General features: G+C 43.7%; 186 protein-coding genes, 3 tRNA genes and 3 rRNA genes (1 of these 192 running past the window's edge). 114 read left to right on the top strand and 78 right to left on the bottom strand.

Going from position 1 to position 230,686, the window contains the following annotated elements; all coding sequences use genetic code 11:
• The 4 genes from ACVW0P_RS02735 to ACVW0P_RS02720 all read left to right on the top strand — a co-directional run.
• Positions 1-570, top strand: the 3' end of a protein-coding gene (locus ACVW0P_RS02735; RefSeq protein ID WP_457130709.1) for a SusD/RagB family nutrient-binding outer membrane lipoprotein. 1,032 nt of this gene lie to the left of the window's left edge; 570 of the gene's 1,602 nt are visible here — the last part of the coding sequence; the start codon falls outside the window, past its left edge; it ends in the stop codon at positions 568-570.
• A gap of 53 nt (positions 571-623) precedes the next feature.
• Positions 624-1,712, top strand: a complete 1,089-nt coding sequence (locus ACVW0P_RS02730; RefSeq protein WP_457130708.1) for a phosphoglyceromutase — start codon at positions 624-626, stop codon at positions 1,710-1,712.
• A gap of 516 nt (positions 1,713-2,228) precedes the next feature.
• Positions 2,229-3,335 (top strand): acyltransferase family protein, encoded by a 1,107-nt coding sequence (locus ACVW0P_RS02725; protein WP_457130707.1) that lies wholly within the window; start codon positions 2,229-2,231, stop codon positions 3,333-3,335.
• A 73-nt stretch (positions 3,336-3,408) separates the two neighbouring features.
• Positions 3,409-4,926, top strand: a complete 1,518-nt coding sequence (locus ACVW0P_RS02720) for a glycoside hydrolase family 43 protein (protein ID WP_457130706.1) — start codon at positions 3,409-3,411, stop codon at positions 4,924-4,926.
• Positions 4,927-4,949: 23 nt separating this feature from the next.
• Here ACVW0P_RS02720 and ACVW0P_RS02715 read toward each other — a convergent pair whose 3' ends face one another.
• Positions 4,950-8,465 carry a VCBS repeat-containing protein gene (locus tag ACVW0P_RS02715; RefSeq protein WP_457130705.1) on the bottom strand — a complete coding sequence of 1,172 codons (3,516 nt, stop codon included), beginning with the start codon at positions 8,463-8,465 and terminating at the stop codon, positions 4,950-4,952.
• A 310-nt stretch (positions 8,466-8,775) separates the two neighbouring features.
• Between ACVW0P_RS02715 and ACVW0P_RS02710 the strand changes: the two genes are divergently transcribed.
• Positions 8,776-10,095 carry a vanadium-dependent haloperoxidase gene (locus ACVW0P_RS02710; RefSeq protein ID WP_457130704.1) on the top strand — a complete coding sequence of 440 codons (1,320 nt, stop codon included), beginning with the start codon at positions 8,776-8,778 and terminating at the stop codon, positions 10,093-10,095.
• Here the strand turns inward: ACVW0P_RS02710 and ACVW0P_RS02705 are convergent, their stop codons facing one another.
• A complete protein-coding gene (locus tag ACVW0P_RS02705; protein WP_457130703.1) occupies positions 10,096-14,082 on the bottom strand; it encodes a hybrid sensor histidine kinase/response regulator transcription factor in 3,987 nt (1,328 codons plus the stop codon).
• A gap of 303 nt (positions 14,083-14,385) precedes the next feature.
• Between ACVW0P_RS02705 and ACVW0P_RS02700 the strand changes: the two genes are divergently transcribed.
• From ACVW0P_RS02700 to ACVW0P_RS02685, 4 genes are read left to right on the top strand one after another with little or no spacing between them, the layout of a single operon-like run.
• Positions 14,386-17,526, top strand: a complete 3,141-nt coding sequence (locus tag ACVW0P_RS02700) for a SusC/RagA family TonB-linked outer membrane protein (protein WP_457130702.1) — start codon at positions 14,386-14,388, stop codon at positions 17,524-17,526.
• A 22-nt stretch (positions 17,527-17,548) separates the two neighbouring features.
• Positions 17,549-19,453, top strand: a complete 1,905-nt coding sequence (locus ACVW0P_RS02695; protein ID WP_457130701.1) for a RagB/SusD family nutrient uptake outer membrane protein — start codon at positions 17,549-17,551, stop codon at positions 19,451-19,453.
• Between the two features lie 15 nt (positions 19,454-19,468).
• Complete coding sequence (locus tag ACVW0P_RS02690; protein ID WP_457130700.1) at positions 19,469-20,197, top strand: DUF3823 domain-containing protein; 729 nt, start codon at positions 19,469-19,471, stop codon at positions 20,195-20,197.
• A gap of 58 nt (positions 20,198-20,255) precedes the next feature.
• Positions 20,256-22,091, top strand: coding sequence for a glycoside hydrolase family 2 protein (locus ACVW0P_RS02685; protein ID WP_457130699.1), 1,836 nt, complete (start codon positions 20,256-20,258; stop codon positions 22,089-22,091).
• A gap of 91 nt (positions 22,092-22,182) precedes the next feature.
• On the opposite strand, the gene ACVW0P_RS02680 is transcribed toward ACVW0P_RS02685, so the two are convergent.
• Positions 22,183-23,112, bottom strand: a complete 930-nt coding sequence (locus ACVW0P_RS02680; RefSeq protein WP_457130698.1) for a glycoside hydrolase family 43 protein — start codon at positions 23,110-23,112, stop codon at positions 22,183-22,185.
• A gap of 167 nt (positions 23,113-23,279) precedes the next feature.
• Positions 23,280-23,558, bottom strand: coding sequence for a hypothetical protein (locus ACVW0P_RS02675; RefSeq protein ID WP_457130697.1), 279 nt, complete (start codon positions 23,556-23,558; stop codon positions 23,280-23,282).
• 87 nt (positions 23,559-23,645) lie between these two features.
• On the opposite strand from ACVW0P_RS02675, the gene ACVW0P_RS02670 reads away from it, so the two are divergent.
• The 3 genes from ACVW0P_RS02670 to ACVW0P_RS02660 are packed head-to-tail and all read left to right on the top strand — an operon-like array spanning position 23,646 to position 29,092.
• Entirely contained in the window at positions 23,646-24,371 is a 726-nt protein-coding gene (locus tag ACVW0P_RS02670) for an ImuA family protein (RefSeq protein ID WP_457130696.1), read from the top strand.
• 3 nt (positions 24,372-24,374) lie between these two features.
• Positions 24,375-25,871 carry a Y-family DNA polymerase gene (locus ACVW0P_RS02665; RefSeq protein ID WP_457130695.1) on the top strand — a complete coding sequence of 499 codons (1,497 nt, stop codon included), beginning with the start codon at positions 24,375-24,377 and terminating at the stop codon, positions 25,869-25,871.
• Between the two features lie 2 nt (positions 25,872-25,873).
• Positions 25,874-29,092, top strand: coding sequence for an error-prone DNA polymerase (locus ACVW0P_RS02660; protein WP_457130694.1), 3,219 nt, complete (start codon positions 25,874-25,876; stop codon positions 29,090-29,092).
• A gap of 51 nt (positions 29,093-29,143) precedes the next feature.
• On the opposite strand, the gene ACVW0P_RS02655 is transcribed toward ACVW0P_RS02660, so the two are convergent.
• Positions 29,144-29,743 carry a Crp/Fnr family transcriptional regulator gene (locus ACVW0P_RS02655; RefSeq protein WP_457130693.1) on the bottom strand — a complete coding sequence of 200 codons (600 nt, stop codon included), beginning with the start codon at positions 29,741-29,743 and terminating at the stop codon, positions 29,144-29,146.
• A 275-nt stretch (positions 29,744-30,018) separates the two neighbouring features.
• Here ACVW0P_RS02655 and ACVW0P_RS02650 point away from each other — a divergent pair, with 275 nt between their 5' ends.
• The 10 genes from ACVW0P_RS02650 to ACVW0P_RS02605 all read left to right on the top strand — a co-directional run bounded on the left by ACVW0P_RS02650 (position 30,019) and on the right by ACVW0P_RS02605 (position 43,805).
• On the top strand, positions 30,019-30,588 hold the full coding sequence (locus ACVW0P_RS02650; RefSeq protein WP_457130692.1) for a hypothetical protein: 570 nt from the start codon (positions 30,019-30,021) through the stop codon (positions 30,586-30,588).
• A 174-nt stretch (positions 30,589-30,762) separates the two neighbouring features.
• Complete coding sequence (locus tag ACVW0P_RS02645) at positions 30,763-31,638, top strand: alpha/beta fold hydrolase (RefSeq protein WP_457130691.1); 876 nt, start codon at positions 30,763-30,765, stop codon at positions 31,636-31,638.
• A gap of 80 nt (positions 31,639-31,718) precedes the next feature.
• Positions 31,719-32,009: a hypothetical protein gene (locus ACVW0P_RS02640; RefSeq protein WP_457130690.1), complete on the top strand. Its 291-nt coding sequence runs from the start codon at positions 31,719-31,721 to the stop codon at positions 32,007-32,009.
• 138 nt (positions 32,010-32,147) lie between these two features.
• Complete coding sequence (gene rhaT / locus ACVW0P_RS02635) at positions 32,148-33,230, top strand: L-rhamnose/proton symporter RhaT (RefSeq protein ID WP_457130689.1); 1,083 nt, start codon at positions 32,148-32,150, stop codon at positions 33,228-33,230.
• Positions 33,231-33,351: 121 nt separating this feature from the next.
• The gene (locus tag ACVW0P_RS02630) at positions 33,352-35,472 is read left to right on the top strand and encodes a bifunctional aldolase/short-chain dehydrogenase (protein WP_457130688.1); all 2,121 of its coding nucleotides are present in this window, start codon (positions 33,352-33,354) and stop codon (positions 35,470-35,472) included.
• A 58-nt stretch (positions 35,473-35,530) separates the two neighbouring features.
• Positions 35,531-36,805 carry a TIM barrel protein gene (locus tag ACVW0P_RS02625; RefSeq protein ID WP_354427580.1) on the top strand — a complete coding sequence of 425 codons (1,275 nt, stop codon included), beginning with the start codon at positions 35,531-35,533 and terminating at the stop codon, positions 36,803-36,805.
• A gap of 3 nt (positions 36,806-36,808) precedes the next feature.
• A complete protein-coding gene (locus ACVW0P_RS02620) occupies positions 36,809-38,194 on the top strand; it encodes an FGGY-family carbohydrate kinase (RefSeq protein ID WP_457130687.1) in 1,386 nt (461 codons plus the stop codon).
• A 60-nt stretch (positions 38,195-38,254) separates the two neighbouring features.
• Positions 38,255-41,494: a glycosyl hydrolase gene (locus ACVW0P_RS02615; protein WP_457130686.1), complete on the top strand. Its 3,240-nt coding sequence runs from the start codon at positions 38,255-38,257 to the stop codon at positions 41,492-41,494.
• Between the two features lie 2 nt (positions 41,495-41,496).
• Positions 41,497-43,269, top strand: a complete 1,773-nt coding sequence (locus ACVW0P_RS02610) for an alpha-L-rhamnosidase-related protein (RefSeq protein WP_457130685.1) — start codon at positions 41,497-41,499, stop codon at positions 43,267-43,269.
• 89 nt (positions 43,270-43,358) lie between these two features.
• The gene (locus tag ACVW0P_RS02605; protein WP_457130684.1) at positions 43,359-43,805 is read left to right on the top strand and encodes a DUF1569 domain-containing protein; all 447 of its coding nucleotides are present in this window, start codon (positions 43,359-43,361) and stop codon (positions 43,803-43,805) included.
• Here the strand turns inward: ACVW0P_RS02605 and ACVW0P_RS02600 are convergent, their stop codons facing one another.
• A complete protein-coding gene (locus ACVW0P_RS02600; RefSeq protein WP_457130683.1) occupies positions 43,806-44,570 on the bottom strand; it encodes a hypothetical protein in 765 nt (254 codons plus the stop codon).
• A 114-nt stretch (positions 44,571-44,684) separates the two neighbouring features.
• Here ACVW0P_RS02600 and budA point away from each other — a divergent pair, with 114 nt between their 5' ends.
• Positions 44,685-45,479: an acetolactate decarboxylase gene (gene budA / locus ACVW0P_RS02595; protein ID WP_457130682.1), complete on the top strand. Its 795-nt coding sequence runs from the start codon at positions 44,685-44,687 to the stop codon at positions 45,477-45,479.
• On the opposite strand, the gene pdxR is transcribed toward budA, so the two are convergent.
• Positions 45,476-46,963, bottom strand: coding sequence for a MocR-like pyridoxine biosynthesis transcription factor PdxR (gene pdxR / locus ACVW0P_RS02590; protein ID WP_457130681.1), 1,488 nt, complete (start codon positions 46,961-46,963; stop codon positions 45,476-45,478). The two genes, budA and pdxR, sit on opposite strands and share 4 nt — an antisense overlap.
• An 80-nt stretch (positions 46,964-47,043) precedes the next feature.
• Here pdxR and ACVW0P_RS02585 point away from each other — a divergent pair, with 80 nt between their 5' ends.
• Together ACVW0P_RS02585 and ACVW0P_RS02580 are read left to right on the top strand one after the other, a co-directional pair.
• The gene (locus tag ACVW0P_RS02585; protein WP_457130680.1) at positions 47,044-47,499 is read left to right on the top strand and encodes a DoxX family protein; all 456 of its coding nucleotides are present in this window, start codon (positions 47,044-47,046) and stop codon (positions 47,497-47,499) included.
• Positions 47,496-48,491 carry an EamA family transporter gene (locus tag ACVW0P_RS02580; protein ID WP_457130679.1) on the top strand — a complete coding sequence of 332 codons (996 nt, stop codon included), beginning with the start codon at positions 47,496-47,498 and terminating at the stop codon, positions 48,489-48,491. The genes ACVW0P_RS02585 and ACVW0P_RS02580 overlap by 4 nt, the downstream gene beginning before the upstream one ends.
• A gap of 14 nt (positions 48,492-48,505) precedes the next feature.
• Here the strand turns inward: ACVW0P_RS02580 and ACVW0P_RS02575 are convergent, their stop codons facing one another.
• The 4 genes from ACVW0P_RS02575 to ACVW0P_RS02560 all read right to left on the bottom strand — a co-directional run bounded on the left by ACVW0P_RS02575 (position 48,506) and on the right by ACVW0P_RS02560 (position 50,745).
• Positions 48,506-48,712: a PLDc N-terminal domain-containing protein gene (locus tag ACVW0P_RS02575; protein WP_354427596.1), complete on the bottom strand. Its 207-nt coding sequence runs from the start codon at positions 48,710-48,712 to the stop codon at positions 48,506-48,508.
• 124 nt (positions 48,713-48,836) lie between these two features.
• Positions 48,837-49,643 (bottom strand): ABC transporter permease, encoded by an 807-nt coding sequence (locus ACVW0P_RS02570; protein ID WP_457130678.1) that lies wholly within the window; start codon positions 49,641-49,643, stop codon positions 48,837-48,839.
• Between the two features lie 5 nt (positions 49,644-49,648).
• On the bottom strand, positions 49,649-50,548 hold the full coding sequence (locus ACVW0P_RS02565) for an ABC transporter ATP-binding protein (protein WP_457130677.1): 900 nt from the start codon (positions 50,546-50,548) through the stop codon (positions 49,649-49,651).
• Entirely contained in the window at positions 50,542-50,745 is a 204-nt protein-coding gene (locus ACVW0P_RS02560; RefSeq protein ID WP_354427600.1) for a hypothetical protein, read from the bottom strand. The genes ACVW0P_RS02565 and ACVW0P_RS02560 overlap by 7 nt, the downstream gene beginning before the upstream one ends.
• Positions 50,746-51,129: 384 nt before the next feature.
• On the opposite strand from ACVW0P_RS02560, the gene ACVW0P_RS02555 reads away from it, so the two are divergent.
• Positions 51,130-52,044: a sensor histidine kinase gene (locus ACVW0P_RS02555; protein WP_457130676.1), complete on the top strand. Its 915-nt coding sequence runs from the start codon at positions 51,130-51,132 to the stop codon at positions 52,042-52,044.
• A 2-nt stretch (positions 52,045-52,046) separates the two neighbouring features.
• The gene (locus ACVW0P_RS02550; protein WP_457130675.1) at positions 52,047-52,772 is read left to right on the top strand and encodes a LytR/AlgR family response regulator transcription factor; all 726 of its coding nucleotides are present in this window, start codon (positions 52,047-52,049) and stop codon (positions 52,770-52,772) included.
• A gap of 61 nt (positions 52,773-52,833) precedes the next feature.
• On the opposite strand, the gene ACVW0P_RS02545 is transcribed toward ACVW0P_RS02550, so the two are convergent.
• Positions 52,834-54,237 carry a methyltransferase RsmF C-terminal domain-like protein gene (locus ACVW0P_RS02545; protein ID WP_457130674.1) on the bottom strand — a complete coding sequence of 468 codons (1,404 nt, stop codon included), beginning with the start codon at positions 54,235-54,237 and terminating at the stop codon, positions 52,834-52,836.
• 176 nt (positions 54,238-54,413) lie between these two features.
• On the opposite strand from ACVW0P_RS02545, the gene ACVW0P_RS02540 reads away from it, so the two are divergent.
• The 6 genes from ACVW0P_RS02540 to rrf all read left to right on the top strand — a co-directional run bounded on the left by ACVW0P_RS02540 (position 54,414) and on the right by rrf (position 60,457).
• Positions 54,414-54,611, top strand: a complete 198-nt coding sequence (locus tag ACVW0P_RS02540; RefSeq protein WP_457130673.1) for a hypothetical protein — start codon at positions 54,414-54,416, stop codon at positions 54,609-54,611.
• Positions 54,612-54,939: 328 nt separating this feature from the next.
• Positions 54,940-56,461, top strand: a 16S ribosomal RNA gene (locus ACVW0P_RS02535).
• A 218-nt stretch (positions 56,462-56,679) separates the two neighbouring features.
• A tRNA-Ile gene (locus tag ACVW0P_RS02530) sits at positions 56,680-56,754 on the top strand.
• 46 nt (positions 56,755-56,800) lie between these two features.
• Positions 56,801-56,877, top strand: a tRNA-Ala gene (locus tag ACVW0P_RS02525).
• A gap of 273 nt (positions 56,878-57,150) precedes the next feature.
• Positions 57,151-60,035: ribosomal RNA gene (locus tag ACVW0P_RS02520) — 23S ribosomal RNA — on the top strand.
• Positions 60,036-60,345: 310 nt separating this feature from the next.
• Positions 60,346-60,457, top strand: a 5S ribosomal RNA gene (gene rrf, locus ACVW0P_RS02515).
• Together the 16S, 23S and 5S rRNA genes with 2 tRNA genes alongside form the textbook arrangement of a ribosomal RNA operon.
• 279 nt (positions 60,458-60,736) lie before the next feature.
• Here the strand turns inward: rrf and ACVW0P_RS02510 are convergent.
• On the bottom strand, positions 60,737-61,021 hold the full coding sequence (locus tag ACVW0P_RS02510) for a hypothetical protein (RefSeq protein ID WP_457130672.1): 285 nt from the start codon (positions 61,019-61,021) through the stop codon (positions 60,737-60,739).
• 424 nt (positions 61,022-61,445) lie between these two features.
• Between ACVW0P_RS02510 and ACVW0P_RS02505 the strand changes: the two genes are divergently transcribed.
• Entirely contained in the window at positions 61,446-61,628 is a 183-nt protein-coding gene (locus ACVW0P_RS02505; protein WP_457130671.1) for a hypothetical protein, read from the top strand.
• 191 nt (positions 61,629-61,819) lie between these two features.
• Positions 61,820-62,800 (top strand): acyl-ACP desaturase, encoded by a 981-nt coding sequence (locus ACVW0P_RS02500; protein ID WP_354427606.1) that lies wholly within the window; start codon positions 61,820-61,822, stop codon positions 62,798-62,800.
• Between the two features lie 131 nt (positions 62,801-62,931).
• Here ACVW0P_RS02500 and ACVW0P_RS02495 read toward each other — a convergent pair whose 3' ends face one another.
• Positions 62,932-63,258, bottom strand: a complete 327-nt coding sequence (locus ACVW0P_RS02495; protein ID WP_457130670.1) for a hypothetical protein — start codon at positions 63,256-63,258, stop codon at positions 62,932-62,934.
• A 116-nt stretch (positions 63,259-63,374) separates the two neighbouring features.
• Between ACVW0P_RS02495 and ACVW0P_RS02490 the strand changes: the two genes are divergently transcribed.
• The 8 genes from ACVW0P_RS02490 (at position 63,375) to pyrH (ending at position 70,139) form a co-directional block, all read left to right on the top strand.
• Positions 63,375-64,394: an aldo/keto reductase gene (locus tag ACVW0P_RS02490; RefSeq protein ID WP_457130669.1), complete on the top strand. Its 1,020-nt coding sequence runs from the start codon at positions 63,375-63,377 to the stop codon at positions 64,392-64,394.
• A gap of 8 nt (positions 64,395-64,402) precedes the next feature.
• A complete protein-coding gene (locus ACVW0P_RS02485; RefSeq protein ID WP_457130668.1) occupies positions 64,403-64,936 on the top strand; it encodes a hypothetical protein in 534 nt (177 codons plus the stop codon).
• A gap of 491 nt (positions 64,937-65,427) precedes the next feature.
• Entirely contained in the window at positions 65,428-65,865 is a 438-nt protein-coding gene (gene rplM / locus ACVW0P_RS02480) for a 50S ribosomal protein L13 (protein ID WP_067062091.1), read from the top strand.
• 26 nt (positions 65,866-65,891) lie between these two features.
• Positions 65,892-66,278: a 30S ribosomal protein S9 gene (rpsI, locus tag ACVW0P_RS02475; protein WP_121248210.1), complete on the top strand. Its 387-nt coding sequence runs from the start codon at positions 65,892-65,894 to the stop codon at positions 66,276-66,278.
• A gap of 19 nt (positions 66,279-66,297) precedes the next feature.
• A complete protein-coding gene (gene rpsB / locus ACVW0P_RS02470; protein ID WP_354427613.1) occupies positions 66,298-67,152 on the top strand; it encodes a 30S ribosomal protein S2 in 855 nt (284 codons plus the stop codon).
• Positions 67,153-67,240: 88 nt separating this feature from the next.
• Complete coding sequence (gene tsf / locus ACVW0P_RS02465) at positions 67,241-68,092, top strand: translation elongation factor Ts (protein ID WP_354427614.1); 852 nt, start codon at positions 67,241-67,243, stop codon at positions 68,090-68,092.
• A 170-nt stretch (positions 68,093-68,262) separates the two neighbouring features.
• Positions 68,263-69,384 (top strand): N-acetylglucosamine-6-phosphate deacetylase, encoded by a 1,122-nt coding sequence (nagA, locus tag ACVW0P_RS02460; protein WP_457130667.1) that lies wholly within the window; start codon positions 68,263-68,265, stop codon positions 69,382-69,384.
• Between the two features lie 50 nt (positions 69,385-69,434).
• Positions 69,435-70,139 (top strand): UMP kinase, encoded by a 705-nt coding sequence (gene pyrH, locus ACVW0P_RS02455; RefSeq protein ID WP_354427618.1) that lies wholly within the window; start codon positions 69,435-69,437, stop codon positions 70,137-70,139.
• Positions 70,140-70,249: 110 nt separating this feature from the next.
• Here the strand turns inward: pyrH and ACVW0P_RS02450 are convergent, their stop codons facing one another.
• From ACVW0P_RS02450 to ACVW0P_RS02430, 5 genes are all read right to left on the bottom strand, one after another.
• A complete protein-coding gene (locus ACVW0P_RS02450) occupies positions 70,250-72,010 on the bottom strand; it encodes an ABC transporter ATP-binding protein (RefSeq protein ID WP_457130666.1) in 1,761 nt (586 codons plus the stop codon).
• 156 nt (positions 72,011-72,166) lie between these two features.
• On the bottom strand, positions 72,167-72,529 hold the full coding sequence (locus ACVW0P_RS02445; protein WP_457130665.1) for a hypothetical protein: 363 nt from the start codon (positions 72,527-72,529) through the stop codon (positions 72,167-72,169).
• A gap of 109 nt (positions 72,530-72,638) precedes the next feature.
• Positions 72,639-73,202: a ribosome recycling factor gene (frr, locus tag ACVW0P_RS02440; protein ID WP_354427622.1), complete on the bottom strand. Its 564-nt coding sequence runs from the start codon at positions 73,200-73,202 to the stop codon at positions 72,639-72,641.
• 288 nt (positions 73,203-73,490) lie between these two features.
• Positions 73,491-73,901 carry an RNA recognition motif domain-containing protein gene (locus tag ACVW0P_RS02435; RefSeq protein WP_457130664.1) on the bottom strand — a complete coding sequence of 137 codons (411 nt, stop codon included), beginning with the start codon at positions 73,899-73,901 and terminating at the stop codon, positions 73,491-73,493.
• A gap of 146 nt (positions 73,902-74,047) precedes the next feature.
• Positions 74,048-74,500, bottom strand: coding sequence for a 3-oxoacyl-ACP synthase (locus tag ACVW0P_RS02430; protein ID WP_354427626.1), 453 nt, complete (start codon positions 74,498-74,500; stop codon positions 74,048-74,050).
• 295 nt (positions 74,501-74,795) lie between these two features.
• Here ACVW0P_RS02430 and ACVW0P_RS02425 point away from each other — a divergent pair, with 295 nt between their 5' ends.
• A complete protein-coding gene (locus tag ACVW0P_RS02425) occupies positions 74,796-74,981 on the top strand; it encodes a hypothetical protein (RefSeq protein ID WP_354427627.1) in 186 nt (61 codons plus the stop codon).
• Here ACVW0P_RS02425 and ACVW0P_RS02420 read toward each other — a convergent pair.
• Positions 74,978-76,105, bottom strand: coding sequence for a CapA family protein (locus tag ACVW0P_RS02420; RefSeq protein WP_457130663.1), 1,128 nt, complete (start codon positions 76,103-76,105; stop codon positions 74,978-74,980). The two genes, ACVW0P_RS02425 and ACVW0P_RS02420, sit on opposite strands and share 4 nt — an antisense overlap.
• Before the next feature lie 64 nt (positions 76,106-76,169).
• On the bottom strand, positions 76,170-76,745 hold the full coding sequence (locus ACVW0P_RS02415; RefSeq protein WP_457130662.1) for a C40 family peptidase: 576 nt from the start codon (positions 76,743-76,745) through the stop codon (positions 76,170-76,172).
• Between the two features lie 592 nt (positions 76,746-77,337).
• Here ACVW0P_RS02415 and pdhA point away from each other — a divergent pair.
• From pdhA to ACVW0P_RS02400, 3 genes are all read left to right on the top strand, one after another.
• Positions 77,338-78,333, top strand: a complete 996-nt coding sequence (gene pdhA / locus ACVW0P_RS02410) for a pyruvate dehydrogenase (acetyl-transferring) E1 component subunit alpha (protein WP_354427633.1) — start codon at positions 77,338-77,340, stop codon at positions 78,331-78,333.
• Between the two features lie 38 nt (positions 78,334-78,371).
• The gene (locus tag ACVW0P_RS02405; protein WP_457130661.1) at positions 78,372-80,075 is read left to right on the top strand and encodes a 2-oxo acid dehydrogenase subunit E2; all 1,704 of its coding nucleotides are present in this window, start codon (positions 78,372-78,374) and stop codon (positions 80,073-80,075) included.
• Positions 80,076-80,302: 227 nt separating this feature from the next.
• Positions 80,303-81,085 (top strand): M90 family metallopeptidase, encoded by a 783-nt coding sequence (locus ACVW0P_RS02400; RefSeq protein WP_457130660.1) that lies wholly within the window; start codon positions 80,303-80,305, stop codon positions 81,083-81,085.
• Positions 81,086-81,160: 75 nt separating this feature from the next.
• Here the strand turns inward: ACVW0P_RS02400 and ACVW0P_RS02395 are convergent, their stop codons facing one another.
• Complete coding sequence (locus ACVW0P_RS02395; RefSeq protein WP_457130659.1) at positions 81,161-83,092, bottom strand: YfbK domain-containing protein; 1,932 nt, start codon at positions 83,090-83,092, stop codon at positions 81,161-81,163.
• An 84-nt stretch (positions 83,093-83,176) separates the two neighbouring features.
• Here ACVW0P_RS02395 and ACVW0P_RS02390 point away from each other — a divergent pair, with 84 nt between their 5' ends.
• Both ACVW0P_RS02390 and ACVW0P_RS02385 read left to right on the top strand, forming a co-directional pair.
• A complete protein-coding gene (locus tag ACVW0P_RS02390) occupies positions 83,177-83,749 on the top strand; it encodes an RNA polymerase sigma factor (protein WP_457130658.1) in 573 nt (190 codons plus the stop codon).
• Complete coding sequence (locus ACVW0P_RS02385; protein WP_457130657.1) at positions 83,727-85,034, top strand: anti-sigma factor family protein; 1,308 nt, start codon at positions 83,727-83,729, stop codon at positions 85,032-85,034. The genes ACVW0P_RS02390 and ACVW0P_RS02385 overlap by 23 nt, the downstream gene beginning before the upstream one ends.
• A 142-nt stretch (positions 85,035-85,176) precedes the next feature.
• Here the strand turns inward: ACVW0P_RS02385 and ACVW0P_RS02380 are convergent, their stop codons facing one another.
• The 10 genes from ACVW0P_RS02380 to ACVW0P_RS02335 form a co-directional block, all read right to left on the bottom strand.
• A complete protein-coding gene (locus tag ACVW0P_RS02380) occupies positions 85,177-85,899 on the bottom strand; it encodes a DUF4197 domain-containing protein (protein WP_457130656.1) in 723 nt (240 codons plus the stop codon).
• Between the two features lie 39 nt (positions 85,900-85,938).
• Positions 85,939-86,946 (bottom strand): inorganic phosphate transporter, encoded by a 1,008-nt coding sequence (locus tag ACVW0P_RS02375; protein ID WP_354427646.1) that lies wholly within the window; start codon positions 86,944-86,946, stop codon positions 85,939-85,941.
• A 21-nt stretch (positions 86,947-86,967) separates the two neighbouring features.
• Positions 86,968-87,618, bottom strand: a complete 651-nt coding sequence (locus ACVW0P_RS02370; RefSeq protein ID WP_354427648.1) for a DUF47 domain-containing protein — start codon at positions 87,616-87,618, stop codon at positions 86,968-86,970.
• A 50-nt stretch (positions 87,619-87,668) separates the two neighbouring features.
• The gene (locus ACVW0P_RS02365; protein ID WP_354427649.1) at positions 87,669-88,733 is read right to left on the bottom strand and encodes a sensor histidine kinase; all 1,065 of its coding nucleotides are present in this window, start codon (positions 88,731-88,733) and stop codon (positions 87,669-87,671) included.
• A 49-nt stretch (positions 88,734-88,782) separates the two neighbouring features.
• Positions 88,783-89,310 (bottom strand): YceI family protein, encoded by a 528-nt coding sequence (locus tag ACVW0P_RS02360; RefSeq protein ID WP_457130655.1) that lies wholly within the window; start codon positions 89,308-89,310, stop codon positions 88,783-88,785.
• Between the two features lie 65 nt (positions 89,311-89,375).
• Complete coding sequence (locus tag ACVW0P_RS02355) at positions 89,376-90,686, bottom strand: carbohydrate porin (protein WP_457130654.1); 1,311 nt, start codon at positions 90,684-90,686, stop codon at positions 89,376-89,378.
• 28 nt (positions 90,687-90,714) lie between these two features.
• Positions 90,715-91,359 carry an HD domain-containing protein gene (locus ACVW0P_RS02350; RefSeq protein ID WP_457130653.1) on the bottom strand — a complete coding sequence of 215 codons (645 nt, stop codon included), beginning with the start codon at positions 91,357-91,359 and terminating at the stop codon, positions 90,715-90,717.
• A gap of 63 nt (positions 91,360-91,422) precedes the next feature.
• The gene (locus tag ACVW0P_RS02345) at positions 91,423-91,662 is read right to left on the bottom strand and encodes a helix-turn-helix domain-containing protein (RefSeq protein ID WP_457130652.1); all 240 of its coding nucleotides are present in this window, start codon (positions 91,660-91,662) and stop codon (positions 91,423-91,425) included.
• 173 nt (positions 91,663-91,835) lie between these two features.
• Positions 91,836-92,327 carry a hypothetical protein gene (locus ACVW0P_RS02340; RefSeq protein ID WP_457130651.1) on the bottom strand — a complete coding sequence of 164 codons (492 nt, stop codon included), beginning with the start codon at positions 92,325-92,327 and terminating at the stop codon, positions 91,836-91,838.
• Positions 92,324-93,499: a THUMP domain-containing class I SAM-dependent RNA methyltransferase gene (locus tag ACVW0P_RS02335; RefSeq protein WP_457130650.1), complete on the bottom strand. Its 1,176-nt coding sequence runs from the start codon at positions 93,497-93,499 to the stop codon at positions 92,324-92,326. Before ACVW0P_RS02335 ends, ACVW0P_RS02340 begins: the two co-directional genes overlap by 4 nt.
• 84 nt (positions 93,500-93,583) lie before the next feature.
• On the opposite strand from ACVW0P_RS02335, the gene ACVW0P_RS02330 reads away from it, so the two are divergent.
• A complete protein-coding gene (locus tag ACVW0P_RS02330; protein WP_354427685.1) occupies positions 93,584-93,946 on the top strand; it encodes a DUF3127 domain-containing protein in 363 nt (120 codons plus the stop codon).
• A gap of 137 nt (positions 93,947-94,083) precedes the next feature.
• On the opposite strand, the gene ACVW0P_RS02325 is transcribed toward ACVW0P_RS02330, so the two are convergent.
• Positions 94,084-94,965 carry a T9SS type A sorting domain-containing protein gene (locus tag ACVW0P_RS02325; protein WP_457130649.1) on the bottom strand — a complete coding sequence of 294 codons (882 nt, stop codon included), beginning with the start codon at positions 94,963-94,965 and terminating at the stop codon, positions 94,084-94,086.
• Positions 94,966-95,102: 137 nt separating this feature from the next.
• Between ACVW0P_RS02325 and ACVW0P_RS02320 the strand changes: the two genes are divergently transcribed.
• The 3 genes from ACVW0P_RS02320 (at position 95,103) to ACVW0P_RS02310 (ending at position 99,458) form a co-directional block, all read left to right on the top strand.
• Positions 95,103-96,932 (top strand): sensor histidine kinase, encoded by a 1,830-nt coding sequence (locus ACVW0P_RS02320; protein WP_457130648.1) that lies wholly within the window; start codon positions 95,103-95,105, stop codon positions 96,930-96,932.
• A 9-nt stretch (positions 96,933-96,941) separates the two neighbouring features.
• Positions 96,942-97,634, top strand: a complete 693-nt coding sequence (locus ACVW0P_RS02315) for a response regulator transcription factor (protein WP_457130647.1) — start codon at positions 96,942-96,944, stop codon at positions 97,632-97,634.
• Positions 97,635-97,883: 249 nt separating this feature from the next.
• Positions 97,884-99,458: a M28 family metallopeptidase gene (locus tag ACVW0P_RS02310; RefSeq protein WP_457130646.1), complete on the top strand. Its 1,575-nt coding sequence runs from the start codon at positions 97,884-97,886 to the stop codon at positions 99,456-99,458.
• A gap of 63 nt (positions 99,459-99,521) precedes the next feature.
• Here ACVW0P_RS02310 and ACVW0P_RS02305 read toward each other — a convergent pair whose 3' ends face one another.
• Positions 99,522-99,863 carry a hypothetical protein gene (locus ACVW0P_RS02305; protein ID WP_457130645.1) on the bottom strand — a complete coding sequence of 114 codons (342 nt, stop codon included), beginning with the start codon at positions 99,861-99,863 and terminating at the stop codon, positions 99,522-99,524.
• Positions 99,864-99,934: 71 nt separating this feature from the next.
• On the bottom strand, positions 99,935-101,866 hold the full coding sequence (gene dxs, locus ACVW0P_RS02300) for a 1-deoxy-D-xylulose-5-phosphate synthase (protein ID WP_457130644.1): 1,932 nt from the start codon (positions 101,864-101,866) through the stop codon (positions 99,935-99,937).
• Between the two features lie 135 nt (positions 101,867-102,001).
• Here dxs and ACVW0P_RS02295 point away from each other — a divergent pair, with 135 nt between their 5' ends.
• The 3 genes from ACVW0P_RS02295 to ACVW0P_RS02285 all read left to right on the top strand — a co-directional run bounded on the left by ACVW0P_RS02295 (position 102,002) and on the right by ACVW0P_RS02285 (position 107,309).
• Positions 102,002-102,748, top strand: coding sequence for a segregation and condensation protein A (locus ACVW0P_RS02295; RefSeq protein ID WP_457130643.1), 747 nt, complete (start codon positions 102,002-102,004; stop codon positions 102,746-102,748).
• A gap of 142 nt (positions 102,749-102,890) precedes the next feature.
• Positions 102,891-104,165 (top strand): serine hydroxymethyltransferase, encoded by a 1,275-nt coding sequence (locus ACVW0P_RS02290; RefSeq protein ID WP_457130642.1) that lies wholly within the window; start codon positions 102,891-102,893, stop codon positions 104,163-104,165.
• A gap of 15 nt (positions 104,166-104,180) precedes the next feature.
• Positions 104,181-107,309, top strand: coding sequence for a PAS domain S-box protein (locus tag ACVW0P_RS02285; protein ID WP_457130641.1), 3,129 nt, complete (start codon positions 104,181-104,183; stop codon positions 107,307-107,309).
• Positions 107,310-107,373: 64 nt separating this feature from the next.
• On the opposite strand, the gene ACVW0P_RS02280 is transcribed toward ACVW0P_RS02285, so the two are convergent.
• Both ACVW0P_RS02280 and rlmN read right to left on the bottom strand, forming a co-directional pair.
• Positions 107,374-108,099: a ComF family protein gene (locus tag ACVW0P_RS02280; RefSeq protein ID WP_457130640.1), complete on the bottom strand. Its 726-nt coding sequence runs from the start codon at positions 108,097-108,099 to the stop codon at positions 107,374-107,376.
• A gap of 157 nt (positions 108,100-108,256) precedes the next feature.
• Positions 108,257-109,327: a 23S rRNA (adenine(2503)-C(2))-methyltransferase RlmN gene (gene rlmN / locus ACVW0P_RS02275; protein ID WP_457130639.1), complete on the bottom strand. Its 1,071-nt coding sequence runs from the start codon at positions 109,325-109,327 to the stop codon at positions 108,257-108,259.
• 144 nt (positions 109,328-109,471) lie between these two features.
• On the opposite strand from rlmN, the gene ACVW0P_RS02270 reads away from it, so the two are divergent.
• From ACVW0P_RS02270 to ACVW0P_RS02205, 14 genes are all read left to right on the top strand, one after another.
• Positions 109,472-110,644: an amidohydrolase family protein gene (locus tag ACVW0P_RS02270; RefSeq protein WP_457130638.1), complete on the top strand. Its 1,173-nt coding sequence runs from the start codon at positions 109,472-109,474 to the stop codon at positions 110,642-110,644.
• A 107-nt stretch (positions 110,645-110,751) separates the two neighbouring features.
• Entirely contained in the window at positions 110,752-111,030 is a 279-nt protein-coding gene (locus ACVW0P_RS02265) for an acylphosphatase (RefSeq protein WP_457130637.1), read from the top strand.
• Between the two features lie 19 nt (positions 111,031-111,049).
• Complete coding sequence (locus ACVW0P_RS02260; protein WP_457130636.1) at positions 111,050-112,534, top strand: oligosaccharide flippase family protein; 1,485 nt, start codon at positions 111,050-111,052, stop codon at positions 112,532-112,534.
• A 22-nt stretch (positions 112,535-112,556) separates the two neighbouring features.
• Complete coding sequence (locus ACVW0P_RS02255; RefSeq protein WP_457130635.1) at positions 112,557-114,293, top strand: tetratricopeptide repeat protein; 1,737 nt, start codon at positions 112,557-112,559, stop codon at positions 114,291-114,293.
• Positions 114,271-115,071, top strand: a complete 801-nt coding sequence (locus tag ACVW0P_RS02250) for a DUF4292 domain-containing protein (RefSeq protein WP_457130634.1) — start codon at positions 114,271-114,273, stop codon at positions 115,069-115,071. The genes ACVW0P_RS02255 and ACVW0P_RS02250 overlap by 23 nt, the downstream gene beginning before the upstream one ends.
• A gap of 16 nt (positions 115,072-115,087) precedes the next feature.
• Positions 115,088-116,380 (top strand): murein hydrolase activator EnvC family protein, encoded by a 1,293-nt coding sequence (locus ACVW0P_RS02245; protein ID WP_354427714.1) that lies wholly within the window; start codon positions 115,088-115,090, stop codon positions 116,378-116,380.
• A 55-nt stretch (positions 116,381-116,435) separates the two neighbouring features.
• Positions 116,436-116,945: a Sec-independent protein translocase subunit TatA/TatB gene (locus tag ACVW0P_RS02240; RefSeq protein ID WP_354427715.1), complete on the top strand. Its 510-nt coding sequence runs from the start codon at positions 116,436-116,438 to the stop codon at positions 116,943-116,945.
• Between the two features lie 37 nt (positions 116,946-116,982).
• Positions 116,983-117,171: a Sec-independent protein translocase subunit TatA/TatB gene (locus tag ACVW0P_RS02235; protein WP_354427717.1), complete on the top strand. Its 189-nt coding sequence runs from the start codon at positions 116,983-116,985 to the stop codon at positions 117,169-117,171.
• A gap of 105 nt (positions 117,172-117,276) precedes the next feature.
• The gene (gene gatA, locus ACVW0P_RS02230) at positions 117,277-118,701 is read left to right on the top strand and encodes an Asp-tRNA(Asn)/Glu-tRNA(Gln) amidotransferase subunit GatA (RefSeq protein ID WP_457130633.1); all 1,425 of its coding nucleotides are present in this window, start codon (positions 117,277-117,279) and stop codon (positions 118,699-118,701) included.
• Positions 118,702-118,761: 60 nt separating this feature from the next.
• The gene (locus ACVW0P_RS02225) at positions 118,762-119,976 is read left to right on the top strand and encodes a transglycosylase SLT domain-containing protein (RefSeq protein ID WP_457130632.1); all 1,215 of its coding nucleotides are present in this window, start codon (positions 118,762-118,764) and stop codon (positions 119,974-119,976) included.
• A 108-nt stretch (positions 119,977-120,084) separates the two neighbouring features.
• Complete coding sequence (locus tag ACVW0P_RS02220; RefSeq protein ID WP_457130631.1) at positions 120,085-122,382, top strand: NADP-dependent malic enzyme; 2,298 nt, start codon at positions 120,085-120,087, stop codon at positions 122,380-122,382.
• A gap of 5 nt (positions 122,383-122,387) precedes the next feature.
• Positions 122,388-122,972, top strand: coding sequence for a Holliday junction branch migration protein RuvA (ruvA, locus tag ACVW0P_RS02215; RefSeq protein WP_457130630.1), 585 nt, complete (start codon positions 122,388-122,390; stop codon positions 122,970-122,972).
• A gap of 24 nt (positions 122,973-122,996) precedes the next feature.
• The gene (gene sov / locus ACVW0P_RS02210) at positions 122,997-130,217 is read left to right on the top strand and encodes a T9SS outer membrane translocon Sov/SprA (RefSeq protein ID WP_457130629.1); all 7,221 of its coding nucleotides are present in this window, start codon (positions 122,997-122,999) and stop codon (positions 130,215-130,217) included.
• A 9-nt stretch (positions 130,218-130,226) separates the two neighbouring features.
• Complete coding sequence (locus ACVW0P_RS02205) at positions 130,227-130,865, top strand: hypothetical protein (RefSeq protein WP_457130628.1); 639 nt, start codon at positions 130,227-130,229, stop codon at positions 130,863-130,865.
• A 61-nt stretch (positions 130,866-130,926) separates the two neighbouring features.
• Here the strand turns inward: ACVW0P_RS02205 and ACVW0P_RS02200 are convergent, their stop codons facing one another.
• A complete protein-coding gene (locus tag ACVW0P_RS02200) occupies positions 130,927-132,735 on the bottom strand; it encodes a hypothetical protein (protein ID WP_457130627.1) in 1,809 nt (602 codons plus the stop codon).
• A 152-nt stretch (positions 132,736-132,887) separates the two neighbouring features.
• Between ACVW0P_RS02200 and miaB the strand changes: the two genes are divergently transcribed.
• From miaB to ACVW0P_RS02150, 10 genes are all read left to right on the top strand, one after another.
• Entirely contained in the window at positions 132,888-134,336 is a 1,449-nt protein-coding gene (gene miaB / locus ACVW0P_RS02195) for a tRNA (N6-isopentenyl adenosine(37)-C2)-methylthiotransferase MiaB (protein ID WP_457130626.1), read from the top strand.
• Between the two features lie 41 nt (positions 134,337-134,377).
• The gene (locus tag ACVW0P_RS02190; protein ID WP_354427730.1) at positions 134,378-134,749 is read left to right on the top strand and encodes a four helix bundle protein; all 372 of its coding nucleotides are present in this window, start codon (positions 134,378-134,380) and stop codon (positions 134,747-134,749) included.
• Between the two features lie 33 nt (positions 134,750-134,782).
• Complete coding sequence (locus ACVW0P_RS02185; RefSeq protein WP_457130625.1) at positions 134,783-136,033, top strand: sigma-54 interaction domain-containing protein; 1,251 nt, start codon at positions 134,783-134,785, stop codon at positions 136,031-136,033.
• A 13-nt stretch (positions 136,034-136,046) separates the two neighbouring features.
• Complete coding sequence (locus tag ACVW0P_RS02180) at positions 136,047-136,601, top strand: LptE family protein (RefSeq protein WP_354427734.1); 555 nt, start codon at positions 136,047-136,049, stop codon at positions 136,599-136,601.
• Between the two features lie 20 nt (positions 136,602-136,621).
• Positions 136,622-138,517, top strand: coding sequence for a hypothetical protein (locus ACVW0P_RS02175; RefSeq protein ID WP_457130624.1), 1,896 nt, complete (start codon positions 136,622-136,624; stop codon positions 138,515-138,517).
• Positions 138,518-138,528: 11 nt separating this feature from the next.
• Positions 138,529-138,891 (top strand): preprotein translocase subunit SecG, encoded by a 363-nt coding sequence (gene secG / locus ACVW0P_RS02170; RefSeq protein ID WP_354427737.1) that lies wholly within the window; start codon positions 138,529-138,531, stop codon positions 138,889-138,891.
• Between the two features lie 240 nt (positions 138,892-139,131).
• Entirely contained in the window at positions 139,132-139,425 is a 294-nt protein-coding gene (locus tag ACVW0P_RS02165) for a co-chaperone GroES (protein WP_354427738.1), read from the top strand.
• Between the two features lie 130 nt (positions 139,426-139,555).
• The gene (gene groL / locus ACVW0P_RS02160) at positions 139,556-141,190 is read left to right on the top strand and encodes a chaperonin GroEL (protein WP_457130623.1); all 1,635 of its coding nucleotides are present in this window, start codon (positions 139,556-139,558) and stop codon (positions 141,188-141,190) included.
• Positions 141,191-141,528: 338 nt separating this feature from the next.
• Positions 141,529-142,317 carry a mechanosensitive ion channel family protein gene (locus ACVW0P_RS02155; protein WP_457130622.1) on the top strand — a complete coding sequence of 263 codons (789 nt, stop codon included), beginning with the start codon at positions 141,529-141,531 and terminating at the stop codon, positions 142,315-142,317.
• A gap of 123 nt (positions 142,318-142,440) precedes the next feature.
• Positions 142,441-143,871 carry an L-serine ammonia-lyase gene (locus ACVW0P_RS02150; RefSeq protein WP_457130621.1) on the top strand — a complete coding sequence of 477 codons (1,431 nt, stop codon included), beginning with the start codon at positions 142,441-142,443 and terminating at the stop codon, positions 143,869-143,871.
• Between the two features lie 160 nt (positions 143,872-144,031).
• On the opposite strand, the gene ACVW0P_RS02145 is transcribed toward ACVW0P_RS02150, so the two are convergent.
• The 4 genes from ACVW0P_RS02145 to ACVW0P_RS02130 all read right to left on the bottom strand — a co-directional run bounded on the left by ACVW0P_RS02145 (position 144,032) and on the right by ACVW0P_RS02130 (position 146,979).
• Positions 144,032-144,475, bottom strand: a complete 444-nt coding sequence (locus tag ACVW0P_RS02145; RefSeq protein ID WP_457130620.1) for a lipocalin-like domain-containing protein — start codon at positions 144,473-144,475, stop codon at positions 144,032-144,034.
• Between the two features lie 360 nt (positions 144,476-144,835).
• The gene (locus tag ACVW0P_RS02140; RefSeq protein ID WP_457130619.1) at positions 144,836-145,504 is read right to left on the bottom strand and encodes an SGNH/GDSL hydrolase family protein; all 669 of its coding nucleotides are present in this window, start codon (positions 145,502-145,504) and stop codon (positions 144,836-144,838) included.
• 56 nt (positions 145,505-145,560) lie between these two features.
• A complete protein-coding gene (lipB, locus tag ACVW0P_RS02135) occupies positions 145,561-146,292 on the bottom strand; it encodes a lipoyl(octanoyl) transferase LipB (protein ID WP_457130618.1) in 732 nt (243 codons plus the stop codon).
• 48 nt (positions 146,293-146,340) lie between these two features.
• A complete protein-coding gene (locus ACVW0P_RS02130) occupies positions 146,341-146,979 on the bottom strand; it encodes a 4'-phosphopantetheinyl transferase family protein (protein WP_457130617.1) in 639 nt (212 codons plus the stop codon).
• A gap of 140 nt (positions 146,980-147,119) precedes the next feature.
• Here ACVW0P_RS02130 and ACVW0P_RS02125 point away from each other — a divergent pair, with 140 nt between their 5' ends.
• The 3 genes from ACVW0P_RS02125 to ACVW0P_RS02115 all read left to right on the top strand — a co-directional run bounded on the left by ACVW0P_RS02125 (position 147,120) and on the right by ACVW0P_RS02115 (position 150,699).
• The gene (locus ACVW0P_RS02125) at positions 147,120-147,242 is read left to right on the top strand and encodes a hypothetical protein (RefSeq protein ID WP_457130616.1); all 123 of its coding nucleotides are present in this window, start codon (positions 147,120-147,122) and stop codon (positions 147,240-147,242) included.
• 162 nt (positions 147,243-147,404) lie between these two features.
• A complete protein-coding gene (dcd, locus tag ACVW0P_RS02120) occupies positions 147,405-147,941 on the top strand; it encodes a dCTP deaminase (RefSeq protein WP_457130615.1) in 537 nt (178 codons plus the stop codon).
• A 61-nt stretch (positions 147,942-148,002) separates the two neighbouring features.
• Positions 148,003-150,699, top strand: a complete 2,697-nt coding sequence (locus ACVW0P_RS02115) for a TonB-dependent receptor plug domain-containing protein (RefSeq protein WP_457130614.1) — start codon at positions 148,003-148,005, stop codon at positions 150,697-150,699.
• 156 nt (positions 150,700-150,855) lie between these two features.
• Here ACVW0P_RS02115 and ACVW0P_RS02110 read toward each other — a convergent pair whose 3' ends face one another.
• On the bottom strand, positions 150,856-151,008 hold the full coding sequence (locus tag ACVW0P_RS02110; protein ID WP_457130613.1) for a hypothetical protein: 153 nt from the start codon (positions 151,006-151,008) through the stop codon (positions 150,856-150,858).
• 105 nt (positions 151,009-151,113) lie between these two features.
• Here ACVW0P_RS02110 and ACVW0P_RS02105 point away from each other — a divergent pair, with 105 nt between their 5' ends.
• Both ACVW0P_RS02105 and ACVW0P_RS02100 read left to right on the top strand, forming a co-directional pair.
• Entirely contained in the window at positions 151,114-151,395 is a 282-nt protein-coding gene (locus ACVW0P_RS02105) for an ATP-dependent Clp protease adaptor ClpS (RefSeq protein ID WP_354427759.1), read from the top strand.
• 8 nt (positions 151,396-151,403) lie between these two features.
• Entirely contained in the window at positions 151,404-151,622 is a 219-nt protein-coding gene (locus ACVW0P_RS02100) for a hypothetical protein (protein WP_457130612.1), read from the top strand.
• Between the two features lie 59 nt (positions 151,623-151,681).
• Here ACVW0P_RS02100 and ACVW0P_RS02095 read toward each other — a convergent pair whose 3' ends face one another.
• Positions 151,682-152,644, bottom strand: coding sequence for an isopenicillin N synthase family dioxygenase (locus tag ACVW0P_RS02095; RefSeq protein WP_457130611.1), 963 nt, complete (start codon positions 152,642-152,644; stop codon positions 151,682-151,684).
• Between the two features lie 180 nt (positions 152,645-152,824).
• On the opposite strand from ACVW0P_RS02095, the gene ACVW0P_RS02090 reads away from it, so the two are divergent.
• A complete protein-coding gene (locus tag ACVW0P_RS02090) occupies positions 152,825-154,573 on the top strand; it encodes a DUF6600 domain-containing protein (RefSeq protein ID WP_457130610.1) in 1,749 nt (582 codons plus the stop codon).
• 139 nt (positions 154,574-154,712) lie between these two features.
• Here ACVW0P_RS02090 and ACVW0P_RS02085 read toward each other — a convergent pair whose 3' ends face one another.
• The 3 genes from ACVW0P_RS02085 to ACVW0P_RS02075 all read right to left on the bottom strand — a co-directional run bounded on the left by ACVW0P_RS02085 (position 154,713) and on the right by ACVW0P_RS02075 (position 156,683).
• Positions 154,713-154,874 carry a hypothetical protein gene (locus ACVW0P_RS02085; RefSeq protein WP_457130609.1) on the bottom strand — a complete coding sequence of 54 codons (162 nt, stop codon included), beginning with the start codon at positions 154,872-154,874 and terminating at the stop codon, positions 154,713-154,715.
• Between the two features lie 246 nt (positions 154,875-155,120).
• Positions 155,121-155,972, bottom strand: a complete 852-nt coding sequence (locus ACVW0P_RS02080; RefSeq protein WP_457130608.1) for a ferritin-like domain-containing protein — start codon at positions 155,970-155,972, stop codon at positions 155,121-155,123.
• A gap of 12 nt (positions 155,973-155,984) precedes the next feature.
• Positions 155,985-156,683, bottom strand: coding sequence for a ferritin-like domain-containing protein (locus tag ACVW0P_RS02075; RefSeq protein WP_354427768.1), 699 nt, complete (start codon positions 156,681-156,683; stop codon positions 155,985-155,987).
• A gap of 412 nt (positions 156,684-157,095) precedes the next feature.
• On the opposite strand from ACVW0P_RS02075, the gene ACVW0P_RS02070 reads away from it, so the two are divergent.
• Complete coding sequence (locus ACVW0P_RS02070; RefSeq protein ID WP_354427770.1) at positions 157,096-157,407, top strand: hypothetical protein; 312 nt, start codon at positions 157,096-157,098, stop codon at positions 157,405-157,407.
• 98 nt (positions 157,408-157,505) lie between these two features.
• Positions 157,506-157,580 (top strand) — tRNA-Val (locus tag ACVW0P_RS02065).
• A gap of 629 nt (positions 157,581-158,209) precedes the next feature.
• Here ACVW0P_RS02065 and ACVW0P_RS02060 read toward each other — a convergent pair.
• The 7 genes from ACVW0P_RS02060 to ACVW0P_RS02030 all read right to left on the bottom strand — a co-directional run bounded on the left by ACVW0P_RS02060 (position 158,210) and on the right by ACVW0P_RS02030 (position 169,236).
• On the bottom strand, positions 158,210-158,746 hold the full coding sequence (locus ACVW0P_RS02060) for a DUF4996 domain-containing protein (RefSeq protein WP_457130607.1): 537 nt from the start codon (positions 158,744-158,746) through the stop codon (positions 158,210-158,212).
• Positions 158,747-158,763: 17 nt separating this feature from the next.
• A complete protein-coding gene (locus tag ACVW0P_RS02055; RefSeq protein ID WP_457130606.1) occupies positions 158,764-159,075 on the bottom strand; it encodes a glycerophosphodiester phosphodiesterase family protein in 312 nt (103 codons plus the stop codon).
• A gap of 76 nt (positions 159,076-159,151) precedes the next feature.
• Positions 159,152-160,678, bottom strand: a complete 1,527-nt coding sequence (locus ACVW0P_RS02050) for a RagB/SusD family nutrient uptake outer membrane protein (RefSeq protein WP_457130605.1) — start codon at positions 160,676-160,678, stop codon at positions 159,152-159,154.
• Between the two features lie 25 nt (positions 160,679-160,703).
• Positions 160,704-163,982, bottom strand: coding sequence for a SusC/RagA family TonB-linked outer membrane protein (locus ACVW0P_RS02045; RefSeq protein ID WP_457130604.1), 3,279 nt, complete (start codon positions 163,980-163,982; stop codon positions 160,704-160,706).
• Positions 163,983-164,297: 315 nt separating this feature from the next.
• Positions 164,298-165,176 carry a hypothetical protein gene (locus tag ACVW0P_RS02040; protein WP_457130603.1) on the bottom strand — a complete coding sequence of 293 codons (879 nt, stop codon included), beginning with the start codon at positions 165,174-165,176 and terminating at the stop codon, positions 164,298-164,300.
• Between the two features lie 5 nt (positions 165,177-165,181).
• Positions 165,182-166,432 (bottom strand): YdcF family protein, encoded by a 1,251-nt coding sequence (locus ACVW0P_RS02035; RefSeq protein WP_457130602.1) that lies wholly within the window; start codon positions 166,430-166,432, stop codon positions 165,182-165,184.
• A gap of 356 nt (positions 166,433-166,788) precedes the next feature.
• The gene (locus ACVW0P_RS02030; RefSeq protein WP_457130601.1) at positions 166,789-169,236 is read right to left on the bottom strand and encodes a bifunctional YncE family protein/alkaline phosphatase family protein; all 2,448 of its coding nucleotides are present in this window, start codon (positions 169,234-169,236) and stop codon (positions 166,789-166,791) included.
• Between the two features lie 888 nt (positions 169,237-170,124).
• On the opposite strand from ACVW0P_RS02030, the gene ACVW0P_RS02025 reads away from it, so the two are divergent.
• The 5 genes from ACVW0P_RS02025 (at position 170,125) to ACVW0P_RS02005 (ending at position 178,203) form a co-directional block, all read left to right on the top strand.
• A complete protein-coding gene (locus ACVW0P_RS02025) occupies positions 170,125-171,021 on the top strand; it encodes an MFS transporter (protein WP_457130600.1) in 897 nt (298 codons plus the stop codon).
• 75 nt (positions 171,022-171,096) lie between these two features.
• Complete coding sequence (locus ACVW0P_RS02020) at positions 171,097-171,306, top strand: hypothetical protein (RefSeq protein WP_457130599.1); 210 nt, start codon at positions 171,097-171,099, stop codon at positions 171,304-171,306.
• Between the two features lie 439 nt (positions 171,307-171,745).
• Positions 171,746-174,964 (top strand): SusC/RagA family TonB-linked outer membrane protein, encoded by a 3,219-nt coding sequence (locus ACVW0P_RS02015; protein WP_457130598.1) that lies wholly within the window; start codon positions 171,746-171,748, stop codon positions 174,962-174,964.
• Positions 174,965-174,975: 11 nt separating this feature from the next.
• A complete protein-coding gene (locus ACVW0P_RS02010; RefSeq protein ID WP_457130597.1) occupies positions 174,976-176,400 on the top strand; it encodes a SusD/RagB family nutrient-binding outer membrane lipoprotein in 1,425 nt (474 codons plus the stop codon).
• Positions 176,401-177,288: 888 nt separating this feature from the next.
• Positions 177,289-178,203: a polysaccharide lyase gene (locus ACVW0P_RS02005; RefSeq protein ID WP_457130596.1), complete on the top strand. Its 915-nt coding sequence runs from the start codon at positions 177,289-177,291 to the stop codon at positions 178,201-178,203.
• Positions 178,204-178,262: 59 nt separating this feature from the next.
• Here the strand turns inward: ACVW0P_RS02005 and ACVW0P_RS02000 are convergent, their stop codons facing one another.
• Complete coding sequence (locus ACVW0P_RS02000; RefSeq protein ID WP_457130595.1) at positions 178,263-179,666, bottom strand: MBL fold metallo-hydrolase RNA specificity domain-containing protein; 1,404 nt, start codon at positions 179,664-179,666, stop codon at positions 178,263-178,265.
• A 131-nt stretch (positions 179,667-179,797) separates the two neighbouring features.
• Between ACVW0P_RS02000 and ACVW0P_RS01995 the strand changes: the two genes are divergently transcribed.
• Both ACVW0P_RS01995 and ACVW0P_RS01990 read left to right on the top strand, forming a co-directional pair.
• On the top strand, positions 179,798-180,169 hold the full coding sequence (locus ACVW0P_RS01995) for a BlaI/MecI/CopY family transcriptional regulator (protein ID WP_322229134.1): 372 nt from the start codon (positions 179,798-179,800) through the stop codon (positions 180,167-180,169).
• Positions 180,170-180,171: 2 nt separating this feature from the next.
• Positions 180,172-182,148, top strand: a complete 1,977-nt coding sequence (locus ACVW0P_RS01990; RefSeq protein ID WP_457130594.1) for a TonB family protein — start codon at positions 180,172-180,174, stop codon at positions 182,146-182,148.
• Between the two features lie 61 nt (positions 182,149-182,209).
• Here the strand turns inward: ACVW0P_RS01990 and ACVW0P_RS01985 are convergent, their stop codons facing one another.
• The 3 genes from ACVW0P_RS01985 to ACVW0P_RS01975 all read right to left on the bottom strand — a co-directional run bounded on the left by ACVW0P_RS01985 (position 182,210) and on the right by ACVW0P_RS01975 (position 185,086).
• Entirely contained in the window at positions 182,210-182,902 is a 693-nt protein-coding gene (locus ACVW0P_RS01985) for a PAS domain-containing protein (RefSeq protein WP_457130593.1), read from the bottom strand.
• A gap of 83 nt (positions 182,903-182,985) precedes the next feature.
• Entirely contained in the window at positions 182,986-183,141 is a 156-nt protein-coding gene (locus ACVW0P_RS01980; protein ID WP_354427796.1) for a lmo0937 family membrane protein, read from the bottom strand.
• A 157-nt stretch (positions 183,142-183,298) separates the two neighbouring features.
• Entirely contained in the window at positions 183,299-185,086 is a 1,788-nt protein-coding gene (locus tag ACVW0P_RS01975) for a M61 family metallopeptidase (RefSeq protein WP_457130592.1), read from the bottom strand.
• 242 nt (positions 185,087-185,328) lie between these two features.
• On the opposite strand from ACVW0P_RS01975, the gene ACVW0P_RS01970 reads away from it, so the two are divergent.
• The 5 genes from ACVW0P_RS01970 to ACVW0P_RS01950 are packed head-to-tail and all read left to right on the top strand — an operon-like array spanning position 185,329 to position 192,118.
• On the top strand, positions 185,329-186,402 hold the full coding sequence (locus ACVW0P_RS01970) for an efflux RND transporter periplasmic adaptor subunit (RefSeq protein WP_457130591.1): 1,074 nt from the start codon (positions 185,329-185,331) through the stop codon (positions 186,400-186,402).
• Positions 186,403-186,407: 5 nt separating this feature from the next.
• Positions 186,408-189,530 (top strand): efflux RND transporter permease subunit, encoded by a 3,123-nt coding sequence (locus tag ACVW0P_RS01965; RefSeq protein WP_457130590.1) that lies wholly within the window; start codon positions 186,408-186,410, stop codon positions 189,528-189,530.
• Between the two features lie 5 nt (positions 189,531-189,535).
• Positions 189,536-190,849 carry a TolC family protein gene (locus ACVW0P_RS01960; RefSeq protein WP_457130589.1) on the top strand — a complete coding sequence of 438 codons (1,314 nt, stop codon included), beginning with the start codon at positions 189,536-189,538 and terminating at the stop codon, positions 190,847-190,849.
• Between the two features lie 40 nt (positions 190,850-190,889).
• Complete coding sequence (locus ACVW0P_RS01955; RefSeq protein WP_354427805.1) at positions 190,890-191,273, top strand: response regulator; 384 nt, start codon at positions 190,890-190,892, stop codon at positions 191,271-191,273.
• The gene (locus ACVW0P_RS01950) at positions 191,270-192,118 is read left to right on the top strand and encodes an N-acetylglucosamine kinase (protein ID WP_457130588.1); all 849 of its coding nucleotides are present in this window, start codon (positions 191,270-191,272) and stop codon (positions 192,116-192,118) included. The genes ACVW0P_RS01955 and ACVW0P_RS01950 overlap by 4 nt, the downstream gene beginning before the upstream one ends.
• Positions 192,119-192,123: 5 nt before the next feature.
• On the opposite strand, the gene lnt is transcribed toward ACVW0P_RS01950, so the two are convergent.
• The 3 genes from lnt to rsmI are packed head-to-tail and all read right to left on the bottom strand — an operon-like array spanning position 192,124 to position 195,015.
• Positions 192,124-193,734: an apolipoprotein N-acyltransferase gene (gene lnt / locus ACVW0P_RS01945; RefSeq protein WP_457130587.1), complete on the bottom strand. Its 1,611-nt coding sequence runs from the start codon at positions 193,732-193,734 to the stop codon at positions 192,124-192,126.
• Positions 193,735-193,740: 6 nt separating this feature from the next.
• Positions 193,741-194,259: a hypothetical protein gene (locus ACVW0P_RS01940; protein WP_457130586.1), complete on the bottom strand. Its 519-nt coding sequence runs from the start codon at positions 194,257-194,259 to the stop codon at positions 193,741-193,743.
• A 12-nt stretch (positions 194,260-194,271) separates the two neighbouring features.
• Complete coding sequence (gene rsmI, locus ACVW0P_RS01935) at positions 194,272-195,015, bottom strand: 16S rRNA (cytidine(1402)-2'-O)-methyltransferase (RefSeq protein ID WP_457130585.1); 744 nt, start codon at positions 195,013-195,015, stop codon at positions 194,272-194,274.
• Between the two features lie 126 nt (positions 195,016-195,141).
• On the opposite strand from rsmI, the gene serS reads away from it, so the two are divergent.
• A complete protein-coding gene (gene serS / locus ACVW0P_RS01930; protein WP_457130584.1) occupies positions 195,142-196,413 on the top strand; it encodes a serine--tRNA ligase in 1,272 nt (423 codons plus the stop codon).
• Between the two features lie 239 nt (positions 196,414-196,652).
• Here serS and ACVW0P_RS01925 read toward each other — a convergent pair whose 3' ends face one another.
• Both ACVW0P_RS01925 and ACVW0P_RS01920 read right to left on the bottom strand, forming a co-directional pair.
• Entirely contained in the window at positions 196,653-198,470 is a 1,818-nt protein-coding gene (locus ACVW0P_RS01925) for a serine hydrolase domain-containing protein (RefSeq protein ID WP_457130583.1), read from the bottom strand.
• A complete protein-coding gene (locus tag ACVW0P_RS01920) occupies positions 198,457-200,088 on the bottom strand; it encodes an amidohydrolase (RefSeq protein WP_457130582.1) in 1,632 nt (543 codons plus the stop codon). The genes ACVW0P_RS01925 and ACVW0P_RS01920 overlap by 14 nt, the downstream gene beginning before the upstream one ends.
• 139 nt (positions 200,089-200,227) lie before the next feature.
• Here ACVW0P_RS01920 and mutL point away from each other — a divergent pair, with 139 nt between their 5' ends.
• The 6 genes from mutL to ACVW0P_RS01890 all read left to right on the top strand — a co-directional run bounded on the left by mutL (position 200,228) and on the right by ACVW0P_RS01890 (position 207,400).
• Positions 200,228-202,084: a DNA mismatch repair endonuclease MutL gene (gene mutL / locus ACVW0P_RS01915; protein WP_457130581.1), complete on the top strand. Its 1,857-nt coding sequence runs from the start codon at positions 200,228-200,230 to the stop codon at positions 202,082-202,084.
• A 35-nt stretch (positions 202,085-202,119) separates the two neighbouring features.
• Positions 202,120-202,824 (top strand): rhomboid family intramembrane serine protease, encoded by a 705-nt coding sequence (locus tag ACVW0P_RS01910; RefSeq protein ID WP_457130580.1) that lies wholly within the window; start codon positions 202,120-202,122, stop codon positions 202,822-202,824.
• A gap of 29 nt (positions 202,825-202,853) precedes the next feature.
• Complete coding sequence (locus ACVW0P_RS01905) at positions 202,854-203,735, top strand: rhomboid family intramembrane serine protease (RefSeq protein WP_457130579.1); 882 nt, start codon at positions 202,854-202,856, stop codon at positions 203,733-203,735.
• Positions 203,725-204,837 carry an endonuclease/exonuclease/phosphatase family protein gene (locus ACVW0P_RS01900; protein WP_457130578.1) on the top strand — a complete coding sequence of 371 codons (1,113 nt, stop codon included), beginning with the start codon at positions 203,725-203,727 and terminating at the stop codon, positions 204,835-204,837. Before ACVW0P_RS01905 ends, ACVW0P_RS01900 begins: the two co-directional genes overlap by 11 nt.
• A 46-nt stretch (positions 204,838-204,883) precedes the next feature.
• The gene (gene cysS / locus ACVW0P_RS01895) at positions 204,884-206,374 is read left to right on the top strand and encodes a cysteine--tRNA ligase (RefSeq protein WP_457130577.1); all 1,491 of its coding nucleotides are present in this window, start codon (positions 204,884-204,886) and stop codon (positions 206,372-206,374) included.
• A gap of 159 nt (positions 206,375-206,533) precedes the next feature.
• Positions 206,534-207,400 carry a DUF4440 domain-containing protein gene (locus ACVW0P_RS01890; RefSeq protein WP_457130576.1) on the top strand — a complete coding sequence of 289 codons (867 nt, stop codon included), beginning with the start codon at positions 206,534-206,536 and terminating at the stop codon, positions 207,398-207,400.
• A gap of 101 nt (positions 207,401-207,501) precedes the next feature.
• Here ACVW0P_RS01890 and ACVW0P_RS01885 read toward each other — a convergent pair whose 3' ends face one another.
• Together ACVW0P_RS01885 and ACVW0P_RS01880 are read right to left on the bottom strand one after the other, a co-directional pair.
• Positions 207,502-208,464, bottom strand: a complete 963-nt coding sequence (locus tag ACVW0P_RS01885) for an AAA family ATPase (RefSeq protein WP_457130575.1) — start codon at positions 208,462-208,464, stop codon at positions 207,502-207,504.
• 2 nt (positions 208,465-208,466) lie between these two features.
• Positions 208,467-209,849 (bottom strand): foldase protein PrsA, encoded by a 1,383-nt coding sequence (locus tag ACVW0P_RS01880; RefSeq protein ID WP_457130574.1) that lies wholly within the window; start codon positions 209,847-209,849, stop codon positions 208,467-208,469.
• A 154-nt stretch (positions 209,850-210,003) separates the two neighbouring features.
• Between ACVW0P_RS01880 and ACVW0P_RS01875 the strand changes: the two genes are divergently transcribed.
• Both ACVW0P_RS01875 and ACVW0P_RS01870 read left to right on the top strand, forming a co-directional pair.
• Positions 210,004-210,624 (top strand): hypothetical protein, encoded by a 621-nt coding sequence (locus tag ACVW0P_RS01875; RefSeq protein ID WP_457130573.1) that lies wholly within the window; start codon positions 210,004-210,006, stop codon positions 210,622-210,624.
• Between the two features lies 1 nt (position 210,625).
• Positions 210,626-211,213 (top strand): non-canonical purine NTP diphosphatase, encoded by a 588-nt coding sequence (locus ACVW0P_RS01870; RefSeq protein WP_457130572.1) that lies wholly within the window; start codon positions 210,626-210,628, stop codon positions 211,211-211,213.
• Here the strand turns inward: ACVW0P_RS01870 and ACVW0P_RS01865 are convergent.
• Positions 211,203-213,905 carry an OstA-like protein gene (locus ACVW0P_RS01865; RefSeq protein WP_457130571.1) on the bottom strand — a complete coding sequence of 901 codons (2,703 nt, stop codon included), beginning with the start codon at positions 213,903-213,905 and terminating at the stop codon, positions 211,203-211,205. The two genes, ACVW0P_RS01870 and ACVW0P_RS01865, sit on opposite strands and share 11 nt — an antisense overlap.
• Positions 213,906-213,956: 51 nt before the next feature.
• On the opposite strand from ACVW0P_RS01865, the gene tilS reads away from it, so the two are divergent.
• On the top strand, positions 213,957-215,291 hold the full coding sequence (gene tilS, locus ACVW0P_RS01860) for a tRNA lysidine(34) synthetase TilS (protein ID WP_457130570.1): 1,335 nt from the start codon (positions 213,957-213,959) through the stop codon (positions 215,289-215,291).
• Entirely contained in the window at positions 215,288-215,773 is a 486-nt protein-coding gene (locus tag ACVW0P_RS01855) for a hypothetical protein (RefSeq protein ID WP_354427841.1), read from the top strand. The genes tilS and ACVW0P_RS01855 overlap by 4 nt, the downstream gene beginning before the upstream one ends.
• Positions 215,774-215,846: 73 nt before the next feature.
• Here ACVW0P_RS01855 and ACVW0P_RS01850 read toward each other — a convergent pair whose 3' ends face one another.
• The 12 genes from ACVW0P_RS01850 to ACVW0P_RS01795 all read right to left on the bottom strand — a co-directional run bounded on the left by ACVW0P_RS01850 (position 215,847) and on the right by ACVW0P_RS01795 (position 228,851).
• Positions 215,847-217,460, bottom strand: a complete 1,614-nt coding sequence (locus ACVW0P_RS01850; protein ID WP_457130569.1) for a gliding motility protein RemB — start codon at positions 217,458-217,460, stop codon at positions 215,847-215,849.
• Positions 217,461-217,474: 14 nt separating this feature from the next.
• Positions 217,475-218,611, bottom strand: coding sequence for a GDP-mannose 4,6-dehydratase (gmd, locus tag ACVW0P_RS01845; RefSeq protein ID WP_457130568.1), 1,137 nt, complete (start codon positions 218,609-218,611; stop codon positions 217,475-217,477).
• A 348-nt stretch (positions 218,612-218,959) separates the two neighbouring features.
• Entirely contained in the window at positions 218,960-219,523 is a 564-nt protein-coding gene (locus tag ACVW0P_RS01840; protein WP_354427847.1) for a DUF3109 family protein, read from the bottom strand.
• Positions 219,524-219,531: 8 nt separating this feature from the next.
• Entirely contained in the window at positions 219,532-220,311 is a 780-nt protein-coding gene (locus ACVW0P_RS01835; RefSeq protein WP_354427849.1) for a DUF3108 domain-containing protein, read from the bottom strand.
• 110 nt (positions 220,312-220,421) lie between these two features.
• Positions 220,422-220,937 (bottom strand): DUF2480 family protein, encoded by a 516-nt coding sequence (locus ACVW0P_RS01830; RefSeq protein ID WP_322229078.1) that lies wholly within the window; start codon positions 220,935-220,937, stop codon positions 220,422-220,424.
• 72 nt (positions 220,938-221,009) lie between these two features.
• Positions 221,010-223,118, bottom strand: coding sequence for a SurA N-terminal domain-containing protein (locus ACVW0P_RS01825; RefSeq protein ID WP_457130567.1), 2,109 nt, complete (start codon positions 223,116-223,118; stop codon positions 221,010-221,012).
• Between the two features lie 106 nt (positions 223,119-223,224).
• Positions 223,225-223,803: an LPS export ABC transporter periplasmic protein LptC gene (gene lptC, locus ACVW0P_RS01820; RefSeq protein WP_457130566.1), complete on the bottom strand. Its 579-nt coding sequence runs from the start codon at positions 223,801-223,803 to the stop codon at positions 223,225-223,227.
• Between the two features lie 9 nt (positions 223,804-223,812).
• On the bottom strand, positions 223,813-225,141 hold the full coding sequence (locus ACVW0P_RS01815; RefSeq protein WP_457130565.1) for a hypothetical protein: 1,329 nt from the start codon (positions 225,139-225,141) through the stop codon (positions 223,813-223,815).
• Positions 225,134-225,877: a type III pantothenate kinase gene (locus ACVW0P_RS01810; RefSeq protein ID WP_457130564.1), complete on the bottom strand. Its 744-nt coding sequence runs from the start codon at positions 225,875-225,877 to the stop codon at positions 225,134-225,136. The genes ACVW0P_RS01815 and ACVW0P_RS01810 overlap by 8 nt, the downstream gene beginning before the upstream one ends.
• A complete protein-coding gene (gene purQ / locus ACVW0P_RS01805) occupies positions 225,878-226,570 on the bottom strand; it encodes a phosphoribosylformylglycinamidine synthase subunit PurQ (RefSeq protein WP_457130563.1) in 693 nt (230 codons plus the stop codon). It abuts the gene before it with no gap.
• A 45-nt stretch (positions 226,571-226,615) separates the two neighbouring features.
• Complete coding sequence (locus ACVW0P_RS01800; RefSeq protein WP_457130562.1) at positions 226,616-227,599, bottom strand: DUF6427 family protein; 984 nt, start codon at positions 227,597-227,599, stop codon at positions 226,616-226,618.
• 265 nt (positions 227,600-227,864) lie between these two features.
• Positions 227,865-228,851 carry a glycosyltransferase family protein gene (locus ACVW0P_RS01795; RefSeq protein ID WP_457130561.1) on the bottom strand — a complete coding sequence of 329 codons (987 nt, stop codon included), beginning with the start codon at positions 228,849-228,851 and terminating at the stop codon, positions 227,865-227,867.
• A 264-nt stretch (positions 228,852-229,115) separates the two neighbouring features.
• Here ACVW0P_RS01795 and ACVW0P_RS01790 point away from each other — a divergent pair, with 264 nt between their 5' ends.
• The 3 genes from ACVW0P_RS01790 to ACVW0P_RS01780 are packed head-to-tail and all read left to right on the top strand — an operon-like array spanning position 229,116 to position 230,456.
• Positions 229,116-229,415, top strand: a complete 300-nt coding sequence (locus ACVW0P_RS01790; RefSeq protein ID WP_457130560.1) for a hypothetical protein — start codon at positions 229,116-229,118, stop codon at positions 229,413-229,415.
• A gap of 8 nt (positions 229,416-229,423) precedes the next feature.
• Positions 229,424-229,894: a hypothetical protein gene (locus ACVW0P_RS01785; RefSeq protein ID WP_457130559.1), complete on the top strand. Its 471-nt coding sequence runs from the start codon at positions 229,424-229,426 to the stop codon at positions 229,892-229,894.
• A 52-nt stretch (positions 229,895-229,946) separates the two neighbouring features.
• Complete coding sequence (locus tag ACVW0P_RS01780; RefSeq protein ID WP_457130558.1) at positions 229,947-230,456, top strand: DUF6705 family protein; 510 nt, start codon at positions 229,947-229,949, stop codon at positions 230,454-230,456.
• Positions 230,457-230,686 lie beyond the last annotated feature (230 nt).

The following is a 230,686-nucleotide window of genomic DNA, read 5'->3' as shown; positions in this document are numbered from 1 at the left end:
AGGTACTTTTACTCGACCTACACGGGCGAGCCAAGTGTACAAATTGGTTACCCCGAGTTGATGTTTAACATTGCCGAAGGCATAAGCCGTGGCTGGGCAGCAGGGGCCAATGCCGAAACGTATTACCAGGCGGGTATAAAGGGATCAATGGCGACATACGGGATTCCTGAGAGTGGTATTTTCTTAGCTCATTTTTACCGCCCGGGTTCAACAGATGTTAAAAATGCTGCAAACTATGATGATTATAGCGTTACTGCCGATTTTAACGCTTACTACAACCAGGCAGGTGTTAAGTACACTGCTGATGCTGCCGGTATCACCCGCATCCTACAGCAAAAATATATCGCGCTGTTCAGGCACTCAGGCTTAGAGTCGTACTTTACTTATCGCCGTACAGGGGTACCGGTGTTTACTACAGGCCCGGGTACAGGTAATGGCAGCCGTATTGCAACGCGCTTTAAATACCCATCTGCAGAGCGCAACTCCAACGCTAAAAACTACCAGGATGCATTGGCCAGCCAGTTTGGCGGCAATGATGACATTAACGGTATTATGTGGATACTGAAATAATAAGAATGATAAAAGCAGGGCCGAAAGGCCCTGCTTTGTTTAATACAATATTTATGAAAAAGTTATTAGTTACCGTTGTTTGCATATTGGCTATAAGCCAGTCTTTCGCGCAGCAAAAAACAAAAAACCTGATTGTAGTAACGCTGGATGGCATGCGCTGGCAGGAGGTTTTTCGTGGTGCAGATTCGGCCATGATAAGCTCTAAATATACTACTGACCAAAGCGACGTGCGCAAAAAATATTGGGCTGCCACCGCCCAGGGGCGCAGAAGCATGTTGTTCCCGTTCTTATGGTCGGTAATAAGCAAGCAGGGACAGCTTTACGGCAACCGCGATGCAGGGAACAAGGACGAGCTGGCTAACCCATACCACTTTTCGTACCCGGGATATAACGAGGTCTTCACAGGTTTCCCAGATACAAGGATGAACACTAACGACCCGATCATTAACCCCAACATGAATGTGTTGGAGTACATTAATAAGCAGAAAGGTTTTGAGGGTAAGGTGATAGCGTTTTCTTCATGGGAGCGTTTCCCGCAGATCTTCAACGTAAACCGTTCCGGCTTGCCGGTATATTCAGGCTATGCAGATCTTAAAAACACTGATGCCAATGCACGTTTAAAATACCTGAACGAACTACAGCATAACGTACCTGCTTACCTTGGCGACTCTACCCGGTTGGATTTTATCACCTACGAGTTCAGCAAAGAGTATATAAAACAATACAAACCACGTGTGTTGTACATGGCTTTTGATGAAACAGACGACATGGCACACGAAGGCAACTACAAATCATATCTGGAAAGGGCAAAGCAGGAAGATGGCTACATAAAAGCATTATGGGATATGATTCAGATCGATCCATTCTATAAAAATAAAACTACCCTTTTAATAACTACCGACCATGGCCGCGGCAACGAGCCAATGGATAAATGGCGCGACCATGGTGCAGATGTAAAAGGATCAGAAAACACCTGGTTTGCAGTAATAGGTCCCGATACGCCACAAACAGGTGTGGTATCAACCCCAACCATTACGTACCACAAGCAATTGGCCCAAACCATGGCACAACTACTTGGGTTTGATTTTAAAGCGAATGCAGGCCACGAGGTGGGCGATGTAATTAAAACGGTTATAAATTAGTTGTGCGTTTACTCCTTTTAACAATGGCGCATTCCTGGGCGGGTGGCTTTTAATATGTGGGTACTCCAGTACACCTTTTTTGATTAACACTGGCGAGTTTTTGAAATAGATAAACGTAAAAAGGGCGTTTAGCGCATACAGGATTAATGGATCTCGATTCTCGTCGCGACCACATACAGAAAAGTCAAAAGCCTGTAAATGTACGTTTACAGGCTTTTTAATGGTTAAAACGAGGACGGCTGATTGATTATGTGCGTAAGGCGTGTTAAAATGATACGATATGCGTGTACTTTGATACTATACGCAGATATTATGCATCCGCTTTTATATATTTTTATGATCTGAATTAAGACAAATCAATATATACCACCTATGAACCAATTTGATGGCTTGATACGCCAAGCAATACCTGCTTCGTTTGCCTCTTGCGTGCAACTGAAAGTAATCACTTGCGCGTATATAAATCGGAAACTTACTGTAGCAATTTGTTAAGAACTGAACAACGCTGATCTATACATGGATAATAATAAGCTAAATACAAAGCTGCATTACCCTATTTTGGATGGTTTGCGCGGTGTTGCGGCCATTATAGTAGTTACCTTTCACCTAACCGAACCGTTGGGCACAGGCCACATGGATATCATAGTTAACCACGGTTACCTGGCTGTAGATTTCTTTTTCCTGTTATCAGGCTTTGTTATCGGCTATGCTTATGACGACCGTTGGCCTAAAATGACGATTGGTAATTTTTTTAAACGCCGTATAGAGCGGCTCCAACCGCTCGTGATACTGGGGATGACATTAGGCGCCATCGGTTTTTATTTCACAGATTCGACGATTTGGCCGCTTATCCATGCCATACCACTTTGGAAAATGTTGCTCGTTTTACTGGTTAGCTACACAATACTGCCTGTACCGCTGTCGCTGGATATTCGGGGTTGGCAGGAAATGCACCCTCTTAATAGTGTAGGATGGTCTTTATTCTTTGAATATATTGCCAATATCCTTTATGCGGTTTGGATCAGAAAGTTTTCAAAAACCACTTTGTCAATATTAGTATGCATTGCTGCTGTAGCACTTGCTCACCTGGCCATTACTAATGGCGATGTTAGCGGCGGGTGGACATTTAATGTGGAACAAGTGCGCATAGGTTTTACCCGTACCATGTACCCGTTCTTTGCCGGCCTGTTGCTTTCGCGTATTTTTAAACCCACCAGTATCAGGCATGCATTTTTTTGGTGCAGCGTATTGATAGCGGCGGTATTGTATATGCCACGTATCGGCGGTGCCGGGCATATTTGGCTGAACGGGATATACGAATCCGTTTGCATCATTATCGTTTTTCCGCTTATTGTTTACCTCGGCGCCAGCGGTAAGGCCCAAACGCAAATAGAGAGCCGGATCTGCAAGTTTTTGGGCGATATTTCCTATCCGCTATACCTGGTGCATTATCCGTTGGTTTACTTTTATGTAGCATGGATAAGTAATAATAAGGGCGTAACTATTGTACAGGCGTGGCCTTATGCTTTAGCTATTTTGATAGGGACGATTTTATTGGCATACGTAGCTTTGAAATGGTATGATGAGCCTGTGCGCAAATGGTTGCGAAAGAAACTGGGCTAATAGAAAAGATCTAAGATAAACCTCGAGGCTGACAACAATGAACTATTAAAGCCTCAGAAAATAAGATACTGATATGCAAAAATTAGCAATTGCTGCTTTCCTTACCCTTCTAACAAGCATATTAACACCCGTTAAATTGCTGGCTCAACGAAATGATGGTGCGGCTATCCCCGGTGATTTTGCCGATCCGTCCATCATTCGTGTTGGTAAAACCTATTTCGCAGTGGGTACTTCGTCAGAATGGGCACCGCATTTCCCGATATACAAGTCAACCGATCTGAAGAATTGGAAGCAGGCGGGGTATGTTTTTGATAAAACCCCCGCATGGGCGTCAGGCTCTTTTTGGGCACCCGAGTATTATAAGATAAATGATACTTACTACATTTATTATACCGCACGCCGCAAAAGCGATAATACTTCTTACATCGGCGTAGCCACTTCAAAATATCCCGATAAGGGATTTACAGATCATCGTTTGCTTATTACGTTTGGTAAAGAAGCTATAGATGCATTTGTTTTTAATGATAACGGGCAACTATACATCACCTTTAAAGCTTACGGACTTGATAACCGGCCTATAGAAATATTGGGCAGCAAACTTTCTGCCGATGGCCTTAAACTGGAAGGCGAAACTTTTTCCTTGCTCAAAGATGAACCACGTATTGGTATGGAGGGACAAAGCATCCTGAAAAGGGATGGCTATTATTACATTTTTTATTCGGCAGGTAATTGCTGTGGCGAGCAGTGTGGCTACAATGTGCGCGTTGCCCGGGCAACGCGTTTTGCAGGGCCGTATGAGGTATATTCTGCCAATCCCATCTTATCTGAAAATGAAAAATGGAAATGCATGGGGCATGGTACATTTATAAAGGGGCCCAATGGTGCCGAAATGTATTTGCACCATGCCTACAATCGCGAAAGCACAACTTTTACAGGCAGGCAAGGCCTGATATCAGAATTGGTGTGGCCTGCAAATAATGGATGGCCTGCTTTTAAAACACAAGAGGTTATAGGGGTACCGGCGCGGGGTATTGCAGATAACTTTACCTCCACCAAAATTGCGCCTTATTGGCAATGGGATTTCCGCCATTCCACTCCGTGGGTTAAGCAACAAAAAGGTGTGCTGTCGTTATCCGGGAGTATAAAAGGTTCTAATAATACGGGCATTGTGTTGACTACAAAACCTGTTTCGGGGCATTTTGTAATGAGTGTTACCGTGCTTAACTATAACGCGGCGGTTAAAGGTTTAAGTTTTTATGGTGATGCTAATACGGCCCTGGGCATCGGCACACAAAATAATCAGGTTGTGGTGTGGCAGGTTAAGGATGATGAGTTTGCCGTTTTAGCAAGTGCTACCTTAAAAACAAAGCTACCTTTGCAACTAAAACTGGAGTTAATGCCCGATAAAACCTGCCAATTCTTCTACAGAACAGGCAAGGCCGATTGGCAAATGTTAAAAACAGACACTCCGATAAAAGCCGACCAATTACCACAGTGGGACCGCAGCCCAAGGGCCGGGCTACACTTTAAGGGCAGCGCGACCGAGGGAGCCCGGTTTGCAGGTTTCAGCATTAAAGATATAAGTGGGTAATAACAGAAGCTATTACCTATTTATTACATTGTTATTTCTCTTTTAATCCCTTTATAGTTGGCGATAACTATTTTAGCAACGTTGGGGGCTACCTGGAATGACCGCGAAGATTGCGACAGGTAACCCGAACCATAATAAAACTCAACCCGTTTTTTTGTCGCGTTTTTATAAGTGAGCTCCGCATAAAAATCATTCGGCTTCAGGCTTATCCATTTAAGCGGTTTGGTATCGGTTGTTGCATAAACTTTCAGACTGTCCTGGTTTTGACTGGCTACAAAAAGCTGTTTGTTACCTGCTTTTAGCAGGGCAAAAGCTTTGGCATCGCCGCCGATGCAAATGCCGCTTTGCTGCATGCTCATCTCTTTAAAACCTCCTTTGCCATTCCCTTTTAAGTATAAACCCATGAAGGCATCATGCCTGCCGGTGAATGGCTCCATACCAAAATCGTTGCCAGCCAGCAGCAGGTCCAGGTTGCCGTCGTGGTCAATATCCTCGGTAACCATGCCATGAACTGGCGCCATTTGTGCCGATAGCGGCATAGCCGCAATACTGAACTTACCGCCGCCGTTATTTTGAATGTAGCTGGTGTTCATATCCGTAGCTGTTAACTGCACTGCACCTTTCCTGTCTTTATCGCTCCAAATATCCTGCATGGTGGCCAAGCCAAACCCATTGTAAGACGGATACTTTTTGCGGATGCCTATCACCTGGCTTATCAGGTCATCACGGGTATGCATCGGGAAGGCTTTTTGAGATCCATCCTCCGCTTTCATGTAGCAAAATATCATAGCGTCGAACGATCCGTTACCATCCATATCCTTGCCCAAAATGGTCATCGGTTGCGTGGCGGATGCTTTGTAGTTTGAGTTTTGGCCAAGGTTGCCTGCAACGTAATCTATTTTGCCATCGTTGTTAAAATCGCCGGCGATGATGCTGTTCCACCAGCCAACGTGGCTATCAATCCCTGTAGTTTTGTTTATGCTGGTAAAGCTGCTGCCGTTGTTTTTATAAAAGGTAACAGGCATCCATTCGCCCACTACAACAAGATCGGGTTTTCCGTCGTTGTCAAAATCGCTCCAAAGGGCATCGGTTATCATGCCGCCGTGTACCAGACCGGGGCATAGGCTTGCGGTAACATCGGTAAACTTGCCACCATCGTTACGGAGAATGTGGCTTACAGGCGATGACGGGTACATGCCCGAAATTGAGCGCCCGCCCACAAAAAGATCAAGGTCACCGTCGCCATCATAATCCGCCGCGCGCACGCATGATCCATTGTCGTATTCAACAGGCACAGCCGCGTAATCCCGCTCAAAAAATCCTTTTTTATTGTTGATGTAAAGCCTGTCCTGCGTGGCGGTGCTGTTTTTGGCGAACTCATAGCTGCCGCTAACTACATATAGGTCGGGCCAGCCGTCGCCGTTGGCGTCAAATAAAATGGCGCCCATGTCCTCCTCGTCCTTAAAATCCTCGTGCACAAATCGGGTGTTATCCATGGTAAAGCCCCCGCTTTTATTCTGCATATAAAATACGCCTTTATTGCCTGCAGGTCCGCCAACATAAAAATCATCAAAGCCATTATTATCAACATCGCCAACTGCAATACATGGCCCATATTGGCTTAGTTTGTGGGGCAGTGTAGGTTGAATGTTGTAGTCTATGGCGTCTTTCTCTTTATGCAAATATTTGATCCCTGTTTGATTGCCAACCGCCGTAAACACCGGCGTTATATTTTTAGGGATGCCGGGCTGCACATTGCCCGCGCTGCTCTTATAATATAATGTAATGGCCTGGTTAGCCTTAACATTACTCAGCAATTGTGTTTTGCCATCTGCCCAGCGAATTCGCAGCGAATCAACGTTTGATGCTGTGCCTAAACCGAAATGCGCCATGGCATCAACGGTGCTCATATAACCGCGGCAAGGCTGCTGGTCGTAAAACTGTTGTTTGCCGCCGTAATAAATGCGGATGGTTGCGCCAATACCGCCGGTATTTTTGGCATCGCCCACCAGCTTTATTTTAAGGTAATGTTGGGTTGGGTTAACCCGGGTTTTGGTGTTCAACGTGTTTTCGTAAACAAAGGCATCGTCATCAATATTGTTGATCACCAGGTCCATGTCTCCGTCGTTATCCAGGTCGACATAAACCCCGCCGGTAGAGAAGGTGGGTTTAATAATACCCCAGTCTTTAGATTGGTCGCTAAACTGGTAGCCGCCCCTGTTCCTGAATGCATAGCTGGCCGTTTTTACTACCGGGAAAGAATCCGCAGCTGCAAGCGTGGTGTTCTCTTTTACAGTGCGCCCTTGCCCGTTGGTATAAAGGGCGTGGTCAAGATCGGTTACATCGCGCGGGTAGCCGTTGGTGATCACCATATCCCTAAAACCGTCGTTATCATAATCGGCCACGAGGGGTGTCCAACTCCAATCGGTTTGGTAAATGCCAGCCATGTAGGCTACCTCACTAAATAGCGGGTGGCCATTGCCGATTTGCCCCTGGTTTAATTGCAGCACATTGCGGATGTACTGATGATCATACTTAAATTTATTATTGTTGATGTAGGTGATGTAATTATCACCCATTAGCATTGTTTTTTTGCGCAGGTTTTTTTCGGGAAGCATCTCCAGCGACACCAGGTCTGACAGGCCATCGTTGTTCAGGTCCACCAGATCTGACCCCATGACTGACCAGCCCGTGTGCTTAAAATACTCGGACGAGCGGTTGGTGAACGTGCCGTTTTTGTTGTTGATGTAAAGTACATCGTTAGAGATAAAATCGTTGCCTACGTAAATATCCGGCCATCCATCGTTGTTGATATCATTAACCGCTACCGAGTTGCCAAAGCCTTCAAACACTATACCTGCCTGTTTGGTAACATCGGTAAAGGTGTTGTTGCCATTGTTGTGGTACAGGCGGTCGTTGTTTTCGGCGTTGCCGTTTGTTATTTTGGGACGGTAAGCAACCGGTGTACTTTTACCGAGCACGTTGTTAAGAAGGTACACATCCAGAGATCCGTCGTGGTCATAATCAAAAAATATGGCCTGGGTGGTAAAGCCTGTATCCTGCAGCCCATAAACCTCAGCAGATTCCTTAAAGGTTGGTACGCCTGCTTTGTTAGCGCCCTGATTGATATAAAGCAGGTTTTTACGTTGCGAAGGGTCTTTTTTAAAGGATGTAGATATGTAAATATCCAACCAGCCATCATTATTAATATCAATCACCGATACACCTGCACACCATCTGCCGCCGCCATTTACACCCGCGTTAGCAGTTATATCTTCAAATTTAAGGTCGCCTTTGTTGAGGAATAATTTACCCGGCACCATGTTCCCTGCAAAGTAAACATCGGGCAAGCCATCGTGGTTAAAATCGCCGATGCCTACACCCGCGCCGTTGTATAAATAAGGGTGGTTAAGTATGTTTATACTATCGCTTTCGGTAATGGCATTTTTAAAGTTGATGTTGGTTTCTGATGGGTCTAAAAGTTTAAACAGAGTGTTGTCGTTCCCTTTTTTTGAGCAGGCGGTTAATAGAAATAGCATGCCGGTAAAGAAAGCGGCACGCCGTATTTGTATGCGGTTATACATTTTATAATTAGTGAAAAAGAGTAATAAATAAATATGTGTAGATAAAAATCGACGTGTGTTTTAAGCTTTGGTCAGAGCAACACGCCTTCAGTAAATATTCGGTTTATTGCCAGTAAAGAAAATGCATTTAAAAATAGCCAATTCGTCAAATAATCTCAAAATTTAGTTTAAATGTATCGTGGGTAATAATGGTATTTCCAGAACTTATATTTACATATAGATTTGTTGGGGCAAAACATTGCCATAAGCCGCTTAATATTTATTTATGAAGAAAGTTTACATTGCTTTTTGGGCGATATTGGTACTGGCATCTTGCGGGCCGAAGAACGATTGGAAGAAGCTGGCGGAGAACCCGAATTTTATCCATCGCTCGGTTAAACAGGTTACCGATGTAATGCTTCGTGATATTTACTCTCCGCCTGTTGCCAGCCGTATTTACGCGTATATTTCTGTAGCGGGCTATGAGGCCGCGCGGCAGGGCGATAAAAAGTATCTTACTTTATCCGGCCAACTTAACGGCCTTGGTCCGCTACCACAACCAACGCCAGGCAAGCAATTCTGCTACTCGCTCGCGGCGTCACATGCGGTACTCTTGGTAGGAAAAATACTCGTAATGTCCGAAGGGCGGATAGAAAGCTTCCACGACGGCATGATGCAAGAATTTAAAGATACCGGCATGCCCGATGAGGTTTATCAAAACTCTATAGAATACGGCAAGCTCATAGCCGACGGCATTTTGAAATGGGCGGGGAAAGATAACTACAAACAAACCCGTTCCTTAGCTAAATACGACGTGCAAACCGACGACGCCACCTGGCAGCCAACCCCTCCTGCCTACCTGAAAGGAGTGGAGCCACATTGGAATGATATCAGGCCGTTCCTGTTAGATTCGGCGCAGCAGTTTAAACCTGCCAAGGCGGTAGATTTTTCGTCGAAGCCGGATAGCTATTTTTATAAACTGGCGCAGGATGTTAAGGATACGGGTCTTCATTTATCTGAAGAACAAAGCGCTATAGCTACGTACTGGGATGACAATCCATTTAAAGTGAACAACAACGGCCATACCATGTTTGCCATCAAAAAGATCTCGCCGGGTGGGCACTGGATGGTTATTGCGGGCTACGCCTGCCGTAAAGCTAAAGCCGACTACATACGCACCGCCGAAACCTACGCCTGCCTTGCTGTGGTAATTGCCGATAGTTTCATCAATTGCTGGGATGAGAAATATAAAAGTAAGGTGATAAGGCCCGAAACCTACATCAACGCGCATATAGATCAAAGCTGGATGCCGCTGCTGCAAACGCCGCCCTTTCCTGAATATACCAGCGGGCATAGCGTGGTTTCAAATGCGTCGGCAGTGGTGCTAAGTAAGCTGTTTGGGGATGATTTTGCCTTTACAGATTCTACTGAGACGGCTTTTGACCTGCCTGCGCGTAGTTTTAAATCTTTTAAAGCTGCTGCAGAGGAAGCATCCATTAGTCGTTTTTACGGGGGTATACATTATATGCCATCTATTAATAACGGCATTACCGAAGGGCAACAGATTGGACGGTTTGGCCTTGCCAAATTAAAAACACACAAATAACTAAACCGACTTAGCTTTTGCACGTTTGCTTTGCTGATACTCTGTAGGGGTGGTGCCAAACTGTTTAAGGAAGTTGCGGCCCAGGTGCGATTGCGAGCTATAGCCAACCATGTTTGCAACTTCGTAAATCTTATAATCGCCGTTCTCTAATAACTTTGCTGCAGCCTTTAAACGGGTAATATTGATCAACTCGTTAATGGTAAGATTTGATATGGCTTTTACCTTGCGGTAGAGGGTTGGCTTGCTCATATTCATGAGATTGGCAATGTGCTCAACATCAAGACCCGCATCCTGCATGTTTTTGTATATAACGGTATTTAGTTTATCCAAAAAGCTTTCATCGGGTTTTGAATAAGCCATTGTTTTGATATTCGCCAACGGCGAACTCGCGAAATAATCTTTTATTTTATTGCGGTTAATAAGAAGATTGGCAATTTGCACTTGTAAGTGTTCCGGAGAAAATGGTTTTTCGATGTAAGCATCGGCACCCACTTCTAAACCTTCAATTTTGCTTTGGAGGGTATTGCGGGCAGTTAATAAGATAACAGGAATATGGCTGTGCTCAAAATTGGTTTTAATGCGTTTACAAAACTCAAAGCCGTCAATAACCGGCATCATTACATCACAAATAACAAGTTGGATATTCTCTTCCTCCACACGGTCCAGCGCTTCCTGGCCATTCATAGCCTTAATTACGGCGTACTTTTCCGTCAGTTCATTTTCTACAAAATCCAGTATCTCCGGATTATCATCTACCAAAAGTATAATTGGTTTCATGCTATCAAAATTTTCTTTTCGGTTTATAACGCCGGCGTATTCATAATCGTCAGATGTATTATGAAGATCGAACTCTTTGTCCTGGTGAATTGGTAACGTAAGAGTGAAGATATTAAAATTATCTAACGGGTCACTTAAAAAAAGAAAACCTTTATGCAGTTCGCTCAACGAGCGCGAAAGTGATAGCCCAATGCCGGTGCCCGTTTGCTTTTCAGATTCCTTCATCCTGAAGAACGGCTCAAAGATGCGTTCGCGCAGTTCCATAGGGACGAGGTAGCCATCGTTTTTTACCACAATGGTAAATGATGTGTCGCCCTCGGCGGGGTCAAACAGGGTTATATTTACTTCTGATGAGGCATATTTGATGGCATTATTAATAAGGTTACTGATAATCTTGGTAAAGGCCTCGATATCTACAAAGGCATACAGTACTTTATCCGGGTGATTAAACGTATAGCTAAAGTTTTTTTGCTCGGCTATGGTTTTAAATTGCAGGAAGGCATCCTTAAGTAATTCGCTGATGTTTGTTTTTACAAAGTTAAGGCTAAAGCCGTTGGTCTCGGTTTTTCTGAAATCTAGCAGTTGATTGGTAAGATCGAGTAACCTATCGGTATTGCGTTCCATAATTTGTAAGTTGCCATGTATCTCAGGCACCTCGGCAGCGCGCTTCATCACCTTTTCCATTGGGGCCTTGATGAGCGTTAATGGCGTACGGATCTCATGGGCAACATTTGTAAAAAACTCTATTTTGGCATTGTAAAGCTCTTTTTCTTTATCACTTTCCAGTTGTTGTATCAGGCGCTGGTTCTTCTGCCTAATGTTTCTGTGGTAACTCCTTAAAAGGTAATATATTGTAGCGAGGATGAATAAGGAATAGATCATATATGCCCACGCGCTTTTCCAAAATGGCGGGGCTATATCTATCTCAATGGTGGTTTCTTTATTTGTCCAGTTACCGTCGTTATTAGCCGCTTTAACCGTAAAAGTGTAATGGCCGGTAGATAATTGTGTGAAATAAACCTTACGATTAGCTTTAATGGTTGTCCAGGTATGGTCCAGGCCTTTCATTATGTATTTATATTGCGTCATCTCTGGCGACGGGAAACTCAGGGATGCAAAATCGATACTAAAGGAAGATTGGTTGTAGTTGAGTTTTATTTTTTTGGTGCAAATAATAGAGTGCTTTAGTAATGAATCCTGCCCATTTACCGTGATCTCTTTATTATGCACCTGGAAACCCGTAATGTATACCGGCGCCACAAAAGCGTTTTTGGTGAACAGCGCAGGGTTAAAACTTACCATGCCCCGCACACAACCGAAGTACATGGTACCGTCAGTATCTTTAAACGCAGAGTTATAATTGAACTGATCGCTTAAAAGCCCGTTTGCTTTGGTGTAGATATTAATATCGTTGGTGCCAAGGTTTAGCGAGATCAAACCGCGTGATGTGCTCACCCAGATATTCTTATTGTTATCCTCCAATATTTTAAAGGTGTAGTTGCTGGGCAGGCCATTTTCGTTATCGTAGTATTTAAAGGTGCGGTGGTCTGTATCGTAAAACCAAAGGCCAAGGCCTTCGGTAGCGAACCAGATGTTATTGTTGCTATCCTCGAACACGCCGTTTACAGCAGAGGTATTCAAAGCGCCTTTAGCCGGGTAATCATAAGCGAGTTTGGTTCCTGTGTTTTTATTAATGTCGTACACGTAAATACCATCCCTAACCGTGCCCAGCCAAATTTTACCGTTATGATCTTCTATCATAGAGTAGACAAAATCAACCGGCGGTATCTTATCTATCAGCGTAAAATCTTTTTTATCAAGGTTGTAGCGATACAGGCCGCGGGTTGTTGCAACCAGTATAACGCCCGCCCTGGTTTTTAAAAACGTAACAATGAAATTGCTTTTCAAAGCATTATTGCCGGCACCGGCTATAAACACTTTTTCAACCTTACCTGTTTTAATGTTGAAGATATTAAGGCCGCGCTCAAATGTGCCTATGTATAAATAGTTGCCATTGGCCAATAGCCCGTGTATGTTTGAGTTGGATATGCCATTTGATGCGCCGGGGTAATAATGTGTCCAGGTGTTTTTATCTGCCGAAAGTTTGTTGAGGCCGTTATCCTCGGTGCCCAGCCAAAAGTTGCCGTATTGGTCTTTACTAATCTCGCGTACTACGTTACCCTGTAGCGTGTTTTTTTCGCCGGGGTAATATTTACGGAATAATGAATGCTGTTTGGGGTAATAATTGATGCCGCCAAAGTAAGTGCCGGCCCATACGCCACCCTCAATATCTTTATACAGTACATATAAGGCATTGTCCGATAGCGAGTAGGGGTCGTTATAACGCTTTTTGATATTTGTAAAAGTGCCCTTGGTAGTATTATAGATAAACAAGCCCGACTCGGTAGCTATCCAATACTCATCATCACTGTACTTGTTAAAATCCCGAACGTAAACTTCGGTTTTATCGGCATTGTAGGTTAACCTGTCGATATAGGTACCGGCAACGCAATCAAACTCTTTAAACCCCTGGTTGGTGGTGCCAATGAAGATCTTATCCTTGCCGGCGTAAAAAATCTTTTCGATATAATTTGATGCCACCCGTGGCGACTTATCAAACAAACTATAACTGGTAAAAGTTCGGCTTGCCGGGTTTAACTTCTCAATGGTGCCTTTTGTAGTAGACACCCAAAGGTTGCCATTATTAAAGGCGATAGATGTAGCCTCGAAATTTTGATAAGCTTTATAATTGGTTATTTTTTTTGTTTTCTTATCATACTTCATCAGGGCAGGCCCGGCTATAAACCAGCAGTTGTTATAACTGTCTTGCATAATGCAGCGCACACCCTCCTGGCCCGCAACATTTAAATTTGTAAAGGTTTCGGTATTTGGGTTGTAGTGCTCCACGCCCTGATCTGTGCCTACCCACATGCTGCCATCTTTATCAAGGCTTAGGGCATGCACCATGTTATTTGCCAAGGTGCGTTTGTCGTGCGGGTTGTGCCTGAAAACCTTAAAAGTATAGCCGTCAAAGCGGTTGAGGCCGTCTTTTGTACCGAGCCATAAAAAGCCCTTTTTATCCTGTAAACAGGTATAAACCGTATTGTTTGATAAGCCCTGCTCAACCTGGTAATGCTTAAAATAATAGGTTTGGGCGCTGCAAAAAGTAGGCAGTACTAATAAAAAAAAGAAAAGACAGATCGGTTTCAAAATAATTGGGCTTCAAACAAATATACTTATTAAGGGCAGGGGTTTTCCTTAAAATTAACAATGATACTTTTCGACTAATTTTTGATATGATTTGGATAATCACCGGGATTTAAAACTGTTTACTTTACATTTAAATTTTAAGGGCACATTCTGGTGCTTTAAAAAAACCAATTTTAACCACAGTAAATAAATCTTATGAGAAAATCTCTACTGCCCAGACAGGAGGGGTATGTCCGTTCACATTGGTTGTACGGCCTGCACTATCCCAAATTATTATTTGTTATTTGTGCTGTTATTATGTGTATGCTTTCTGCAGACGCAGCTTTTGCCCAAACGGTAAAAGTGAGCGGTACTGTATCAGACACCACAAATACAGCGCTTATTGGTGTAGCCGTGAGGGTTCGCGGTACGCAAATAGGTGTCGCGACCGATGCTAACGGTAAATTTACCCTAAACGCGCCCGGTGCCAACGCCGTGTTGGTATTTAGCTATATAGGGTTTACCATGCAAGAGGTTCCGCTGAACGGCCAAACCAACTTAAACATCAGGCTTAAAGGTAACCGCTCCGCTTTGCAAGAGGTGGTTGTCACAGGTTTTACATCGCAACGCAGAGAATCTATTACCGGTTCCATTGCCAGCACTACTAGTAAGGACATTGAGCGGGTACACGCAGGTTCGACCGTAAGTACAGCACTTGCCGGTAAAATTGCGGGTGTAACTTTCAGGCAGTCCGAAGGCCGCCCGGGCGCTACAGCTAACATCCAGATCCGTAACATGGGTAGCCCCCTTTATGTTATTGATGGTGTGCAGCAAAATGTTAACGCGTTTAATAACCTGGCATCGAATGACATTGCAAGCGTGACCGTATTAAAGGATGCTTCGGCAGCTATATACGGTGTGCAGGCGGCAAATGGTGTTGTGGTGGTAACTACTAAAAAAGGATCGGGCGAAACACGTATCAACGTTGATGCCTACACCGGATACCAAAACTTCTACAGGTTCCCTAACGTAGCTACCACTGCTTACGACTACATGCGTTACCTTGCTGATGCACAGGTAAACAATAATGGTTCTACATCTATTACCACTGCGGAACTTGACAAATACAAAGCAGGCACCGAACCGGGTTACAAAAGCTTTAACTGGCGCGATTACATCTTAAAAGCTAACAATAACGCGCCGCTTAACTCTGTTAACGCAAACTTCTCGGGCGCGAGCGATAGGGTTAACTATTATGTATCTGCAACAAACCTTTACCAAAACTCGCAATTAGGTAAAGAGTATGAGTACAAACGCTCAAACATACAATCGAATATCGGGGTAAAACTTGCAAACGGTTTAAGGGCAAATTTAAACATCAACGGCCGTATAGAGACCGTTGAAAACCCGGGTGTACCGGGCCAAGATGATTACGGCCTGGCGAAACTTGCAGTGTTAAGGAACACGCCTTTAGAGCGCCCTTATGCTAATGATAACCCCGATTATCTGAATGATATTGGCCACACCGAAACAAACTATGCTTTTCTTAATAAAAAGCTATCGGGTGTTTACCATAGCGACAGGCGTGTGTTACAAGCCAACTTTGGTGCCGAGTATGATATTCCGGGTGTTAAAGGTTTAACGCTAAAAGGACTATACTCTTACTATGTTGAGGATTATTTGCTTAACAATCAGGAGTATACCTACAATGCTTATACCTACCGCCCGGCTACCGATACTTACGACATAACTGGTGGTAGTACCAATCCATGGCGCGAGCGCGAGCAAATAAAGGAGTTTAACACCACAACGCAGTTGCAGTTAAACTACAATAATACTTTTGGCAAGCATACCATTGCAGGTACTGTGGTTGCCGAGCGTATAGAGTTGCAGCACCTGCGTAACTGGATCCACGCTTCGCCAATATCAAACAACCTGCCTTTAATTTATTTCCCAACTGCCGATCAATACCAGGATAGGGACGATAAAGAATCGAGGTTAGGTTACGTTGCCCAGATAGATTACAACTACAACAACAAATACTACGTTCAATTTTCTGGTAGGCGCGATGCATCATATCTTTTTGCTCCCGATAAACGAGTAGGTTACTTCCCCGGTGTATCTGCTGGCTGGCGGATAACCGAAGAGGGATTCATGAAGAAACTACTTGGCGAAAATAGCTTTATCAACGACCTGAAAATTAGAGGCTCATACGGTATCCTTGGAGATGCCAGGAACCCTAACGATCCTAACGGCACTATAGTTGCGCCATACGCCTATTTAACTGGCTACAACTACAACCAGGGTACTGCCATATTAGATGGTAATTCCATTATTGTATCTCGCGATAAAGGTATCCCAATCACACGTGTATCTTGGCTGAAAAGCAAGATCACCAACGTTGGTTTAGATTTCACTTTATTCAACAGTAAACTATCGGGTTCGGCAGAATATTTTTACCGTAAACGTACAGGTTTGCTGGGGAACAGAAATGACGTGATCATCCCGGCTGAGGTTGGTTATTCGCTACCGCAGGAAAATGCAAGCAGCGATTCGCAAGCCGGTGTGGATATCGCCCTGTCCTATAACTCAAGTGTAGGTGATGTGCGCTATAACATTAGCGGTAACTTCTCTTACAGCAGGCAAAAAAATGTACAAAGCTACAACCCGCTGTTTTTTAACTCTTGGGACCAATACCGTAACTCTACCGAGAACCGCTACTCGCATATCGACTGGGGTTACGAGGTTACTGGTCAGTTCAAATCAATTGAAGAGATCAATAATTACAAGGTTAACATAGATCAGCAAGGTAACAGAAGCCTGTTGCCTGGAGATCTGATCTATAAAGATCAAAACGGCGATGGTAAGATAGATATCTATGATGAACGCCCTATAGGCTTTGGTTACGGTACGCAGCCAAACATCAACTTTGGTTTCTCTTTAGGTGCCGCCTACAAAGGGTTTGATGTACATGCCGATTTCTCTGGTGGTGCAGGTTATACCTGGTTCCAGAATTACGAAACCCGCTGGGCATTCCAAAACAACGGTAACTTCAATACCATATTTGCTGATAGATGGCACCGTGCCGATCCATACGACGTAAACAGCGCCTGGGTGCCTGGTAAATATCCCGCAAACAGGGTTAACCCTGGTTTTGGTGGCGCAAGCTATGCAGCGGATAGGAACAACGACGGATATAACGGCGATGGACAACGAAATTCAACTTTTTGGTTGCACAGCGTTAAATATTTACGTGCACGTACTATCGAAATTGGTTACACTTTGCCGGCTGGTTTGTTAGCAAGAGCTAAGATCAAGAAGGCCAGATTTTACGTGAACGGTTATAACCTGTTCTCGTTTGATAACCTTAAACAATACGCTGTAGATCCTGAAACTACTGATGATAACGGTTTGCAGGTGCCTCAGAGTAAAGTTATTAACGTAGGTGTTAATTTATCATTTTAATTGACCCTTAAGTTTAAACTCCATGAAAAAGAAATTTTTAATAATGATAGTTGCCGGCCTCCTTGTAGGAGAGTCATGCAAGAAAGACAGCGAATTTTTAGATATTCCACCTAAACAGGTATTACCTACCGAACTGGTATTTTCTGACCCCGCCCTGGTGCTCTCCGTATTGGGCGACCTATACAACAGAGTAGTCGATTTCTCGGGCCTTGATAACGGTTGGGCATCTTTTGTAGATTTTAGCGAGGCATTCCCCTCAGAAAACAGCAGCAACTTCTTTGTGCAAAGAACAGGCTGGGGCTTTGGTGAATGGGGGACTTTGGACTATGGCTATGTTCGCGACCTTAACCTGTTTATACAACGTGCCACTGCAGCTACCAAACTTACCGATGCTGACAAAGCCCGTTTTATTGCCGAGGCAAGGTTTTTAAGGGCGCAGTATTATTTCGAGATCGTAAAAAGAATGGGCGGTGTGCCTTTAATTACCGAGCCTTTAGAGTACGATTACTCGGGTAACGTAACTCCTTTGCAAAAGCCACGTTCTAAAGAGTCAGATATTTATGATTTTGTGATAAGCGAGGCTGAAGCTATAAAAACTGATTTACCGGATAATATTAAAGAAAGCATAAAATCAAGAGCTACTAAAGCGGCTGCATTAGCAATGGAAGCAAGGGCTGCCTTATATGCCGGCTCAATTGCCAAGTATGGTGCCACTACGCCGCAAGTATCGTTACCGGGCAATGAGGTAGGCATACCTGCAAGTATGGCGAATGATTATTATACTAAAGCCTTAACAGCTGCGCAAGCTATCATCACCCAACAAGCTGGCAGTTATCAGCTTTACAAAATACTGCCTGATTTGAGCGATAACTTTGCCGCTGTTTTTCTTGATAAGAGCTCTGTAAATCAGGAATCAATCTTTATAGAAGATTTTAAAGCCAACGGGGGTAAAACACATGGTTTTACAACTAATAACCAGCCCTTCTCAATATCTGACGAAGGATTGGATGCGGGCCGTTTAAACCCATCATTAAACTTGGTGGAGTCTTTCGAGAAGCTGGATAATACCTATGCTCCCCTCGTAACAAGAGATGGATCAAGCAACCCGGTTTACTACACCAATCAGCTTGATATATTTGCGGGAAGGGACGCCCGCCTCGCAGGTACAGTATTGTTGCCAAACGGTTTGTTTAAAGGTAAACGTACCGAGGTGTATGCAGGGTATCTTTTAGGTGACGGTAATATTATCACCAGCAGCGATGCCACCATACCGCAAGATGTACCTGGTTTAGGCAAAACACAAGTTGTAGGTAAAGACGGTATTGTAAACGGAGGCGAATTTAGGACCCAAACGGGGTTTTTTATCCGCAAGTATCTTGATCCAACCGTTGGTTCGGGCCGTAGGGGCAGGGGTAGCGATGTGGCATTTATCCGTTATAGATATGCAGAAGTGCTACTTAATGCTGCCGAAGCCGCTTTTGAACTTGGCCAAAAAGGCGTTGCAGTAAGTTATATGAACCAGGTGCGCTCGCGTGCAGGCTTAACCACCCCGCTAACAATCGCTGACATAACTTTTGACCGGATTGTACACGAACGCCGTGTTGAGCTTGCGTTTGAAGGACACACTCTATTTGATATGAAACGCTGGAGAATTGCCCACATTGTTTGGGATAGTAACAAAATGACGGTTGCAGACCTGATTAGCAATATTGGTAAAGCCACAAAACACAACACCCAGCCTTTCGGGTTATGGCCATATAAATACTATAATCCAGGCAACCCAAATAATAATAAATGGGTGTTTAGGGAAGTATTACCGGCCTCAGTTACCGGTGCAAATAGTTTCTCTTTTGGTAACTATTATTCGCAAATTGGGAATGATATATTATCTGCAAACCCGTTAATTGTTAAGCAACCCAATCAATAGTAAATACACATGATCATGAAAATAAAATTTCACTACATTATATTATTGTTATCCCTTTTTACAGCTTACGGCTGTAAAAAGGATAATTATGCTGCCCCATCGGTTAGCTTAAAAGGGCATTTGGTTTACAACGGCGAACCTGTTAATGTAGAATATAACAGGGTTCCGTTTGAACTTTATCAGCCGGGCTTCGGTAAAACCGGCCCTATCAGCGGCGCATTTGGCCAGGACGGTTCATATTCTACATTGCTTTTTGCAGGCGATTACAAGTTTACGATTCCGGCTAACCAGGGCCCTTTCAGATGGAAAGAACTGAGTGCAGGTAAACGCGATACCTTAGCAGTTAAAGTAAGCGGAAATCAAACGCTTGACATTGACGTTACACCTTACTACATGGTGCGCAATACAGTGTTTAACGCAGCCGGTGGTAAACTAACGGCGAATTTTAAGGTAGAAAAAGTAATAACTGATGGTAATGCAAAAAACATCGAAAACGTTACGCTCTACATTAACAAAACACAATTTGTATCAGGGGTCGATAACATTAATATAGAGATTGATCCTAATAAGCCCGAGCCCGCAATAGTTAACGGCAGCGCTATTGTTGATCCAAATAACATATCTATTGTTGATGATATCCCTACAATATCGCCAACTCAAAACTATATTTTTGTGCGTGTAGCAATAAAGATCGAAGGCGTGGAAGATCGGATTTTCTCTCCTTTGGTAAAAGTTACATTCTAATAATTAAGGGGCCATGGACCGTGGCCCCATTTTTTCTATTTTTTTAAATATTCTACACATGAAAAGACTTGCAATTAGCCTTTCCCTGGCATGTTTTGCGTTAACCGTAAATGCACAGCAAAGCAATTGGCACCTTATTAAAACCAGGATAACTACACCTTGGGCAGAAAAGGTTAACCCTAAAGCACCATTACCGGAGTACCCCCGCCCGCAAATGGTGCGCGGCAACTGGCAAAACTTAAACGGCCTTTGGGATTATGCCATCACCCCGAAAACAGAAAAACAACCTGCAGCTTATGCTGGTAAAATATTGGTGCCGTTCGCCGTAGAGTCGGCAATATCTGGTGTAAGCAAAACTGTAGGTAAGGATAGCCTTTTGTTCTACAAAACAACGGTGACGTTAAACAAGGGCCTTAAGGGTAAAGATGTATTGCTGCACTTTGGCGCGGTTGATTGGCGTGCCGAGGTTTTTGTGAACGGTAAAAGTGCCGGTGTGCACGGGGGCGGCTTTGACCCTTTTTCGTTCAATATTACCCCGTATTTAAAAAGCGGCAAGCAAGAAATAAAAGTTACCGTTTGGGACCCTACCGACGATGGCCCGCAGCCACGCGGCAAGCAGGTTAAAACTCCCGAAGGTATCTGGTACACCCCTGTTACCGGCATTTGGCAAACGGTGTGGTTAGAGGGCGTAGCAAAAACGCATATTGATGCCACCAAACAAACTCCTAACATTGATGATAAATCACTCACTATATCTGCCGAGGTGGCTAACAGCCAACCAGGCGATAAGTTAAAAGTAACTGCGTTTGACGGTAAAGTAGTTGTTGATGAGAAAACCGTTGATGCAAGCGCTACAGCCGTATTAACCATCGCTAACCAAAAGCTATGGTCAACTACCGATCCTTTCCTGTACGATCTTAAAGTGGCGGTAATTCGCAACGGTAAAATGGTAGATGAGGTGAAAAGCTATTTTGCAATGCGCAAGATCTCGTTAGGTCCTGATGCGCATGGGGTACAACGCATGTTGCTGAACAATAAATTTGTTTTCCAATACGGCCCGCTTGACCAGGGTTGGTGGCCAGATGGTTTATACACCGCGCCAACAGAGGAGGCGATGGTCTACGATATAGACCAGTTGAAAGCAATGGGCTTTAACATGATCCGTAAGCACATTAAGGTGGAGCCTGCCCGGTACTACACTTATTGCGATAAAATGGGTATGTTGCTCTGGCAGGATATGCCAAGCGGCGACCTGGGTAACGGCTGGGAGAACCGCCCGGGTGTGTTGGATCGCGCTACTGATAAACCCCGCACGGCCGAATCTGAAGGTTACTACCGCAAGGAGTGGGCCGCCATCATGAAATCGCTTCATAACTACCCATGTATAGTTGTTTGGACGCCGTTTAACGAGGCATGGGGTCAATTTAAAACTGTTGAAATATCTGAGTGGACTATGAAAAATGATCCTTCCCGATTGATAAATAGTGCAAGCGGAGGTAATTTTTACACTACCGGCCATATTGTAGATTTGCATAACTACCCTAACCCGGCAATGCCAAGGCCAGACCTGTTCGGTAAAAACACTGCGGTTGTTTTAGGTGAGTTTGGTGGTTTAGGCTGGCCTGTTGAAGGCCACAACTGGCAGGCCAATAAAAACTGGGGTTACCAGAATTTTAAAAATGGAGAAGATGTGTTGAAAAAGTACATCACATTCACCAACAGGTTGCAGCAACTAATCAAAGAAGGGTTATCAGCAGCTGTTTACACTCAAACCACTGATGTGGAGGGTGAAGTAAACGGGTTTATAACCTACGATCGTAAATTCATTAAAATGCCTGTAGAAAAACTCCATGAAGAGCACATGAAGTTATACAATCCCGAACTGGCTAAATAGATAGGTCGGTTCTATTATTAAAAAAACGGGATGGCAAATTTGCCATCCCGTTTTTTTAATGTTTGCTTTCGCAGGTAAGCGCCGACTCGAATTATCTTGATAACAGATAGTGGAAACTTTTAGCATCTACCACCATTTTTGAAGGGTTCCCTTTTGTGAATTTTGCTTTTATAATTGCCGTTTTGCGGCTTGCTACCTGGCTGCTGCTCTTGTGAGTATGCAATACGTAATAAAGCGCCTCCTTGCTACCGATAAAGAAATCGCCGTGTCCGGTTCCGTTAATCCCGGTATTTTTTCGGCTAATGATGGGGCTGTCTGCAGTCTTGGTCCACGGGCCGAATGGCGAAGTGGCGGTTGCATAACCTACAGCATAATCGATATTATGAAAGTCATTGGCCGAATAAAACAGGTAGTATCGGTTTTGATGCTTCAACACCGTTGGCCCTTCAGAAACCGGCCATCCCGAATTTTCGGTATTTTCCCATGGCAGTTCGGCATGCAGGCATTCTTTTGCGGTGGCGGTGTCTATATCAGATAAGTCGGTTTTTAAGCGTGCTACAAAAATACGATTGCCGTTTTGCAGGCGTACATGGTAAAGGTACAGGCTGCCATCGGTATCCATAAAAACAAACGGATCTATTTGTTTACCCACGCCAGAAATACACCCGATTTTTTTTTGAGTAAATGGCCCAAGCGGGCTATCGCTTTGCGCAATGGCAATATGTTCGTCGGCGGTGTAAGCCATGTAATATTTTGTGCCTTGTTTAAATACCTGGGGCGCCCAAAAACCTTTGGTGCCGTAACTATCGCCCTTAAATAAAGCATGGCCACTGCGTTTTCCAGCGGGATTTCCCCAATTTTTAAGGTCTGTAGAGCGGTAAACTAAAAAGCCGTCTTTGCTGCCAGTACCGTACAGGTAGTAGAAACCCTTATCGGCAAAAATGGTTGGGTCGGCCAGTTGAATAGTATCAACATTAGGGGTCAAACCGGATGGTTTGTAAGTAGTTGCCTGTAAGGACATCGCGCCATTTAATATAAATAGAGCGAAAAAGAGAACAGATAATTTATTCACGAATTGTTAAATTAAGTGGCCGGAAATTTACCGTTTTATATTAAAATATTTACCACGCGAATAAAGCTTTATGGGTTAACAGAGACATGATAAACGTACTTCATCCGGGATTATGATCATATGAAAACCGTTTCAACGTAGTTTATAATAAACTTCGCCACCTGCTCCTGCTCGTTTATAGTTAATGTTTCCCCATCATAGATCCAGTAGCCTTCTATATCAAATAATATCCTGCCAAGGTAATCGGGCTCTTTATGGTAAGCCGTATATAACAGATAGCACAGTGCCGCATCCCTGCTTTCCAGATCTAAAATAATGCGTACCACTTCATCAGGGCCGTTTTTACGTTTTACCCAAGCCCGTGCATCATTAATTAAATAAGCATTGTTTATCATCACAAACAAAAGTGAAAAAATAATTTGCAATTATTATTATGAATTGCTAAAAATATTAGCATAAATTTGTGATGATAATTATTTGTAATGGCCGATGCTAAAAGAGAGTTGATTAATAATCTGCAAAAAAATATTTTGCAATGGGAAGGTTATAAGCCGCCCTCGTTTGGCGAAAGAAAGCCATTTGGTTTAAATACTATTGAGGCACATTTTCCAAATGGGATGTTCCCAATGCGGGCCGTTCATGAAATGGTTTGTGCTAATATGGAACAGGCTACTGCTTCCAGTGGTTTTATAACCGGGTTACTATCGGTATTGCTGCAAAATGGAGGGGCTTGTTTATGGATCAGCCTATCCGGAAATGTATATCCAACGGCCCTTAAATTATTTGAGGTTGAGCCCGACAGAGTAATTTTCATACACCTTAGTAAAGAGAAAGATGTGTTATGGGTGATGGAAGAAGCCTTGAAATGTATAGGATTAACAGCGGTTGTAGGCGAATTATCTGAGGTTGATTTTAAGCAATCGAGGCGGTTGCAACTGGCCGTAGAAAAAAGCGGCGTAACAGGGTTTATCCTTCGTAACCGGTCAAATAAAATGGGGTCGACAGCTTGCGCTGCACGTTGGCAGATCAAACCTTTGGCAAGTGAACCTATAGATGGTTTGCCGGGCTTAGGTTTCCCCCGCTGGCAGGTTGAATTGTTACGTGTGCGTAATGGTAAGCCGGGTAATTGGGTTGTCGAATGGTCAGATAGCGGGTTCACGCCCATTGAAGAAAAGGTATTGGCACATCAAATACAAAAAGTAGGATGAGCCATGCAAAAGCGTTACATGGTAATATGGTTTCGTTATTTGACGACAGATTGGCTAACACTTCAGAAGCCGGAATTAAAGGATGTGCCTTTTGCTTTCGCCGCGACCGAACGTAACCGCATGGTGATCACAGCTGCTAATGCGGTTGCAGATACCCAGGGTATTTACTCGGGTATGGCCGCTGCTGATGCCAAAGCCATTACTACCAATTTACAGATATTTGATAACTTGCCGGGTAAAGAAGCTAAACTACTTAGGCAATTGGGATTGTGGTGCATTAGGTACACACCAATTGTAACTGTTAACGTGCCGAATAGTTTAATGCTTGATATATCTGGCTGTGCACATTTATGGGGAGGCGAACCCGGTTATTTAAAAGAGATAGTTAACAAGCTGCGGTCATCAGGCTATGATGCAAGGGCTGCCATTGCCGATACTATTGGGGCTGCCTGGGCTGTTGCACATTACGGAAAAACTACACCTATTATAGAGAGCGGCACACAGGCGCAGGCATTAATTAACTTGCCGCCCATAGCTTTACGGTTAGAGAACAATGTGCTTCAAAAACTACAAAAATTGGGTTTGGCTACCATTAAAAGTTTTATGCAGATACCACGTACCGTACTGCGAAGGCGATTTGGTGACGGCTTTCTGTTAAAGCTGGCGCAGGCATTAGGGATTGAGGACGAACCATTTATTCCGCTTATACCACCGGTGCCTTATACAGAACGGTTGCCTTGCCTTGAGCCGGTAAGAACAGCTAAAGCTATTGAAATAGCAATTTCAAAATTATTGGAAGGCCTGTGTACGCGGCTACAATCAGAAGGTAAGGGGCTTCGTAAAGCAACACTTAAGTGTTATCGTATCGATGGTAAAATGGTGCAGGCAAGTATCAGTACCAATCGCGGCTCGCATAGTGTTTCGCACTTGTTTAAACTTTTTGAATTACAGGTCAGTAAAATAGAACCCGCTTTAGGTATCGAGTTGTTTTTGTTAGAAGCACCCAAAGTAGAAGATATTGATTTGGTACAGGAAAAACTATGGGCGGGTAAGCCCGGCCTGCAGGATAAAGCTTTGGCAGAGCTGTTAGATAAGTTAGCCGGTAAAGTTGGGGCTAAAGCGATATATCGCTGCTTACCCTCAGAGAATTACTGGCCCGAGCGTTCGGTTAAACAAACTACATCTTTATCAGACACGCCAACAACCAAATGGAGAACCGACAGGCCCCGGCCATTGCGCCTGTTGCAACGCCCCGAACCTGTAGAAGTAATGGCGCTGTTGCCCGATTATCCACCAAAAGTTTTTACTTATAAAGGTAAGCGGCATATAGTTGAAAAAGCTGATGGCCCCGAACGTATCGAGCGCGAATGGTGGCAGGATAAAGGCCTGCACCGGGATTATTACGCCGTTGAAGATGCGGAAGGGCAACGTTACTGGCTGTTTAGGCTGGGGCATTACCATGATACACCGCAATGGTATTTACATGGTTTTTTTGCATAGCCATGAGATACGCCGAATTACAAGCCACATCAAATTTTAGCTTCCTGCGGGGTGGGTCGCACCCGGAAGAACTGGTTGAGCAGGCCGCTGCTTGCGGCTATGATGCCATCGCCATTGTTGACCGCAATAGCCTTGCGGGTATTGTCCGCGCCCATGTAGTAGCTAAGAAGCTTAAACCTGAATTTAAATTTATACCCGCCTGCCGGGTAGACCTGTTAGATGGCCCAAGTTTATTGGCTTACCCAACTGACCGTGATGCTTACGGCAGGCTTTCAGCATTATTAACGGTTGGTAATTTACGGGCCGAAAAGGGAGAATGCCATTTGTATAAAGCAGATGTTTATGCACATAAGCAAGGTATTCAATTCATCATCATCCCACCTGACGAATTAAACGCAAGGTTTGATTATGATGACGGGTTTAAGAAAGATATAAAGGAGTATAAAGCTGAACTTGGCGAATCTTTATACATAGCTGCCGCGCGTTCTTACAGCGGCGATGATGCAAAAAGATTAGCACGATTATCAAAATCAGGCATACCTATGGTAGCCGTAGGTGATGTGCATTATCATGAAGCTGCCCGGCGCGAGCTGCAGGATATTTTAACCTGCATCCGCGAGAAATGCACCATACATACAGCCGGTTTTAAGCTACATGCCAATGCCGAAAGGTTTATTAAACCTATTGATGAATTGCATCGCTTGTTCCGGCAATATCCTGAAGCTATTGAAAACGCATTAGCAATTGCAAATGCCTGCCGGTTTTCATTAGATACGTTAAAATATATTGAACCGGAAGAAAAAATAATTGATGGATTAACACCACAAGAACGCCTAACCAAATATACCAGGGCCGGCGCCCATGAGCGTTATGGCAGAGAGGTGCCAAAGAAAGTTTCCGATCAGATCGAATTTGAACTGGCCTTTATAGAAAAGCGGAAGTTGGCGCCCTATTTTTTGCGGGTATATAAATATACCCAAAAGGCCGAAGAATTGGGCATCCTGCACCAGGGGCGTGGTTCGGCTGCTAACTCAACTGTTTGTTATTGCCTGGCAATTACAGCGGTCGACCCTATGAAATCCCGTTTGTTATTTTCCCGTTTTATGTCTGATGCCCGCGAAGAGTGGCCGGATATTGATGTGGATTTTGAGCATGAACGGCGCGAGGAGATCATCCAGTATATTTATGAGGATTACGGCCGGGAGCACGCCGCCATTGTGGCTACAGTAACCCAGGAACGTCATCGGGGCGCTATCCGCGATGCGGGCAAAGCAATGGGTTTATCAGAAGATACCATAAAACGTGTGGGGGCTACCATTTGGGATTTTAGCGAAGAGGGTTTTGATGAAAAGCGCTTGCGCGAACAAGGGCTAAACCCGCATGATCCGCTTATTTATAAAGTATTGGAATTAACTACACAATTAATGGGGTTTCCCAGGCAGTTAGGGCAGCATACGGGTGGTTTCGTAATTACTGATAATAAGCTATCAGACCTTTGCCCGGTAATGAATGCCCGGATGGAAAACCGCACCCAACTGGAGTGGAACAAAGACGACCTGGAAGCATTAGGGATCCTCAAGGTAGATGTGTTAGGTTTAGGGATGCTCACCATGATCCGCAAGGCATTTGATATGGTGCAACAGCACTATGGTAAAAAACTAACTTTAGCTAATGTGCCGCAGGATGACCCCAAGGTATATGAGATGATCTGCCATGCAGATACCATTGGCGTGTTCCAGATTGAAAGCCGCGCGCAAATGTCTATGTTGCCCAGGCTCAAGCCTCAGTGCTTTTATGACCTGGTGATTGAAGTAGCTATTGTTCGCCCGGGCCCTATACAGGGCGATATGGTGCACCCATACTTGCGCCGGCGTAATGGTGAAGAAATCCCGGAGTATCCCAAACCAGAATTGGAAGAGGTTTTGAGACGCACATTGGGTGTGCCATTATTCCAGGAGCAGGCAATGGAAATTGCTATTGTTGCCGGTGGCTTTACCCCCGCCGAAGCTGACGAATTAAGGCGAAGCATGGCCAGTTTTAAAGCCAACGGCAAGTTAGGGCTGTATGAAAAAAAACTGGTAGATGGGATGATGAAGAAAGGGTATGAAGAAGATTTTGCCAGGCGCATATTTAAGCAGTTACAGGGTTTTGAGGGCTATGGTTTCCCTGAAAGCCATGCGGCATCATTCGCCTTATTGGTTTATATATCATCATGGCTAAAATGTTATTATCCCGATGTGTTTTGCGCGGCCTTGCTCAATAGTCAGCCAATGGGGTTTTATCAGCCGGCACAAATAGTACGCGATGCTATTGACCATCATGTTAAGGTTGCGCCTGTAGATGTAAACTATTCTTTCTGGGATAATATTTTAGAAGAAAAAAACGGCAAATTTTATGTAGTAAGGTTAGGTTTCCGCCAGATAAAAGGCCTGCGTGAAGCCGATATGCAAGTACTTATATCGGCGCGCAAAAAACTATATAGTAATATAGATCAATTGCGCACTGCTGGTGTTTCTGAAGCGGCTTTAGAGATACTGGCCGATGCCGATGCCTTTGTTTCATTAGGTTTAAATCGCCGTAAAGCTTTGTGGGAAGTATCTGCTTTAGGCGATAGGCCAATGGCGCTATTTGAAGGTGCCCCATCAGAAAGTGTAAAAGAAGTGCAGATACAATTGCCCTTAATGACAGAAGGTGAGCATGTAGTTCAAGATTATTCTTCCACCGGGTTATCGCTCAAAAATCATCCTGTTGCTTTGGTACGTGAAAAACTGGTTTTGCTGCACAACACAAAAATTGCCGACTTGAAAAATATGAAAGACGGCGACCCTGTAAGCGTAACGGGTTTAATAACCGTTCGCCAGCGCCCGGGTACGGCCAAAGGCGTATTATTTATGACCCTTGAAGACGAAACAGGCGCGGCCAATATTGTAGTTTGGGAAAGATTATTTGATCGATATCGTAAAGAGATAATCCAGTCCCGGTTATTTATGGTGCAGGGCAAATTACAGATCGAAGGCGAAGTGATCCATGTGGTAGCTAATAAATGCTTTAACTTGAATAGCCTGCTACGGAAATTAACACAAAGCAACGAAGATAATCTGCCACTTTTAACTTTGGCAAGAGCAGATGAAACAACCAAACCACATCATGGTGGTAACAAAGGCGAACAGAAAGTACATAAACAAGAAAAAGTTTTTTATAAGGGAAGGAATTTTAGATAGTTACATAATTACAGATCTAAATATGATATTATGGTTTGTTTCCTGGTGTACTTACTCAGCCTTTTTACGCTCAATACGTTTCCTGATCCGGCTTAATGATGGGTTTGTGATACCGAGGTAAGATGAGATATGATAAGCCGGGATGCGCTCCACAATATCCGGGTGTTCTTCCAGGAGCCGCAGGTAGCGTTGTTCGTGCGAGAAAAAAATAAACTCCTCTGTGCGTGTTTGCGCAATCGTGAAAAATAATTCGGCCAGTAATCTGCCAAACTTTCCCCAATTTGGGTGGCTATCATAAAGGCCGTTAAGATCTTTGTAAGAGATAAAGCAAATTTCTGAATCTTCCATCGCCTCTATAAAATACCAGCATGGGTCGCGCGATACAAAACTCCTGAAAGAAACTACAAACTGATTTTCTGAGAAAAAGAAAATGTTCTTATCGTCCTTTGTATTAGGGGTGCGATAATAGATACGGAATATGCCTTTAACGATCAGCCCAAGATCGTTACAAACCATGCTTTGCATGTTAAAGAAATCTCCTTTGTTGATCTTTCGCGATTTCCAAAACGGCTGGCTGTCGCCAATGTCTTTATCGCTCAACAGGGCAAAATCTCTCAAGTGCTGAGATAGGATATCGGTTCTATCGGTCATGATATAAATTGTATTTGATAATACGGCTCAATAATGAACAATAATTAAAACGCATCAAAATTCGGTATTCTTAAAGACTTGAATTTTAACTTAAGTTAACACAAAAGCTTTTCATAACGGCACAGTAAATTATACGCATATTTAATAAGTAATATTACCACCTGGTACACACTGTAATTACAACGTAATCTTCTATCCGCATTTTCACTTAAGTGAAAAACCTGTTGGGCAATACTACAGAACTTTGAACCATCAAATCACTTAAAAAATTTATCATGACATTAAGTTCTCAATCTAATGCAGCAAACGTCCAAGCCGTTGAAACTGCAAAGTCGTTACGACAACTTTATTTTACCCGTGCAGGCTTTTCCATAATCTGGGTAATTCTTATTGCTCTTTTTGCCAAAACATCTACAACGGCAGCATACGTATTGCTCATAATTTACCCTGCTTGGGACGTACTTGGCACTTTACTCGATATTCGCGCCAATAACAATAGCTCATCCAAAATACCACAATATGTAAATGCCGCCATCAGTACAATAACAACCATCGCGGTGGGCCTTGCTTTGCAAAAAGGAGTTCCCGAAGCATTGATGGTTTTTGGTATCTGGGCAATTGGAACAGGATTGATCCAGCTAATATTAGGGTTACGCCGTCGCAAATCTTTAGGCGGGCAGTGGCCTATGATCATCAGCGGTGCCCAGTCCATGCTTGGCGGCACATCCTTTATTTTGTTAGCGCACGACCCAACAAAAGGGATAACAAGCCTGGCCGGATACGCCGCATTTGGTGCTTTTTATTATTTGCTTGCCGCGTTTCGTTTATCCAAAACGGCTAAATAACTTATCTCCATATAATTTAAACCTACAAAGCCGCTTTACGAAAGTAGGGCGGCTTTGTTATTGGGATTGTCGCGAACCGCCCCTTAATCGGTCGTTTTTACACAGCATTATAACCTTATATGATTTCGATATTTGTATTGTAAATAGAATTAAACACAATTTAAAATACTTATCATGAAAAGAATATTTAAGGGCTTTAATATCCTTACCCCAATGTTAATAGTTGCCTTACTATCTGTAACCGCATTTCAATCTAAAGCGCAGCAAAGTAAACCTACTACCAGTGGCTATGCACCCGTTAATGGCATTAAGGTTTATTACGAAATATATGGGGAGGGCCGGCCAATCGTTTTATTGCACGGTGCATTTATGACCATTGAGGGGAACTGGGGGCAACTCATCCCCGAGTTGTCAAAAACGAGGAAGGTAATAGCTATTGAATTGCAGGGGCACGGCCATACACCTTACTCAGACCGAAAATTATCTCAAGCTACCTTAGCAAGCGATGTAGTTGGTGTGATGGATCACCTGAAAGTTGACAGCGCCGATGTAGTTGGGTACAGTATGGGCGGCTCTGTGGCTTACCAGTTTGCTATACAAAGCCCTAAAAGATTAAAAAAATTAGTTATCATTTCTGCTGCTTATAAAAGCACCGGCTGGATCCCCCAAATAGCAGGCGTATTTAAAAATATGAAACCTGCGATGTTTGATAACAGCCCGATGAAAGCGGCATACGATGCTGTAGCACCCGATAAAACGAAATGGACGAAGTTCATAGAACAGATGTTGGCTTTTGCAGGTACGCCGTTTGACATGGGCGACGCCAATATTGCCCGGATCACGGCACCGGTATTGCTTATCTCGGGCGATAATGATGGCCTGGATAAGGTAGAATTGATGAAAACATACCAGTTATTAGGCGGCGGTATCTCTGCAGACCTGGCGCCGATGCCAAAATCGCAATTGGCCGTTGTGCCGGCACAAAGCCATGTGAGCCTTATGATGCAGACGAAAACGATCCTTGGTTATCTTGATGAGTTTTTAAAGTAATAGCATTGGCTACAGAGCCGCTTTACGAAAGTAAAGCGGCTTTTTTATACTTTAGCTAATAATATTGCAAAGTTATGCCCATGAAAACTTTAACCGAATTTAAAGCATCATTGAATTTAGAGCAGCCCGATAACGAACTATCTGTGCAATTAAAAAGCCTTTGGTACGATGGCAAAGGCGATTGGCAACAGGCACATGCCGCGGTCGACTCTTTAAGCGATCAGAGATCTGCCTGGGTACATGCCTATCTGCACCGTAAAGAAGGTGATATTTGGAATGCCGATTACTGGTATAGTAAAGCAAGGCAAACCCGACCGAACATTTCTTTAGAAGAAGAATGGGAGCAGTTGGTGCTACAATTTCTTCCATAGAATATTTACAGGCCATAAGCCGTTTTACACAAAGTAGAGCGGCTTTACTATTATATCCCTCCTGCCATACAGTATATAACAGTTATAAAAGTTTGGTTAATTAGCTTAGCAAAGTTATTTACCAATTAACCTAATTTCATGCAAGCAATTTTTGGGATCATATTCCACTTTATAGGTGGGTTTGCCTCGGGCAGTTTTTATATTCCGTATAAAAAGGTAAAAGGATGGGCCTGGGAAAGTTTCTGGATCGTTGGCGGTATTTTTTCCTGGCTTATCGTGCCGCCTGTTGCTGCATGGTTAACCATCCCCGGTTTTGCTGATATTATTAAACACACCAATGGGCAAATTTTATTACTTACTTATTTCTTCGGTGTACTTTGGGGCATCGGTGGCCTTACCTATGGTTTGGGTGTGAGATACCTGGGCGTTGCTTTAGGGAGTACGATCATTTTGGGTCTTTGCTCTGTCTTCGGTTCTTTAATACCGTCTATCTATTACGATTTCTTCCCGCAGGAGGGTAAAGATAGCATCACCACATTGCTGCATAGCCATTGGGGCCAAATGGTTTTACTGGGTATTGTGGTTTGTGTATTAGGCATAGTGATTTGCGGATATGCCGGCGTGATGAAAGAACGCGAGTTAGCTAAAGACCAGCATGTTGCCGTTAACAACACCGAGTATAAATTTGGCCTCGGCATTTTTGTAGCTATAGTTTCGGGCGTATTAAGTGCCTGTTTCGCTTTTGGGATTGATGCGGGTAAGATAATGGCTAACGAAGCCAATACTGCATGGAAAGCCTTGCATCCTGCAAGCGGTGAGTTCCTTTTCCAAAACAATGTTACCTACGTGGTAATCTTGTGGGGTGGGTTATCTACAAACTTTATCTGGTGTATGATCCTAAATGCACGCAACAAAACCTTTGGCGATTATACCAATAAAAAAACACCGCTAAAAGCCAATTACTTGTTTTCGGCTTTGGCCGGTACCACGTGGTTCCTGCAATTCTTTTTCTATGGCATGGGCGAAAGTCGTTTAGGCAACGGCGCAAGTTCGTGGATCTTACACATGGCATTCATTATACTAATAGCCAACATCTGGGGCCTGGTGCTTAAAGAATGGAAAGGCGTAAGTAAAAAAGCGCTGGCTACAGTATTTGCCGGTATTGTTACCATCATTATTTCGGTGCTGATAGTGGGGTACGGTAATTCAATAAAAGGGTAGTAACTGTATGTAGCAGGGTAGGTTTACCTGGTCAACACAGTGTATCACAGTTAGGCAATAAACGTTAATTAATATTGCGACCATTAACCTATCAATAAAAATAAAATATAATCGTAAAGATATGTCTGTCAACACAACACAATTTAAACATGTAAGCTACCTATGGGATGACACCCGCGCGGCCGAACTGGCCGGTGATGAAGTAGCCCTGTTAATATACCGTTCTAACTTACTGGGTACCGACCTGCGCCTTACCAACTATGGTGGCGGCAACACGTCTTGCAAGGTTATGGATAAAGACCCTTTAACCGGTAAAGAGGTTGAAGTGATGTGGATCAAAGGATCTGGCGGTGATATAGGCACCCTGAAAAAAAGTGGGCTTGCTGCTTTATACGTAGACCGTTTACGCAGCCTTAAAAACGTATATCGCGGTATCGAGTTTGAAGACGAAATGGTGGAGCTATTTAACCACAGCATCTTTGACCTGAACTCTAAAGCGCCATCAATAGATACACCTTTGCACGGCTTTCTTCCTTTTAAACATATAGATCACCTGCATCCCGATGCTGCAATTGCCATCGCGGCAGCAAAAGACGGTAAAAAAATAACTGAAGAACTATTTGAAGGCACCATTGGCTGGGTAGACTGGCAGCGCCCGGGCTTCGACCTGGGTTTGCAGCTTAAAGAATGCTTAGATAGCAATCCCGGTATCCGTGGCATCATGCTGGGTTCGCACGGGTTATTTACCTGGGGGGATACCGCTTACGAAAGTTACATCAACACCCTGGAGGTGATAGAGAAATGTGCCGAGTTCCTGGAACAAAGCTATGCCCAAAACGGCAGCGTGTTCGGTGGTCAAAAAATTGAAAGCCTGCCGGCAGACGACCGTAAAAAACAAGCGGTTGCATTGGCCCCTATCCTCCGTGGTTTCTGCTCGTCAAAAACACAAATGATCGGGCATTACACGGACGATGCAAGGGTGTTAGAATATACAAATTCTAATGATCTGAACCGTTTAGCACCAATGGGGACCAGCTGCCCCGATCACTTCTTGCGTACCAAGATCAGTCCGCTGGTGTTAACACTTGCACCGGGCGAGGACCTGAGCGATGTTGCCGCCATTAAAGAAAAACTTACCCCTGCATTTGAGGATTACCGCAAAATGTACGAGGATTATTATAACACCTGCAAGCACCCAAACAGCCCTGCTATACGCGATGCTAACCCGGTGGTGATAGTTTACCCGGGCGTGGGTATGTTTACTTTTGCTAAGGATAAGCAAACCGCAAGGGTAGCTGCCGAGTTTTATATCAACGCCATAAACGTGATGAAAGGCGCCGAAGCCATATCAGAATACACTTCTTTACCGCGACAGGAAGCTTTTGATATTGAGTATTGGTTGCTTGAAGAAGCCAAGCTTCAACGGATGCCAAAGCCAAAGGCATTATCCGGCCGTATAGCTTTGGTAACCGGTAGTGCGGGTGGTATAGGCAAAGCAATCGCCAAAAAGTTTGTAGAAGAAGGCGCCGTGGTAATACTGAACGACATGAACGCCGAGCGTTTAGCCGGCGCTTACGATGAATTTGTAAAGCAATTTGGTAAAGACGCCTGCGCAACCGCTACATTAGATGTTACCAACGAAACACAAATAAAGGAAGCAATTGCTGCCGCGATACTGGCTTTTGGTGGTGTCGACCTTATCGTAAACAACGCGGGTCTTTCTATCTCTAAAACCATTGGCGACCATACCGAAAAGGATTGGAATCTACTGTACGATGTATTGGTGAAAGGCCAGTTTTTTGTTACCCAGGCTGCCGTGGCCGTGATGAAACAACAAGCCATTGGTGGCGATATTATTAATATAGTAAGCAAGAACGCTTTGGTTAGCGGCCCTAACAATGCCGGTTATGGTAGTGCTAAGGCAGCGCAACTACATCTGAGCAGGTTAAATGCTGCCGAGCTTGGCCCGGATGGCATCCGTGTAAACGTAATTAACCCCGATGCGGTTATTAGCGATAGCAATATATGGGCCGGCGGATGGGCCGAAGGCCGTGCGAAAGCTTACGGCGTTACTGTGGAAGAATTGCCAGCTTACTATGCAAAACGTACCTTACTTAACCAGGTGATATTACCTGCCGATATTGCCAACGCGTGCTTTGCTTTAACAGGCGGCTTGTTAAACAAATCAACAGGTAACGTCATAAATGTTGATGGTGGTGTTGCCGCTGCATTTGTACGATAAACTAATAGAAATCAAAGCCGGCTAACCACCGGCTTGCCAAATTATAACCAGAGAGAAGATGCAGATAGAGCAAGCTAAATTACAAGAACTGAACCAGGCCGATATAAAAAAACACCAGCGCAGCCTTGAATATGTTGCCGGTGATGTTAATGATGCAGAAGGTGTATTAAAAAAGCTAAGCGCATTTAATATAGCTATCCCAAGCTGGGCGCTGGGCACGGGCGGTACACGTTTCGGACGTTTCTCGGGTGGTGGCGAACCAAGGAGTTTAGAAGAAAAAATCGAAGATGTTGGTGTGATCAATGCCCTAAATAAGTCAAGCAATTCTATCTCGCTGCATATCCCCTGGGATATTCCGGAGAATGCTGCTTCTATAAAGCAATTGGCAGCACAGCATGGGCTGCACTTCGATGCCGTAAATTCCAATACCTTCCAGGATCAAAAAGACCAAATGCATAGTTACAAGTTTGGCTCGCTTCATCATACGGACAAAGCGGTACGCAAACAAGCTATTGAGCATAATATCGAAGTAATAAAATACGGAGTTCAGCTTAATTCAAAGGCTTTGTCCGTTTGGTTGTCTGATGGTTCTAATTTTCCCGGTCAGCTAAACTTCCGTAACGCGTTCCAAAATACATTAGAAAGCTTGCAGGAAATTTATGAGGCTTTGCCTGATGACTGGAAAGTTTGGGTAGAGTATAAACCTTACGAACCAAACTTTTACTCGACAACCATTGGCGATTGGGGCCAATCTTACCTGCTGGCGTCTAAATTAGGGCCAAAAGCAGCTACTCTTGTAGATCTTGGTCACCACTTACAGGGTACCAACATCGAACAGATCGTATCTTTATTGCTGATGGAGAACAAACTTGCCGGTTTCCACTTCAACGACTCTAAATATGGCGATGACGACCTTACGGTTGGCAGCATCAACCCATACCAATTGTTCCTGATATTTAACGAACTTGTAGAAGGAATGGACGCCCGCGGCATGGATCATGCTACCGGTTTAGGCTGGATGATAGATGCATCTCACAATGTTAAAGACCCGATAGAGGACTTATTGCAATCTGTACAAGCTATCAAGATAGCCTATGCGCAAGCTTTAATTATAGATAAAGAGGCGTTAATGGCTGCACAAAAAAATAATGATGTAGTGCTGGCGCAAGAGATTTTGCAAAGGGCCTACCGTACAGATGTGCGCGCTTTAGTATCTGAAGCAGCTTTGCGTAATGGCGGCGCTTTAAATCCGGTGAATGCATACCGTAAATTAAAAGTAAGAGAGAACCTAATCAGCGAACGCGGTATAAACACCGTTGCCACCGGCTTATAAATTATGAGTAGCGCCACACCCGTTATAGCTGTATTTGATGTAGGCAAGACCAACAAAAAACTGTTCCTTTTTGACCAGGATTATAAAATTGTGTTCGAGAAATCGGCACGGTTTACAGAAACGGTTGACGAGGATGATTTTGTATGCGAGAACCTGCAAAGCCTGCGCCTTTCGGTGTTCGATTCGTTGAGTGAAATATTCAGGTTGAAGGAATTTAAAATACGGGCGGTAAATTTTTCGGCCTATGGTGCAAGCTTTGTGCATTTGGATGAAAGTGGGCAGGCTTTAGCGCCGCTATATAATTACCTTAAACCCTACCCGGAAACTTTAAGCGAAATTTTTTATAACTCCTACGGTGGCGAGTTGAAATTCAGCACCGAAACAGCTTCACCAATTTTGGGGAGTTTAAATTCGGGCCTGCAGTTATACAGGATCAAGTATGAACAGCCCGAACTTTATAACCGCATCAAGTACTCTTTACATCTGCCTCAATATCTAAGTTTTTTACTCTCCGGGCAATACTATTCGGACTTGACCAGCATTGGCTGCCATACCGCCATGTGGGATTTTGAGAACGACCGCTACCATGAATGGATCCAACGCGAAGGGCTTACCTTAAAACTTGCGCCTATAGCAGCTGCCGATAAAGCATTGCAGGCACTATTCCCCGGCAATAACTATAAAGTAGGCGTTGGCCTGCATGATAGTTCGGCAGCATTGATACCCTATCTCGTAAATTTTCAGGAGCCATTTATCCTGATATCTACCGGTACCTGGTGTATCAGTTTAAACCCTTTCAATCAGTCGCCGCTAACTGCTGATGAATTAAATAAAGACTGCCTGTTTTATATTCAGTATAAAGGCAAGCACGTAAAAGCATCGCGCTTATTTTCAGGTTTAGAGCACGAGCAGCAGCTAAAACGCGTAGCGGCGCATTTTAACCAGAATGTTATCAAATACAGGAATATCCCGTTTGATGCCGATGTAATAGCGAAGCTGAAAAAGAAGCATACGCAAACGCAGGGCGAAGGCTTTGCAAAGGAATCGAATTTTGCTACAAGGAATCTTTCGGCATTTGCTAATGATATTGAGGCATACCATCAATTGGTGATAGATCTGGTTAATTTGCAGGTAGCATCAACCAAACTGCTACTAAACAGCACGTCTGTAAAAAGGATCTTTGTAGATGGCGGTTTTAGCAAAAACAGCATTTACATGCACTTGCTTGCTACATCATTTAAAAACATGGAAACCTTTGCCGCGTCGATGGCGCAGGCATCCGCAGTTGGCGCAGCCCTGGCTATCCACAAGGAATGGAATAGCAAACAGATCCCGAGTGACATCATTGAATTAAAATATTATTCGGCCAACGAATCTGTAAGCGTCTGATAGTGGAAAAAAGTGCTGGTTTATCAATCAGCCCATACTATAATTATAATATAAACCCTAATGAAGTTAAAACACGCCTGCTTTTGCTTTTTAGCGCTATGCCTTGCAGCAACCGCCTCAAAAGCCCAAAACACGTCCGCGCTGTACCATTCATCAAGTTTTAAGTCTATTGAAACCGGGTTTGCAACCATCCCCGATACGGTGCAGACGAGTATTTATTGGTACTGGATCTCGGGTAACATTTCAAAAGAAGGCGTAGTAAAGGATCTGGAAGCGATGAAGAAGGTGGGCATCAACCGAGCCTTCATCGGAAACATCGGGATGGATGAGGTGCCTTACGGAAAAATAAAAATGTTTTCGGACGAGTGGTGGGATATACTACACACCACCCTTAAAACAGCAACCCGGTTAAACATCGAAATAGGGATCTTTAATAGCCCGGGTTGGAGCCAATCGGGAGGGCCATGGGTTAAACCACAGCAGGCAATGCGCTACTTAACATCATCGCAAGTGATGGTTAAAGGGCCGCTATCGCTCAGCAAAAAATTGGTACAACCGCAGGTAAATTTCCAGGATGTAAAGGTTATTGCCTATCCGGTAGCGGCTGATTATAATGGCGATATCAATAGTTTAAAACCGAAGTTGAGTTCCATTCCTGTGGTAGATTCATTAGGGAAGTTATTTGACGGAAACCAAGCAACCGGCATCAATTTGAAAGCAGGGAAGCCGTTAATCATCGATATATATACGCAAAAACCATATACCGTAAGAAGCTTTATCATATCTACCGCAAAAAGCCGGGTTTACCTGGAAGGCGATGTACAGGCAAAAGTGAACGGCGCTTATGTAACGCTTAACCATTTTTCTATCGACCGTACCAATCCCGAACTAAACACGGGCTTTATATCTTATGGGCCTGCGCCAATTTCTGTCCCGGCCACGTCGGCTACTAATTTCAGGATTGTATTTACAAAGGTGAGTGGCGATTCGGGCTTAACCGAGATCAAACTATCATCAGTACAAATGGTGGAAAAATACCTGGAAAAATCATTAGCCAAAATGTGGCCTACCCCGCACCCGTTTTGGACAGCCTACCAATGGCCGCAGCAGCCTAACGAGGTTTCTAAGTATGCTATCGACCCCGCAAAAGTTATAGATGTATCTAAATATATGCTGGCAAACGGCACGCTTAACTGGAAAGTGCCTGCGGGTAATTGGATAATTGAGCGTACGGGGATGACACCAACCAACGTTACCAATGCCCCTGCCCCACCAGAAGGGCGCGGCCTTGAAGTAGATAAAATGAGCAAGGAGCACGTTGCCGCCCACTTTAACGCGTACATGGCGCAGATCCTGAAACGTATACCGCCGGAAGACCGCAAAACATGGAAAGTTGTGGTGGAAGACAGCTACGAAACCGGCAGCCAAAACTGGACCGATAATTTGGTTACAGAATTTAAAGAAGCCTATAATTACGACCCGATACCATTTTTGCCAACCCTACAGGGCAAGGTAGTGGGCAACCAAGACATGTCCGACAGGTTTTTGTGGGACTTGCGCAGGCTGATAGCAGATGATGTGGCTTATAAATACGTTGGCGGCTTGCGGAATATAAGCCACAAAAATGGATTAACTACCTGGCTGGAAAACTACGGGCACTGGGGTTTCCCGGGCGAGTTTTTACAGTACGGCGGGCAGTCGGATGAGATAGGCGGCGAGTTTTGGAGTGAAGGAGACCTGGGTGATATTGAGAACCGCGCGGCATCATCATCGGCACATATTTATGGCAAGATAAAGGTATCGGCAGAGTCGTTTACGGCGGCTGGCGCACCATTTGCACGTTACCCTGCCATGTTTAAAAAACGCGGCGACCGCTTTTTTACCGAAGGTATCAATAATACCCTGATGCATGTTTACATACAGCAACCGGGCGATAAGGGCCCCGGTTTAACATCTTGGTTTGGCGTGGAGTTTAACAGGCTAAATACCTGGTTTTTTGATATGGACGTACTGCTGAAATACATCAAACGCTGTAACATGATGCTGCAGCAAGGCCAGTACGTTGCCGATGTAGCTTACTTTATTGGCGAGGATGCCCCCAAAATGACGGGAGTAACCGACCCTGAACTGCCACAAGGCTACTCGTTCGATTACATAAACGGCGAAGTTATCAAACAAAAGGCTTTTGTAAAAGATGGCAAACTTGCTTTGCCGAACGGTATAAACTATAGCGTATTGGTATTGCCAAAGTTAGAAACCATCCGCCCGGAGTTATTGGCAAAAATTAAAGAACTGGTGCAACAAGGGCTGGTTGTTTTAGGGCCTAAACCTTTGCGGTCGCCAAGTATGCAGGGTTACCCATCTGCAGATAAACAAGTGCAGGATCTGGCAGCTGAACTTTGGGGTAAGATAGACGGCACCACAACCAGGGTTAACCGTTATGGCAAAGGCATGGTAATAAGCAACATGAATTTACAGGAAGTGCTGGAGATGATAAAAGTGCAGCCCGACCTGAAGATCACCAAAACCAGCGATGTGTTATTCATCCACCGCCAGGTAAAAGAAGGCGAACTTTATTTTATATCGAACCAAAAGGATACACCCATAAAATTTGACGCGGAATTCCGTACTAAAGGCAACAGCCCTGAGTTATGGAATGCGATAGATGGTAGTATGCGCAGTTTGCCATCGTACCATCAAACTGCAACCACAACGGTTTTACCTATGCAACTTGCGCCATTAGAGAGCGCGTTTGTTATATTCCGCAAGCAGGGCACGGGCGGTGATAGCACCAAAGCGAATTACCCCCCAGCTTCTAAAACCATAACTATCACCCAGCCTTGGATGGTAAGTTTTGATAAAAATATGCGCGGCCCTGCGCAGCCCGTAAAATTTGAAACCCTTACAGATTGGGCTAAGAGCGCGAATGATAGCATTAAATATTATTCAGGCACGGCATGGTACCGCACCACTTTTAAAGCCGGGAAGATAGACAAGGGCGCAAACTATATTATAGATTTAGGCATGGCGAGATCTATAGCCAAGGTTTTTGTGAACGGTGTAGAAATGGGTGGCGCATGGACACCCCCTTATACTGTAGACATTACCAATGCGCTCAAACCCGGTGATAATAAGCTGGAGATTAAAGTGGTTAACAACTGGGTGAACCGGCTGATAGGCGATGCTTTGATGCCCGCCGGTACACGGCCTACCGAGGTGCTTTATGGCCCCGATGCTAAAGGGACGCTGCAATCATCGGGCTTATTAGGCCCTGTGAAAATTGATGTGGTCAAATACTAACAATGAACAAAATAAAGATATACCTAACACTTGCAATTGCACTGCTTTATAAAAGTGTTTTTGCGCAACTACCGCCTGTATTTGCCGGTACACATTTAAAAGATGTACAAAAAGAAGAAACAGTAAGGCGATACTTATCACCTGTTAGGATCTTGTGGCAAAGTACCAAAGACTTTGCAAACATTAAAAATGCCGAACGATTGTTAAAACCAGGCGACGGACAAGCCAATCTATCGGGTAAAGACCTTTGCATCCTGCGGAATACCGATAAGGGCAAGGCGGGTATCTTGCTTGATTTTGGTCGTGAACTGCATGGCGGTTTGCAGTTGGTTACAGATCAATCCCGAGGGGGCAAGCCTGTACGGGTACGAATCCGTTTTGGCGAATCTGCAAGTGAAGCCATGAGCATTATTGACACCGTAAAAGGCGCCACCAATGACCACGCCATGCGCGATTTTGAGGTTTCATTACCGTGGTTAGGTAAACTGGAAGTGGGTAATACAGGGTTTAGGTTTGTAAGGATAGACCTGCTGGATGATAATGCCGAATTAAAATTAAAAGAGGCCCGTGCCATTTTCATATTTAGGGATATCCCTTACTTAGGCTCTTTTAAAAGCAGCGACACCTTACTCAACAAGATCTGGATGACAGGGGCATATACGGTGCACCTAAACATGCAGGATTATTTGTGGGACGGCATTAAACGCGACCGCCTGGTTTGGGTGGGCGATATGCATCCCGAAACATCAACCATAGCAGCAGTTTTTGGCATCAGCAATGTGGTGCCTAAAAGCCTTGACCTGGCACGAGATATTACCCCGTTGCCCGAGTATATGAACGGGATGATCTCCTATTCTATGTGGTGGGTGCTTATCCATCATGACTGGTACATGCACAACGGCGACCTAAATTATCTTAAACAGCAAAAAACTTACATGATTACGTTATTGAATCAATACATTAAACAAATTGATGCCAATAACAGCGAAGCATTGAAAGATGGGCAACGTTTCCTGGATTGGCCGTCGAGCACCGATCCTAAAGCGATCCACGCCGGTTTGCAAGGCATGCTTGCTATGACATTAACTGCAGGTGCCGACCTGGCAACTGTTTTAAATGACCCTATTACCGCCGCGAAATGTAAGGCTGCAGTAATTAGGTTAAAAAAGAATGTTCCCGACCCGGGCAAATCTAAACAAGCTGCCGCATTGCTTTCTTTGTCGGGTTTAATGCCGGCGGTTAACGCAAACGCCGTACTGTCTGACGGGGGCGTGCACGATTATTCCACCTTTTTTGGCTACTACATGCTGCTGGCTAAAGCAAAGGCCGGCGATTACCAGGGCTCTATCGATGCCATCCGCAACTACTGGGGGCCAATGCTTTCGTTAGGCGCGACCACGTTTTGGGAAGATTTTAATATCGATTGGTTACCCAACGCTTCGCGGATTGATGAATTGGTACCCGAAGGTAAAAAAGACATACATGGTGATTATGGCGCGTTTTGTTACAAGGGTTTCAGGCATAGCCTTAGCCACGGTTGGGCTTCCGGCCCTACGCCATGGCTAACACAGTACGTATTAGGCGTGAATGTAATGGCGCCAGGGTGCAAAGTGCTAAAAATTGAACCTCACCTGGGCGACCTAAAGTTTGTTGAAGGGACTTTCCCTACGCCATTAGGTGTCGTAAAAATAAAGAATACAAAACTGATTAACGGGAAAGTTAAAATTGATGTGCAGGCTCCAAAAGGTATTACCATTATAAAAGTGTATCAATAGAGGGCTGTCGCGTTTAACACCTTAACTTGGCGGTATGTTACTTGGTACAATAGTTTTTATGACATACTTTTGGTTAATAACCAAACGATATGCAAACCATTTTCGACAAAGCAACACAGAAAGCCTTAATAAGCAGGATAAATACACTTACCCGTGAAAGTAAAGCTGAATGGGGAACTATGAATGTTTACCAGATGCTTAAACATTGTACCGTTGTTGATGAAATGTATCTTGGCAAAAAGGCGTATAAGCGAATGTTTCTTGGGCGATTGCTGGGGAAATGGGCATTAGGCAAAGCACTTAAAGACGACGCCCCAATGGAGAAGAATGCGCCCACAGATACTGCTTTTAAAATTACCGAAGTTAGCGGCGATGTGGAAGCAGAGAAAAGTAAATGGATAAGGCTGATCCAGCAGTACGAGATTGCCTCACATCCAGAACTGATGCATTGGTTTTTTGGCAAAATGACCAAAGACCAGGTTGGGCAACTTGCATACAAACACATCGACCATCACTTAAGGCAGTTTAACGCTTAATTATCGCTTCGTGTTTAGCTCGGCAACCAAGTCATCGATCTTGTCGGTAGATAAAATATCGGCATGCAATTGCATCAGTTTTTGCCAGCCTTTAATATTATCGGGCGCAGCCCAAAACCTTATCTTTTTACCTGCTGCATGCACGGCATTAATTACGGATTTAAGCCTGCGTTCTTCCACAATTGGCAGGTCGCCTTCGCCACGCCAATCCGAGTAGTTCTCGAAATTAAGGCTTACCTGCGCAACCCGTTTCCACTCATCAGGCGCGTGCGGTAATTGCAGGTCGTCATCAAAAATGATGTAAGATGGATAGTTCTTATATTGTGTAGGAGGCGGGCGGTTACCCGTGATAATAATGCTTACCGGGTTTGAATTATTGTCTTTTATCAGCTGCTTTAGCGGCTTTAATTCTTTCATTAATTCGGTGAGTATTGGGGCATATGGGCCTTTTAAATCTATCACCAAATTGAGTGGCCGTGGGTGGGCTTTCAGCTCTTTCATTATCGGCAGTAGATATAATTGCACAAATGAGCGGGGCGCTTTTGATATCAAAGTGTCATGGGCTACTAACAGCTTACCATCCCGCAAATGTATATCTGCTTCAATTGCGCCTGCTCCGGCATTAAATGCCTGGTAAAAAGCATTAGGCCGCGAATAATCATTATGCGAGTGGATATTCGCCGCAGTGTATTTTTGCTGTGCAAAGGCAGGTGTTAGCAGCAGGAACAGTGCGAAAAAGGAATAAATATATTTTAATGCAGCCATATATTGTTAACCGAATCAGGCAATTTATGTTAGCGACAAATTAAGCTTTAATTTTAGCAGAGGAGAGGTATAATTCAGACATTTAGTATATTAGCCAATATATAACCTCCAACAATGGCCTTTCGCAACCCCTACGCTATATTTATAATGCTGTGCTTGCTATCACTTGGCAATTCATCGGCACAAACAAAAAATAATACGTTGTACACGGCGGGCCACGCCAGCGCGTTTATTGGCGGGTTATATGATGCCGTTTACCCTTATACCAAAGTACTGCAACATGGCAACTTTGGTTTGGGTGCGCCCGATAAACTCGACGGTGAGGTACTGATCTTAGACGGCAAGGTATACCAAACACGATCAACCGGTAAAACATCTTTGGTAAAACCAACCAAGCTTACACCCTTTGCAGTTGTCAACTTTTTTAAGGCCCAAAAGACGACCAAAAATTACCAAAAGCTGTCCAAAAATGACCTTTTTAAGTATCTCGATAGCTTGCTTTCCAACCAGAATGGCATCTATGCGATTAAAATAACAGGAAGTTTTAATTTAGTAAAAACGAGGGCCTTTCCGCCGGTTAAATCTAAACCTTACCAGCCCTTGGCCGACATGTTGCCACTCCAACATTTCTTCACTTTCGAAAATGTGAAAGGTACCTTGGTCGGTTACCGCATCCCGGCTTTTATGGACGGGCCAAATATCACCGGCTACCACTTCCATTTTTTAAGCGATGACAAAAAAGACGGCGGCCACATTGTTGACTTGATGACGGGAGATATTACCATCGAGGTTGACCAACTGGATGGTTTTAAGGTAGACATCCCACAAACCAAAGATTTTGACAATTTCGACTTTAATAAAGACCGCCGCGACGAGGTAAAACGCGTAGAAAACGGTAAAAAGGACTAAACCAGTTTTTTAACCGCTTTGGCGAGTATTACAATAGCCTCTTCCATTTCTTTAAACGTCATAGAGGCAAAGCCCAGGCGGATGTGTTCGCTCTCGAATGCTTTGTCGTGATAGTAATCTTTCCCGGCACTTATAGCAAGGCCCGTGGTTGCTGCTTTTTCGGCAACGTCAGCAGGCTTTATGCCGTGGAGATATTTCATCCATATAGCAAAACCACCGTCAGGGATCTTAAAGCTAATGTATTCGCCAAGGTGCTGTTGCAGCAGGGCGCAAAATTTATCCCGGCGTTCGTGGTATAGTTTATTGGCTTTTTTAAGGTGGCGGGTAATGTCGCCGTTCTTGAGCAGGTTGGCCATAGCTTCTTCTAAAAGTTGCTCGCCTTGCCTGTCGATAATGCGGCGCAGTTTGGTAGCCTGCGAAATCAGGTTTGGCGGCGCAACCATAAACCCGATGCGGATGCCCGGTGCAATGGTTTTACAAAACGACCCTATATAAATAACGCTGCCATAATAATCGGCACTGGCAAGGGGCAGGATGGGGCTGCTGGTGTAGTGGAAATCATAATCGTAGTCATCTTCCAGTATCGCGAAGCCGTATTGCATGGCAAGCTCCAGCAAACGCATGCGCCTTTCCGAACTCAGCGTAACGGTAGTGGGCTGGTGGTGATGCGGTATCACATAAAGTGCTTTTACCTTTTTCCTTTTGCAGATCTCTTCCACCGCATCCAGGTCTATCCCGCATTCATCAACAGGTACCAACTCTAAATTTGCACCCGTTTGAATAAACACTTCATTGGCGCCGCAATAGCCGGGGTCGGCAGCAATAACGGTGTCGTTTTTACCAAGCAATAGCTGCGCAGCAAGGTAGATAGCCATTTGCGCGCCCTTGGTTATCAGTACGTGTTCGGGGTTTACATGCAGGCCACGGGTCTCGCCCAAAAAACGGGCAAGTTCTATCCGCAGGTTTTCGGAACCCTGCTCCGGGCCATACAATAAATATTTTGATGTAAAGTGGTAATTGGCAAAACGGCGGTATTCGCGCAGCATCAATTCAACGGGTGCAAGGCGCGTATCCGGGAAACCTTCGTTAAAGGCGATGGATAGGCTTGGGACAGGTTGAAAAAGGCTGATATGCCCCAGCGTGTTTTCGCAAACCTCGAAATGTGTGTTTTCGGGATAGGAGAGTGGCTGCGGAGTATTCTCTGCAATGGGGCGGGGCGCAACCTCCGGTAAGTTGGCAGCAATATAAATACCTTTTTGCGGATATACATCCACCCAGCTTTGGGCGTACAATTCATCGTACGCGGCAACAACCGTATTGCGGTGCACCTTTAAACCTACGGACATTGCCCGGCTGCTGGGTAACGCAGATGCCGGTTTTAAAGTACCCTGCCTGATGTGGCAGATGATGCCATTGGCTATCTGCAGGTACACAGGCACCTGCAGGCTTTTGTCGATATTTAATAAACCTGCTACAAATTGCATACTGGACTATCGTTGTTGTTTTTTCTGGACTATAAAGATAGGCCACCTTCCCCGTATTTTTATATCATCAAACAAAAATAATGGAGCAAGTGAAATTTCAGCAGGCAATGGCATTGTATTTAAGGTTAGCCATAGGTATTGCGTACGTTTGGCTGGTTGCCGATAGGCTTGGCTGGCTGGGCGCTTATGGGCAGCCGCACATTAGCTGGGGCGACTGGCAGCATTTTATGTTATTGTCATACGGCACCATGTCGTTTTTACCCAAAGGCCTTGTAATGCCCCTTGCTGTTTTGGCAACGATAGGTGAAGGCGTTTTTGGTTTGATGTTGATATTTGGATTATTTACACGCGTTGCGGCTTTGGGCAGCGGTGCGCTTACATTGGCCTTTGCGATATCAATGACCATATCGCGCGGGATAGACGCCCCGATAGGCTACTCGGTTTTTACCGTTAGCGCGGCAAGCTTTTTACTTGCCACACTGCCAAACTATAAATGGAGTATAGACGCTTTACTTACTAAACAACAACCACTATGATAATTACTACCCCAAAAGCACCCTCGACATTATTAATAGTATTAGCTTTTGCTACGGTATATATTGTATGGGGTTCAACCTATTTTTTTATCCAGATGGCTATCCATGGCATGCCCGCTATGATCATGGGTGCTATGCGCTACATTATTGCGGGCCTATTGGTACTTGGCTGGTGTGCCCTAAAAGGAGATAAAATTTGGGTAAAGCGCGATATAATAAATTCGGCTATTACCGGGCTGATATTATTGGGAGTTGGCAACGGGATAGTGATATGGGTAGAACAAGCATTGCCGAGTGCTATGGTTGCCATTATGGTATCTGCCAACCCAATATGGTTTGTTATATTAGATAAACGCAATTGGCGCGAAAACCTTACCAGTACCGCTACAGTAGTTGGGTTGATTATAGGTTTTGCAGGTGTAATATTGCTATTTGGAGAACAGGTGGCAAATGCACTTGGCGGGCCGCAGGATAGTGCCAAGGTATGGGGCGTGGCCTTATTGGTTATCGGCCCAATTGGCTGGTCGGCGGGGTCGTTATATTCCAAATATAATAGCAGCAGTAGCCCTGCCAGGGTTAATACAGGTTGGCAAATGCTTATTGCGGGGATAGCATTTTTGCCTGCCGCGGCTTTACATCACGAGTTTACGGGGTTTGATATAACAAGCGTGCCTTTGCAGGCATGGCTGGCAGTTGCGTACTTAATCGTATTTGGATCGATAGCTGCATTTACGGCTTATGTATGGCTGTTGCAGGTAAGGCCGGCTACGCAGGTAAGCACACACTCGTATGTTAACCCGGTTATTGCGGTACTATTAGGTGTGCTGTTTGCGCAAGAACATATTTCGTGGCTGCAAATTAGCGGGCTGGTAATTATATTAATGAGTGTATTGCTGATTAACTTAGCGAAATACCGCAAGAATGCTAATGATAAAAAAGAGGCTGGGGCAAAGCCTGAAAATGCAAACGGAAAAATGTGTGAAGTGGCCTAAGCCGCTGATGTGGCTTATATGACTTTAGAATTGCGCCCAACTACAAAGTAAATGATCGACCCTAAGAACGGGAAGAAAAGGATAACCAATACCCAGATCAGTTTTGTTACTGAATCCTGGAAAGTTGAACGAAGGGCATCTATCAGGGCAAATACGATCAGGCCGAAATAGCATAGTATCATAAAGATGATGATCAATTCAGTAGTGCCGAATCCGCCCATAAGAAGTTTTTTAAGGTGATAATTTATCTAAGATACAAGGAAATAATTAACAGTAAAATGTCCGTGCTAACACGCGCTTTTTATTTATGATAGATATTGGTGACGGGGCTCGTAGCTTTAATGCCTACTTTACACTTTTCTTTCGTACAATATAGTAACCGGCAATAAATACCACAACGCAAATAACAAGGCTTACATAAACATCTTTAGTAAACATATCTATCTGCAGTTCTTTTGTAGGGCCACCGCCTTTTTCACCGCGGTTTACCATGGTGGTTATAGCAACCATAGGGTGCGAATATGGAAACAGATAACTATATTCCCAGTTTTTTGAGGCTGCTGTAACACCTACAATGGTAGCTACAAAGCCAAGCCCCATCGGCTTTAAAAAATCGGCCCATAAAAGGCTTAGTAAAAACTGTATGGCAAGGATGCCTAATGATGACAGGAACAGCTTAAAGTACACCTGCATCAGTTGCAGCTCCATATGGTAAGCGCTAAACTTAAGTTCGGGCTTTAAGGCACTTAATAAATTACCAAAGCCTATGGTGAATAAGACAAATAGCCCCAGGCACAAAAAAATGAGGAATACCGCATAAAAAAATTTAGCTCCGTAAACCGACCAGCGTGATATAGGAAGGCTGAACAGGGTTTTCCAGGTATCAGATCTATGCTCTACATTGCTTACCGAATAGGCAATAAATATGGTATACATAGGTAAAAGCAATGTGCCCATCACGCCCAGGCCAACCATAGTAAACTGGACCCAAAGCATCATGGGTGGGGTAGTTAAAAACTTATCGCTTTTGGTATAAAATATAGTAAAGGCCAGTAAGCTTATCAATAAAGGCAACAGCACGGCGCTCCAAAAGCCAAGTGTTTTGCGGCTCTTATAAAATTCGGACTGGAACGAGAGTAAAAATCCCTGCATGGTGTTTAGTTGGCTTTGGTGGTAATGTCTAAAAACAACCTTTCAAGGTCTTTTCGTTGCTTATTGATGCCAAAAACAATGAGGCCGTTTTGGATAAGCAGGGTGTTGATTTCGCCAATTTGCTCTTTAGATGTAAAAGGCACATATAAGTGGTCCTGGTCAACGTCGGTCACCGTAAAGTTATGGCGCTTTAAAAGGTTAGCGGCATCTACCGTATTATCCGTTTCTATATTGATAAGTGGTTGGCTAATGTTTTGCAGGTCGCTTATCGTTCCCTGGAACATCAATTGGCCATTATTAATAATGCCTACGTGGGTAGCCATCTTCTCTATCTCGGCCAGTAAGTGGCTGGATATAAAAACGGTTTTACCTGTAGCAACCAGGCGCAACATCAACTCGCGGATCTCGATGATCCCGTTAGGGTCAAGCCCGTTTGTAGGTTCGTCTAAAATTAAAAGCTTGGGGTCGTTCAGTAAGGCAAGGGCGATACCCAGGCGCTGTTTCATCCCCAGCGAATACTGGCCGGCCTTTTTATCGGCGGCGTTGGTTAGTTGCACCAGTTTCAGCATTTCATCAACCTTTGCTTCGTTTACCTGCAATAGCATGGCGCGGTTCAAAAGATTTTCGCGGCCGGTAAGGTGCTGGTAAATGGCGGGCTGCTCAATTAACGAACCTATCTGTTTTAAAATTTCGATGCGGTTGCTGTTTAGCTCTTTCTCAAAAATATGAATGCTGCCCTCGCCCGATTGTAACAGGTTAAGCAGCATTTTTATGGTTGTGGTTTTACCGGCGCCGTTTGGCCCTAAAAAACCGTATATACTCCCCGCGGGTACTTGCAGGGAAAGTGATTTAACAACTTGCTGGTTGCCAAAGCTAAATGATACGCCTTCGGTTTGGATTACCATAGGTTTTGCGTAGCAACGGAGGCAACTGTTTTAACAACCGTTACGCCTTTTATAAATAATGATGTTGCATGCACAGCAGAATTGTTGGCAGTAAATTGTTTCTGTTCAAACTGGTAGCTGACGCCCATTATAATGGCAAAAACTACAGGGGCCAGTAATAAAATAAATGGATTTGAGTTTGAAACTAACTTTTTCATTGTGTGTGTGATTTTGATAGAACAAAGGAATACTAAATTACGCACCCCCTAAAATGATTTAGACCAACAGGCAGCATTTGTAGATGAACGGGTAAAAAGCACGTTTAACCCGTTCGTCGGTTTTTTTAGCCTGTTCATCGAAACAATGCGTTGCTACATATAATTGCACAGCTAAATCCGGGTATAAATATTACTTTAGATGCAGGTTAAGCCTGTTCTAAACCCTTTCGTTTGCAGAGGGCAGGGTGAGGTTACTTGTAATTTAAGATACAACACTATAATATATAGATGAAAAGGGCTTGGCAAATTTTCTGGCATTTACTATTCTGGCTAAGCATGATCTCGCTTTTTGTGGTTTTAGGGCACAGCGGGGGAAAAATGCCTATGAAAACATTGCTTGTTGTATTTTTGCTTTTCGGCGTAATTAACATCGGCCTGTTCTATTTAAACTACCTGTTGCTTATCCCGAAGTATTTAGACGTTAAGAAGTATAAGCAATACGCTATATATATAATAAGCGCCCTGGTCGTGTTTGGGCTTATCAAATATGGGGTAGCGGTAATATTTAAACAGATCGCTTTAGAGCGTGGGGGTAAGATCATTACTTTTTGGCAATATACTTTCAGTACCTTCTTTACCAGTGTCATCTTTATTTTTTTGAGTACAGTTCTAAAATTCACTACCGATTGGTTCCTGAACGAACGCGTTCAGCGCGACCTGGAGAACCAGCGCCTAAGTGCCGAACTATCGTTCTTAAAATCGCAGATCAATCCGCATTTTCTGTTCAACTCGTTAAACAGCATCTATTCCCTGGCTTATCAAAAATCTGATACCACGCCCGAGGCCATTCTTAAACTATCCGAAATTATGCGCTACATGCTTTACGAGTGCAACGATAATAAGGTGGAGCTGAGCAAAGAGTTGCAGTACCTGCAAAACTATATCGACCTGCAAAAGATCCGTTTCGGCGACAAAGCGTTCATCAATTTTGAAGTAACAGGGGAGGTAACCGATCAGTATATTGTACCGCTGTTGCTGATCTCGTTTATAGAGAACGCCTTTAAACATGGGGTGGCTAACGATGCGGCATCGCCCATCTTGTTAAAAATAAGCCTCGAAGATGGTCACCTAACGTTCTTCATCCAAAACAAAAAACATACGCATAACCGCGATTCGTCCGGTGGGATAGGGCTTGCAAACGTTCGCCGCAGGCTCGATCTATTATACCCCGGTAAATATAATTTAGACATTCGCGACGAAGCGGATACGTACACTTGTCAATTATCCTTAGTTTTATAGCCATGATCCGTTGCCTTGTTGTTGATGATGAGCCTTTGGCGCTTAATATACTGGAAGATTATATCTCCAAAATGCCTTCGCTGCAATTGGTGAAAGCCACTACCAATCCTATCGAGGCACTTACCATGGTGCAGGATGGCGGCATCGACCTGGTTTTTTTGGATGTGCAAATGCCTGAGCTTACCGGCATCCAGTTCCTGCGCATCGCCAACGGCAAAGCCAAAGTGATATTAACAACCGCCTACCCGCAATATGCGTTAGAAGGTTACGAGCTTGATGTGGTAGATTATTTATTGAAGCCCATCGCTTTCGACAGGTTTTTTAAATCGGTACAAAAGGCGCAGGGCATCATCCAGCCGTCGGCAAAAACTGCCCCTATAGCCGAGCCTGTACAGCAGGACGATTTTATGAGCGATTTTATCTTTGTAAAAACCGAGCATAAGATCCAAAAAGTTTACCTGCACGACATCCTATATATAGAGGGCTTAAAAGATTACGTATCCATCTTTACCGCCGCCGAGCGGATCATAACCCTTCAAGGCATGAAGAAGATGGAAGACGCCCTGCCGCCGAAGCACTTTATCCGCGTGCACAAATCATACATCGTATCTATCAATAAAATAGACAGCATCGAGCGAAGCCGCATTTTCATTGGCGATAAAGTGATTCCCGTTGGCGATACTTACAGGGATGAGTTTTTTAAGATAGTGGACGGGAAGAATATATAATTCAGTTGGAAGTTTTTAGTTGGCAGTAAGCAATACCTGCTAACGGTACACTGCTAATCGCCTACTGCAAACTGTTTGCCTGGCTCATTATTCTAATCTCTTTAGGGTAATAATTATTGATCCGGTTCGGCAGCAGCTTCGCCCAGCCTAAAGCTAAGCCCTGGTAAGTCATCAAACTCCAGCCTTTGCCGGTTATCTGCATGTCTATATTATCCCGGCGCAGGTATTGGATCGCCTGCTCTTTGGTTAGTTCGGTAGATAATACAATCTCTTTATTAATAATAAGGCTTAAGGCCAGTTCATGATCAGGGATCAAGTCGTTACCAGCCAACTTCCCAATCCGCACGCCCGACTTCTTTATATATAGGTGCCGGTGCAAAATGTTCAGGCTTTCTTTATGTTCACGGTTTATGGCCAGCCAGTCTTCGTTTACTTTAAACAGGTAAAAGTCGTCTGCATTATTAATATAGCTTTTTACAATGTCCATTTCTTTGGCGGGGAGTTTCTGCTGCCCGTTGTTTTTATAGTTGGATATCCCGCCGCTGCTTTCCTTTTTACGCAGGCAGGCAGCAAATAAACCTTCTCCTTTTACCTTGCCCGGGTAAAAGCGATATCCCCAAGCTTTGTTAAGCGGCGATTCGGTTTCAACAATTCCCCACCCCTTATATATAGGTATGCGTACGCTTTCTAAACCAAACTCGGCGCAAAGCCAATCCAGTATATCTTCATTTTCCTGGTGCGAATAGCTACACGTACTATATATAAGGTATCCGTCCTCTTTTAGTGCGGGGTAAATATCTGCGAGGATGCGTTCCTGTCGTTCGTGGCAAAGGTTCACGTTGCCTTCGCTCCATTCGTTCATTGCGGCGGGGTCTTTACGGAACATGCCCGAGCCTGAGCATGGCGCATCTACCAGTACCACATCAAAAAAACTATGCATGGCGTTAAAGTCCTTTGGGTCGTTATTCGTAATTATAGTGTTCGATGTTCCCCAGCGGTTAAGGTTATCACTTAACATAGGTACACGCGTTTTAACGATCTCGTTCGCCACCAGGAGGTCGCTGCTGTTTAAAGCCGCATTAAGCAAGGTAGATTTACCGCCGGGCGCCGCGCAAAGGTCTAATACTTTAATAGCATCGTCTTTATTTGGGCGGATGGTATTCAATATATGGCCGATAAACATGGATGAGGCCTCTTGTACATAATAGGCACCTGCGTGAAATAACGGGTCGAAAGTAAAAGATGGGCGCTCATTTAAATAAAAACCTTCGGCACACCAGGGCACTTTCCAGTCGGATTTTACCACTGATTGCTTAAAAGGATTGATTCTGATAGATGTTGGGGCAGGTTCTAACAGGTGCGCATCAATAAAATTGTAGCGGTCGAAGCCTTGTTCGCCGGTCAAATCATCTAAAAACAGTGGCGGGAAGTTGAAGTTTTCCATATCTAATTCAAACTTACGCATTTTTTTATGGCCCTAAATAATGCCTTTAACGCGTAATTTGGGGTTTAGACGGGGTTGATTGATGTTTGCATGTATAACGCCTGCGTTAATTTGATGTTAATTTACAGGTAGTTACATAATTGTTTTAATTATTTAAAAATAATGCTTGTATGGGTAGGGGTTTTCTCCTTACATTTGTGGCCGCTCAAATAAAAAGGGCGTTGTTTTTTGAAGATTTAGCGAATAAAAAAAAGTTTAAAAAAGTGAATATTTCACTTGCCAAACAGAAAGATTATTTGCACCTTTGCAGCCCGCAACAACGAAAGGAATTGCGGTTGTTAATTGAAAAACAAAGCGAAAAAAATAAATTCAAAATAAGTGAAAATAACACTTGACACGAATCAAAAATAATCGCATCTTTGCATCCGCTTCTACAACGAAGCAAAGCATTGAAAAACAGAGGAAACCGCAATGGTTTTTGAGATACACATTGAGAGTTTAGGCCGCAATGGTCGACAACATAAAAGCAGAGCCGCGAGGTGAAGCACACAGTTCTTAAAAGAGATAGAGAATAAATTATGCAGCGTAACGGCAGGGAATTCGAGAGAAGGAACTGATTGTTATTAAAGCGAGCTTAAGATAGTGGATAATGTAAGAGAATATTTTTTTTTACAGATTTCTATTGATGAGTTAATAGGGTCTGGATTTGAACAAACACATTATACAATGGAGAGTTTGATCCTGGCTCAGGATGAACGCTAGCGGCAGGCCTAATACATGCAAGTCGAACGGGATTGAGAAGCTTGCTTTTCATGAGAGTGGCGCACGGGTGCGTAACACGTATGTAACCTACCTTAATCTGGGGGATAGCCTCTCGAAAGAGAGATTAACACCGCATAACATTATCGGATAGCATTTTCTGATAATCAAATATTTATAGGATTAAGATGGGCATGCGGAACATTAGCTAGTTGGTAAGGTAATGGCTTACCAAGGCTACGATGTTTAGGGGATCTGAGAGGATGACCCCCCACACTGGTACTGAGACACGGACCAGACTCCTACGGGAGGCAGCAGTAAGGAATATTGGTCAATGGGCGCAAGCCTGAACCAGCCATGCCGCGTGCAGGAAGACGGCCCTACGGGTTGTAAACTGCTTTTGTACCGGAATAAACCTTTTCACGTGTGAGAAGCTGAATGTACGGTAAGAATAAGGATCGGCTAACTCCGTGCCAGCAGCCGCGGTAATACGGAGGATCCAAGCGTTATCCGGATTTATTGGGTTTAAAGGGTGCGTAGGCGGTTCTTTAAGTCAGGGGTGAAAGACGGTAGCTTAACTATCGCAGTGCCTTTGATACTGAAGAACTTGAATACACTTGAGGTAGGCGGAATGTGACAAGTAGCGGTGAAATGCATAGATATGTCACAGAACACCAATTGCGAAGGCAGCTTACTAAAGTGTCATTGACGCTGAGGCACGAAAGCGTGGGGATCAAACAGGATTAGATACCCTGGTAGTCCACGCCCTAAACGATGAATACTCGATGTTGGCGATATACGGTCAGCGTCTAAGCGAAAGCGTTAAGTATTCCACCTGGGGAGTACGCCCGCAAGGGTGAAACTCAAAGGAATTGACGGGGGCCCGCACAAGCGGAGGAGCATGTGGTTTAATTCGATGATACGCGAGGAACCTTACCCGGGCTTGAAAGTTAGTGAATGATTCAGAGACGAATCAGTCCTTCGGGACACGAAACTAGGTGCTGCATGGCTGTCGTCAGCTCGTGCCGTGAGGTGTTGGGTTAAGTCCCGCAACGAGCGCAACCCCTATGTTTAGTTGCCAGCATGTAATGATGGGGACTCTAAACAGACTGCCTATGCAAATAGAGAGGAAGGAGGGGACGACGTCAAGTCATCATGGCCCTTACGTCCGGGGCTACACACGTGCTACAATGGATGGTACAGCGGGCAGCTACCTGGCAACAGGATGCCAATCTCGTAAAGCCATTCACAGTTCGGATCGGGGTCTGCAACTCGACCCCGTGAAGTTGGATTCGCTAGTAATCGCATATCAGCAATGATGCGGTGAATACGTTCCCGGGCCTTGTACACACCGCCCGTCAAGCCATGGAAGCTGGAAGTGCCTGAAGTGCGTAACCGTAAGGAGCGTCCTAGGGTAAAGTCGGTAACTGGGGCTAAGTCGTAACAAGGTAGCCGTACCGGAAGGTGTGGCTGGAATACCTCCTTTCTGGAGCATTATCCAAAATTACCTTGAGTACGCAAATGACAGTTTAACTGTTACCTGCATGATTATTTTCTTATTTATTCTCTAAAAAAACAACCCGGAAGATGAAGCCATCAGTGGTGCAACCGCTAGGCAACGAGATTGTAAGTAATTACGATTTACGATTTACGAATTAAGATTGATAAATCCGAAATCGAAGATCTAAAATCCGAAATCAACACAGTCCTGTAGCTCAGTTTGGTTAGAGCACTACACTGATAATGTAGGGGTCAGCAGTTCAAATCTGCTCGGGACTACGAGGTGAAGATACCAGAATAACATGGTATTAATAAACATCTGAAAGGGGGATTAGCTCAGCTGGCTAGAGCACCTGCCTTGCACGCAGGGGGTCAACGGTTCGAATCCGTTATTCTCCACCACACCCTCCGTTTCCTTAACAGGATAGGATATAATGCAAGTTACTGTACACGTTGTGTAGTATAGGGTAAAGTTCTTTGACATATTGGAAGAAGTAATTAAAAAGAGAAAACAACAGTAGAGACGTTGTTTGGCTTTAAATACTTGCAAAAGGAAGAAAGAAACAAGATAAAAGACTTCGGTCCAAGTCTTGGCTCGGATCTCCCGGCACATTTATTTGAACGAACAACATATCAAAAAGCATACAGTGATGAGCAAAAGCATCACAAGTATAGAAGAAAGTAAGAAAGGGTACACGGGGGATGCCTTGGCTCTCAGAGGCGATGAAGGACGTGATAAGCTGCGATAAGCCGCGGGGATTAGCAAATATGAATTAATCCGCGGATTTCCGAATGGGGAAACCTAACTATTTGAAGAATAGTTGCATAAATGCGCAAACCTGCTGAACTGAAACATCTAAGTAAGCAGAGGAAGAGAAAATAATAATGATTTCCTGAGTAGTGGCGAGCGAAAGGGAAGAAGCCCAAACCAGTTATGTTACGGCATAGCTGGGGTTGTAGGACCACAACATGAATATCAAAATGAACCGGAAGGGGGTGGGAAACCCCGCCATAGAGCATGAGAGCTGCGTACGGGTAAGTAATGATAGGATAGTGGTATCCTGAGTACCGCGAGGTCGGAGACGCCTTGTGGGAATCTGCCGGCACCATCCGGTAAGGCTAAATACTCCTGAGAGACCGATAGTGAACCAGTACCGTGAGGGAAAGGTGAAAAGAACCCCGAACAGGGGAGTGAAATAGAACCTGAAACCGTGTACTTACAAGCGGTCGGAGCACCTTCGTGGTGTGACGGCGTGCCTTTTGCATAATGAGCCTACGAGTTACTCCTCTCTGGCAAGGTTAAGTGTTTAAGACACGGATCCGAAGCGAAAGCGAGTCTGAATAGGGCGTATAGTCAGAGGGGGTAGACGCGAAACCTTGTGATCTACCCATGGACAGGTTGAAGGTGCCGTAACAGGTACTGGAGGACCGAACCGATAAACGTTGAAAAGTTTCCGGATGATCTGTGGGTAGGGGTGAAAGGCTAATCAAACTGGGAAATAGCTCGTACTCCCCGAAATGTTTTTAGGAACAGCGTGGTGGTTAAGTTATATAGAGGTAGAGCTACTGATTGGGTGCGGGGGAGTCAAATCCTACCAAATCCAGACAAACTCCGAATGCTATATAATATACACTGCAGTGAGGCTATGGGTGCTAAGGTCCATGGCCGAGAGGGAAAGAACCCAGACCATCAGCTAAGGTCCCCAAATTAACGCTAAGTTGAACTAACGAGGTCCGATTGCACAGACAGCTAGGATGTTGGCTTGGAAGCAGCCATTCATTTAAAGAGTGCGTAACAGCTCACTAGTCGAGCGATCGGGCATGGATAATAAACGGGCATTAAGCGTTATACCGAAGCTATGGATTATATACTATGTATATACTGGTAGGGGAGCATTCTAATTGCCGGTGAAGCAGGAAAGACAATTGACTGTGGAGGAATTAGAAAAGCAAATGTAGGCATAAGTAACGATAAGGCGGGAGAGAAACCCGCCCACCGAAAGACTAAGGTTTCCTGATCAACGCTAATCGGATCAGGGTTAGTCGGGGCCTAAGGTGAAGCCGAAGGGCGTAGCCGATGGACAACTGGTTAATATTCCAGTACTTTTTATAACTGCGATGCGGTGACGGAGTAGTGACACTGACGCGAACTGACGGAATAGTTCGTTAAAGGCCGTAGGTATAGGAGAGGTAGTTAAGTACGCCACTCTTGCTGAAAGCTGATAGTACACTGAGCCTTCGGGTAAGGTGATAGTTCAGGTAATCAGACTTCCAAGAAAACCCGCTAAGCTTCAGGTTATAAAAACCCGTACCGTAAACCGACACAGGTAGTCGAGGAGAGAATCCTAAGGTGCTCGAGTGAATCATGGCTAAGGAACTCGGCAAAATGGCCCTGTAACTTCGGGAGAAGGGGCGCTGGTAGCAATATCAGCCGCAGTGAAAAGGCCCAGGCGACTGTTTAACAAAAACACATGGCTATGCAAAATCGAAAGATGACGTATATGGCCTGACACCTGCCCGGTGCCGGAAGGTTAAGAGGGGATGTTATTCAGCAATGGAGAAGCATTGAATCGAAGCCCCGGTAAACGGCGGCCGTAACTATAACGGTCCTAAGGTAGCGAAATTCCTTGTCGGGTAAGTTCCGACCTGCACGAATGGTGTAACGATCTGGGCGCTGTCTCAGCCATGAGCTCGGTGAAATTGTGGTATCGGTGAAGACGCCGGTTACCCGCAACGGGACGGAAAGACCCCATGCACCTTCACTACAACTTAACATTGATATCGGATACAGGATGTGTAGGATAGGTGGGAGACTGTGATCATGCTTCGCTAGGAGTATGTTAGTCAACGTTGAAATACCACCCTTTCTGTATTTGGTGTCTAACTCGATAATGTCGAGAACATTGTTTGGCGGGTAGTTTGACTGGGGTGGTCGCCTCCAAAAAGGTAACGGAGGCTTTCAAAGGTAAGCTCAGTACGCTTGGTAACCGTACGTGGAGTGCAATAGCATAAGCTTGCTTGACTGTGAGGCAGACAAGCCGAGCAGGGTCGAAAGACGGATATAGTGATCCGGTGGTTCTGCATGGAAGGGCCATCGCTCAAAGGATAAAAGGTACGCTGGGGATAACAGGCTGATCTCCCCCAAGAGCTCATATCGACGGGGAGGTTTGGCACCTCGATGTCGGCTCGTCACATCCTGGGGCTGGAGAAGGTCCCAAGGGTTGAGCTGTTCGCTCATTAAAGTGGCACGCGAGCTGGGTTCAGAACGTCGCGAGACAGTTCGGTCCCTATCTGTTGTGGGCGTTGGAAGTTTGAGTGGGGCTGACCTTAGTACGAGAGGACCGGGTTGGACTAACCTCTGGTGAATCTGTTATGCCGCCAGGTGTACTGCAGAGTAGCTACGTTGGGAATAGATAAGCGCTGAAAGCATCTAAGTGCGAAACTAGCCACAAGATGAGACTTCCATTGAGGATCGTAGCAGACTACTACGTTGATAGGTTACAGATATAAAGGTGGTGACATCAAAGTCGAGTAATACTAATAATCCGAAGCTTTCTCATAGCAGGTAATGAATGGTGTTAGAGATCCGAGGCCGTAAGAAGCAAGGACCAGGAGCAATCCCGGTTCCCATATCCGATCCCTTGCCTCTAACACCGAGCAAAACAAAGCTGTTGTTTTCTCTGATACTTACTTCTTTCAATTATGTTTAAGTTTGCTATAGTAGCAAGTATATGGTATCAAGTAGCAAGACATGGTCTTCTTCCTGAACATATGGTTACTATACTTACAAAATAAAATATTGGTTAGCTTAATAGCGCGTTTAAAGTCTTGATACTTGGTACACGCTACTAAATACTAACTATAAAATATTCAGGTGCCTATATCGGCGGTGTCCACCTCTTCCCATTCCGAACAGAGAAGTTAAGCCCGCCAGAGCCGATGGTACTGCAGTAAAATGTGGGAGAGTAGGTCGGTGCCCAATCTTAAAGTTAAACCCTTCATCCAAAAGATGAGGGGTTTCTTTGTTACATACTTTTCTCATCCGCATACCTGCACATCCCCGCATCTGCACACCCTAATGCCTTCCCTTGTTCACGTTCACGGCCGTGAACGCCGCAACTTTTCCACATACCGCTCGTAATCAACTACTTCCACTTTTGTCACTACTGACAATATTGTGTCACCATGGATTAATTACATTCGTATACAATACCTTTCGGCACAGTCGTTTTGTCTACCTTTTATCTCGGCCTGTAATCTCTTATGTCGGCATGGGGTTGAGTTCTATCTTTCTAAAGATAGAATGAGAGGGGATACTTGTAACTATTAGCGTACCCTTAGATACCTGGAACGTAGTATTTGACCTGTAGAACTTGAACAGGTCAAAGAAGAACAGAAAAAAGAAGATAAGTAGCAGATATATACTTTTACCCGACGAAGCCGTGTAAAGGATGCCGAGATGGAACAGAAACAGGATAAGCAATAACCAAACGTAGCCATCGTAATTTATGCGTTTAGCTATGATAGATGCAATTACATAGAACAATATGGCCGTACCACCGCAGATGCTAATACAGGTGCAAGTGTTTGGCTAAATATGCTGAATGAAAAAGTAGCGTAAAACGGGATAATGGATGCGGTTAGGCCCATAACCTTTATACGGATACCCACCCACTCAAAAATTATGCTAGATTTTTCGATATAAAACAGCGACTCGTGATTATTACCCAAGCTTATTGAGGTAAATACCGCACAAGAGATAGTAAGCCAACAGTATGAGGGTTATTATAGAAAGATATATGGTGCCCGTTATCTGGGCTACAGCTCATTATCGATTATAATTACGGTAACATAACGACACCAATTACCTAACAGAGCCCCCGAAGATTATTGACCAATGAATATTGTAAAGTAAGCGGTTTATACCAGAAAGCCCGGATAAGGTTTTTTTCGAGCTATGTAACCCCAAATTGATTGGCACCTGGGGCGAAAATAACTATTACCGGTACCGTAACGATGGTAACGAGCCATCGGTTCATGATAAATTATTGATTGTTAAAAACTGGGGGGCCAAGTTTGGTGTTCCTATATTGTGCGGAGAGTATGGCGTATATAATAATATGCCGATGTTGATAGCCGTTGCCGCTATATAATGGCGGTACGTAAAAATTTAAAGGCATTAGGCATACCCGGGATATGTGGCATTACATACCAACTTTTCGATACTTAACGGGCCGCTGGCCATTAACAACTTAAGCAACTGTATGAAACAGGCAATTGATTATACCGGGGCTAAATAATATTATTGTTTAAATGATTAACTTTGCCCAACTAAGATAGTACTATGAAATTTTTTGAAGATAAACGTAAGGAAGTAATGGGGCATATAGAGAAGTTCATGCTTGAAAAGATGAGCGAGTATCTAAAGCCTATCGATACCATTTGGCAACCGTCAGACTTTTTGCCTGATGCATCCAGGGATACGTTTTTTAGCGAAATAAAAGAAATGCAGGAAAGTGCACGCGGGTTGTCTTATGACCTTGTTGCCGTACTTATAGGTGATACCATTACCGAAGAAGCACTTCCCACCTACGAATCGTGGTTAACCATGGTAGAAGGTGTATCTGACAACGAAGAAGGTGGCTGGATGAAATGGACCCGCCACTGGACAGCAGAAGAAAACCGCCACGGCGATCTGCTAAATAAATACCTTTACTTGTCGGGCCGTGTTAACATGCGCATGATGGAGGTATCTACCCAGTACCTTATTGCCGACGGCTTTGACATTGGTACCGGCCACGACCCATACCGTAACTTTATATATACATCTTTCCAGGAGCTGGCAACAAATGTATCTCACCGCCGGGTAGCCTCACAAGCTAAAAAGGATGGTGATGCCTTGTTATCAAAAATGTGTGGTGTAATTGCCGGTGATGAGGCCCGCCATGCTAAAGCATACAAATACTTTATCGAAAAGATATTTGAAGTTGACCCTAATGAGGCGATGCTTGCGTTTGAGGATATGATGCGTAAAAAAATTGTAATGCCTGCACACTTCCTGCGCGAAATTGGTTTAAAAATTGGCCAAACCTTTGGTCACTTTACTGATGCTGCAGAGCGTTTAGGTATCTACACAGCTATCGACTATGTTGATATTCTAAAAGAACTGATAGAAGACTGGCATATAGAAAGCGCAACCGATTTAAAAGAAGACGGCGAAAAGGCCCGTGATTACATCGTGAACCTGCCAAACCGCTTGATCCGCGTTGCCGAACGTATGAAAAACCCAATGTTGGAATACAAATTCAGCTGGATCTACGGATAGAAAATATTATTATTAGCAAGCCCGCTTTGAAACAAAGCGGGCCTTTTTTTTTAGACGGTTTGTCTGTCTGAACCCGTCGTAGATTTTACGCCGATTAAGCATGATGTGTAATGGTTCGGCAATCTTAAGCACTACCCCTCCTGCACCAGATCCGTTCCTCTTCCATTTGATATATCATCAAATAAACTGTTCAGGATAGATTCTACCGTGATTGAATTTATGTCATCCACATAATGCTCGCTGCGGGTTATCCAAAGTTCATCATCCTGCACGGCAATGGTAAATAGTACGCCTTCGTAAAGGTCGGGCTCGGTTATCTCGATTCCGGCGGGTGTGTTGCTGATGGTAAAGCTGATGTCGCTTTGCTTTTGCTTGTGGAAGATGGGGTTTAGCCTTTCTTCGATATGGTTGTAAAGCTCGGTGATGTTAACTGGTTTATGCAGGGTGATGATCTTCATGGCGGTAATGTTTAATATATTTACAATTGGCGCACGTGTATTGTTTACCCGCGCTTTTATTTCCGTTTTTAAAACATCAGTTTTACTTACAGCGTTACATTATAAATACTACCACTATGAAATATAAATTACTGGGCCGGTCGGGCCTTAAAGTATCCGAACTTTGTTTAGGCACCATGGGCTTTGGTACCGAAGGTGGCTGGGGCGCAGATGCCGCCACCAGTTTCGAGATCATGGATGCCTACGCCAACGCCGGCGGCAATTTTCTGGACACGGCCAACGTATACAAACTGGGCACCAGCGAAAAGATCATAGGCGACTACCTTTCAACGCAAGACCGCGATTACTTTGTACTCGCCACAAAATATACCCTAAAAGATAACACCACCAACCCCAACGCCAGCGGCAACAGCCGTAAAAATATGATGCGCAGTGTGGAGGATAGCCTAAAACGTTTAAAAACAGATTTTTTGGATGTGCTGTACCTGCACATTTGGGACGACATAACCCCGATAGACGAAGTGCTACGCGGACTGGATGATCTGATAAAACAAGGTAAGGTAACCTACGCCGCCATTAGCGATACGCCCGCCTGGGTTGTAGCTAAAGGAAACACGCTGGCCGAACTGATGGGCTGGAGCCAGTTCATTGCCTTGCAGGTAGAATATAGCCTGCTTGCCCGCACTGCTGAGCGCGAACTGATCCCGATGGCTAAACACTTTGGGATGACGGTTACCCCATGGGCGCCATTGGCCGGCGGCGCGTTAACCGGTAAATATTTAAAAGGCGATAAAGGCCGCATCAAAGCCGACAGTAAACGGCTGGACGCCCGCGCCGAAAGCATAACTAAAGTAGTGATGGAAATAGCGCAGGAACTCGGTGTATCAGAAAGCCACGTTGCCCTGCAATGGACCATGAGCAAAGGGTTCAGCTGCATCCCTATAGTGGGCGCAACCAAAATTGATCAGCTAAAGGATAACCTTAAAACTGTTGACGTTGTGCTAAGCCAAGCCCAGATCCAAAAACTGGATGATGCCAGTAAAATAGAATTAGGCTTCCCTGGTGATTTTTTTGCGGAAGAAGCAGTGAAGGTAAATAGCTTCGGCGGGTTTTATGATAAGGTGGAGAAGAGGTAAATAGGAATATGTTTAAAACCTTAACCGCCATATTGCTACTAAACTTCGGTGCATTTTTAAACAGTTTGCATTTAAAGGAAGACCTTATTCATGATAGGGGCAGGCTAAATGAACACGGAGTATATTTAAGCGATGTAAATAAAAATAAACTTAAGATGTTTGAAAAGTATGCGCTTATAGACTTATCCGGGTTCAGATTTAGCAAACGGGTCTCCGGAGGGCATACGGTATCAAGCTGGATAAATGGAGCGAAGAAAATTTATGAGGTAAAATCTGTATTGCCTTCCGCATCAACGTATGAAATAATAGATGTTGAAACTGGAAAAAGGGCTAATGAAACTAATTCCTATAAAGGAACTTTTATTTTTCATACTTATATTATAGATTTCCCCAATCAACAGCGGCTTATTTATCAAACACAAGTTCGTGAAGGGCTTATATATTTCAATATTGGCAAAAAAAGGTATAATCCATCAAAAGAAGATATTGGATTGGGAATAACTTATCCTAACGAAAAAGAAATATTGGATCTTATTAACTAAACTCATGGCCGCTTCGGCGGGTTTTATGACAGGGTGGAGAAGAGGTAAGGCGTAACTAATATTATTTAATCGACTATTTAGCTGTAGAGACGCGATATTTCGCGTCTCTTTGTATTTATAGAATTGCGTTAGGGATAGTAGGGGAAACCCCGGAATGAAAGGCGGCTTCTACCGGCAGCCTGTAATGAGGAGTTGTAGGTATAGCCCGGGCCGCAGGCAACGCCATCATTATTTAGCTGATATGCATAACTATCACATACCTAACCAGCTACCCACTGTATCTCTATTAATACCCAATTAACAACCGTCATAAACTAATTACAACTATTAAACCCATCTCAATTTCCCACCGTCCTAATTTCCCGATATAGCCACCGGCAATCTCCCATTATTTCCTTAAAAACCATTTGTAAATTAAACAATTAAGCCTATCTTTGCAGTCCCGTAATTACGGGGTAAAGTATACGTTTAATAAATTTAATTAAAAGCAAGTGAATACGTTAAGTTACAAAACTGTCTCAGCCAACAAGAAAACCGTTAATAAAGAATGGGTTGTTGTTGATGCTAACAATGAGATTTTGGGGCGCTTGTGTACTAAGATCGCAATGATGATCAGAGGTAAACACAAGCCAGGGTTCACCCCACACGTAGACTGCGGAGATAATGTAATTGTTATCAATGCAGACAAGGTTAAACTGACCGGAAACAAATTCAGCGAAAAGCAGTATGTTTCTTACACCGGTTACCCGGGTGGTCAGCGTTTCATTTCTCCAAAAGAGTTAATGGCAAAGCATCCTGAGCGTGTGATTGAAAAAGCCGTACGTGGTATGTTACCTAAAAATCGTTTAGGCCGTGCTATTTATGGTAACCTGCATGTTTATGCAGGTGCAGAGCATCCTCATGCCGCTCAAAATCCAACAACCATTTAATTTTTTAATCACAAGGAGAAAAGAAAATGCCAACAACTAACACTTCAGGCAGAAGAAAAACCGCTGTGGCCCGTATCTATTTGAACGATGGCACCGGCACCATTACCGTTAACGGTAAAGATTACAAAGAGTACTTCCCTACCTTACCATTACAGTACATCGTTATGCAATCAACAGAAGTTTCTGGCTCTGCCGGTAAATTTGATGTTAAAGTAAACGTTGCAGGTGGTGGTGTTAAAGGCCAGGCAGAAGCCGTTCGTTTAGCTATCGCGAAAGCTATTGTTGAACTGGATCCGGAGAAAAAACCAGCATTGCGCGCTAAAGGTTTAATGACACGTGATGACCGTATGGTTGAGCGTAAGAAACCAGGACGTAAGAAAGCACGTAAGAAATTCCAATTCAGTAAACGATAATTTAAGGAGGACACAAACAATGGCAAGAACAACATATCAGGACTTACTGGATGCAGGTGTACACTTTGGTCACCTTACCCGCAAATGGGATCCGAAAATGTCACAGTACATTTTCATGGAGCGCAATGGTATCCACATTATAGATTTAAATAAAACCTTATCTAAGGTTGAAGAAGCTGCTGCAGCAATTAAACAAATTGTAAAATCAGGTCGTAAAGTATTATTCGTAGCAACAAAGAAACAAGCGAAAGATATCGTAGCTGAATATGCAAAAGGCGTAAATATGCCTTATATCACCGAGCGTTGGTTGGGTGGTATGTTAACCAACTTTGCTACCGTACGCAAGTCGATCAAAAAGATGTCAAACATCGATAAATTGACTAAGGACGGTACTTACAGCAACTTATCTAAAAAAGAGCGTTTGATGATACAGCGCGAGCGTATCAAATTAGAAACCTTGTTAGGTGGTATAGCGGATCTTAACCGTTTACCTGCTGCATTGTTCTTAATTGACGTTAAGAAAGAGCACATCGCAGTATCTGAGGCTTTGAAATTAAACATCCCGACTTTCGCGATGGTTGATACAAACTCTGATCCATCGAACATCGATTTCCCTATCCCGGCGAATGACGATGCTACCAAATCAATTTCATTGATCACCGGTATTATCATCAAAGCTATCGAAGAAGGTTTAGATGAGCGCAAACGCGAGAAAGAAGACGAAACCGAAAAAGAAGCTGCTGCTGCTAAAGCAAAAGCTGATGCACCGGAAGTAGCTGACCGTTCTGAAGGTGGCAAACGTAAAAGGACTGCAGAAGTAACAGCTGACGCTGCTGAAACTGAAGCCCCTGCTGCTGATTCAACAGAAGAATAATATTTTGATGTTGAAAGGTTGCAAAGTTGAAATGTTTTAATGTTTTAACTTTGCAACCTTTTAACTTTATAACATTAAAACTAAAACAATGTCTACAGTACAAATATCTGCATCAGATGTAAACAAACTGCGCCAGCAAACAGGTGCGGGCATGATGGATTGCAAAAAAGCTTTAACTGAAACCAATGGCGATTTTGAAGCTGCTATTGATTTTTTAAGAAAAAAAGGTGCTAAGGTTGCTGCAAGCCGCCAGGACCGCGAATCTAACGAGGGTGTTGTTATAGCACGTACGTCTGAAGATTTCAAAACAGGTGTTGTTATCGAACTTAACTGCGAAACAGATTTCGTAGCTAAAAACGCTGAATTTGTTGCTTTCGCTAACGAAATTGCAAATGCAGCTGTTCAAGGTAAACCGGCTTCTATCGAAGCTTTGTATGACCTTACTATCGACGTTGAAAATACAACTGTTAAAATTGGTGATGCTATCATCGACAAAACAGGTAAGATCGGCGAGAAAATCGGTGTATCTAAATATGAAGTTATCGAAGGTGATAAAGTTGTTGCTTACATCCACGGTAACTACCGTTTAGGTGTGTTAGTAGGTTTAAGCAAAGCTGTTGATGGTGCTGACGAAGCAGGTAAAGATGTTGCAATGCAAATCGCAGCAATGAACCCGGTAGCTATTGATAAAGACGGTGTTGATTCGACTATCATCGAGCGTGAGATGGAAATTGCAAAAGATGTTATCCGCGCAGAAGGTAAACCGGAAGCAATGGTTGAAAAAATTGCTGCTGGTAAGCTTAATAAATTCTACAAAGACTCTACCTTATTAAACCAGGAGTTTGTTAAAGACTCTTCTAAAACTGTTGCACAGTTCTTAGACACGGTTGATAAAGGCCTAACCGTTACCGCTTTCAAGCGAGTTGCTTTAGGAGCTTAATTATATTATCCCCCTCGTATTAACGAGGGGGATTTTTTTTGCCCTGAGATTTCTAAACACCCGCGTTATAGCGAGGTACGAAGCAATCTCTTTGCTGTACAGAGCCGCTCTGCCTATGCAGAGATTGCTTCGTACCTCGCAATGACGTAAACTGTTAAATACGCGACACTATGATAACAGCACTTCATAACCTTAAACTCATCTCCGGCGGTACCATCGCCACGGGCAAAGCTGTTTTAATTGAGGGCAGCCGGATCAAAGCTATTATTGAAGATACTGCCATCCCTGCGGATGCAGAAAAGAAAGACCTTAACGACGCTTATCTTGCACCGGGTTTTATTGATTTGCAGATCTATGGTAGTGGCGGTAAACTCTTTGCCGGCAAACCCGAAGTATCTGCGCTAAAGCGTATGGAGGATGACCTGTTAAGCCAGGGCACTACCGGCTTCTTCGCCACCATCGGTACAAATACTAATGAGATTGTTGAAGCAGGCATCGCAGCCGCAAAAGAATACCGGAAAAATGGACGTGGTAACTTTTGGGGCCTGCACCTCGAAGGACCGTACCTTAACGTTGCAAAACGCGGCGCCCACCCTGCAGATTCAATTAAAAAAGCAACACTTGCCGAAGTTAAAAGTTGGATAGAACAGGCTGATGGCGTTATCAGCATGATAACCATAGCGCCGGAATTGCAGGACCAGGAAGTGATAGATTACCTGCATGCGCAGGGCATCATCATATCATCGGGCCATAGCAATGCTACTTACGAGCAGGGGAAAGGCTTTTTAAATAAACCTATCCCGGCAGTAACGCACTTGTTTAATGCGATGCCGCAAATGCACCACCGCGAGCCGGGTTACATCCCCGCCATATTCGAAGAAAAACCGTACACCAGCATTGTTGCCGATGGTAACCATGTGGATTGGCCAATGATCCGTTTAGCTAAACGCGAGCTTGGCGATAAATTATTCTTAATTACCGATGCTGTTACCGCCGCTACCGAAGGTGCTTACCAGCACAGGTTAGATGGCAACAAATACGTAATGCCAGATGGTACGCTTTCCGGCTCGAGCTTAACAATGTTAAAGGCGGTACAAAACTGTGTAGAATATGTGGGTATCGAACTGGCCGAAGCCGTAAACATGGCTACATTGTATCCTGCGGAACTGGCCGGTAAAAAAACAAAGGGGAGAGTAGCAGCAGGTTTTGACGCCGATCTGATCATCTTTAACGACAAATTTGAAACCCTGGCAACCATATTGCAGGGGAATTATTTAACACCCACAACATAAAATTTTAACAATACCATTTTATATCTATTTTTGATAAATCTTCCTTATAAATGAAATACAAAAGAGTCCTACTAAAGCTTAGCGGCGAATCCCTGATGGGCGAACGTCAGTATGGTATTGATAACAACCAGGTTTTGCAATACGCTCATGATATAAAAGCGGTTAAAGACGAGGGTATCGAGATAGCCATTGTTGTTGGTGGCGGCAATATTTTTAGAGGACTTAGTGCCGAAAAAAGCGGTATGGAACGCGCCCAGGCCGATTATATGGGCATGCTTGCCACCGTAATCAACTGTATGGCCCTTCAAAATGCGCTGGAAAGTATTGGTGTAGAAACCCGTTTACAGTCCGCTATTAAAATGGAGCAGATCTGTGAGCCCTACATTCGCCGCCGTGCCATGCACCATTTAGAGGTTGGTAAAATTGTGATATTTGGTGCCGGTACCGGTAACCCGTATTTTACAACAGATACCGCAGCATCATTACGTGCTATAGAGATCAAAGCAGACGTTGTACTGAAAGGCACCCGTGTGGATGGTATCTATACCGCCGACCCGGAGAAGGACCCGTTAGCAACCCGTTATGATGAGATCAGTTTCCAGGAAGTATACGATAAGGGCTTAAACGTAATGGACATGACCGCCATTACCCTTTGCCAGGAAAACAAACTACCAATCATTGTATTTGATATGAACAAAGAAGGCAACTTCATGAAAATCGCTAAAGGCGAACATATTGGTACGCTGGTAAAATAAGAAAAAATATAAGCGTACGAGAAAGCCCTGCTGAAAATCAGCAGGGCTTTCGTTGTTTTATAACCCCGTCATCGCAATGACGCGTGGGGGGTAAAGCATAGATTGTCTATTTACGCATCCACCGTATGCTTCTCACCAATTTGTTGCCTCCACATGGCGTAATAAAGGCCTTTCTGGTCTATCAGATCGTGATGCTTGCCAGATTCTATTATATGGCCTTTTTCCAGCACATAAATGCAATCGGCATGCATTATGGTTGACAGGCGGTGTGCTATCAATATGGTGATATGGTCATTCAGCACAGATACATCGCGGATAGTATCTGTTATCTCTTCTTCGGTAATAGAATCCAACGAAGATGTTGCCTCATCAAATACCAGGATATCCGGTTTACGCAACAATGCACGGGCGATAGAAAGACGTTGCTTTTCGCCACCTGATACTTTTACTCCCCCCTCACCAATTACTGTGTCAAGGCCGTTATCGGCACGGGCAAGCAGGGTTTGGCAGGCTGCACGTTGCAGTACGTTCATACATTCCTCGTCGGTAGCGATAGGGTTTACAAACAACAGGTTTTCGCGGATGGTACCCGAAAATAGCTGTGTATCTTGCGTTACAAATCCAATTTTCTCTCGAAGCTGGTCAAGGTCAATTTCTTTGCTCAGTATGTCGTTATAAAGGATATCACCTTGTAACGGCTGATATAAACCAACCAACAGTTTAACCAACGTGGTTTTACCCGAACCCGATGGGCCTACAAAGGCGATGGTTTCGCCGGTATTGGTTTTAAAGGTGATATTATTTAGCGCGTTGCGGTTAGCCGTTAAGTGTTTAAAGCTTACATCGCTAAATGCCAGGCTTCGCACCTTTTCTAATAACACCGGTTTTTCAGGTTTCTTATCAATAGGAGCATTCAGGATGTTCTCGAAATTGGCTAACGAGATTTGCGACTCGCGCCACGATTGGATAACGTTACCAAGTTCCTGCAAAGGGTTAAACAGGAAGAATGAATAGAACAAGAACTTCAGGTAATCGCCCGGCGTTAATTCATTTTTAAAGATCAGGATCAATAGTATCAATACCATGGCACTACGCACAAGGTTCACAACTGTACCCTGTATAAAACTCATGCTGCGCACATATTTAACCTTTTTCAACTCCAGATCGAGGATCTTGTAAGTAGTTTTGTTAAGCCGTGCTATTTCCTGTTTCGCTAAACCAAGGCTTTTCACCAGTTCGATATTACGCAGCGATTCTGTAGTAGATCCTGCCAAAGCGGTAGTCTCGGCTACAATTTTACGCTGAATATTTTTAATGCGCTTACTCAGCGCCATACTTACAAACGTGATGATCGGGATAGCGCAGAAATACACCAGTGTTACCTGGTAGTTTACCTTTAGCGAATAAACGATCACGAAGATCATCCCCACCAAACTCACAAACAGTACACTGATAAATGAGGTAATGAACTTCTCGCTATCCAAACGTACTTTTTGCAGGATACCCAAGGTTTCGCCGCTGCGCTGGTCTTCAAATACCTGGTAAGGCAGCTCAAGCGAGTGCTTTAAACCATCTGCATACATTTCAGCACCGGTTTTTTGGACGATAATATTAGTAAAATAATCCTGGAAGTTTTTTGCTATACGCGATACCATAGCCGCTCCAATGGCGAGGCCTACCAATCCAAGGGCTCCGTAAAGGCGGTATTCGAAACTGCGGGCGATATTGTCTTTAGGGATAATGTATTTATCCATAATGGTACCGGTGATCATAGGATCTACCAGCGAAAAGCCAATATTTAACCCGGCAAGGAACAGCGCGAGGACAACCGTCCAGCGGTGTTTTGATAGATAAGAAAGTAATATTTTCATGTTATAACACAAAAATAAAAAAAGGGAATGGCTAAGCGGCTCATTCCCTTTAATTTGACAATGGGGTTAATAACGGATTGTCATGGTGATCTTGTCGAACCATTATTAATACGGCTAAGCCTTCGGTAAGGCCAAGCTGACAAATAATCTTAAATATTATTCAACAGTACTGGCATTAACAATCTCGTATTTAACAACTTTGTAATTAATATCGCTATCAATATTTAAGTCGATTGTTTTTTGTGCGGCAACAACGTGTTTCTCTGTCTTTTCTGATATTACTTTATTATCGCCTTTCAGATAGGCTTTACATACAAAGCTTATATTACGGTCAGCAGATTTATTAGTAAGATGGTAGTTTCTCGACGCAAGTGTTACAGGTCGAACTATATTATTACTCGTATCAATAGTGGGGATTGAATCCACCTCACTTGAAATCACGCCATAATTTTTAAGGTCAGGTGCCGATTTGCAAGACAAAACAATCGCAATCAAAATGCATAGATATGATCTTCTCATTTATTGATAAGGTTAGATTTAAATCTAATTAAAACTTTGCAAAATGCACCCAACAAAAAAGGGATGAACCATTTGGCCACCCCTTTTCAATATATACAAACGGTTAAAGTTAAACCGTCATGATATCTTTTTCTTTCAGATCTGTTAACTGGTCAACTTTAACGATATAGGCATCAGTCAATTTTTGAACCTCGGCTTCGCCAACTTTTATCTCGTCTTCAGAAACGCCTTCAGTCTTTAATTTTTTGATCTTTTCGTTGGCATCCTTACGGATGTTGCGGATAGCGACCTTACCGGTTTCTGCTTCGCCTTTGGCTCTCTTAACCAGGTCGCGACGGCGCTCTTCTGTTAAAGGTGGTACGTTGATGCGAATAATTACACCATCGTTTTGCGGATTAATACCCAAATTAGCTTCTTTAATAGCTTTTTCTATAGCAGGTAATAACGATTTTTCCCAGGGCTGTACTATAATAGTACGGGCATCTGGCGTGTTTACGCTACCAATTTGGCTTAAAGGGGTAGGTGTACCGTAGTAATCAACGCTAATATCATCTAACATAGATGGGTTTGCTTTACCTGCACGGATCTTATTTAATTCGTTATCTGCATGATCAATCGCTTTATCCATTAAAGCTTTTGCATCATTTACTTGTTTCTTAATGAGTTCGCTCATTTTTATGATTTTTTACAAAAATAATAAAAAGTATCAAAGCCCCTTAAAATTCACTGCTTACAAGCAAAAGAATTTGCCGGCCTAATAACAGAATATTATGCAAGTAGTTTTAACAGGCTATATATGAAGTGTATAGCAATATATTGTTGTTATTAAATAACAACACCAATCACTTAAAAAAAGGCAATAAAAAGCACGCTAACAAAATTTGAGAGCGTGTTTCAAATGCTAATTAAAGCAAAGCACCGTGGTAAACGCGGCGCCTTGCTTTAATTTAAAGGCTGGTTATTACCAACGGCTACCGCCGCCGCCACCGCCGCCTCTGCTATCTTTAGAATAGCCGCCGCCACCGCCGCCGCCACCTCTGTTGCTGTCTCTTGAGTAGCCACCACCGCCACCGCCACTGCGGTTGCCGCCACCAAAACCACCGCCGCCACCGCTTCTGCGATCGCCTGGTTTTTTGTCTTCTGCCTGGCTAACTGCGATTGAACGACCGCTAACTTCAGAACCGTTTAAGCCTGAAATTGCTTTTTGTGCAGCTTCGTCATCAGACATTTCAACAAAACCAAAGCCTTTGCTTCTGCCCGACTCTCTGTCAATAATAATTTTAACGGTGGTTACTTCACCATAAGCTTCGAAAAGCTCTTGTAAATCTGCTTCCTCTAATGAGTAAGGAAGGCTTCCTACGAATATGTTCATCAAAAAATTAGTTTAGTAATGAACAGTTTTGCACCGTTCATTTATTTGTTTACACCAAATATAGAATAGAAATCAATCAATTGTACAATTATTTAATAAACTATATTTTTTATTTTCTATTTCAACTTAAATTTTAGCCTTGAATTTTACAAAACCCGCTGTATTAGGTAAGTTTTTTCGTTTAAAATAAATTCTTCGCCTGCTTTTTTATCTTTCATTTTAAAACCAATAGGCGATGCCGGCGATACAGCTATGTAGGTTTTGCCATCTAAGACCAACGCGCCGGCACTTATAGCAAGGTAAAAATTGCCATTATTGGTGAATATAACGCTCCCATTCTCTGTTTTTACGGATGGGTTGTTAACGGGGATCTGGTTTAGGGCCACCATTAACTTATTTGCCTCATTAAGTTGCGCGAGGTTGCGGTTGGTTTCCTGCTGGGCCATTTCGCGTCCGGTTTCGTATTTATCGCCCGCGCTGCTTTTAGTATCATCGTTTTGTGCCTGCTGCGCTTCAGCAATTGCAAGTTCGGCAGCCTGCATGCGGGTTTGTATATAAGCAACGCACAACGCGTGCAGCTTTGCTTTTAAATCACTCATTATATAAAGTTAAAAAACGAAGATGTAGAAAAAGGATGGGATTGCTAAAGGCTATAAAAAATAAAAGCCCCGGGCACTTGCTGCCCGGGGACTTTCAACCTAAACCTTATCACAATGTAAATGCGAGGCACTTACAAGCATATAAACGTAATTGGTTGGCAAATGATACTTGGATTTTTAAAAACTTACACATTTATGATATTTATCGATATAACACAACCAGCGGGTGTATGCAAACAAACTGGGGGAATTGTGGTTAATGAGTAGATTGTTTAACCTCAACTAACTGTTCATCATGAATTTAAAACGTACATTCGGAGCAATACTTACTGTATTAGGTATTATAGGTCTTATTTATACAGGCGTACAAATCATTCAGCACACAGGTGCCGCAACTACATTAATAGTGATTGGATTGATCTCTGTTATATTTTTCTTTACGGGTATTAGCCTTGTTCGCAATACAAAAGACGAAGCTTAATTACTTACTGCCGGTGCTATTGCACCGGTAGCAGAAATACTTAACCCGGGCCGGATAAAATCGGCCTCGGTTAAATCTTTTATACGCAGTGCCGCACGGTTAAGCGTATCTGGCAACAAACCCATGTGGTGGTTTTGCCTGTAGGATATGATCTGCCCGTTCAAAAACGCACCCTTTTTATTAATGCGGATCTTGAGCAATGGTGCAAGGCCGCATACGCCACTTACACTCACCCCTTTGTAAGTCACAAAATTACCGAGGCTGTAGGCTATAAACCGGTTTTTATATAATTCCATCGCGCGTGCAACATGCGGGCCGTTGCCCAATATTACATCAGCCCCTGCATCAATAGCGGCGTGGGTAAACAGGCGCAGGTTTCCGCGATTCTCACCTTTAAAGATCTCGGCCGAATCCGGCACGTGCTCATAATCCGTACCTTCGCCACCACCGTGAAAGGATACAATTACAATATCGTTTTTGGCTTTCAGATCTCTGATGATGGCTTTTGCATTGGCTATCTGCAATAGCGAAACCGTTTGCCCGTTGGGTGCGAAAGCGCAAAAACCATATTTTACGCCATTCTTCGTGAACGATTTTGACGGATGGCTTTTAAAGCCCGCGGTGTGGATGCCCAGGCTATCTAAAGTTTTAATAGTACTGCGGCGGCCGGCGCGGTCAAAATCATTTGAGTGGTTGTTGCCCACGCTAAGTACATTAAAGCCGGCTTCTTTAAAAACACCGCCAAACTTAACGGGCATTCTAAATAAATATCCTTTATGCTGAAACCTTAATTTATAACCAACCGGCGCTCCGGTATCTAACAACACACCCTCCAGGTTGCCAAAAGTAATATCTGCTTTTTGCAGATGCTTTAAAGCATATTTAAAACTTGCCTTTGCACTATCGGGTGGTAAAAAAGTGCTGTCCGGATAGGATGACCCCAGCATGATATCGCCAACCGCCGCAATAGTTATAGTTGTATCAGCGGGCAACAGGGCAATTGTATCTGTAGAAATAATTGGAGGATCTGCTTCCAATTTATCCGGATGCATTTTAGTTTCAGGCTGATGGCAGGCGGATAAAAATATCGCGGCAGCTATAAAAAGGATGAACCGGGCTTTCATGATCAGGCAAAAAAAATCCTCTCATGGTTAATGAAAGGATCAGGGATATTTAATTTAGGTTTGCTTAGTTAGCTGGCTTGTCATCGGTAGACGATGGCGATAGTTCACTTTTAAATGATTCTAATAAACGGCCGCCTTTGTAAAAATAACGGCTATAGTACGCTTCATCTAAATTGCTAATGGCTACACCACGCGATGATGCATGTGCAAACCTATTGTTACCAAGGTAAATGCCGATGTGCGAAATGCTGCGGCTATGTATTTTGAAGAAAACAAGGTCACCTTCTTTAAGATCATCTTTACCAACCGGGCTAACCATACTAAAAATATCGCGTGAGCTACGACGGATTGGTAAGTTAAATACATCGCTGTATAGTTGTTTTGTGAATGCTGAGCAATCGATACCTTTTTTTGATGAACCACCAAAACGGTATGGAGTACCTATCCAATTGTACACAAAGTTAAAAAGTTTCATGTTTGAGGTGGCCGAAACAGCAACACCCATAATTTGAGAAAGGTAATCTTTTGCTAAACTCTCTTGTTCGGCATTTTCTGCAACTGGAGTTGGAACAGTTTTTGTTTGAGCCTGAGCGGCTAAAACGCTCATAAATAGTGCAATAGCAATTGTAATTTTCTTCATTTAATCTCTTTAATTGCTGAATTAGGGCAGCAAATGTATATTAAATTGGACGCTGTGTCTATTGTTGAATACAAAACTATCCAATATTTTTAAACTACCAAATTAAATAGGAGATTTTTTTTCATAACGATTCAGATAATATTTTTAACCGTTGTTAATAATAATGTCGATAAAGTAAAATTCTTCGGCTGGAATTTCACCCGGTGAAATTAATTTTCAATTAGTGTTGTATGGCTTACTTAATTAAAAGTTGCCTCTATAATTTTGAATTAGTAGTTAAGCAATAACATTAAGCAAGAATTAAATAGGCTCCTAATTACCGTTTTTCGACCCAAAACCTACTTGCAATTAATGTTGAAACAAAGATTTTTTACAAGAAGATAATTGCGATAAAGCAACTTTTCGCCTTCTTACAAAGCGTACATTTTACACCATATCCAAATGTTATTTCGCATTTTTCAAAATTACTATGCGTGCATTATAACGGCCCGGCAAAAATTTAATCAAATGATGCTAACAAATTCGTTGCAGTTTCGGTTATTTGCAGGATATAATTAGATTTGCACTTCTACATAGAAACTTTATTTAATAAATGAGTTCAATCGAAATAACTAAAGACACCTACCTGATGTGGTATGAGTCTATGCTCCTGATGCGTAAGTTTGAAGAAAAAACCGGTCAGTTATACGGTCAGCAAAAAATACGCGGATTTTGCCACCTTTATATTGGGCAGGAAGCTGTGTTAGCAGGCGCTATGTCTGTTATACGCCACGAAGACAGTTTAATAACTGCTTACCGCGACCACGCACACGCTTTAGCTAAAGGTACACACCCTAACGCTATTATGGCCGAGATGTATGGTAAAGCAACCGGATGCTCTAAAGGTAAAGGCGGCTCGATGCACATGTTCGACAAGGAAAACCATTTCTATGGCGGGCACGGTATTGTAGGCGGCCAGGTACCAATGGGTGCAGGTGTAGCCTTTGCCGAAAAATTTAAGGGCACCGATAACGTAAACATTACCTATATGGGTGATGGTGCCGTGCGCCAGGGTGCATTAACCGAAACCTTTAACATGGCCGCGCTATGGAAACTACCTGTAATTTTTGTTTGTGAGAACAACGGTTACGCAATGGGTACATCTGTAGAGCGTACTACTATACAAACAGATATTTATAAATTAGGCTTGCCTTACGGCATCCCGTCATCACCGGTTGATGGTATGGACCCGGTTGCGGTGCACAACGCCATGGACGAGGCTGTACAACGTGCACGCCGCGGCGAAGGCCCAACCTTTTTGGAAATGCGTACTTACCGTTTCAAGGGCCACTCGATGAGCGATCCGCAGAAATACCGTACTAAAGAGGAGTTGGAAAGCTATAAATCAAAAGACCCTATTGAAACAGTAAAATTAGCTATTCAAAAAAATGGCTATGCTGATGACAAATGGTTCGAAGAAATAGACGCGAAAATTAAAGCACAGGTAGATGAGGCAGTTCAGTTCTCTGAAGATTCTCCTTACCCGGAAGCATCAGAGCTTTATACTGATGTTTATGTACAACAGGACTACCCGTACATCCGCGACTAATATTTATATTTAAAAATTAACAATATTCATCACAGTATATGGCTGAAGTAGTTAAAATGCCCAAAATGAGCGATACCATGACCGAAGGGGTATTGGCGAAATGGCATAAAAAAGTTGGCGATAAGGTAAAATCGGGCGATGTTTTGGCCGAGATAGAAACCGATAAAGCCACTATGGATTTTGAATCGTACCAGGACGGCACTTTACTTTATGTAGGTGTTGAAGAAGGTAATGCTGTGCCGGTTGACACTATTATTGCCGTTTTAGGTAATGAGGGTGAAGATTACAAAGCGTTATTAGATGGCGGCGGTTCTGCTCCTGCAAAAACTGAAGAGAAAAAAGAAGAAAAACCGGCGGCCGAGGAAAAACCAGCGGTAGCCGAAGATAAAAAACCGGTTGCTGCAACTGCCGAGAAATCTGCATCTGCAAAACCAAAGGTTGATACCTCAAGCATCCCGGCTACGGTAATACGTATGCCTTTGCTAAGCGATACCATGACTGAGGGTACCATTGAAAAATGGAACTTTAAAGTTGGTGATAAAGTAAAAGCGGATGATTCATTAGCTGATGTGGCGACCGACAAAGCTACCATGGAGGTTGTGGGTTACGAAGCCGGTACCTTATTATACATTGGTGTTAAAGAAGGCGAAGCCGCACAGGTTAACGGCATTATTGCTATTGTTGGTAAAGAGGGTACCGACATACAACCATTATTAGATAACGCTGATGGTGGCGATGGTACCGTTGAAGCAGCACCTGCTGAAGAAGCTACCGAAGAGAAAGCGCCGGCTGCACAGCCTGACGCTGCCCCAACTGCTACGTCAACCGGATCTACCGAGGATGACAGCCGTGTTAAAGCATCACCTTTAGCACGTAAAATTGCTAAAGACAAAGGCATTAATTTAAATGATGTTAAAGGCAGCGCAGAAAACGGCCGCATCATCAAAAAAGATATAGAAAGCTTTACACCATCAGCAAAACCTGCAGAGACCGCTAAACCACAGGAAACCGCTGCATCTGCCGCAAAAGCACCGGTTGTATTGCCAACTTACACAGGCGAAGAGAAATTTACGGAAAGAAACGTTACGCAAATGCGTAAAGCTATTAGCCGCAGATTGTCTGAAAGCTTGTTCACTGCCCCTCACTTCTATGTTACCATGTCGATAGATATGGACCAGGCAATTGCTGCCCGTAACAAAATGAACGAGGTTGCCCCGGTTAAGATCTCCTTTAACGATTTTGTATTAAAAGCTTGTGCTGTTTCCTTAAAACAACACCCGGCCATCAACTCATCGTTCCTGGGTGATACTATCCGTACTAACGAGCATGTACACATTGGTGTAGCCGTAGCGGTAGACGAAGGTTTGCTGGTACCGGTTATCAAATTTGCCGATGGTAAATCGTTAAGCCATATCTCGCAAGAGGTTAAGGAGTACGCTGGTAAAGCGAAATCTAAAAAATTACAACCTGCCGAAATGGAAGGCTCAACTTTCACCATATCAAACCTTGGTATGTTTGGTGTGGACGAGTTTACCGCAATTATTAACACACCAAACGCCTGTATTTTAGCCGTTAGCGGCATAGCACAGGTGCCTGTTGTTAAAAATGGTGCTGTAGTACCGGGTAACGTAATGAAGGTTACGCTAAGTGCCGATCACCGCGTGGTGGATGGCGCAACAGCTGCCGCATTCCTGCAAACCTTAAAATCATTACTGGAAGAGCCGGTAAGGATGATGATATAGATCAATTTCGGTCCCGATAGCTATCGGGATCAAATTTTTAAAAATCAAAAAAAGCGATGGGTTTACCCATCGCTTTTCGTTTTAGGATTATTTTATAAATATGTCATTGCGAGAAGCGTAGCCACGTGGCAATCCCGTCGCGTTCGATCTGTAAGCGAAGAGATTGCCATGCTATCGCTCGCAATTGACATATTCTTTTTTGTTAACTTGCCTCCTCACATACCGCCATGATATATTTCTCCATCATTATCGTCGTTGTTATCTGTTACTCGCTATTTCAAGGGCGCAAACGAAACGGTAAACTCACCCAAACCATTCTGACCGACGCGCAGAAGCAATTGTTAACGCAGCATATCGATTACTACAATAAACTATCAGACACAGATAAGCTTTACTTTGAGGACAGGATAGAGCAGTTTCTTGATGCCGTACGCATCGAAGGTGTAGGCTTAGAGATAACAGATACCGACCGCATTATGATAGCATCCAGCGCGGTGATCCCCATTTTTGCTTTTAAAGATTGGACGTACCGTAACGTTACTAACGTGCTTTTGTATCCGGACACTTTCGATAAGGAGTTTCAGTTTGAAGGTAACGGGAGCGAGGGCCGAAACATCATGGGTATGGTGGGCAGCGGTTACATGAACGGGCAAATGATATTATCGCGCAGCGCGCTTATTAAGGGCTTTTCTAAAAACAACGGGAAGGAGAATACCGGCATCCACGAGTTTGTGCATTTGTTGGATAAATCTGACGGTGCTACGGATGGAATCCCCGAAGGTTTCATGCTACACGAATATGTGGAGCCCTGGGTACGGATGATGCACCAGGAGATTCATAAGATAGAGGAGGGGCGTTCAGATATCGATGTGTATGCTACCACTAACGAGGCGGAATTTTTCGCGGTGGTATCTGAATACTTTTTTGAGAAACCGGAGCAATTCCAAACCAAGCACCCGGAATTGTATGACATACTGAGCAAAACATTTGGGCAAGATCCTGCAAAGTAATTAGCCTGATTAGTTTTGTCAGTCTGAACTTGTCGAAGGATTAATAGTTCGACAAGTTCAGACTGGCATACTTACCTATTCCTCCTCAACTTTAGCCAAAGCAGATGATTTACTCAGCAGTTTTGCGCTTTCTGCGAGGCGGATAAACTCGGCGCGGTAACCTTCGTGGTCGTCGCCTTTGCCGGCGCGGGCTGCGGCAATAGCGTGATCAAAGCTTGCTTTTTGTTTAAATTTAGATTCGCGAAGCAACATGCCAATCTCAGCCACGGCAGATGCAAATTTGAAATCGGCAGTAGTGGCGGCAAATTCAATCGGCTTATCGTAAACTACGGCCTTGCTCAATTTACTTACCGATGATACCGGTTCTTTGTAACGGAACTTAATAGTCATCATCTCTGCCGATGGGTTCAGGTCAACTTTACTTTCTTTTACCTTTTGGTATTTTAAAGGGTCTACACTTACCATGTAGTCGTCTTTTATTCCGGCAGGTACTATCTCGTAAAACGCGGTAACGGTGTGGCCGCTTCCCATATCGCCCGCGTCTTTTTTATCGTCGTTAAAATCCTCTTTGTTTAACAGGCGGTTCTCGTAACCCAGCAGGCGATAGGCTTGTACTTTGGCAGGGTTAAACTCTATCTGCAGCTTCACATCTTTGGCAACGGTAAATAACGTGCCGCCAAACTCGCTCACCAGGGTTTTGCGGGCCTCGGTAATGTTATCTATGTAAGCATAATTACCATTGCCTTTATCTGCAAGGGTTTCCATTTTGCTGTCTTTATAATTACCCATCCCGTAACCTAATACAGAAAGAAAGATACCGCTTTCGCGTTCTTTTTCGATCAGTTTTTCCATATCATCGTCGCTTGATGCACCAACGTTAAAATCGCCGTCGGTAGCTAAGATGATGCGGTTGTTACCTTTCTTCATCAGGTTTTCGGCAGCTATTTTATAGGCAAGCTTTATGCCCGCGCCACCCGCGGTAGAGCCGCCCGCACTTAAATTATCAATGGCATTTTTGATGGTTTCTTTTTTATCGCCGCTGGTTGATGGCAGTACCACACCTGCCGCACCTGCGTAAACAACCAAAGCAACTTTATCTTGCGGGCGCAATTGGTCTGCCAGCATTTTTAATGACGATTGTACCAACGGCAGTTTGTTCTCGCTGTTCATCGACCCGGAAACATCTATCAGGAAAACCAGATTAGATGCAGGTAAATTATTGTTGGCTATGGTTTTGGCCTTTAAGCCGATGCGCAACAAGCGGTGTTTGGTGTTCCACGGTGCCGATGAAATTTCGGTATGGATAGCAACCGGGCCACCATCTGTAGGGCCCGCCGTATTGTAGTTAAAATAGTTTATCATTTCTTCAACGCGTACCGCATCGGATGGCGGCAGTTGGCCGTTGTTTATAAATCGCCTGACGTTACTGTACGACGCGGCATCCACATCAACAGAGAAAGTAGACAGCGGGGTTGATGAAGCATTGGTAAAAGTATTTTCGATTGTGCCTTTGTAGCTTTCGTCGTTTTCTATTGGGGCCGGAGCCATGTAGCCGTAAGATTTTTTATCAAAAGATTTATTACCCCTTAATTTAACGCCAACGGCGGAGCCGGGAGATTCTTGCGCCATAATTTGGGCAACACTGCCAGATACATCTTTTCGCTTTTGAACGCCATAGCCCATTACTACAACTTCGTTAAGCGAGTTTGAGGATCCCTTTAGTACTACGTCTACCTGGCTTTTACTGCCAACGGCGATTTCCTGCTTTTCAAATCCTATGAACGCAAATGACAAAGTCACCTTACCCTCGGGTACGCTTAGCGAATACTGCCCCGCCGTATTAGTCTGTGTGCCGATACTGCTCCCTTTTAGCAGTATGCTTACGCCGGGCAAGGGTAGTTTGTCGCCGGCAGCGGTAACTGTTCCGGTAATAATACGGTTGGCTGCAGCGCTTTCAAAACCGGTAAAGGCGGCAAACAGCATCATCAGTAATAATAGCTTTTTCATATTTTTTATGTTTTATGGGTAGGATGCAGGATATTTAAGATTTCCATAAATGGCTAAAAAAAATTATTTTTGCACCCCTCTTGAATGAAGTTTTTTACCAGACCAGTTAAACCAGAAGATACCGCAGACGATAGGCTATTGCAAAGCTACCGGGACAGCCGCGACTTAAAAGTTTTGGGCCGCCTGTATGAGCGTTATATGCCGCTGATTTATGGTGTGGGTTTAAAATATTTAAAAGACGAAGAACAGGCGCAAGATGCTGTGATGGCCATTTTTGAGGAACTGGCACAAAAGGTACATCAGCACGAAATAAAGCAATTTAGGGCGTGGTTATATGTGCTTAGCCGCAACCATTGCCTGATGCAATTACGCAGCGGTAAAAAAATAGAGACCGTAGCTTTAGATGAGTTTATGGAATTTACCCCGGTTTTGCATCCTGATACTGATAACCGTGAAGAGGCCATGCAAGCTTTGGAGCGATGTTTGGGTAAACTAACGCCGGCACAACAACAAAGCGTTAAGTTATTTTACCTTGACGAGAAGTGTTATAAAGAAGTAGCCGATGAAACAGGATTTACCATGAACGAGGTAAAAAGCTACATACAAAACGGAAAGCGCAATCTTAAAATTTGCCTTGAAAAGAACAGTGAAGAATAAACAGGCCGACATACAGCAAATACAGAAGTACCTTAACGGGGAGCTTGATGCCCGCGCCATGCATAAACTGGAACGCCGCGCACAGGACGATCCGTTTTTAATGGAAGCGCTGGAAGGGTACGGCGCGATAAAGGCAGATCAACGTAATAATATCACGGGCCTACAGCAACGATTAGAAGCCCGTACAGCAACCAAAGTGATGCGCATGACACCTTGGATGGTTACAGCAATTGCTGCCGGTGTAATAGGTTTTGCCGTGGTGATAGGGCTGCTTTACAACAATGACAGTAGCGATAAGCAGATACCACAGATAGCCATGAACCAACCGGCAAAAGCTACCCCTACAGATACAGCGCCTGTTATTATAGATAAGCAGGCAGAGCAGGTGATAACCTCTCGGCAAAAACAAACTATAGCATCCAATAATATATCGCCAAACATTAATAAAAAAGTTTTCGCGGATAAGAATGCCAAAACCACGGTTACTATGAATGGGACCGCCCCTGTACAACAAGATATATTAAAGGAAGTGCCAACTATAAGCCCGTTAGAAGAAATGGTAGGCTCGGATATTGTTGCTGGTAAAAAACAAGACACACTTTTGGGTGGCGGATTTTTCGCTATCAATAAAACTGCTACAGCACCAACCGTACTTACGAGTAAGGCCGAAGGGGCAAGCATGACCACACGGCCGGGCAAAGCCGCAGATAATAATCCATCGGCACTGGCAAGCGCCGGGCTGCCGCCAAATTTAATGGCGGGCGCGGTTATAGATAAAAAAGACGCTTTGCCTTTGCCTGATGCCGCCGGCAGGACTTCCGCTAAACCCGCCTCTGCAACAGAAGGCAACGCTTATGGCTACACCAGCCCTAACGCTAAAAAAGATGCCGGCCTTTTGGCAAATAATACTTCAATCGGCACCAAAAGCTTCAGAGGCAGAGATAGCGCCACAGATCAATTTAAAAATAGCTCCGCGTTAAATGAGGTTGTCATCGCGAATAATAATTATGATAAAAATGCTAAGGCCCGCCCTTTAGCCGGTTGGGATAACTATAAAAAATACTTGCAGCAAGGTGCCGTTAATCTGGATGGGAAAGAGGGCGCAGTAGAATTAAAAGCCACCATAAATCCTAATGGTACAGTTACTGCCATCACGGTAAACAAAAGCCTAAGCACAACCGCTGATGCAAAAGCTATCAGCCTGATTCAAAACGGTCCTGCCTGGATAGGTAATGCATCCGGCAAAGCCGAGGATGTGCGGGTTAAGGTGGTGTTTCATAAGTAGAAAGTCCACTCTGAAAAATCCCGTTAGTACGATGTGGGAAGCAATCTCTTAAGCACTATTCTGCAATGACGCGTTAATAAATGGAAACAAAAACGGCGACAGGTGTTAAACCTATCGCCGTTTTCTTTATCAAGATATTCTATTACTTTTTATTTTTATCGTAGTAACCAAATACCTTTTGGAGTAATGGTGTAGTACGTGCACCAAGGTTTTGGCGGATGTTTAGTTCTTCCTGTGCAATTTTTACAAACAGGCCTTCAATAGCGCGTTGGGTAACGTAATCGCTGATGTCCGGATTCACTTTGCTTACAAACGGTACTTTGTTGTAAGCATTTGCAGCATCAGTATAATATTTTGTAGCGCCTACTTTGTTTAAGCTGGTTTCAATAACCGGTTTAAAGCCGGCGGCAAGTGCCATGGTGGTAGTACGTTTAAAATATTGGGTAGCGGCATCCTTGTTTCCTAAAAGGATATTGGTTACATCAGTTAGGGTCATTTGCTTAATGGCGTTAACAAATATTGGCTTTGCTTTGCCGGCGGCATCTTCTGCGGCTCGGTTAAGGGATAGGATAACATTATCTGCTAATTTGCCCAGCCCAATACTGCGCAGGGTTTTCTCCACCTTTTGTGCCTCGGGCGGGAAAAGTATTTTTATGGCAGCGTTACCAAAAAAACCATTAGCGGCAGATAACTGGTCCGAGCTTTTGCCGGTGCCTATTTCCAGGGCTTGTTTAAGGCCGTTGTTAATTTCGAGATTAGTTGGGTTGCCAAGCTGGCTTACTGTGGTTTGTGCAACCTGGTTAAGCGTATCGCAACTGGAAAATAAAGTGAACAGGAGCGGGATAAGGATAAGCGTTTTTTTCATGCGAAAAGGTAAGCAAATTTACTGCCAGTAATGCAGCAATTATATATGCCTAACCAACATGAACATAAGGCCCGCAATAAGCGCCGAAATAGGGATGGTGATTATCCATGCCCAAACAAGGTTTACGGTAACGCCCCAGCGCACAGCCGAAACACGCTTTGTTAAACCCACCCCAATGATTGAACCGGTAATGGTGTGTGTTGTAGATACGGGGATAGCAAAATGCTCCGTAATGAACAAGGTTACCGCACCTGCAGTTTCTGCAGCTACACCCTCTAAAGGCGTTATCTTGGTTATTTTAGAGCCCATTGTTTTAACGATCTTCCAACCGCCAGACATGGTGCCTAACGATATGGCCGTGTAACAAGCCAGCGGGATCCACTCGGGCATTGGTGCGCCACTGCCAATAACTTTGGCAGCAACCAAACTCACATATAAAATACCCATTACCTTTTGCGCGTCATTAGTACCATGTGCAAAGCTTAATGCCGCTGCCGATACTAATTGAAGCCTCTTAAACCAACGCTCTGCAACAACAGGCTTAGCCTTTTTACAGATGTGTAATATTAGGATGGTGATAAAATATGCAATGAATAAACCAATAAACGGGGCCAGTACAATGTAGGCCACAATGGTTAAAATGTAATGCGAGTTGATAGCATCAAACGCGTGCTTGCCCATAAACAGGGCATTGGTAATACCCGCGCCTGCAAAACCGCCAATAAGCGTATGCGATGAGCTGGATGGGATGCCAAACCACCAGGTGGTAAGGTTCCAGGTAATGGCTGCAATAAGGCCGGCAAGTACCACGTGCAGGGTAATAAAGTTTTCGTTCACCGTTTTGGCAACCGTATTGGCTACTTTGTGGTCTTTTATAAAAAAGTAAGCGGCAAAGTTAAATATCGCTGCAAGCAACACGGCCTGGAAAGGCGTTAGCACCTTAGTAGATACTACGGTAGCTATAGAGTTGGCCGCGTCATGAAAACCATTGGTGTAATCAAAAATAAGCGCCAGGGCAATTACAGCAACAAGTAGGGTAGTAACCATTTAAAATGATATAAAATTAGCTTAGGCGTTTTTAATTAGTATAGATTCCATTACGTTAGCAGCGTCTTCGCACATATCTGTAGCGGTTTCAAGCGCGGCTAAGATCTCTTTGTATTTAATAAGGCGTATAGCATCTGTTTCGTAAAGGAAAAGATCGGCAACGGCACGGTCAAATACGTAATCGGCTTGGTTTTCAACGCTGTTTATACGGATACATGAATCTGCAATAGCACGTACGTTACGTAAGTCCTTAAGCTCGCGCACTGCTTTTTCAAGATCGGTGCCTGCTTGCAGGATCAGTTCAGATAACTTGCGGATGTGCTCGTTAAAATCGTCTATTTTGTAAAGCAGCATGCGGTTGGCAGCGCCATGGATATAATCGGCAATGTCATCAATAGCGGTTGCTAAAGAGTGGATGTCCTCACGATCAAACGGGGTGATAAAGTTTTTACCAAGTTCAAGATATATCTGGTGAGTAAGTTCGTCGCCTTTATTCTCAAGCTTGTCTATCTGCCTGAAAAGTTCTTCGCGGGTTGCAGGGTTAACCGAGTTAACGGCTTCAACCAAAATGGTTGCCATGCTTACAACATTGCTTGCAGCTTGCTCAAAAAGCGGGAAGAATGTTTTTTTATCCTTTGGTACAAAATACTGGAATATACTGTTAAGTGACATCTTGTTTCGTAAAATTTTGATAAAGGTACGGTTGCAATGTTAAGTTAATGTTAACTTTTTAACACTGGTATATTCGGGAAAGGCAGGATCTGTTTGGCAATTTGAAGGGTGAAGCCAAATGTAGACCCCATGCCCTCGGTACTGCGTACGTTAATGGTTTGCTGGTGCGCTTCCATAATGTGTTTAACAATGGCAAGGCCCAGTCCCGAGCCCCCAATTTGCCTGGAACGACTGGTATCTGTACGGTAAAAACGTTCAAATAAGCGTGGTAAGAACTTTTCTTCAATGCCTATACCATCATCGGTAACCTCTACCAATACCTGCTCGTGCAGGGTAAAAGTACTTACCGCTGTGTTGCCACCTTCTTTACCATATTTAAAAGAATTATCTATCAGGTTAACTAAAACCTGGCGTATTTTTTCGCGGTCGGCATTCACAAATATGCCGTCGTCGTATTTTTGTTTAAACGTTAATTTAATATTGTGCTGCTTGCTCTTCAGTTCCAACGATTCGAATACTTCTTTGATCAGGTCGTTAATTTTGAATTTGCTATAATTGATAGGGATCTCACCCGATTCCAGCTTCGAGATCTCATCCAGATCATTGATGAGGTAGCTTAACCTGTCAACATTTTTTGATGCCTTGGCCAGGAATTGTTTAGCTAACTCTTTATCTTCCAGTTCGTCGTCCTGCAATGCCTCAATATACCCCTGTATTGCAAAAAGCGGTGTTTTAAACTCGTGCGAGATATTTGAAAGGAAATCCCTGCGGAATTTTTCCTGCTTTTTAAGGTCGTCTATTTCGCTCTTTTTTAGCCTGGCCCACTCTTTTACTTCTTGCTCAACATCATTTATAGGGTCGGCGCTCACGTGTTCGCCAAGAGCATCGCGCAGGTCGCGGCCAAGTTTAAGGTTATGGATCAGCTTGTAGATCAGCTTAATTTTTGAATAGATATATTTTTCTATCAGGTAGTAAAAAACAATGTAGCTGGTGATAAAAGTAACCAGGAAGGTTACCATAACATCGTACCATTTATGCTGAAAGTAGTAGTTTACTGCCGATAAGGTGATGGCAACGGCGGCAGCGTTAATTAAAATGAGAACGCGCAATTTCATAGTATAAAGTTACTACAAAACCGCGCTTTGCAATGTTATTATATCGTTATTATTTTGAAGCTTCGGCCTCAAAATTAACGGTAACATCGTCGCTCATGGTCATGCTGTTGCCGCCGATCTTAAAATCTTTACGGTTTATTTTAAAGCTGCCTTTAAACAAGTTGCCGGTAGATGATGTGGCATAAGTAAATGGTACCTCAACCGCTTTTGTCACGCCCTTAATAGTGAGGTTGAACAAACCTGTAAAATTGCTGCCGCTTGCTGTCTTAAACCATACAGATGACAGACTCATTTTTGGATATTTGGCTACGTCAAAGTAATTGTCGCGTTTAAGGTGCTCATCGCGCATATCATTGTCTGTGTTAATGGTGTTAACATCGGCAATAGCTTCAATTTTGCTGGTCGCTAACTTAGTAGGGTCGAAAGCGATGTTGCCCTGCACGCCGCCAATTATACCACCGGTTTTAATCCCCAGGTTCTTTAACTCGAAAGAGATCTTAGCTTTGGTGATGTTGTTTTGTGCAAACGCACTTGTACTTATGACAAAGAATGCTATAACGGCTATAATATTTTTCATGTCGCAATATGACGGTTTTAAACCGCCCGGGTTTAATGATGTTGAACTTTTACTTTTTGCAGATGTTAAAATTGCACATGCGCCCTTACAGATAGCACGTTTACCGGTCCGCGATCTTTATTATAAGCCGGGTTGGCAACAAACTGATAATCGGGAGAGATCCATAATTTATGCTGATAAGCGTTTATCTTGTAGTAAACCTCTGCTATCAACTCGGGCGAGTAGTTCAACTGCCCATCGCCAATAATAAAGCCGTAACCGCCTGCAGCCAAATAAGCCTGGTGATCTTTTGAGATGCCGTTACCTACAAAGGCCAGGCCGAGCTCATCATCCTTACGGCTCCACCTGTTGCCTTTTAGCACAGCGCCAAGGCTTATCGAGCGGTCAATTTCGGTAAAGGCCCATGTTTCGGTTTTGCCATCGTTGTAGCTGGCTTTTGCAAACACGCCGAAATCATCGCTCAGGTACTGATCGGCATTAACAGCGAAACCGTATTTGTGGCGGCCGTAGGCCTGTGTAGCGTCAACATCCGGCGCGGCAGGGTTTTGGTTAATGGCATCGCGGTAAACGCCCATCATCCCATTATTACGGAAGCCTAATAACCTTAACGTGCCTTTATGCCCGTTTAAGGTATAGCGCCTTTCGTATTCTAAAGTTTGCGTATTGGCGTGGCTCAAATGCTCATCCCAGGTCGCTCCGTTGGCGGTGGTAGTAGTCATGGTGAAACCGAAGCGCAAGTTCCAGTTGGGCTGGCCCAGGTCTGCAACGGCACCAATTACATAGCCACGGGTGTTTGCAGGATAATCCCAGGCGGCGTTATCCATTAAACTCCAGTTCATGAATTGCGAACGGGCATCGTGGCTAAACTCATTACCGTCAAAAAAATCTGCCATGCCAAATTTACCGGCAGTGATTTTCAGGTAACGCTTACTGCGCATGCCGGCCAGTTGGTTTACGTCATCTTCTATGTATTCCTTCTCATCGCCGAAGTTAAAATACTGGCTTAGGTAAAGGCGGGCCAGGTAAATCTTAGGTTCAGCCGCGCCAACCCTAAAAGTTTCTCCATTTGGGAAACCTGCAATACCCAGCGTTTTGCTCAGGCCGGATCCGCCACTTAATTCAGGATTTAAATAAGCCTCTGCACCTTTCCATAAACGCGCGCCGCCAAAAAGGGTACTGGTTAATGATGTTTGCGTTTCGCCAAACGGGCTTAAACTATTTTGGCCCGTATAGGATGCCGAAAACTGCGGTTTGTACTGCATAATAACCGTTTGCTGAAAATGCAAGTTAAAGCGTTGGTTTTTGGTGGTATCCTGCGCGGCAGACAATTTTGCTGCAATTACAAGTATGGTTAAAAAAAGTAAAGGTTTTTTCATGTTGATGAAGCGTTAAAGGGATTTTGGTTTATTGTACTTCGCTATAAAATTGCTCCAAAAAGCTTCCCATAAAATTATGGCGCTGCAGGGCCATTTGTTTGCCCGTTTCGGTGTTCATTTTATCTTTTAGTAAAAGTAATTTTTCGTAAAAGTGGTTAATGGTAGGGGCTTTTGTGTTTTTGTATTCCTCCTTACTCATGTTAAGGTTTGGTTTGATATTGGGGTTGTAGATCTCCCTGTCCTTAAAACCGCCGTAACTAAAAGCGCGGGCAATGCCAATAGCACCTATAGCATCCAGCCTGTCGGCATCTTGTACAACGGCAAGTTCTTTTGAGTGGAAAGTAGTTTTATTAAAGCTTGCCTTGAACGACATGTGCCTGATAATCTGCTGCACATGCTCAACAATAGCGGCATCAACATCAATACTGTTTAAGAATTTACCGGCAGTTGCGGGGCCGATCTCTTCATCGCCATTGTGGAATTTGCTGTCGGCAATATCATGTAGCAGCGCGGCAAGTTCAACAGTAAGGAGGTCGCAATCTTCTGTCAGGGCTATAAGTTTAGCGTTGGTATAAACACGTTGTATGTGCCACCAATCGTGCCCGCCTTCGGCATCTTTTAAGGTATCCTGAACGAAGTTTATTGTTTTTTGAATAATGGCGGGGTGGTTCATATCTGCAGATTGGGTGTGCAAATATAACAGGATACTAAATTAGTTTTAGTGTTTTTTGGCGATTCAGGCGGCTTCTGCTTCCGACGTACTTATCAGTTCCATCAGGTCGGTATCTAATATCTCAGCTACCTGAAATAGGCGCTCAACAGTGATCTTGGTATAACCCAGCTCTATTTTACTGTAAGCGTTTTGAGAGATGTTTAATTTTGCCGCTAAATATTCTTGTGTGTAGTTCAACTCTTCGCGTTTGTTGCGAATGTTTGTCGCAACTGCTTTTACCTTAAAGTTCAGCATTTTACTCATTTTGTTTAATTAGGATATCATCTTAATAAACGAAATTGGTGTGGCAACGGATTTCAAAAAATAATTTTAAAAGTTTTTTTATCGGCATACAGGTAAATAGCGGTGCCAAAAGCAGAAGCAAACAAAAAAAGCGGGCATAAGCTGCTTTTTTTGTTCTTTTAAAGATAGTATGACTATTGTATATCGTACTTAACTACAACTGTAGGGAGTAAAGTTGCCGAGTTAAGCGGTATTTGGTCGTTAGCTACAATTGGGCGGCGGTTCTTATAAAAATCGAACGCGGCTTTTTGCATCTCGGCGGCGGCGGTTGCCGGGTTATTAAAGTTAATAGAAAACGGGATAATAAAATCGTGAAATTTCTCCTTGTTTGGGATGATCCACTTTTTGGTAGATTTTTTTAACGCCGCAATTACCGGCAGGGTTAGCAGGTAATCATCAGCATAATAAATAACCATCTTTTGAATATTGCCATTTACATCCGCAGTAAATTTTATAACTGCTACGCCGGCTGCCTTCTTTGCAATTATCTCCGGGCCAACTATTAGGCTATCCTTAAAAAATTTGTTCATGATAGGGGCGCCGCCCTGGAAAGGGAAGGCCAGGTCTTCTTGCGCGTGAGCGTAAAAAGATGTTAATACAAGTGCTAATATGATCAGTTTTTTCATTCTGTTTCTTTTGGTTCGCGTTTGCTGCCTTCGTAAAGCTCATATTCAAATAAGCGGCAGTCTAATTTTCCATTATAAAATTCTATACGGCGTGCAGCCTTTAAACCAATCTTTTTAGCAAGATCGGGGTTGCCGGTAAAAACGTAACCGCGGTAGCCAAGGGCTTTCTTTTTTAAGAAATCGCCCATGCGTTTATACGTTATTTCCAGTTTGCTGTGTACCCCTAAACGTTCGCCATACTCGGGGTTAAACATAATAACACCGCCACCTTCAGGTACTTCAGTATCCTCAAAATCACAAACGTAAAATTCTATTAAATGTTCTACACCGGCGGTATTTGCGTTCTTACGGGCGATATCTATGGCATCCTCAGATATATCGGTGGCGATTATCTTAAAGTCGACCGCCTTTTTGGCTTTATCTTTTAATTTACGGCGCTCTACAAAAAACTCCTGCTCATCATAACCCATCAGGTGCATAAAACCATAGTTCATGCGGAATAGGCCGGGATGCTTATCAGTAGCCAATAAAGCCGCCTCGATAGCCAGAGTGCCCGATCCACACATGGGATTAATGAACGTGCTGTTCCTGTCCCAATTGGTTGCCATAATGGTTGATGTAGCCAAAGCTTCCAGCATTGGGGCTTTGCCCGGTATTTTACGGTAGCTGTGTTTTGCCAAAGTTTCGCCTGATGTATCCAGGTAAATATCGGCCTTGTCGTCCTGCCAGTAAAGGCTTACAACGGTTTTATTATTATCGGCACCGGAGTTTGGGCGGATGCCTTTTTTATCTTTTATCCTGTCAACAATGGCATCTTTTACCTTTACATTGGCAAATAACGGGGTAAGAATGTGCTCGTTATTAACGTTAGAGGTTACCGAAAAGAAGCCTGAAAAATCTATGTATTCTTCCCATTCAATCTGCACAAGTTCGTCATACAGTTGTTTTGGGTCGGCAGCGTTAAAGCTTTTCAACAGGTATAAAACCTGGCTCGCGCAACGCAGGTTAAGGTTTAGCGCAATGGTATCTGTTACGGTACCAACCAGCTCAACGCCGGTTTGCCAAACGCGTGTTGGTTTAAAGCCTAACGCTTCAACCTCTTGCTGCAAATAAGGCGACAGCCTTTTGTTACAGGTAATAATGATCTTACTCTCAGTGTGGAAAACTTGCATAATTATTTTGCGAATTTATGAATTAAATACGCCGCTATTTAATTTCATACTATTAACTTTACATTTTAAATTATTTTCTGATTTATGGAAGTTAAAGGTAAGGTATATGAAGTGTCGGCAACCCAGCAGGTTACCGAATCATTAAAAAAGAGAGAATTGATACTTGAGTACGTCGAGAACCCACAATACCCCGAGTATTTGAAGTTTGAAGCTATCCAGGATCGTTGCAATTTATTAGACAATGTGAAGGTTGGCGACGATGTAGAGGTGTTTTTTAACCTGAAAGGCCGCCCATGGACTGATAAGACAGGTAAAAAAACATACTTTAACTCGTTACAGCTTTGGAAAGTTAATGCTTTAAGCGCGGCCGGCGCGGCTTCAACCCCGGAATATGCAGCCCCTGCTGATATCAGCTCGGCACCGGATGATGACGATCTACCGTTTTAATACAATTCGCAGTTATTAGTTTGCAGTAGGCAGGCTGATATAAAATATAAAAGCCCTTCTAAATATTTAGAAGGGCTTTTTGTTGTGGAATCGTTTTTTAGTTTAAATAGTGCAAACTGCTCAACCAATAACTGCAACTACTCTTTAACTATCTTCTTTAGTGCAACATTAGTGGCTTGTTTCACTTGTAAATAATAAACGCCGTTTAATGGTAAGTTTATTTTTTTGCTGAAGCTGCCTGTGGTGGTTTTATCGGCCCATAAAACTTTGCCTTCTGTATCGGTAAATTTCACTTCGGCAGCAATTTTGGCCGGCAGGTTAAACGACTGGCTGGTTTTACCTGTAGAAAACTCTGGTGCGATATTAAGGTCGTTAATAGAAAGCTCGGCCTTATCTACACCCGTAATGCGTTTTAACTTTTCTTTAGACGGATCTGACACCCGGAAACTAATGTTAGTGCTGATGCCGTCATTATCGGTATTACTATAATTGAAATTCTGCGAGTTGCGGCTGGTAAATTCAAATGCCTGTTTATGTTTAGGCATATCAAAACTAAACGTTCTTGTGCCCATCTGCGGCAAGTCCTTATTAAAACAATAGGTAAAGGCCTGCACGCTATCGGCACCCTTTAACTTCCTCAGGCGTATCTTTAAATCCTTATGGCTGCTGTCAAAATCAGCTATGCGTGGTTCGTCGCCGGTTATGCTTCTTTCAATTACAATATCATCTTTACCACCACCGGTTATCCGCTTCCTGATAACCACCTTAGTATTTGCGCGACCGGAATTGCCCTGGGTTACGGGCGTTGGCGGCAGGCCACTCATGGCGTCGAGCGCGTCTTTGCGCTCGGCGGTGGTTAGTTTTTTTATGTTTTTGCCGTTAACGGTGGTATCGCCATTAACAATTTGGATCTCGATGTTTTTTTGAGATTGTGCCAAAACTAAAGGTGGCAAACCAAGTATGGCTATCAGTGCAACCGAAAATATAAATTCAAATCCGGGTTTAAATAACTTTTTCATTTTTTGTGGTGATTTAAGTTAAGACTCGCAAATTTAGGAAACTGTTACAAATCAACAGATTAAAACTTGAAAGCTAATGTGTTAAAAATTGTTAAAAGCAATCGTTCTCACTTAATTTAAAATATTTTTGTGATTGCATGAAAAGAAGAAGCATAGGGCTTATCATTGGTTTAATGGGGACAGCACTCTTAGGGGTGGTAGTAATGCAATTGTATTTTTTGCGCCAATCGTACCAGATGCAGTCCGAGCTTTTTAACCGCTCGGTTAACGAGGCTTTAAACAACGTGGTATCAAAAGTTACCAAGCAGGATGCCCTAAACTTCCTGAACGCCAAAACAACCCCCGCCAAACAAATTATAACACTAAGGCGCACCGGCGTGCTCAACACAAAAAGCGAAATAAGCATCAACGGCAGTAAAAGCATTATTGGGGATGTGCTGGTGCTAAAGAAAAAGCAAACCAAGCGCGAGCGCAAGCTGGCGATGCTGCGAGATAGCCTGAAACGGATGATCCTTCACAAAAAGATGGATGATGATATTGCCGGGCTGATACAGCAGGGCACGCTAAACCTTCGCATTCGGATAGAACAATATACTGATGAGTTTGGCGAAGTGCATGGCCGCTTTATCCCCGAGATAGTAAAAAGTGCCCCACGGCCTTTTAAGCAGAAGTTGCATAAATACGATACGCTTAAATACACTTATGTAGACCCGCAATTTGGCCCGCAGATAATATCGGTGCCAAACCTTAACCCCGAGTGGCTGCGCGAGCAGGAGCGCTTGCAAAAAGAGCGGCAGTTTAAGCAAGTAAAACACATGCTGGAGACAGATTCGTTAGAAAACACTACGCCTAACTCTAAAAAGCCTAATGTAATTGAAAACCTTGCCGAAGAATACCGCAAAAGTGATGAACCGCTGGATAAACGATTAAATAATTTCTGGATAGATTCGCTACTGCGGTTCGAGCTGCATAACCGTGGCATCTCCCTGCCTTTTAGCTATGAGGTAAGTACCGCCAATAGTGATTCGCTCATTTTTAGCAGCGCCATGGATACTAAAGGCATTAAGCCCGAGTTTATTGCTGCCAATACTTTCGAAAAAGCTATTTTTAGCAATGAGCTTATAAATGACCCTGGTAAGATCAAAATTTCTTTCCCGCAAAAAAACTCCTTTATATTAGGTAACATGACGGCTGCCATGGGCACTACAGGGGGCTTGATCTTTGTATTGATATTTTGCTTTGGCTATACCATTTTCTCTATACTGCGCCAAAAGAAGATCGCGGAGATGAAAATAGATTTCATCAACAACATGACGCACGAGTTTAAAACCCCGGTATCAACCATTATGATAGCCAGCGAGGCTTTAAAGGATAACGAAATAGCCCAGGATAAAACGCGAGTTGCCCGCCTGGCCAATGTGATTTATGAAGAGAACGTACGACTTGGTAGTCACATAGAGCGTGTACTAAATATTGCCCGCATAGAACGAAACGACTTTAAGCTGGATAAAAAACCGCTTGACGTAAACGAAATGATAACCATTGTGCTTGACAGCATGGCGCTAAAGATCCAAAAGTGCAATGCCAATATCGAACTTAACCTTGAGGCCGAGCGCTCCGTTATTATCGCCGACGAGCTACATTTTAGCAACGTAATGTTCAATTTGATAGATAACGCTATTAAATATAGCAACGACGCACCTGATATTGCCATCAGCACGTTAAATAGGAACGGGCATGTGTTGATACGCGTTGCAGATAAAGGCATTGGCATGAACCGCGACCAGCAGGCCAAGATATTTGAACAGTTTTACCGCATACCAACCGGCAACCTGCACGATGTTAAAGGCTTTGGCCTGGGCCTAAGCTACGTAAATACCATTGTAAAACGCCTGGATGGAACCATCGGTGTTAGATCTGAAAGAGAAAAAGGGTCGGAGTTTGAATTGAAATTTCCTGTTGCATAACCACCTATCATGAAAAAAATATTACTTGTTGAAGACGACCCGAACCTTGGCTTGCTATTGCAGGATTATCTTGCCTTAAAAGGTAAGTTTGATGTGGTGTTATGTAAAGATGGTGAAGAAGGCCTGCGCGCTTTCACCAAGCAAAATTTCGATCTGCTGATACTTGATGTGATGATGCCCAAAAAAGATGGGTTTACGTTGGGGAAGGAGATCCGTAAGATAAACGCTCACGTGCCCATCATCTTCGCTACGGCGAAGGCCATGATAGAGGATAAAACAATGGCCTTTAACCTGGGCGGGGATGATTATATTACCAAGCCCTTCCGTATCGAAGAATTATTGCTTCGTATAAATGCCCTGCTGAAACGTACCGATATCCACGAAAAAAAAGGTAATGAGAACCCATCGCAGTTTAAACTTGGCAGCTACAATTTTGACTATACTTCGCAGATCATCACCCGCGATAACGTACTGCAAAAGCTATCAACCAAAGAAGCCGAACTGCTGCGTTTGCTGTGTATAAAAAAGAATGAAGTGCTTACCCGTGAAGAAGCCCTGCTGAACATCTGGCATGATGATAACTATTTTAACGGTCGCAGTATGGATGTTTTCCTAAGCAAGATCCGCAAGTATCTTAAAGATGACCCTACGGTAGAAATTATCAACGTGCATGGCAGGGGATATAAACTGCTGATCAATTAATAAGACTGGTCAAGTATTCACACTTGTTTTATAAAGAATTTAAGCGTAAAATTCCTGGGTTTTCGGTATCAAATTTGAGCCTTGTTTTCTCGTTTCACGTGGCTACCACGGTATGGCTCATCGCAGCATGATTAAATCTCTCGACAATTCAAGTCAAAACTAATTATTGCTTGTAACAACTTTGTTAAATCTATCCGTAAAAAATTACAGGCCAAATAGATAAGTTTGCTAAAACTAACTGACTCTTATATGAAATTAAAATTACTCTACACTTGTATGGCTATTACAGGTTTAGCAGGAACTGCATTTGCGCAGGAGACTGTTGACCAGGCCGCAACCCAAAAAATTCGTGAAGAAGGCATGAACCATTCAAAGGTAATGGAAACCGCTTTCTATTTAACCGATGTTTCGGGCCCGCGTTTGGCTGGTTCACCAGGTTTGAAACGTGCGCAGGATTGGGCTGTTAACCAGCTAAAAACCTGGGGTATGGTAAACTCTAAATTAGAGCCATGGGGCAAATTTGGTAAAGGTTGGGAGGTTCAAAAAAACTATGCCGCTATTACGGTTCCTTATTACCACGCAATTATTGCAATTCCTAAAGCATGGACACCGGGTACAAACGGCCCTATTAAAGGTGACGTTGTTTTGGTGAAAGCTGATACCACTACCGATCTTGATAAATACAAAGGCAAGCTTGCCGGTAAAATTGTAATTTTTGATAGCCAGGCAAAATTAACGCCGGGTACTAAAGCGGATCTTTCCCGTTACACCGACGAAGAGCTTGACAAAATGGCTACCGCTACGATGGCACCTGCAGGTGGCCCGCGCCGCCAGTTTGATCCAAACAGCCCGCAAATGCTTGCCCGCCGTAAAATGATAGCCATGCGTGGGGCTATCTCTAAATTTTTGCTTGACGAAAAAGTAGGATTGATATTAGCGCAAGGCCGTGGTAATTATGGTACTACTTTTACAACCAACGGCGCTTCGTACGCTGATACCGCTAAAGCTGTTGCCCCTGAGTTAGAAACCAGCGGCGAAGATTACCTGCGCATTTTGCGTTTGGTTAAAGCTGGTCAAAAGGTAACCATGGAAGCCGACATCAAAACAGAATTTTTTACTGCCGATATGCAAGGCTACAACGTAGTTGCCGAAATACCGGGTACGGATAAAAAACTTAAAGACCAGGTGATAATGATAGGCGGCCACTTAGATTCATGGCATGGTGCAACCGGTGCAACCGATAATGCTGCCGGCAGCGCGGTGATGATGGAGGCTATGAGGATCTTAAAAGCTATTGGCTTTAAACCGAAACGCACTATCCGTATTGGGCTTTGGAGCAGCGAAGAACAAGGTTTGTTTGGCTCTCGTGGTTACGTAGCCGCGCATTTTGGCGATGTTAAAACAATGACCTTAAAACCAGAGCATGCTAAATTGGATGCTTACTACAACCTGGATAATGGTACCGGAAAAATTCGTGGTATTTACTTGCAGGGCGATAGCGCGGCAGGGCCAATATTTAAAGAATGGTTAGCGCCGTTTAAGGATCTCGGTGCTACTACAGTAACTGTAAGCAACACAGGTGGTACAGATCACCAATCGTTTGATGCGGTTGGTTTGCCGGGCTTCCAGTTTATACAGGATGGTATGGATTACAACACCCGTACCCACCACAGCAACCAGGATACTTATGATCGCCTGAGCGAAGATGATTTGAAACAAGCGGCTACCATCGTAGCATCATTTGTGTACAACACATCAGAACGTAAAGACATGATCCCGCGTAAAGCATTACCAACCCCTCCGCCTGCTGCACCAGCAAGGTAATTGGTTATCAAACTATAAAAAGCCGCTTGAGTTATCAAGCGGCTTTTTAATTAAGTTAAAAGCTCAATTCTTTTTAATTGAAATATTATAGGGTATTTCTAAACTGCCAAATAGGTTTTTATCAAATAAGATATTTGCGTTACCCTGATTATCAATTATTGTATCACCTTTGCAAACAACTTTTATTTGAGAGAAAGGGATTTTGTTGTCAAGCCCATTAATTACGCTTCCAATAAAAAAAACTTCATGAGGTGCAAGTTTGTAAATGTTGAAACCATCCGAGGTAGTCGAAACCTTTTCTTTTTCTGAACGAAACTTGAAGTTTTCTTTTAGTAAAATATCTAATGTATCAGAAGTTGTATTCGTTACACTAATTGGTGTGAAACGCGATCTCCCAAAATACATCCGGTGACAGAAAAAACACAAATGATACAAAGTAAAACGATTGTCTGTCTTTTCACAAGTATCGCCATGTTTTACGACGCTATAATATGCGTGTTATCCCTTTTAATAGCGTGTTTTTTAACCTTGTCGGCAATGCCTGCGGCATCGTAGCCACATTCTGCCCAAAGTTCGGGTTGTTCGCCGTGCTCAATAACAAGGTCGGGGATGCCTAAACGGGTTACTTGTACATGGTAATTGTTATCGGCCATAAATTCTAATATGGCGGTACCCATACCACCTTCAACGCAACCATCTTCAACGGTTACTATGTGGTTGTATTTTTTGAACACCTGGTGCAATAGCGCCTCGTCTAAAGGTTTCACAAAACGTAAGTCGTAATGGGCAGGGTAATATCCTTCCGCGTTCAGTGTGGCAGTTGCTTTAACGGCTTCGTTACCTATAGCGCCAAAACTAAGTATGGCAACCTCTTCACCATCGCATATCATACGGCCCTTGCCAACGGGGATAGCTTTTAACGGGCGTTGCCAGTCTACCATCACTCCATTGCCACGGGGGTAACGGATCACGAACGGACCCATGTTTTCCAATTGTGCGGTGTACATCAGGTTACGCAGCTCTTCCTCGTTCATCGGGGCAGATACCGTCATGTTAGGGATGCAGCGCATAAAGGCAATATCGTAGGCACCATGGTGCGTGCCACCATCGGCACCGGCAAAACCGGCGCGGTCAAGGCAAAATACTACGTTTAATTTTTGCAGGGCAACATCATGTATCACCTGGTCATATGCGCGTTGCATAAAGCTGGAATAGATGTTACAAAAAGGCACAAGCCCCTGTGTAGCCAAACCGGCACTAAATGTAACAGCGTGCTGCTCGGCAATACCTACGTCAAAGGCGCGGTTAGGCATTGCCTTCATCATCAGGTTTAACGAACAGCCTGATGGCATGGCCGGGGTAATACCCATAATTTTAGGGTTAGCCTCGGCCAATTCAATTATCGTATGGCCAAACACGTCCTGATACTTAGGCGGCTGTGGCTTATCGTATTTTGTCTTTTTTATTTCGCCGGTTATCTTGTCGAATAAACCGGGGGCGTGCCACTTGGTCTGGTCCTTTTCGGCCAGTGCGTAGCCTTTACCTTTTACAGTAACGCAATGCAATAGCTTAGGGCCGGGGATGTCGCGCAGGTCCTGCAGCAACTTTACCAAGTGTTTTACATCGTGACCATCAACCGGGCCAAAATAGCGGAATTTGAGCGCCTCGAAAAAGTTGCTGCGTTTAAGCAACGTGCCTTTTATGCTTTTCTCTATCTTCTTGGCTATCTTGAAAGCATCCGGGCCCATCGATGAAATTTTGGTAAGCACGGTGGCTATATCATCACGGAAACGATTATATGGTTTTGATGTGGTAATATCGGTAAGGTATTCTTTAAGCGCGCCCACATTCGGGTCAATCGACATGTTGTTGTCGTTTAATATCACCAGGATATTAGAGTTTTCGATCCCCGCGTGGTTAAGCGCTTCAAAAGCAAGGCCGGCTGTCATGGCACCGTCGCCAATAACGGCAACGTGCTGGCGGTCGGTTTCGCCTTTGTATTGCGAAGCAACTGCCATACCCAGTGCTGCGGATATCGAAGTAGATGAGTGGCCAACGCCAAAGGTGTCAAAAATGCTCTCGCTGCGTTTTGGGAAACCGCTTATGCCTTTGTAAACACGGTTGGTGTGGAAATTTTCACGGCGGCCTGTCAGGATCTTGTGGCCGTAGGCTTGATGCCCAACATCCCAAACCAGTTGGTCGTAAGGGGTGTTTAGTACGTACTGTAGGGCTACGGTAAGCTCTACAGTACCAAGGCTGGCGGCAAAATGGCCACCATTTACCGATACTACATCAATAATATATTGGCGCAGCTCGTTACACACCTGTTCCAGTTCGTCCTCTTTAAACTCCTTTAAATCAGATGGATAGTTGATGCGTTTTAAAAATTCACCGGCGGGTACCTGCATGTATGATATTCACTCTATAATAACTTACAAAGTAAGCTATTTAATTACTAATAATCGGAATATATTAAAGGTGATTTATGTTTTGAATTTAAAATTTATAATTGAGATAATTATAAATAGCTGTATTTTTGACACATGACCGAAGATGGGTTCTCCATAAAGTTATCGCAGTTTGAAGGCCCTTTTGATCTTTTGCTGTTTTTTATCGAGCGCGACGAGCTTGATATCCACGATATCCCCATCGCCAAAATTACCAACGATTTCCTGCATTACATTCACCAGATGACGGTGCTTAACATGGAACTGGCAAGCGAATTTATTTTTGTTGCCGCCACCCTGATGCGCATCAAAGCCAAAATGTTGCTGCCGCGATACAACACCGGCGAGGAAGAGAACGAGATGGACACCAAAGAGGGGCTGATCCGTAAGCTGATCGAGTATAAAAAATTCAAGGTGCTTTGTGAAGAGATCCGTCCTTACGAAGACGAACGTTTTAAACAGGAGAAACGAGGCAATATTAAACTCGACCTGGAGCAAGTAGAAAAAGTGGTTGTGCCTGGTGAAGAATTGTCCGAACTTAACCTATATAAGCTGATGGTAGTTTATAACCGCATGATGCGCCAATACATAACCCGCACCGAAGAGGTACACCATACCGTGGTGCAATACCCTTACACTATCGAGAAGCAGAAGGAAGCCATCAACAACCTGCTGCGCATCAACAAAAAGATGGATTTTAAGAACATTGCCGGCAACAGCGAGAACAAAGTGCACTTTGTATATAATTTTTTAGCCGTGCTGGAGATGCTTCAGCAAGAAATGATAGATATAACCATTGGGTTAGGATATAATAACTTTTGGATAAGCCCGAGAGAGATATGAGAATTTAGACATGAGATTTGAGATGGATTTTGGTAAAGTAAGAATTTGTAAACCTGATCGCATTTTTTTTCATCTCAAATCTCAAATCTCACGTCTCATATCTAATCTTAATATCTAAATTAGCAGCGTTTTACACACAACAATGAAAAGAGACAAATTAATATTTAAGCTGTTAGACGAAGAGCAGCAACGCCAGGAAGAAGGAATTGAGCTTATTGCATCAGAAAACTTTGTAAGCAAGCAGGTAATGGAAGCTGCAGGTTCTGTTGCAACCAACAAATACGCCGAAGGCTTACCGGGCAAGCGCTATTACGGCGGCTGTGAAGTGGTTGATGAAATAGAAACCATTGCTATTGAGCGTGCCAAACAATTGTTTAATGCCGAATGGGCAAACGTGCAGCCACACAGCGGCGCGCAGGCAAACGCAGCAGTAATGCTTGCGGTGCTAAACCCGGGCGATAAAATATTAGGTTTCGATCTTTCTCATGGTGGTCACTTAACGCATGGTTCGCCGGTTAATTTTTCTGGTAAATTGTACGAGCCGCATTTTTACGGTGTTGTAAAAGAAACAGGCCTTATCGACTACAAACAACTTGAAAAAGTTGCCCTGGAGCAAAAACCAAAACTGATCATCTGTGGTGCTTCGGCATACTCACGCGATTGGGATTACGCCTTTATCCGTAAAGTAGCCGATAAAGTTGGCGCTTTGGTACTGGCAGATATTAGCCACCCGGCAGGTTTAATTGCCCGTGGTTTGTTAACAGATCCACTTCCGCTTGTGCACATTGTTACTACGACTACACATAAAACATTACGTGGCCCGCGTGGCGGCCTTATCCTTTTAGGTAAAGATTTTGCAAACCCATGGGGTTTAAAAACACCAAAAGGCGAGGTTAAAATGATGTCGGCTTTGTTAGATATGGCTGTATTTCCCGGTACACAAGGTGGCCCGTTAGAGCATATCATCGCTGCTAAAGCTATTGCCTTTGGCGAGGCATTGTCTGACAGCTACATGAAATACATTACCCAGGTTAAACTAAACGGTGCTGCTATGGCTAAAGCTTTGGTTAATAAGGGTTACGATATTATATCTGGCGGTACCGATAACCACCTGATGTTAATTGACCTTCGTAATAAAAACATCACCGGTAAAGCTGCCGAAAACGCGCTTGTAAAAGCAGATATTACGGCTAACAAAAACATGGTGCCTTATGATGATAAGTCGCCGTTTGTAACATCGGGCATCCGTGTGGGTACAGCCGCGATTACTACACGCGGCCTAAAAGAGAAGCATATGGAAACCATTGTTGACCTGATAGATGCGGTGTTATTAGACCCGGAAAACGAAACTTCTATTAAGAAGATACGTAAAAGGGTGCACAAGCTAATGGAAGACTTTCCGTTGTATAAGGATTAAGGTTAAAAGTAATAGATGGGGATAGCGCCGGAAAACTCTTTAGACATTGAAAGTAAGCGGTTAGAAGCGCTTAGTTCATATGACGTAGTTGATACGTTGCCCGAGAAAGAGTATGACGCTATAACCCGCCTGGCATCCTATATATGCCAGGCGCCCATTGCCCTTATCACTTTGATTGATAACGATAAGCAGTGGTTTAAATCGAGCTTTGGGTTTGATGTTTCTGAAGCCCCGCGCGATAATTCGTTTTGCAACTACACCATGCAGGGTAACGAAGTATTTGAAGTGCCTGATGCCTTATTACATGACGAGATAAAATACAACCCCTTTGTTGATGCGGCAGGTGGTGTACGGTTTTACGCCGGCGCCCCGCTGATAGACCCTGAAGGTTACCGCCTTGGCTCGCTTTGCGTACTCGATATGATCCCGCGCAAGCTTACCAACCAGCAACGCGATGCCCTGCAAATATTGGCCGACGAGGTAATGTCGCACCTTACCTTACGCAGGCAAAAAAAAGAGCTCGAAAAAAGTCTGGACAGACACAAGGAGTTCGCCAATCTGTTCAACAGTTCATCAGAGATCCACTTTATTGCCGGTGCCGATTCTAATATCGAAACCATAAATGACGCCGTGCTTACCATCCTGGGCTACACGCCAGAACAAGCTATAGGCCGTAGCTTGTGGGATTTTGTGGCCGGTAAAAACCGCGATTTATATGTGCCGATGATCGAGCAAGCCGTCCGGTCGCAAAAGCCGTTTGAGGTGGGAACCGAAACCGTTACCCGCACCGGCGAAGTTAAACACATGAGCTGGACGGCCGTTAACAAGGGTGGCAAATGGTTTGCCAGCGGCCGCGATACTACCTTTCAGCAAAAACTTATCGACGAAACAAAGCAGCTGTCGTTAGTTGCAAGCAAGATCCGTAATGGTGTCGTGATCAGCAACGCAAGCGACGAGGTGGTGTGGATAAACGATGCTTTTGAAACCATAACAGGCTACAATCTGCAGGATGTGGAGGGCAAATTTTTGGGCGAGGTTTTAAAAGGCAAACCCAAAGATGCCGAGTCGGAAAGGGGTTTGATAGAAGCCCGCCAAACCAACCAGCCTTACGAGGTTGAGTTATCTATGGTTAGAAAAAATGGCCGCCCGATATGGATCCTGGTTACCAATACCAGTATTTACGCTGCCGATGGCAGCCTGGAAAAATTTATCCGCATCATAACTAACATAACCGCCCGTAAGCAAGCCGAGCACGATGTAGAGATATTGTCGTTCGCTGCGCGTAAATCGCCGAGCGGTATCATGATAAGGGATGCCAATGGCGAGATCATCTGGATGAACGAGGCCATGGAGCACATCATCGGTTACACAACAGAAGAACTTAAAGGCCAAACGGTAGGCACTAAACTGATTGGCCCGGAAACTAACCTCGAAGTTTTTGAAGGTGCTGTACAAGCTGTTAAAGAAAATAAGCCTTATGAGGTTGAAATAAAGATCTATAAAAAAGATGGCTCAACCGCTTGGGTGTTTATCTCAAACAGTCCGCTTTCTAACGAGACAGGTTATCTGGAGCGCCAGATTGGTGTGATGGTTGATATAAGCGAACGGAAAAAAGCGGAAGAGGAACTGACCATGCTATCGCTTGTGGCCAGTAAAACTACCAGCGGCGTTGTTATTAATGATAGCAGCGGTAAGGTAGAGTGGGTAAACAATGCATTCGAAAAAATAACCGGCTACAGTCTTGAAGATGTTAGGGATAAACACCTTGGCGATTCATTAAAGGGTGAACTAACGGATGTAGGCATTATCACCAAAGCCCGCGAGCTTTCTGAAAAGAAGCAATCTTTTGAGGTAGACTTGTTCATATATCGTAAAGATGGCCAGCCGCTATGGATCTCGGTCATCAACTCGGTTATCATGTCCGATGATGGCAAGGTAGATAAGTACATCGAAACTATTATTGACATTACCGCTAAGAAAAAAGCCGAGCTGGAGCTGATATCAGCAAAAGAAGAAGCATTACTGCTAAGCCGCGCCAAAGATATGTTCATCGGGGTGATGAGCCACGAGATCCGTACGCCGTTGAACGCAGTTATTGGGATGTCGCACCTGTTGCTGAACGATAACCCGCTCGAATCTCAGAAAGAGAACCTGAGCATCCTCAAATTCTCCGCCGAGAACCTGATGACGCTGATAAACGACGTGCTCGATTTTACAAAAATAGAAACCGGCAACATCGAACTGGAGAAAGCCAGCGTAAACATGCGCGATATGGTGCAAAGCATCATCGGCTCCATGAAGTACAAGGCCGAAGAAAAAGATATTTACCTTACCCAAAGTATTGACGAAAGTGTACCCGATATTGTTTTGGCCGACAGGGCGCGCCTTGTTCAGATAATGCTGAATTTGGTGAGCAATTCTGTTAAGTTTACAGGCAAGGGCGGCGTTAATATCGACCTAAAGGTAATTGAACAAACAAAAGATACCGTAAGGATTCGTTTTGGTGTTTCTGATACGGGCATAGGCATTGCTAAGAATAAATTAAATACCATATTTGAATCGTTTAAGCAAGCCGAGGCCGATACAACCCGCAACTACGGCGGTACGGGCCTGGGTTTAGCTATTAGCAAACGTTTAATAGAACTGCACGACTCTCGTATTAACGTAGATAGCGTACTTGGGGAAGGCTCAATTTTTTGGTTTACTATAACATTTAATAAATTAGTAAATCATCAAACAAACGCAAGAAACAACGTGAAAACAGGACTAAATATTAATGTACTTGTGGTTGATGATAACCAAATAAATAGGCTGCTAATTAACAAGGTGCTTAAAAAATGGGGCGCAACTGCCGACTTTGCCGAGAATGGCCAGGAAGCTATTGATAAGCTGGAGTTGCACAAAAATTTCGATGTTGTATTGATGGACATCCACATGCCTATTATGGGTGGGTTGGAAGCTACGGGGGTTATCCGCTCAAAATCGGAGGACTACTTCCAAAAGTTACCTATCATAGCCCTTACCGCATCTATGCTGAGCAATCAAATGGGCCAGATAGAGAACGCCGGCATGAACGATTACATCCTAAAACCATTTGACCCTACCACCCTTTTTGAAAAATTAAGCAGATATCAGAAGCAATAGTTGGTGAGCGGTGATAGAGTTGATTATGAGTGGGTGTCTTTCATCAAAAGCTCGATCTAATCACTTATTCCGCGTACGCAATCGTAGCAATACTAAGTTTCAATCCCGGTACTTTTAAAAGCTCGATTCCGCAGGCCTCCAGAGTAGAGCCCGTAGTGATAATATCATCTACCAATAAAATATGCTTGCCTGCTAATTTATTGGGATCCGCAACCGCAAAAACCTCCTGCATATTCTGGAACCTTGCAAAGCGCGATCTGTGGGTTTGCGTTTCAGTAGCAACTGTCCTGATCAGGTTATCAAGTTCTACAACACCATTTAGTTTATCCGCCAATCCCTCGGCAAAGCAGGCGCTTTGGTTATAGCCGCGTGTTTTCAGGCGTTTTTTATGAAGCGGTACCGGGATAATGTAATCTACGGAATCAAACACAGGGTTTTGCATTAGCTGTTTACCAGCAATGTTTCCAAGTTTGTTGCCTATGCGTTGCATGCCGTTGTACTTAAACTCGTGCACCATGTTTTGCACTTTACCGCCCTTGTTAAAGTAATAAAGCGAATATGCGGCTTCAATATTTAGCTTGCCCCAAAACTGGCTTGCAACAATATTATCCGGCTGTTGATGAAAGTTGGTGAATGGCAGGTTATATAGGCAGTCTGTACATAAAATATCTTCGTTAGCCATCAGGCTGGCATGGCAGGCCGGGCAAAGCTGCGGAAATATCAGCGAAACAAAATCGGCCAGGTAGGTGCGGATGGCTTGCATGGGTTTAAGGTATGCATCTTTAAGCAAAATGTAAAATGTTGCTGGGCTATTTACTCACCCGGTCGTTGCTTCGCTCGACCACCCTCTCTTAGCTGCGCGCAAAAAGGGTGAAAAAAGAACCCCCTCTTTGCGCAGCAGAGAGGGGGCAAGGGGGCGAGTTAACTCACAATATGTTTTACGGTATTTACGCTTTTACTACTTCCTTTTCGTTCTCGTTTATAGCAAGCTGCCCGCAAGCGGCGTCAATGTCTTTACCACGGCTGCGGCGCAGGTTAGTATTGATGCCCTGGCTGCGTAAATAGTCGGCAAAGGCTTCTACCTTATCCTCGCCGGCATTGACGAATGCAGCCATTGAAATAGGGTTATACTCAATAATGTTAACCTTACAAGGCAAGTGCTTGCAAAAACGGGCAAGTTCTATAGCATCCTGGATGTTATCATTTACGCCGTCAAAAATAATATACTCGTACGTAACGGCGTTTTTGGTTTTGGCGTAATAGTACTTAAGGGCATCAGCCAAAGCCTTTAACGAGTTTTGCTCGTTTATTGGCATTATAGCATTACGCTTCTCGTCGTTGGCGGCGTGTAAAGATAGGGCCAGGTTAAACTTCACCTGATCATCGCCCAGTTTACGGATCATTTTGGCAATACCGGCGGTTGACACCGTGATCCGCTTTGGCGACATGTTCAATCCATCTTCAGACGTGATGCGCTCGATAGATTTCATTACATTGGCATAATTAAGCAACGGCTCGCCCATGCCCATGTAAACAATGTTTGATAAAGGGATGCCGTAATTTTCGCGTGCTTGTTTGTCAATCAGTACCACCTGATCGTAAATTTCGTCGGGGTTTAGGTTGCGTTTGCGTTCCATATATCCTGTAGCACAAAATTTACATGTAAGGCTGCAACCCACCTGTGATGATACACAGGCGGTCATTCGGCCGGTTGTGGGAATTAAAACGCCCTCAATAAGGTGTGTATCGTGTAAAATGAAAGAATTTTTTATAGTTTTATCAGCACTAACTTGCGAAGTATGTATCTTAACATCGTTAATTACAAATTTCTCATCAAGTTTAGTACGTAGTTCTTTTGAAATATTGCTCATAGCATCAAAAGATATGCATGATTTTTCCCAAAGCCATTCATAAACCTGCTTAGCCCTAAAAGCCTTTTCATCCATGCCGATGAATTGCTGCTGTAAGGCTTCGAGGCTTAGGCTTCGGATATCTATTTTATCTTTTTTGTTATTCACAATACAAAAGTACTTAAATTTAAAAATTCTGGTCTTTTTTTAAAGTCATTCTTTTCTAACATTAAAAACAATAACTAAAAGTTAATTGTATTTACTATATGAATTGGGTTTAAAAAAAACATTGCTGATGCTAAGTTATATTTAATGAAAAGTTTTAAAGCCGATTACGTTTACCCTGTTTGTGCCGATCCTATAAAGAATGGAATTGTTACTGTAGATGATGCAGGGAAGATCATCTCCATTACCGACGACAAATCCCCCCCCGCATCAGATACCCTCAATGAACATCTTAGCGGCATTATTGTGCCAGGGTTTATAAATACCCATTGCCACACCGAGCTCTCGCATATGAAAGACCGCATAGCGGCAGGAGGCGGGCTCATCAGTTTTATTAAAGACATCATGTCATTCCGAACGGCTGACCAGGCAGAGGTTATTGCCGCTGCCGAAGCGGCCGACCAACAAATGTATGATAATGGTATTGTGGCAGTTGGCGATATTGCTAACAGTAGCGTTACCGCTTCTATAAAATCAAATAGTAAATTATATTACCACACCTTTGTGGAAATATTGGGCTTTTTGCCCGATAAAGCCGAAGAACTTTTTGAAAAGGCCCTTGAAACCTTAGAGCAATTTAAGCCACAACCCACATCTATAACCGCGCACGCGCCTTACTCGGTGTCTAAAGAACTGTTCAAGCTGATAAAAAAACATAGCGACGCAGGTACAAACCTGCTAAGCATTCACAATCAGGAATGCGAGGACGAGAATAAATTTTACCGCTATAAATTAGGGGGCTTTATTGACCTTTATAAGCATCTTGGGGTTGACATAGGCTATTTTCGCCCGCAGGCGCGAAATTCATTGCAATCTATCATCCCGCTGTTAACCAATAGACAAAAGATCTTATTGGTGCATAATACCTGCACAAATCTTAAAGATATTTACTTCATCAAACGTTTCGACCGCAAGATAAACTGGTGTTTTTGCCCCAATGCAAACTTGTACATCGAAAAACGCCTGCCTAAAATAGATCTTTTTGTAAACCAGGGATTGAACATTACATTGGGTACCGATAGCCTTGCATCAAACGATAAGCTTTGTATTTTAAGCGAGATGCGTACACTGCAGCAAAACTTCCCAAGCTTAAGTATCGATACCCTGCTGCAGTGGGGAACCATTAACGGCGCCCAATTCCTGGGGATCGATGATGAAAAAGGTACGATCGAAGCTGGTAAAACCCCGGGGTTAAACTTGCTTACCGGCATGGATGGCTTTAAACTTACTCCCGAAACCCAGGTAAAAAAATTGGTTTAACGCCACATTAGGTTGATTGCGTTTGATTAAGTTAATTTGCATCCAACAAAATTGCGGATGGGTGCGTTTTAAACATTCATCATAATAAATCAACCATTCACCAACTAATGAAACATCTGGATATAACGGTTAAGGGAAAAGTGCAGGGCGTATCTTTTAGGGCGGGCGCCAAAGCCGTTGCCGACCAGCTTGGCGTACGCGGCTTTATAAGTAACGAGCCAAATGGCGATGTATTTGTTGCTGCTGAAGCCGACAATATGATGATGGATATGTTTTTGGAATGGTGCCATGAAGGCGCCGAACACGCCATTGTAGACAGCGTTGAAGTTCAGGAGGGCGAATTGAAAAACTATCGTAATTTTGAGATTGTTAAGAAGCGTTTATAAATCTTTTATACTTTCCTAATTGTCAACAGCTAAAAAATTTGCCGGGCAAACTGCATTGTATGGTGTTACCACTATAGCACAGCGCTTGCTTAGCTCGTTATTAACACCAATCTATACCTCGGTATACAAGCCCTCGGTTTACGGAATTTTTACCACCATGTTCAGTTACGCCGCTATACTAAACGCGACGCTGTCTTTCGGTATGGAAACTACTTTTTTTCGTTACCTTAATAAAGAAGGGGCTAACAAAAGGCAGGTTTATAATAACGGTTTTTGGGTGGTTTTTGTGCTATCGATAGTTTTCCTGCTATTTACCGTACCGTTTACGAATGTTATTGCAGGTTTAATAAAAATTGGGAAAGATACCCCACAGGCCGACTTCCAAATATTTATCAAATATTTTATAGCGATATTGGTATTGGATGCATGGTGCGCCATTCCCTTTGCCAAGTTGCGTGCGGATGGTCGGCCGGTTAAGTACGGCACCATCAAAATTGTAAATATTGTGGTGATGGTAGGCCTCAACCTGATTTTTATTTGGGGCTTGCCATTTTGGATAAAACACGAATTAGCAGGCAGCGCCTGGATAGGACAGTGGTTTGTACCGGGATGGATAGGTTATGTATTCCTTTCAAATGTTGTGGCCAGTTTGGTTACCCTCGTGCTTTTATTGCCTCAATTGTTGCAATTGCAAATAAAGTTTGACAAAGTCATGTTTGCCGACATGCTCCTCTACAGTTGGCCTATCCTTGTCGCCAACCTATCATACATTGTTAATGAGAACCTTGATAAGATTCTGCTTGGTAAACTGCTCCCTGCAAATATAAGCGAGCATGATGTTGGTGTCTATTCGGGGTGTGCTAAGATCTCTATCTTCCTGAGCATTTTTGTACAGGCGTTCCGTTTGGGAGCCGAACCTTTCTTCTTTAGCCACGCAAAAAACAAAAACTCCGGCCAAACCTACGCGCGTATCATGAATTATTTTGTGATAACTGTATGCGTCATATTTTTAGGTGTAATAGCCAATATCCAGATCTTAAAATATTACGTACATAACCGTACATATTGGGTTGGGCTTGATGTTGTCCCGCCGTTGCTGTTTGGTTACGTAAGCCTTGGGGTTTATATGAATTTATCCGTTTGGTATAAATTGTCCGATCAAACTAAATATGGTTTGTATATCTCAGGGATCGGCGCGGTGTTGACCGTTGTGTTAAACGTGATATTTATCCCTAAATATAGCTATATGGCGTCTGCATGGATTTCTTTTGCAGCATATACGGCTATGATGATCATGTCATACATCTGGGGGCAAAAAAATTATCCCATCCCATACAACTTAAAAAAGAACCTTGCGTATATCATTATATCGGCAGTGCTTGTTTACCTATCGTTCTCGGTATTTAAACGGAACATCTTTATTGGTAACGGGCTGTTGATTTTATTTGGATTAGGCGCTTTATACACTGAAAGGCACGAACTAAAAGCGATATTTAAAAGGTAATAGCAAACGCATTGCATCCGGTATGAAAACAGCGGCAGTACTTATATTATTTACAGGGATAACTTTATCGGGCTTTGCGCAAAGCAAACCGGGCAAAGGTAATTCGGCCGTGATGATTGCCGCCCGCCCCATGACCAGTGCGGATAGCGGCATGGTGAAACAACTGTTCTTTTCTGCCCTGCGTGAAAAAACGGTAGAGAACCCAAAACTGGCTTCCGAACTTTTTAACCGCATCCTGCAGATTGACCCCACTAACGATGCCACCATGTTTGAGCTGGCTAACCTGGAAAAAGCGCAGAACAATATACCGGCCCAACAAAATTTGTTGGAGCGCGCCGTTACGGTTAACCCCAATAACGAATGGTATTGGATAGCCCTTGCCGGCACTTACGAAAAAAACAACGACATTAATAAACTGGAGAATGTTTTTAATGAACTCATTCGCCTTAACCCCGATAAATCCGACTACTACTACGACAAGGCCAACGCCATGTTTTTGCAGAAACGGTATGATGAGGCTTTAATGCTGTATCAAAAAGTTGAAGAACTTGACGGGCCAAACGAAGACCTGCTTGCTAATCGTCAAAAAATATATATTCGCCAGGGAGATGTTAAAAAAGCCGCGTCGTCGTTAGATGAACTGATAGCCGCCAGCCCTACACAAATAAAATATTACCTGATGCAGGCCGAGGTTTATAACTCCAACGGCCTAAGTGATAAAGCGCTGGCTACCCTGCAAAAAGCAAAAGCCATCGACCCTAAAAACGGCACCATCCATTTGGCCCTGGCCGATATTTACCGCGAGCAAAATAAAGCGGAAGCAAGCTACGACGAATTGGAGATAGCCTTTGCCAGCCAGGACCTGGACATCGAACAAAAAATAAGGATCCTATTAGGTTATGTGCCAAAATTCCCCGAGCCAAACGCGAGGGCGAGCGCCTTGGAACTAAGCCGCATTTTAACAATGGCGCATCCAACAAACGGCAAGGCCTATGCTATTTACGGCGATATGCTGTTGCAGAGCGAGAAAATAGCCGAGGCTAAAACCGCCTACAAAAAAGCCGTTAGTCTGGATAACCAGGCCTATAACGTGCAGGAACAATTGGTAAGGATAGATCTTGGCGAGAACGATTTGGATGCCGCTATAAAAGATGGCGAGAACTCATTATCGTTCTTCCCCAACCAGTCGTGGATGAATTATATGGTTGGCGTTGCCTGGCAGCAAAAGCACGATTATAACAAAGCCATTAGCTACCTAAAAAATGCCGTGAGTTTAGAAACGCAGGATAAAGACCTGCTTACGCAAGGCTACTCGGCACTTGGGGATTGCTATCATTCTATCAATGATAACAAAGCGTCGGACAGTGCTTACGAGAAAGCCATCGCCATAAACCCCGATAATGCATTTACGCTGAACAATTATGCCTACTATTTGTCGTTAAGGAACGAGCGTTTAGAAAGCGCGGCGTTAATGTCCAAACATAGTAACAACTTGCAGCCCAACACGGCATCGTTTGAAGATACTTATGCATGGATCCTGTTTATGCAGAAAAATTACGCCGCTGCTAAACTTTGGATAGAAAAATCGCTCCAACATAATAAAGGCGATAGTGCCGTTAAAACAGAACATTACGGCGATATCCTGTTTTTGCTGGGCGATACCAACGCCGCGCTACAAAATTGGGCCAAAGCAAAAACGCAGGGTGCAAAATCGCCGGTATTAGACCGTAAGATAAATGAGAAAAAATACATTCAATAAAATAGCCGTTGTTTTTTGCCTTATTGCGCTTGTAGCATGTAAGTCGAAAAAACTGGTTGTTGTTAACCGCCCCACCACCACAGTAGATTCTGCCGCTATTGATAAAGAGAATAGTATAAAAGCAAAACTTACAGCTATCCGCTTAAAACAGGTGTCGTTCAATACATTCAATGGCAAGGCGAAAACCAAACTGGATATTAACGGCAACAGCAACGATGTTACCCTTAACATCCGCATAGCTAAAGATAAAAAGATCTGGATCTCAATTACCGCAATTTTAGGTGTTGAAGTTGCGCGTGCTCAAATAACTCCTGATAGTATTATTGTGGTGAACCGCCTGCAAGGTATGTATCTTAAAAAGCCGTTTAGCTATGTTTACACCTATGCCAGCAAGCAGGTGAATTTTAAAACATTACAGTCGCTACTGGTGGGTAACGCTATGCCCGAGTTGTTAAATAATAATGCCGATTTTAGCGCCGAGGGTAATAATACCGCAATTAACGGAACACTACAAGACTTGGTTTATAAGCTATTGTTGGGCCCTGATTTAAAGGTTACGCAAACTAATTTAACCAACCAGTTGGCGGGGCAATCATTGCAGGTAGCTAATAAGGTATTTATCCAGGCGGATAATCGGGTAATACCTTCGCAGGTAGATATTTCTTCTACAGCAGGCAATAAAAAGATCCAGGTAAACCTGCGTTATACACAGGCCGAGTTTGATAAGCAGCTCGAATATCCTTTTAGTATCCCAAAAAGCTACGAACCTGCTAATTAAATTATATTTTTGGTGGATGAAATTTTTTAAAGCCGCATTGTTTTTTGTTTTAATGCTTGCAGCTTCGGGCGTCTTTGCCCAAAGCAGTTCCGAGCTAAAACGCAGGCGCGATAAATTGACCGACGAATTGGATCAGTTAAACCGCGAGTACGATGAAACCAAGAACAATAAAAAGGTATCTTTAAAACAACTCAACATACTAAAAGCGCAGATAAACTTACGCGAAGAGAAGATAACCAACATCAACTCCGAAGTAAGAAATTTAGATAATCAAATCTCTGAGAGCAATAATACCGTACATAGTTTACAAAACCAGTTAGACCAGTTAAAAAAAGACTATGCAGGAATGGTATTGTTTGCATACCGTAACCAAAGTGCCTATAATAAGCTGATGTTTATTTTTGCCGCAAAAGACTTTAACCAGGCTTACAGGCGTTTAAAATATTTACAGCAGTTTGGCACTTACCGCGAGCGGCAGGCAGGGTACATACAGGGCACTCAAAAAGACCTGCATGTAAAGATTGGAGAACTTGATAGGGATAAAAAACAGAAGAACGACCTGTTGCAAAGCCAGGAGAAGGAAAAAGAAGAGTTAGGTAAAGCCAAAAACAACCAGGTAAAAGTAATTACGGACCTGAGCAAACACCAGGGCGAGTTAAAATCGCAGCAGCGCGACGTTCAAAAAAGGCTGGCGCGTAACAAGCAAGAGATATTAAATACTATTAGAAGAGAAGTAGAAGAGGCAAGGCGCAAGGCCGAAGCAGAAGCGAGGGAAGCAGCAAGGATAGCGGCGGCAAAGGCCAAAGCAGAAAACCGCGAGGTGGTTGCCCCAACCAGAAAAGCGATAACAAAAACGTCAACAAACAGCGAGGTGTTAAACTCTACGCCGGAGGCCGCTAAATTGAGTAACGACTTTTTAGGTAATAAAGGCCGCCTGCCATGGCCGGTTGCCGCAGGGCAGTTGGTGCACGGTTTCGGTACGTATAATGATGACGGCATCCGCAACGAAAGTAACGGTTACGAGATCCGTACCAACACAGGCGCGGCTGTAAGGGCTGTGTTTGAAGGTGAGGTGAAAACCATTATGGATATTAGCGGTACTTACTTGGTTATTATTAAACATGGCGAGTACTTTACCGCTTACCAAAATTTAAGAACGGTAAACGTTTCTAAAGGGCAAAAGGTAAGTACAAAACAAATGTTGGGTACAGTTGCGCTTGATCCATCAACCGGCGACGCGACTACCATATTTACACTGTCAAAAAGCTCAACCTTTGTCAACCCAAAGTTATGGCTTGCTCCTAATTGATTTCTAATCTCGTGCGTTTAGTAATTATGTATATTTGTAATCTTAAATTAATACAATGTTAAATTCAGTTTTATTATTTTTAAATATAGGCAGCGGCGAAATGGTAGTTATCGTTTTTGCTGCGCTGTTGCTTTTTGGCGGTAAAAAGTTACCGGAAATAGCGCGTGGACTTGGTAAAGGTATCCGCGATTTTAAGGATGCATCTGAAGATGTTAAACGCGAAATTAACAACCAGATAAACAATTACGAGGAAAAGAAAACCGAACAGACTGCTGAAATTGAAGCTTCAATAGAAGCAGTAAAAACAGAAGAGACCCCGGCAGAACATGAAACTGCGGCAGAAGAAGTGCCCGAGCATGGTTACGAACCGGTTGCTGGTACTATCCCGGCTTTTAGGGGCCACGGTGCACCCGCCAGTGCAGAACATTCAGAAGCCGTAACAACAAAAGAAATTGCAGAAGATGCTACATTTGAGCATAATACCGAAGCAGAACCGCACACTATCAATTTAACCAAAACTGAAGAAGAGCCGGTTAAAAAGGTGGTTGAAGAAGAACATAAATAACAATAAAAATATTTACATTACATAAAACTTAAAAATCATGGGTGGATTAGGCGCACCAGAGATCATATTGATCATCGTTGCAATTTTAATTATGTTTGGTGGGAAAAAAATACCTGAACTGATGAAAGGTTTAGGCCGGGGCGTTAAAGAATTTAAAGACGCGCAGAACGGTGAGACCACTGCAAACACAAACACTACATCAACAGAAGAGAAACCTAAGGTTTAACTTACTGGCAATTTATTGCTTCAGCTTACCATAGCTGTTCACACTTATAAAACTTATCTGTTGAAATATTTATGCTTCAACAGATAAGTTTTTTATTTTAGGCCCATGGCTAAACACTATTCCGCTTATACCGACATTAAGAACGGGTTGAAAAGTGGGGAGATCACAGCTGAAAGCCTGGTAAAAGGCTACCTTCAGCAAATACAGCAAAACGCACATCTTAACGTTTTTAATGAGGTTTTTGATACCGAGGCCCTTGCTGCTGCAAAAGAGGTTGACGCGAAGATAAGTAACGGTACTGCCGGTAAACTGGCCGGTATGGTTATCGCTATTAAAGATAATATCTGCTACAAAGGGCATAAAGTAACAGCCTCATCAAAAATTTTAGAAAATTTTACTTCTATATATTCATCAACCGTGGTGGAGCGTTTACTGGCAGAAGATGCCATCATTATAGGCCGCGCCAACTGCGATGAATTCGCTATGGGTGCCGCTAACGAAAATTCGTTCTTCGGCGCGGTAAAAAACCATGCGGATAATACGCGCGTGTCTGGTGGTTCATCGGGTGGTTCTGCTGTCGCAGTGCAGGCGGGTATGTGCCACGCCGCTATCGGTACAGATACCGGTGGTTCGGTTAGGCAACCCGCAGCTTTTTGTGGTGTTATTGGCCTTAAGCCAACTTACGGGCGCATTTCGCGCCATGGCATTATTAGCTACGCTTCGTCTTTTGACCAGGTTGGCCCGATAACCAAATCGGTATCCGACGCCGCTTTGTTATTAGAAATTTTGGCAGGTGCCGATGAATACGATGGTACCGTATCGCAGCAACCCGTTCCCGAAGCAAAAAACCTGCGAAAGGAAACCGGAAAAAAGAAGATCGCTTACATGCAGGAGGCTTTATCGAGCCCCGGCGTAGATGCTGAAGTTAAAGCCACGCTCACTACTTATATAGAGAAGTTACGTGCCGATGGGCATACCGTAAAGCCTATCTCGTTCGAGCTTTTAGATTACCTGGTGCCAACCTACTACATATTGGCTATGGCCGAGGCTTCATCAAACCTTGCCCGGTACGATGGTGTGCATTACGGCTACCGTAGCCCCAATGCCAATGACCTGGAATCGACGTATAAGCTAAGCCGCTCGGAAGGTTTTGGTAAAGAAGTTAAACGCCGCATTATGCTGGGCACGTTTGTACTAAGCGCGGGTTACTATGATGCCTATTATGCAAAAGCCCAAAAGGTTCGCCGTCTGATCCAGGACAAAACCAACGAGATCTTAAAAGAATTTGATTTTATACTAACCCCAACCGCTCCCGAGCCTGCATTCGCTATCGGTGTGAAAGAGAAAGACCCTGTAGTAACTTACCTGCACGATATTTTTACCGTTCAGGCTTCGCTTTCGGGCATGCCCGCCATATCGCTCCCGGCAGGCAATAACGGAAAAGGTTTGCCGTTAGGTTTACAATTATTGGCCAAAAGTTTTTGCGAGCAGGAACTGTTAAATTTCTCGGAATATTTCCTGCAACTATAGAAATTTAATACATTAGTAAATAACTGTAAGGCTTTTCCTGCGGATAGCTAACCCCAAAATATGAAGAGACTATTTACTTTTATTATTTGTGCCTTATTTGTACAAATAGTTAAAGCAGATGCCAAAGCCGGATTTGCCATTGAGGCAGAGATGGTTCAGCAGGACACCAACGTGGCGCCCCCCATAATACAAGCTCCCGTATCCATTTACCAAAACAATATTATAAAACGCCGGCTGGATACCATTCAAAAAGAGGTGCCTTTAAATTACAATGGCTATGTACAAGCTTACATAGATAATTACACCCGCCGTAAGGATGAGATGGGCCGCATGTTAGGGCTGTCTAAATACTACTTCCCTATTTACGAAAAGGCATTCCGCGATGCGGGCATCCCAGATGAAATTAAGTACCTGTCGATAGTGGAGTCGGCGCTAAACCCGAACGCTATTTCCAGGGTAGGTGCTGCCGGCCCTTGGCAGTTCATGTCAGAAACAGCTAAGGTCTACGGTTTGGCAATGACAGATTATGTTGATGACCGCCGCGACCCCGTACGCGCCAGCAACGCAGCTGCCGAATACCTAAAAGACGCCTACCTGCAATTTGGCGATTGGCTGCTTGCCATAGCATCATATAACTGTGGTAAAAGCAACGTGCTGCACGCGCTGGAGCAAACCGGCACACACGATTACTGGAGCATCCGCGAATTGTTACCTGCCGAAACCCGTGGATATGTACCGGCGTTCATCGCCGTGAATTATGTGATGAAATATCATAAATACCATTATATAGTACCGCAAACCAGCGACCTCGCGATAGTTACCGATACCATAATGGTGAACAAGTTTGTATCGCTAAGCCGCGTAGCGCAGGCATTGGGGATGACGTTGAAAGATATTTGCACCCTAAACCCATCGTATCGCCAACAGTTGGTTAACGGTACGGCAGCTGTCCCGCGCAAAATTGTGGTCCCGGTGGTAACTGCCGAACGGCAATCTATTTTACAGGATGCCATTGCTGATCTGTCGTCACCCATCCGCACGCCAAAACCTCTCCGGTACATTGCTATCGAAACGTCTGATCAATCTGTTGATCAAAGAACTGTTGTTCCCGGTTCAACAATTATTTACATTACAAAAAAGGGCGATACACTTGCCAATATAGCGGCAAAATATAATGTCAAAATTAGCGATCTGCTGCAATGGAATAAAGAATTAGGCACCAACACAACCCTGCCGTTACTGCCGGGATTAACCGTTAACATAGGCAGGGGATAGATAGATTTCCGATAAAGCCCGGTTTTGATGTATTTCGAGGCCGGGCTTTATTTATTAGATAGTTCAGGAAAAGTAATCGTAATTTTGAGCGCTTGAATTTTTGAGATCATGAATAAACCAAATCGTAAACAGGACGCCTTAAATTACCACTCAAAAGGCCGGCCTGGTAAAATACAGGTAGTGCCTACAAAACCTACTAATTCTCAGCGCGACTTAACTTTAGCATACTCTCCAGGCGTTGCCGAGCCTTGCTTACGCATAGCCGAAAATGTAGAAGATGTATATAAGTATACTGCAAAGGGTAACCTGGTGGCCGTTATTAGTAACGGTACCGCGGTACTTGGCCTGGGCAATATTGGCCCCGAAGCCAGTAAGCCGGTAATGGAAGGCAAAGGCCTCCTGTTCAAGATCTATGCGGATATCGATGTGTTTGATCTGGAGATCAACGCCAAAACGGTTGATGAATTTGTAAACATAGTGAAGGCCTTAGAGCCAACCTTTGGTGGGATTAACCTCGAGGATATATCTGCCCCAACATGCTTCGAAATAGAGCGCAGGCTAAAGGCCGAGATGAAGATCCCGGTGATGCATGATGACCAGCATGGCACGGCCATCATATCCGGTGCGGCGTTGATGAACGCCTGCGAGATCCAGGGAAAAAAACTTGATAAGATAAAGTTGGTGGTGAACGGTGCCGGAGCAGCAGCGGTATCATGTACCAAAATGTACCTGTCGCTTGGGGTTAAAAAAGAGAACCTGGTGATGTTTGACATTAATGGTTTGTTGACGCCGGAGCGTACCGATCTGGACGAAATGCGCCTGCAATTTGCCACAAACCGTAAAGATATCACCACCCTTGCCGATGCTATGAAAAATGCCGACGTATTTGTAGGTCTTTCGGCAGGTAATGTGGTTACCCCGAATATGCTGGTAAGCATGGCTAAAAATCCAATTGTTTTCGCAATGGCTAATCCCGAGCCCGAAATTTCTTACGATCTGGCAATTGCAGCCCGTAAAGATATCATCATGGCAACCGGACGGTCAGATTTCCCTAACCAGGTTAATAACGTATTAGGCTTCCCGTATATCTTCCGCGGTGCGCTTGATGTTAGGGCGACTGCAATAAATGAAGAAATGAAGATCGCCGCGGTGAAGGCCATAGCCGAAATGGCTAAAAAGCCCGTTCCCGAGGCCGTGAATTTAGCATATAATATTACCAACCTTAAGTTTGGCCGCGATTACATCATCCCCAAACCAATGGATCAACGTTTGATCACCGAGGTGTCTTCGGCGGTTGCCAAAGCAGCTATCGATTCTGGTGTGGCGCGTAAAGCCATTACCGACTGGGATGCTTACAACGAAGAACTATTGTCACGCCTTGGCACAAATAATAAATTGCTGCGCGATCTGACCAACAAAGCCAAGCAAACGCCAAAACGTGTGGTATTTGCCGAGGCCGATACTTATAAAATATTACGTGCCGCTCAAATTGTTAAAGACGAAGGCATCGCTACCCCGATATTATTGGGTAATGCAGACCGCATCCGTGAGATCATGCGCGAGAACGAACTTGACCTTGACGATGTACAGATCATCGACCCAAGAACAGAGGCCGAGCGTTCATTAGAGTTCGCACAATTCCTGTTCAAAAAGCGCCAGCGCAAAGGTGTAACAATGGTTGAGGCTAAAAAGCTGATGATAGACCGTAACTACTTTGGCGCTTGTATGGTGCACTTTGGTGAAGCAGATGCATTGATCTCGGGCTTAACTAAAGATTACGCTACTACTATTAAGCCGGCATTGCAGATCATCGGTACCGAAGCAGGTGTAAACCGTGTTGCAGGTATGTACTTAATGATCACCGAAAAAGGCCCGGTCTTCTTTGGCGATACCACTGTAAACATCAACCCTACCGCGCAGGAACTGGTAGATATTACCGTTTTGATGGATCGCTCTATCAAACAGCTGAATATAAAACCACGCATAGCGGTATTATCCTACTCAAACTTTGGCTCTAACGAAGGCGAGATCCCCGAGAAAACCAGGGAAACCGTACGCATCCTGCATGAAAAATATCCCGAAATAGTGGTAGACGGCGAAATGCAGGCCAACTTTGCTCTAAACTCCGAATTACTTGCCGATAACTTTGAGTTTTCGGTATTAAACGGCAAACCTGCAAACACCCTGATATTCCCTGGCTTAGCATCAGGTAACATCGCTTATAAACTTTTACAGGAAATTGGCGGCGCAGAAGCTGTTGGCCCTATCCTGTTGGGTATGAAAAAGCCCGTTCACGTATTGCAGTTAGGTAGTTCTGTTCGCGAGATTGTGAACATGGTTACGATAGCAGTGATAGATGCGCAGGTAAAATGTGCTGAAGCAAAACCATCAAAAGCAAAAAAATAAATTATATGTACGATTATATTGATGGGAAGCTGATTTTTAAGGGCGGTGCGCATGTGGTGATAGATGCCGGGGGCATTGGCTACCACATCAATATATCGTTAAATACCTATGGGCAGTTACCCGAGGGCGAACGCTGCAAACTGTATATTTGGATGCACGTAAAAGAGGACGCACACACCCTTTATGGTTTTGCTACCGAGGGCGAACGCAGGCTATTCATGCACCTCATATCCATTTCAGGAATAGGCCCAAACACGGGGCGCATGATGTTATCTTCCATCACCCCGGCCGAGATCCAGGCGGCGATTGTTCAGGGTAATGTTTCGGCAATCCAACGGATAAAGGGCATCGGCCCAAAATCCGCACAGCGCGTAATTTTAGAACTGCAGGACAAGCTTAAAAAAGAAGGACCAGACACATTAACGGTAATGCCAGGGTTAAAAACGGCAAAAGATGAAGCCCTTTCTGCCCTTGTAATGCTTGGATTTGTTCGTAATGTTGCAGAAAAAGTTTTAGACCAGGAAATAAGTAAAAATACAGGCGTATTAACTGTAGAACAACTAATTAAATCTGCCCTAAAAAGCTTATAATTACCTTGCAATAATTTATACCACTTGATAAAAAATTTTACCATCAAGCTTTTTGTAGTCATACTCTTTGTATCTGCTTTAAGTGGAGTGGGGAAGGTATTTGCCCAGCAAACGCCCATATCAAGGCCGGTAACGCCGCAAAATGTAGGCAACCAGCAAGGGTCGCAGATTCCCGGCCAGGGTGTTCCTGGTCAGCAGCAACAGCAGCAAATTCCGGGTCAGCAACAACAAACCACCGGGCAACAGCAACGCCAGCCGGGCCAGCAGGTACCTAAAACTACAGCCACTACAATCCCGGCCTTAAAAGTCGATACCAGCATACAGCTTGGCCCTATAGGCCTTGCCGAGCCTCATAGCAAAAGGGAACGCTCCGGTATATTTTTTACCGACCCTCCGGGCCTGGTGCGCACTGTAGAATATGATGCCGCAACTAACAAATACATTTTATACGAGCGCGTGGGTAACCTGCTTTACCGCGCGCCACAATATTTAAGTTTTGGAGAGTACCTGATGTTGCAGCAACGCGGCGTAAAACGCGAATACTTCAAGCAACTATCAGACAATTATAATGTTGAATCTGAAAAGCCTGGCTTTATCCCGCAGATGAAGATCAGGAGCAAAACCTTCGAGCAGATCTTTGGTAGCTCTAATATCAACATCCGCCCGCAAGGTTCGGCAGAGGTGATATTGGCCGGGCAGATCAATAAGAACGAGAACCCGCTATTTAATACCCGCCAGCGTAACCAGTTCAACTTTAATTTTGACCAGCGCATCCAACTAAATGTTACCGGCGAGATTGGCGACAAGTTAAAGATCACCACCAATTACAATACCGAAGCGCAGTTTCAGTTCGAGAACCAAATAAAACTGGACTACACCGGCCACCCGGACGAGATCATCCAAAAGATAGAGGCGGGTACCGTAAGTATGCCGCTAAACACTACTTTAATATCTGGCAGCCAGGCATTGTTTGGTGTTAAAACCAAGCTGAAGTTTGGCAAGCTGGATGTAACGAGTATCTTCTCGCAACAGCGTTCTCAAGCAAAAAATATTACCATTACCAACGGCTCGCAACAGCAAAATATAAACATCACCGCTGCCGATTACGAGGGTAACAAGCACTTTTTCCTGTCGCAATATTTCCGCAACACCTACAACAGGGCGCTGGCAAATATCCCCATCATCAGCTCTAACGTAAATATTACCAAAATTGAGGTTTGGACAACCAACCGTACCAATGTAACTACCGACTCGCGCGATATATTGGCGTTTTTGGATTTGGGCGAAAACAAACCATACAATGCAACTTTAATACAGGGTGGCGCGGGCTTTAACGGCTTACCTGCCGGCTTTAAGGGGCCAGGCTTTACGCAGCAATCAAACTCGTTATTAAATAATTTGCCACCCGGCGCACGTACAACAAATTCAAACGACGCGGCCGCATATTTCAGGACTACAGGCGCCACAGATAACTACGCCAAACTTACCTATGCCCGTAAGTTAACAGATAAGGAGTTTACCCTGCACCCGCAATTGGGTTATATCTCGTTAAATTACCCTCTAAATAATGATGAGGTGCTGGCAGTGGCTTATCAATATTCGATGAATGGCGTGCAGTACCAGGTAGGTGAGTTTAGCAGCGACAGGGCGGTTGACCCAAACACGCCAACCGTTTTATATACCAAACTGTTAAAAAACGAGTTGCTTAAAACTAACCTGCCAACCTGGGACCTGATGATGAAAAACATCTACTCGCTTGGTGCAGGCCAAATAAGCTCCACAAACTTTAGGCTGAATATTTCGCGGTTGGATGATAAATCGGGCATAGAGAAAACCATAATGGACGAGGGGGCAAATGCCAAAAGTAAACGGTGGATGCAGCTTACTGGCGTAGATAATCTGGATCAGCAAAACGATAAACGACCGGACGGTTACTTCGATTTTTTGGAGGGTGTTACGATCGATTCCCAACAAGGGCGAATTATGTTCCCGGTGCTGGAGCCTTTTGGCAGCGACCTGGCCAAACAATTTACTGCCAGCGAACCCGACTTGGTGGCCCGGTATGTTTACCAGCCTTTGTATGATTCTACCAAGACCATCGCGCAGCAATTTTTCCCCAAACTGAACAGGTATTTAATAAAGGGTACATATACCGCGCAAAGCGGATCGGAGTATCAATTGAACGCAGTGAATGTTCCGCAAGGCTCGGTAGTAGTTACGGCCGGTTCGATAAAATTACAGGAAGGGTCAGATTATACCATTGATTACAGCGCGGGCCGTATCAGGATATTGAACCAGGCGCTGCTTGCATCAGGCCAAACCATTAATGTTAAGTTAGAAAACAACGAACTTTTTGGGGTTCAGCAAAAATCACTATTTGGCTCAAGGTTTGATTACCATGCCAGCGACAAGCTATTGCTGGGCGGTACCATTATGCACCTAACCGAACAACCCATCACCCAAAACGAAATTGTGGGCGAGGAATCTATCTCCAATACCATTTGGGGGCTCGACGCAAATTACAGTACGCAATCGCGCTTTTTGACGCGCCTTGTTGACAAGATCCCGTTCATTAATACTAAGGCACCATCAACCATTAACTTTAGCGGCGAGTTTGCCAAGTTAATGCCGGGCAGCCCTGGCGCGTTAAATTTTGCAGGCTCTAAGAACGGTACATCCTATCTTGACGATTTTGAGAATAGCCGTTCGGTGATCGATATAAAAAGTTCCATCAACTGGCAAATCTCGGGCACTCCGCAAATGTTTGCCGAGAATGATGCCTTTAATGACTTGAGCTATGGCTTTAACCGCGCGCGTCTGGCCTTCTTTAATATCGACCCGATATTTTACACAAGTTCCAGCACCGTGCCGGTATCGCGAGGCGAACTATCTAACCATTATGTAAGGCAGGTTATCGAGCAGGAGGTTTTCCCTTTTAAACAATCTACCACCGGGCAACCGTTAAGTTTGTCGACTTTGAATATGGTGTTTTACCCAACAGTGCGTGGTCCGTATAATTATACCACTACCGAGGTAAATACCGATGGTACCTTACAAAACCCCAAGGCACGTTGGGGCGGTATGTTCCGCAAGCTGGAAACTAACGATTTTGAATCGCTGAATGTGGGCTATATCGAGTTTTGGATGATGGATCCGTTCATCTACAAGCCGAACGCGGCAGGTGGTGATCTGTATTTCAACTTAGGTAGTGTATCTGAAGATATCCTGAAAGATGGCCGCAAGAGTTTGGAGAACAGCCTGCCTGTTGATGCCGCCGCTGGCGCGAATGTAGATGAAACCGTTTGGGGCAGGGTATCAAAGTTACAGCCTGTTATCAACGCATTCGATAATAACCCCGATTCGCGCAGGTTGCAGGATGTGGGTTTGGATGGATTGAATGACAATGATGAGAAGGCCAAATTCGCGCCAGTAGTACAACAGGTACAGGGCCTGTTAAGTCCGCAGGCTGCAACAGCCTTCTCGGGCGACCCTTCATCAGATAATTACCAATACTACCAAGGCGCAGCGCTTGACCAGGCAAACGCCGGGATCTTGGATCGTTACAGCCGCTATAACGGTACCGATGGTAACTCTAAAACAGCAGAACAATCGCAGGCAGAACTGGGCATCCAGACATCGGCATCAACATCTTTGCCTGATGGTGAAGATATCAACCGCGATAATAATATGAGCCAAACCGACGAGTACTTCCAGTACCGTGTATCTATCCGCCCGCAGGATATGGTTATTGGCCAAAACTTTATTAACGATAAAATCACCTCGAACGTAAAACTGCCTAACGGTACTACACAGCCGGTTACCTGGTACCAGTTTAGGGTGCCGATAAACGAGTACCAAAGCAAGGTGGGTAACATCCAGGATTTTAAGGCCATCCGTTTTATGCGGATGTTTATGACAAACTTTGCCGATACCTCGATACTGCGTTTCGCGACCCTGCAACTGGTAAGGGGCGAATGGCGGACATTTAATGCCGAAAATAATCCGCAAAATGTAATTGCCGATCCTGCCATTGTTAGTCCCGTTATTGATGGTTCTACTTTAGATGTGCAGGCCGTAAACATCGAGGAGAACGGTAACCGCACGCCAATACCTTACGTGGTGCCACCGGGCATTAACCGCCAGCGTAACTACAACAACCTGCAAACCGATACCAAGCTTAACGAGCAATCGCTATCCTTAAATGTAAGCAACCTGCGCGATGGTTATTCGAGGGCGGCGTTCCGCACGTTCTTTAACGATCTGCGGTCATACAAACGCATCCAAATGTTTATTCACGCCGAGGGCGACCAGTTAAAGGATAACGATCTTAATGGTTTTGTACGCCTTGGTGTTGATTACCAGGATAACTATTATGAATACGAGGTGCCCCTCGGTATCACCCAACCCGGCACCCGCGATCCGGGCAGCATCTGGCCGGCAAATAATGAACTTGACCTGCAGCTATCTATTTTGATAGACGCCAAGCTGGCCCGTAATAATGCCAAACTAAACGGGCAGCCGTGGCCTTTTACTATCCCGTTTGTGTATACCGACGGCAAAAACAAAGTAACCATCAAAGGCCAGCCCGACTTGAGCCGTCTGCGTACCATTATGCTTGGTGTACGTAACCCGTACAAACCCGGCGGTTTGGCAGGTGATGACGGTTTAAATAAAACAGGTACCGTTTGGTTTGATGAACTGCGCTTAACAGACTTTGACCAGCGTGGTGGTTGGGCTGCTACCGCAAGGGTTGATGCCGCCTTGGCCGATTTTGCGAATATCACCGTATCGGGCACCAAAAGCACCATCGGCTTCGGTACGTTGGACTCCAGGGTGGGCGACCGTAACCGGAGCGATAACCAGGCGATAGACGCATCGGCAAGTGTTGAGCTGGGTAAGTTTTTCCCGGAGAAAAGCGGCATCCGCATCCCGGCTTATGTGAACATCTCTACCCAGATAAGCACCCCGCAGTATGACCCCGGATCGCCGGATGTTGAACTAAAAAAATCACTTGCGGCAGCACCAACAAATCAGGCCAGAGATTCGATCAAGAACGTAACACAAGATTTTACAACGCGCAAAAGCATCAACTTTACCAACGTGCACAAGGAGCGTACAAACACTACTGCCCCGGTGCATGTTTGGGATATTGAGAACTTTGCCGCTACCTATGCCTATACAGAGTACCAGCACCACGACTTTAACGTGGAGAACGATTTTGCCAAGACCTATCGCGTAGCGCTGAGTTATAATTATAATAAAGATCCTAAATATTACACGCCGTTCGCAAAGATCATTAAGAGCAATTTGCTTGCCCTGGCGCGGGATTTTAACTTTAGTATCCTGCCATCAAGGTTGAATTTCAGTATCAATTTTGACCGTTATTACTCGGAAAATACCCTGCGGAATAACGACCCGAATAACTTTATAGCGATCCCAACAGCGTTCAATAAAAACTTTAACATTACCCGTGTTTACGGTATAGGGTGGAATTTGTCGAAAGCGTTGACACTGGATATCGATGCGACAAACCTATCCGTGGTAGATGAACCGGCCGGGCGTATCAATGGCTTGAAACGCGATACCCTTTGGGAAAATCTTTGGAAACTTGGCCGTACCACCAACTACAACCATACTATTAATTTAAACTGGACGGCGCCAATAAACAAACTACCCGGCCTTGACTGGACAGCGCTAACCGTGCGGTACAGTACTAACTTTAACTGGCAAAGCCAGCCCGAGTTTGCCATTAACGACCCGACATATGATGTAGGTAATAGTATCCAAAATGCACGCACCATTCAACTAAACCCAAACCTTAATTTCTCCAACTTTTACAATAAGTTTAAGGGCCTGCGCAAGGGTAAGGATGAGAAAACGGGCGCGGCGAAGTTTTTCCTGGGGATATTGACGGGAATCAAAAACATTAGCGGTACTTATACGCGTACCGAGGGTACATTCCTGCCGGGCTATCTGCCAAAATCAAATTTATTTGGTGAGGATTTTACTTATAACGCACCGGGCATAGGGTTTTTATTGGGCAGCCAGGCCGATCTGCGCGCCAAAGCGGTTGCCAACGGCTGGATCACTAATGATACCTTGCAGAATCAACTTTATATAAAATCATTTAACGAGGACATCCGCCTGCGGAGTATTATAGAGCCGATATCAGACCTGCGTATCGAGCTGATCGCGTTTAAAACACAGGATAAAAATTATCAGAGCAATTTTAAATACCTGGCATCAACAAACAGTATCGAAAACCTAAGCCCGGTAACATCGGGTACTTATAGTGTTTCGTTCTTCTCGCTGAGTACGGCGTTTGCAAAATCGGGCGACATTAATAGCCGGTCGCCTACTTACCAAAAGTTTTTGGATAACCGTACCATGATATCGCAAAGGCTTGGCCTAACCAATCCAAACTCGGGTGTAGCGGCAGGTGGATATGCCGATGGTTACGGGGCAAACGCGCAAAACGTTTTGGTTCCGGCATTTTTAGCGGCTTATTCGGGTAAAGACGCAGGCAAATCAAGCACTAGCCAGTTTCCTAAGATCCCGATCCCAAACTGGCAGATCTCTTATGCGGGCTTGGGTAAAATGCCATTCTTTTCCGAGCTTTTCGATTCTTTCGACCTGAAACACGGTTACCGCTCATCCTACATTGTAAGCAGCTTTACCACCCTGCTGCAATACCAGGAAAACAACAACGCGGTTAGTTCAAGGGACTTTAATAATGATTTCCTCCCGTTCTACCAGTTCTCGCAGGTCGCCATATTCGAGCAGTTCGTGCCGTTGTTAGGTGCCGATGTTCGTTTTAAAAACAGTATGACGGCTAACTTCGAGTACCGTAAAACCCGCTCGTTAAACTTAAGTCTGCTAAACAGCCAACTGGCGCAGCAGGACGAAAATATTATGGTATTCGGGTTTGGTTACCGGCCTAAAAATTTCAGGATGCCGTGGGGATTATTTGGCACAGGGAATAAGGATAACAACGATATTAACTTTAAGCTTGATGTAGCAGTGCGCGATAATAAAACCCTGATCTATCGTGCCGATGTAGCCGCCGCCGAAGTGTCATCTGGCGCCAAAAACATCACCCTGCGCCCATCTATAGATTATGTGATAAACCAGCGCTTTAACCTTAATTTATTTTACGATAGCAACATCACCAAGCCATATACCTCGCAATCGTTCAATACCTCGTTTACCAACTTTGGTATCAATTTGAAGCTGTTATTGCAGTAACCTAATCTCATGAATAACAGATCGATTTTTATATTGGTAATTGGGTTTTTGATAGGCAGATGTGATAACGGTAAGCGTGTAAAATATCCTTTAACTACACCTATTGATACAGTAGATTATAAATCAATAAAAAAACAATTCAATTTATTAGAGGTAAGGGAGGCAAACAAAAGCTTGGGCGGCCTTACGCCTAATTATCCTATGGCTACTGCCTTGGAATCATGTAGAAATGGTGGAGGAAACGATTGGATGATTGGCGGCTTTATTTGCGTTATACCCAAGCCCGTTATTAAAATAAATAGTAAATACTTTTTAATAAATAATAAAGAGGAATTAAAAAAAGTTTACGCCCCTATTTCAAATATTGCCGAAGCGATGGGTTACGCTATACTTGTTACTAAAGGTTATCTCATTCTGAATGATAGGGAGTTTAAAAAAGAATATAAATATTATTATACACCATCCATTTCATCTGTGTATAAGGATGGCGAAAGCTATGTTGTAAAGCTTTTTTCGTACAAGGCTTTTGGTTGCAGTCATCCCTATAGTGAGATTATTTTTAAAGTGAGTGAAAATGGAGATGTCGAAAAAGTAAGCGAAAGAATTGCCTTTGAAGATCCAAAGGATAATGGCTTGTGTGTGGATTAGTAAGATCTTACGCTGTTTTGTGACGAGTGCTTAACATGGTTGGGCGATTTTATCGCTACAACTACTCTTTCTTCCCCTCTGCTTTTTTCTTCAGCTCTTCTTTAAATTCCTTGTCCGCTTTCTCCTTTTCCTTCACCGCTTTTTTAATAATTTTTTCCTGCTCTTTTTTGTCATCGGTATTTGCCTGTTGGTTAAGCTTTTTTTCCTGGGCCGGGCCTATGCCTGCGCAGTTTTTGACACCACCCAGTAGGGTTAACCAAACTGTTTTAAAAAAAGGAAAGTTTGCAGGGCGTATGTAAACAACATTTGCCAGGCGCGGCTTGTTAGCGCCATCATCGGGGTTGTCATGTTTTAGGATAACAGCGTTGGCCAGTGCGCTTATCAGCGTATTTTTAGTATAATCTGCTCTAAGAATATCAACTTTTAAATCCTTATAAAGAAACGACACGGTGCCTTTAGATACTTTTTGTGTGCTGTGAATATCAAAATCAAAACTATTTACCCTGCCAGAAGTAACCTTAACGGTACTTAAAGGCATTAATACCGTGTTTACATCGGTCATGTTTATTGGGGCAAGGTGCCCTTTGTACGAATAATTGTAATTGGCATCACTTAAATTAAAAACAAAGCGCAGGTCGAGCCTGGCTTTGCCCAGGAAATAGCTGGTGACGTTTGCTGTAGCAATGTTATTCTTTTTAAGCAACTCCTTGTCATTAGTCAGGTTCAAAAACCGGCTTGAGATCTTATTAAAAGTAAGCGCACCGGTTTTCATGGGCTTTTTATTAAGCTGTTTATAAGTTACGGCAAAGTGTTTCAGGTCAAGCGTGTCCACATTAATGGTTGCTTTTATGGCGTGGCGAATGGCCCAATGCGGGAAGGTAACCAACCTGTCGGTAGTTGGCAGCAAGCCGTTATAATTGCTGTAAACCTCAAAAAAACCATTATCCATCACCATTCGTTTCACATTTAAAGATTGATCTTTTTGATAAGTGATGTAATCAAAATTATTAAGCTGGATCGAATCTATCCTCAAGGTGTAACGGTCGGTTTTGCTTTTTTTGAAAAACAGGGTGTGTTCAATTGGTTTTAGGTCTATACCTCTAATGGTCAGCTTTGACGATTGAGTAGATAACTTTATCGACCGCACCTTGAAAGTGTACAGGCCATCGCCCGATCTGCTGCTATAGTTTTTTAATTCGGTGTTAACGTCCTTACAATATAAAAAGCGTGAAGTGTCTGTTTGTGTGGCCGAATCTATCAGTAGGTCGGTTGCTTTTACATCCATCTCTTTAAGTTGCGATACGGCAACCTTTGGCCCGGTGTAATTGCTTTGCTTGTAATGGATATCGGTAAGTAATATCTCGCCAACATGTACCAGTTTAAGGCTTTTTGATAGCTTTTGGTAAAGGGTGCGCTTGTCTTTTTTGGCGGTATTGGTGTCTTTGTCCGAATATTTATTGATGATCACCTCGGGTGAGTTAAGGGTGATGCGGCCGATATTTAATTTCTTTTTAAAATAGAGTTCAAACGCGTGGGCGCCGGATATTACCAGCCGTTTTACATGCAGTTCATAAAGTTTATCCGGTGCTTTCCCTTGTTTCTTCAGTCGGTGAAAAACAGCGGTATCGGCTTTGAAACTAATATCATATAACACGGCCTTGCCTTGCAGTACATTCAGGTCAAGGTCGCTGTAGTTGATAGTGTACAGGCTGTCGGTACCTTTTAAAACGGCTTCTTTCAGCTTGGCTGATAGTTTAGGCGCTAAGATACTGTTGATACATAAAAGGGCTGCTGCTGCGATCAATATGATAGCCCCAAACACAATGAGCAGTATTTTTTGCCAGCGATGTTTAAAAAAGGTTTTTGCCATTAGTCGTTTCGGGTAAGTGTTAATGTAGCGAGCCCTATTAGTGCTTGTGTGGTACTACAACAACAAAAAGTGAAAATTGTTAAACCGTCTGCCAAACTGTCATTTCGTTATATAAAAATTTGTATTTTTGCGGTTCAATTTTTTAGATGACAATGGATTTGCTTATACCGGATAAAGTGCATGATGAGAGCAGGCAAGGCGAGGCTTTAGTTTTAGAGCCCGTTGGTAAACACAATGGCCGTAAGCTTTATATAGAAAGTTATGGCTGCGCCATGAATTTTTCTGACAGTGAGATAGTAGCTTCGATATTAGCCGAAAAAGGTTTTGAGACCACATCAGATTTTAAAAACGCAGATGTTATTTTCATTAACACCTGCTCGATACGTGAGAACGCCGAGGTGCGGGTACGTAACCGACTGAAAGAATTTGCCGGTGCAAAATTCAAAAATCCAGGTTTGGTGGTAGGCGTTTTAGGCTGCATGGCCGAGCGTTTAAAAGCCAAATTTTTGGAAGAAGAAAAACTGGTGGATGTTGTAGTAGGCCCCGATGCTTACCGCGACCTGCCAAACCTGATAGAACAGGTTGATAGCGGCCAAAAAGCAGTAAACGTATTGCTTAGCCGCGAAGAAACCTACGCCGATATTAGCCCGGTGCGTTTAAATAGCAATGGCATTAATGCCTTTGTATCTATTATGCGTGGCTGTGATAATATGTGTTCCTTCTGCGTGGTGCCGTTTACCCGTGGCCGCGAACGCAGCCGTGATGCTTATTCAGTAGTTGCCGAGTGTAAAGATCTTTTTGACAAAGGCTACCGCGAAGTTACTTTGTTAGGCCAAAATGTGGACTCGTACAAGTGGAGTAAGCCGTTGACAGAAGGCAGTGAGCAGTTGGCAGTTGGCGACGAGATTTCTATTGTAAACTTCGCCAACCTGTTAGAAATGGTTGCCTTGATCAGCCCGGATTTGCGCGTGCGTTTCTCCACATCGCACCCTAAAGATATTACCGACGAGGTTTTGCATACTATTGCCAAATACGATAATATTTGTAATTACATACACCTGCCGGTACAAAGCGGTAACAGCCGCATACTGGATATCATGAACCGTACTTATGACCGTGAGTGGTATATGAACCGGATCGATGCCATCCGCAGGATAATACCTGATTGCGCGGTATCAACAGATATGATCACCGGGTTTTGTACCGAAACGGATGAAGAGCATAACGATAGCGTAACCATGATGGATTATGTGAAGTACGATTTTGCCTACATGTTTAAATACAGCGAAAGGCCGGGCACTTTAGCTGCTAAGCGTTATGCGGATGACATCCCTGAGGAAATAAAACAACGCCGCCTGGCACAAATTGTAGCTAAGCAGCAGGAGTATTCTTTCTACAGAATGCAGGCACGTTTAGGCAAAGTAGAAAAAGTGCTGATAGAAGGTTTCTCCAAAAAATCAGACAAGGATTACTGTGGCCGCAGCGACCAAAACGCTATGGTGATTTTCCCGGTAAGCGAAAATTACAAACCGGGCCAGTACGTTAATGTATTGGTGGAGAGAACAACATCAGCAACGCTAATAGGGAAGATTGTAGAATAGAATTAAGAAACAAGAACCAAGAGATAAGACAGGAAAACTGCATGAGACATAATTTTAAGAATCTAAAAATATGGCAAAAAGCAATGGACCTCACAGATATTACCTTTGAATTTTGTAAAGAGTTGCCTGTTAGTGAACGGTATAATTTGATAGATCAAATTAATAGATGTTCTTGCTCCGTCCCTTCAAATATTGCAGAAGGTTCGGGAAAAAACACTAATAAGCATTTTGCAGAGTTTTTAGCAATCGCAATATCGTCTTCTTTTGAACTTGAAACACAATTGTTAATATGTGAGCGACGAAAATATGGGTCATTAGACAAATTAAGAAACTGCTTAGATTCGGTATCTGAGGTACAAAGAATGATATTCTCTTTTAGAGAGCATATTCTTAAATCCGAAACAATTTCTTGATTCTTGACTCTTATTTCTTGACTCTTTTTAAATATGGAAGTACAAGACATTAAACAACGCTTTGGCATCATCGGCAACTCGCCGTTGTTGAACAGGGCAATAAATATAGCCAACCAGGTTGCGCCTACAGATATTTCGGTATTAATTACCGGGGAGAGTGGGAGCGGTAAAGAAGTTTTTTCGCACATCATCCACCAGATGAGCCCGCGCAAGCATGGGCCGTTCATCGCGGTTAACTGTGGGGCTATCCCCGAGGGCACTATCGATTCAGAGTTATTTGGTCATGAAAAAGGCGCTTATACAGGTGCTATCGGCGAGCGTAAAGGTTACTTCGAAACCGTTAATGGTGGTACTATTTTTCTTGATGAGATAGCCGAAATGCCGTTGGGCACCCAGGCCCGCTTGCTTAGGGTATTAGAATCCGGCCAGTACATTAGGGTAGGGTCATCTAAGGTAGAGAAAACCAACGTGCGTGTTATAGCAGCCACCAATGTGGATGTTTACGATGCGGTTAAGGCCGGTAAGTTCCGCGAGGATCTTTACTACAGGCTAAACACTGTTCCGTTGAAAATACCACCATTGCGCGAAAGGAAGGAAGACGTTTTCCTGCTGTTCCGCAAGTTCACTTCAGACTTTACCGACAAATACCGTAGCCCGCCAATCCAGCTGGACGAAGCGGCACAACAGGTCTTAATTAACTATTCATGGCCCGGTAACGTCCGTCAGTTAAAAAATATGGCCGAGCAACTGGCCGTTTTAGAGCGCGACCATGTGATTACCGCCCCAACCTTGCTTACCTATATCCCCCACGAGGCCAGCAGAAGCAATCTGCCTATGCGTTTAGATAACCAGCCAAAAGAAGATTTTTCTGAAAGGGACATCTTATATAAAGTGCTGTTTGATATGAAGCGCGATATGGTGGAGCTGAAAAAGCTGGTAGCCGATATTATCGAGCATGGCGGCGTAAGCACCAACTACGCTAACAACTCGCCGGCTGTAACCCAGCTTTACCGCGATATAGAATTGCCAACCAATAACCACGAAGCACAATTTACCCTGCAGCAACCCGTTAACAATAACGTTAACAGCGGCAATAACAACAACGACTACAGCATTACGCACGAGGCTGAAGAGATAGAAGAATCGTTATCGCTGATAGAAAAAGAATCTGACCTGATCCGCAAGGCGCTTAAAAAGCATAAAGGCAAACGCAAGCTGGCCGCAAATGAGCTTGGGATATCAGAAAGGACTTTATATCGTAAAATAAAAGAATTAGATTTATAGGGTATCAAATAACATGAAGAAAAGGCTATTTTTAAATATATTGGTATTGGGCACAGTTGTGATGTTATTTAACTCATGCGCTTATAAGTTGTCGCTTAATGGCAAATCTATCCCGGCCGACCTGAAAACTATCGATATTCAATTTTTTGAGAATAATGCGCAATTGGTGGTGCCAACCCTAAGCCAAACATTTACCGAGGCGTTAAAAAGCCGTACACGTTCAGAAACAAGCATTAGCATAACACGTAGCGAAGCTGACGCTGTTATGAGCGGGGCTATTACAGGCTACAGTATTGCGCCGGTATCTATACAGGCAACTAATAGTAACACCGCGCCAATTGCCGGTGCCAGCCGTTTAACAATAACGGTTCAGGTAAAATATATAAAATATCTTTATAAGGATGGTAAAAGGACGAGCGATCCTGATAAAATTCTTAGTTTTGATGAATCGTTCACAAAATATAAAGAATTCACCGGCGATAGCGCATCGCAGGAACAGACTTTGATACCGGAAATAGTTAAACAGTTAACCGACGATATTTTTAACAAGGCCTTTGCCAATTGGTAGGCATTAAAGTTTAATAAAACGTGAGCGGATACGTAGATAGCAGGCAGAAAGAAATTTTATGGGACTTGTTGGCCAACCCGGCCGATAATGGATCGTCATATATCCAAAGCCTGGAGCGTTTGGTTCAGGATAACCCGCAGAGTGGGTTGTTGCAGGTGCTGCTTGCCCGTGCAGGCGATAAAACGCAACTAAGCAAAGCAACAGTTTATTCTAATCCGCGTACCCTCCACAAAATAGTTTATCGTCCCGAGGACCTTGCGGTGGTTAATGATGCAAGCATCATTCATTCAACAGGAGATTTTTACACTACGGCCCAAAAGTTTTTTAATGTTGGCAACGCCCAGGCAAAACCTATTGATGCCGGTGCGTTCTACAACAATACATACGATACCCCAGCACAACAGGAAGGCATTGTTGCCGACGAACCGATAATCGAACCCGTACTACTTGATGATACGGATGCTTTTAATAACGGATACAACACAGCAGACCAACAAGAAGTAATTGTTGCTGATGAACCCCTAAGCGAGCCCTTACAAGTTATTGAAGCACAAGAGGAAGCCCCTATACAAGTTATTGATGAGCCCGAAGTAACCGAAGAAGTTGCGCAGGTACCGGTTGATAACTACGAACAAATCGAGGTAGAAACGCCTGCTGTAGCAGCAGATAATATTGAGGAAGAGCCGTTTAAAGAACCGGCCGAAACCCCTGTTTTGGACACCCGGGAAGAAGTTGCCGCTTTAGTAGAAAACAATGAACATGAAAAGGTTGTGGAGCATGCTGAACCCGAACTTGTAGTTGAAGAACCACAGGCTGTTGAACAAACTGAAGCCGTAGCCGAACAACCTGTTGAGCCGACTCCGCCGCATATCCCACAATACGAGGCACCAAGGTTTAACGCGCGTTTCCCTAAGCCGGGGGCACAAAATACAACTGCACCCGAACCGGTAGTTGAGCAACCTAAACAGGATATTGAAGATGAGGTTTACGACGAAATTGTAGGCATCGAAGATATTGGCTTTGAGCATAGAACTGCTGAAACGCCTGCCGAACCTGTTGCTGAAGCAAGGTTTAGCGAACCGCACATAGATAGCGGCCCCGAAGAAGAAGAGGCATCAGCAGTGTTGTTTCACCAGCCGCAGCCGGTTGTTGAGCCATTGCAGGATGGAAATAAGCACATCCAGGAACAGGAAGAGCGCCTGATAATGGGTAGCGCCATAGGTGCTGATTACCTGACATTCGATAAAAAGCTTGATGAGTTGCGCGGTGTTACAAATAACAGCGCACCCGTTAAAGAAGCGCCACAAGCCATAGCAATACCAGAGCCGCAACAACAACCAATGGCCCAACTGGCAGGGCATACCGAGCAGCAGGTATCGCGCTACGACGATGATACAATGCCGTACTCCTTTATGTGGTGGCTTAACAAAACCCGTAAGGAACATGCCGGCAGTTTCCAGCCTTACGCGAATGTTGAAGGGCAGCAGGCAGATGCTAAACAGGCCTCGCAAGAAACAGCGAACCTTGGAAGAAATGTTTCAGGCAATGAGTTGCAACAGCAGTATTACGCGAATATTTTTAGCCATACATCGGTAAGCGGTGTAGAGCGTGGTAACGAGCCCGGCAAGGTTGAGTTTGACCCCGCAAAAAAAGAGGACATTATTATAGAGCGCTTTATCCATACCGAGCCGCAGATAAAGCCCCTGTCGGCAGACAGGCTGGATAATGAGAATAAAGCCAAAAAAAGCTCAGAAGACCTTAATGATTTTGTAACCGAAACCCTGGCCCGTATCTACTGCGACCAGATGCTATATCATAAAGCGATAGCTACTTATAAAAAATTGATATTGAAGTTTCCGGAAAAAAAGCTTTACTTTGCAGCCCAGATTGAACAGTTAGAAAATAAAACCAATTGATATAATAAGAAATGTATTTAGTTTTAATCATCATCACGATCATTTTATGTGTCCTTTTAGGCCTGATCGTATTAATCCAAAACCCTAAAGGCGGCGGTTTAGCTTCAAATTTTTCAGGTACGTCACAACTAATGGGCGTACAAAAAACCGGCGATTTTTTAGAAAAGGGAACTTGGGTGCTGGCTATCAGTATTATGGTTTTATCGTTGATGATCAACGTTTCGGTTAAAGATAGTTCGCAAAAAAGCAGCGACCCGGCTTTATTGGAGCAGATAAAAAACGACTCTAAACCAAAAGGTACAACTGCCCCTGTTACTGTACCGTTAAGCCAGCCTGCAGTTACACCTGCACCTGCTGCCCAACCTAAAAAGTAATAAGGTTATAAGAATATTTTAAAGGCTTTGGACTATACTCCAAAGCCTTTTTTGCTGAAATGGGGTTAACTGACACGTTGACACATAGGCGGTAATTGGTTATATCAATAGGTTGTAACCTTGCTTAAAAGGTGACAATTGAACAGTAAATATGCCAATGCAAAAAATAATGGCTGCTTGGCATAATTGATGTGAAAAGCTAAGCGAAACTTAAAATTATAAAATCAAAATAGTATTACTATGTCATTAAACATTAAACCCCTTGCGGATAGAGTGGTTGTAGAAGCTGCTGCTGCTGAAACCAAAACCGCTTCTGGTATTTACATTCCTGAAACAGCCCAGGAAAAACCACAAAAAGGAACCATCGTTTCTGTAGGCCCGGGTAAGTATGCTGATGTTTCTGGCGCACTTATACCTATGAGCATTAAAGTTGGCGATTCTGTTTTATACGGAAAATACGCAGGTACCGAAATCAACGTAGACGGTAAAGAATACCTGATCATGCGCGAATCTGACATTTACGCGGTTCTTTAATAATTAGTGATTTAGTGAAGGAGTGAATTATTCTTTCAGTAATAAACAAACGAAACTTAAAATCAAAAAACACATAGATTATTGGGGCGATGCTTTAAATCATTAACTCGATAAATCAATAATTAAAATCATGGCAAAACAAGTTAAATATAATGTTGAGGCACGTGACGCTTTAAAGCGTGGTGTTGATATTTTGGCTAACGCGGTTAAAGTTACATTAGGCCCAAAAGGTCGTCACGTAATTATCGACAAAAAATTTGGTTCACCGGCTGTTACCAAAGATGGAGTAACCGTAGCTAAAGAAATTGAGCTGAAAGATCCTATCGAAAACATGGGCGCGCAGATGGTTAAAGAAGTTGCATCAAAAACTGCTGATATAGCAGGTGATGGTACTACTACTGCTACCGTTTTAGCACAGGCTATTGTTACTGCGGGTATTAAAAACGTTGCAGCGGGTGCAAACCCAATGGATTTGAAACGCGGTATTGATAAAGCGGTTGCGGCAGTTGTTGCAAACTTGAAAACGCAATCACAAACCGTAGGCGAGGATAATAACAAAATCAAACAGGTAGCGTCTATCTCTGCTAATAACGATGAGGTTATTGGTTCGCTGATAGCTGAAGCGATGGCTAAAGTTGGTACATCGGGTGTTATTACTGTTGAAGAAGCAAAAGGTACCGAAACTGAAGTTAAAACAGTAGAAGGTATGCAGTTTGACCGTGGTTACCTTTCTCCGTACTTTGTTACCAACTCTGATAAAATGGAAGTGGAATTAGAAAACCCTTACATTTTGATCTACGATAAAAAAATCTCTTCGATGAAGGAATTACTTCCTATCCTGGAGAAACAAGTACAAACAGGTAAACCATTATTAATTATTGCTGAAGACCTTGATGGCGAAGCATTAGCTACTTTGGTAGTTAACAAGATCCGTGGTTCGTTAAAAGTTGCTGCTGTTAAAGCACCGGGCTTTGGCGACCGCCGTAAAGCAATGTTAGAGGATATCGCTGTGTTAACAGGTGGTACCGTAATATCTGAAGAACGGGGTTACAAGTTAGAAAGCGCAGACCTGGATATGTTAGGCCAAGCAGAAAAGATCACCATCGATAAAGACAACACTATTTTAGTTAATGGTGCCGGTGATGCAGATTTGATCAAAGCACGTGTTGGCGAGATTCGCGCGCAAATCGAAACTACTACTTCTGATTACGATAAAGAAAAATTACAGGAGCGTTTAGCTAAATTATCTGGCGGTGTTGCTGTATTGTACATTGGTGCTGCATCAGAAGTTGAGATGAAAGAGAAAAAAGACCGTGTTGACGATGCTTTACATGCAACCCGCGCGGCTGTAGAAGAAGGTATTGTTGCAGGTGGTGGCGTTGCCTTTATCCGCGCGGTTGCTGCTTTAACAGATCTTAAAGGTGCTAACGAAGATGAGAACACCGGTATCCAGATCATCCGTCGTGCTATCGAAGAGCCACTTCGCCAGATCTGCGAAAACGCGGGTATCGAAGGTTCTATCGTTGTGCAAAAAGTTAAAGAAGGCACTGCCGACTTTGGTTACAATGCACGTACCGATAAATACGAAAACTTAATTGGCGCAGGTGTTATCGACCCTACTAAAGTAGGCCGTGTAGCATTAGAGAACGCAGCATCTATCGCGGCTATGTTGTTAACCACCGAGTGTGTGTTGGCAGATGAGCCTGATGATGACAAAGGTGGCATGCCACCAATGGGCGGCGGCGGCATGGGCGGCATGATGTAATCATCCCGGCTAAAAGCCAAGTATATAATATCAAACCCCTTGTCTGTTTTTTCAGACAAGGGGTTTTGTTTTATCAGCTCATTATGTACAGTTTAGCCGTTTTTATACCGGGCGGCTAATTGGTTTTGCCCCGAAATGGCATATTGTGTTATTTTTGTGTAACATAATAAATATCCGGCCTGTTAGGCACAGCATTTGAATATATGCTGGTATGAAACAAATAGTTAAAAAACGGAAGCATATACACAGCCACATTGTTGAGTGGTTTCTGTTTAAAGGCCCCGAGCTGTTTGTAACCCTGTACAGTTAAGAAAAATTCTTAATTTTGGCCCCTATCTATGGAGCTAAAAGATTTTTATCATCAATTACATGTTTGGTTGGTGGCTAACGGGCCAAGATACCTCTTCGGGATATTCCTTTTTTTGGTTGGCCTTTGGGCAATTGCATTTATTAAATCGCGCCTTACCAGGCGGATGAGCAAACGCGAAGTTCACTCTTCATTACAACCATTTTTTCTTAGCCTTTCTATCACCGCTTTATACGTCATACTTATCATCAGCGTATTTAATATCATTGGTTTCCAGCTTGGATTTATTAGTACTGTAATTGGCGCATTGGGTGTGGCGGCGGGTTTAGCGTTATCCGGAACGTTGCAAAACTTTGCCGGCGGGGTGCTTATCCTGTTATTAAAACCCTTTGAAATTGATGACCATATATTAGCGCAAGGCCAGGATGGCCGCGTACAGTCTATACAGTTGTTTTATACGGAAATACTTACGGCAGATAATAAAACAGTTATCATCCCCAACGGGAAGCTTTTTAACGAGGTAATAACCAATATTGGCCGCCAGGGCAAACGCAGGCTCGATATCGATTTCAAACTGAACTATGGCGCCGATATCGAACAGGTGAAAGGCATTTTAACTGCGGCTATAAAAGAAGTACCCAATATAATGGGGGAACCTGCCGTTAAAGTGGGTGTGCTGCTTTTAGAGGCCGACGGCATGCGTTTTACCGTACGGGTATGGGTAGACCCGGCTCACTTCCTGGGTGCTAAAATGGTATTGCAGGAAAAAATAATCAATGATATTAAAGCAGCGGGGATCAAATTCCCTGGGATGTCATAAGTAGCGATTTAAGGTGGGTGTTAGATATTAGCCTCTAATAAGTCATAAACTAATCTCTGCTTGCCAATCACTATTCTCTATCACTAAATGACTATTTTTACATCAAAATTCAACTAATATTTGATGCAACAACGCGAGCAAATTTCTGTATTCGATATGTTTAAGATAGGCATTGGCCCGTCAAGCTCGCATACGCTTGGCCCCTGGCGTGCCGCGCAACAGTTTGTTGAGCTATTGAAACATAAAGATGCCCTGCCGCTTGTGGTGCAGGTGAAGATTTTGCTCTATGGTTCGCTTGCCAAAACAGGCCGCGGCCACGGTACCGATATTGCCATAATGCTTGGCCTTAGCGGAGACGACCCTGTAACATTTGAAGTTGACAAGATTGATAGCAAAATTGCCGGTATCAACAAAATACATAAACTACAATTAGGCGGCGAAAAAGAGATCAGTTTTTTTACCGACGATGACCTGCTTTTTTTGTTTGCCGAGAGCCTGCCATTTCACCCCAACGCGGTAACCTTCCAGGCGCTTTTAAGTAACGAAACCGCGGTATCTGCCACATTCTATTCAATAGGTGGTGGCTTCGTGGTGAAAGAGGGCGAACAAACCACCCATAAAACAGAAGTAGACCTGCCCTTCCCGATAGACACCGCCGGCGACTTACTGCATTGGTGCCGTAAAACAGGCCTTAAAATATCTGAGGTGGTTTTAGAGAATGAGCTTGCCTGGCGTACCGAAAAAGACACCCGTGATAGTGTGTTGAACATTTTTAAAGTGATGCAAGAGTGTATGTACCGCGGTTGCCATACCCCGGGTAACCTGCCGGGCGGCCTTAATGTTGCCCGCCGTGCGTCAGCATTAAATAAACGCTTGTTAAAAGGCCATACCTACAGCAACTACAACGAATGGGTGCAGGCTATGCGCCAAACAGGTAACGGTTTCCAAAATATATTGGACTGGGTGAGCTGCTTCGCGCTTGCCGTAAACGAAGAGAACGCATCGTTTGGCCGTGTAGTAACCGCACCCACTAATGGTGCAGCAGGTGTTATCCCTGCAGTACTGCAATATTACATCAGTTTTTGTGATGGCTTTGATGATGAAAAGATAACACAGTTTTTGTTCACGGCATCAGAGATAGGCAGCATCTTTAAAAAGGGCGCTACCATATCTGCCGCGATGGGTGGTTGCCAAGCCGAAATTGGCGTATCATCTGCCATGGCAGCAGCAGCCCTTACCGAGTGTTTGGGCGGCAGCCAGCGCCAGGTTTTAATGGCGGCAGAGATTGCCATGGAACATCACCTCGGCCTTACCTGCGACCCTATTGGTGGCTTGGTGCAAGTGCCTTGTATAGAACGTAACACCATGGGCGCCATAAAAGCCATTACCGCAACCCAGCTTGCCCTGCAAAGCAACCCCGATAAAGCCAAAGTAAGCCTTGATGCAGTAGTGCGCACCATGTGGCAAACCGCCCAGGATATGAACTCAAAATACAAAGAAACCTCAGACGGGGGGCTGGCGATCAATATTCCTATTAGTTTGCCCGAGTGTTAAACGTCATGCAACTTGGGAGACATTTCTATACAATTTGAATAAAAACTTGGTGGGCGTTTTAAGGGTGAATCGGGTAACCCATACCCGTTATTGGCTTCGTTAAGGTTTGTGAGAGACAGGTGATCCCGAGCGGGACACTTGCGGTAGCGCCTTAGATACATTACTTTCTTTTTAACTGTTCCACAAATATCGTTTTCCCAACAAAGAAAGAAGTGAATGAAAGCTGATAAGTGTTATTATCAATTCGTTTTATCTCCGCTTTGCCCATGTACAGATCACCTGAGTGCCCCGAAATACCTATAGTTAAATAATCTTGACCAACCTCTTTGCTCAGGCTAAACTGCCCGGTAGAGGTGTAATTTCCTTCAATATAATACTCCGTAACCTTCCCATCTGCCGAGAGTTCGTATTCGTAATGCTTGCTTACATCAAGGGGCTGTACCTGTGCCTGATCATTGTTGCCATAATAAGTATTTGAAATGGGAACTACCTGCCACCGGCCCGTCAACGCGTTTATGGTGATTGCCGTATCTTCTGGACGATCTTTTTTACAGCCGCAAAATATAAAAGCAATAATAGTGAGCGTGGCGATGAGTTTTCTCATAAATGTGATAAATGGTTATAGTGAAGATAAGAAAAACTCTTCGCCATGGCAAGCTCGGTTTTGAACGGATAGGGCAATTGTAATCGCCACCAGTATAACCAGCAAAAGTGTAAACTTATTCAGGACGGGTCAAATTAAGGGGTGTCCCATTCTGTCCCATTCAGAAACGAGTGGGACACCCGCTCAAAAAATTATATCTATTTATAATACAGTGTTTTAGGCGGCTTATTTAAAAATTTTATCCACAAAATTTCATGTAAATTAAAATCGCAAAGCGCTGATTGTTAGCATATTGCAAAATGTCTCGCATTGTAAATATAATAAATGGGACATAATGGTAAACGTGACAGTTATTCGGGGTTATTTGGCAGCTAACTGTGCATTTACCACTGGTAATAACTGGGCTACCCAAAGGCTGTACATACTCGGTGATGGGTGCAGTCCATCGTTAGCTATCAACGTATTTTCGTAGCTTGCCCTTCGGGATGCCGGGGTGATGTCTAAATAAGTAACGCCTAATTTTTCGGTTTCCTGTTTGTTTATGGCGTTGAACTGATCAATTTCTGCACCTACCTTTTGGGCATCATAACCGCCGTTTTTAGCAAATGGCGTAACGCCCCAGTCGGGGATAGAAAGTACAAAAATATGTTTTTTATTGCCGCCCGCGTAGTTGATGGCGCCCGTTAAAAGTTCGATAAACTCTTTCCGGTAATCTTCCCGGCTATACCCACGGAACTGGTTATTCACGCCGATAAGCAGGGTAACAAGGTTGTAGTCGTGCTTAGTAATGCCGCGTTGCATAATGCCTTGTTTAAGGTCGCCGGTTGTCCACCCGGTAACGGCAATAACATCGGGGTTGGTTACTACATGGTTGCTTGCCTTTAAGTTTGCTGCCAGTTGGTACGGGAAAGATTTGTCTAAAGGCACAGCCTCGCCAATGGTGTACGAATCGCCAAGTGCCAGGTAAGTTAAAGTATCGGTTGCAGGCATATTTTTATTTGGTTTTTGGGCAGCCGCTTGCGTGGGCATAGTAGCTTTTGTGCAGGCCGCAAAAGTTCCGATCAGGACTAGTGTGGTTAGTACCCTCATTTTATCATCTCCATACCAAAAAGTACGGAAATATGATGTTTAAGGATTTCTTTTACTTCATTCATATCAACCTTGCGGCCAAGTTCTGCCTCCATAGAGGTTACCGCCTTGTCATCAATCCCGCAAGGGACGATGTTCTTAAAGTAATCAAGATCGGGATTTACATTAAAGGCCAGCCCATGCATGGTAACCCAGCGGCTACAGCGCACACCCATAGCGCAAATTTTACGGGCACGCTCGTTATCTGCATCAAACCAAACGCCGGTATAGCCGGGGTAACGGCCGGCGGTTAAGCCATAATCGGCAAGGGTAAGGATGATGGCCTCTTCCAGCGTGCGCAGATAAAGGTGGATATCGGTAAAAAAATTATCGAGGTCTAAAATGGGGTAGCTTACAAGCTGGCCGGGGCCATGGTAAGTAATATCGCCACCGCGATTGATAGGATAGTAAACGGCATTTTTATCTTTAAGGCCCTGCTCATCTAACAGTAAATGCTCAGCCTTGCCGCTTTTGCCAAGGGTGTAGACGTGCGGGTGTTCGCAAAAAACAAGGTAGTTGGGCGTGAGTGTATCATCGGGCTTATCGTCTTCGTTAGCCACAGCTAATGTGCGGTTGCGGATCTCGGTTTTTAGCTTAACGGTTTCGCCGAAAAGTTTTTCTTGTCGGTCCCAGGCAACCTGGTAATCCGTTAAGCCCCAATCTTGAAATATTATTTTTTTGTTCTGCATTATAAAATTTAAAGAATGCCAATGCATCTGCACATCCGCATACTTTCATTATCCCTTCACGTATCCTATCATGTAATCTTCGTACTGCATGTAGCCAACCTCGTAATCAATATCAATTTCGCCCTTGTGCAGCTTTGCCTGCAGTACATCGTGGTGCTGAAACGTAAAGGGCTGCAAAGATATGTTATCTGCAAACGATACCTCTTTTTGCCCGTAGCATTTGTAAACAGCCTCCTTAGCACACCAGCATACATAAAGCTGCTGGATCTTTTGGTGGTCATGTATAAAGGCCAGTTCATGAGGCGGCAAAAACTTATGGGCAATACGCTCTACCTTTTCTTTAATCTGCTCAATATCTATACCTACGGGGCGGGTTTTGCTGATCATCACCGCGGCATAATCAAACGAATGACTAAGCGAGATGTGGTAAGGCAGGCTCACCAGGTAAGGCTTGCCATGGCTGTCAACCTTGGCATCAATGTACTCATCTGTACCCAGCATTTTACGCAGCAGCACGCGGGTGCCCAGCCAATGCAGGTAGCGTTTGTTTTTGCTTAATTTTTTGGTGTAGGCTTTCTCAGTCTCGTCCAACTGCAGTTGTTTGTACAGTTCGTCGGCGGTTTCTTCTATCCGCCAAAGCGCAAACTCTGTATCATCATCAATCTGTTGTCGGTACGCTATAGCCATGAATGGTAAAATTGCAAAAAAGGTAACCAATTTGTATCAGCTAAATATAATAATTAGCGTTGGTTATTCGGGTTTGTAACTAATGCAGGCAAACGTACGTCATATAAACACTAAATATTTAACATCGCAATTAACACAAAATGAAGAGGATATACTTTGCTGTCGCTATTTTAGTGGCCGTAGCCATAACAGAAGGTTGTATGAAACAGCGCCTTGCCGAAAAGTATGCGGCAAAAAAAATAAGCGTACAAAAAACGCTTTAAAACCCGGGGTAGGATTAGTGTAAGTGCGCACTGCCAAACGGCGGTGCAATTTGCCGCATTGTACAATTGTATGATGCGGCTTTGTTTTTAATACCAACAGATGTGTAAAACCTGTTGGCAGTTAAGCCAATAAGCAGTAATTTTAAGCCCAGTAAATTTTATATGATCTTATCAGACAAGCGCATCCTCGAAGAGATAGAAAAAGGCAGTATTATTATCGAGCCGTTTAAACCCGAATGCCTGGGTACAAACTCTTACGATGTGCATTTGAGTAAGCATTTAGCCACTTATAAAGACCGTGTATTGGATGCCAAACTACATAATGAGATCATAAGTTTCGAGATCCCGAAAGAGGGCTTTGTACTGCAACCCAATACGCTATACCTGGGCGTAACGGTTGAGTACACCGAAACCCACAAGCACGTCCCTTTTTTGGAAGGGAAATCCAGCACCGGGCGTTTGGGAATCGATATCCACGCTACTGCCGGTAAAGGTGATGTAGGCTTTTGTAACACCTGGACGCTGGAAATTTCATGCGCTCAGCCGGTTAAAATTTACGCCGGGATGCCTATAGGTCAGTTGATATATTTTGTGGTAGAGGGCGAGATAGAAACCTTGTACAATACCAAAAGTAACGCCAAATATAACAACCCTACCACCCGCCCTGTGGAGAGCATGATGTGGAAGAATAAATTTTAATACTACAGGCAGTCACAATTATCAGGTAGTATTGTTTATATTTTGATCTACCTGTAAATGTATGGCTTACAAACGTTTTATAGCCGGCCTGTTATTGGCCATTGGTGTTGTTGGCACTTATAGTTTTAGTGCCGATGATGATATTATTGCTACAGTGCAGCGCCAGCTGGATAAGCGGACCACAACCCATCCCACAGAAAAAGTACACCTTCAATTTGATAAGCCTTATTACGCCGCCGGAGATGATATCTGGTTAAAGGCATACGTTATTACCGGCCCGCAGCACCGCCTGCAACCCGATAGCGGGATCTTGAATGTGGAATTGATAGACGAGCAGGACGCTATCAAACAAAACATAAAACTTCAACTACACAATGGCCTTGCCTACGGCGATTTAGCCCTGCCTGATACTTTGCACGAGGGCAACTACCGCATCCGTGCCTATACACAATACATGATGAATGCGGGCAGCGCTTATTTCTTTGATAAGACTATCAGTATTACCAATGTCATCACCAATAAAGTATTTACAAAAACCACGTTTAACAATACCATCGAAAACGGACAAAATATTACCAGCGCCGATATAAATTATACTGATGCCAATGGCGCGGCTTATTCCGGCAATAGCGTGAATTATTCGTTGATGCTCGATAAGTCGGTTATGGCAAAGGGTAAGGGTGTAACTGATGCTAATGGTAACCTGCATATTAGTTTTCCGGGCGATAATGTAGCGTTGCTAAGATCGGGCAGGATAGTTACCGGCATAAGCGGAACAGGGCAAGGTGGCATGATTTACAAAAGCATCCCCGTTAGGGCAATGGCAGGCCACGCCGATGTTCAATTTTTCCCGGAAGGAGGTACCCTCGTAAACGGAGTCGACACAAGGGTTGCCTTCAAGGCAATTGGTACAGATGGTTTGGGCGTCGATATAAAAGGCAATGTCACCAATAGCAAAGGCAAGCCGGTTGCCGAACTAAGCACCGGCCACTTGGGCATGGGCATGTTTAATTTCACACCGCAAGCGGGCGATGCCTACAAAGCCAATATTATTTATGCCGATGGCTCAAAAGGTACGTTGAATTTACCGGTTGCCAGCAATGATGGATTTGTCCTCAATGTTACCCCCTCCGGGTCTGATAATTTAAAAGTGGTAGTTACTACTACAAAACAAAATGCCGCTTTGTTTAGCTTGATCGGTCAAAGTAATGGCAAAGTATATTTTGCGGCTCAAAGTAAAACGGGTAATACGGTATTTTCGGCAACAATAGCCAAAAATAAGTTCCCGTCGGGAATAGCGCGGTTTACGCTGTTCTCTTCGTCGGGTACACCTCTTAATGAACGGCTTGCGTTCATTGATAATCCGGATGATAGATTGAACCTGGCTGTAACGCCCGAGAATCAAACTTATTTAGCAAGGAAAAAGGTTACCTTAAATATAGATGCAAAGGATAACGAAGGTAAACCCGCAATAGGCAGCTTTTCAATAGCTGTGACGGATGAGACCAAAGTGCCGGTTGATGAAAATAACGAGAATAATATTTTAGCTAACCTGCTGCTTACGTCGGATATCAATGGGTACATCGAGCAATCGGCCTATTATTTTAATAATGTAAACGATAAAACCAGAGACGACCTCGACATACTGATGCTTACCCAGGGATATCACCGGTATGAGTGGAACGATGTGCTAAATGATAATCAACCTGCCCATCGTTATCCGAGTCAAAGCTATTTTACCATATCCGGCAGGGTAACCACACCGTCGGGCAGCCCGGTTGTTGGTGGCAAGGTGGAGCTGATAAATTATGGGGATGGCCTGCTACAGGTAGATACACTTACCGACCAAAACGGTCGCTTCGCTTTTGATGATATTATATTTGCCGATAGCGTTAAGTTTTTGATTCAGGCGCGTAACGCCAAAAATAAACGTGATGTAGTGATCACGATGGATAGCATCCCCGTGCCGACGGCATCCGACTATAAAAATATCGCCAATTTTAAGTTGAACACGAGTAGTTTCCTTGCGGTTTACGGGCAAAATAGCCGCACCATGTTTTACGAGCAAATGAAGTACGGCCTGGGTAACCACGTAATCAGCCTGCGCGAGGTGCAGATCCGCGCGAAACGCAATGCCCTTAAACATTCATCCAACTTAAATGGCCCCGGCAATGCCGATCAGGTATTCTTAGCTAAAGACTTTTTTAATATGGGCTGCCCCCAACTGGCAGATTGCCTGCAGGGGCGCTTGTTGGGTGTGATATTCCGCAATGGCATTCCTTATACTACCCGGGGTGGTGGCAGAATGCTGGTGGTGATAGATGGGTTGCGTACTTCGGATAATGCTATTAACACAATTAACGCTAATGATGTACAATCTATAGAAGTGCTGCGCAATCCTGGTACCTACGCGGTATATGGCATGGGAGCAAGCAACGGGGTTATCCTCATCACTACAAAACGTGGCGATGAGCCTGTTGACTACCCGCAAACGTTTAGCCGCGGCATAACGCCTTATGCGCCAAAGGGCCTTTACCGTGCACGCGCATTTTATTCGCCAAAATATGATGTAAAGAACCGCCAAACCCTGGCCGATCTGCGTAGCACCATCTACTGGAAACCCAATATTGTTACCGGCGGTGGTAAGTCATCGGTAGAATACTTTAACGCCGGTAAAGGGAATTACCGTGTTGTTATTGAAGGTATAGATAGCGAAGGCAACATTGGCAGACAGGTAATAAGGTATAAGGTGGAGTAGAGTCAAAAGGCGAAAGTCAAAAAGTCGCATTGCGAATTTTTGACTTTCGATAATTAAGATCTCCTATTTTGAATTTTGAATTTTCATTTTGACTTAACTGATGCGGGCACATATGTTTCTTTATCGTTAGATAAGGTATAGCTTAGGTTTTCGTCGTTATGTAATGCAGGCTGTCGCCTCAGTAGTTAGGTTTACCGTCGACGGCGATATGTGGTGGTGGCGGTAGAAGTTTCTGGCTTTCTTTTGATTGTGCATTGGCTGTTGCAAAGCAATTTCCAGTAGTAGAAGCAGGGAGGCGCTTCGTTTCATTTTTGTGATTTATTAAGGATAAGTGTGTTGAATGAATTTTTTATGAAACGATAAACATCATTATAACACATTTATTACTGTTTTTGAGTAAATTTGCTAATACATATGCCAACCGAAGTACAGGAAGAGACCCTCACCTTAGAGGAAATATTAGCGGGATTAAAAGAAATGCACCGCCTTATATTGTGGAATGACGATCATAACAGCTTTGAACACGTTATCCACTGCATGATGAAATATCTTGATTATACCGAAACCCAAGGCGAAAAAATTGCCTGGAAGGTGCATAACGAAGGCAAATGCGCGGTATTGGAAGGTTCATTCACCGAAATGGAGATCTACCGGAAAATATTACAGCAAGAAGGCCTTACCGTTAGCGTCGACTAAATATCGCAATGAAAAATAAAAATAATTTTCTCTTGTTCCTCGCTATTGGGATAATAGTGGGTATAGTATTCCATAAGCTTGCACTTGGAATGATATTCGGAATGGCTACAGGGATGATACTTGATAGCCGTGCGGCGAAACAAAGCGCTCAGGATAAAGCAAATGCCGGTGAAGAAACTGCTAGTAATATAGACGACGAAAACCAGGATCTAAATAATCCAAAATAGACTTTAAAGACCCTAAAAGGCCTCTTTGTATATATATACAAAGAGGCCTTTTAGTTTTATTACATTTTTAAACCAATCTCTCGTAATCGCTCGTCAAGATATTCGCCGGCGGTGATGTCGGTATATAGTTTTGGGTGCTGTTCATCAATAGTTGAGGGCAGGCTGGCAAGATCCATATCGGTTTTTGGGTGCAGGAAAAATGGTACCGAAAAACGGGAGTTCTTCATTTGCTCGCGCGGTGGGTTAACCACCCTGTGCGTAGTAGATTTTAGTTTGTTGTTAGTTAAGCGTTGCAGCATATCACCTACGTTAACCACAAGGTCTTCGCCAAAGGCAGTAACCGGGAACCATTGATTGTCGCGGGTTAGTAATTCAAGCCCGTCGGCGCTGGCGCCAATTAAAAGGGTAATCAGGTTAATGTCTTCGTGTGCACCGGCACGTACGGCGTCATCGGGTAATGCATCGGGGTCTTCTATCGGGAAATAGTGCAGGGTACGTAATATCGAGTTACCGTTGTGTACCTTATCATCAAAGTAATTTTCATCAAGCCCTAAATAAACCGCGATGGCGCGTAACAGGTATGTGCCTGCCCCTTCCAGTTTTTTATAAACTTCTAAAGTGGTGGCATTAAACTCAGGCTTTTCGGTTACCTTAATGTTGTCCGGATAAAGTTCCTTTATAGGGTCGCCATCGGTAACGGTTTGGCCTATTTGCCAAAACTCTTTAAGGTCCGGCACTTTAAAGCCTTTTGCAGTTTCCTTGTTTTTGCCGGTATAGCCACGCTGGCCTGCAAGGCCGGGAATCTCATATTTCATTTTAACATCCTCGGGTAAAGCAAAAAGGGCTTTTACCTGGGTATACAGTTCATCTATCAGGTTTTTATTTAGGCCATGGTTGGTAATGGTTACAAAGCCGGTTTCGTTAAACGCTTTTCCGATGCTGTCAGAAAATGCTTTGCGCTCTTTGGTACTGCCGTTTATATAGGTATTAAGATCGAGGCAGGGGATGTTTACTGTGCTCATACGTTTGAATATTACAGGGCAAAATTATCTAATTTTTTATGGAGATACGGCCCGTGTCGAATAAAATATCTGTTATGATGGATTTGTTTTATAACATTGCTTTTAAAACAATTAGCCGGTTAAACGTTTCAATTAATAACCAGTCGAATACAATATACCAGTTATATTAAATCTCCGAGTATGAAAACCTTAAATAAAATATTGGGCATAGCCGTATTGGCGTTCATGATCACATCCTGCGCCCCAAGCAAAATTATGGCCCAGCAGGAGGGCGAATATATATCAGACCAGCAATTTTATGACGATCTGCAACCTTACGGTACCTGGATCTACGACCAGCAATACGGTAACGTTTGGATCCCGGACGTAGAAGAAGATTTTAAGCCTTACGCTACTCGCGGTTATTGGGCTATGACAGATGCCGGGAATACCTGGGTGTCCGATTATCCGTGGGGATGGGCAGCCTTCCATTATGGCAGGTGGCACTTTGACAATTACTACGGCTGGGAGTGGTCGCCCGGAAGCGAATGGGCACCGGCATGGGTAAACTGGAGAGATGGCGGTGGTTATTATGGCTGGGCACCAATGGAACCTAATGTAAATTATGACAATGGGTCTTATTATGATGATAACAATTATGCCATTAACGATAACTATTGGGTGTTTGCACCTTATGCATACATCAATTACCCTAACGTTTATAACTACTATGTGCCACATAACAGGGTCAATGTAATTATCCGTAATACTAACTGGGTGCGTAACCGTTATACTTATAATAACCATAGCTATTACAGCCCAAGGCGCGAGGATATACAGCGTTACAGTGGCAGGCCGGTGAGGGTTTATAATATAACCAATACGAGCAGGCCATCGCGCACTACGGTTAATAATAATAATATTAGTGTGTACAGGCCGGGGGTTAGGACTAATGCAAATGCGCGCCCTGCAAGGGTGGTAGATGCAGCAGCCTACAGGCAGCAAAACCCTGCACAACGTATTGGCGGCAGCAGCAGTAGTCGTGGTACACGTTATAATCCGGCCAATGCATCCAAATTGGCCGAAGCAGCAAGGACCAATAACCCTGATGGGAAAGTAGTGAGGGTTAACAATAACAACGCTAATGTTGATGGCAGGCCGCGTACCAACCCTGCTAATACAACACGCCCAACATCGCCGCAGGGGACTAATAATCCTAATAATAATAACGGAGCAAGGCCGGGCCGCGGTACACGCCCGGCTGTAACCGGTGATGCACAACAACAGCAACAACAAGTTCGCCAGCAGCAACAACAAACACGCGAACAGCAAAGGCAACAGCGCGATCAACAAACGCAGCAACAACAAGCTACGCAGCAACAAACTGATCAGCAAAAACAAGTCGCCGAGCAGCAACGCCAGCAACAGCAACAAGCGGGCGAGCAGCAGAAGCAACAACAGCAGCAAGGCCAGCGCCCAAGCCGCGGTAGCCGCCCTGCAGTAACTGATGATGCCCAAACTCAACAACGCGAGCAGGCCCGCCAGCAACAGGAGCAGGTGCGCCAGCAACAAACCCAACAGCAGCAGGTGCGCCAACAGCAAGTTCAACAACAACAAGCTCGTGAGCAACAACAACAAGCCCGTCAACAGCAAGAACAGCAGCGCCAGCAACAGGCCCAGCAACAACAACAGGCACAACAGCAAGTTCAACAACAACAAGCCCGTCAACAGCAAGAACAGCAGCGCCAGCAACAGGCCCAACAGCAACAACAGGCACGGGAGCAGGCTCAGCAACAACAAAAACAGCAGCAGGAGCAATCCCGCCAACAACAGGAGCAGCAACGCCAGCAGCAACAGGAACAACAACGCCAGCAGCGCCAACAACAAGAGCAGCAAAGGCAACAACAGCAACCTCGGGAAACATCAGGCGGCAGGCCTGCTCGTAACTAAAGGCACTTATAACAAAAAGCACAGACATTACGCCTGTGCTTTTTTGTTGTAGAGCTATTTTACCCCGTCTACACCGCAGGCTAATTACATAGGTTCGTGGGTTATTTTGTAAAAAGTGTTAAACCCATCAGGAAAGTTGTTAAGCTTGGGTTTTCGCGCATGGGCTTTTAAACCATGTTGATGCTTCGGGCGATGATGAGTTAGCCGATGTACGTGCTAAAACATAGGCATAACCCTTTTCTATCAGGTGGCCAAGTAACTGTAGGATGAAAGGCGTTTTATGGTTGGATCCAGTTGTCATTAAGGATCGGGTGCTTACACAAAAGGCCGGGACATAGCCCAGCCTTAAAATTATTTCCCGATGGTTTATACAGCCGTAGGCCTGCGGACGATGCTAAATATTAAAGATATAACCGCAATAACAAGCAACATGAGTAAGGCTACCTGCAGCAGTAAAGAAAAGCCGATTGCCCAGCCTATTAATAAAAAAAGGGGAGACCAGCATTACGCCGGTCTCCCCTCATTATAAGATCAGTATTAATATCAATTAGCTGGTAACTATAAACGATCCAACTACTAATGCAACAACCTGCTCTTTAGTTAATGGTTCATCAAATGATGCGCTGGCAACAGCTTGCGATACCTTTAATGCAGTAACAAGGTTTACACCACCCTGTGTTACGTTTTCTTCGCCTGCATAGTTGTTATTAGCAGCAGCAATACCGGTATCATTACCTAAAGAGGCTGAACTAATTATGTATGGCCTGATATTAGGCGCCTGGCCTAAATCGTGGCGTAATTTACGGATAGCCGATGCGTGGCGTGCCTCTACCGCGTGGATAGATAATGCAGGGGTCAAAATAGCCTGGTTACCAATTAGGTTAGGCGCCTGGCCTTTGTAAGCACGTACACCGGTATCTTCAAGTACCTGTGCAACCGCTAAAAATGTAGCGTAGTTTGTAAGTACATCAGGGAACGGGCCGGTACCTTTATTGTTACCACCTGTAACATCATAAGTAGCAGGGCTTACCGGCGTACCTTTTAAAGATGTGATAACGCCTTGTAAAAATTTAACGTGAGCGTTTTCGTCTCTCCTGATCAGGTTTAGATAAGCGCTGTCAGCAGCGGGGATCAAACCTGATTTTGCAGCACCTGCATTGTAAAACGCTGCTTCCAGGTGTTCTAATGTTAAAGCAAAGTTCAAAACATCAACAACAGATGTTGATGTTTGGCCGTATGCCCTTTTAAACATGGTACCAATTGCGAATGGCATAGCAGCAACAGCTACTTTTGAACCAAAGCTTGTTATATTTTTGATAGCGGCACGGCGTGGGTTTAACCTATCGCGTATTTCCGGATCAACTTTTTCTATTTCGTCTATTATGTTAAATAAATTCATGATGATATCTGATTATTTAGCTGTATAATTATAATTAACTGCACTTACCTTGGTTTTAAAGAAACCGCTTGCAGCTGCCAGTACTTCGGCAATTGTATTTGATTTGTTTAATCCGTCTGCATCTATCTGGTCGTCGCCTACAAAGCTGCCCGGAGTGATAAGGTTAGATATCAAAGCAGCGTGCCTTGCTTCTACCGATACAATTTTACCGGCAATGGTTAGGTAACCCGGGTCTTTAATTAAATAACCGGCACCATCATACGCTTTTACGCCTGTATCTTCTAATAATTTCGCTGCACCCAATACCGAAGCACGGCTGCTAAAATTAATAGTAGAAAAATCGAAGGTTAATGTTGGGATGGCTTTAGCGCCGATAGCGGCTTTAAAGAAATCGCGGTGTAAAACCTCGTGGTCACGAATGTCTGTAAGATAATTGGTTTCCATTGAGCTGATACCACTGTAAGGTGTTGCTATTACCTGTAAGTAAAAGGCCGCCTCTAATTGTTCAAGTGCGTACGCATAGTTTAATATACCTATATCGCCCGAGCCGATGTCGATGCCATTGGTAGGGTTTACTATTATTCTGTCTTTTTTACATGATGCTGCAGAGCCGATAAGAGCTATACCCGCTGCGCTTGCACCCGCATAGCGCAAAAACGACCTTCTGGCCATATTTGCCTCGCCTGCTGATGGGTTGAGTTCTGGTTTCATAAAGTTGATGTTTAGTAGTTTATATATAACTTATAATACAGCCATTTACGGGCAAAGTTTTAACTCGGATTTTAGAAACTGTCGTTTATAGCAAATTGGAGTGTGAAAGATTCTTCAGGGAAAAAAGGCCGAAAAACTCTCGCAGTATTTCGGCCCTACATCTACCTATGAAAAACTCCCTTTGAGAAGGGTTGCTAAGATATATACAAACCTGATGCCCAAGTACAAAAGTGCCTTATTTGATTAAAAACAAAGCTTTTAAAATTGTGCCGAAAATTTGTTGTGGAATTGGCTTCTCACAGTGTAGAAATTATATTCCCCGAAGCTTTATCTCTTGATTCTACAGTTTTGCATTAACATTCCTTTAATAAAATATTGGAAACTTATTATAAGTATCAATGTTAAAAGTAGTATGGATCACAATGTGTATTTATTGGCTACCGACCCTAACAACCCTTGCAGGGATGTGATACACTCGCGTGATACCGGTTTAAAGATCCGTGTGTATTGCCTCACCGAAGATCGTTTTACCCCCAGCGAAAGCGAGATACAATTATTTGGATATGCCAACGATAAACTTTACGCGTTCGAAACCATTAATATTACTGCCGATGATGCACTTGACGTTGTGGGCGCGATACAATGGTACGCCGATTATGTTGAGTACCCGGAGATGGAAATTCTACCCGAAGACCCCAGAGGTAGCCGTAATATTGCCATGTAATAAAATGCAAATTGCTGTATATCTACTAATTGTAAATAATTTAAAATATTTTTTTGACGAATTGCCTGTAATTCCTATATTTGCAATCCCAAAACGAAGGGAGTTTAGCTCAGCTGGTTCAGAGCATCTGCCTTACAAGCAGAGGGTCACTGGTTCGAACCCAGTAACTCCCACTTAACAAAAGCCTCTTAGATAACTTCTAAGGGGTTTTTTGTTGCCCCTAACTTTTTCGTCCTACCAATGTGTTTGCAAATCGCTTGCAAATTTTGCAAGCAACCAACCGGTTAATGATTTGATTAATTATATAAAATATCGCAAAATAGATGAGATTATCAAGTACTTCTACTGAAAATAGTATGTTACACTACAGTTTGTAACTTGCCCATTATAAGTTGATGCGCCTGCAAAATATACAAGCCGATAATTATCACTTAAATTTTTAGTGAAAGATTTTGTTATGTCTCATTTGCTGTCATTTTTATTCCCCGGTACACCATCTTTAAATTAGCTATATCAGCGTCTATTTGTTTAGTAGTTTTTAAGTTATAGCTTACCTGTACGCCACTAATGTCGCCACGAGAGTTGGATTCGATGTTTAAAGTAAAATTATCATAAGTCATTGAAATCTTACCATCGTTGCCCCTATTATTACTACTAATCAAGTGATCAGTCTTTCCAATAGCTTTATATTTATCTTAAAGTAGTTGCTGTTTTGTCCGTGTTGGGTAGCAGAGCAGAAACTGCTAATAAAGTTTTGTATAGGCTTTATTGAAGGAAGTGTAATATCGAAGCCGATTTTCAGTTATTTATGCACTTCCCTCTTTCTAAGATATCTTAACATTTCTTGCGGCCTATCCGTTTGAATAATGGTTGCACCATGTACTATAAGCCAATCCCAACTGTCTTTTTTATTGTCCTGCTCAACAGCCGTATCATCATCGTGCCCTGCATCTAGCGAAGCCCAAAGTGAGTTAAGCCATACCCTTGCACCTGTTTTAGTAATAAACTTATTGTTCGTTAATATGGCCGATGTGTCTTTTGTGAAGTTTAGCTCGAAAGCATAGGGCTTCATGTTATTAAGATAATCAACAATAATTTGTTTAGCCTCGGGCCTGTCAATATTTACCACCGGCATGTAAATAATACAGTCTATCAGCTTTGGATATTTTTGCTTTAACTGATCATAAGTAACCTCGGCCTTAAAAATAGCTTGTTTAAGCGTACCGGTTTCTTTGAGCAGGGTAAAAGCCTCTTCGTAATAATCGTAACTTTTGTCCAGGTTTACTTTAACGCCCGTTCCATTAAGGGCCAGCATCACTTCTTTTAAAGTAGGGATCACGTTACCGGTTACCCGGCCTATCCCATTTTTAATCCAAACTTCCTGATCTCGTCGAATGTATAATCGGCAGGTTTGCCTTTACCATTGGTGGTTCGATCAATGGTGCCATCATGCATAATTACAATTACGCCATCTTTAGTTTTTTTAAGGTCTAATTCCACAATATCCACCCCCATTGCCGCGGCAGATTTAAATGCCCGTAATGAATTTTCCGGTTCGTTGCGCCAGTCGCCGCGATGTGCAGTTACTAATACTTTGCTTTGTGAAGCAGCTATATTGACAGTGCTCAATACAATGGCTATACTGGTAATAATTTGATGACGTTTCATTCTTATTTATGAAAAGTGGTTTAAGTTAAATTAAAAAGGAGGAACCCTAGCCCCTCCTTTTATTTATTTGCCGGGATTAATAGCCCAGGTTTTGATACATTTTCACAGGATCGAGTTTGTACTCATCAAAAGGGATTGGATAATACCTGTCTTTAGTAGTAAAGTTTGCCGCCTGGGCCAAGCCAAAATCGGTTTGTTTTTTGGCGTGGAAATAGGACACTAATTCTTCTGTAGTAAAGGTACGCAACAAATCAAACCAGCGGTGGTGCTCAAAGGCTAATTCGACCCGGCGCTCATGCAAAATGGCCAGCTTAAGTGATGGATATTTTGTTGCATAATCACTGTTAGCCATTGATACGGCGTAAGAAGGCATACCTGCACGCTTACGCACCTGATCTAAAAAGCTAATTGCGGTAGCCGGGTCACCAAGATAGTTGTTTACTTCGGCTAACGAAAGAATAACATCTGCGTAGCGCATTAAGATCCAGTCGTTGCCGCCGTAACCGTTAATACCGGCACCGTTACTCACGTCCCTGAACTTGGTAACAAACCAATCCTTTACAATAGGATCATTAGCGAATTTGACAGAAAACGCCATACGAGGATCGCCGGTTTCGTAGTCGTTGATCAAATCATGGGTAACGTTATAACCAGCGCCCGATGATACTTTTTGTGAGTTGACAGTTTCACCTTTAGCCTGGAAGTTAGCCGCAATTGATGAGCTGAAGTTCAGATCGCCCTGTATATTGGCAATCTGAAAAATTAGCTCGGGACAGCTTGTTTTCTTGGATACATCAAATACATCCGTATATGGGATCGTGCTCAGGTCGCCAAAAGCACGCATATTGTATGCCGCCATCAACGCCGTTTTTGCGTTTTTTAAATTGGCGTTACGGTTGGCCGCATCTAAGGTAGTCGCCATAGTAAGGTATACCTGGCCTAACAAAAAGTTAGCAGCAGCCTTCGATGTGCGTCCGGTTGGGGCTTGCAGATTCGGTAAGGGGCTGTTAACCGCATCTGTTAAATCGGTAACAATTTGCTGGTAAACAACTGCCTGTTTCTCGCGGAAAGTTGCTGCAGCAACGTCGGCAGAAGATAGTTCTTTAGTTACCAGCGGAACATCGCCCCATAAACGCACCAATTCAAAATAGGTAAATGCGCGTAAAAATTTTGCTTCGGCTGCATATTGCAGTTTCACATTGTTATCCGGGAAGGTAACCTTATCAATATGTGATAATACCACATTGGCACGGGTAACTGTTGTATATAAGGATACCCAGTGGCTTTTTAGATAAGTGTTACTTGGCAGTATAGAAAAATTACCGAATTGGAAAGGTTCACCTGAGTTTGACTGGTTATCCTGCGTACCTGTATCATCCGAACGCTGATCGGTCCATAAATCGCTGCTTTCGCCAACGTTATTGCCGCTGCGTAGGGATTGATAGATACCATTTACTGCTAACAATACATCATTAGGTGATTTATAACTGGCGTCAACCGTTATAGCATTCGGGTCGCTTTCATTTAAGAAGTCTTTCTTACAAGACGGACTTACGGCTATCAATGCGGCTAAACAAGTAATAGCTATGAATTTCTTTTTCATTTTTATTCTTTTTATAAAATGATAATTAAAAAGTAACATTAACTCCTAAGTTGAAAGACCTAACCAGCGGATAAGCGCCATAATCTATACCCGGAGCAAGGTTGACCGGCTGGGTGCTGTTTGTTGCAGCGCCGGAGTAGTTATAATCAACATCCGGGTTATAGCCTTTGTATTTGGTTATCGTAAATGCGTTTACAACACTTGCATATATGCGCGCTTTACTTATACCCAAAGTATTTTGTAAAATACCAGGCAGGCTGTAACCCAAAGTGATGTTGGTACAACGTAGATAAGAGCCATTTTGCAGGTAAAAGGTTGATAAACGTGTGCTGTTACTTTGTGTACCTGCACGTGATGCACGGTAAACAGTACCATTACCCGGTTCAGCAGCGTTTCTATAACGATTAGCTACATCAGCATATTGGTTACCTGACCCTTCCAAGTTATACAAGTAATAATCTTGGCCATCAAGAATCTGGTTACCATATGAACCATTAAAAGATGCGCTGGCATCCAAATGATGATAGGTACTATTGATTGCAAAGCCGTAAGTAAACTTTGCATATGGCGTACCAATGATGGATTTATCAGCATCGTTTACCACACCGTCCTTATTTGTATCTACAAACCACAGATCGCCTATTTTGGCGGGGTTTGTTTGTGAAGCCGAAGGCGCTGTTTTACCCAGATTGTCAGCAGTAATTATACCACCAACTTTTAAACCGTAAAACATACCAATAGGCTGCCCTTCGGTAGTAATGCTGGTAAGGTATGAGCGCTCTGCACCGTTAATAATAAGCGTGTTTTTAGCAGGCAGCTTTACAACCTTGTTACGGTTCAATGAAATGTTACCGCTCGCACCAAAAGTAAAATCTTTATTGCTGATGATTTTCCCATCTAACTGTAAATCAAAACCGGTGTTGCGGATCTTTGAATCACGCAGGTTGGTTAAAATAGTTGTACTGCCGGATATTGCAGAAATTGGCTGGTTATACAATAAGTTATAAGAGTAACTTAAGTAATAGTTTGCGATGATAGATAGGCGGCCTTTAAACAAACCGATATCAGCACCTAAATTATATTGTGAAGTGGTTTCCCAGCTTAGCGCGTTATCTTTAATACCACCCGGGAAGGTTGCTGTTGCCGTCCCGCCGTTTAACACAGCACCGGATGGCGTTCCCAGTGTTTGCTGGATAGCATAGTTAGGGATGTTGAAGTTGCCGCTTTTACCCCAGCTTGCACGCAGTTTAACGGTAGACTGATCGCCAAGGAAGTTGTGATAGAAGTCTTCTTCAGATAAACCCCAGCCCGCTGCTACTGATGGGAAATACCCGTATTTATTTGCCGGGCCAAAACGGGATGAACCATCGGCACGGAACGACGCAGTTAAATAATATTTACCTGCATAATTATAGTTAGCGCGGCTAAGATAAGACAGCAAGGTATAAGCACTCTTGTTAGCCGAATTTAAGCTAAAGTTAGCCGCCAGCGCACCTTTGTTTGATATTTCCGGAATATTATCATTTTGAAAACCGTTTGCCTTTACACTTATATAATCGCTGGTAACACGTTGTGCAGTGTAGCCGGCCAGGGCATCAAAATGGTGTTTACCAAACTGTTTGTTATAATTTAAGGTGAATTCGGCAAGCCTGTCAAGCGTAGTAAGGTTTGATGCTATTGCATTGGCAGCGAGTATCGATTGTTGTGATCCCGGAGCGAATGCACCGCTACTTAATGTAGTTGGATAGTAATAATCATACTTTTCGGTGTAGGTTTGTGTACCCAGGTTGGTCTTAAAATTAAAGCCTGGCAATATATAGTAAGTTGCATTGGCAAAGTACTGGCTACGATACCCTTTCCTTGTAATTTTTATACGATCGGCAAGTGCAAGCGGGTTTTCAATACCCTGGTAGCCATATTGCGTTGAACCGGCCGCCTCAACATTTGTTTGATAAGAGCCGTCGGCATTATAAGCAGGCAGGTAAGGCATGTAAATAAGCGCGCCAAGAATAGGGCTGTGGTCAAAACGGCCTTCCTGGGTTTCCCTGTTATTATTTTGAGTGTAAGATATATTTGCACCAATATGGATCCTCTTGCTTACATCACCATCAACATTAGTACGGAAGTTTACCCGGTTTTGGCCTGTACCGATAATAATTCCATCTTGCTTTTGGTATGCACCGCTTACAAAGTAACGGATACCGTTTGATGCACCTGAAAATGATAGGTTGTGCTTTTGGAAAATCGCATTGCGATACAGTTCATCCTGCCAATCGGTGTTTACCGTTTGCTTAACCGGGCTTTGCGAAGTAAAATCATATAAACCATCCGGGATACTTACGCTGCCTGTATTACCTACGTTACTGACGCGGGTAGCATTGTTATCAGAATACATGGCATCGGTCCAGGTATGGCCGGTGTTAACCCAAAGGTCGTGATAGGCGTTGTTACGACCATCAATAACCAATAAAGCGGCCTGATCTGCATTAAGCAGTTTTACCTTATGGGCAAGCTGGTCAATACCAGTTTGAACACTATACTCGAACTTGCCTTTACCCTCTTTACCTTTTTTGGTGGTGATTAATACCACACCGCCAGAGGCGCGCGAACCGTAAATAGCGGCAGAAGCAGCATCTTTTAAGATATCTATACTTTCTATATCATCCGGGTTAATATAAATATCGTTACCTGCCGGAAAACCGTCAATAACATACAAAGGATCTGAACTGGCGTTAAACGATCCTACACCCCTAACCCTAATTTTGGGGCTGGTATATGGCGCGCCGCCTGTTTGGGAGATTTGCACACCTGACACCTTGCCCACCAGCGCCTGCCCTAAGTTTGGTGCAGACAAGTTCAGATCGCTTGCTTTAACGCTGGAGATTGAACCGGTAACATCACTTTTGCGAATGGTTTGGTAACCAATAGCTACAACCTCGTGAAGCATATTGGCCTGTGGCATAAGCTTTATATTGATAGTAACGGCCGACGTTACAGGTACCTCTTGCGATAAGTAACCAATAAAAGAGAATACTAATGTCGAGCCTTGTTCTGCTGAAATGATGTATTTACCATTAGCATCAGTGGTTACACCTTGGGTGGTGTTTTTTACCCGTACTGATACGCCTGGCAAGATCAAATTATTTTCGTCTGTTACGGTACCGTTAACCTGTACCGCCTGGTGTATTATCCTTTTATAAGTATTTGCAGCGCTTACATTAAGCGCCTGCACCATGATCATTAAAAGTAAAACCGGTTTTAACAAAAACCTGCCTAAAAGATCATGAGTAATCCTTTTATTCATATTTAAAAAATTGATTGTGAGAGAAATGACACTAAAAATTATATCCCTTTGGTGGACGGACTAACGATTGTTTCGCCGGAGTATTATTAGCGCAGCTACCGGTTTAAATTGTTGCCATTGAATGAGTTGAGCGTATTACATAGGCACTGAGATTAAGGGTAACCATATTGGGACTTCACAACAATCCATACCTATCATTAAAATAATGACAACAAGGCGGTGTTATTAATAAGATTCCCGCAACAAAATTACACGTGCTATCTTAAGCCAATGCTACTTAAAAATTAAGATTGTATTAACCATTGTGCCCAAAGGTTAATTGACGATAGATACGAAATTCACATTGTTCTTCCGTGATGAGGTGACCGCTACACCTATGCCCTTATTACCAGTAAACGCAAAACCTTCCAATTCATCGCCCCGGTCTATATTGTCGGCCTGGCTTATAATAACCTGTTTGCCAGCTTCTATCGACTTTTTTAAATCAATGTAAGTAAAGCGCCACTGGCGGCCTTCTATTTTGTTTTGCACAAGCACTAATACACCTTTATCGGCTATCCAGTGCAGGTTTTGTACCCATGGGCTACATGTAAACTTTTTGTAAACAACACCTGCATTGCTTGTTTTTGAGGCATTTTTTAATTTTTCAGGGTCAAGTAAACGCACTTCATTGCCATGGTCGCCATAATCGGCTGTGGCTACGTACCATTTCTTGTTATACTTTACATATTCGGGGCGGGTGCCTTGTATGCAGGCATCGTCCTCAATGGTATTAATCAGGTTGCCATCAAGCGTACCGGTTTTTAACAAGCCGCTCCAGTCCACACAGTAAATAACAGCCCGCCACTTAGTGCCTTCGGTGTTCAGCCGGATAGAATTACCTATAAAAACAGGGCTGCTGCCATTGTAAGCAATCCCTGTGGGGTGGTTTATTACATCCTGCCCGCTTTGTGTAAGTTTCACTTCTTTACGCTGATATGTCAGGCTATCATGAACCATCTTATATTCGCGTATTATCCCAACATCGCGGTCGCCATATAAAAAGATGCGGCCTTTTTGGTAAGATACACCCTGGCAGGCACCTAACGAATCAATAGTTATGGCACGATTGAGTTTAGTAGCATATTTATCACTTACAAAAGCAACTGTAGCTAAGGCAACCAGAGTGACACACACGATATATTTATTCATCATAAGTGCTATGGGTCAAGTGGTTCATCTGCATCTATTTGCAACGATTCAATATTGGGGTAAAACTCCAATTCGGTTTCTGATATGCGCTTGCCCAGTTTGTAAGGCACGTAACCTAGTTCTTTTTGGCATCTGTCAGCCATGGTCATTATAAAATCGGCTTGGTACTTATCCGTAACAATATAACCGGGTTTGTTAAAGGGAATACCATATCTGAATATCAACCGGGCATCATTACGAATGTTGGTTGTGGTATGCCGCGCATGTGGGTCAATAATGATAGCATTATCCGGAATATGCAGCGCTTTTATTAAGTACGTCTTCATTTCCTGAGCTTCGTTATATTTGGTTTTAAACGGGTGTACACTTCCGCCGGAAACTACAATAAAAGGCGCCCTTCCTAAACGGTATTGCGTTGCAGCTAAACGGCAGCGCAGCATTCCCTCGCCACTTAGGGGCGAGGTTAAATTGTCAGGTCCGGCACCTGGTACCAATATGTGCGAATACGGATATTTATCCCACTCAATCAGTTTCACCCGGTTATAAGCCATTTGATTAACTGTCGTGGTCATGGGTTCAAAATTGGCAGCGTCACGGCGTTCATTCACCTCTAAATAAGTTAACGCTGCCTGCAGCGCAGGTTCAAAAAACAGGCGGGCGGTTTTAACATCCTGTAGTACTACTGTGCTGCAATCATACATCAATATATAGTATGCTTTAGCTTTTACGTTAAAACTAATGGAATCAATTGCGGCATAATTTGGCTTTTTACCTTCGGCATATACGGCTATTGTATAATTTATGGCGGCGGCATCCTGCTGCCAGGCCTTTACCAATAGTTCCACAGGCGTTAAATCGTTATATAAATAATAAGTACCGGATGGCATTATTTGGGTTTTCACAAGCCGATCAAGTGCGTTGCCGGTTTTATAAAGCGCACTAAGCCGGTTGCTTACAATTTGTATTTCTTCATCTGTAAATTTAAATACAAGGGGCAGGCACGATGCATCTTTACAATTAGCAAGTGATGTTTGCAGGTTGGCAACCTTATCTCGGGTGATTTTAGATAAAATAGCGTCGGTTTTTAAAAGCGCAGCGGTTTCTTTATCCTGCTCTAATAATGTAAGAAGATAATAGTTTTTGGCTTTAACCCAATCACCACCTGTAATTAGTTTGTAATTACGGCTTGGTGCAATATTTTGGGTAAAGCCTGCAATGGCAATTATCAGAAAAAATATTGAAAAAAAAATATGCTTCATCGGTAATTAATGGTGTGCAAGTACGCCTTTAAATATAACCTGCGAGTTAAGGTTTCTGTAACTTTATATTAAATCCGATCTTGATAAATAATGAAAACTGCCAACAGGATCAATTCAAGATCTATCATTCCGGCTACCCCCAACGGCGCATCCACCGTTATTTTTGCAGCGTTGTTTTACCGTTAATATTTAGTAAAAACTCCACCGCGATATACTACCATTGTTCGATAATACCACCAGATAAAGCCTTAAGCGAATAAAGCTGGCTACTTGTCATAAAATATACAAGAGGCGGGACAAAGTCCAACCACTTTGGAGGGGGTTAAGCTCTTGGGAAGAATAATAACATGTTTTCATTAATCGTCGTCATCCGCTTTGGTGATGGCCTTTACAAAGGCTGCGCGTACAGGTGAAGGAACAGTTGCATTTTCTCCTTTGATCGCTTTCCATATCATCGTGTTCATGATTTCGTCAGGTACACGGTCAACTGCAGAGAAGTCAAGACCTTTAGCCATAGCCGCTAATTTCGTGCCTTTAGGGTTTAGTTCATTAAGGTTGATATTAGATGGCAGGCTTTTAAACGTTGCGCTAGTTGGTGTTTTACTAAAACAACGCCACATAGCTGTAGCTGATGCGTCATACTGGGTCATAGGCGGCAAACCAAGTATCAGTTCAATAGTACGAAGCACAGATGAAGTAGAGTACATCGTATGATCGACAAAATTGCGCTTTACAAAGCCGCCAGCAATATAGGCAGGCGAACGATGGGCATCTACGTGGTCTGGCCCATTTTGTGCGTCATCTTCAACAATAAAGATCACGCTGTTTTCCCATATCGGGCTTTTGGCGATATGTTCTACCACGCGGCCAACAGCCAGGTCATTATCAGCAACATGAGCAAAAGGTGTAGGCCTGCCGGCAGTGGTGCCTTCAGTATGGTCAGATAGCATGCGCAAGGTGCTTAGCCTGGGTAGAGCATTACTGCGCATTAATGAGTCAAAATCATGCTCCCATGCCTGGTATCGCAGTGTATCCGGGTCACGCAGGTCCCGGGTAGGATACGCCTTAGCAAAATGATCTTTTAATACAGGTATTTGAGGTGTATTGTCCGCGTTGATAAATTCGCCGTAAGTGCGAAATGAAATATTGGAACGATTAGCCTGATCCCAAATGTATAGCTTGTTTTTGCCAGTCAGGCCGATGGCCCCCGGCCCACGATTGCCGTAACTGGTAGGCCAGTTCTTTTCCATGTAGTCGGTTGCGTATGCTCCAAGGCTCCAGTTATGCCCATCGGCACTAACCTCACCATCTACATAAAAATTGTCCAGCAGCACAAAGTTTTCTGCAAGTGCATGATGGTTAGGTGTAATGTGCTTACCGAATAGCAGCAGGCTGGTATCTCCATTGCCCTTGGGCATATCGGAAAGCACCTGATCATAGGTTCGGTTTTCCTGAATAATATAGAAGACATATTTAATTGGTGATCCAGCGCCCACTTTAACCGGCACAGGGTTTCCAGCTTCTCCATCAGCATCCGTTTGCTGCTCCCGATGGTACGGTGTGTTGTGAACTACGGCTTGTGAATACACTGACAGTGCCTTTTCGCTTGGTGCGGGAATGATGGTTAGTGTGCCCATTAATAACCCGCCGCCAATATATTCAGTCCGCAACGGCTGAAAAGGATCTCCGGCATGCGACAAAACAGTTTGATTTTTAGCCGCCGGATTAGGTCCGTGCGGATTAGGAAGGGACGAAAAGCCCTTAGCATTGGCGATATACAGTTTATTATCTATAACTCGCACGACACTTGGAAACCAGCCTGTTGGTACAAACCCAAGTGACTTACTGGATCCTGGTTTTGATACATCAAACACAGCCAGACAATTATTATCGGCGTTGGCAATATATAAAGTTTTATCGTCTTTGCTTAAAGCTACTGAGTTACTGGTTGTTCCGCTAAGCGTTGTAGGAGACACAGCTGTATTAAGCGTTTCGAGTACTTTCACTTTTTGTGCGTCAATTACCGATACTGTGTTATCGTTGGCATTAGCCACAAATAGATATTTCCCATTACGCGATATACATAAGTCGTTAGGATTATCGCCTACAGCTACAGCGTTAAGCAACTTGTTTACCTTCGTATCAAATATGGCTACTTTATCGTCGCCCCAAAGACTGATATACAGTTTTGACAGATCGGGCGACAACAGACAGCTATAAGCATCGCTGCGTAGTTTGATCTGCTGCCGGATGGTTTTCGTTTTAAGGTCCACAACGTAAAGGCTGTTATTAAGCTTAGTAACTACGTATAGAATTCCCCGCTTATCGTCAAGCGCCAGGCCTGTAGGTGAAATAGATGTCGAATTAGACTTTTTACTCCAGGCGTCGCCAAGCTTAATGGTATCGGCTGCCACCAGCTTATCATTGGTAATAGCATACCGGATAATCCAGTTATTATCGCCACCGGAGGCGTATAGCGATTGATCGTCTGTGCTGAAGACCAAGCCTCCCCAAGCCTTACTTATCAATACCTTATCTAGTTCCCGGTCGGTTTTGGCATCCAATAGCTGAATGGTCTGAACACTTTGCCCATTGTTTGTAACCGCAGCGTAACGGTGACTCTTGCTTACCGCAATATTTAAAGGCAAATCTCCAAGCGGCAAGCTTTTGCCGACTGGTGTTAATGACCATCCGTTTGGAAGTCTTACTCTTTTACTTTCAACCGTGGCTAGATCTTGGGCTTGTACTAACCTGCTATATGTAAAGAATATGGCGCATAGGTATAGGATTTTTCTTGGTGACATAGTTAACGCGAATTAAATTCAACTGCCGGACTTTGATTAAATAATAAGCCTGTTGCAAAATAAATATTAAAAAAAACAAGGCGGGCTCCGGTTGCCTATCTGATAATATAAGGCAATAAATCTTTGTATAAAGGTAGATTATCAGTATTAACTTATTGTTAAATTGCGGAAAAGATCAAGTAAGAATTGTACAAGCTGCGTAGCGGTTATAACAGCTCAAACTTCGACAATAACTTTTAGACATCAAATCGCCTTCGTATATTAGCTAACGGAGGTAGTCAAATTCGGAATTGACTTTGTGTGACAGGGGAATGATTGAACCTTCCCCTCAATCACGACAGGTAAAAACACACCAAGGCATTGCAGGGCTTAAAAAAACCTGAGCAGCAAGCAGGGAAACTGTCAAGGGCCCCGATCCTATCATTGGATTTATACACCCTTTACTATTTTCTGCGATGCTAATTTTGCGAAAGCAGCCGGCTGCCGAAGCGATCGGCTATCTCGTATTCGCTCTTGCCTGTTTTTTTTTTGCCTGTTCCTGCTATGAATGGCTTCATCATCGATGTCGTCACTTATATCAAACCCATGCCTGTAAGTGCTCCATAGGTTTCTCTTGTCCGGCTGTTTGTGCTGCTAATAGTTTCGCGGTCTCTTTCTTGCTCATCGTCTGCCTTTTTGATTAGTTCAGCCCATTTGAACTGGTTACACAATGCCCCTGCCCCTTTATCTTAAAATCATTGTGGGATAAGTGCTCCCCGTTACACGTCTGGTCGAAGCCTGGTTGATTAGGGTGAAAAGTTGCAAAATTTACATATAATTGGATGAGTTATTGCACCATAACTGTATTCCATGTTTCTTTGCAGCCGGAGATAGAATAGCGAAATATAAATGGTGAATAATAAAGACAAAAGCCCGCTTATTAAACTTAGTCTGGTTTCGCTGCTAATTGGCGGACTGAGCATCGGCATGACCGAATTTTTGATGATGGGCGTGCTTCCTGATGTTTCCAGAACGCTAAATGTCTCTATTCCAGAAGCAGGACACCTGATATCAATATACGCCTTAGGCGTAGTGATAGGTGCGCCGTTGATGGTTGGTTTGGCAGGAAATTTTCCACCAAAAAAAGTATTGATTGGGCTGATGATGATGGTGTTTGTATTTAACGGGCTCTTTGCTATCGCACCCACGTATGGTTTATTGCTGACTGCACGTTTTCTGGCCGGGTTGCCGCATGGCGCTCTTTTCGGCATGGGCGCAGTAGTAGCGAGCAGGCTGGCGGAGCCTGGACGGGAGGCACGATCCGTATCGGTGATGTTTGCCGGACTTACTGTTGCTAATATTATCGGTGTCCCACTGGGAACGTATATAGGGCATGACTTTAGCTGGCGATTTTCTTTTGGCCTGGTTGCGCTATTTGCTTTGATCGCCATATTCTGCATTCGGTTATGGCTTCCGCCCCTTAAACCGACAGGGGCAACAAGTTTTAAAGACAGCCTTAGCATTTTTGGAAAAGCGGATTTATGGATGGTTATAGGAATCTCGGCCATTGGAACGGGTGGTTTTTTCGCCTGGGTCAGCTACATTGCGCCCGTTATGACCCACGTTGCCGAGTTTAGCGGCAGTATGGTTACGGTGATCATGGTCATCATTGGCCTGGGTATGGCCGCAGGTAACTTTATTGGCGGCCGCCTGGCAGACCGTTATTCGCCATTAGTTACTACTGGCGTTTTATTACTTACTATGATGCTCAGCTTAACTGCCTTTGCATTAATCGCCCGTTATTAGTTACCCGTTGTTGCCATGACCTTTATAACAGGGGCCGTTGGCTTCGCTGTAATAGCACCTATGCAAATCCTTATCATGCAAGTAGCAAAAGGGGCCGAAATGCTGGCTTCGTCTGTTCTTCAGGCTACTTCAAATTTTGGTAACGCGTTGGGGGCTTATCTGGGTGGTCTTCCCATAGCGGCGGGCTTTGGCTATACATCCCCGGAATATATAGGATGTGGGTTAGCTTTTTTGGGACTTCTATTTTGTTTGGCGCTCTACAAAAGGGTAGCGAAACGCATTTAATATGCCATTAATGCAAGCCGCAAATGCTGACTTCAAATAATAAGAAAGGTCAGGTTCAGTAAACATTACCAAACCTAACCCCCAACTCTGCTGGAGGTGCCTGGGAGTTTCTTTAATTCATTCACTACATACAATTATATTTTATCGTTGCCTTTAAAGACAAGCTTCGCTTTAGCCATCAATAACCGCACTTTTTCTAAAGCAGCTAGCGTAATTGGGCAATGCTGCTCTGTAACAATATTAATGCTTTCGACTTAAAATTACCTGTCCAAAGTTTATTTTGGTTGATAAACTTTAAATAAAGTATTGCTTTGGTTAAAAATTCCATAAAAATTATTCTAAATTTAACTTTTAAATAACAACTACATATGCCGAAATTCTAATTGTAAAAACAAACACTCTATTTATGTAAAAATTTCTCCTCACAACGCTTTGCTTAATGTGGTATGGTATATCACTTTTGCAGGCACAAAACATTGCGGTAACCGGAAAGGTTACTGGCAAAGATGACGGATTGGCCGTTATAGGCGCAAGCGTCGGTGTTAAGGGTACTTCTACAGGTACACAAACCGATGCCAGTGGTAAATTCTCACTATCGGTACCAAACGGCGCCATTTTAACATTTAGTTTTCTTGGTTATACACCACAAGAGTTAACAGTAACAGGCCCTGTGCTGAATGTATTGCTTGTACCATCGGCAAGGCAACTTGGCGAGGTTGTGGTAACCGGTGCACTTGGTTTAACCCGTACACGTAACCAACAGGCCTACGCGGCCCAGCAGGTGTCGGGCGAAGAAGTTAGCAAAACCCGTTCTTCAAATTTTGTCGAAGGTTTGTCAGGTAAAGTATCCGGGCTTGAGATTAGACAAAATAATGGGTTGGGTTCTTCAACAAACGTTGTTATACGTGGTGCAAAATCTATAGCTAATTCAAACCAGGCATTATTTGTAGTAGATGGTGTACCTTTTAATAATGGCGCACCTTCCGGCTCAACTATTAACTCTGCAGATCAAAGAAGCGGGCGTGGCGGGTATGATTACGGTAGCCCAATACAGGATATCAACCCCGACAACATCGAATCCATTACAGTACTAAAGGGTGCGGCTGCAAGCGCGCTATATGGTTCACAGGGTTCTAACGGTGTAATTCTTATTACTACTAAAAAAGCTAAAAAGGGTTTAGGCATTGTTTTTAATACAGGTGTAGGTGTAGGGGCTATTGATAAATCAACCTTTACTAAATATCAAAAAGAATATGGCGGTGGCTACGGGCCGGGTTACGAAGACCCAACCGGGTACTTCTGGTACAGGGATGTAAACGGCGATGGCAAGCCAGATTTGGTTACCCCATTAACCGAAGATGCATCATATGGTGCTGCTTTTGACCCAAACTTAAAAGTTTACCAATGGAACGCTTTTTACAAAGGGTTGTCTACCTACGGCCAGGCAACCCCCTGGGTAGCTGCAGCTAATGATCCAAGTACTTTCTTTGAAAAACCTATATCAAACAGCCAAAGTTTATTTATTACTAATGGCAGCGATAACGGCTCGTTCAAATTAGGTTATACCCGTAATAACGATACGGGCATTCTTCCAAACAGCAATATACTTAAAAACGCTATTAACTTTTCGGGATCATACAATATCACCAATAAATTAACTGCCGCAGCTTCTATCGATTATACCCGTACCGATGGCTTGGGCCGTTACGGAACAGGTTACCAATCTGAAAACGTTGTAGGTAACTTTAGGCAGTGGTGGCAGGTTAATACCGATATTAAACAATTGAAAAACGCGTATTACAATAGCCTTGCACAAGGCGAAAACGGTAACGCTACCTGGAACCTAAGCAACTTTGATAACCCAACTGCCATTTACTGGGATAACCCATACTTTGGCCGTTATCAAAATTTTGAAACGGACAGCCGTAACCGCTATTTTGGCAATGTATCGTTAAATTATAAAGCTACAAGCTGGTTAAATATTTTGGGTAGGGTTACGGTAGATAACTGGAACCAGCTACAGGAAGAAAGGCGTGCTGTTGGTACAACCGGCGTTTCAGGTTATTCGAGGCGTAACACAGGTTGGAACGAAACCGACTTTGACTTAATAGCCAGCGCGAATAAAACTGTTGGCGATTTTAACCTGAAAGGTGTGCTTGGTACAAATATCAGGAAACAGCGTTATCAGGATATTTTTGCCATAACCAACGGCGGCTTGATAGTGCCGGGTACTTATGCTTTATCAAACTCGGTAAACACACCAGATGCGCCTATAGAAGCCGACCAGCGCAGAGAAGTGAACGGCTTATATGCAGGTGCTACTATAACCTGGAAAAATACATATACGCTTGATGGTACTTTGCGACGTGATGTTGCTTCAACACTGCCAAAAGGTAACAATGCCTATTACTATCCGGCCATCTCAGCAGGCTTTGTATTTTCTGAGTTGTTAAAAGACTACAATTGGCTATCATATGGTAAGTTAAGAGCTAACTATGCCGAGGTAGGTAATGATGCCCCAATATATAGCACCATTGATACTTATACTATAGGCACACCTATAAATGGTGCGCCGCAGGCCGTTGTTAATTCAACCAAAAATAACCCAACCCTAAAACCGGAGCGTACAAGTAGTTCTGAGTTTGGTTTAGAGTTATCCTTTTTTAACAACCGCTTAGGTTTTGATGGTACTTATTATGTAAATAAAACTGTTGACCAGATCATACCGGTTACTATATCATCGGCTACCGGATATAGCGCGGCTTACCTTAACTCGGGTACGGTTCAAAACAAAGGCATCGAGTTAACGCTGAACGGATCGCCGATAAGGAGTAAAGATTTCTCATGGAAAATCGACCTGAACTTTACTAAAAATAACAGTAAGGTTTTAGAACTGTTTACAGATGCAACAGGCCAGCAGGCACAAAACCTGCAACTGGGCTCTTTCCAGGGTGGTGTAACAATCAACGCCAGTTTAAACCAGCCTTTGGGAACCATACGTGGTACCGACTTTATTTATAAAGATGGCCAAAGGGTTGTTGGCGATGATGGTTATTACTTACAAACCAGCACGGCAAATAATGTTATTGGCAACAGCAACGCTAAATGGATAGGTGGTATCAACAACACATTCAGGTACAAAAATTTAACATTTAGCTTCCTGATCGATATTCGTAAAGGTGGTAGCGTGTTCTCGCTTGATACTTACTACGGGTTTGATACCGGTTTATATCCCGAAACTGCGGGTTTAAACGATTTGGGCAATCCATCGCGCCTGCCAATTGCACAAGGTGGTGGTGTTATTGTTAAGGGCGTTGATGCCAACGGCCAGCCAAATAAAGTGCGTGTAGAAAACACCGGTTCGGGCTTGTACGGTTACGAAACTAACCCTAACGCAGCATTTGTTTATGATGCCGGTTACGTGAAATTAAGGCAAGCGCTTATCTCTTATAGCTTCCCGCAAAGTTTTGTTTCTAAACTGGGGCCTGTAAAAGGTATCGACCTATCTTTAATAGGCCGCAACTTATGGATCATTCACAAAAACCTGCCTTATGCAGATCCGGAGGAAAGCCTAAGCTCGGGTAACTTGCAGGGTTATCAATCTGGTGCTTACCCAACAGTAAGGACGGTTTCACTAAATGCTAAATTCACTTTCTAATGCTTACCTCAATGAAAAAAATAATTACAGCAGTGTTACCCTTGCTTTTTCTGGGGGCCTGCACCAAAGATATAACCAGCCTTAACAATAATCCGAAGCAACCGTCGTCGGTACCGGCTACGGCATTGTTTACACAAGCTCAAAATACTTTAGCCAGTACGCTATCATCGTCAAATGTGTATTTAAATACATTCAGGCTTATAGAACAGCAATGGCAGGAAACTACTTATATTACCGAAAGTAACTATAACATTAAGGATAACAAGATACCTGATGGCATATGGAATGCTTATTACCGGGATGTATTGGAACCTTTTGAACAGTCAAAGGCAAATTTTGCAAAGTCAATTACGTTATCGGCAGATGCCATTAAAACAGATATCGCTATCGCGGATATAATGCAGGTATATACCTATTATTACCTGGTAACTACATTTGGCAATATCCCTTATACCGAAGCACTTAATATTGATAACAAGTTCCCTAAGTTTGATGACGCTTTAACCGTTTATACAGCATTGCTTACCCGTTTAGATGCTGATCTCGCCAACATAACCACAGCTCAGAGCCTGGATAATGCCGACCAGATCTACGGCGGCGACGTGGGTAAATGGAAGTTATTTGCAAATACTTTTAAACTAAAAATGGGTATCACTTTGGCCGATGCAAACAACGGCAAAGCCAAAGCTGTTGTAGAATCGGCCGTGGCGGCAGGTGTATTTACCAGCAACGACGATAACGCTAATTTTAAATTTGCGCTTAACCCACCAAATACCAACCCGGTTTGGGTAGATCTGGTACAAAGCGGTAGGCTTGATTTTATAGCTTCAAAAACGTTTATAGATCAATTAACTACATCAGCAGACCCAAGGCGTGCCCTGTACTTCACTACAGATGCGTCGGGTGGATATTCGGGTGGTAGACCAGGCACCAAAAATAGTTACGATGCATTCTCTAAACCAAGTACCAAATTAACTGCACCAGACTTCCCGGGCTTATTATTGGATTATTCTGAAACAGAATTTAACCTTGCAGAAGCTGTTGAGCGTGGTTACAATGTACCCGGTACTGCTGCAGACCATTATACTAAAGCTATAACCGCTTCTATAATTTATTGGGGTGGTAGCGCGGTAAATGCTACAGCTTACACAGCGTTGCCCAATGTGGCTTACGCTACCGCTACAGGCACCTACAAACAAAAAATAGGTTACCAAAAATGGCTTGCCCTATACAATAGGGGATGGGACGCATGGATAGAGAACAGGAGATTGGATTATCCTGTTTTAGCGGCACCTGCAAACCCTGTTAGCGGTTTCCCAACACGCTTTACTTACCCGGTTAGCGAGCAGAATGTTAATACTGTGAATTATAACGACGCGTCATCAAAAATTGGCGGCGACGAGGTAGAAACTAAATTATTCTTTGATAAATTTTAATGCTTTTTTGATCAGTTAATTAAAGGGGGCAAACTATATAGTTACCCCCTTTTTATTTGCTCACATTGTAAAACGTATTTTATAATGGCTGGTGGGCTAAACAGTTCTCGGATTCATACGCGCAGTTAAAACTGGAGGTACATGGTATCAAAAGCTAACCCGCAGCGGCTCGGTAGTTATTTATGACCGTATTGGCGGTGGGGTTAGTTTAGGTAAACCAGCTTTTTACCAGTTGTTGTTTTTAGGTGAGCAAGGTAATCTATTGGGGTACTTACAGTATAGATTGCAGGCAAGCATATTGCCTTTAATAATTTGCAGGCTCGTGTTAAACTGGCAGATATTAGTGGGTATATCTTACCCGGTGAACTTGGCGTAACCGGATTTTATGATGTAGGCAGGTTTGGGTTGATAACGACACTTCAAATCAATGGCATAGCGGTACAGGCGGCGGGGTGTATTTTGCGCCGGCATCTTTAATAGTAGTGCAGCTTCTGGCGGGCCACTCTACCGAGGGTTGGTAGCCGTATTTTTTGCTTAATTTTAGATTGTAATTTAAATAATAACGTCCTTTAAAAGCCTTGCAGAAATGCTGGGCTTTTGTTTTTTTGGAGAATGTCGAAGTCACTAAAGCCCTGACCTGCGAAATTTTACGAATACGATTTCGTGAATAAATCCGCCCTGGTTTAATTTAATTATCCTTTAATTAAATAGATTTGATTTAAGCGATACCTGTTGCTTTGCAGTTTAATCAATTGTTTCCTACACTACCATAGGCTGGTAAGTGATCTTTAAATTATGTGGGTTTTCTTAAAAAGAAGGACAATGGCTTTGCTATGCAATTAATTGTGGTATCGGTGTAAATGTGAAACCAATTTAAAAATCATAATTATGAAAAACCAGATCCTAAAAACAGGGGTGATTTTTGCTTTAACAGGTTTAATGCTTTCATCCTGCCAAAAAGAAGCGGATACTAAACAAAAAACCCCTGCAACCGCCACGGATAAGGCATCGGCCATTGGCAGAACAACAAAGGTGGATGCCGTTAATGGCAATTTAAATATCAACTGGAATAACCGCACCAACGGGGCAACGTACACCAGCGGCCAGGCCACCACCGATTTTGGTAACATTACCGGCTGGAACGATAGCCGTGCTTTCACTACCAACGGCAAAGATGGCGTAGGGAGCCGGGTTACTTTGCTTCCGGGTCAATTATCTGGTGCAGGTGGGCTTGTTGCTAATAGCGTACTGCAGTCAGGCTCGGCGTATGAGATGGATTACGACGTAAAGTTCAATAGCCAGTTTAACTGGAGCAGGGGTGGTAAAGTGGGCTTTGGCTTTGGGATAGGCGAGCACAACACCGGCGGCGATGCTGCTTGGGATGGCAATGGCGGCACCTTGCGCCTGATGTGGTACTCGCCCGATTCTAACCCCAACCGCGTTTACTTTCAGCCATACTTGTATTATAAGGATATGAACGGCGGGCCGTCGTCAGGGAATAATTTTGGGGATACTTTTGGCAAAACCTACCCAACAAGCGGTGCGTTGGTTAAAGGGCAATGGTACCACGTGCACCTTTATATTAAAAGCAACACAGGCTCAAATACCGATGGCCACGTACAGATCGTGATAAATGGCACGGTGATACTCGACCAGGATATCCGCTGGACAACCAACGATTCTAAAAGAATGATAGACCAGCTAACGTTCCATACATTCCGTGGTGGCAGCCAAACCTACTGGACAGCCAACACAACAGATTATATCTACTATGATAATTTAACCGTGCACCGCATTAACTAATTGATCCAAACTAAAAAGAGCCTGCTTTAGCAGGCTCTTTTTTATAAGTAATATTCAAATTAATCCAAAACCACCTTTTCATGCTGATAAGGTATTTCAATATTGTTAAAGCCTATCTCTTTTAGCTTTTCGGCAAAGTGCTGCTGTACTTCATACTCGCCATGTACCAGAAACAGTTTTTTAACCAGCTTAGGGTCCTGGCAGGATAAGAAATGAAGCAAATCCTCATAATCGCCGTGTGCGCTCATGCTTTTGATGGATTGCACTTCGGCGTTCACCTGGTATTGTTCGCCAAAAATATGTACCTCTTTTTCGCCGCGGGCAAGCCTGCCGCCCAATGAGTTTGGCTCGGCGTAGCCTACCATTAATATGGTATTTTGTTGATTGCTAATGTTGTTTTTGATGTGGTGTTTCACGCGCCCGGCTTCTGCCATGCCGGATGAGGATATAATAACGCAAGGCCTTACATCATTATTAAGAGCAATAGATTCCTCGGTAGACTGGATAAATTTCAGGCCCTTAAACCCAAATGGGTCGGCATCAACTTTCATCACTTCTTTAACATCATTATTATATACCTCGGGGTGATCCTTTAATATTTGGGTAGCTTTTTCTGATAGCGGGCTATCTACATAATAAAGTACATCGGGCAGTTCACCCTTCAATTCCAAAGCATTAAGCGCATATAAAAGTTCTTGTGTGCGGCCAACGCTAAACGCAGGGATAATTACTTTCCCTTTTTTCTCGATACAGGTATGTTTGATGATCTCTAATAAAGCATCCTCGATAGGGCCAATATCTTTATGCAGGCTGTCTCCATAGGTAGATTCCAGTAAAATGTAATCGGCCTGCGGGAAGGTTTGTGGGTTTTTTAAAAGCAGATCGCCGTAGCGGCCAACATCGCCGCTAAAGGTTATGTATGTTTTTTTTTCGTTCTCGGTAGCGGCAATGTGTACTGCGGCACTGCCTAAAACGTGGCCCGCATCGGTAAATTTAAATTTAAGGTTCTCATTAATATGGTATTCCTTGTGGTAGTCAACTACCTTAAACTGGCTTAATGCGGCAACAGCATCTTCTTCGGTATATAACGCTTCCAGCAGGGGCTGGTTATTCTTTTTTCGCTGCTTGTTGCTGTACTCTACATCCTGCATCTGGATCTTGGCCGAATCCATTAGCAGGATCCTCGCTAGGTCCATAGTAGCAGCCGTGCAATATATAGGCCCTTCAAAACCTTCTTTGACCAAACGGGGTATCAACCCGCAATGATCGATGTGCGCGTGCGAGAGTATCAGGTGGTCAACCCTTTTCGGGTTAAAGCCAAAGTGCTCGTTCATATCTTCGGTTTGTTCGCCAAGCCCCTGGAACATGCCGCAATCTAAAAGTATACCTGTACCGTCCTGTAAGCGCAATAAGTGTTTGCTGCCGGTTACGTTACGGGCAGCTCCGTGAAATGTAATATCCATTTATAATAGGTTGTTTTGGAGAACCAAATAGACAAATAAAAGTTTAATAATAAATAAACTAAACGTTTAGTTGTTAAATTAGTTTATATGACATACCTTAGTACTAACGTAATAATAATCATCTTAATTAAATGGAAATAAAAGATTTAACCCGCGCCGAAGAACAAATTATGCAAGTGCTGTGGCAGCTGGAAAAAGGCTTCGTAAAAGATGTTTTAGACGTTTTACCCGAGCCGAAACCCGCCTACAATACGGTATCAACCATTATTAGGATACTGGAAACCAAGGGCTTTGTAGACCATAATGCTTTTGGCAAAAGCCACGAGTATTACCCTATAGTAAGCAAAGAGCAATACAAAAACTTTGCTGCCGATAAATTGCTGAGCGGGTATTTTGACAACTCGGTAAACAGGATCCTTTCCTTTTTTGTGAACAAGGAAAAAATTAACCTGAAAGAGGCCGATGAGATCATGAAACTGATTGAAAAACTAAAAGACAAATAGTTATGAACTGGTGGCATTATTTATTGCTGGTAAATATTTACCTGACGCTGTTTTTCGGCTTCTATAGTTTATTGCTGCGCCGCGAAACGTTTTTTCAACTTAACCGCGTGTACCTGGTTGGTACGGCCATCCTTTCGTTTTTTATCCCCCTGATACAAAGCGAGTGGGTTAAGGGGCTTTTCATAACCCAAAAAGTTCAATACAGTATTTACGGTAGTAACGCCATCACCATAACAGACCTTGCCCCCATAAAAGATAACCCCATAACCATAGGCCAGGTGCTGGTAGGGCTTTACGCGGCAGGGGTGTTGATATTAGCTTTAAAGCTTATCATTCAACTTATACTATTACAACGAATAATTAAAGACCCTACGCCATCAGTATCCTATTCTTTTTTTAACAAGATAAGGGTAAGCGAGGGTATAGATGGCAAAGAAGTTATAGAGAAACACGAGCTGGTGCATGCCCGCCAATTCCACTCAGCAGACGTGCTGATCATAGAAGCGGTGATGATCATCAATTGGTTTAACCCCGTGGTTTATCTGTACCGATTTGCTGTTAAACACGTGCACGAGTACATCGCCGACAGGCATACGCTTAAAGCAGGTACTAACAAGGCAGAGTACGCATTGTTATTACTGAGCCAAACGTTTGCCACGCCGGCACACCAATTAGTTAACCCATTTTACAATCACAGTTTACTAAAAAAACGGATCATGATGTTACAAAAAAACAGATCGCAGCGCCTAAAGCTTATCAAATACGGCTTGTCGGCACCGCTATTTATACTAATGCTGGTACTTTCATCGGCAACTATCGAGAACAGTAAGGCTATAAATGCCATTCACAACCATGCAGAACTGGTTTTTGAAGCCCCTGCAAAAGCGGTGTTAGCCGACACTGCCTACAAAACAACCATCGTTACTTACGACCCTAAAAAGGACAAGTTGCCTACAGCCCCGGCTGATACCATTCCTGAGGAGAATAAGAACCAGATTTTTAGCGCGGTAGAACAATCACCAAGTTTCCCGGGAGGGCAAACGGCTTTCAGCCAATACTTAGCTAAAAACATAAAGTACCCTGCCGAAGCTGTGAAAAACAAGGTTGAAGGCCGCTCTGTTTTGACCTTTGTGGTAGAGAAAGATGGTTCGCTATCAGATATTAAAGTAATAAGATCATTAGGGAGTGGCACCGACGAAGAAGCAGTGCGTGTACTTAAAGGTTCGCCAAAATGGAAACCGGGTGTACAAAACAAACGGTTGGTACGTGTGCAATATTCGGTACCTGTAGCCTTTTCGCTCGGTGTTAAGGTTGATGCGGATGGTAAACCACTTGGCAATAAAATTGGTGCATCAGGTAAGGTAACAAATAGCAACGAAGTGTTTAGTAAGGTAAACCAGGTGCCCGAATTTCCGGGTGGCGTAGCTGCCTTTAGTAAATGGTTTGGCATGAGTGTTAGGTACCCTAAAAATGCAAGAGAGAACAATATTCAGGGCCGTGTTATTTTGGCGTTTGTGGTTCAAGAGGATGGCTCACTTGCAAATATCAGAGTGCTTAGAGGCGTAAGCGCCGATATAGACCAGGAAGCCCTACGTATAATGGGCACCAGCCCCGCCTGGACACCAGGAAAGATAAAAGGCGAACCTGTTAAAGTAACCTATACTGTCCCAATAAATTTTGCCTTGGCTGCCGATGATGATAAACCAGCTAAAGTAGGTTACACACCTGTAAAAAGTTATAATTGGGTAGATACAAGTCACGTTGCACCTTTAATAAAAATACGTAACGGCCACGGTACAAACCCGCTATATGTGCTTAATGGGGAAATCATCAAACAGGAAAAAATGCAATTGATCCCAACGGGCAATATAGAAAGCATATCCGTACTAAAAGATAAATCAGCAACCTCGCTGTATGGCAAAAGCGGAGATAGTGGTGTGATACTCATCACCACTAAAAAAGGATTGTTAGGAAAATAATCAGTCAGTTAGTTTTAATACCTGGCCGGCTTGTGAAAACAAGCCGGCCTTTTTTTATTTGCTAAAGCAGCGGTCCTTTATCCCGGGCTTCTTTTTCCTCGCGCAGGTTGCGCATAATTTTAGTAAAGCCGCGGTGTTTGCTATCCTCATCCTGTAGCGGGAACACCAGGCCGCTGCCCCAAAAGCGCGAACCATCTTTGCGCATATGGTATCGCTCGTCAATGGCGCGGCCATCTTTTAGCGCGGTAGATAATTCAAATCCGGGGGCGCCTATGGCCACATCCTCTGGGGTGAAAAATATATCGGCGCACTTGCCTATCGCCTCCTGTTCGGTGTAGCCCAGCACCCGCTGTGCGCCACTGTTCCAGCTATTGATGTCGCCGTTTTTATCGGTGGTTATCACGGCATAATCCTCCAGGCTATCTAAAACCTGGTGAAAAAAATCTTCGCTCATTCTAAAGTAACTATCTTCAAAAATATCCTCCCCGGTTATGTTTTGGTTAAGCGTGGCATAATCCACTTCAATGGTAACCCCGTCTACACCGCAAGCAAGCTGCATAGGCTCGCCCGTTATTTTGTAAAAAGTGTTAAACCCATCGGGCAGGTTGTTAAGCTTTGGTTTTTCGCGCACAGGTTTTAAAACCATGTTTGACGCCGCCGGCGATGATGGGTCGTCATGTGTGCTTGCCAAAACATAGGTATAACCCTTTTCTATCAGGTCGCCAAGTAATTGTGGAGTGAATGGTATTTTCATGGTTGGGTCAATTTTGTTGAGGATCGTGTGCTTACACAAAAGGCCGGGACATAGCCCAGCCTTAAAATCATTTTTCGGATGGTTTATACAGCCGTAGGCCTGCGGATGATGCCAAATATTACGGATATAACCGCAATAACAAGCAATATGTGTATAAGGCTACCCACAGCAGTAAAGAAAAAGCCAATTGCCCAGCCTATTAATAAAATTACAGCTATCGTATATAATAAAGAGTTCATGGTTAATGTATTAAAATGTTTTTCCGTAGGTTTTTTAATACAATGTTAAATAGATATAAAATGTTTTATATTTTTTTCCTTCAACTAAAAGGAATGGTACCCACAAAAAAGCCTCTTTGCAATTTGCAAAGAGGCTTAGATACCTATAAGCGGCTAATTACAGCTTAAGCCATTTTTTGCGTACCGCTAATTGCTGCGGTGTAGCATTTGGTAATTCGGTAATGGTGTATTTAACGTTATCGTTACGTTTTAGGGTAACAGGTATTTTAACTGCCTGCCCATCACGGCTAACAGTCACCACAATTTTGTCGCCCACTTTTTTTCCTTTAATAGCAGATATGTCGGTAACGGGGGTGTCATCAATATTGGTGATCTGGTCGCCAACGTTAAGCCCGTCAACCCAACCTGCGCCATCGCGGAAAACCGTTGTTATGATGTTACGGGTATTAACCGCGACACCTAAATCGGCATTGTTGGTAGATGCCATCTCATCGGCTAACTTATAGCCTGCATAATCCAGGTATTTATCATACTTAATAGCAGATAAGCCATTAATGTACTGCGCGTAAAAATCATTCAGGTTCTTACCCGCGAATTTCTCAAAACCCGCTTTAAACTCCGCATCGGTATAACCACGTTTTTTGCCTTTGTAATATGTGTCGTACATGTACTTCATTACATCGTTAAGGCTGTATTTACCATCGCTGTTGTTTATTATCTCAAGGTCCAACAACATACCTATCACCGCGCCTTTGTCATAGTAAGAGATGCCTGTGTTGTACGAATTCTCGTTGGGGCGATAGCTTTTTATCCACGCGTCAAAGCTCGATTCTGATAGCGGCTGTACTTTGGTACCCGGTTGGTTTTCTACCGTGTTGATATCGCTTACCATATCACCCAGGAAAGTTTCGGTATTTGACAGGTCTGCGTAGCGTAAAATAATGTTTTGGTAGTAAGCCGTAAATCCTTCTGCTATCCAAAGGTTGGTGGTGTAGTTCTCGTTGTCGTAATCAAACGGGCCTAAAGCAATTGGGCGTAAACGTTTCACATTCCACAGATGGAAATGCTCGTGCGCAACCAAACCTAAAAAACCGTGGTACGTACGTTCGTTTGTGTAACCATCACGCGAAGCGCCTAAAACAGTAGAGCTTAAGTGCTCTAAACCGCCACCGTTGCGTAATTTGTTGTGAACGATAAAGGTGTAATGCTTGTTGGGGTTTTCGCCAAAAACAGCCGCCTCAGCTTCGATGATCTTGGCCATATCTTTCTTGAGGCGTTCTTTATCATAGTTGCCGCCGCCGTACATGGCAACTTCGTAATGCGTGTTCGCAACATCAAAGTCAAACACATCCTGGGTGCCAATTTCTAATGGAGAATCATACAGGATATCGTAGCTTGGGGCGGTGCGGGTAAATGCATCGCCATTAACCATTTCAAGGCTGGTAGATACCTTATTCCAATCTTTGTAAGGCTTTATAGTGATAGTTGATGGTTGTGCCAGCATGCCTTTAGGAAACAGGAAGATGCCTGTTGTAGAAAGGAACGCGTGCGATACATCGATAAAGCTGGTACGTACCGATAGCTCGAAAGCGTAAACTTTATATTTTACCGTTACCGACGTAAGGCCGGTAGTATTTATCTTCCAGGTATTTTTATTGATCTTGGGCGCAGATACCACTTTGCCATTAGCACTAACGCTAAGCGATTCGATGTTTTTGGCAAACTCCCTTACCAGGTATGAGCCGGGCGCCCAAACAGGCATTTTAACTTCAAGCGATGGTTGTGCCAGGCCCGATATGGTCATTTCTACATCTACATAATGTGCCTGTGCTTCGGGGAAGCTAACTTTGTACGATATTTTAGCAAGGCCAGCCGCGCTGCCCGTGGTTACATTCATAAAAAAGAGGGTTAAAAGTACCAGTGCTGTTAGTTGCAGTTTTTTCATGCGGCAAGTTATAAATTTTATGTTTTTAAATAAATGGGGCAAAAACAGTTGTGATGTAAAATGGTTGATACATGCAATCAAATTGATAGCTAAGCAGTTAATATTGCAAGTTCAAACAAGTATGGCTGTTGTTTGTGTTGCACCAATTAGGTACATGCACGGGTTTTAACAGTTTATAATTACATATGGTTTGCATTTTAAAAACATAGACCAATGGGTACTAATAACAATTACAAGCAGATATGAAAGCAAAATACATCATCTATACGTTACTTGCGCTGCTTGTTGCATTTTTAATTTATAACAAATTCTTCAGTAAAAAAGGTAAGGAAAATTCCGCTGCTGCTGCCAGTAAAGGCAAGCGAAAAAACGGCCCTGTATCGGTTAATATCATGGTGGTTAAGGATACCGCCGTTAGTAATCAAATAGATATCACTGGTACCATTGATGCCAACGAACGTGTAAACCTGATAAGCCAAACCGCCGGTAATATTACCGGGATATATTTTAACGAAGGTGCCCGTGTAAAAAAAGGGCAGCTGCTGGTAAAAGTTTACAACCAGGATTTGCAAGCATCCTTACAACAATACCAGGCGCAAATGGTACTTGCCCGCGATATCAACAACCGCAATAAGATCTTATACCAAAAAGAAGCTGTGAGCAAAGAGGAGTACCAAACTTCGCAATCGTCGCTGCAATCCTTACAGGCACAGGCAGATGTTGTGCGCGCCCAAATAAGCCGTACCGAGATCCGTGCGCCGTTCTCTGGTGTTATTGGTTTAAGAAATGTTAGCCCGGGTGGTTACCTTTCGCCATCTACATCAATTGCTACACTCGTAAATATCGACCCGGCAAAAGTTACCTTTTCGGTACCTGAGCGCTACCTGCCAATTATTGGTACGGGCAGCAAGGTTAGTTTTACGGTAGAAAGTTCGAGGGATAACTTTAAGGCAACGGTGTATGCTATTGAGCCCGCGTTAGATGCCAACTCCCGTACCATTACAGTACGTGCAAAAGCACCAAACCCCAAAAATGCTTTAACAGCGGGAGCTTTCGCCAAAATTAATTTAACGCTCGACCAGATCCCCAAGACCATTATGGTGCCAACCGAGTGTGTGATACCCGATCTGAAGAGCAGCAAGATCTATTTATATAAAAATGGTATAGCGGTAGCTAAAGATGTGAAGACCGACTTGCGTACCGATACCAAGATCCAGATAATAGATGGCCTTAAAGCCGGCGATAGTATTGTAGTATCCGGCTTGATCCAGATCCGCCCTAAATCGCCGTTGAAGATCCTTAAAGTTATCAAATAACCAATATGAGTTTATCTTCCGTAAGTATAAAGAGACCCGTATTGGCAACAGTTTTATCTGTTGTGATAGTTGTATTTGGTGTAATTGGGTACAAGTTTTTGGGGGTGCGCGATTTCCCTTCGGTAGATCCGCCTATAATCTCCGTATCTACAAATTACTCGGGTGCCAACTCGGATGTTATCGAGTCGCAAATTACCGAGCCATTAGAAAAAGCTATTAACGGTGTGCCGGGTATCCGTAATATCTCATCAACAAGTTCGGTTGGGTCCAGTAACATCACTGTAGAATTTGATTTGGATGCAGACCTTGAAACAGCGGCTAATGACGTGCGCGATAAGGTATCGCAGGCGCAACGCCAGCTACCACAAGATATTAACGCCCCGCCGGTAGTTACCAAAGCTGATGCCAGCGCCGACCAGATTATCACCCTTACCGTTAGCAGTAACACCCGTAACATCACCCAGGTAGATGATTACGCCGAAAATGTATTGCTGGAGGGGTTGCAAACCATCCCCGGTGTAAGTACCATTAATGTACAGGGCCAGCGCCAATACGCCATGCGCCTTTGGATAGATCCTAATAAACTATCATCGCTTGGCCTTACCGCTACCGATATTGGTGCCGCATTGGCCCGCGAGAACGTGGAGCTGCCAGCCGGTAAAATTGAAGGTAATAATACCGAGATCACCATCCGCGCGCTTGGTAAACTGACTACTGAAAAAGAGTTTAATAACCTGATAATCCGTGCCGATAGTAACCGCGTTATCAGGCTTAATGATATTGGCTATGCGGTCCTTGGTTCTGCAAATGAGGAAACATCGTTGAAAGAATCCGGCGTGCCGATGGTTGGTTTGGCTATTGTGCCACAACCGGGAGCTAATTACGTACAAATTGCAGAAGATTTTTATAAACGTTTAGAGCAGATCAAGAAAGACCTGCCGCCCGATATTACCGTGAAAGTAGCTTTGGATAATACGAAATTCATCAACAACTCCATTACCGAGGTAAAGGAAACGTTGCTGATCTCGTTCATTCTGGTGGTAATAATCATCTACTTGTTCTTTAGAGACTGGCTTATCGCTTTCCGCCCGTTAATAGATATCCCGGTATCGCTGATAGGGGCATTCTTTATCATGTATGTATTTGGGTTTTCTATCAATATCCTAACCTTACTGGGTATTGTGCTTGCCACGGGTTTGGTGGTAGATGATGGTATTGTGGTAACGGAGAATATCTACAAAAAAGTAGAGGCAGGGATGGCCATCCGCAAGGCGGCTTTTGAAGGTAGCGCCGAGATTTTTTTCGCGGTGGTATCTACATCGGTAACCTTAGCCGCGGTGTTTTTGCCTATAGTATTCTTACAGGGCTTTACAGGCAGGCTGTTCCGGGAATTCGCGGTCGTCGTCGCCGGGGCGGTATTGATCTCGGCCTTCGTGTCATTGTCGTTAACACCGATGCTTAACGTAAAGCTGATCCGTAAAAACCAAAAGAAATCGAGGTTTTATGAGTGGAGCGAACCTTTCTTTGTAGGCATGACCACCGGTTATACCGAAACACTGGTTAACTTCATGAAAAAAACGTGGGTGTCATGGGTGATACTTGGCGGCTCATTGATATTAACCGGCGTATTGTTCAAAATAACACCGTCAGAGCTTGCCCCGCTTGATGACCGCAGCCTTTTGCGTTACTCGGTTACCGGGTCTGAAGGTGCTACTTACGAATATATGACCCGCTATATGGATAAGGTGGCTAACCTGGTTGCCGATTCTATCCCCGAAGCTAATGTGAACCTCGAGATCGTATCGCCATCGTTTGGTGGTGGTGGTTCTGCCAACTCGGGCTTTGGGCGTGTGGGTTTGGTTGCCCCGGATGAGCGTGACCGTACCCAGCAGGAACTTGCCGACTGGCTAAATAAAAAATTGACCAAAATGCCTGACGCCCGCGCCATTGTGGTGCAGGAGCAAACCATAAGCGGTGGTGGTAGCGGCGCGCGTACTTCGTTACCCGTGCAATATGTTATCCAAAACCAGGATTTTGAAAAGATAAGAAAGGTGCTTCCCGAGTTTTTTGCGGAGGTATCTAAAAGCCCTGTTTTCCAGGGATCGGACGTTAACCTGAAATTTACTAAGCCCGAGCTTAGGGTTACTACAGATCGTGACCGTGCCCGAGACCTGGGTGTTTCGGTTGATGATATCGCCCAGACGCTACAATTGTATTACAGTGCCGGCAGGTTAGATTATTTCTTGATAAATGGTAAACAATACCAGGTAATAGCCCAGGTAGACCGCGCCAACCGCGACCAGCCTTTAGACCTTAAATCTGTTTACGTACGCAGCAGCAAAGGCGGCCTGGTACAATTAGATAATGTGGTGAAGGTGGCCGAAAGCGCCAGCCCGCCGTCTATTTATCACTTTAACAGGTATAAATCGGCAACGGTACAGGCAGGGCTTGCGCCGGGCCAAACGGTAGGGGATGGTATTGCCGAAATGGAACGCATCAAAGCCAAGTTACTGGATGATACTTTTAGCACCGCGCTTAGCGGCCCGTCAAGGGATTTTGCCGAGGGTTCATCAAACATCCTGTTTGCATTTGGTTTTGCTTTGCTGCTGATATACCTGGTGCTTGCCGCACAGTTTGAAAGCTTTGTAGATCCGTTTGTTGTGATGCTTACCGTGCCTTTGGCAATCTCCGGGGCATTCCTGTCCCTTTGGTTGTTCGATCAAACTTTTAACATCTTCAGCCAGATAGGTATCATTACCCTGGTAGGTTTGGTAACCAAGAACGGAATTCTGATCGTTGAGTTTGCCAACCAGCGGATGGAGCATGGTTTAAGTAAATATGATGCTGTTGTCGAAGCCGCGACATCGCGTTTGCGCCCGATTTTGATGACCAGTTTGGCAGTAGTGCTCGGTTCCGTACCAATCGCTTTGGCATTAGGTGCAGGTGCAAAAAGCCGTGTATCGTTAGGTATTGTAATTATTGGCGGGATGTTGTTCTCATTGGTGTTAACGCTTTATGTTATCCCAACCATGTACATGGTGTTCGCATCCAAAACCCGCCGCGACCCCGACCATGAGCCGGAAGAGGAAGTTGAACCAAAAGCTCCGTTATTAATTGAAAAACTTTAAGCAACATGAATATTAAAAGAATTATTTGCTTGATCTTTTGCTGTGCTACCGTTGCAGGGGCATGGGCGCAGGATGCCCCGTTGCTTACCCTAAAGGATGCCGTTGAAATAGCACTAAAGAACAATTACAACATAAGGCTATCGCAAAACAACGCTACCATAGCCGGCAATAACGTTACGCTTGGTAACGCGGGCTTTTTGCCTTTAGTTACCGGCGATGCTGCTTTGAATAACAGTAACCAAAAAATAAAGCAAACCCGCACCGATGGTACGGTTAACAACCTTTCTGCCAATAACAGCAATAATAACTACGGCGTAAACCTCAACTGGACGATTTTCGATGGCTTTAACATGTTCGCTAATTACGATATGCTGAAAGAGCAGGATAAACTTGGTGCCATCCGCTTGCAGGATACTATTCAAAGCACGGTTGCCAATGTTATTAATACTTACTACAACCTTATCAGCCAAACGGAGCAGATAAAAGCTTTAAGCGGTGCTATCGAGATCTCTCGCACGCAACTGCGCTATTCTAATGATAAGTTTACAGTGGGCCGGGTTTCAAAGCTGGATGTTTACAATGCCCAGGTAAATCTGAACACAGATACTTCCAACCTGGTAATTCAGTTGCAACAGTTCCGCCAAACCAAGATCCAAATGAACCAACTGCTGGTGCGTAACCTGCAAACAGACTTTACCGTTGGCGATACCATAATGGTAAACAATACACTGATACTGGGCGACATCATTGCTAAAGCCCAGGCGCAAAACCCCGATATATTATCAGCCCAAATAAATAAACGCTTGGCCGAGATAAGTTTAAGGCAGGTTAAATCAACGCGTTATCCGGTCGTCGGCGTAACATCGGGCTACACCTTTACTAATAGCAAAACGCCCGCGGGCTTTACACTTAGCCAAAACTCACACGGTTTTGCTTACGGCTTAACGGCATCCGTAAATATATTCGACGGGCTTAATCAATGGCGGCGCGAGCGTAATGCCAAACTCCAAATTGCCAATGCCGACCTGAGCCAAAAGCAGGTAATGCTGGATGTAGAAGCCCAGATAAGTAATTTTTATGTGGCTTATTTATCGGGTTTAGATTTGATAAGAATTGGGCAATCCAGTGTGGAACTTGCCCGTAAGAACCTGGAGATCTCGTTAGAGAAATATAAGATAGGCAACATCACCCAGTTAGAGATCCGCGAGGCGCAAAGGAATTATTTGGACGCGCAATCCAAGTTTTTTTCGGCGCAATATCAGTCAAAAATGGCCGAGGTTACCTTGCAACAAATAACAAACAGCATAAATATTCAATAAACTATATTTAATTGCTTTAAAAGTTTATTTTTGAACAACGATGCCTGTTCACTTCAACACATGCCTGCTCATTGATGACAATTATATTGACAACTTTGTTACGCGCAAAATTATTGAAAGTGCCAACTTCGCAGATAATATAATTGTAATACAATCGGCACACGATGCCATAAACGCCCTGCGCGAAGGCAGCGTTAAGCCCGACGCCATTTTTCTGGACATCCGCATGCCTATGATGAGTGGGTTTGAGTTTTTAAAGGAATACGAAGCGCTTAATTTGGATAATAAGGACGCGGTGAAGATCTTCATGCTTTCATCATCCCTTGACCCAACCGACATGAACAACTCAAAAAGCAATAAATACGTTGCCCAGTTTGTGCATAAGCCGCTTACCCGCGAGGTGCTTGAGGAACTTTGTACATGATATTAGTAGCAGACAGTGGATCTTCTAAAACAGACTGGCTGCTATCAGTGCCAGGGCAAGAAAACAAGGCATTTAAATCGGCCGGCCTAAACCCATACTTTTTAACCGAAAAGGAAATAGTAAAGATTATACAGGAACAGGTACCAGAAATGGTTGCCATGGCTGCGGATATAACCGAGATCTATTTTTTTGGAGCGGGCTGCTCCAGCCCGGATAGGCACGAAATAGTATCAAACGCCATCAGTACATTAATACCTAACGCCTATGTAAGTGTAGACAGCGATCTGCTGGCTTCGGCATACGCCACCTGCGGGCACGAGAAAGGTTTTTGCTGCGTGCTTGGCACCGGGTCAAACATCTCTTTTTTTGACGGCGAGGACATCCACGACGGGCAGCATGGCCTTGGCTATGCACTGGGCGACGAAGGCTCGGGCACCTGGTTTGGCAAGGCCCTGGTAACAGATTACCTTTACGGCAACATGCCCGACGATATTAACAATAAGTTTAAGGCAACTTATAACCTGCAAAAGGAAGATGTTATCATCAATACCTATCAAAAACCCCGCGGTAACTCTTACCTGGCATCATTCTCTAAATTTTTAACGGAGATCCGTACCTCAGAATACGGGCAGGACCTGCTAAGGAAAGGCTTGTTGGAGTTTGTAGATACCAATATCAAATCGTACCCACAATTTGATAAGTTCAAATGCCATTTTGTAGGCTCCATTGCCTATGTTTTTGCCGATGAGTTAAAAGCCGTTTGCGAAGAGAACGATGTGCATATAGGCAAGATCATCCGCCAGCCAATTCTGGATCTAATGGAGTTTATAGTGAAGAGGGGATAGTCCACTTAGTGGCTAAAACTCTTTTTAATCCCGATCAAAAAGATGCCTAACACGGCTAAAAAGCTCGCAATCTTTGGAAGGTAATCGCCGTACGCTACATAAAACGTTATGTCGGAGTTTAAGTTGATGTCCTGCTTTAATGCGGTACGCACCCACCACTTGCTTTGCTGCACAATATCGCCCCGCTGGTTGATGAATGCCGAGATGCCCGTATTGGCCGAGCGGCAAACCCAGCGGCGGGTTTCAATAGCGCGTAACTTGGCGTAGTCCAAATGCTGGTCCTTACCGGAAGTATTTTCCCACCAGCCATCGTTGGTAATAATGGCGATGAACTGTGCGCCCTGTTTTACGTATTTAGACACCCATTCGCCATAGATAGATTCATAACATATCACCGGCGCGGCGCCTATCCCGCTTTGCGAGTATAGTACGGTTGGTTCCGTTTGAATCCCATAAGCGCCGGTTGCGCCGCCCAAATGCTCAAAGGCTGGTTTTAAGAAAGATAAAACATTCCCAAAAGGCAACGACTCAGCTCCCGGTACTAATCGCGATTTATGATAGAACTGTACTTTGGATGAATTCTCGATATTAATAGCCGCGCTAAAACTATCGAAAAACACACCCGGCTGTTCCGGTAACGGGCTTGCAGTTTTAGTTGCTCGCTTGGTGTAAAATTTATGTGTTTCGCCTCCTGTTAAAACGTTAGCGTTTTTAAACCTGTTCAAAAACTTTTTTACCTGCAGATAGCTGTTTTCGGTATAGATATGGTCTTCGTCCATATCCTGCGAGATAGCTGTTTCGGGCCAGATAAAGTACTCGGTATTGCGCTGCCCAATAGAATCTGATAGGTGTGTTAGCGTTTCTATTTGATTATAAACAGGGATCTCCGCTTTGAGGTAAGGATCTACATTAGGCTGAGCCACCACGATATTAGATGGGTTTATCTGCTCTTTGTAGCTATAGTATTTGAAAAGCGATAGGCCTAAAGGTAAGATCAAAACCAACGTAAAACTTATAATTAGCTTCTTTCGGGTTTGTTTAGACTGTTCTTCGCGTAAGCCAATATAAAGCAGAAACAGCAAGATATTGATGGCCCATACCCAAATGGTGCCGCCGTAAACACCAGTATATTCATACCATTGTACCCATTTATGTGAGGTGGCAAAACCGTTACCCAGCGTCATCCACGGGAAGTTTAAGTCCCAGCTTTGGTGCAGGTATTCGTAACCTATCCAAAAACAAACCAAGGCAACCAAGGAAATTGCTCGCCCGGAGATAAGCCTAACCCGGTAATATAACCAGCAAGCCGTAGCCATTAACAGCGGCCCAAGCGCGTAAGGTATCAGCGTTATGGGTATAGCTACAATTGGGCCAATTACTTTTAGTGAATTGTACACCCAATAAACGCAAAGCGTATTCCAGATGAAGAACCCGATGAATGCGGTGTTAAAGATCTTTTTACCCTTCCCGGCAACATCCGATTGAATGATGTTCTCCATAGCCAGCAACATCGGCACAAAGCCCACAAATAAAAAGAACGTAGTATATTGCGTAGGCGGCCAAGCTACCCACAGCAGTAAACCGGAGAATATAGAGAGTAGTAGGTTTTTTTTCATTTGTTGTTAAGTGCCCTGTGCAATGGTCGTTAATTCTTTAACCAAATTTTCAACGCCCAATTTTTTTAAATTTTTATAGCGATATATAAGCCCGTATTTCTTGTCGAAATCGTTGCTTCCGTTTTTATAAGCGATAAACAGATCTTTTTGCTCTATAAGTTCAATTACCATTTCTTGTCCATTTAAGGTGCCAAACAATGCAGGTTTAGTAAGCTCCCATACCGACTTTGGATACGGGCGAACACTAAAGTTAAATTGGTCGATTAAAATTATTAAATGTTTATTGAAGTATCTTTCCCTGAAGAACCAGTTAATACAGCCAATCAAAATCATCATTAGCACGACAATACATCCTGCAAATATTCCAAATCCTATTGGTAATGTTATCTTATCGAATAAAGAATACCTCGACAAACCGAAAAACAACATGCAAGCTATAAATACAGCCATAATGGAAGTAGTGATTATGAAGGCTATTTTAAGTTGCTTTAAATTATATGCAACAAAGCTTTTAATTGTTTCCATTACTTTAAGTCGCTAATCTTCGTCATCATCATCCGCATATTTGTTTTTCTTTTTATCATTTTCGGCAGGAGCGGCACCTGCAACGCATATTACAAACTCGCCTTTAAGCGGGTGCGTTTCAAAATAGGTTTTAACCTCGGTAACTGTACCCCTTACAGTTTCTTCAAACATTTTAGTCAGCTCGCGCGATACGGAAAGCTGGCGGTTGGCACCAAAATAGGTTGCCATTTCATCAAGCGTTTTTAATAAACGGTGCGGCGACTCGTAAAGTATAAAAGTGCGTTCTTCTGTCGCCAGGAATTTATAGCGGGTTTGGCGGCCTTTCTTCAATGGCAAAAAACCCTCAAAACAAAACTTATCGGTAGGGAAACCCGAGTTGACTAGCGCGGGCACAAATGCCGTTGCGCCCGGCAGGCATTCTATTGGGATGTTGAATTTTAAAGCCTCGCGCACCAGGAAAAACCCGGGGTCGGATATGGCAGGCGTACCGGCATCACTTATCAACGCTATATTTTGTCCCATCAGCAAAAACTTGATGATCTCGTTACTGGACTGGTGCTCGTTATGCTGATGATGCGCAAACACCTTGTTTTGGATGTCGAAATGTTTTAGCATCGGTGCCGATGTACGTGTGTCCTCGGCCAGTATCAGGTCGGCCTCCTTTAAAATGCGGATAGCCCTAAAGGTCATATCCTCGAGGTTGCCAATGGGGGTGGGTACTAAATATAGTTTGCCGGATGGTGTGGTAGCGTTCATGGTTCATGGATCATAGTTCATAAAAAAATGTGGGTTTGCCAATGGTGCTTTGCAGCTACAAAAAACCATTAACTATGAACCATCATCTATGAACTAATTATATCTTTGCCTTTTAAAATAAAATCAATGCTGCAAGTTAGTTATATCCGCGATAACAGGGAACAGGTTTTAGAACGTTTGGCTGTAAAAAATTTTAAACAGCCGGAATTGGTAGATAGGATCCTTGAACTGGATAGCGAACGTTCGGTTGCGCAACGTGGTGGAGAAGAGGAAAAAGCAAGGGCTAATGCATCTGCCAAACAAATTGGTGAACTAATGCGAGCCGGTAAAAAGGATGAGGCGGAAGTGCTGAAATCTCAAACAGGCAATTCAAAAGAAAGCATTAAAAAGTTTGATGAAGAATTAGCAAAAGCTGAAAAAGAGCTTTACGAAGCGCTTGTTCAGCTGCCGAACCTGCCACATTCATCTGTACCAAAAGGTATAACGCCGGAAGAAAACGAGGTGGTGCTGGAGAATGGCACTATCCCAGAATTGCCCGCCAATGCTTTGCCGCATTGGGAACTGGCGGCAAAATATAACCTGATAGATTTTGAACTGGGTGTTAAAATAACCGGCGCAGGTTTCCCGGTGTATAAAAATAAGGGTGCCAAATTACAACGCGCGCTCATCAACTTTTTTATTGATGAGGCCGAAAAAGCAGGTTACAGCGAAGTAAGCGTACCATTGATGGTTAACGCTGCATCGGGTTTTGGAACAGGCCAGTTGCCTGACAAGGAAGGCCAGATGTACTACGTAGGTGTTGATGACTTATACCTGATCCCTACTGCCGAGGTGCCCATCACCAACTTGTACCGCGATGTGATCTTAAAGGCTGATGAACTACCCGTTAAAAACTGTGGGCATACACCTTGTTTCCGCCGCGAAGCCGGTTCTTATGGTGCGCACGTACGCGGTTTGAACCGTTTACACCAGTTTGATAAGGTGGAGATTGTACAAGTTGTACATCCCGATAATTCATACGATGTACTGGAAGGCATGAGTGCCCATGTACAGGGCCTATTACAAAAACTTGGTTTGCCATACCGTGTATTGCGACTGTGTGGTGGCGATATGGGTTTCGGCAGCGCATTAACTTACGACATGGAAACCTGGAGCGCCGCGCAGCAACGCTGGTTAGAGGTATCATCCGTATCAAACTTCGAAACATTTCAGAGTAACCGATTGAAACTACGTTTTCGTAATGCAGAGGGTAAAACACAATTGGCCCACACGCTTAATGGTAGTGCATTAGCCTTGCCACGTATTGTAGCTACATTATTAGAAAATAATCAAACTGATATGGGAATCAAAATACCCGAGGCGCTTGTGCCTTATACCAAGTTTGAGTGGATAGATTAGAGTAACAATTTGGAACTACTTTCTTAATTGTTACCCCATTTATACCTGGTTAAAACGCCTTAAAACGTACTTCGTAAGTGCAACGTGTTCACGTTCACGGCCATGTCTGCCCATGAATAATTGTATTTGCCTTATAATCAGCGATTTCTATTTTTTATACTCAGTACGTGTCTTATAATCAATACTTTATGCTTTAATTTGCGGGCAATACAGCGTTGTCTTCAAGAGTGAAAAGCGCTTTACATTCCTTTCTGTATCGCTTCATAAACCGCATCCTGGATGCGTGGGCGGATGTTTAGGCTACCCAGTTTGCTGCCAACGTTGGGGTGTACCCTATTGGACAGGAACACGTAAACCAATCCATATTTAGGATCTACCCATACACAGGTGCCGGTAAAGCCCGTATGGCCGAATGACTGGTCTGATGCTAATTTGGATGGGTAATGCCTGTCGGCGATTGGGTCCCAGCGGTCAAAACCAAGGCCACGGCGACTAACCGGCGATTGTTTGGATGTCCAAAGATCTACCGTTGTGGGTTTAACATATTGTACGCCACCGTAGGTGCCGCGGTTAAGCATCATCTGGTACAGTATAGCAATGTCATTCGCGCTTGCAAACACACCTGCGTGGCCGGCAACGCCACCCATAAGGGCTGCGGTTGGGTCGTGCACGTAGCCGTCTATTAAAGTTTTACGGTCTTTTTTATCATCCTCTGTTGGCGGGATGCGGTTTGCCGGGAAACGGTACAGCGGTAAAAAGCCCGCGGTTTGCATCCCCAGCGGGGTGTAGAATTTATCCTGTACATATCTGTTCAGCGGTGTAGCGGTTATGGCTTCGGCTATCTGCTGCAAAAATATCATACCCACATCGCTGTACACATATTGCCCGCGGGTTTTAACCAGCGAACGCAAGGCAGCCGGCAGCATCACCTCGTTGAAGTAACCTTTACGCACGTAGTAGTTGTCATTTACTTTAACCGGGAATGCCGCTGATGAATCGGTACTGTGGTCAGCTGATTTTATCACCTCGAAAGTAGAAATATCCGGGATCAAACCTGCCTGGTGCTCCAGCAATTCGCGAACGGTCAGCGTCTTTTTGTTGGTGTTTCGCGTGATAGGCATGTAGGTGCCTAATGTCGAATCAAGGTTTAGCTTGCCCTGGTCATAAAGTTGCATGGCTTCCATGGTAGTAGCCGAGATCTTGGTCATGGAAGCTATATCGAAAATGTCGGTTATCCTGTCGGGGATGCTGTTGTCATAAGTGTGCGACCCATAGGCTTTGTTGAAGATCACCTTGCCATCTTTAGCAACCAACACCACGCAACCGGGAGTGGCCCTACTGCTAATGGCCTCTTGTGCTATGGCATCAATGGCTTTCATGTTATCAGCATTAATACCGGCATCCTCGGGCACAGTGTATTGCAAACGGGTTTTAGAAGTAAGGTACCCCGTATTTGTAGTATACTTTGGCGAGTATGTTTTAGTGAGTTTTTGTGTGATAGCTACCCCGCCAAAAATCGCCTGAGCACTGTAGAAAGCTGCTACCTGCGATACCTTGCCCGACCAGATAACCGGCGCCGAAACGTCATTCAGCTTAGCCAGTGCGGGCCCTGTTCCCAATAAAGAAACCACCACATTTTTCATCTTTTGGTTATCGGTAATAAAGCTGATGATGCGCGGGTTGTTGGCCTCGTTATCCGTTAGCTGGATGATGAGGGTATTGTAAAACTTGGTGTCCTGGGCCAGCATTTCTAATGATTTGGTGCTGAGGTAATCGTTGCCGTTAAAGGCATCAACTTTGGCGTATTTGTTAAGCAGGCTATCAAAACCAATGCTGTTCGCTGATGAAAAGTGGATGCTGGCAATCTTCTTCACCTCCAGGTTTTGCAGGGGTATCAGTTGCTTCTCGTTGTTCAGCAAAACAGTAGCTTGCTCAACCAATAGCTGTTCTTTCACATAAGCTTTACCCGTTAACGGTGGGTTTTGCGCGCATGCGGAATTAAAAAATGCAAACCCGGATAGCAGCAGGAAGTAGATACGCTGCTTATTTTTTCTCATAAACCTTAACACCATTTATATACGTTTTTAAAACTTTAACATTTGGCAATTCGCTGCCTTTGGCTTTCATAATATCATTATCCAGTATCACAAAGTCGGCATATTTGCCAACCTCTATACTGCCTTTTTCTTTTTCCTCGAAGTTGGCTTTTGCCGCCCAGATGGTCATGCCGCGCAGGGCTTCTGTACGGCTAAGCGCGTTGTTCATCTGGAAACCGCCTTCGGGCTGGCCTTGTAAATTTTTACGCTCGGTAGCAGCATAAAACGTGTACATCGGGTTTATATTTTCTACCGGGAAGTCAGTCCCCAGCGGGATCCACCCGTTTTGTTTCATCAGGTTTTTGTAGGCATAGCCGCTTTTCAACCTTTCGGCACCAAGTCGTTTAACCGCCCAGGTCATATCAGATGTAGCATGCGTTGGTTGTACCGATGGAATAATGTTATTATCGCCAAACATCTTTACATCTTCGGGCGCTATAATTTGCGCGTGTTCTATTCTCCAGCGCTTGTCATTTTTGCCCTTCAGGTTTTCGGCGTAAATTTTAAGCATCACGCGGTTGGCGCTGTCGCCGATGGCATGCGTACACATTTGAAAACCTTTTGCGGCAATCATTTTAGCAACCTCTTCAAAATGTGCTTTAGAACTTAGTAAAAACCCGCTCCAGTTTTTTTGATCGCTGTAGGGATGAAGCAAACACGCCCCGCGCGATCCCAAAGCGCCATCTGCATAAACTTTAAATGAGCGTACGTTAAGGCCCGGTGTTTTGTAAGCTCCGCGTTTAAAAAGGTATTCGTAGTTCTCCTGCTGGTCGGCAAGCATCAGGTAAAGGCGCATTTTAAGGTCACCTTTGTGTTGTAAGGAGGCAATAACGTTTACCAGTTGATACGGCACACCACAATCATCAACCGTGGTTAGGCCAACTTCAAAACAATTTTTTTGCGCGGCTAACAATCCGCTTTGCACCATTTGCTCGGTAGGTTCCGGGATTTTGCGGGTTACAATGCCGACAGCATTATCTACCAGGATGCCGGTAAGCTTACCGTTAACGGTCTCTACCTCACCGCCAATTATCTTTTGGCCGGGCTTTACACCCGCGATATTCAGGGCTGCCTGGTTAACAATAGCCGCGTGCCCGTCTATCCGGCTCAAAATTACAGGGCGAACCGGGAACAAGGAATCCAGTTTGGCTTTATTAGGGAATGATTTGTTAGTCCATGTATTTTGGTCCCATCCGGCACCAACAATCCAGCCTTCGGTTTTATGAGCGGCGTAGCTTTTTACGGTATCTAAAGTAGCCTCCCAGCTTTTTAGGCCCACCAAATTGGCATTTTGCAAACCCATGCCGTATTCCATGAAATGCGCATGTGCATCAATAAAGCCGGGATAAACGGCTTTGCCTCCGGCATCAATCACTTCGTGGGCCAGGTACTTTTTCTCGAGGGTATCGATATTACCAACGGCGACTATCTTGCCGCTGCTTACTACAAATGCGTTCGCGGTAGAAAAAGTGCTGTCAACAGTATATACGAGGGCGTTTTTTACGATCAGGTCGGCGTTGTATTCTTTTTGTTTACATGCTGTAACCAATAAAAACAGCAATGGCCAGAGTTTCTTCATATTAATAGACAGGTAGATGTAAATAAATTAATGTAAATATTATATACAAGTATGTAAGGGTAAAGTTATGCAATCAAATAATTAATTTAGCGTCTTAATTGATGCACCTGTTTTGGGTGCCGGAAGGGAAATATTTTTAATGCCAGATATAATACAGCTTTTACCGGATGCCGTTGCCAACCAGATAGCCGCTGGCGAAGTAGTACAACGCCCTGCATCCGCAGTAAAAGAATTGATAGAGAACGCGATAGATGCCGGTGCCGATAAAATTCAACTGATATTAAGGGACGCCGGGAAATCATTGATACAGGTTATTGATAACGGCTGCGGTATGAGCCTTACCGATGCGCGCATGTGTTTTGAACGCCACGCCACCTCAAAGATCCGCAAGGCCGAAGACCTGTTTGCCATCCGCACCATGGGTTTTAGGGGCGAAGCTATGGCTTCCATTGCTGCAATTGCTCAGGTAGAACTAAAAACCCGCCGCCACGAAGATGAATTAGGTACCTGCATCCAGATAGAAGGATCGGAAGTGATAAGCCAGGAAGCGTGTTCTGCAAACTTTGGTACTTCGATTTGTATTAAAAACCTTTTTTATAACACGCCCGCCCGGCGTAACTTTTTAAAAAGTAACCCGGTAGAGATGCGCCACATTATTGATGAATTTCAGCGCATAGCATTAGCCAACCCGCAAGTGTTTTTAACCATGCACCACGATGGGCAGGAAGTTTATCACCTGCCGGCATCAGCCATGAAACAACGTATTGTGCACCTGTTTGGTAATAATTACAACCAGCGCCTGGTGCCTGTTGAGGAAGAGACCACTATTATTAACCTGCGCGGTTTTGTGGGCAAGCCCGAGTTTGCGCGTAAAACCCGCGGCGAGCAGTTCTTTTTTGTGAATAACCGTTTTATAAAAGATGCCTACCTGAACCACGCGGTGCTAACGGCTTTCCAGGAGTTACTGCCCGACGAGACATTCCCGCTTTATGTGCTTTTTATAGATATAGACCCGGCCAAGATAGATATCAACGTACATCCCACAAAAACCGAGATAAAATACCAGGACGAGAAATCTATCTACGCAATTATCCGCTCGGCGGTGAAACGCTCGCTGGGTAAATATAACATTACTCCGACTTTAGATTTTGACCAGGAGAATAGCATAGGCCACCTCATCACCCAAAAGCCTTTTGATGAAATTAAACAGCCAACCATAGCCTTTAATCCGGACTTTAACCCCTTCGCATCCGAAAAAAGGACTAGCGAGCAGGAGATCCCTTTTTTGCGCGATAGTAACACTCACCAAGCTGCCATTCCGCGCAACTGGGATACCTTGTACGAGATAAGCAAAAAGGAAGAAACCCTGCAGCACGAAATGCACGGGGGAACCAGCGTTGCCATAAACGAGCAGGAGATAAGCAAAAGCAGCGAGAAACAGTTCTTCCAGGTGCATAACAGGTTTATACTGTCGCAGATAAAATCGGGCTTTATGCTGATAAACCAGCAGGCCGCTCACGAGCGCATCTTGTACGAGCGTTTTTTGCAGCAATTGCAAAATCATAGCGGGGTTAGTCAGCAGAGTTTATTTCCGCAATCGGTTACACTAAACAGCGCCGATTTTGAGTTATTGAGAGAACTGTTACCTGATATCCGCGCGCTTGGTTTTGATATCCGCGAGTTTGGCCGTAACACCGTTGTGGTAGAGGGCATCCCGGCAGATATTACCAACGCCAGCGAGAACGAATTACTGGAACAATTACTGGAAGGCTTTAAAAACAACCTGGCAATATTAAAGTTAGATAAACGCGATAACCTTGCCCGCTCGCTGGCACGCAATGCGGCGTTAAAAGCGGGTGTAAAGCTAAGCATGGAAGAAATGAACCAACTGGTTGATCAGCTTTTTGCCTGCCAAATGCCAAACCTGGCACTAAATGGCAAGCCTGTAATTAGTACCTTTACACTTAACGAATTAGCAGAACGATTTGAAAAATAGCTTAAAAGCTTAAACCATATTTACACGTACACAAAATGCAATCACCATTTGCCAATATGCCGCCGGTTGTAAAAAACCTGCTTATCATTAATATAATATGCTACGTAGCCATGTTTGCACTTGGCTCGGTGTTCGACATGGCGAGATATATGTCCGCCTATTATTTCAACTCGCCATTTTTTCATCCGTGGCAGGTTGTTACTTATATGTTTTTGCATGATCCGGGCAATTTTGGCCACATTTTCTTCAACATGTTTGCTTTGTTCTCTTTTGGGCCGATGCTGGAATATGCCTTGGGGTCAAGAAAATTCTTTAATTTTTATTTTATAACCGGGATAGGTGCATTGGTGTTACACCAGTTAGTTCAAGGGGTGGAATTGTATAATTTAATTGGCTCATTTACGATTGCTGGTGCAGACCCGGAGGTTTTGAGAAACATTGATCCGCAGCGCGTTATAAACATTATCAACTCGCCAATTTTGGGGGCATCAGGTGCCATATTTGGCGTACTTGTAGGATTTGGAATGCTATTCCCAAACCTGGAAATGATGATCATGTTTATCCCTGTGCCTATCAAAGCAAAATATATTATACCGGTTTATATCGTACTGGAATTATTTTTAGGGGTCGCGAAATTTTCCGGCGATTCGGTTGCTCACTTTGCCCACCTTGGTGGTGCGCTATTTGGGTTTCTTTTAATAAAACTTTGGGGAATAAAACGGCCTAACAATTTTTATTAATAGCTGTTTAAACAATATAAATACGGGTTATGACTCTTTGGAAAGATATCCAATACAAGCTATTAAAATCGGGCAATAAACTTAGCCTGCTTATTGGCATAAACGTAATTGTTTATCTGGCTATAAATATATTTGCTGTTATAGAGCAGTTGTTTAGAGGGTTTGGCAACAGCATCATATTAAGTTATACAAATGAATTTCTGTTGTTGCCGGCCTATTTGCCAAAGTTAGCCTACCGTTTTTGGACGCCATTTACCTATATGTTCATGCATGCAGGGGTGTTCCATATTCTGTTTAATATGCTTTGGTTGTATTGGATGGGTCAAATATTTGAAGAGTACCTTGGTAATAAACGCACAATAGGTTTATATATCCTCGGCGGGCTTTCGGGCGGGTTGCTATTTGTTGCGTGTTATAATCTTATCCCCGCTTTTACAAATATAAATGCTGCTGCTAATGGCGTTGTAGTTGGGGCATCTGCAAGCGTAATGGCTATTGTTGTTGCTACTGCTACCCTATTGCCCAATTATACCGTATCGCTGATACTTATTGGCCCCGTTAAATTAAAATGGCTGGTGTTGTTTTATGTTGTGATAGACTTTTTAGGAATAGCGGGCGGTAATGCAGGTGGCGAAATTGCTCACCTTGGTGGTGCATTGTTTGGTTTCATTTATATCAAACAAGTCCAAAAGGGGCGCGATTTGATAGGCTGGATCAATAGATTATTTGAGCCTAAACCAAAAATGACGGTAGTTAGCAGTGGTAGCGGCACACAGCGTAAGGCTTCCGGTAAGCCAAGGCAAGAAGATGTTGACCGCATCCTCGATAAAATCTCGGGCAGTGGTTACGATAGCCTGAACAAACAAGAAAAAGAAATCTTATTTAGGGCAAGCAACAATAATGATGGCTAAACAGAAGGGGCTAAATTTTATTGATCGCGTTTTCCTTTGGATAAATTATGCATTGTGCGCCGCCCTGTTGCTGGGTTACCTGGCGCCATATATAGACCCCCGCAGCTTTTGGCCCATCGCTTTTTTTGGCCTTGGTTACCCGCCTTTACTTTTGGCAAATGTTATTATAATGGTTTACTGGCTCATCCGCAGGAGTTGGTTCATCGGCCTGTCGTTTATAACCATTTTAATGGGCTGGAACGTGCTGAACAATAATATCGGCATCCGCCTGCCGGAAGGGGCAAGCCAGTCGGCTCCCAAAAAACAATTACGGGTAATGACCTACAACGTGCACGATTTTAAGCGATACGGCGAGAAAAATGATATTTCTACCAAACACGAAATATTGGACCTGATTGGGCAGGAGCAACCGGATATTTTAGGCATGCAGGAGTTTTTTACGCGAAAAAAGGGGCAATACGCTATGATAGATTCTATCAAAAAAGTAATGCGTGCCGAACATTATTATTTTGAGGCTACCATGACCAGCGCCAGCGAGGCCATAGGCCTGGCTATTTTTTCTAAGTATCCAATAAAAGCTTACGGGTTGATACAACTGTCAGTAAAGGGCAGCGGAAACCAGTGTGTGTATGTTGATGTGCAGAAGGATAGCGCGATGGTGAGGATCTACAGCGTTCATTTACAGTCCATAGCGTTTGAACCGCAAGACTATAAATACCTGGGTAACCTCTCATCAAAAGGGAAAACAGATATAGGGGCCACAAAACGCGTTGGCTGGAAATTGAAAACCGCTTTCGCAAAACGTGCCGAGCAGGTGTTCGTCATTAAAGAACATGCCAAAAAGTGCCCATACCCGTATGTTATCTCCGGAGATTTTAACGATACCCCTTCATCCTTCGCGGTTAACCAAATGGCAAAAGGTTTAAAAAACGCGTTTCGTGAAAAGGGTGCTGGTTTGGGCCGTACGTATAACGGAGATTTCCCCAATTACCAGATAGATTATATAATGGCCAGCCCGCAGTTTGATGTAACGGAGTACAAGATCATCGAAAAAAAATTGTCAGACCATTATCCTTTAAGCACCTTACTGGTATTAAAATAACATCTTCAAAAATAAACTCCACGCCTAAAATTGTAAGTTTGCGCTTATGGAACAAAAACTATTTGTTTACAATACTTTAACACGTAAAAAAGAAGAGTTTAAGCCACTTAACGAAGGCCATGTTGGCATGTATGTTTGTGGCCCTACCGTATATAGCGATGTGCATATAGGCAACTGTCGTACCTTTATTTCTTTCGACCTTATTTACAGGTACCTGCTGCACCTTGGGTATAAAGTGCGCTACGTACGTAATATTACCGATGCCGGCCATTTAGAGGGCGATAGCGACGAAGGAGAAGACAAAGTATCTAAAAAAGCAAAAATAGCCCAGTTGGAGCCAATGGAAATTGTACAGAAATACACTGTTGATTTTCATAAGGTGATGGAAACTTTTAATGCCCTGCCGCCAAGCATCGAGCCAACGGCAACCGGCCATATTATCGAGCAGATAGAACTGGTAAAAGGTATCCTTGAAAAAGGTTACGCTTACGAGGTTGATGGCTCGGTTTACTTTGATGTAGAAAAATATAACCAAAGCCAGGATTACGGCATACTTAACGGCCGCAAACTGGAGGATATGCTGAATAATACCCGCAACCTTGGCGGCCAAACTGAAAAACACGGCAAGCTTGACTTTGCCCTTTGGATAAAAGCTAAGCCCGAGCATTTGATGAAATGGCCGTCGCCGTGGGGATTGGGTTTCCCGGGCTGGCACCTCGAGTGCTCTGCCATGAGTAATAAATATTTGGGGCAGCAATTTGATATCCACGGTGGTGGTATCGATCTGATGCCTACCCACCATACTAACGAGATTGCGCAGAACGTAGCTTGCTGCGGTAAAAACCCGGCATCGTACTGGTTACATACCAATATGCTTACCATGAACGGGCAAAAAATGTCAAAATCGTTAGGGAACAGTTTTTTACCGCACGAGTTGTTTGCCGGCGACCATCCTCTGCTGAAAAAAGGCTACAGCCCCATGACGGTTAGGTTCTTTTTTTTGCAGGCCAGCTACCGCAGCACAGTCGATTTTAGCAACGAGGCTATAGAGGCGGCAGAGATCTTTTACAAGAAGCTGGCAGAGAGCGCCAAAAAGTTAGTTACGTTGCAGCAGAATGAGTTAACTGCCGTTGATGACGAAACCTATAAAGCGATAAATGATATTTGCGATGACTGCTATAACAGCATGAACGACAATTTTAACTCGCCAAAAACGTTAGATGCTCTAAACAACTTATCCAAATGGATTAACTCGTATGCGGCTACCACCCGTAACTCGGGGGAGATAGCGGCAGCCACTTTTGAACGGATGAAGAAAACGTATAACGATTTCTTTTATGATGTTTTAGGTTTAAAGCAGGACGATAACGAGAATGCAGATACCGACGACCTGATGCACCTGGTGATCAAGTTACGCAACGAAGCCAAAACAAATAAGGACTACGCAACGTCTGACAAGATCCGCGAGGGCTTAAAAGAGATAGGCTTCCAGCTAAACGATAACAAACAGGGCACTACCGATTGGATCAGGATTTAAGCCTCTCCCTGCGCTTTGCAAAGGAGAGGATAAAAGGCGGAGCTGTTAATAAACGTTAAAACAAGTATTACTATTAAAACAATTAGGGCCGGGCAGCCTTTATGTTAATCAGTTAAAATAATTATTAAATTGCCCAAGCAAATTATACTAAGTAAACACATGAGAAGATCATTATTAGCTGCTATTGTATTATCAGGTTTTAGCCTTTCGGCAATGGCACAAGCCAAAGTTGAAGTTATTTCTGTTGTAAATGCCGAAGAGAATTTTAATAAGATAGTTGAACGTAAAGGTATTAAAGACGGTTTTTTATCCGTAGCCGATGCTGAGGGTATTGTGTTTAAACCCAATGCGGTTAAAATAACCGAGTTTTACAGCGGTATAGAAAAACTACCCGGTAAACTTAGCTCACAGCCAAAATTTGCGCGGTTATCTGCTAATGGCGACCTTGGTTTTACGTCCGGCCCTTATGTTTACCAGAATGGCAAAACCGATGATGATAAAGTGTACGGCGATTACGTATCGTTATGGCGTTTAGATAATTCTGATAACAAATTTAAACTGCTTATAAACCTGGGCATCCAACACCCCGAGCCTGAGCAGGAAGCCGTAACTGATTTCAAAGAACCTGATCTAACCAAGCAAAAAGCGCCAAGTAAAGATCCGTTTGCAGGTAAAAACATCTTAGTAGCTACGGATAAGACCCTTAATCACTCGTTAGAATTATCCTCACTGGCCGGCTACAAAGAGTTTTTAAGCCCGGAAGCACGTTACTATTTCCCGGGTTTTGAGCCGATGACAGGTACCGATAAGATCCAGAAATTTATTGATAACGAAGGCATCAGCATATTTGCAGAAACGGTTAGCGTTGGCCGGTCTACCAGTAATGATCTGGCTTATACCTACGGCACAGCCCGTATTAAAAAAGGCAACATAGTTAACAATTACAACTACGTACGTATCTGGGAAATTGATGCCAACCACAGGTGGAATGTGTTGCTGGAGATCTTCTCTACAGTAGAAAACTAACGTATTTAAGATTTTAGAATTACGATTTTAGATTAATTATCTTGCGTCCTTTAGAATTAGAGTTTTCCTTTTAGGATTTAGATGTTAGAATTTAGAATTTCCTAAAAAAGCTGCTCAATAATATCATTAGCTGTAAGGCCCTCGGCTTCGGCATGGTAGCTGCGTACTATGCGGTGGCTAAGTATAGGTTTTGCTACTGCCTGTACATCCTCAATATCCGGCGAGTACTTTCCGTTAAGCACAGCATGGCATTTAGCCCCCTGGATCAAAAATTGCGATGCGCGCGGGCCTGCGCCCCAGTTTAATAAACGCTTCACCTGCGGGCCTGCAAATTCGCTGTTAGGGCGCGTTTTACTAACAAGCTTCACAGCATATTCCAAAACATTATCGCTTACCGGGATATTCCGCACCAATTGCTGGAAGTAAATTATCTGCTCGGCATTCAATTGTTTCTTAACGGTTACATTAGCCGCACTGGTGGTGTTTTTTACTACCTGTAGTTCCTCTTTAAACGTAGGGTAATCTAAAGCCACGTTAAACATAAAGCGGTCTAACTGTGCTTCGGGTAGGGGGTAGGTGCCTTCCTGTTCAATGGGGTTTTGTGTAGCCAATACAAAAAATGGCTTGGCAAGTGTGTGGGTAACGCCCGCCGCCGTAACCGATTTTTCCTGCATGGCCTCTAACAAAGCGGCCTGCGTTTTTGGCGGTGTACGGTTTATCTCATCGGCCAGTATGATGTTTGAGAACACCGGGCCTTTTATAAATTTAAAATTCCTGTCCTCACCCAAAATTTCCGAACCAATGATGTCAGACGGCATAAGGTCTGGGGTGAATTGGATGCGCTTAAAGTCGAGGTCTAAAACCTGTGCCACGGTTTGCACCAGCAGGGTTTTTGCCAGGCCGGGTACACCCACAAGTAAACAGTGCCCATTGCTGAAGATGGAGATAAGTACAAACTTAATAACTTCATCCTGGCCAACTATCACTTTACCGATCTCAGCACGAATTTGCTGATAAACGTTCTTCAAAGCATCGGCGGCCTCAACATCTGAGCGGTATGGCATACTTATTCAGTTTTGGCTTGTGCTGTTGTTTCGGCAGCTATCCAGCTTTTTAATGGCGGGCAGCTTTGGTACTCAGGGTCGATTTTGATGAATGTTTCTTTACGGCGTTTATCAAACCATTGGGTAATGGTACGGCTAAGCTTATCGTTGGTAGCAGCTTCTTTTAGTTTGGCAAAATCCTGCTCTAAATTAGCCTTGTGCGCATTAGTAACCGATTTTAGGTATAAGATCTTATAAGCTTTTTTGCCTGTTTGCTGGTCTGTAAATAATTGAGGTTTTGAAACCGAACCTACCTTCATGGTGTCGGTAATAAGCGCTATTTGCGGGTCAAGCTTATCTGTAGGGATGTAAGTAGAACGGGTTTGAACATTATCTGCATTCAGCATCATACCGCCGTTAAACTTGGTTTCTTTATCATCAGAGTAAAAGGCTGCCGCGCTGCTAAAGTCAAATTTCTTAACCCTCATCATTACGTTGTAAACGCTATCGGCAGTAGTTTGAGAGCGGCCTAAACTTGCCTCGGTAACCGTTGGCATAATAAGTATGTGGCGTACGTGTACCTGCTCGCCGCGGCGTTCAATAACCTGTAAAAAGTGGAAACCATTTTCGGTTTCAAACACGTTCGAGATCTCGCCGGTTTTAAGTTTAAACGCGTTTGCGGTAAATTCTTTTACCATTACGGTACGGTCAAAAAAGCCAAGGTCGCCACCATCAGGTGCCGAGCCGGGATCTTGCGAGTAAAGCCTTGCCAGTGTAGCAAAGTCTTCACCTTTTTTTACCCTTGCCCTAAGGTCTTCTGCTTTTTGTTTATAAAACTCCTTCTCGTCTTTATTCAGTTTTGGGGAGAATACGATCTCGCCTACCTCTATCTCTTTGTTGTAAGATGGTAAGCTATCTTTAGGCATCGATTCAAAGTATTTTTTTACATCCTGTGGAGTAGTGTTCACCTTTTCGGTAATTTTTGAACGCATGCGCTGTGCCACCAACGATTCCTTGATATCCGGGCGAAGCTCATCCTTGTACTGGATAACAGAGCGGCCTAAAAAGCCTTCTAACTTATCCTGGCTGCCTGCGCGCTGTATAAAGCTACGCATCCGGCGGTCAACTTCGGCATCAACTTCTTCGTCTTTTACCTGCACGCTATCAATAACGGCCTGCTGGGCAAGCAATTTTTGGGTAAGCTGATTTTGAAGGATAAAGCATTTTACACTTGGATTTGGCTGTTGGCCGCTCACCAGGTATTGCGCGTATTGCAACTCAATGTCTGACTGTAGAACGATCCCGCTGCCTACAACAGCTGCTATCTTATCAAGTGTACGTACCTGTGCCTGGGCAAATGACAGAAATATAAAAGAAGTTATAATGGACAGTGCGATTTTTCTCATGTACTTTTTAAACTAATTGCTACGGATAGTTTATCCGTTAAAAATGCGAATTTCGGTAAAATTTATTAATAATAAATGTATAATTAAGCCGTAATGCGAATATGCTGATAATGCATCAACAGGAATAGGTATTTTTGGTTAAATTATGTTAAATATGAAAGTGGACAACCCGCAGGCCTTTGCCTACATTATGCAGGAAGAAGTTTACCTGCTTAATAAGGACAAAGGCTTGTACACAGCTACCGCGGTTGATGAACAAACCCTTGCGCAGGCCTCTACCGTTAAAGCGACAGAGCAACCTGCTTTCCCGGTAATTGCAGAACAACCTGTAGCACAGCCAACACCCGTTTCCGCTACCCCTAAAACACCCGAACCAATTGTACAAACGCCCGATAACGAATTTAATTATCTGGGTAAAAACAATAAAAACTTTGTAGTGCTGGTAAACTACGCCAACGAAGAACACATCGCGGCAGCACATCTTATCGCGCTTGAAAATATACTGAAACGTAAAGAGCTTGCGCTTGATGATGTTGCGATACTAAACGTAAACAAATACGCCCCTGTGAAGCTTGCCGCTCTTGCCGCTTACTTTACGCCAACCAGGCTGGTAATTATGGGTGCCGACTCACTGCCTGAAGGGATAGGCAAACTGCCGCTTAACCAACCATTGCAGGGCAAAAAAACGCATGTGTTGTACAGCTTTAGTTTTGATGAGATGATGAGCAGCAACGATAACAAAAAGCTATTTTGGGAACAAATGAAAACCCTGTAACATGCAGCAATTAGTATTTGCCACAAACAACGCGCATAAGCTGGAGGAGGTGCAGGCCAGGGCCGGCACCCAAATAAAGGTATTAAGCCTTGATGATATTGGCTGCCATGATGATATTGAAGAAACCGGGTTAACCTTTAATGAGAACGCATCCATTAAAAGCCAATTCATTTACCAAAAATATAACCTCAATTGTTTTGGGGACGATAGCGGGCTGGAAATAGAGGCGTTGAATAACGACCCCGGCATCTACTCGGCCCGCTATGCAGGTAAACATGGCGACCATGAAGCCAATATAGACAAGGTGCTTGCTAACCTGAAGGATACAACTAACCGCAAGGCGCGTTTCCGCACGGTGATATCCCTGATGTGGAACGGCGAAGAGCATTTTTTTGATGGCATTGTTAATGGCACCATTCGCCGGGAACGTTGTGGGACAAAAGGCTTTGGTTACGACCCGATATTTCAGCCGGATGGTTATGACATTACCTTTGCCGAAATGAGCATGGACGCAAAAAACCGCATCAGCCATCGTGGCCGCGCGGTTGATCTGCTTATCGGTTTTTTAAATAACCAGGCTAAGGCTTAGTAGCCGTCGAGTCTTTTTTGGTTTTAAGCGTTGCAGCCGGCTTATTCTTCAGCGTGTCTGCCGCGGCTTTAGTAACAGTTATTGGCGTAACAGCGGTTTTGTCCTGCTTAGCTTTATCTGCCGGCGCTTTAATTACGCCTTTTGTTCTTATTGCCGCGCTATCGGCCTTTGCACCACCGGCAGGTTTAGTAACCGGCGATTTTACACCGGTGCTATCCTTGGCAGCCCTTGTACCCGGCGGCACAGGTGATTTTTTTTGTAAAGAATCTTTACCCGCTTTCTCGCCCGGTTTGCTCATTTTTCCCTTGTCGGCATCTGCGGTTTTTTTATTTGCCGCGGCTTTGGCCCTGGCTATCTTCCTGTTGTATGATGGGATGATAGATTCTTTAGATACCGGCCGTTCCTTTGGTTTCCATATAAAGCCCTTCAAGATCAGCTCATCCTCCTTAAACTTGGCTAATGGGCCGTAGCGATGTTCTGGTTTAGAGATAAAGAAGATATTGTTGGCGCTGTTATTTTTAAAATAGATGCGCATCTTGCTGGCTAAAGACCGCTGCATACCATCCACACGTTTTGAGCTATCGCGGCTGTAAGCGATACTTTCGGCATTGCCTACAATAAACATCCTGTCCAGTTTGCCATTTTTGAAGAAACCCTTCATGCGTTTAGATGCCACCTGGTTAAAGTTAGTAGAATCGCCTTTTTCAATGTTCACAATAAAAGATTGCGGGTACATGTTCAGGTTATCCATCTTTTTGTTCTTCATTTGCATGGTGATGGTATCGGCAGATAATTGCGAGCCCTGTGTCCATATCAAAGGCTGTATGTAGCAGCGCAGGGTCGAGTCGGCATAGCTGTAAAACATCGAATCGGCCTTAGCCTGCAAGTCAGATTTAAATAGTTTGGCGTTATGGTATGCCTTAATAATACGCACCCTTGCCGTATCGCTCAACGTAATTGGCGGGGTATAAAATATAGGGTCTTTATCCACATTTGTGGTGTCAGCAGTTCTTGCAGTGGTTCCGGCCGGTAATGTCCCAAACGCGCCCTTGTCACCCTTTGCGCCATCAAGTGTACCAAACGCCCCTTTGTCCGCTTTTGAGGTAGCTGTACTAAACCCTGCATCAGTTTTTACGGCGTTGCCTTTGCCTTTTACGGGTAGTGTTAGCACAATATCCCTGGGGGCAAACTTGTAATCAGCAAAAAAGTCGCGGTGCAGGTAAGCGGTATCGCGCCTAAAGCGTGGCGGGTTTAAGGTCAAAAACTTATCGTTCTTTTTTTGCCCCTCAACGGTGGTTTTTTTTGTTTTTGCCGATGTATCACGAACGCTTGACAGGCGCTGCTTCTCCTGCATTATCTTCACATCTTTATACATCAATATCTGGGTTACCAGCGTATCGGCAGAGATATAGATCGAATCGCGTTTTACTTTTTTATCCGGCGCTGCGATCTTCAAAACCGTATCTTTTGGCGCCATCGGGAATGCAGAAAGGCCCGCCCCCTTAAGCGGCGTGGTGCCCTTAAATGGTTTTACACCGGGGGCGTTCACTTTTTTGGCAATAATAGTATTGGCCGCCTTAACCGCGTCAGGGTTAGCTTTGGCAATTTTAGTAAGGGTATCAATAATCCCCGGTATGGGGATGCCGCCGGTTTTAATGGGAATGGTATTTGGCGGCGCTTGCTTTACGGCCAACGCATCAGCCTTTTTTACAACGGAGGCAGGCACCCCGTTTTTAACCGCGATGGGGTTAGCTGCCTTTATGCCGGGTTTGGCAACAGGCACGGTATCTGTCCGGGTCGAATCTTTTTCTTCGGTAACAATAATTACGTATGGGTCTTGTGTTACAACGGTACGTTCCCCTTCTTTATAATAAGTAGCCAGATCGCCCTTTAGGGTAATGTTCTGCTCGCGGTCATGAAATGTTACCCGTTTTACCGCGCGGCCGTAGCCTTTCAGCTTGTCATAAAATAAGCTGTCGCCTTTTAATGTTTTGGTGCCTTGCTTGTAAAGGTTTTTCTTGCCGAAAAAGGCTTGCTCGGTTTGGGTATTGTAAAGGCCGTTCTCGGTATAAAGGGTGTCTTTTTTGTCCTTAGTATCGTAAATATTAGTGGGGCCGTAAAAATAGGCAATGCGGCTGCCGGTATTGTAGCGAAGGGTATCTGTTTTTATCAAGGCATCCGGCGTAACCAGCACCACGTTGTAACGGAAATAAGAATCGCGCGAGAAGGCAAAATAATAGCCGTTTTTACTGGTAAGTGTGTTGTCTTTATTTACCAGTTTGCCGCCGCCGGTGTAGGTGCCTATGCGGGTTGCGGTGTTATAGGTAAGATAGTTAGTGGTGAGCGTGGCGTCTCTGTCAATCAACTTTACATTATCTGTTAAGATAGCAATTTTGGTATTGCCGTTATAGTTTAGCTTGTCCGAATAGATATTCAGTGTATCGCCTTGGGTAATGTGTACATTGTTAAAGGCATCAAAAGCGTTATCGGCAACGTAAAAGTACGCGCTGTCTGACCGCATGATCGAATAATCCTGCTGAAACACACCTTGGTAAACCTTAAGCACATTTTTGCCGTTAAGCTGTATGATCTGGCTGCTTTTTGATTGTATTAGCTTTACAACAGATTTTTTCTGTGCCGACACGGCCAGGGTAAGGAGTATAAAAAATGTACTGAAAATGTATTTTATCACAATGGCAAAATTAGTTTTTTGCTGGGGTTTTTAATTTAATAATTTTGACGTATGCTTCCAGTTAAACGCTTTGTTGATTTTATTGAACAAAACAACCTGTTTGCACCCGCCAATAACATACTGGCAGCGGTAAGCGGGGGCATGGATTCGGTACTGATGGCGCATTTGCTAAAAGCCGCCGGGTACAATTTTAGTATAGCGCACTGCAACTTTATGCTTCGCGGTGCCGATGCCGGTGCCGACCAGGAATTTACCCGCCAGCTTGCCGGGCAACTTGGCGTAAACTTCCATACCATCAATTTTGATACCCAACAATACGCCGTTAACAACAAAATTTCTATCCAGATGGCTGCGCGCGATCTGCGGTACAATTGGTTCGCTCAAATCAGTCAGTCAGATGGTTACGATACCATAGCCCTTGCACACCATCAGAACGATACTATCGAAACAATATTGTTAAACCTTACACGTGGTACAGGTATAGCTGGTTTGCATGGTATTTTGCCGAAAAATGGCCAACTGGCGCGCCCGCTACTCTTCCTCACCCGCGACGAAATACAGACTATCATCACTACCGAAGGTTTAAAATATGTGGAGGATGCCTCAAACGCATCTACAAAATATGCCCGTAACAAAATACGCCACCAGGTTGTCCCATTGCTAAAACAGTTAAACCCCAACCTGGAAGCGACATTTGAGAACACCCTGCGCAACTTTAGGGATCTGGAGATTTTGCTGAACAATAAAGTTGAGGCGCTTAAAACCGAGCTGTTGATACAACACGGGAATGAGGTACATATCGCTATCGATAAAATTAGGGAACTCTCACCACAGCGCCTGTTGCTTCATAAATTATTACAGGGCTTTGGCTTTATTGAAACCGTGGTTGACGATCTGCAAACCGTTTTAGATAAACATGCGGGCAGGGTGTTTGAAAGCCCCGGGTTTACATTAGTGGTTGATAGAGGCAGGCTAATCATTAGCGCTAAGAGTACTGGTGGAAATGCAGATGTAAACATCGCCCAAGATGATACGCATGTTGTTTATAGCGGGTACGAGCTTACGTTACTGCATGATGATAGCGCTTTGATCGTTAAAAACAACCCGTTGGCTGTTTCTATTGATGCAGATAAATTGGATTACCCTTTAACCATTCGTGCATGGCAGCAAGGCGATGCATTTTACCCGTTGGGGATGAAAAAGAAGCAAAAGCTGAGCGATTTTTTTATTCATCAGAAAGTACCGCTGAAAAGAAAAGGCGATGTACCCGTACTTGTTAATGGTAATGGCGACATCATTTGGATAGGCGGTTACCGGCCCGACGAAAGGTATAAAGTAAATGATAACACTAAAAAAGTTACTATATTCGAACTGTTTAAATTATGAGCGATAAATCAGTATTTGTAGAAAAGCAGTACCTGGGAAGGGAGTGGATCCCCATTACCATCCGCCTGGTTTTGGCGCTATTTTGCTTTGCCGCTTACTTTTTTACCGACGAACGCGAACGTAACGGCGATTTGCTGGCTATTGTCGGTTTCGTGATCATCATCATCTCCATCATCATGGGGTTCCTGCTGCACTTTAGCACCCATGTGGTAAACAAAAGCATTTTGCTTGATGGCCTGTGGAGCACCCGCCGCGTTAAAATAGACCTGAACAGCATCGTAAAAGTGGAGAAAGGCACCTACAGCCGTTACTTATTTAACAACCCGGTTTATAACCTGCATACAAAAGGCACCATTCGTTTTTACGCGGCCGGTAATGATGCCATCCATTTGACAGATCGCGATGGGTTGGTGTACATCATAGGCTCGCAGCACGCTAACGAGTTTTTGCGTGCAATAAAAGGCGAAATGAAAGCGGTTTAAAGGCAAAAAAGTTATTATAATATCCAAAAAGGCCCCGGTAATTCGGGGCCTTCTTGATGCTTTTTAATTTTCCTTAATGCGTTTTATAACTGGCGAGATCAGTATAGATCTGGCGGAACGAACTGCGCACGCCAAAGGTAATCATACTGGTTTTGTCGTTAAAGTCGCTGTTCTTTTCGGTGCGGTAAATGCCGCCAAGCTCCAGCCTTAAATTGTATTTTGGGTTTAGCACATAACCAATTTTGCCCTGTAAGTAAACCATATTGGTTTTTAAGCCCTGGCCAATAATATTATCATCACGATTTACAGGGTCCCGGTAAGATTCAAATATATCTTTACCATAATTTTGATTGTTTAAGTCTAACCCATAGCGGCCATAGTTAGCTTCGCCCATGAAATCAAAACGTTTATACGAGTAGTTTAGTAAGGCAACCACTTCGCGGAAGTTAGCGCCCCAGGGGTGTGCAAGCGGCTCGCTATTGGCCGAGTAGTTTAATATACTGGCCCTTTCAGAATAGGTGTATGGCCTAACGGTATTTTGCTCTAACAAATAATTAAGATTTTGTACACCAAATAAGTTGGCGCCACGAATACCAACCTGGTAACCAAATTTATTACGGGCACTACCTGTATTATTAAAAAACTCACTGGCAGTAAACTCATCTAACGAAAATTGGCCGTAAGCGGTTATGCCATCAGTTAACTTATATTTAGTTGTAAAACCTATTAAAGCGTTATCCGGCGAACCACCTGCAGCCTCTATCGGCCTTAAGAATATAACGGGGTTAATATAGCTAAAATCAAATCCGCGCGCGTGGCCTTTGTCATCGGTACCGGCCCAAATAACAGAATCAAAAAAGCCAAACGACAGCCTGTTGTTAACATTCCAGTCTAAATAATGGAATATGCCAAATTTATTACGGTCGATATTTATGTCGCTGGTGCCGGCAGGGTCGCTAAAGTAAGCCCACATGGCCATGTACTTAACATTGCCCAGGTTGGCCGTTAGTTTAAAGAAAGGGTATGGTGATGCATAATCTGATAACAATAATGAGCGGTAGCCATCGCCAATAAAGGGTTTATCGCGCCCGGCGCTAATATTGATATACTTAACCGGGGTATATGATGCCACGGCAGTAATATAATCCCAACCGTAAGCATTTGGTTTATTGTTAAAAGTTCCCGCGTAAGCCATTCCCGGCGCAATACCAACCTGCCTGATGTAGGTAGAAATATAATCCGGTACTTCGGCGCGGTTTAAGTAGCCGGATACATTGTAATAAAACTTTTTACCAACCGTACCACCAAACTGCATCCCAATCGAATTAAGGTAGGTGTTTTGCTTGGAAGAAAAATCGCGCCCGATGTTAAAGTCGGGAAGCAGATCGGCGTAAAAGGTGGAGTTTTGGCTTTTTATATCAATTAGATGCTCGTTAAAAAGCTTGCGGTATAAGATATTTGTTGAACCTTTATCGCCATAATTCATAATAGAATCATAACGGTGCATCAACAGCGAATCGTCGACAAAAAAGGGCTTGATGCTGGTATGTAAACGGGTTTTGGTTGAATACGCATCAGCATTAAACTTCTGATAAAAATCGTAAGAGTAGGGCTGATAAACTGATTGCGAACGGGCTATGCCCACAGTAACCAGTAAGAGCGTAATGCTGATAAAAATTCTCTTCATATTTTGCCTTTTAGCTATTCAAAATAGTTTTGTGTTTTAAAGCCGCCTTTCTTCATGTGCTCATCCTTTTTAGCCAGGTGCAGGTCTGAGTTTACCATATCGGTAACAAGGGCTTGCAAGTCATAACCCGGTTCCCAGCCTAATTGTTTTTTGGCTTTAGACGGGTCGCCTATCAACAGGTCGACCTCGGTAGGCCTAAAATATTTAGAGTCTACCTTTACTATGGTTTGTCCAAATTTTAAACCATCGGGGTTTAAGCCAAGGCTTTCTATCTTTTGCTGATCAATATCGATGATAACACCTTTTTCGTTCTCGTCCTTGCCGCTAAATTCTATTTCGATGCCCAGTTCGTTAAAGGCCATTTTAATAAACTCGCGCACGGTGGTGGTTACACCTGTTGCTATTACATAGTCTTCAGGCTTGTCCTGTTGTAACATTAGCCACATGGCAACTATATAGTCCTTTGCGTGGCCCCAGTCGCGCTGGGCGCTTAAATTGCCCACATACAGGCAATCCTGCAGGCCTAAGCCTATCTTGGCAACGGCACGGGTAATTTTACGGGTAACAAAAGTTTCGCCGCGGATGGGGCTCTCGTGGTTAAATAAGATGCCGTTGCAGGCATACATGCCATAAGCCTCGCGGTAGTTTACGATGATCCAATAACCATAAAGTTTGGCTACTGCATATGGCGAACGCGGGTAAAAAGGCGTGGTTTCGCTTTGGGGCACATGTTGCACCAGGCCGTAAAGCTCTGATGTAGATGCCTGGTAAATACGTGTTTTTTTGGTGAACCCCAATAAACGTACTGCTTCCAATATACGGAGTACGCCCAGGCCATCGGCATTGGCGGTATATTCGGGCGAATCGAAACTTACCTTAACGTGGCTTTGGGCGCCCAGGTTGTAAATCTCATCGGGTTGGATCTCCTGGATCAGCCTGGTAAGGTTCATAGCATCGGTAAGGTCGCCATAGTGCAGCATCAGTTTGGCGCCACTTTCGTGCGGGTCGTGGTAAAGGTGGTCTATCCTGTCGGTATTGAACGATGACGACCTGCGTTTTATACCGTGTACCTCGTATCCTTTTTTAAGCAAAAATTCAGCTAAATATGCGCCATCCTGCCCTGTTATACCGGTTATTAAAGCCTTTTTCATTAACAAATATTATAAAGTGCAATATTATTTAAATTAATCGTAAAAGCTTGTATCGGGAAAGGGTTGTTTTATGAGGCAGGTATCAAGGGTTAGTTGTAAATGCTACGTTAGGAGTTATCGCTTTGTAGCAAAACTATGCTAATTTATTTGCCTCGTAGAGGTTACCCTTTTTGTATCGGGGTTGCACCTACGGCGCAAGAGAGGTATAAGCATATTTCTACAAAGCGGCAGCTCCTAACGGAGCAAGCAGGCCCCTTTGTGGTAACAAAAAAACATAATTTTTAAACTGAATATCAACATTGAATAATGAGGTACCCTTTGTTAAAATTCAACATTCATTATTCTTAATTAGATACCGGCTACCGTATCTTCCAGGTCGCGGTACCAGCCCTCGCCATACTTGCGGATAAGCGGGCCTTTTAAAAATTCGTGCACTTTAACCTGTAGCTCGTCGCCAAAAGAACAGGCGGGGCTACAAATGCTCCAACGGTCGTAATTCAAAACATCAAACTCCGGGTATGCGGTAATGCGGATAGGGTACAGGTGGCATGAGATAGGTTTTTGCCAGTCAACCGCGCCTTCTTCGTATGCCTTTTCGATAGCACATTTGGTGATGCCGTTTTCCCAGATCACGTAGGCGCATTCTTTATTAACCTCTACACATGGAGTGGTATAATCGCCCTCAAAATCGGTTACGTAGGTGCCTTCGCGTTCAATAGTGGCGATGCCTTTGGCCGTCATGTATGGTTTTACCTTCGGATAAATCTCGTCCAGTTTGTCCAGCTCATCATGGTTAAGTGGCGCGCCGGAGTCGCCTTCCAGGCAGCATGCGCCTTTGCACTTGTTTAAATTGCAAACAAAATTGTTTTTAATTACATCCTCGTGCAACAACACGCTTCCTACTTCAATCATCTTGTATTTTATTTTTGTACCGGGTTTAACGGGTATTTAAGCCCGCTTGCCTGGCTAAGGTCCATCACTAAACTGCCAACCACCAATTCCACATGCGCCTTAACGGGGATGCGGTTCTTATCATCAGTGATCCACAAATATAGCATACTGTTTTTTTTGAAGATGCGGCCGGGGATAATTGTGGGGTTAAACTTTAAACAGTTAAACGTTCCAAGCCCGCATTTTACCCGCTCCTTACCCAGGTAAGTAATGGTTAACGAGTGGATGCCATCTTCCAGAAAATAGCGCAAATCAAGCTTTTCGCCAATTTTAAGGTGCGATACATCGATGTTACGGGCAAAGTAGTAGCAGGATAAAAAATCGAACACATTACCCTTGAACGGGAATTGCCCCTTATCTGCAGTGATCACATTCTTTTCCCTGTCAAATGTTACCTTATCGGTATGCCTGTATTTAGACTCCTGCCTGTTCTCCGAATAGTAGTACGGCAGCAGGGTTATTGGATCGATGTAAGAGTGGTATTCGTTTTTGGTTTTAAACAACAGGTTAAATGTGCCCAGCGTACGGGCAGCAGCGTTAATATGTAATGAGGAGTGCCCGTTAAACTTCAGCGGACTGTTCTCCACTTTTATCACAGCTTCGGCAGCGCTAAAAAAACCGTATTTAAGTTTATAGGTAATTTGCTCGCCAGCTTTAAATGCAACCTCTTTGGTTTTTGTAGCCTCGTCCTGGCTAAAAGCGCGGGTTAAGGCGGTAACAAGTATCAGAACTAAATAGTATTTCTTCATTTGGTTGATATAGACGCAATTAAGATATTACAGTTTAATCTCTGGTTTCATATATTTTAGCCGTTGTTTTTTTGAACCCTCTGCTTAAGAGCGGGCGGGGTGAGGCCGGTTTAATCTTTGCGTTTATAAATGGGCACGGTAGAGCATGGTTCGCCAAACATCAGGCTTTTTGCAACCGGGGTAAGCCTTTGCGTGAGCTCTACATAAGCCGATACCGGAACAGGCAGATCACCGCAGCCCTTTATCACCACACGCTGGTCGCGGTATTGCTCCACATCAAGCGCGGCTACTTCTTTTACAAATAATACGGTTTCTAAAACATCGGCGTCGCCAAATACAACCGCGCGGGCATAGGGTGCCAACCGGTTTGCCAGTAACATGTAGGCCCATGCAGGTACAATGGCATCGGCAGTGCAGGTAACGGCTACGTTCTTATCCTGGTACTGAGCCCAATCATGCGTTTTTACAAACTCACGAAAATCTTTCTCGCGCAACATCAAGCCATGGAAAAGGTTATCCTTAATGTCGTAAACCACACGCTCGCCCGGGGCGTAAAACTGGGCAGGGTCTAATGTAACCAGCCCGCTTTGCGCAACTTTATTGATGATGTTTTCCTGTATTTCCATGGTGCCTTCAAATAAAAAATCCGGCAGCAACTATAACGTTGGTGCCGGATGCAAAATTACTTTAAATTTTTCTTAGAAGAACTTAGCTCTGTTATCTTTTACATTCGCCTTATCTTTCAGCGCATCAAGCACCTGGCCTTGCGAGCGTTGTACAAGTGTTTGGCCTAACTGAGTTTTCTCGCGAACGTTGTTGGTAAGCTGTGCGGGGTTGGTAAAGCTATCTAAAGAGATAACGTAAACACCTTGCTGGCCTTCGATAGGTTTTGACACCTTGTTTGGCTGCGAGCCAAATACTGTACCTACAACTTTATACTCTGCTGCCGAACCCGGGATAACCGGGTTAGCAAATACAATGTTTTGTAATGGAACAACCTTGCTGCCTGCTTTTTGAGCAACCTGATCGATTGTTGAAGCACCGTTTAGCGCTGCACTAAATTTATCTGACAGTTGCTTGCCTTTAACAGCGATGCGAACCATTGGCTCAATTTGTTTTTTAACAGCATCTAACGGCAAAATACCGGCAGGTTTAATGGCAGATACACGGGCAACAACGTATTGATCGCCAACCGCGAATACCTGGTCAGAGAAAGTGCCTTTATCTGATTTGAATACCCACTTAACAATCTCGCGTGCATTATCTAAACCTAATACGGTAGCAGCGTTACCGCTAACATCTTCGGCGTTCTTAATGGCAAGGCCTGCTTTTTTAGCCTGTGCATCAAAGTTATCGCCGGTTAATGTGCTTAAGAAAGTTTGAGCTTTGCTGTAAATTGCGTTTTGTGTTTTGCTGCTTGGCGCCAAAGGTTTATCAACCATAGCAACCTTAACAACCTTAGATAAACCTTTTTGCTCTTCTATTTGTACAAGGGCTACCCCAAATTGGGCGTTTATAATTTTAACATCCCCGGTTTTACCATTAAATATGGCATCTTCGAAAGCGGCAAAAGCGGCAGGTAACGTGCCACGGCCTAATGTGCCCATGTCACCACCTTTATCGCCCGATGCTTTATCGGCAGAGAAGTTTTTAGCAAGTTCGGCAAATGGCCTGCCGCCTGCTATTAATTTTTTAAGTGAATCTGCTTTCGCTATAGCTTTATCAACACCACCTTCTGCAGCAGGGTTAATTATAATGCTTCTTGCTTTTACAGAATCGGGGCCTACGCGTGTATCAACAAGCTTAGCTATTTTGTAGCTGCCGTTTGATAGGTATGGGCCGTATATAAAACCTTTTTCGGCAGCAAACATAACCGAATCCAGTTTAGGCTCTAACTGGCCTTTTTTCTGGTAAGCAAGCTGTGCTTTTGTTTCAGAGTTGATCTGTACAAAAAGAGAATCGTTAGCGGTTGTTTTAAACTCAGGCAGTAATTTATCGATCTGTGTTTTTACAGCAGCGCTATCGTCTTTTGAAGGTGATGCGTTAAAGCTTACATATTCAAAATTACGTAACTCGGCAGCGTTTTTAAATTCGCTTTTGTGCGCGTTGTAATAGTCGCTGTAATCGTTATCAGTTAACTTAATGTTGGCATCAGGTATTGATGCGTAATCAAGCACGGTGTACTTAAAGTTAGCAAGCTTGTTTTTAGCCTGGTAATCGTCCTGTGCGTCAAGCGAGTTTACATAAAGGCCATTGGTTACTAAAGCCATATACTTTTGTTGTAACCTCGAAGCCTGCAATTGAACAATAAAATCTGCCCAGGAGTCTAATTGTGTTTTTTCGGCCTTTGGCGATTGCAGGTAAGTTAAGAACTGGTTAAGCTTGCTTTTATCAAACTGGCCTTTTTCGTCAACAAACTGGCGTTGTATCTGCGGGTCCGGATTGTTACCGCTTATCATAGCTTGTCTTTCGTCGCTGCCAACAATAAGGCCTAAACGTGTAATTTCTTTATTTAACAACTTTTCTGTTAAGAACTGGTTCCAGGTGGTTTCCTGTATGTAGCTGTTAATTTGTGGTGTAAGGCTTTGGCCGCCACTTTGTTGTTTAAACTGTTGTGTAGATTGCTCTAACTTGGTGTTAAAATCTGTGTAAGCGATCTTTTCGCCGTTTACTTCACCTACTGTGGTTGCATCGCCCCTAAAAAAAGAACTGCCCGAACGCACTACCTCTTCGGCAATAAAGCCTAAAAGTGCTACTCCAATCACAATTGCGAGAATCTTTCCCATTCGCTCCCGCAAAAAACCCATTATGCCCATATAATTTTCTATGTTTTATATTCCTCAAAAAGAGGCGCAAGATACAATTTTTACTAAAATTCTATAACACAAAATTTTGTGAAAAAAATCAGGGCTATTATTGCGCCAGGCTGCCATCCACGTGGATGATGGCTGTGGAGTTTTCAAACTTGGGGTTTAGGAATTTGTCGTCACTTACAAAGCTTGTGCCGGTCATCTGTTCGCCGTTTGGCTTTGTCATTAAGACTTGCTTGTTTGAGTAAATTTGCTTTTTATTCTTGTCCCAGATCAACTCTTCCGATTTATAAACCACCCCATCTTCCATCCGGGTAGAAACAACATTTTTTTTGAATATAATAATATCTTTCTCTTTGTAATAATAACCGGTATCGGCAGTAATGGTGATGTCTTTATTTAAATCGCGTTTATACAATATTACCTTAACCGTTTTTGGCATTACACTGTAGGGGTCTTTTTTGATATCATATTGTATAAGCAGGGGAGCGGTGAGTTGTGCTTTTACATAGCCAGAGTCGCTTAATATCATATCTACGCGGGTAGTGCGCTGTATAGGCTTGGTGGCATCGGCAGCGGCAATGGCTTTTACCTTATTAATATCGTTTTCGCAGGCGCTCAAAAGCAGGACTATAAAAACAGCCGGTAAATATATGCTCAGTTGTTTAAGCCTGCTTCGCATTAGCCAATATTAATCGAACCTGTATTTCTGGAACCACTTATCGTTAAGTGTGAAAGACAGGTGTAAGTTAATGTAATTTTCTTTTACAAGGCTGTTAGCCAAAGTACCACGCTTGCCAACTTCGGCACCTATATTAACTTTATAAAAGGTTGATGTTGTGGTTGACCTAAGGGGCAAACCAACGCCAAATGTAGCTGCGTACCGCTTAATATCGGTATTATTTACGTTGAGGTATGTTTGATCGTATATAAAGCCCAGACGATAATCCACAGCGGCAAAATAGTTAGATAATGAGTTTGCGTTTGGCGTGATCTGGCCCCCTATGTTAAATGTACGGCTATCGCGAAGGCCCTTGTTAACGCCGGCAACGGTTAATTTTGACCAATTACTCATGGTATAATCGGCACCTATTAAAAACTTGCCTTGGTTTTGGAATGATATACCAAAGCGGTTTATCATTGGTAATTGTATTTTGGCGGATGCCTGTTGGTTATTGATAAGGCTATCTGTAGCAACGCCTTCGTCACCATTGCTATCTCTGTAATAGCTGCTAACAACATAGCTGTTGGTTGTATTTAATTTTGTATTTGCCGACCCTGAATACCCTAACGTTAAGCGTTTCTTGTCAGAAAAATCTATCCCGTACTGGATCCCGTAATCGTAATTGAAGCCTTTAATGCTATTGCTTTCTTCGATCCTTGAGTTAAGTACACCACTCAAATTAGGTACCTCTGTTGATTGGGACTCTTTAAGGTTGCCAAATATGTATGACGCGCTTGCACCAATTGATAGGTGTTTGCCTATACCAAAACCGTAACCTAAGAAAAACCTCGATAAACCACCATCACCGTTGTAAATATAGTTTACCGCGTTAGTATCTATCCCTGTATTGCCCGAACCAAAGTTAGAAGTTACCTGCCTGTAGCTGTAGCCCAGCTCGCTGTATGGCATCAACCCAAAGGTAACTGCCGAACGTTTTGTTAACGGGATACCGAAAGCAACATGGCTTAGCCTGAAGTTGGCGTTATTTTGCGAGGTTTGCCCCGATTTTTCGAGCGTGTTGAATTTACCGTACAAGCCAACATCTATAACCGTTAAACCGATGCTTGCGTTTGATGCCGGGTTAAGCGGGTTTATATTAAAGAAACCGCTTATGGTGTTGGTTGCAACACCAATGCCACCCATGGCAGTATTTTGCGGCAGCAGCATTGGGTTAATGTCGCCTATACCGTAACGCGAGTATGGCGAACTGGTAGTTGCAGTAGATTGTGCCTTTACGCCAAGTGCCGTTGCAGTAAATAAGAACAGTATTATCAGGAACCTTATATATTTAGTCATTATGCTTTTGTATCGCTGCGTTTAATCCTTTAAGAACCAGGTAAGGCTCAATTTTAATACAGGGGGCAAAGATGCTATTTTTCAATAGAGTATCAAAAAAAATACTGTCGCCCCCGCTTAGTATGATATTGTACCCTTGTGTTGCTTTTATGTACTCGTTTATGAAGCCTTGCAGCTCGTATTTAACCCCGTTTTGCACCCCTGATTTGATGGCCGATATGGTATCATTACCGTAGGGGGAGCTGAAGTTTTCGTCAGCCTGTAACAACGGCAAAGCAGCTGTATAATGGTTAACGGCTTTATAACGCATATTTAACCCCGGTGATATACTGCCACCAAAATAATTTGCGCCGGCGTCAACAAAGTCATACGTAATGCAGGTGCCCCCGCTTATAATGATGTTGTTGGCGTTGGGGAACAAATAATTTGCCCCTATTACCGCTGCAAGCCTATCGGCGCCAAGTGTTTTAGGGGATCTGTATTGATTATTTATGCCTGCTGTTATGCTGCTGTTAAATTGTATTACGCCAAAATCTTTTTCGAGCGTGGTTTGCCAGGGTTGTTTATCTGTCTTTACAGATGATATGATAACCCCGCCAATTTTAGATCCGCTTAAAAAGCTATCGATGTTTTGCTGTGTTGGCTGCTGGTATTGGTCCACTTTAAGCAACTCGTCCTTTTCAAAAACGGCGATCTTAGTAAAAGTGTTGCCAATATCAATAACCAGGTTTGGCATTTATGCTCTGGCCAGTGATAGTATCGATTCAAAAATAGCCAGTCCGTCTTCGTTACCTACAAGGCTTTCTGATGCGCGCTCGGGGTGTGGCATAAAGCCAAACACGTTGCGGCCTGCATTGGTTACACCGGCAATGTTTTCTATCGAACCGTTAGGGTTGCTGTCATCGGTAATGTTACCGGCCTCGTCGCAATAGCGAAACAATACCTGGTCGTTATCATTAATGGCCTTTAATACATCGGCATCGGCAAAATAATTACCCTCGCCATGGGCCAAAGGTATTTTTAGCGCGCGTTGCGGGTCTATCAATTGCGTAACCAACGAGTTTGCGGTTTGCGCTTTCATGTGGATGTTGCGGCAAATAAACTTGCGGTTTTTGTTGTGCAGCAATGCACCCGGTAACAGGCCTGCTTCTGTTAATATCTGGAAACCGTTGCAAATGCCCATCACCTTGCCGCCCTTGGCTGCAAACTGGATAACTTCTTGCATGATAGGCGAGCAGCGGGCAATAGCACCCGACCGAAGGTAATCGCCGAAGGAGAAACCGCCCGGCAAAACAATAAACTCAGCACCTTGCAGATCGTGGTCTTTATGCCACAAACGCACCACCTGCTGGCCCATTACATTTTGAAGAACGTGGATGATATCCTCATCGCAATTTGAGCCGGGGAAAATTACTACACCAAATTTCATGGTACAAAACTAATATAACCTATGAAATTTGAACGAATGTAAAAGTTAAAAAGTGTTAAACTGAAAATATATGATGCTGATAAGCAGCAATAAATACAAACTTTCGTACATCCAGCGGATATTGGCGTTGATAAAATAGTACGAAAAAAACACCGCCGCAGGTACGGCACACAGTAAAAAGTGGTTAAGGTTAAACTCGGTTTTTACATAAAACGAGCCCGCGCCTATCAAAAATAGGATAAACAACAGCTGGAACGATTTACGTACCTGCACATAACTTTTGTAATAGTTTTGCTGCAGTTTAAAAAAGTAAAGCACCAAAATAAGCAGCACAGGCACCAGCACCAGGTAGTTGTAATAATTAATGTTGATGCTTGGGAACTTACTGCCAAGCGGCGCCCAGATGTGATAAAAGCTGCCCAGCTTATTGTTGAGGTAGTAAAATACCGCGAAAAAGAAGAACACCGTTGCGTACCCAAGCACGCCCGAGATCCACTCGCGCCAGTTAATGGGCTTAAATATAATCAGCGCTATCCAAATAGACAGGAACAGGTAGATATAAGGCAGGTAAATGATAGAGCCGATAGCTACGATCATCCCCAGATCATAAGCGGTTGACTTTGCATCATCGCTTTTGTAGAGGCTGAATAGTTTAAACAGCATCCAGATCACTAAAAAATTGCAGATGAGCGGTGCGCTTAGCGTCATGAAAGGGGTGAACAGCGCGGTAAGGGTTACATACATTAGCGCCGGTAAAAAGGTTGACCGCCCCAAAAGGTTGTAGTGGTTAACCAGGTAGTTTAACAGCAAGGCCTGCCCCAGTACAATTAATCCCGCCAGGAAGATATTGGCAACGGGCGAAAATGCGTACTCGTAACTTGCGGGTATCAGCAAACGGGCAAAGGGTTCAACAAATATAAACTGGAGCTTATCGGGCACTTGCGCTACGTAACCAATACGCAGCACAAAAATTAAAATGGCCAGCCATAATATGTTAAGCGGATTAAATACCTTAAAAATACTGATCATACCGATTGGCTATTGGCTGCAAAATTAGCACAAAAATTTAGAGTGTTGGATGCTATTTACTCACCCGGTCATTGCTTCGCTCGACCACCCTCTCTTCGCTACGCGAAAAGAGGGTTCGCTTCAACAATAACTGATTTTTACACCCTCTTTGCGCAGCAGAGAGGGTCGACCAGCGTAGCGTAGTCGGGGTGAGTCCATTGGGAATCGCACAGCACCCGCCGCTTTGGAATTTAATCTTGTCTTTTGATTCTTATCTCTTGTGTCTTTACTTCCGCGCGTACTTTTTCACCATCTCGTCTACTATCCTGGCGGTCTCGTCGGGGAAATCGACCACTATGCGGCGGTCATCGGCTATCCAATTGTTGATGCGCTGTACAAAATCGGGGCATATGGTATGCACAACTTCTACCCCAAGTTTAGATGCGGACAAGGCGTTGCACTGCTGCTCGTACTGGCCACGCATGGGGATCATTAAAACCTTTTTACCCAAAAACAAGGCCTCGGCAGGGCCTTCGAACCCGCCGCCGGTAAGCAGGCCGGCACAACTGGCAAGGCTGATGTTGAAAGCCTCGTTATTCACCGGCACAACAGTTACATTGCCCTCGCGGTAGGCTATTTTTGTGCGCTTGCTGAAGATCTGCCACTCGGCATTGGTCTCTTTAAGGTGCTTAATCAGCGTTTTGTCGCTGTAGGCGGGTAGGTAAACGGCGTAATGGCCCAGGTTACTGGTAACCATTTGGCGGATATCGCTGCGGATAACGGGTGTATGGATAAAATCATCATACCGCTCAAAGTGGAAACCGATGTGGTGCGTGGTGGGCGAATAAAATTTAAAAAGCCACTCGGCATAGTTCCATTTTTTTGGCCTTGGCGTTTTTTGCGATACAAAAGAGCATTGGTGACTTAACGATACCGACGGCACCTTTTGCAGGCGGCAGGCCCAGGCACTAACGGGTTCGAAATCGTTAATAATAAGGTCGTATTGGTCTAAAGGGATGCTGTGCATATCCTTCCATAGTTGGCGCAGGTTCATGATCTTAAAGGTGGCCCAATTATCTACCCCGCCGTTTTTACCAAACACAAAACTAAACCCATGGAAACGGTATTTAAGCGGTTGCGATAAACTCACTTCAGCTTCAGTGCCGCTCACCAGCAGGTCCACCTCGCCGTATTGCTGCAACAGGGGTACAATCTCTCGGGCGCGGCTAATGTGGCCATTCCCTGTACCCTGTATACCGAACAATATTTTCATAGGCGTGTAATTGCGGGCAATTTAGCAAACAATTGTGTTACGAAGATTAATAAATGGTGAAATGAGGGTAAAGTTATGTTTAGCGGTGGGGGATAGGGTGAGGGGTAGTATAGACTTAGGAAAAAAGGAAATGCCAATTGTTTGTAACCCTAACGAAATTTATGTATGTATTTCACAGCCTTTAATTGTAAAAGCAGGTATTTCTACGTGTTTTTTTATTGGTAGAATAAATTTATATTTGTGAGGAAATTCTAAACCTATCGCATGAAAAAATATTACGCTAAGAGCAATAGTGCTCTGTTAATTCTCTTCTTACTTACTTTTGCTTTAATAATTAACAGTTGTAAAAAAGACCTTGTTAATTCACCACCATCAGCCACAGACCAAAAAGAGCAGATCGCTTTTGTAAAAGACGCAAAAGATTGGTTTGGAAGAAACGAAGCCATTAATAAAGAGCAACCGCTGGCCACAAATACCGTAGGCAGTGCCCTACGTAAATGGAACGAAGCTTTAAAGCCCGATCAAAAATATAAATCCGGCTCAACTGGTACTCCATGTAAATAAATATTCTTATGAAATTATTGACAATAAACCTGCTCTTTTTTATACTTCCATTTACTAACTTTAAAGAATCGAAATACCAAAATTTTGTACATTTTGTTTCCAGTAGGTACTTAATACCTAAATCAGCTATTAATAATTGTAACTGGCATTATGCTATTGTAAAAACTATTGTAAAAGACAGGAAGGTTATAAATTACAAGATTTTGAATGAGGCTCCAGATGATATTAAAAAAAGTTTTAAATTTTTAATAGGATACCAATTTTCTAATAAAATCAAAAAACCAAACCAAAACTTGGTGTTTTGTTTAACTATCGAAAATCTTAAAACCGAATGCCAAATCCCCAAAACAATTAATTATACGCCTTCTGAAGTTTTAGGTTTAGTTATGTCAACGTTAGCCCACCAACAAGAAATGGAACCTAATATGGTATTTTTACTTGATCCTATTATTTCAATCATGAATGATTCCAAATATTGAGACAAATATTGTTTATCTCAAGGGCTATTCATAGATGAGAAATTAAGCAATTATGAAAAAAGTATTAATCTTGATCTTTAGCCTGGTATATACTTTAGCATGCAAAGCGCAGCAAACATCTAAAGACATTTATCTTACCCAGCCCGATTTAAAAAGGTTTACAGGTGAGTGGCAATACCTATCGCACGACACTACTTTTTTAATTAGTCTGAAACTTGTGAAAACATTTGTAAAAAACGGGGATGGTTTTTATATCGATTTGATACAGGGGGACTATACCCTAAAAATTGGTGGACAAGTATTACAATCATCTGTTGGTTGTTCAACCATTAAATCAGGAGGGTATGTAGACAAAGATAAAAGTAAGGATAGGGTTAAATTTATATTTTATGATTTAGGTAGGAAATTGAAAAGTGGCGATGTTGTATTAGAATTATCTAAAGGTATTGGTAATACAGCAAATTGGAGTTTAACAAACCGGGAAACTGTCATAATTGGACCTGAAAAACCCGATTATACATTTTCGGTACCCACAAAAGCCACTTTTAAGAAAATTGAATGATATACTCATAATGTCAAGTTTGATTTTAAGTTCTTCTATTTCGGTGAATAAGTACCAATGGGAATGCAGTTTACTTAAAGGAAAGCCTTCCGGATGCTAAATAAAGACATTTGCAAGAGCAAATGAAATATAAATAGTACAAGGCTCATTTAGGACTAAAAACTATGCTATTCATGAAAAAATTAATTATTCTAATTATCAGCATAGCATACACTTTAAATTGCAATGCA

The sequence above is a fragment of the Mucilaginibacter sp. UYNi724 genome, assembly GCF_054057495.1.
Note: the sequence above shows the minus strand (reverse complement) of the source record. Positions and strands in the feature narration are given on the sequence as shown.

Excerpts from the sequence above, each read along its gene's own strand:
- ACVW0P_RS02730 (WP_457130708.1), top strand. The coding sequence starts at position 624 with ATGAAAAAGTTATTAGTTACCGTTGTTTGCATATTGGCTATAAGCCAG.
- ACVW0P_RS02725 (WP_457130707.1), top strand. The coding sequence starts at position 2,229 with ATGGATAATAATAAGCTAAATACAAAGCTGCATTACCCTATTTTGGAT.
- ACVW0P_RS02720 (WP_457130706.1), top strand. The coding sequence starts at position 3,409 with ATGCAAAAATTAGCAATTGCTGCTTTCCTTACCCTTCTAACAAGCATA.
- ACVW0P_RS02715 (WP_457130705.1), bottom strand. The coding sequence starts at position 8,465 with ATGCTATTTCTATTAACCGCCTGCTCAAAAAAAGGGAACGACAACACT.
- ACVW0P_RS02710 (WP_457130704.1), top strand. The coding sequence starts at position 8,776 with ATGAAGAAAGTTTACATTGCTTTTTGGGCGATATTGGTACTGGCATCT.
- ACVW0P_RS02700 (WP_457130702.1), top strand. The coding sequence starts at position 14,386 with ATGCTTTCTGCAGACGCAGCTTTTGCCCAAACGGTAAAAGTGAGCGGT.
- ACVW0P_RS02695 (WP_457130701.1), top strand. The coding sequence starts at position 17,549 with ATGAAAAAGAAATTTTTAATAATGATAGTTGCCGGCCTCCTTGTAGGA.
- ACVW0P_RS02690 (WP_457130700.1), top strand. The coding sequence starts at position 19,469 with ATGAAAATAAAATTTCACTACATTATATTATTGTTATCCCTTTTTACA.
- ACVW0P_RS02685 (WP_457130699.1), top strand. The coding sequence starts at position 20,256 with ATGAAAAGACTTGCAATTAGCCTTTCCCTGGCATGTTTTGCGTTAACC.
- ACVW0P_RS02680 (WP_457130698.1), bottom strand. The coding sequence starts at position 23,112 with ATGTCCTTACAGGCAACTACTTACAAACCATCCGGTTTGACCCCTAAT.
- ACVW0P_RS02675 (WP_457130697.1), bottom strand. The coding sequence starts at position 23,558 with ATGATAAACAATGCTTATTTAATTAATGATGCACGGGCTTGGGTAAAA.
- ACVW0P_RS02670 (WP_457130696.1), top strand. The coding sequence starts at position 23,646 with ATGGCCGATGCTAAAAGAGAGTTGATTAATAATCTGCAAAAAAATATT.
- ACVW0P_RS02665 (WP_457130695.1), top strand. The coding sequence starts at position 24,375 with ATGCAAAAGCGTTACATGGTAATATGGTTTCGTTATTTGACGACAGAT.
- ACVW0P_RS02660 (WP_457130694.1), top strand. The coding sequence starts at position 25,874 with ATGAGATACGCCGAATTACAAGCCACATCAAATTTTAGCTTCCTGCGG.
- ACVW0P_RS02655 (WP_457130693.1), bottom strand. The coding sequence starts at position 29,743 with ATGACCGATAGAACCGATATCCTATCTCAGCACTTGAGAGATTTTGCC.
- ACVW0P_RS02650 (WP_457130692.1), top strand. The coding sequence starts at position 30,019 with ATGACATTAAGTTCTCAATCTAATGCAGCAAACGTCCAAGCCGTTGAA.
- ACVW0P_RS02645 (WP_457130691.1), top strand. The coding sequence starts at position 30,763 with ATGAAAAGAATATTTAAGGGCTTTAATATCCTTACCCCAATGTTAATA.
- ACVW0P_RS02640 (WP_457130690.1), top strand. The coding sequence starts at position 31,719 with ATGAAAACTTTAACCGAATTTAAAGCATCATTGAATTTAGAGCAGCCC.
- rhaT (WP_457130689.1), top strand. The coding sequence starts at position 32,148 with ATGCAAGCAATTTTTGGGATCATATTCCACTTTATAGGTGGGTTTGCC.
- ACVW0P_RS02630 (WP_457130688.1), top strand. The coding sequence starts at position 33,352 with ATGTCTGTCAACACAACACAATTTAAACATGTAAGCTACCTATGGGAT.
- ACVW0P_RS02625 (WP_354427580.1), top strand. The coding sequence starts at position 35,531 with ATGCAGATAGAGCAAGCTAAATTACAAGAACTGAACCAGGCCGATATA.
- ACVW0P_RS02620 (WP_457130687.1), top strand. The coding sequence starts at position 36,809 with ATGAGTAGCGCCACACCCGTTATAGCTGTATTTGATGTAGGCAAGACC.
- ACVW0P_RS02615 (WP_457130686.1), top strand. The coding sequence starts at position 38,255 with ATGAAGTTAAAACACGCCTGCTTTTGCTTTTTAGCGCTATGCCTTGCA.
- ACVW0P_RS02610 (WP_457130685.1), top strand. The coding sequence starts at position 41,497 with ATGAACAAAATAAAGATATACCTAACACTTGCAATTGCACTGCTTTAT.
- ACVW0P_RS02605 (WP_457130684.1), top strand. The coding sequence starts at position 43,359 with ATGCAAACCATTTTCGACAAAGCAACACAGAAAGCCTTAATAAGCAGG.
- ACVW0P_RS02600 (WP_457130683.1), bottom strand. The coding sequence starts at position 44,570 with ATGGCTGCATTAAAATATATTTATTCCTTTTTCGCACTGTTCCTGCTG.
- budA (WP_457130682.1), top strand. The coding sequence starts at position 44,685 with ATGGCCTTTCGCAACCCCTACGCTATATTTATAATGCTGTGCTTGCTA.
- pdxR (WP_457130681.1), bottom strand. The coding sequence starts at position 46,963 with ATGCAATTTGTAGCAGGTTTATTAAATATCGACAAAAGCCTGCAGGTG.
- ACVW0P_RS02585 (WP_457130680.1), top strand. The coding sequence starts at position 47,044 with ATGGAGCAAGTGAAATTTCAGCAGGCAATGGCATTGTATTTAAGGTTA.
- ACVW0P_RS02580 (WP_457130679.1), top strand. The coding sequence starts at position 47,496 with ATGATAATTACTACCCCAAAAGCACCCTCGACATTATTAATAGTATTA.
- ACVW0P_RS02575 (WP_354427596.1), bottom strand. The coding sequence starts at position 48,712 with ATGGGCGGATTCGGCACTACTGAATTGATCATCATCTTTATGATACTA.
- ACVW0P_RS02570 (WP_457130678.1), bottom strand. The coding sequence starts at position 49,643 with ATGCAGGGATTTTTACTCTCGTTCCAGTCCGAATTTTATAAGAGCCGC.
- ACVW0P_RS02565 (WP_457130677.1), bottom strand. The coding sequence starts at position 50,548 with ATGGTAATCCAAACCGAAGGCGTATCATTTAGCTTTGGCAACCAGCAA.
- ACVW0P_RS02560 (WP_354427600.1), bottom strand. The coding sequence starts at position 50,745 with ATGAAAAAGTTAGTTTCAAACTCAAATCCATTTATTTTATTACTGGCC.
- ACVW0P_RS02555 (WP_457130676.1), top strand. The coding sequence starts at position 51,130 with ATGAAAACATTGCTTGTTGTATTTTTGCTTTTCGGCGTAATTAACATC.
- ACVW0P_RS02550 (WP_457130675.1), top strand. The coding sequence starts at position 52,047 with ATGATCCGTTGCCTTGTTGTTGATGATGAGCCTTTGGCGCTTAATATA.
- ACVW0P_RS02545 (WP_457130674.1), bottom strand. The coding sequence starts at position 54,237 with ATGCGTAAGTTTGAATTAGATATGGAAAACTTCAACTTCCCGCCACTG.
- ACVW0P_RS02500 (WP_354427606.1), top strand. The coding sequence starts at position 61,820 with ATGAAATTTTTTGAAGATAAACGTAAGGAAGTAATGGGGCATATAGAG.
- ACVW0P_RS02495 (WP_457130670.1), bottom strand. The coding sequence starts at position 63,258 with ATGAAGATCATCACCCTGCATAAACCAGTTAACATCACCGAGCTTTAC.
- ACVW0P_RS02490 (WP_457130669.1), top strand. The coding sequence starts at position 63,375 with ATGAAATATAAATTACTGGGCCGGTCGGGCCTTAAAGTATCCGAACTT.
- ACVW0P_RS02485 (WP_457130668.1), top strand. The coding sequence starts at position 64,403 with ATGTTTAAAACCTTAACCGCCATATTGCTACTAAACTTCGGTGCATTT.
- rpsI (WP_121248210.1), top strand. The coding sequence starts at position 65,892 with ATGCCAACAACTAACACTTCAGGCAGAAGAAAAACCGCTGTGGCCCGT.
- rpsB (WP_354427613.1), top strand. The coding sequence starts at position 66,298 with ATGGCAAGAACAACATATCAGGACTTACTGGATGCAGGTGTACACTTT.
- tsf (WP_354427614.1), top strand. The coding sequence starts at position 67,241 with ATGTCTACAGTACAAATATCTGCATCAGATGTAAACAAACTGCGCCAG.
- nagA (WP_457130667.1), top strand. The coding sequence starts at position 68,263 with ATGATAACAGCACTTCATAACCTTAAACTCATCTCCGGCGGTACCATC.
- pyrH (WP_354427618.1), top strand. The coding sequence starts at position 69,435 with ATGAAATACAAAAGAGTCCTACTAAAGCTTAGCGGCGAATCCCTGATG.
- ACVW0P_RS02450 (WP_457130666.1), bottom strand. The coding sequence starts at position 72,010 with ATGAAAATATTACTTTCTTATCTATCAAAACACCGCTGGACGGTTGTC.
- ACVW0P_RS02445 (WP_457130665.1), bottom strand. The coding sequence starts at position 72,529 with ATGAGAAGATCATATCTATGCATTTTGATTGCGATTGTTTTGTCTTGC.
- frr (WP_354427622.1), bottom strand. The coding sequence starts at position 73,202 with ATGAGCGAACTCATTAAGAAACAAGTAAATGATGCAAAAGCTTTAATG.
- ACVW0P_RS02435 (WP_457130664.1), bottom strand. The coding sequence starts at position 73,901 with ATGAACATATTCGTAGGAAGCCTTCCTTACTCATTAGAGGAAGCAGAT.
- ACVW0P_RS02430 (WP_354427626.1), bottom strand. The coding sequence starts at position 74,500 with ATGAGTGATTTAAAAGCAAAGCTGCACGCGTTGTGCGTTGCTTATATA.
- ACVW0P_RS02425 (WP_354427627.1), top strand. The coding sequence starts at position 74,796 with ATGAATTTAAAACGTACATTCGGAGCAATACTTACTGTATTAGGTATT.
- ACVW0P_RS02420 (WP_457130663.1), bottom strand. The coding sequence starts at position 76,105 with ATGAAAGCCCGGTTCATCCTTTTTATAGCTGCCGCGATATTTTTATCC.
- ACVW0P_RS02415 (WP_457130662.1), bottom strand. The coding sequence starts at position 76,745 with ATGAAGAAAATTACAATTGCTATTGCACTATTTATGAGCGTTTTAGCC.
- pdhA (WP_354427633.1), top strand. The coding sequence starts at position 77,338 with ATGAGTTCAATCGAAATAACTAAAGACACCTACCTGATGTGGTATGAG.
- ACVW0P_RS02405 (WP_457130661.1), top strand. The coding sequence starts at position 78,372 with ATGGCTGAAGTAGTTAAAATGCCCAAAATGAGCGATACCATGACCGAA.
- ACVW0P_RS02400 (WP_457130660.1), top strand. The coding sequence starts at position 80,303 with ATGATATATTTCTCCATCATTATCGTCGTTGTTATCTGTTACTCGCTA.
- ACVW0P_RS02395 (WP_457130659.1), bottom strand. The coding sequence starts at position 83,092 with ATGAAAAAGCTATTATTACTGATGATGCTGTTTGCCGCCTTTACCGGT.
- ACVW0P_RS02390 (WP_457130658.1), top strand. The coding sequence starts at position 83,177 with ATGAAGTTTTTTACCAGACCAGTTAAACCAGAAGATACCGCAGACGAT.
- ACVW0P_RS02380 (WP_457130656.1), bottom strand. The coding sequence starts at position 85,899 with ATGAAAAAAACGCTTATCCTTATCCCGCTCCTGTTCACTTTATTTTCC.
- ACVW0P_RS02375 (WP_354427646.1), bottom strand. The coding sequence starts at position 86,946 with ATGGTTACTACCCTACTTGTTGCTGTAATTGCCCTGGCGCTTATTTTT.
- ACVW0P_RS02370 (WP_354427648.1), bottom strand. The coding sequence starts at position 87,618 with ATGTCACTTAACAGTATATTCCAGTATTTTGTACCAAAGGATAAAAAA.
- ACVW0P_RS02365 (WP_354427649.1), bottom strand. The coding sequence starts at position 88,733 with ATGAAATTGCGCGTTCTCATTTTAATTAACGCTGCCGCCGTTGCCATC.
- ACVW0P_RS02360 (WP_457130655.1), bottom strand. The coding sequence starts at position 89,310 with ATGAAAAATATTATAGCCGTTATAGCATTCTTTGTCATAAGTACAAGT.
- ACVW0P_RS02355 (WP_457130654.1), bottom strand. The coding sequence starts at position 90,686 with ATGAAAAAACCTTTACTTTTTTTAACCATACTTGTAATTGCAGCAAAA.
- ACVW0P_RS02350 (WP_457130653.1), bottom strand. The coding sequence starts at position 91,359 with ATGAACCACCCCGCCATTATTCAAAAAACAATAAACTTCGTTCAGGAT.
- ACVW0P_RS02345 (WP_457130652.1), bottom strand. The coding sequence starts at position 91,662 with ATGAGTAAAATGCTGAACTTTAAGGTAAAAGCAGTTGCGACAAACATT.
- ACVW0P_RS02340 (WP_457130651.1), bottom strand. The coding sequence starts at position 92,327 with ATGAAAAAACTGATCATATTAGCACTTGTATTAACATCTTTTTACGCT.
- ACVW0P_RS02335 (WP_457130650.1), bottom strand. The coding sequence starts at position 93,499 with ATGCAAGTTTTCCACACTGAGAGTAAGATCATTATTACCTGTAACAAA.
- ACVW0P_RS02330 (WP_354427685.1), top strand. The coding sequence starts at position 93,584 with ATGGAAGTTAAAGGTAAGGTATATGAAGTGTCGGCAACCCAGCAGGTT.
- ACVW0P_RS02325 (WP_457130649.1), bottom strand. The coding sequence starts at position 94,965 with ATGAAAAAGTTATTTAAACCCGGATTTGAATTTATATTTTCGGTTGCA.
- ACVW0P_RS02320 (WP_457130648.1), top strand. The coding sequence starts at position 95,103 with ATGAAAAGAAGAAGCATAGGGCTTATCATTGGTTTAATGGGGACAGCA.
- ACVW0P_RS02315 (WP_457130647.1), top strand. The coding sequence starts at position 96,942 with ATGAAAAAAATATTACTTGTTGAAGACGACCCGAACCTTGGCTTGCTA.
- ACVW0P_RS02310 (WP_457130646.1), top strand. The coding sequence starts at position 97,884 with ATGAAATTAAAATTACTCTACACTTGTATGGCTATTACAGGTTTAGCA.
- ACVW0P_RS02305 (WP_457130645.1), bottom strand. The coding sequence starts at position 99,863 with ATGTATTTTGGGAGATCGCGTTTCACACCAATTAGTGTAACGAATACA.
- dxs (WP_457130644.1), bottom strand. The coding sequence starts at position 101,866 with ATGCAGGTACCCGCCGGTGAATTTTTAAAACGCATCAACTATCCATCT.
- ACVW0P_RS02295 (WP_457130643.1), top strand. The coding sequence starts at position 102,002 with ATGACCGAAGATGGGTTCTCCATAAAGTTATCGCAGTTTGAAGGCCCT.
- ACVW0P_RS02290 (WP_457130642.1), top strand. The coding sequence starts at position 102,891 with ATGAAAAGAGACAAATTAATATTTAAGCTGTTAGACGAAGAGCAGCAA.
- ACVW0P_RS02285 (WP_457130641.1), top strand. The coding sequence starts at position 104,181 with ATGGGGATAGCGCCGGAAAACTCTTTAGACATTGAAAGTAAGCGGTTA.
- ACVW0P_RS02270 (WP_457130638.1), top strand. The coding sequence starts at position 109,472 with ATGAAAAGTTTTAAAGCCGATTACGTTTACCCTGTTTGTGCCGATCCT.
- ACVW0P_RS02265 (WP_457130637.1), top strand. The coding sequence starts at position 110,752 with ATGAAACATCTGGATATAACGGTTAAGGGAAAAGTGCAGGGCGTATCT.
- ACVW0P_RS02255 (WP_457130635.1), top strand. The coding sequence starts at position 112,557 with ATGAAAACAGCGGCAGTACTTATATTATTTACAGGGATAACTTTATCG.
- ACVW0P_RS02250 (WP_457130634.1), top strand. The coding sequence starts at position 114,271 with ATGAGAAAAAATACATTCAATAAAATAGCCGTTGTTTTTTGCCTTATT.
- ACVW0P_RS02245 (WP_354427714.1), top strand. The coding sequence starts at position 115,088 with ATGAAATTTTTTAAAGCCGCATTGTTTTTTGTTTTAATGCTTGCAGCT.
- ACVW0P_RS02240 (WP_354427715.1), top strand. The coding sequence starts at position 116,436 with ATGTTAAATTCAGTTTTATTATTTTTAAATATAGGCAGCGGCGAAATG.
- ACVW0P_RS02235 (WP_354427717.1), top strand. The coding sequence starts at position 116,983 with ATGGGTGGATTAGGCGCACCAGAGATCATATTGATCATCGTTGCAATT.
- gatA (WP_457130633.1), top strand. The coding sequence starts at position 117,277 with ATGGCTAAACACTATTCCGCTTATACCGACATTAAGAACGGGTTGAAA.
- ACVW0P_RS02225 (WP_457130632.1), top strand. The coding sequence starts at position 118,762 with ATGAAGAGACTATTTACTTTTATTATTTGTGCCTTATTTGTACAAATA.
- ACVW0P_RS02220 (WP_457130631.1), top strand. The coding sequence starts at position 120,085 with ATGAATAAACCAAATCGTAAACAGGACGCCTTAAATTACCACTCAAAA.
- ruvA (WP_457130630.1), top strand. The coding sequence starts at position 122,388 with ATGTACGATTATATTGATGGGAAGCTGATTTTTAAGGGCGGTGCGCAT.
- ACVW0P_RS02205 (WP_457130628.1), top strand. The coding sequence starts at position 130,227 with ATGAATAACAGATCGATTTTTATATTGGTAATTGGGTTTTTGATAGGC.
- ACVW0P_RS02200 (WP_457130627.1), bottom strand. The coding sequence starts at position 132,735 with ATGGCAAAAACCTTTTTTAAACATCGCTGGCAAAAAATACTGCTCATT.
- miaB (WP_457130626.1), top strand. The coding sequence starts at position 132,888 with ATGGATTTGCTTATACCGGATAAAGTGCATGATGAGAGCAGGCAAGGC.
- ACVW0P_RS02190 (WP_354427730.1), top strand. The coding sequence starts at position 134,378 with ATGAGACATAATTTTAAGAATCTAAAAATATGGCAAAAAGCAATGGAC.
- ACVW0P_RS02185 (WP_457130625.1), top strand. The coding sequence starts at position 134,783 with ATGGAAGTACAAGACATTAAACAACGCTTTGGCATCATCGGCAACTCG.
- ACVW0P_RS02180 (WP_354427734.1), top strand. The coding sequence starts at position 136,047 with ATGAAGAAAAGGCTATTTTTAAATATATTGGTATTGGGCACAGTTGTG.
- secG (WP_354427737.1), top strand. The coding sequence starts at position 138,529 with ATGTATTTAGTTTTAATCATCATCACGATCATTTTATGTGTCCTTTTA.
- ACVW0P_RS02165 (WP_354427738.1), top strand. The coding sequence starts at position 139,132 with ATGTCATTAAACATTAAACCCCTTGCGGATAGAGTGGTTGTAGAAGCT.
- groL (WP_457130623.1), top strand. The coding sequence starts at position 139,556 with ATGGCAAAACAAGTTAAATATAATGTTGAGGCACGTGACGCTTTAAAG.
- ACVW0P_RS02155 (WP_457130622.1), top strand. The coding sequence starts at position 141,529 with ATGGAGCTAAAAGATTTTTATCATCAATTACATGTTTGGTTGGTGGCT.
- ACVW0P_RS02150 (WP_457130621.1), top strand. The coding sequence starts at position 142,441 with ATGCAACAACGCGAGCAAATTTCTGTATTCGATATGTTTAAGATAGGC.
- ACVW0P_RS02145 (WP_457130620.1), bottom strand. The coding sequence starts at position 144,475 with ATGAGAAAACTCATCGCCACGCTCACTATTATTGCTTTTATATTTTGC.
- ACVW0P_RS02140 (WP_457130619.1), bottom strand. The coding sequence starts at position 145,504 with ATGCCCACGCAAGCGGCTGCCCAAAAACCAAATAAAAATATGCCTGCA.
- lipB (WP_457130618.1), bottom strand. The coding sequence starts at position 146,292 with ATGCAGAACAAAAAAATAATATTTCAAGATTGGGGCTTAACGGATTAC.
- ACVW0P_RS02130 (WP_457130617.1), bottom strand. The coding sequence starts at position 146,979 with ATGGCTATAGCGTACCGACAACAGATTGATGATGATACAGAGTTTGCG.
- ACVW0P_RS02125 (WP_457130616.1), top strand. The coding sequence starts at position 147,120 with ATGAAGAGGATATACTTTGCTGTCGCTATTTTAGTGGCCGTAGCCATA.
- dcd (WP_457130615.1), top strand. The coding sequence starts at position 147,405 with ATGATCTTATCAGACAAGCGCATCCTCGAAGAGATAGAAAAAGGCAGT.
- ACVW0P_RS02115 (WP_457130614.1), top strand. The coding sequence starts at position 148,003 with ATGGCTTACAAACGTTTTATAGCCGGCCTGTTATTGGCCATTGGTGTT.
- ACVW0P_RS02110 (WP_457130613.1), bottom strand. The coding sequence starts at position 151,008 with ATGAAACGAAGCGCCTCCCTGCTTCTACTACTGGAAATTGCTTTGCAA.
- ACVW0P_RS02105 (WP_354427759.1), top strand. The coding sequence starts at position 151,114 with ATGCCAACCGAAGTACAGGAAGAGACCCTCACCTTAGAGGAAATATTA.
- ACVW0P_RS02100 (WP_457130612.1), top strand. The coding sequence starts at position 151,404 with ATGAAAAATAAAAATAATTTTCTCTTGTTCCTCGCTATTGGGATAATA.
- ACVW0P_RS02095 (WP_457130611.1), bottom strand. The coding sequence starts at position 152,644 with ATGAGCACAGTAAACATCCCCTGCCTCGATCTTAATACCTATATAAAC.
- ACVW0P_RS02090 (WP_457130610.1), top strand. The coding sequence starts at position 152,825 with ATGAAAACCTTAAATAAAATATTGGGCATAGCCGTATTGGCGTTCATG.
- ACVW0P_RS02085 (WP_457130609.1), bottom strand. The coding sequence starts at position 154,874 with ATGACAACTGGATCCAACCATAAAACGCCTTTCATCCTACAGTTACTT.
- ACVW0P_RS02080 (WP_457130608.1), bottom strand. The coding sequence starts at position 155,972 with ATGAATTTATTTAACATAATAGACGAAATAGAAAAAGTTGATCCGGAA.
- ACVW0P_RS02075 (WP_354427768.1), bottom strand. The coding sequence starts at position 156,683 with ATGAAACCAGAACTCAACCCATCAGCAGGCGAGGCAAATATGGCCAGA.
- ACVW0P_RS02070 (WP_354427770.1), top strand. The coding sequence starts at position 157,096 with ATGGATCACAATGTGTATTTATTGGCTACCGACCCTAACAACCCTTGC.
- ACVW0P_RS02055 (WP_457130606.1), bottom strand. The coding sequence starts at position 159,075 with ATGAAACGTCATCAAATTATTACCAGTATAGCCATTGTATTGAGCACT.
- ACVW0P_RS02050 (WP_457130605.1), bottom strand. The coding sequence starts at position 160,678 with ATGAAAAAGAAATTCATAGCTATTACTTGTTTAGCCGCATTGATAGCC.
- ACVW0P_RS02045 (WP_457130604.1), bottom strand. The coding sequence starts at position 163,982 with ATGAATAAAAGGATTACTCATGATCTTTTAGGCAGGTTTTTGTTAAAA.
- ACVW0P_RS02040 (WP_457130603.1), bottom strand. The coding sequence starts at position 165,176 with ATGATGAATAAATATATCGTGTGTGTCACTCTGGTTGCCTTAGCTACA.
- ACVW0P_RS02035 (WP_457130602.1), bottom strand. The coding sequence starts at position 166,432 with ATGAAGCATATTTTTTTTTCAATATTTTTTCTGATAATTGCCATTGCA.
- ACVW0P_RS02030 (WP_457130601.1), bottom strand. The coding sequence starts at position 169,236 with ATGTCACCAAGAAAAATCCTATACCTATGCGCCATATTCTTTACATAT.
- ACVW0P_RS02025 (WP_457130600.1), top strand. The coding sequence starts at position 170,125 with ATGGTGAATAATAAAGACAAAAGCCCGCTTATTAAACTTAGTCTGGTT.
- ACVW0P_RS02020 (WP_457130599.1), top strand. The coding sequence starts at position 171,097 with ATGCAAGTAGCAAAAGGGGCCGAAATGCTGGCTTCGTCTGTTCTTCAG.
- ACVW0P_RS02015 (WP_457130598.1), top strand. The coding sequence starts at position 171,746 with ATGTGGTATGGTATATCACTTTTGCAGGCACAAAACATTGCGGTAACC.
- ACVW0P_RS02010 (WP_457130597.1), top strand. The coding sequence starts at position 174,976 with ATGAAAAAAATAATTACAGCAGTGTTACCCTTGCTTTTTCTGGGGGCC.
- ACVW0P_RS02005 (WP_457130596.1), top strand. The coding sequence starts at position 177,289 with ATGAAAAACCAGATCCTAAAAACAGGGGTGATTTTTGCTTTAACAGGT.
- ACVW0P_RS02000 (WP_457130595.1), bottom strand. The coding sequence starts at position 179,666 with ATGGATATTACATTTCACGGAGCTGCCCGTAACGTAACCGGCAGCAAA.
- ACVW0P_RS01995 (WP_322229134.1), top strand. The coding sequence starts at position 179,798 with ATGGAAATAAAAGATTTAACCCGCGCCGAAGAACAAATTATGCAAGTG.
- ACVW0P_RS01990 (WP_457130594.1), top strand. The coding sequence starts at position 180,172 with ATGAACTGGTGGCATTATTTATTGCTGGTAAATATTTACCTGACGCTG.
- ACVW0P_RS01985 (WP_457130593.1), bottom strand. The coding sequence starts at position 182,902 with ATGAAAATACCATTCACTCCACAATTACTTGGCGACCTGATAGAAAAG.
- ACVW0P_RS01980 (WP_354427796.1), bottom strand. The coding sequence starts at position 183,141 with ATGAACTCTTTATTATATACGATAGCTGTAATTTTATTAATAGGCTGG.
- ACVW0P_RS01975 (WP_457130592.1), bottom strand. The coding sequence starts at position 185,086 with ATGAAAAAACTGCAACTAACAGCACTGGTACTTTTAACCCTCTTTTTT.
- ACVW0P_RS01970 (WP_457130591.1), top strand. The coding sequence starts at position 185,329 with ATGAAAGCAAAATACATCATCTATACGTTACTTGCGCTGCTTGTTGCA.
- ACVW0P_RS01965 (WP_457130590.1), top strand. The coding sequence starts at position 186,408 with ATGAGTTTATCTTCCGTAAGTATAAAGAGACCCGTATTGGCAACAGTT.
- ACVW0P_RS01960 (WP_457130589.1), top strand. The coding sequence starts at position 189,536 with ATGAATATTAAAAGAATTATTTGCTTGATCTTTTGCTGTGCTACCGTT.
- ACVW0P_RS01955 (WP_354427805.1), top strand. The coding sequence starts at position 190,890 with ATGCCTGTTCACTTCAACACATGCCTGCTCATTGATGACAATTATATT.
- ACVW0P_RS01950 (WP_457130588.1), top strand. The coding sequence starts at position 191,270 with ATGATATTAGTAGCAGACAGTGGATCTTCTAAAACAGACTGGCTGCTA.
- lnt (WP_457130587.1), bottom strand. The coding sequence starts at position 193,734 with ATGAAAAAAAACCTACTACTCTCTATATTCTCCGGTTTACTGCTGTGG.
- ACVW0P_RS01940 (WP_457130586.1), bottom strand. The coding sequence starts at position 194,259 with ATGGAAACAATTAAAAGCTTTGTTGCATATAATTTAAAGCAACTTAAA.
- rsmI (WP_457130585.1), bottom strand. The coding sequence starts at position 195,015 with ATGAACGCTACCACACCATCCGGCAAACTATATTTAGTACCCACCCCC.
- serS (WP_457130584.1), top strand. The coding sequence starts at position 195,142 with ATGCTGCAAGTTAGTTATATCCGCGATAACAGGGAACAGGTTTTAGAA.
- ACVW0P_RS01925 (WP_457130583.1), bottom strand. The coding sequence starts at position 198,470 with ATGAGAAAAAATAAGCAGCGTATCTACTTCCTGCTGCTATCCGGGTTT.
- ACVW0P_RS01920 (WP_457130582.1), bottom strand. The coding sequence starts at position 200,088 with ATGAAGAAACTCTGGCCATTGCTGTTTTTATTGGTTACAGCATGTAAA.
- mutL (WP_457130581.1), top strand. The coding sequence starts at position 200,228 with ATGCCAGATATAATACAGCTTTTACCGGATGCCGTTGCCAACCAGATA.
- ACVW0P_RS01910 (WP_457130580.1), top strand. The coding sequence starts at position 202,120 with ATGCAATCACCATTTGCCAATATGCCGCCGGTTGTAAAAAACCTGCTT.
- ACVW0P_RS01905 (WP_457130579.1), top strand. The coding sequence starts at position 202,854 with ATGACTCTTTGGAAAGATATCCAATACAAGCTATTAAAATCGGGCAAT.
- ACVW0P_RS01900 (WP_457130578.1), top strand. The coding sequence starts at position 203,725 with ATGATGGCTAAACAGAAGGGGCTAAATTTTATTGATCGCGTTTTCCTT.
- cysS (WP_457130577.1), top strand. The coding sequence starts at position 204,884 with ATGGAACAAAAACTATTTGTTTACAATACTTTAACACGTAAAAAAGAA.
- ACVW0P_RS01890 (WP_457130576.1), top strand. The coding sequence starts at position 206,534 with ATGAGAAGATCATTATTAGCTGCTATTGTATTATCAGGTTTTAGCCTT.
- ACVW0P_RS01885 (WP_457130575.1), bottom strand. The coding sequence starts at position 208,464 with ATGCCATACCGCTCAGATGTTGAGGCCGCCGATGCTTTGAAGAACGTT.
- ACVW0P_RS01880 (WP_457130574.1), bottom strand. The coding sequence starts at position 209,849 with ATGAGAAAAATCGCACTGTCCATTATAACTTCTTTTATATTTCTGTCA.
- ACVW0P_RS01875 (WP_457130573.1), top strand. The coding sequence starts at position 210,004 with ATGAAAGTGGACAACCCGCAGGCCTTTGCCTACATTATGCAGGAAGAA.
- ACVW0P_RS01870 (WP_457130572.1), top strand. The coding sequence starts at position 210,626 with ATGCAGCAATTAGTATTTGCCACAAACAACGCGCATAAGCTGGAGGAG.
- tilS (WP_457130570.1), top strand. The coding sequence starts at position 213,957 with ATGCTTCCAGTTAAACGCTTTGTTGATTTTATTGAACAAAACAACCTG.
- ACVW0P_RS01855 (WP_354427841.1), top strand. The coding sequence starts at position 215,288 with ATGAGCGATAAATCAGTATTTGTAGAAAAGCAGTACCTGGGAAGGGAG.
- ACVW0P_RS01850 (WP_457130569.1), bottom strand. The coding sequence starts at position 217,460 with ATGAAGAGAATTTTTATCAGCATTACGCTCTTACTGGTTACTGTGGGC.
- gmd (WP_457130568.1), bottom strand. The coding sequence starts at position 218,611 with ATGAAAAAGGCTTTAATAACCGGTATAACAGGGCAGGATGGCGCATAT.
- ACVW0P_RS01840 (WP_354427847.1), bottom strand. The coding sequence starts at position 219,523 with ATGATTGAAGTAGGAAGCGTGTTGTTGCACGAGGATGTAATTAAAAAC.
- ACVW0P_RS01835 (WP_354427849.1), bottom strand. The coding sequence starts at position 220,311 with ATGAAGAAATACTATTTAGTTCTGATACTTGTTACCGCCTTAACCCGC.
- ACVW0P_RS01830 (WP_322229078.1), bottom strand. The coding sequence starts at position 220,937 with ATGGAAATACAGGAAAACATCATCAATAAAGTTGCGCAAAGCGGGCTG.
- ACVW0P_RS01825 (WP_457130567.1), bottom strand. The coding sequence starts at position 223,118 with ATGGGTTTTTTGCGGGAGCGAATGGGAAAGATTCTCGCAATTGTGATT.
- lptC (WP_457130566.1), bottom strand. The coding sequence starts at position 223,803 with ATGCGAAGCAGGCTTAAACAACTGAGCATATATTTACCGGCTGTTTTT.
- ACVW0P_RS01815 (WP_457130565.1), bottom strand. The coding sequence starts at position 225,141 with ATGACTAAATATATAAGGTTCCTGATAATACTGTTCTTATTTACTGCA.
- ACVW0P_RS01810 (WP_457130564.1), bottom strand. The coding sequence starts at position 225,877 with ATGCCAAACCTGGTTATTGATATTGGCAACACTTTTACTAAGATCGCC.
- purQ (WP_457130563.1), bottom strand. The coding sequence starts at position 226,570 with ATGAAATTTGGTGTAGTAATTTTCCCCGGCTCAAATTGCGATGAGGAT.
- ACVW0P_RS01800 (WP_457130562.1), bottom strand. The coding sequence starts at position 227,599 with ATGATCAGTATTTTTAAGGTATTTAATCCGCTTAACATATTATGGCTG.
- ACVW0P_RS01795 (WP_457130561.1), bottom strand. The coding sequence starts at position 228,851 with ATGAAAATATTGTTCGGTATACAGGGTACAGGGAATGGCCACATTAGC.
- ACVW0P_RS01790 (WP_457130560.1), top strand. The coding sequence starts at position 229,116 with ATGAAAAAATATTACGCTAAGAGCAATAGTGCTCTGTTAATTCTCTTC.
- ACVW0P_RS01785 (WP_457130559.1), top strand. The coding sequence starts at position 229,424 with ATGAAATTATTGACAATAAACCTGCTCTTTTTTATACTTCCATTTACT.
- ACVW0P_RS01780 (WP_457130558.1), top strand. The coding sequence starts at position 229,947 with ATGAAAAAAGTATTAATCTTGATCTTTAGCCTGGTATATACTTTAGCA.